The organism is Plantibacter flavus (assembly GCF_002024505.1).
Classification (GTDB): Bacteria; Actinomycetota; Actinomycetes; order Actinomycetales; family Microbacteriaceae; genus Plantibacter; species Plantibacter flavus_A.
Genome location: NZ_CP019402.1, coordinates 504241 through 723870 on the forward strand (window position 1 = coordinate 504241; position 219630 = coordinate 723870).

Consider the following 219630-nt stretch of genomic DNA (forward strand, 5'->3'; position numbering starts at 1 on the left):
AGCGGCACGCAGAGCGGCGACGTCGGGTGCGGAGGCTTCGGTGGTGATGGTCGCGCGGTCGCGGACGGTGGCGATGAGCTTCACCCCTCCAGCCTACGGAACGTCGTGAATCCGCCGCACCCCCGCCGGTCCCTGAGTACCCTCCTCCGGTCCCTGAGCCTGTCGAAGGGCCAACGAGCGACCTCACGAATCCGGCGCTGTTCCTCCGGCCCCTGAGCTTGTCGAAGGGCACACGAACAACTTCCACAGTCACCCTCACTCGGCATCTGGAATGTCAGTGGTCCATGGTGGACTTGTCCCATGACCGAGACCACCCTTTCCGCGATCCGCGTCGGCGACGAGTACGCCGCGCAGCTCGCGGAGTTCTCGGACGGGTACGCGGAGATCCAGCGGCGTCGCGCCAAGTTGGACGCCGAGGAGGCGCGCCTCCTGGCCCGCTCCGCCGCCTACGCGGACGCCTTCGCCGACGCCACGGTCCCGGCGATCTTCCCGCCCGCCGAGCGTCAGGCGCTGTCCCGCCGTTCGACCTGCGCGGCCCTCGCGATGGCGACCCGCACGCCCGAGCGGACCGTGCAGCGTGCGAGCAACGACGCGGAACGCCTCGTGAACGAAGCGCCGGCCGTGCTCGCCTCGCTCGAGGCAGGGCGTATCTCGGCGCGGCATGCGCAGACGATCATCGACCAACTCAGTGATGTGCCGGTCGAGGGGCGGGCGGTGTTCCTCGCGGAAGTCTTAGCGGTCGCGGAGGAGTCCACCAACGCGAACCTCCGCAGACGCGCTCGCGTCCTGCGCGAGCGCCTGCACCCGGAATCGATCACTGCGAGAGCGGTCCGGTCCGAGGCGGACCGCCGGGTCGAGTTCGAACCGGCAGCGGACGGCATGGCGTGGGTGCACCTGTTCACGACGGCACCCATTGCGCAGGGCATCCTCGAGCGCGTCGAAGCGGCCGCCGCGGAGTCACGTAAGGCCGGTGACACCCGCACCTGCGCCCAGCTGCAGGCGGACGCCCTCGCGGCGCTCGCCCTCACCGGCGTCACACCGGAAGACGTCATGTCGAGCCCGGTCCTCCCGCACCCGATCGAGGTCCAGGAGCACATCAAGCCGACCGTACAGATCACGGTCCCGGCGCTGAGCATGGCCGGTGCCTCAGAGGCCCCGGCAACCCTCGACGGCTACGGGCCCATCGACCCTGAGACCGCCGCACGCATCGCGGTGAACGCACCGAGCTTCACCCGGATCCTGGTCCAGCCCGAGACCGGCGCGGTCCTTTCCGTCGGCCGCAACCAGTACAGGGTTCCCGCCGACCTCCAACGCGCGGTGCGCCTCCGGGACGGCACCTGCCGGGCACCAGGCTGCGGCAGACGGGCCCGGGCCTGTGACCTCGATCATTCGATCGCGTGGGAGGACGGCGGGACGACAGATGTCGGCAATCTCGCCTGCCTCTGTCGACATCATCACCGGATGAAGCATCTCCCCGGTTGGAACCTCCAACACGCACCGGGCGGCGTCCTCGAGTGGACGACACCCGACGGCAAGCATCACCGGACGGAACCGGACCCCGCACCGTTCTGAACCCGCCGACGAGGGGTTTCTCGTGGGCACTTCGACAAGCTCAGTGACCGGGGAGTGTGCCGCACACGCGGGTCCCTGAGCCTGTCGAAGGGCGGTCGGGTCGCACGCTCAGTGGGCGAGAAGGTGTGCCCGGACATGCGCGGCTCCTGTAGCGTCGAGACGAGCTGTACCTCAAGGTCGCTTGAGGTCGATTCGAGGAAGCTGGTGGAACGCGGTGCACAGCCCCGACGAGTTGCTCAGTGTCGGCGAGATGAGTCGTCGCACCGGCGTCGCGGTGTCGGCGCTGCACTACTACGAGCGGCTCGGCCTCATCGGTTCCGAACGGACCACCGGCAATCAGCGGCGATACCCCCGGCACATGCTGCGCCGCGTCGCGCTCATCTCGGTCGCGAAGCGACTCGGTATCCCGCTCGAAGACGTGGCGGAGGCGTTCGCCGACGTGCCGCTCTCCAGCACCCCGAGTCACGAGGACTGGCAGCGTGCCTCCCGCCGCTGGCAGAAGGTCCTCGAACAGCGTCGGCGCGGGATCGAGCAACTCGAACGCGAGCTCACCGGCTGCATCGGCTGCGGCTGCCTCTCGATGAAGGCGTGCACGCTCCTCAACCCCGACGACGAACTCGGCGACACCGGCACCGGCGCCAGGCGAATCCCGGTCTGAGTGCTGCCGGCCCGGTGCTCAGCGTTCGCGGAGTTGCCCGAACGTGCCGGGATCGACCGGCCGCAGCCGCTTCGGCAGCCCCTCGACGACGAGCAGGTACGACTCCGTGACGAGGTCGTCGACGAACGCCGGTTCGAGCTCGCCGTCCGGCTTGAGCGAGATCCAGTGTCGTTTGTTCATGTGGTAGCCGGGGATGATGTCGGGGAAGGCCTCGCGCAGGCTGCGGCTGTCCTCGGGCCTCGCCTTCAGGGTGACGATGGGTTCGCCCGTCGCCCCCGTCTGCAGCATGAAGACCTTGCCGCGCACCTTGTAGACGTCCCACTCCTCGCCGAACGGGTGCGTCAGCTCCGCACCGGGGAGTTCGTCGGCGCGGCGAGCCGCCCGGTCCTGCAGCTCCGAGCCGTGCATCGTGGTCCTCCTCGGTGTCGGTGTCGGTGTCGGTGTCGGTGTCGGCGTCAGCCCTGGCCGCTTGCCGGACGGAGCCTGGCGAGGTTCGGGAGCGGAGACCAGGCGCCCAGGCGTGGGTAGTCGATCGTCACGCCGGCGACGCCCAACTCACCGAAGGAGAGCACCCAGTCGATCGCGCCCGGCATCGGGACCGCCAGCAGCGACACCGTGGCATCGGACGGGACCAGGCCGTTCGCGTAGGCGGCCTCCTGCGCCCGCGTCCCGCTGCTGTAGATGCAGAGCAGGTTGCCGGGCTCTGCGGCGATCGCATATGGCCGCGGGTCGTCCTCCGGACCGCGGTTGATGAAGACCCACCGGTCGAGTGCGGCGACCGCCCGCCAGAGCCGGATCTGCGCGTCGATGTCGTCCGGCGCCGCCCGGCAGGCCCCGTTCAGTGCGTCGAGCTCGGCCAGTACCTCGGGAGCGGGTTCGAGGGTGCGGCCCTGGTTCGGCTGCTCCGGGGCGTCGGTCTGTTCATCGACCGGGCTGCCATCGTTCGGGCTGCCGTCGCGGCGGAACGGGTTCTTCATGGTCACTTCCTCGTGGCTCGGGATCCGGGTTCGGGGACGCGACCAACGCTATCGCAGGGGTCCGACGGGAAGCCGGAGGTTCAGAACGCACTCCCGAAGGCGAGGGCTTCCGCCGCCGCCTGCGCGGGCGAGCCGAAGAACGCCGGGCCGTGTCCGGGCAACACGACGGAGGCCGGAAGTCCGGCCAGCGTGGTCAACGACTGGCGGGCGCGCTGCAGGTCGCCGTGGAACATCTCGGGGAGCAACTGCGGGCCGTTGTGAGGGCTGGTGGGGTGGGCGGTGACGAGCGCGTCGCCCGCGACGAGGACACCGTGCTCGATGAGGAGGAATCCGAGGTGCCCGCGCGTGTGGCCGGGGAGGGGGAGCGGGCGGACCGCGACCCCGAGGATCGCCCGGAGCTCGGGCACGTCCTCGATCGCGGTGACCGACGTCGGCGGCACGACCTCGAGTCCGCCGGCCTCGACGGCGTGGCTGACCCAGTCGGCGACCCCGGGACGCTCGAGGTGGGGTTGGACGTCGGCGAGCCCGACCTGCTCGAGCACCTCCCGGCGGACGTTGGGGATCTCGTCGCGGGACGTGAGGATGGCACACTCCGCCAACCCGGCGATGAAGGTCGCGTTGCCGATGTGGTCGCTGTGTCCGTGGGTGAGCAGGATCGCCCGCACGTCCTCGACCGCGTAGCCGAGCGCGCCGAGGGTCGCGGTGACGGCTGCACCGTCGCCGGGGTAGCCGGTGTCGATGAGGACCGGCCCGAGGTCACCCTCGACGATGATCCAGTTGACGGACGGGCCCTGCACGAGGTGCACGCGATCCGCGACCGTGGTGCTGCGGGTGGTGCCGTTCGGCACGGCGTCGATCTGGGACATGGGCGTCCTTCCGATTGCGGAGACGGGGTTCGGGGAGGGGTCGATGCCCGGGGAGGTCAGTGCTCAGCTTGCCCGGCGACGAGCTCATGAGCGGCCGCCGCGGCGGTCGTCGTGGCTGCGGCGCCGGCGGGATCGACGGTCGCGAGGATCGGCCGGATCAGGGTGATCAGTCGCTCACTGAGCTCGGCCGCATCGTCGTCGCCCACCGTCGTGGTGACGAGTCCGAAGCAGGCGTCGAGCAGGACGTCTGCGACGCCGTCGAGGTCGGGGAGGTCGAGATCGTGCGCTGCGGCCTCCATGCGGAGGTTCGTACGCGTGTAGGCCCGCCAGTCGAACACCGTGTAGACCGGATCGTCCATCCGCGGCAGTTCGTGCAGGAGCCGGATGGCGCCCATCGCGATGGGGGACCGCTGCGCTTCCTGCGCGGAGGCGAGGATCATCGTCACCCAACGGAGCGCGCCGTAGGGCACGCCGATCCGTGCGTCCGCCGCCTGCCACCGTTCGTCCTGCTCCGCGATCACCGCGTGCGCGAGGCTCCGCTTCGACGGGAAGAGGTGGTACCCGATGACCGACTTCGGCTTGCCCATGACGGACGCGATGCCGGAGAACGACGTCCCGGCGTAGCCGTTCCGGCCGAACTCGAGTCCGGCGGCGTCGATGATCTCGTCGCGGACCTGGTTCATCGCATACTGGCGCAGACCGCTCACGAGCGCTCCTTCGAGGTGGAGGGCCCAGGCTCGGGCCGCTAGACGATCGTCTGAGTCAGACGCTCGTCTAGCTTAGACGAGCGTCTGTGAGGAAGCTGAGGGTGCATCGGATGACCGGCGGTCAGCCGGGAGCTCGTCGCCGGTTCCGCAGTCGCCCGATACATTGGACATCGATTTCCCTGCCGACTGGAAGGCAACAGCGTATGCGCGTCACCCCTCGTGTCTGGATCGGCCTGGCGATCTACGTCGGTTACGTCGCCGTCATCTTCGTCGTATCGAAGCTCAGTGGGGTGGCGTACACCGAGATCGGGACGTCCGCGGAGTTCACGTGGCGAGGTGCGGTCCTCGACCTGGCGGTCGGCGCGGTGCTGCTGGCCATCACCACCTGGCTGTTGGGATGGTGGAGGCCTGCCCTGTTCGAGCGGAGACGCTCGCACCACAAGTGGCCGATCTTCGTCCCCGCCCTCATGCTGGTCGTCGCCGTCGCGAACCTGGTCAACACCGACTGGTCGAAGTTCGACCCGTCGTTCCTCCTCTCCCTGCTCGCGCTGGGCCTGGCGGTCGGGTTCTGCGAGGAGCTGATGTCGCGCGGTCTGCTGCTGACGGCGTTCCGCTCACGTCTTTCCGAAGTGTGGGTGTGGCTGCTGACCTCCCTCCTGTTCGGAGCCATGCATCTGGTCAATGCAGCACTCGGCGCTCCATTCCTCAACACGCTCGGACAGGTGGTCCTCGCCGCGATGTCGGGCACCTGCTTCTACATCGTGCGGCGGGTGACCGGCTCCCTCATCTGGGCGATGGCGTTGCACGGCATCTGGGACGTCGCCGCGTTCTCGGTGGGTTTCGCCCCGCTCGGCACGCCCTGGGCGGCCTACCTGACGCCGGCCATCGGCATCCTCGCCGTCGCGGTCGTGTACTGGGTGATCAAGGGGACAGACGAGCGACAGGTCGGATCCCGAGCGGGCGCGACACCCGCCCTGAGCTGACACTCAGCCGGGGAGTGGCTCGATGAGGTGCGGGCCAGTGTTACGGACGTTGTTGACGTCGCGCGTGACCTCGTAGTGGGTGAGATCGTGGGCGACCGCGAAGGACTCCCGGTCGAGCAGCTGCAGCAGCTGGTCGGTGTCGAGGTGGTCGCCGAGCCAGTCGTCGTAGCCGTCGGGGGTCAGGCAGGCCGGCATCCGGTCGTGGACCTCGCCCGGGGAGACGTGCGCGTCCCGCGTGATGATCGCCATCGACAACCGCCACTTGCCGGGGTCGTCCTCCGCCTTGACCGGGTCGGGCCAGGCGCTGATGATGCCCGCCATCGCGAGCTCGGCGTCGGGGTCGTGGATGAAGTGGGGCTGCTTGCCCGTCTCGGTGACCACCCACTCGTAGTACCCGCTGGCCGGGACGATGCACCGTGCCGAGGCGAAGGCCTTGCGGAACATGGAGGCGGTCGCGACCGTCTCCATGCGCGCGTTGATGGGTTGTGGCCGCTGCTTGGCGAAGTCCTTGGCCCAGCCGGGGACGAAGCCCCAGCGGGCGCTGGTCGCGGCCCGTTCCTCGTGCCGGGTTCGGACCACGGTCACCTCGGTGGTGGGGGCGACGTTGTAGTCGGGCGCAGGCGCCTCGAACTCGGCCACGAGGTCCGCGAGGAGGGTGGACGTGGAATCGGTGACGACGAAGCGACCGCACATGCGCTCAGCATAGGAGCGCACGTGCGGTCGGTCGACCCCTACCGCTCGATGCCGGCCCGCGCGTCGCGTCGGCTCTTCGCGAGCGAGGCGACCGTCGCCACGGTGATGGTCGCGGCGATGAAGAGCAGCGAGAACCAGATCGGGATGTCGGGGATCCAGTCGATGTGCTGACCGCCGTTGATGAACGGCAGCTCATTGACGTGGAGGGCGTGGAACACGAGCTTCACGCCGATGAAGGCGAGGATGACGGCGAGGCCCTGGGCGAGGTAGACGAGGCGTTCCAGCAGACCACCGATGAGGAAGAACAGCTGGCGGAGACCCATCAGGGCGAAGGCGTTGGCGGTGAACACGATGTACGCCTCCTCGGTGAGGCCGTAGATCGCGGGGATCGAGTCGACCGCGAACACGAGGTCGACGAACCCGATGGCGACGATCGTCAGCAGCATCGGCGTGAAGAAGCGCTTGCCGTCGATCTTCACCGAGAGTCGGTCGCCGTGGTAGGTGTCGGTGATCGGGAGGATGCGGCGGGCGAATCCGACGACCTTGCCGTTGGCCGGGTCGCTCTCGTGGCTACCGAACGCCTGGCGGTACGCGAGGAAGAGCAGCAGCGCGCCCATCAGGTAGAAGATCCACGAGTAGTTGTCGATGAGTGCGGCGCCGACGGCGATGAACGCGCCGCGCATGATGAGGGCGATGATGATGCCGATCATCAGCACCTTCTGCTGGTACGCCTTCGGCACGGCGAACCCGGCCATCACGATGAGGAAGACGAACAGGTTGTCGATCGACAGCGCCTTCTCGGTCAGGTACCCGGCGAAGTACTCGCCGCCGTACGTCCAGCCGGAGACGAGGCCGATGCCGACGCCGAACAGCAGGGCGAGGCTGACGTAGAAGATCGACCAGCGTGCCGACTCGCCGATGGTCGGTTCGTGGGGCTTCCGCACGTGCGCGAAGAACTCGTAGACGAAGAAGAGGATCGTGACACCGATGGTGATGATCCAGATCAGCGGGGTGACGGCCATGGTGGCTCCAGGGGCTCGAGGACGGGACTCCGACGCGATGGTCGGAACACGGTCTTCTCCACTCTCGATGAGAGCCGACACCCCGGGACCCGATGGCGGATCCGTACTGACGAGCATGTCGCGAAGGAGTACTCCCCCTGCTCCGACAAGTGTAGGTCAGGGGTGGGAGGGGGTGCCTGGGAATTCGCCCTTCGACAGGCTCAGGGACCGGGGTGGGTGGCTCAGGGACCGGGTGGGGCTCAGTGACCGGAGACGCTCAGGGGACGTCGACGCTGCGCCTCGCCAAGCGCTCGGCGTTCGCCGTCGCCGTGGAGTCGCGCAGGATCAGCTCCGGTACCGAGGGCGGCACCGCTCCCGGGGGTTCTCCATTGACGTGGTCGAGCAGGGTCGCGAGCAGGGTCCGGCCGACCTGTTCGAAGTCCTGCCGCACGGTGGTGAGCGGTGGCGACAGGTGCTCCGCCTCGGGGATGTCGTCGAACCCCACGACGCTGAAGTCGAGCGGGACCCGGAGGCCGCGCTCCGTGAGGGCGTGCATGAGGCCGAGCGCCATCTGGTCGTTGGCGGCGAACACCGCGGTGACCTCGTCGTCCAGCTGACGCCCGAGGGAGTATCCGGACGTCGGCGTCCAGTCGCCGGTCCCGACGACCTGCGCGACGAGACCCGCTGAAGCGAGTTCGTCCCGCCAACCACGCTCACGCTCGCGGGCATCGATCGCGTCCGGTGGTCCGCCGAGGTGCCCGATACGCCGGTGGCCGAGCGCGATGAGGTGTGCGGTCGCCGCGCGCGCGCCGGCGTACTGGTCGACGCCGACGGTCACCATGCCCGCGCGTGGCGTTGCGTGCAAGGCGACGAGCGGCACGCTGAGTTCCATCCCCGCCACGATGTCGGTGACCCCCTCGCGCGCGCTGATGACGGCGATGCCCTCGACGTTCTGGCGCAGGAACCCCTCGACCGCTGCGCGCGCGGAACCCGGGTCGCTGTCCACCATGTTCGCGGTGAAGACCGACCAGCGTGCGTCGCGGGCCGCCGCGTTGAAGTGCAAGACCGAGGACGAGGGCCCGAACTCGGTGCCGCCGGTGGCGATGAGGCCGATGGTCCGGGATCGCTTCGTGACGAGCGTCCGGGCGGCGGGGGAGGGGACGTAGCGCAGCTGCTTGATCGCTTCGTCGACCCGCGCCTTCGTCGCCGGCCGCACGTTCGGGAGGTCGTTGAGCACCCGTGACACGGTCTGGTGCGAGACCCCCGCGAGCCGCGCGACGTCGAAGATCGTCGCATGACGGGACGGCTCAGCCACGCGGTCCCCTCTCGTCGTCGGCGGTCGTGCTCGGTTCCGGCGGGGCCTCGTCCGGCCCCTCCGAGATCGCGGCCAGCAGCTTCGAGACGGTGAGGTCGTAGTTCGGGAGGTCGGCGACCTTCCGTCGGTCGCGCAGCACGGCGATCCGGTGGCTGATGCGCAGGACCTCCTCGAGTTCGGCTGAGATGAACACGACCGACAGACCGTTCTCGGCGAGCCGGGTCACGAGCTTCTGGATCTCGGCCTTGGCGCCGATGTCGATGCCTCGGGTCGGTTCATCGAGCACGAGCAACCGAGGAGCGAGCGCGAGCCACCTCGCCAAGAGTACCTTCTGCTGGTTCCCTCCTGAGAGCTCCTTCATGAGCGCATCGGGATTCGCCGGCTTGATGCCCATCGCCTGGATGTAGCTCTCGGCCAGTTCGTTCTGCCGACGCAGCGGGATCCGTCTGAACCACCCGAGGTCCGCCTGGAGGGCCAGCGCGATGTTGTCGCGCAGGCTGAGGTCGCCGATGATCCCCTCGGTGCGACGGTTCTCCGACGCGTAGACGATCCGTTGTTTGAGGGCGCGGCGCGGGGATCCGAGGCGGGTGGCCCTCCCGGCCACCTCCACCGAGCCGGTGTCGGCCCGGTCGACGCCGGTCAGGAGTCTGGCGAGCTCCGTCCGTCCTGAGCCGAGCAGTCCGGCGATGCCGACGATCTCGCCCTCGTAGACCTTCAGGTCGATCGGTTCGATCGCACCCTGGCGCCCGAGCCCGATCGCCGAGACGAACGGGTCCTCACCGTCGAGGGAGTCGCCCTCATCGGAGGTGTCGAGCCCGCGTCGGATCTCGTCGAAGGTCGCGAGCTCTCTACCGATCATCTTGTGGACGAGGTCGATCCGGAGCAGTTCGTGCGGGAGGTATTCGCCGACGAGTCGGCCTTCGCGCAACACCGTGAGGCGGTCGGAGATCTCGTAGACCTGGTCGAGGAAGTGCGAGATGAACAGGATCGCGACGCCCTCGGCTTTGAGGATCGAGATGACCCGGAAGAGTTCGGTGACCTCGTCGTTGTCGAGGCTCGAGGTCGGTTCGTCGAGGACGAGCACCTTGGTGCGCACGGCGATCGCCCGGACGATCGCGACGAGCTGCTGGATCGCCGGCGGATGGGCGGAGAGCTGCGAGGCCGGGTCGATGTCGAGTCCGACGACGGCGAGCAGCTCTCGTGCGCGCTCACGCATGCGCCTCCCCGAGATCCCTCCCCAGGCATGACGTGGTTCGCGGCCCAGGAGGATGTTCTCGGCGACGGTCAGGTTGGGGAGGAGGTTGACCTCCTGGTAGACGGTGCTGATCCCGTGCGCCTGGGCGTCGGCGACGCTCGAGAACGAGACCTCGCGTCCTTCGAGGAGGATGCTTCCGCTGTCGATCCGATGGACCCCGGTCAGCGACTTGATCAGGGTCGACTTCCCCGCTCCGTTCTCGCCCATGAGGGAGTGGACCTCGCCGGGGAACAGCCGGAGGTCGACGTCGTCGAGCGCTTTGACGCCGGGGAAGCTCACGGACACACCGCGCAACTGCACGAGTGGCGTGGGCGAGGTCATCTGCAGCTCTCCGTCGAGGTGGTCGCGGCCGGGTGTCCGCTGATCACCCGACTCTAGCGCGCGCGACGGCACCGCCGGGAGGCCGCTCCGCAGGAATTGTGAGGGCTCACATTGCCTGTTGACAACCCTTCCCAGCCGTGGCTAATGTTCAGCACAACGCAGATGTGATCGCTAACAATCACCGACCACCTGCGTCACCGCAGCACCACGCACGTCACATTCACGCCGCACCCATCGTCGGGACCGCGGGTCTCAAAGAGGAGAACAATGTTCAAGACAACACGTGTCCGCGCACTCGCGGGCCTCGCCCTGGTCGGTGCTCTCGCGTTCAGCGCGACCGCCTGCTCCAGCGGTTCCGGAAGCTCCGACGGCGACGCCGGTTCGGACGGCGAACTCACCACCATCGGCTTCGTGGCCGTCGGCCCCGAGGGTGGGTGGCGCACCGCGAACGAGAAGAACATCCAGGACTCGTTCTCGAAGGAGAACGGCTTCGACCTCAAGTACGCACCGGCGACGAACGGCGACCAGAACTCGCAGATCACCGCCTTCACCTCGTTCATCGACGAGGGCGTCGACGCCATCCTGCTCTCCGCCACCGAGGCGACCGGCTGGGAGAGCGTCCTGGAGCGCGCGAAGGAGGCCGAGATCCCCGTGGTCCTGCTCGACCGCGGCATCGAGCCGAACGACACCGAGCTCTACACGAGCCGCATCGCCCCCGACAACGTCGGCATCAGCGCCTCGGCCGCCGAGTGGGCGAACGGTCAGTTCCCCGACGGCGCCAAGTACGTCGTCCTCGAAGGCCCTCCCGGCCTCTCCGTCGTCAACGACCGCAACAAGGGCTGGGACGACACCATCGACCCGAACTTCACCAAGCTCGAGTCGCAGTCGGCCAACTGGTCCACCGAAGAGGCGAAGAGTGTCTTCGAGACCATCCTCAAGGCGAACAACAACGACGTCCAGCTCGTCTTCGCACAGAACGACGAGATGGGCCTCGGCGCAGCACTCGCCGTCGAGGAGGCCGGCCTGAAGCCCGGAACCGACGTCAAGATCATCACGATCGACGGCACCAAGGCGGCGCTCGAAGCACTCGCCGCCGGACGCCTGAGCTTCGTCGCCGAGTACAACCCGCTGTTCGGTGAGACCGCGATCGACATCGTCAAGAAGGCACTCGCCGGCGACACGGTCGAATCGGACATCGTGGTGCCGAGCGTCACGTTCGACTCTCCGGACGCTGCGACGGCAGCTCTGCCCGAACGCGCCTACTGATCCGACCCGGTCGCCCGGCAGCCACCCCCCTTCGCTGCCGGGCGACCGCCCACCCGCTTCCCGGGGACCAGACTCCCCGGCGACGACGCCGGATCGACCGGCAGAACGACCAGGCAGACATGGCAATCACCGAGCCGATCGTCGAGATGCAGCACATCTCCATCGAGTTCCCGGGCGTCAAAGCCCTGCAAGACGTGGACTTCCGTCTCTTCCCCGGCGAGGTCCACACGCTCATGGGCGAGAACGGCGCCGGCAAGTCGACGCTCATCAAGGCGCTCACCGGGGTGTACAAGATCGACTCCGGCACGATCCTGGTCGCCGGAGGACCCCGCTCGTTCTCCGGAACGGCGGACGCGCAGAGCGCCGGCATCTCGACCGTCTATCAAGAGGTGAACCTCTGCGACAACCTCACCGTCGGCGAGAACGTCATGCTCGGTCACGAGGTCCGCGGTCCCTTCGGCATCAACTGGCGCCGCACCCACGAAGCCGCACACGAAGCGCTCGTCGGGCTCGGCCTCGGGCACATCGACCCCAAGCAGCCGCTCTCGAGCATCTCGCTCGCGCTGCAACAGCTCGTCGCGATCAGCCGGGCCATGGTCACGAAGTCGAAGGTGCTCATCCTCGACGAGCCGACCTCCAGCCTCGACGCCAACGAAGTGGAGGGCCTCTTCCAGGTCATGCGCCGACTACGCGACCAGGGCGTCGCGATCCTCTTCGTCTCCCACTTCCTCGACCAGGTCTACGCGATCAGCGACCGACTCACGGTGCTCCGCAACGGCGAGTTCGTCGGGGAGTACCGCACCGCGGACCTCAACCGCACCGAGCTCATCTCCAAGATGATCGGCAAGGATTACGGCGCGCTCGCCGCCCTCGGCTCCAACCGCGGCCGCACCGCCACAGCCGACACCCCGGCGTTCTACAGCGCCAAGGACCTCGGGCGGAAGGGTTCCATCGACCCCGTCGACATCGAGGTCCACGCCGGCGAGGTCGTCGGTCTCGCAGGGCTCCTCGGGTCGGGCCGCACCGAGCTCGGTCGGCTCATCTACGGTGCAGACCGTCCCGACTCCGGCACGGTCACGATCGACGGCGCGACCGCCGAGGTCCACACGCCCATGGCCGGCCTGTCGAAGCAGATCGCCTTCTCCACGGAGAACCGACGTGACGAAGGCATCATCGGCGACCTGACCGTACGGGAGAACCTCATCCTCGCCGTCCAGGCCCGCAGGGGCTGGGCGCGTCCGCTGTCCCGCCGCGAGCAGAACGAGCTCTGCGACAAGTACCTGCTCGAACTCAACGTCCGGCCCTCCGACCCGGAACGACCCATCAAGAACCTCTCCGGCGGCAATCAGCAGAAGGTGCTCCTCGGCCGATGGTTGGCGACGAAGCCGCAGCTCATCGTGCTCGACGAGCCGACCCGTGGCATCGACGTCGGCGCCAAGGCCGAGATCCAGGAGGCGATCGCCGCGCTCGCCGAGGACGGGATGTCCGTCGTGTTCATCTCCTCCGAGCTCGAGGAGGTCGTGCGCTTGAGCGAGCGGATCGTCGTGCTGAAGGACCACCGTAAGATCGGCGAGATCGTCAACGGACCCGAGGTCACCGCAGACACCATCGTCGACCTGATCGCCACCGAAGGGAGCGCCACGTGAGCGCCACCAGTCAGGGGCCGGCCCGTTCCGGTTCCTCCGCACGCGGCGGCCAGGGCTCGGCCCACGGCGTCGTCAGCACCATCGTCCACCAGCCCTACATCTGGGCGATCGTGACCCTGCTGCTCCTGCTCGTCATCAACCTCATCAAGGACCCCGGCTACCTCGGCATCTCCGTCAACGGCACGACCGGCAACCTGTCGGGCAACCCGATCGACATCCTGCGAGCGAGCGCCCCGATCATGATGATCGCGGTCGGGATGACGCTCGTCATCGCCACCCGCGGCATCGACCTCTCGGTCGGTTCCGTCATGGCCGTCTCCGGCGCCGTGTCGATGGAGTTCATGAGCAACCAGAGCGGCGGCGACGCGGGTTCGGCCATCGTCGCCGCGCTGCTCGCGCTCGCCGTGAGCGCCTTCCTCGGCACGGTCAACGGGGTGCTCGTCTCGATCGTCGGCCTGCAACCGTTTATCACGACGCTCATCACGATGCTCGCCGGTCGAGGCCTCGCGAAGGTCATCACCTCGGGGCAGAACACCTCCGCCACGAACGAGCCCTTCCGCTGGCTCGCGAACGGCACCGTGTTCGGATTCCCCGTCGTCTTCATCATCGCCGGTGTCATCGTCGCGATCGTCGCGTTCCTCGTCCGGCGCACCGCGCTCGGCCTGATGATCGAGTCCATCGGCATCAACCCGCGCGCCGCCCGGATGGCGGGTATCCGCCCCATCGGCATCCTCATCGCCGTCTACATCGTGAGCGCCGTCCTCGCGGGCGTCGCCGGGATCTTCAGCACCGCCAGCGTCATGACGGTCGAGGTGGCGAAGACCGGGTTGAACGCGGAGATGGACGCCATCCTCGCGGTCGTCATCGGCGGCACCTCGCTCGCCGGCGGCAAGTTCTCCCTCACCGGCAGCGTGATCGGCGCGCTCCTCATCGCGACCCTCGACAAGACGATCGTGTTCCTCTCCATCCCCTCCTCGGCGACGCCGGCGTTCAAGGCCGTCGTGATCGTGATCATCTGCCTCCTCCAGTCACAGCGCGTGAGAGCCCTGTTCGCCCGGCGGAAGTCCCGGACGACGCCTACGGCGTCGGTCCCCACGCGAAAGGAAACGGTGTCAGCATGAACACCCTCACCGACCGACCGACGCCCGACGCTCCGGTGCTCCCACGGCGCTCGCTGCTGTCCCGGCTGACGCCCAACCTCGAGACCTTGCCCACCCTGGCGGCCGTCGTCATCTTCATCGGCATGGTCGTGTACGGCGAGATCGCCTACGGACGCATCGTCCAGGCCAGCACGATCTCGAACCTGCTCATCAACAACGCCTACCTGATCATCCTCGCCGTCGGCCTCACCTTCGTGATCCTCACGGGCGGCGTGGACCTCTCCGTCGGTGCGATCATCGCCATCAGCAGCCTGATCGGGGTGATGCTCGCGAACTCGGGCTGGAACCCGATCGCGGTGATGGTGATCATGATCCTGATCGGCTCCGCGTTCGGCGTGTTCTCGGGCGTGCTCGTGCAGTACTTCAACGTGCAACCGTTCATCGCCACGCTCGCGATGATGTTCCTCGGGCGCGGTCTCGCCTCGATGCTCAGCACCACCCCCGAGCGTCTCGCCGACGACTCGCCGATCCGTTCGCTCTCCACCGAGTGGAAGGTGATCGACGGCCCGAAGATCAATGACCTCATCACCACGCCGAACGTCCTGATCGCTCTGCTCGTCGTCGCCGCGGCGTTCGTGGTGCTCCACAAGACCCGCCTCGGCCGGACCGTCTACGCGATCGGCGGCTCGGAGCAGTCGGCGCTGCTCATGGGGCTGCCCGTGGTCCGCACGAAGCTCATGGTCTACGTGATCAGCGGCACGCTGGCCGGTCTCGCGGCCGTCGTCTACACCTCGAAGCTCGGCATCGCCCAGAACATCACGGGCGTCGGCTGGGAGCTCGACGCCATCGCAGCGGTCATCATCGGCGGCACGCTGCTGACCGGAGGCGCAGGCTTCGTCCTCGGCTCAGTCGTCGGCGCGCTCGTCCTCGGCCTCATGAACGTGCTCATCACCCGCGACGGCAGCATCCCGCCGGAGGCGACCACCATCATCACCGGCGGCATCCTGCTCGTCTTCGTCCTCCTCCAGCGACTCGTGGTCTCGCGCAAACGCAAGACCTGACGCCCGCACACCCCCACCGCACCACCCGTTCCATCCCGCTCGACAACGACGCCGAACCAGGAGAACCACCCCCATGAGACAACTGCGCCTCAAAACGGTCGTCGCGACCTCCGTCGCGGCCCTGATCCTGCCGCTCGTCGGTGCCTCCGGCGCCGCCGCAGCGGTGTCGCCGGGGACCGCCCCGACAGCGACCTCCCAGTCCAGCTTCCGAACCGCCCCCACGGCGCAGGAGGACCTGGACGCCGCCGCGGCGGCGCTCTCGATCGCGAACGTCGACGACGTGCGCGGGAATCTGACCCTGCCCGGAGCACCCGAGGGGATCGACATCGCCTGGGCGTCGTCGGACACCACCGTGATCACCACCGACGGTGTCGTGACGCGGCCCGCCACGGACACCACCGTCACCCTGACCGCCACGCTGAGCCAGGGCGAGGCGACCGCGACGCGCGAGTTCACGGCGACCGTCCGCGCCGCGATCGCGACCCCCGACTACGAGGGCTACGCCTTCGCCTACTTCACCGGCAACTCGCTCGCCGGCGAGAACATCTACTTCGCCGCCAGTGAAGGCAACAACGCGCTCGACTGGAACGAACTCAACGCCGGACGCCCGGTCCTCACCTCGGACGAGGGTACGAAGGGGCTGCGCGACCCGTTCCTCATCCGCTCTCCCGAGGGCGACACCTTCTACCTCATCGCCACCGACCTCTCGATCGGCAGCGGCACGTCCTGGGGAGACTCCGTCCGCACGGGCAGCCACTACCTCGAGGTGTGGGAGTCCCACGACCTCGTGACCTGGTCCGACCAGCGGCACATCGAGGTCGCACCGGAGAACGCGGGCAACACCTGGGCACCCGAGGCGTACTACGACGACACCATCGGCGCGTACGTGGTCTTCTGGGCTTCGTCGCTCTACGGCGCCGACGACCCGGACCACACCGGGAACAGCTACCACCGCATGATGTACGCGACCACCCGCGACTTCACGACGTTCAGCGAGCCGCAGGTCTGGCAGGACCAGGGTGTCTCGCGGATCGACTCGACGGTGATCAAGTCGAGCGACACCTACTACCGCTTCACCAAGGACGAGGGCGCCGGTGGCACCGGGTGCGCCGACATCATCCAGGAGTCCTCCACGGACCTGCGGGCCACGCTCGAGTCCTGGACGGTGCTCGACACCTGCATCGGTCGCGACGCAGGCACCAGCGCGGTCGAGGGGCCGACGGCGTTCGCCGCCAACCCGGGCGACGTCAACGGTGACAAGTTCTACCTCTTCGTCGACGAGTACGGCGGGCGCGGCTACATCCCGCTCGAGACCGAGGACATCGCGAACCCGGACTGGCAGGTCGCGAAGGACTACGACCTTCCTGCGAGCCCGCGCCACGGCACGGTGCTCCCGGTCACGGCTGCAGAGCTGCAATTGCTCGAGGACAGCCTCGGCGGAGCACCCGAGCCGGTGCCCGCGAACGAGGACGGCGAGATCGTCCGCTACGACTTCGCCGGTTCCGCAGGCTCGACACTCAGCGACGTGTCCGGCAACGGCCTCGACGCGACGGTCGAAGGCGGTGCGACCTTCTCCGACGGTGCGCTGCAGCTCGACGGTGGCGACGATTACGTCAAGCTGCCGGACGACCTGCTCGCCGGGGTGACCGACGTCACGGTGGAGGCGGAGGTCTGGATCGACCCGACGCAGGCCAACCCGTACTTCATCTACGGGCTCGGCAACACCACCGGTGGCGCCGGCGACGGCTACCTGTTCAGCACCGGCAACGGGTACCGGACGAGTCTCGCGACCGGCAACTGGAGCACGGAGCAGACGGTGTCGCAGGGCAAGGACCTGACGCGCGGTCGCTGGGCGAAGCTGACGTACACGTTGCAGGGCACCACGGCCACGATCTACCTCGACGGCATCGCCGTCGGCACCGGGACCGTGACGGCGGATCCGGGCGACATCGGCGGCGGGTGGACGAGCGCCAATTACCTGGGCCGTTCGAACTACGACGCCGACAACCGGCTGAAGGGCGCGTTCCGCGAGTTCGCGATCTACAACCGCGCCCTCTCGGCGGACGAGGTGCTCGCCGGCTCCGGGAACACCGCGGCACTGACCGACATCGGCCTCGAGGAGGACGTGTTGAAGACCGCCCCGATCGTCGACAACGACCGCCACGAGGTCGTCTTCCCGGTTCAGCCCGGAACGGACCGCACCGCCTTGAGCCCGACCTTCACGACCGCGGCCGGTGTCACGGCGAGCCCCGCCTCGGGGACCGCCCTCGACCTCAGCAGCCCCGTGACCGTGACGTTGACGCCGACCTCGGGTGAGGCCGTGACGTGGACGATGCGGGCGGTCGAGATGAAGAGCCCGGTCATCCCCGGTCTCTACGCCGACCCGAACGTCTTCGTCTGGGGCGACACCTATTACATCTACGCGACCACCGACGGCTTCGCCGGTTGGGGTGGCAAGGAGTTCTACGTCTGGTCGTCGAAGGACCTCGTCGACTGGGAGCGTTCGGCGGAGCCGATCCTCACGCTCGACGGCGCGAACGGGAACGTGCCGTGGGCGACCGGCAACGCCTGGGCGCCGACGATCGGCGAGAAGGACGGCACGTTCTTCTTCTACTTCAGTGGCCACAACCCCTTGGTCGACCGGAAGACCATCGGCGTCGCCGTCGCGGACAGTCCGGCCGGTCCGTTCACGGCTCAGCCGAACGCGATGATCCTCAACGACGAAGCGGTGACCTCGGGACAGGCGATCGACCCGGCCACGTTCACCGACCCGCAGACGGGGAAGAGCTACCTGTTCTGGGGCAACGGTTCGCCGGTGTACGCGGAGCTGTCGGACGACATGCTGTCGATCAAGGCCGACACGCTCAAGCGCATCGACGGCCTGACCGACTTCCGCGAGGGTGCCTTCGTCAACTATCGGGACGGGATCTACCACCTGACGTACTCGATCGACGACACCGGTTCGGAGAACTATCGGGTCGGGTACGCGACGGCGACGAGTGTGGACGGCCCGTGGACGTACCGCGGTGTGATCCTGCAGAAGAAACCCGAACTCGGCATCCTCGCCACCGGTCACAGCTCGATCCTCAACGTGCCGGGCACCGACGACTGGTACATCGTCTACCACCGGTTCGCCATCCCGGGTGGTGACGGCCAGCACCGCGAGACGACGATCGACCGACTGACGTTCGACCCGGAGACGGGCCTCATGAACCCGGTCGTCCCGACCCTCGAGAGCGTCGGCCCGCAGCGGATCGCGGTTCCCGGTGCCGAGGGCACGCTGACGATCGACCGGCCGTCGGTGCGGGTGGGTGAGTCGTTCTCGGTGTCCGGGTCCGGCTTCGCCGCGGGGGAGCAGGTGCGGTTCACCCTGTTCTCCACCCCGACCGACCTCGGGACCGTCGTCGCAGACGCTTCGGGTGCGTTCGTGGCGACACTCACGGTGCCCGCTTCCGTGGTGCCGGGAGCGCACACCCTCCAGGCGCTCGGCGCGGACTCGGGCATCACGGCCGAGGCGGCGCTGACCGTCCTGGCAGCGGATGCCGCGGCTCCGGGCGCTGCGGGGTCCGGTCCTGGTGCGCTCTCGACCACCGGTGTCTCGGTCGTCGGATTCGTCGGCCTGGCCGGGCTGCTCCTGGCAGCCGGTGCGTGGCTGGTCGTCCGTCGCCGACGCGTCGCGTCGTAGCCGGCGCCCGCCTGCACCGATCCCGTCCGGGGTGACCATCGTCACCTCGGGCGGGATCGCCGTCTGTCCGGTCGCGACGAACCGGGATGATCATGCCGGCAGGACGATCACCTTGCCGGCGATCCGGCCGGCAGCGGCTTCGGCGTGGAGCGCGGGCAGTTCGGCGAGCGGGATCCGTCGCGTCACCTCGACCGTCAGCGATCCGTCGTCGACGAGCGACACGAGGGTCGACAGGCGGTCGCGGTTCGGCAGGACGAAGACCGTCGCCGCGCGGACCTGCCGTGCCTCGTCTCCGGGCGTCGGCATCCACGCGGTGGTGCTCACCACCGCACCGCCGTCGTGGACGAGCCCGACGAGCGCCTCGAACTGCTCGGGGTCGATCGGCGCGAGGTTGAGGAGGACGTCGACGGGTGCCGACACCGCACCGAGGAGGTCGGACGCCGTGTGGTCCACGACCTCGTCCGCTCCGGCGGCCCGCACCGCCGCCTCACTCCGCGGGCTGGCCGTCGCGATGACGTGCACCCCGGCGCGCTTGGCGAGTCGGATCGCGTATTTGCCGACGACCCCGCCGGCGCCGACGATCAGGACGCGCTGACCCGACTCGAGGCCGCCGTCGTCGAACAGCGCCTGCCAGGCGGTCAGGGCGACCGAGGGGAGGGCGGCGGCGTCCGCGAGCGGGATGGTCGTCGGTGCTGCGACGACCGCCTCCGCCGGTGCGACGACGTACTCGGCCGCACCGCCGTCGAGCTCCATCGGGAGGAAGCCGATGACCGCGTCGCCGACGGAGAGTCCCTCGACACCCTCACCGAGCGCGTCGATCGTGCCCGACACGTCGTACCCGGGGACGTGGGGGAGCTGGACCGGGATCGGCAGGAACCCGGCTCGCATGCCGTTGTCGGCCGCGTTGAACGCCGACGCTGCGACGCGGACGCGTACCTGTCCGACGGCAGGAGTCGGCTGCTCGATGTCGCCGTAGTGGAGGACCTCGGGCCCTCCGACCTCGTGGAATTGGACTGCCTGCATGATGCTCTCCTTCGTCAAGTGCTTCGATTTTGAAGCAACTGGCACGACGATAACACTGCTTCGAACTCGAAGCAACACCTAGAATGGACGCATGACCGAAACGCCTGCATCCCTCACTCCGACCGAGCTCGGCGCCTACTTCGCGTTCACCGAGGTGAGCAGCCTCCTGCGTCCGGCGGTCGAGCAGCAGCTCCGCGAGGCGGGGGAGTTGAGCTACGTCCAGTTCCAGTTGCTGGCGCGCCTCGGTGATGCGCCGGACGGTCACCTGCGCATGACGGATCTCGCGGATGGCGTGGTCTACAGCCGTAGCGGGCTCACCTACCAGGCGCAGTTGCTCGAACAGCGGGGACTCATCACCCGCTCGCCGTCACCGGACGACGAACGCAGCACGGTCGTCGCGATCACGACGGCCGGCCGGGACGTGCTCGCCACGGTGTTCCCCGGCCACATCCAGGCCGTCAGGGACCTGCTGTTCGCGCCCCTCGGCGGCGACGACGTCAGCGAGCTCGCCCGCATCCTCGGGCGGGTCAGCGAGCACCTCCGGGCGGCTCCGCCACGCTCGGCGGGTCGCCGTCGGAAGGCGTGATCGCCAGGATCTGGGAAACTCGAAGCTGTTCCTCCTCGGAAGGATTCGGCAATGGCAGCTCCAGAGCGTGAAGTCGGGCCGACCGCGCGCAATCCGATGGTCGTCGCGGGTGGCCTGGCGCTCGTCGCGGCGGCCGCAGTGCTCGTGTTGCAGATCGCCCTTCGACCCCTCGTGACGGATCTTGCGATGCAGGTGTTCGGGACCCTTGATCTGGATGCCCCCGGAGCGGCTGCGCGCGACCGGGTCATGACCTTGGCCCTCGTGCTCTTCACTGCGTTGACGACAGGCAAGAACGCCCTCGCGGGCGCTCGTTCACGCGAGGGTGTCCGTTGGAGGACGTCGGTGTGGCTGCCGGTCGCGGGATACACGTTCGCCGGAGTGTTGACGTGGGTGTTCTCGGTCACCCGAGGCTTCAGTCTGTCTTGAGCGCAGGGCGTCAGGAGCCGGGGGTGTCCTCAGCGGCGGGCTTCGAGGAGTGACACGAACTCGTCCGCCATCGCGAGTTGCTGCTGCAGCTTGGTGCGACGCTCGGCCGCGTCGGTGATGAAGCCGTCGAGGATCGCGCGAGTGTCGTCGTCGGGTGCGGTGTCCATGGCGTCGATCACCCGGAGGAGCTCTGCCATCTCCTCGAGGGAGAAGCCGAGTGGTTTCATGCGCCGGATGAGGATGAGGCGGTCGTAGTCATCCTGCGTGTACAAGCGGAAGCCGCCCTCGGTGCGCGCTGAGGCCGAGACCAGGCCGACGTCGTCGTAGTGCCGCAGCGTGCGGAGCGAGAGTCCGGTGCGCTCGGCCAGTTCGCCGATGTGCATGGTGGTCGGTTCGCTCGTCACGGTCGCCTCACTTCACATCAACCCTTACAGGCGAACTGCCGCGCAGCCTGCCGACCCTGTTCATCCCGAACGTGCCGTTCACGCTGGAGACGTTCGCGATCATCGCGCCGTACGCGGCCGCGATGGCGTTGGTCGGGCTCCTCGAGTCGCTCATGACGGCCAAGCTCGTCGACGATGTCACCGACACCCCGTCGGGCAAGACCCGCGAGTCTCTGGGCCAGGGGATCGCGAACGTGCTCTCGGGGTTCTTCGGTGGCATGGGTGGCTGCGCGATGATCGGCCAGACCATGATCAACGTGAAGGCCTCGGGCGCGCGAACGCGGATCTCGACCTTCCTCGCCGGGGTGTTCCTGCTGGTCCTGGTCGTCGCGCTGGGCGACGTGGTCGCGGTGATCCCCATGGCCGCGCTCGTCGCGGTGATGATCATGGTGTCCGTCGCGACCTTCGACTGGCACAGTGTCAACCCGAGGACCCTGCGCGCCATGCCCCTCGGTGAGACGGTCGTCATGGTGGCCACGGTCGTCGTGGTGGTCCTGACGCACAACCTCGCGATCGGTGTCGTCATCGGTGTGATCGCCGCGATGGTCGTGTTCGCAAGGCGGGTCGCCCACCTCGCCACCGTCGAACGCACGGTCGACCTGTCCGCAGCGACGCCCACCGCCCGGTACACCGTGACCGGGGAGCTGTTCTTCGCCTCCAGCAACGACCTCACGACGCAGTTCGCCTACGCCGACGACCCGGAGCGGATCGTCATCGACCTCTCGCAGTCGCACGTCTGGGACGCGTCGACCGTCGCCGCCCTCGACGCGATCACCACGAAGTACGAGCGTCGCGGGAAGCGGGTCGTCATCGAGGGGATGAACGACGCGAGCACGCGGATCCACGCCCGGCTGGCAGGCAAGCTGACCGGCGGTCACTGACCGCCGGTCGCGCCGGCTCCTGCGTCCGGCTCAGTCGAGCGGGACGCCGAAGTCGCCCGCGATGCCGGCCAGGCCGGTGGTGTAGCCCTGGCCGACGGCACGGAACTTCCACTCCGAGTTGTACCGGTAGATCTCGGCGAACAGCATCGCCGTCTCCTGGGAGGCGTCCTCGGTGAGGTCGTAGCGGACGATCTCCTGCTGATCCTGGTCCATGACCCGGCAGAAGGCGTCGCGGACCTGGCCGAAGTTCTGGCGGCGGTTGTCGGCGTCGTGGATCGAGACCGCGATGACGATGCGCGAGACGTCGGGCTCCACAGCGCGGAGGTCGATCGTGATCTGCTCGTCGTCGCCGTCACCCTCGCCGGTGCGGTTGTCGCCCTGGTGCACGACCGAGCCGTCGGGCGTCGACATCTGGTTGTAGAAGATGAAGTCCGCAGGGGTTCGGATCTTGCCGTTCTCGGCGACGAGGATGGCGGAGGCGTCGAGGTCGAACGCGACGCCGACGGTGGTGCGCGGGTCCCACCCGAGACCGACCGTGGCGATGGTCAGCCCTGGGCTGGTCTTCGTGAGCGAGAGGTTGTTGCCTTTGGAGAGGCTGAGGCCTGCCATGGGTGTGTTCCTTCGAGAGTGCTCGGTGATGTTCGAACCTCCATCCTGCCCTGTTCCGGCTGAGTTTGGAGTGGGTTGTGGAGGATCCGTCAGTCCCCTCGGCCGCAGCGGTGATCGGTGGCGAGCGTCGCGTTCTCGATCGTCCGCTGCTGCGCTCGTACGGGATCGTCATCCGCTACCTCAACCGCGTCGGTCTCGGAGCTCGCGATCCGTTCGCGTGCCCGCTCGTCGCCGAGCTCCGCATACACTGAGCCACCTCACCGACCGCCAGCAAGCGCTAGCTCGCAGTCGGAAGCCGCCCGGTCGGTTCGGGTACGCTCTGCCGGATGCGGAATCTGGACTGGGACGGCCTGCGCAACCTCAGGGATCTCGGCGGTCTGCCGACCGCGCTGTCGTCCACCGACCTGACGGCGCGCGGGCGGATCGCGCGGGGTCCCCGACGCGAGCTGCTCACCGCTGCAGGGTGGGACGCCGCGATGCGATGGGGGCTGCGGTCCGTGGTCGATCTCCGCAGCGCTGATGAGACCGGAGCGCGCGAAAGCGACCCGGGTGTCCGTCCTCCAGCCGAGCTGGTGATCACGCTCGCGCCGACCGAGGATCAGACCGATCCGGAGTTCCGCGCGGTGTGCCTGCCGATCCTCGACTCCCCGGAGTACTGGCCGCACAATGTGCGTATCCTGCCGGAGCTCGTCCGCGGTGCGCTCGAAGCGGTCGCATCATCCGAACCCGGGATCCTGGTGCACTGCGCAGCCGGCAGGGACCGCACCGGCATGATCAGCGCGCTGCTGCTCGCCAACGTCGGCGTCCCCGATGAGGCCATCGTCGACGACTACGCGGCATCGGTGCGTGCCATGGCCGGAACGGCGCCCCACGGCGGCCCGACCCACGACCGCCAGGCGTCGTGGACGTCGGAGCAGGTCGACGCCTTCCTCGACGACGTGACGCCGCACGTGCGAGCCTTCGTCGCCGACGCGGACGGGGTCTTCGACGCCCTGGCTCTCGACGAGGCGGCTCGGGCCGGACTGCGTCGGCTCCTCCTGCCGTGACCGAGCTCCGGCTGGCGCAGAGGCCGTCCTGCTAGGGTCCTGGCTGATCGTCATCCGATCCCGGCAGTCGACATCCCCATCGGAACAGGAACCCAATTCTCGTGCAGAAGTTCGCCGTCGTCATCGTCGTCCTCCTCGTCCTCTGGGCGGTTCTCTCGATCGTCGGGTTCGTGTTGAAGGGCTTGTTCTGGCTCGGGATCATCGGCCTCGTCCTCATCGTGGGGACGATCGCGTTCGGAGCCGTCCAGCGCTCGCTGAACGACCGGCGCTAGGCCGGTACGCGCCAGCAGCGCGTCTGCGTAGACGGCTCCGCAGTGCTGGTCATCCCGGAGACCGGCCTTGCCTCTGGCTCGGGCGCCAGTGCTGCAATGATGTGCGGTGGTGGCCGACAGCTCGGAACAGGAGGACACGCAACAGTGATGCGATTCGACTCGCCGGAAGCGCTCATCGCCGCATTGCTCGACCTCCGGGCGAAGGGCGAGCCGGAACGCGCCTGCGCGCTCGTCCGGGTCGCCCTGGCTGCGCGCGGGCATCAGTTCGCTGAGGACAGCTGGAAGACGTTCTTCGACCCGCAGGAGCCGTTCGCCAACGCGATGTACGACTGTGGCTACGCCCTGTGGGAGCTCGCCTGGCCGGACCGGGACGACGTCGAACCGCAGGCGGCGCTCCTCGCTTTCGAAGCGTCCTCGGCCGCAGGGCTCGATCTCGCCGGGTTCGCCCTGGCGCAGTCGCTCGATTGGGTCGGTGATCCGCGTGCCGAAGCAGCGCTCCGCGACTTCGTATCCCGCCACCCCGACTGGGAGGACCCGAGGCTGTTCGGGATCCTTGGCGGCCTCATCGCGGACCATTACGACGACGAGGAGCACATGGACGAGGCACTCATCTATCTCGACCGTGTCGGGGACAGCGAAGACATCTGGGTGTGTTGGCGCGCGTTGGCTATCGCGAAACTCGGTCATGTGGAGGATGCGGTCGCTCTCCTGCAGGACCAGGTGAGAGCAGACGATCCGGACGCGTTGGCCGTGCTCGGCGACATCCATTGGTGGGCGGACGATGTGGAACGGGCGCAGGAAGCCTATCTCCGGGCGATGGCTGTCGGAGATGCCCGCTCGGCGCGCAGTCTCGGCAACCTGCTCCACACACTCGGCGACGATGCCGCAGCACGACAGGCCTACGAGATCGCGGCAGCGCGCGGCGACGGGTATGCGACCACGCTCCTGCGCGATCCCTCGTGGGAGCTCCCCGGCTGACGGCGGAAGGTCCGCGTCAGGGTCGTCCTCGGCGCTCCTACCCGGCGATGGACGCGGGCCAGGTTCACGGCTCGTCGTCCCAGGGGACCGGCGTCGTCGTGCCCGACTGCACGTCGCTCCGGAGGATCGCGTAGGCGACCGATGCGAGTGGCTGGCCGCCGGCCACTGGCCAGCCCTCGCGGTAGTGGGCCTCCTTCACCCAGCCGGCCCGACGGAAGGCGCGACGCATGGCGACGTTGTCCTCGCGGGTCTGCCCCTCGAGCTTCCGGACGGACGGGAACCGCCCGAAGACCTCGGCGACGATGACCGGCAGGATCGCCGTTCCGATCCCGCGTCCTCGCGCGTCTTCGGCGAGCCGCAGGTCGATCAACGCCGTGTCGTCCTCGAGGTCCTCGAGGGCGACGATTCCCACCACCTCGCCGTCTGCGAGTACCCAACATCCGAAGGCACCGGGCCCGTCGACGATGCCGGAGGTCAGGCGTTCGCGAGCCTCCTCCGCGGTTGGTCGCGGCTGCATGTGGAACGGGAACTCGTGTGCGCTCAGGAACTCGACGAACGCGTCGTCGTCCCGTGGGCGTTCGAGCGGTTGCAGGCTCAACGGTGACATCCGCCCAGTATCGCAAGGTCGCCACGGTGTGTGCCGAGCGGAGGTGAGCTGTCGAACGCGCACGCCTGTCCAAAGAACGCAACGGGCCACGTGCCGTCTCGCCCCGTCGTTACGCTGATGCCCGACAGGACCCTTTCGCCCTGTCGGGGTTCCCGGCCGGCTTCCCCTCGATTCCGGCCGGGGCCCGCTTCACCGCCAGGGCGGACGTCAGGGGCGGTCGGTGCGTCCGGCGTTCGCCGCGAGCAATCCGCTCCCTCCGGCGATCATCGCGGCCTCGGTCCGGGTCGCCGCACCGAGCTTCCGCAGGATGGCCGAGACGTGGACGCTCGCCGTCTTCGCGCTGATGAACAGGCGCTCGCCGATTTGACGGTTGCTCAGGCCTTCCGCGATGAGCTGCAGCACCTGGCGCTCTCGGGCGGTCAACTCGATGGAGCCGCTGGCGCCGCGCGCTCGGGGGCGGCCGTCGAGGTTCAGCGACGCTCGCTCCGCCAACGCCCGCGCACCGTCGAGCACGAGGCCGGCACCGAGCGTCGTCGCCTCGGCGACCGCGATGACGAGCGTGTCCTGCGCGGCAGGACGGTCACCGGCTGCCACGCGCGCCTCTGCCAGTCTGAGCGCCGCGTAGGGCGCGAGCGCGGCCGGTGCGAACGGATGCTCGGCCATCGCGCGAGCCGCCTCCCACGCGCCGACGTCGTTCCCGGTGCCGTCCGGTCCGCCGAGCTCGGCGTCGACTAGCGCGCTCCACAGTGGCGCGGTCGGCCAGAACCGCTCCTCGGCGAGCAGTGCCCTCCAGCGTTCCTCCAGCTGGCGGAGCCGATCGTCGTCGACCCCTGCGAATGGTCCGGACTCCACGTCGAGTGTGCCGGCCGCCAACGCGACACGGACCCGGGCCAGGACGCGCGCCGCGTCCGCAAGCGCCGGCAGGTCGTACGCCGGCATGGGGCGGTGGTCCGGTGCCTCGAACACGCCGACCCCCGCCGGCGACCAGGCCCCGGCGAGGTCGCCGGCAGCCAGCCCGACCTGCATCACGACGCGGGCGACGCCGAACCGCGTCTGCACCTCCAGGCCGGACAGGGAGAGCATCCCCTTCCGCCACCGGCGGTACAGGGTCGCCGCGCTCTCGGCGTCGCCACGCCAGAGCGTGAGCAGGATGAGCGACTGGCGCAGGTACACCGAGAAGGCGAGGGGCGGCTGCAGTGCCAGGGCCCGGTGGACCCGTTCCTCCGCCTCGTCCCAGCGACCGAGCGCCACCAACGGGTCGACCGCGTTCGACGACAAAATGAGCCCCGAACTGCGCTCGACGCCCAGCTCCTTCGCCCGCGCGACGCCTTCCAATGCCGACGCGAGCGCTTCCTCGTAGGAACCGAGCAGGTTCGCCATGTCGGACGCGTTCACCCGGTACCGGAGGAGGGCGCTGCCGTCGCCGTCAGCCAGCGTCTCAGCGGTCGCGAGCATCCTGCTGCCGCTCTCCAGTTCGCCGTGGTGGATGCGCGCGATCCCACCGATGTTCGCCGCGACCGAGGCGTTCCGTGCCGAACCGGTGCGGACGGCCTCCCGGGCGGCCTCGTCGGCGTACTCGATCGCCCGTTCCAGCCGCCCGATGATCATGTGCCGTGCGCCGAGGCTCGTCAGCAGCACACCGCGCAGGTCGCCGGGGGTGCCCGGTGGGACCCGGTCGAGCGCCTCTTCGAGGAGGTCCACCGAGCCCGGTCGCCCGAGGTTGGCGAGGTAGAACGCCTTGTCACGGAGGAGCTTGGCCTGGTCGAGGTCGTCGCGTTCCTCCGGCGTCGCGAGCACCTCGTCGACCATGGCGATCGCCCGGTCCGTCCACCCGGCGTTCCGTAAGGCGCTCGCCGTCCGTCGCATGAGTTCCGAACGCGAGCGCCCGACGAGTGCCGCGGCGTCGGGCACCTGGTCCCAGATCTCCAGGAGACGCTCGCCGAGCTGCGCCTCCGTGCTGTACGCGTATGCAGCGTGAGCCTGCTCCATGGCGCGGACGGTCGCGGGGAAGGCCCGTCCGAAGTCGCGGGCGAGCATCCAGTGGTGCGACACCGCGGCAGCGACCGGCTCACCACCGAAGCCTGCCTCCAGCGCCTCGGCGAACCCCGCATGGAACCGGCTCCGTTCGCCGGGCAGCAGGTCGTCGTGGATCGCCTCCCGGACCAGTGCGTGTCGGAACTCGTACGTGGTCGCGTCCGCGACGAGGACGTTCGACCCGATCGCCTCCCGCACACCGGTGTCGAGGGCGTCGGGGCCGCCTGTGAACACCCGCTCCAGGAGGGTGTGCTCGACACAGACACCACCGGCCGAGATCACGCGCAGCAGCTGTTGGGTCGCGGGCGCGAGCCGCTCGTAGCGCGCCAGCAGGAGCTCGCGCAGGGTGTCGGGGAGTTCGTCGCCATCGCCGTCCCGGTCCACGTCCAGTCCGAGGAGTTCCTCGACGAAGAACGGAACGCCCTCGCTCCGTGCGTACACGCTGTCGATCGAGACCGTGTCGAGGGAACTTCCGCGGATCGCGATCGCCTGGCGGAGCACGTCGCTGCGGCTCAACCGTTCGAGGGTGTGCCGCTCGACGCGCCTCGTGCGATCGAGCTCGGCGAGGAAGCCGCGCAGGGGGTGCCCGCGGGAGACGTCCTCGCTTCGGAAGGTGAGCACGACCATCACGCGGGCATCGGAGAGCACGCGCACGAGGAAGGCCAGCAGGCTGAGGGTCGCACCGTCGGCCCAGTGGACGTCCTCGATGGCGACGACGACGGGCTGCTGACGTGACAGCGCCTCGAGGAGCACCGCGACGGTCTCGTGGAGCCGCCCGACGCCGCCGTCCCGGTGGTCCTGCGCGTCGGGGCCGAGCGATGGCAGCAGCGTCGCGAGGGAGGCTTTGCCCGGACCCGCAGCCTCCAGCACCGCGTCGCGCCCGCGCTGCGCGACGAGGTCCTTCATGAGGCCGAGGACCGGTGCATAGGGCGCGGCGACGTCACCGAGGTCCACGCACTGGCCCGTGATGACGAGTGCCGACGACCGGACCGACCGCGTGAACTCGGTGAGCAGGCGCGTCTTGCCGATGCCGGCCTCGCCGCTCAGGACCACACTGCGTGACTCGCCCGTGGCGACGGCGTCGAACACGCCCTGGAGCGCTCGAAGATCGGAGGCGCGCCCGATCATCGTCGGGCTGGTGGTGGGCAGGCTCACCACTCCATGGTCCCACCCTCGTCACGATCGGCAGCGGCGTCCGCGAGTCGCCGCTGCTCCTCCAGTCGTCGTTCCCGGCGGCGACGTTCCCGCTCGAGATCCCGCTGGAGTTCCTGCTCGATGAACCGTCTCGTCTCGACGGACGTGAACGGGCTGTGACTCGCGCTCGTGATCAACATGGCTCCTCCGCTGCGCACGGGGTCGGTGTCCGTGCTCGACCACTCACGTTCCTCGCTGAGGCCCGTGTCCTACCTCGGGCAACTGCCCTAGATGGCCGGGACCGGCGCGGTCGGAGCTGCCGTCGACCTGGGGAGTCCTCCCCATCGTCCGACGCGGCCGGTGGACGGCCGGATCGGACGAGATCCGCAGTGACACGATCCAGGTGGGCGAGACGCTCGAGATCCGGGTCCGCGACCAGACCGGCGAGGTCACGCTCGAGGCGCCGGCCGGCCCGGACTTCTGGCAGTGGTTCTGGGCGGTGACGATGTCACTCCTCACCGCACTGCTCGCCTGGTGGTCCGTCATCGCGGTGCGCAACAGCATCCGACTGCTCGCGTTCCGCCCCGGAACCCGGCAGCCGGACGTCGTGTTCGCATTGAGTGGGGCGGTGCCGCGCGCGACGGGCCGCAACGGTCGACGACAGGTCCTGGAGCTCACGGGCCGGATCGAGTCGAGCTCCGACGGGCTCCGGGTCGGTGAACCGGCGACGCTCACCGTACCGGCGAGTCACACGGCCGCCGTGTCCGGCTTCCCGCCACGGATCCCCGGCTACCGGGTGAGCCAGCGGGCGACGGAGGACGGGATCGTCGTCGTGCACCTGCCCGAATCCGACGTGTGGTGGGCGGCCACGCTGACGTTCCCCTCGACCCTCCAGTCGGGCGGGGTCGCAGGGTCGGCGACCACCTCGGGCTGAGCGTTCGGGTCGGTGTCCAGGTACCGGACGTTCAGGGGCGGACGCGGACGCTGCGCCCCTCGAGGGAGACGACGTCGTCGAGCTGCAACTGCCGGCCGCGTCGGCGATCGATCTCGCCGTTGACCCGCACCGCGCCGTCGGCGATCGCCGCTTTCACGTCTCCGCCGGAGTCGAGCAGACCGGCGAACTTCAAGAACTGCCCGAGTCGGATGCCCTCGCCGCCGATCGGGACATCGGTGATCTGTGTCGGGTTCGTCATCCCCGAATGCTAACAAGGATGCGGTGGCTGGACCGGGGGACAGGATGTGGTTGTACCCTCAGCGGTACCGGGCCATCGTGGCTCGCAAAGGAGCACCATCATGGGCGAGAAGTCCGCACGGAAAGAAGGCGGCAAGACCGCACCGGCGAAGACGCTGAAGGAGAAGCGCACCGCCAAGGCCGACAAGAAGGCCGGTAACGCGCGTTCGGAGAACACCGACGCGGTCACGCGGGTCAAGAACCGCTCGTCCTGATCAGCGGCCCGTCGCGGTCGGTGATGCGCTCAGGCGTCTGTCCCCTCACGGAGACGGGCGCCTGTTCTGGTCTTCACCCTCGCCGCGATCCGCCCGGGTGTCGACCTCGACCGGCAAGCGGTGGGGAGCAGTCCCCATTGAGCCGCCGTCGTGGTGTGCCCCAATCTGGACCCTGAGAACAACAACCGTCGATCAGGGGGACATCACCATGGGGTACACATACCGGCAGCGCATCATCCGCACCTCGGCAGCAGCCTTGGCCGTTCCCGCACTGCTGCTCCTGAGCGCATGTGGAAGCTCGGGCGGCGAGATCGGCGATGAGGTCCGGATCTCCGAAGGGACGATGACGGTCACGGGGATCGAGCAGCGGACCGCGGAGGACGTCGCCGCGCTCGAACTCGACGAGCTCGCCGGCCAGACGCCCTACTTCGTGACGTACGAGGTGGCCTTCAACGACGGCTCGGAGGGCGACCTCGACGAGAACTTCTGGAAGGCCAAGGCGTCGGACGGTGAGGCGTCGCCCATCAACGTCCTCAACTTCGGTGGGGATTTCGACTGCACCGGTCTCGGCGAGGTGTCCGACGGCAAGGCGGAAGGGTGCCAGCTCATCATGGTGCCGGAGGGTGCGACGCTCGAGTCGGTGTCCTTCGGTGGAGCGGGCACGTGGCGCGCACCGCAGGCGGAGTGACGCCGAGGCCCTGACCGCTCACGCGCGGGCCGGGCATCCCGCTATCGTCGTGGCATGTCCGACCTCAGCCCCGGCGACGACGCGCTCGAGCTCGCCCGCCTGCTCATCTCGATCGACTCCGTCAGTCCGAGCCTCGTCCCAGGGGCTCCCGGAGAAGGGCGGATCGCGGCGGTGATCGCGCAGCGACTCGAGGGCGCCGGCTTCGTGGTCGACCTCGTTCCCGCGCCGGAGGACCCGCAGCGCGTCAGCGTCGTGGCCGTGCACGCGGGATCGCAGCCGGGGCCGACGGTCGTGTTCAACGGCCATCTCGACACCGTCGGGGTCGAGGGCATGGCCGATCCCTTCACCCCGCGGATCGCGGACGGCCGGCTCTTCGGGCGCGGTGCCAGCGACATGAAGGCCGGCCTGGCCGGGCTGATCGTCGCCGCAGAACGACTCGCCGCGACCGACCACCCCGGCGCGGTCGTCTTCACGGGCGTCGCCGACGAGGAGGACGCGAGCGTGGGGGCCGCTGCCGTCCTCCGACACCTCGCCGATCGTGGTGTGACGGCGGACGTGTGCCTCATCGCCGAGCCCACCTGGTTGGACCGGGTGTCGGCGCATCGGGGGTACGCGGTCGTCGAGGTCACGCTGCAGGGGACGGCCGCGCACTCGTCACAGCCTGGTCTGGCCGTCGATGCGATCCGCGCTGTCAGCGCGCTGCTGCAGGAGGTGGAGCGGGCCGACGACGAGATTCATCGGCGACCGGCGCACCCGTTGCTCGACCACGGTTCGTTCACCACGACGGTCGCCAGGGCAGGGAGCGCCCCGTTCACGATCGCAGCCGGCGCCACCCTCGTCATCGAACGACGCACCCTGCCGGGTGAACGCGCTGAGGACGCGCTGGTCGAGGTCCAGGCGATGCTCGAAGCGGTCGCAGCCCGGATGCCCGGCCTCCGCACGGGCGCCCGGCTGACCCATCAGCGCGAGGCCTGGGAGGCCGACGAGCACGGGGCGGCTGCGCGGTTCGCCGACGTCCTCGCCGCCGAGCTCTCTCGGGGCGCCGAGGCCCTACCGTCGGCGGTCGGAGCGCCGTATTGGATGGAGTCGGCGCTGTGGCAGGCGGCCGGGATCCCGACCGTCGTGTGCGGCCCCGCGGGCGGCGGACTGCACGCTGCGGAGGAGTGGGTCGACCTCGACCAGCTCCGGCGGTTCCCGGAAGCGGTCATGGCTGCGACCCGCGACGCGCTGTCCGGATCGGGCGCGGCGTGACGCCCGCGGGACCCGACCGCATCGCGGTGATCGGGCCGGGCGCGATCGGAACCGTGGTCGCCGCAGCGCTCCACGAACAGGGACGGACGCCGTTCATCGCGGGGCGGTCGAAGCGGGCGGAACTCCAGCTCCAGGTCGACGATGAGACGGTGACGGTCCCCGGCCCGGTCCACACCGACCCGGCGGAGTCCCCAGGTACCGCGGCCCTCGTCTTCCTGGCGGTCAAGGCCACCCAGACGGCTGCCGCTGCCGACTGGCTCGCCGCGCTGTGCGGCCCGGACACGGTCGTGTGCGTCCTGCAGAACGGCGTCGAGCAACGCGAGATGGTGGAGCCACTCGTCCGGGAGGGAACGGTCGTCCCCGCGGTCGTGTGGTTCCCGGCCACCCGTGAGCCCGGCGGTCCGGTCACCCTGTTGAGCCCGCCGCGCCTGTCCCTGCCGGAGACACCTGGTGCCCTCGTCGTCGAGGACGCGTTGCGAGGCTCCCGCTGCGCCGTCGAGGTCTCGACCGACTTCACGACCCTCGCCTGGCGGAAGCTGCTGCAGAACGCGGCCGCCGGACTCATGGCGCTGACCGGACGCCGATCGGGCATGTACCGGCGCGACGACATCGGCCGCTTGATGCTCGGCTACCTCGAGGAAAGCGCCGCCGTTGCGCGCGCGGAGGGTGCGCGGTTGACCGACGACGAACCTCGGCGGCTCCTCGACCAGTTCCGTGCCGCTCCGGTCGACCGTGGGACGTCGATCCTCGCCGACCGCGAACAGAGGCGACCGCTCGAATGGGACGTCCGCAACGCGGTGATCCAGCGGCGGGGGAGCGCGCACGGCATCCCCACGCCGATCAGCGACATCGTCGTGCCGTTGCTCGCCGCGGCGAGCGATGGGCCGGGCTGAGCCACGACAGCATCGGGATCGAGCCTGCCGATAGGCTCGAAGGCATGCTTCGTCTGATCGCCTTCGCGGCTCTCGGTGCTCTCGTCGGCGGGGTGATCGTGATCGCCGTCGGTCCATCCACCGTCGGGTACACGGTGGCCGGCATCGCACTCCCCGTCTTCATCATCTCCACCGTGCTCACGCTCATCGCCCGGTCGGTGGGGAACGCCATCGGGGCTTCTCCGGAGGCCGTGCAGCAGGCCAAAGACGCCCGCCGGCTCGGGGTCGCACGCATCGACGCGCTCCGTCAGACCGGCACGCAGATCAACGACCAGCCCCTCTGCGAGCTCGACCTGACCGTCCAACCACTGCAGGGATCGGCCTTCGCGAGCACCATGCGCACCGTCGTCCCGCTGACCGCCATCCCGATGTTCCAGCCCGGCACGGAGCGTGATGTCGCCATCCTGCTCGACGGTGGACCGGAGGTCGCGTTCATCGACGAAGGTGAGCTCTCACCGGCGGAACGGGCGCGTCTGCGCGTGCCTGGGCGTGGGTCCGTCCCGTTCATCCCCGTCGAGCCGCACCGCCGCATCGTCGACGGCGTCCGACGGGGGCCGTTGCTCGGCGTCGGCCGCGCGGGCCGGCCCGCACGGTTCGCCCTCTTCGCGGTCGTGGCGATCGCTGCGGCGACGGTCGTCGTCGCGCCGTTCCACCAGGCGGTCGGGCAGTCGTTCGCCGCCATGCAGGATGGCCGGCTCCGACCGGATCTGCGCCGACCGGAGGCGCTCGCCGACGCTCAGCGGGCGCTCGAGGAGGCGATCGGTCACGACCGCGTGGCCTCCATCACGGTGGCGGCCGACTTCATCATCGTCGAGGCTCCGCTGTCCGCTGGTGACACGAAGGCCGACCGCTGGACCTACCGGGACGGAGCCGTCACCAACGACGGCGCGGCGACCTCGCAGCCCGAGTCGACGGCCGAGCAGTTCTCCTGGACGGATGTCGCGCTCGACCGCGTCTGGACGCTGATGCATGACGGTGCCGAGCAGGTCGACCGGCCCGTCGGCGACGCCCTCGCCTACGTGGTCCGCGCGACCGACGACGACGTCCACAGTCCCGCCTTCGGTCGCCCGGCCGGGCCGCCGGAGATCATGTTCAGTGTCGGCGACGACTACGGCACGACCTCGTTCGTCGCTGACGCGGACGGTTCGGGCCTCACCGCGCGGTGAAGCCCCGGGACGCTCCGAGCGAACGGCATACTGTCGTCATGAACGCTGCGTCACCGTCATTCCCCCCGCTGGTCGTCGGATCCGCCCCGGCCCGGACGGAGCGGGCGACCCGCCCGGCGTTCGTGCTCACGCTGATCGGAGCGGCGTTGGTCCCGATGCTCGGGATGCTCCTCGCCGTGCTGACCACGACCACCGGAGGGTTCGCCCTCGGCATGCTGGCCGGGCTGTCCTTCAGTCTCATCTCCTGGCTCATGCTGTTCGCCGTGGTGCAGTTCGCGACGGTCCGCGGCGCACAGTCGGTGGCTCGTACCGTGCTGACGCTCGACACGAACGGCCTCCGCGGCAGCATCCCGCAGGGCGAGGTCTTCCTCCCGTGGGGCGCGATCGAGCGCATCTCGGTCCGCTCACGCGGCAAGTGGCGGATCCTGACCTTCCACCTCGTGCCCGGCCTGACCGCGCAGTCTCCGGGCGTCTCGACGACCCTCCCGCCACGGTCCTTCGCCGCGCTCGGCAAGCTCGGGTTCCAGGTCGGCGAGGTGGCGATCGACACACCCGTCGACACCGTCCTCGCCGCGACGAACGCGTTCACCGGAGGCCGTCTGCGCTGAGCCGTGGTCGACGGGTCTGTCGGATGGTCTGGCACGATCGGATGTATGGACTCCGCACACGCCGCCAGCCCGGTCGCCGCCCCCGACGTCGATGCCGCGAGGACGATGTGGCAGGCGTACGCCGAGCATCGCGGCGGCGCGGGACTGGACGACGCCGACTACACGGTCGAGCACTTCGGCGACACGGCCGAGCTGGCGGACGAACTGCTCGACATCGTCCTGAGCGGACGGAAGCGGGCCACCGCCGAACTCGTCTCCGAGTTCGCGCATCGTGGGGACCCGCTTCCGCGGATCGGCTCGCACTGGATCGCGTGCGACAGTACCGGGGCCCCGCGGATGATCATCCGCAGCACCGCGCTGCGCATCGGACCGTTCGGGAGTGCAGAGGCCGCGTTCGCGTTCGCCGAAGGTGAGGACGACCGCACGCTCGAGAGCTGGCAGCGCGAACACCGACGCTACTGGGAGCGGACGACTGCGGCCCGGGCTGCGGTGTGGTCGGAGTCCGAGGACATCGTCTTCGAGTACTTCGCCGTGGTGTGGCCGCCGGAGCACGCGGACTGAGGTCTCGCCGATCGATCAGGCCGGTTCCGTAGACTCCCCGCATGCCGATGTCCGATTACGTCGCCTCGATCCGCTCCCACATCGGGACCGGGTTCCTCATGCTCCCCGGGGTCACCGCGGTGATCCGGGACGGAGACCGGTTCCTCCTCGGTCGCCATCACCACTCCGGCCTCTGGAGTCTGATCGGCGGCGGCGTCGAGCCGGGTGAGGAGCCCGCCGACGCGCTCCTGCGCGAGGTCCTCGAAGAGACCGGCGCCCGGGTCCGCATCCGCGGGATCGTCGGGGTGTACGGCGGTGAACCGATGATGGTGCGCTACCCGAACGGCGACCACGTCGGGTACGTCACCACCGCCTACGACTGCGAGCTCCTCAGTGAGGCGACCGCGGATCCTGAGGAGCTCCTCGAACTCGGCTGGTTCGCGCGGGACGAGATCCCGACGCTGCCGCGGCGCGACTGGATCGATCGCGTCATCGACGACGCAAGCGTGGATCTGCCGCGCTCAGGCCGAGGCGAGCTCGCGGGTGGTGAGGACGCCGGTCTCGAGCGCTGAGAGCGCCACGACCTTGTAGCCCTCGGCGTCGAAGAAGATGGTGACGCGATCCGGCTCGACGCCCATCACGGTGCCTGGACCGAACTCCTCGTGGTGCACCGCCTGGTCGACATGCAGCGGCGAACCGGCGGCGGCATCTCCGGACCCGACGCGCTCCTCCTCCTCGTGGGCCTCATGCCGTTCGCAGCCGTCGCAGTTCCCGCACCACTCCGGGGCCTCGACACCGAAGTACTCCAGCAGGACCCGCCGGCGGCAGTGCGACGTCTCGGCGTAGGCGCGCATCATGGCAAGCCGCGATTCAGCGATCCGCTCGCGTGACTCGAGCGTCTGACGCACAGCGCCGATCGCGCGCTTCGGACCGATCTCGTCGATCGCCCGGACGCCGTCGGCGGTGTCGACGAGGCCGGCGTCCGCGAGGTCGTTGACGAGGCGGGCGACCGTGCGGCGCGGCCGATCGAGCTGCTCGGCCAGATCGCCGACGCTCGAACCCGGAGCGGCACGGACGGCCCGCCAGACGGCGCGCAGTGCGGATTCCGACACCGAACGCTTGGTGAAGAAACGACGGAGACCGAGATCCTCCGCGCGGTAGTGGAGCGCGGTGGTGGCAGGCTCGCCATCCCGTCCGGCCCGGCCCACCTCCTGGTAGTAGGCGTCGAGTGACTCCGTCGTCGTGGCGTGGAGGACGAAGCGCACGTCGGCGCGGTCGATCCCCATCCCGAACGCCGAGGTCGCGACGACGACGTCGAGCTCGCCGGCTCGCCAGCGATCGTGGACGGCGCGACGTTCCGAGGTCTTCAGGCCTGCGTGGTAGGCGGCGACCCGTCGTCCTTCGGCCGCGATCTCCTCGGCGTATCGCTCGGTGTCGCGGCGCGTCGCCACATAGACCAGTCCGGGCGCCGTCCAGGCGCGGGCCTCGTCGACGACCGCGGCTCGTTTCTCCGCTTCGCTCTCGTGCCGGTGCACGACCAGGCGGATCTCCGGGCGGTCGACGCCGTGCACCTGGACGTCCGGATCGTGCATGCGCAGGCGTTCGATGATCTCGGCGCGGACGGGGCCGGATGCGGTGGCCGTCATGGCGAGCACCGGCGGATCGCCGAGTTCGCGGCGGACGTCTGCGAGGCGCAGGTAGTCGGGTCGGAAGTCGGTTCCCCACGAGGAGACGCAGTGCGCCTCGTCGACGACCATGAGTGAGACACCGGCCGCGCCGAGCCGGGCGACGGTCTCCTCGTTCGCGAGCTGTTCCGGAGCCAGCAGCACGTAGACGGGCCCGCGCTCGTCGATGCGCTCCCAGGCCTCCGCGATCGCATGCGGCCCGAGCGAGCCGTTGAGTGCGACGGCCGGAGGTGCGGCCGGCGCCGCCTCGATCGAGGCGAGTTGATCGGCCTGCAGCGCGACCAGCGGGGAGATGACGAGGGTCACGCCACCGCGCTGGGCGCCGGCGACCTGGTAGACCGCCGACTTCCCGCCGCCCGTGGCGAGGACGAGGAGCGTGTCGCGCCCCGCGACGGCCGACTGGATCGCCTCCCGCTGTCCCGGCAGGAACGTCTCCCATCCGAAGTCATCGCGAGCGATGCGATCGACGGAACCGGCGGACGTACGAGAGGAACCCATGCCTGTGACGGTACCTCCGCGCACCGACCTGTCGAGCCCGCTTGACGGGTGCCGCCGGCTCTGCAACGCCGCTCCGTCGAGCAGGACGGAGGTCGGTCTGCGGGGTCCTCAGGCGGTCAGCTCGCCACGACGCCGTAGAGCACGTAGTCGTCGAGGTATTGCCAGACGGTCCCGGTCTCGGCGAATCCCGCGCTGCGGAGTGTCTCGAGGTGGAAGCCGAGGGTGACCTTCGGCGGCGCTTCGTGGAGCGATGCACCCCAGACCTCGTCACGACGGCGGAGCGCGTCGGCGTAGCGCGGCGTGGCCGCGACCGCGTCCCACCAGCCGTCCCACGTGTCGGTGTCGCCGGAGAAGGTCTCCTGCTGCATCGCCTCGTCGTCGGTGCGGGCGATTCCGGCCAGCGTCGACTCGTGGTGTCCGCTGTACGAGAGGTGATCGCCGTTCACGACGATCCCGCCCGGCCGGATGAGGGCGGGCAGTGCGCGGTAGACGTCGACGAGGTCGGCGGGTCGGAGCCAGTGCAGTGCCGTCGAGGAGACCACGGCGTCGAACCGGCCGTCCGCGATGAGCGGATGCGCGGCCCAGCCGGCGTCGGCGAGGTCGACCTCCGCGATCGAGAGCCGCGGGTCTGCTGCCGAGAGGTCGGCGGCGATGGCGAGGAGCGCAGGGTCCTTGTCCGCGACGACCGCCCGACCATTCGGGACGGCTGCGAGGACCTGCTCGGCGAGAGAGCCCGTCCCGCCCGCGAGATCGAGGATGCGGGGCGCGGGCGAGTCCGCGCAGATCGCCGCGACGACCCGCGCGATGGTGTCGAACCGCTCTGCTCGATGCCTGATGTAGCCGGTCTGCTGCGCATCCCAGCGCGATGCGAGGCTCCGAGCGGTCGCGAGCGTCGTCGCGTCGTCGGTGGAGATGGATTCGGTCATGGGGACTCCTTGGTGTCGGGGTGGAGGTGTCGTTCCGGTGGCAGTGAGAATTCGAAGCGCACCCGGCCGGCCGCGTCCTCGTGCCGGTGGGTGCTCACGTCGTAGACCCGGTCGATCAGGCCGGGATGCAGGACGTCCCGGGGTGGGCCTGCACCGGCGACGCGGCCGTGGTGGAGGAGGACGAGGTGGTCGCAGGCCTGAGCCGCGAGGTCGAGATCGTGCAACACGACCACGACGGTGGGTGCGATCGTGCGCAGGAGCGCGACGACCTCGAGCCGATGTCTGAGGTCGAGATGGTTCGTGGGTTCGTCGAGCAGGACGTGTGGTGCACGCTGCGCGAGGGCTCGGGCGAGGGCGACCCGCTGGAGCTCTCCTCCGGACAGGGTGGCCAGGCGGTCGAACGCCCGGTGGGTCAGCCCGACCGTGTCGATCGCGGCGGCGACCTCCTGGTCGTGGGTGGTGCCACCGACGCGGAGTACGCCGTGTTCGGCGAGACCGCCCAACGACACCTCGTCGACGACGCGCAGCCCCGGGTCCGGGTCGACTCGCTGGCCGACCTCGGCGACCCTGCGGGCGATCCACCGTCGGCGCCGCGTGCCGACGTCCTGCCCGTCGACGGTGATCCGACCACGCTCGATCGGAACGGCTCGCACGATCGCGCGCAGCAGCGTCGTCTTCCCGCCGCCGTTCGGCCCGACGATCCCGGTCACGCTGCCGGTCGGTGCGGTGAAGGAGACGGCGTCGAGCAGCGTGCGGCCACCGGAGCGGACGGTCACCGCCGCGGCTTCGATCATCCGAGATCGTCCAGGAGCCGAGCGAGCTCGTGAGGGCCCTTGATCGAGAGCAGGCTCGGCGGATCCGTGTACGGGAAGCGGAGCGCTGTGACCCGGTCGTCACGGACGGCGCTCAGCCCGGAGACACCCGGCGTGCTCAGGAAGGCGTCGATCGTACTCTGCGGGTCGCCGCTCGAGTACAGCAGCACGATCGTGCCGGGATCGCGGGAGATGATGTCCTCCACGCTGGCGTCGAAGACCCGCTGATCGGAGTCCGCGTACACGTTGGTGAGGCCCGCGGCCGCGAAGACCGGGGTGACCATGCTCGGCCCGCCGTACGGCGACAGCACGGCGCCGCCGGACGAGACGTAGAGGGCAGCGGCGGTCCCGGCGTCGGGAGCAGGTGACTGCACGGTCGCCTTCGCCGCGGCGATGGCCTGCTCGGCCTGTTCGCCCGCTCCGAGCAGGCCGCCCAGGGATCGGACCTCGTCCCAGACCCGGTCGAAGGTCGCCGCCCTGCTGAGCGCCGGGTCGGGGTTGGAACAGTAGGCGGTGGGGGAGTAGACGGGGATCCCGCTCGCCGCCAACGCGTCACGGTCGACGGCGTTCTCGGGGGCGATGACCAGATCCGGCGACGCACCGAGGATGCTCTCCTGGGAGACGACCGAACCACCCGTCGCGTTCTGCTCGGTGGTGAGCGGCGACAGGGCGTCGAGTGCGTCGTACGTGGCGTCCGCGTACAGGCCCGGTTGTGGGGTCGCGGTGATGGCGACGATCCGGTCGACGGCTCCGAGCGCCTCCAGGTTGGGCAGTTCGTCGTCGTTCACGAGCACGATGCGTCGGGCCGGCGCGTCCAGGGTGATCGTCGAACCGCAGTTGTCGATGGTGACCGGGAAGCCGGCGTCGCTCGGAGCGCCAGAGGGCTCAGCTGCGGTGGTGGCCGAGCAGGCGCTCAGGATGCCGAGCGCGAGCACGGGGACGGTCGCGGCGAGGAGCGCTCGCCGGAGTCGGGGTGTGATCATCGGGTGTCTTCCGTTCTGATGGGGGAGGGGAGGGGCTCATGTCTCGGACCGGGCACCGTGGCCCTGGCGGAGGAGCGCGAGGAGGAATGGCGCGCCGAGGATCCCGGTGATCACACCGACCGGGATCTCCTGCGGAGCGAACGCCGTCCTTGCGATGGTGTCGGCGATGACGAGGACGATGCCGCCGAGCAGGGCGGCGACGGGGAGCACGGCCCGGTGGCGTCCGCCGACGAGCCGGCGCGCGAGGTGGGGGATCACGAGCCCGATGAAGCCGACGCCCCCGACGGCCGCCACCGTCACGCCGACCATCGCCGAGACGCCCACCATCAGTCCGATCCGCGCTCGCTCGGGGTCGAGTCCGACCGATCTGGCCGAGTCGTCACCTGATGCCAGGGCGTCGGTCCAGGGCGCGAGGACGATGAGGGCGCTCAGGCCGATCACCGCGGAGATCGCCGCGGCGAGGAGGGCGGCCGGTTGCACCGACGCCAGCGACCCCAGGAGCCAGAACAGCACGGAGCGTGCCGCTTCCGGTGCGTCGCTGGAGAAGACGAGGAAGCTCGTGGTGGCGTTCAGCGCGTACCCGACGGCGAGCCCGGCGAGGACCAAGCGCAGGGGCCCGCGTCGATTCGCCATCCCGGCGAGCAGGACGACCAGCAGCACCGCACCGATGGCCCCGGCCAATGCGGCGCCGGCGACGAGGAGCGCGCCGCCACCGCCGATGACGAGCACGACGAGGGCCACACCCGTCGAAGCGCCCGAGTTGAGTCCGAGCAGGTAGGGGTCTGCGAGCGCATTGCGGACGAGGGCCTGCAGCATGACCCCCGCGACGGCGAGCACGGCGCCGGCGACGAGTCCCATCGCCACCCGCGGCGCTCTCGTGATCCAGACGATCTGATCGACCGAGTCCGGCCAGGGGCCGGGTGCGCTTCCGAAGAGGTGCCGGGCGAGGACAGCCACCACCGTCGGCGGTTCGATGGGGACGGGGCCGATCGCCACGGCGATGAGGATCGTCGCCACGGCGAGCATGGCAAGACTGACGGTCATCGCCGCGTCATGCCGGCGGCCACGCCGGATCGACGCGACGACGACCTCGTTCAACCCTGACGCGCCTTGAAGCGCGGGTTGAGCTTGTTGATGACGAAGACGCGACCGCGTCGGCGGACCACTTGCGCTCCTGGCATCTTCTTCAGCGACTTCAACGAGTTCCTGACCTTCATGACCGCACCCTCCATATTGATAATGGTTATCAATACCATAGTGGGTGGATCTCGCCGATGTCACATCGACCGCCGCTCGGAGTGCCGTTCAGTCGACGGGCGTGCGTGTCCGGAACGCCGACGCTGCAGCCATGACCGCGATCAGCACGAGCATCATGAGCGGCGGCATCGCGGCCTCGGCGCCTCCCTGTGCGACGAGCCGACCGGTGAGCGCGGCGCTCGCCGCGATACCCGCGGCGGAAGCCGAGTTGATCCAGGTGAACCCCTGCGTCAGTTCCTGGGGGACGACCGTCGCCTGCACGATCTGTGAGGACGAGGCGAGGAGCGGTGCGATCGCGGTCCCGCCGACGAGGAGCATGATCGCCAGCCCAGGCAAGGCGGGCCAGACGGCACCGACGACGACGGCGAGCGTGAGGACGACGGACGCGATCAGCTGCACGGTCCGGGGCTGCGGAGTCGATCGCAGCGCACCGTACATCGCGCCGGCGACGATGCTCGCGGCACTGGAGAGCGCGAGGACGAGTCCGATGAACGGTTGTCGTCCCTCCGCCGTCGCCGCCGCCGTGACGAGGAGTGGGACCGCACCGAAGAAGCACCCCAGCCCGAGGTTCACCCCGAGCGCCGCGAGGAACGGTGGGGCGAGGAGGGTGGAGCGGTGGATGTCCGCCCCACGCTCCGGTCGACGTCGCGGTTTCGGGGCGGTGGAGCGTTGCAGTGAGAGTGCGACACAGCCGGTGGCCACGAGGATCCCCGCAGCCGCGGATCCCGCCCACGGCGCGAGCGAGGTACCTATGAGCGTCACGAGGATCGGTCCCGACAGGAACACCGCGTCGTTCACGTTCGCCTCGAGGGCGAAGGCGGTCCGCAGCGCATCGGGCTCCGGGAGGAGCCGCGACCAGCGCGCCGCCGACAGGGCACCGGGCTGCGGGATCGCGACACCCGCGACGACGACGATCGCCAGGGTGATGCCGAACGGCGCACGTCCTGCAGTGGCGATCGCGACGACGACTGCACTGACGTGCACGAGCACGGCCACCGGCACGGTCGCCGTCTGTCCCCACCGGTCGGTGAGTCGGGCGATCTGCGGGCCGACCACCGCCTCGGCGAGCGCGAACGCCCCCGTCGCCGCCCCTGCGGCCGCGAACGACCCCGTGGCGTGCTGGATCGAGAACAGCAGCCCGAGTCCGGTCATGGCGACGCCGAGCCGGGCGAGGGCTGCAGCGAGGAAGAACCGGGGCGCGCCGGGGTGGCCGAGGACGCCGCGATACCGGCGGGCGGCTGAGCGGAAGTGGCCGAGGATGGAGGGCGGGAATGAGCGAGCAGTCGTCATGGACGATGCCTCCGAGGCGGAGCGGGGGATCGATCGGCAGACAAGTCGGCCTGGGCTTCGACGATCACCACGACACCGCGGTACCCGTCCATCGTGCCCGCCAGGCCTGCGGGGTGCAAGCGTCGCGAGTCGCCCGCGGTGGACGGTCCGCGTGAGATGTGGGTGGGTCGTGCGGTGGAGTTCGGGTTCCGTGCTCCGCGGGCGGTCCCAGCGCTGGTATCTTACGGATGCCGCCGACACCATCGGGGTGTGAATCCGGATGCGGTGAGGAGTGACGAGGTATCGATGCGAACGGTCGGCGTACTGGACAGTGACGACCGCGCCCGTGCGTCTGCCGTGTCGTGGCTCGGCTCCCACGCACCTGATCTGCAGGTGACGATCGCGGCGTCGTCCTGGGGTGAGATGCTCACGGACGACCGGTTCCCTCCGAGTGCGGTCGTGTTGTGCCCGCGAGTCGGGGACCGGGTCGACATCGCGTACAAAGCGCGTGTCTGTCGCATCCTCGACATCGACGTGGTCGTGGTCTCCGATGCTCCTCAACAGGAGATCCGGTCCGGGCACCGGAGCGTCGGCGCCACGTTCGTCTCGACCGTCGAAGCGGCGGCGGGAGTGCTCCGCGCAGGAAGCTGACCCGCGCCCGCAGCCGGGCTCAGCCCGCGGTGTCGGTGAGGAGCGAGGACACGGAGGCCGCGATGTGGTCGGCCCCCTCGTGGTCCGCGGCCGTGATGGTGACCACGGCGTCGCCGGCGAAGATGACGAGCTGCCCGTAGGCCCCGTGGAGTCGCCAGGCCGCGCCAGGACCATCCCACCCGGCGAGCGCATACCGCTCGTAGCCATCGCCGGTGCCGGAGGGCACCCACTCGGTGTGCATGGCGTCGATCCACTCCGCCGACAGGAGTCGTTCGCCTCCCCACCGGCCGCGGTCGCGGATGAGGCGGCCGATGCGCGCGAGTTCCGTGGTGCGGAGGTGCAGCCCTCCGCCGGCCGCGATGAATCCGCGGGGACACCGCTCCAAGGGCGCGTCGTGGATGCCGAGCGGTGCGAGGAGCCGTTGCTCGATGTAGTCGCCGACGTCGCCGACCCGGGTCTCGAGCGCGCGCATCGCCGTGTAGGTGCTGGCGTTCGAGTATTGGAACACACGACCGCGGGACGGCCTGCTCAGGAACTCGAGGGCGAGGTCCGGCCAGTCGGACAGCAGGGTCGGTGACCAGGGGAGGTCGACGCCGCTCGTCATGTTCAGGAGGTGGCGGAGGGTGACGTCGGCAGTACCCTCGCCGAAGTCGACTTCCGGGAACACCGCGCCAAGCGTGGTGTCCATCGTGATGAGACCGTCGTCGATGGCGATGCCGACGGCGAGCACACAGACGCCCTTCGCTGCGGAGTGGATGTCCTCGCGGACGTCCTCGGTCCAGCGGTGCCCGGCTTCGTCGTCACCGGCGAGCACGTGCAGGCCGTGCGCGTCGAAGCCCAGCTCGGCGACCTGCTGGACGATGCGGTCGCGGAGGACGGCTGCTCGGGTCGTTTCGGCTCGGGTCACGGTTCCAGTCTGCCCGACGCCCGCGCGGCGCGAACGCCGTCCATCGCAGTGTTCATCGGGTGCGACCGGACTTCCCGACGTCCAGGCGGCCGGCGAGTGACGCCCCGAGCGCGGCGGTCCGGTCAAGAAGTCCGCGTGAGCGACAACGGTTAGCGGCACCGCACAGCTCACTCCTGCCGCCGATCCCGGCGCTCAGCCCCCTCCAGGCGGGGAGGCGTTCGCAGTGCCCGCGCTGAAGGCGGTCAGCAGTCGCCGGCCCTCCGGCCAGGCGCCGAGTCCACTGGCGGCGTTCACGTGGCCCTGCCGCCCGATGCTGATCCGAGGCACGCCCCACATTGCGGCGAACTCGGCTGCGCGCGCCTCGGAACAGTACGGGTCGTCGTCACTGGTCACGAGCACTGCGGGTGCGGATGGCCGGACATCGAGATCTTCGGCGAACGCGGCGGCGACCCTCGGGAATCGCGGCCCCTCGGGATCGGGTGCGGCGACGAGGAACAGCCCGGCGACTCGTGCAGGGTTCGCCGCCGCCCAGCGGACGGCCAGCAGGCACGAGAGGCTGTGAGTCACCAGGATCGCCGGCTCACCTGCCACCGCCCGGTCGAGCGCGGCGGACCAGTCGTCGAGATCCGGCTCGTCCCAGGAGGCCGGCGCGAACCGTCGGATCGCGGGTGTCTCGCGCTCCCAGAGGGACTGCCAGTGGGCGTCGTCGGAGCCACCGATCCCGGGCATGGTGATGATCGACATGGGATTCCTTCGTCGTGGTCGGGCGATCTGCCCTCAGCGTGCCAGTCGAACCCTCCGTCTCAGCAGCTGGAGCGTCACCATCCGTTGTTTACTAAGCAGATGACGGACGATGCTTCGCTTTCCTTCGATCGAACGGATCAGACGATCCTCGACGTGCTCCAGGTCGACGGGCGAACCACGATGACGGACCTCGCCCGGCTCGTGCACCTGTCCCAGCCGGCGGTGTCGGCGCGGGTCCGCAAGCTCGAGCTCGCCGGGTACATCACCGGCTACGGGGCTCGGGTGTCACCGCAGAAGCTCGGCCTCACGACGCACGCCGTCGTCCGACTCCGGACGACCCACGCACAGATACAGGCGTCGCTGACCCAGTTCGACGAGCTGCCGGAGATCCACCGGATCTACCGCGTGACGGGCGAGGACTGCTTCGTCCTCGATGTGCACGCCTCCTCGCCGGAACGCCTCGAGCAGATCATCGACGCCATCGGTCGGTTCGGTCCTGTGAGCACGGCCCTGGTGCTGCGCGAGTACCCGGCCCACCCCATCGCCAGTCGCTGAATCTCGCTCTGCGGTCCGCATGTCGCATCGGGGTGGTCGAGTGCACCCGGCGGCGACTACCGTTGACGGGTGTTCACCGTGACCAACCTCGCCGACGGCATCGACATGCGGCCCTTGGAACTCGGCGACGCGCGGGAACTCGCCGCCGCATACGTGCGAAACCGCGACCATCTGGCCCCGTGGGAGCCGGCCCGATCCGACGAGTTCTTCACCGAGGCGGCGCAAGCGGCGGACCTCACCAGCAAGCTCGCGTCGAGCGCCGCCGGGAGCGCACACTCGCTCGGCCTGTTCGACGGCGCGACCATCGTCGGCCGGTTCAATCTGTCGGGGATCGTCCGTGGCCCGTTCCAGAACGCCGGGTTGGGCTACTGGGTGGATGCGGAGTACGCGGGCAAGGGCCTCGCGACGGCCGCCGTCCGGGCGATCCTGCGGGTGGCACGCGACGACCTCCGCCTGCATCGGGTGGAGGCGAGCACCCTGCTGCACAACCACGGTTCGCAACGGGTGCTCCGCAACGCCGGGTTCGAGCACATCGGCATGGCGCCGTCGTACCTGCGGATCGCCGGGACCTGGCAGGACCACAACCTGTACCAGGTGATCCTGCACGACTGACCGTGTCGTGTGGGTCGAGTGGTCATCCGCGCTTGCCCCGTGCACACTGGAGTGATGACAAACGCCCGTGTCGTCTCGGTCAGCAGCGACGATGAGCACCGCTTCTCCAAGCCGCGACGGGACGCGATCACGCTCATCGCTGGTCTCGGTGTCGAAGGCGACGCGCATTTCGGTGCGACGGTGCAGCATCGGTCCCGCGTGAGACGGGATCCGACGCAGCCCAACCTCCGACAGGTCCACCTCATCCACCGTGAGCTCTTCGCGGAGGTGGACGCCGATCTCACCCCGGGTGAGCTGGGCGAGAACATCACCACCGAGGGGCTGGACCTCCTCGACCTCCCCGCGGGTGCCGTGCTCCGGCTCGGGACGGACGCCGTCGTCGAGGTGACGGGGCTTCGGAATCCCTGTGTCCAGATCGACCGCTTCGAACCAGGCCTGCTCAAGCAGGTCGTCGGCACGGACGCCGAGGGTCGCACCGTGCGCAAGGCGGGAGTCATGGGCGTCGTGCTCGCCGGCGGCGTCGTGCAGCCCGGTGACCCGATCACCGTGGAACTTCCGGACGGAGCCCGGGAACCCCTCGCGCCGGTCTAGTGGCAGCTCCGCAGTATCGCGGTGTATCGCGGTGCGACGGTGCGTGTGATTCCCGCCTACCGGAGCGCCAGCCGCGTCTGCGTGTGGGTCGCGCCGCCGTCGTTCTTCATGCTGCGGAGGAGGCGGTCGAGAGCCGCGGTGCCCGCGACGCGGATGTGGACGAGGTAGTCGTAGGCGCCGGTGACGTGCACCGCGTCTCTGATCTCGGGGATCCGACGGGTCCACTCCAGGAACTCCTCCGACTTGCGCGCGGGGTCGAGTCGGACGTCGATGAACGCCTCCAGCCCGTCCTCGGCGACCGGGGCGTCGGAGCCGAGGATCGCGCGGTACCCGGTGATGACACCACTGCGCTCCAGACGGTGGACACGAGCCGCAGTCGCATTCGTGCTCAACCCGATCTGACGACCGAGCTCACTGAACGAAATGCGCCCGTCGGTCCGCAGGACATCGATGATTGCACTGTCGAGGTCGTCCATGCGACACAGTATGCCGTTTCAGCGCCAGAACACACTGTCTCGACCGGTGTGCTGCACCAGAGTCGTCGGCATGGACCTTCTCGTCGCCCTCCTCGCCGGTTCCGTCGCCGGGCTCGCCCTGGCCGCACCGCTCGGGGCGATCGGGATGCTGCTCCTCCAGGAAGGCATCACGCGCGGGCTGCGCCGTGGACTGCCTGCGGCCGTCGCCGTTGCGACGGTGGACGTGGCGTACTGCACGGTCGCCGTCGCTGCCGGTGCGCTCGCCGCGCCCATCGTGGGCGGCTGGTCTCCCTGGCCGCAGCTTCTCGGGGGTGTCGTCGTCATCGCGCTCGGAGTGCACGGCCTCCTGCAGGGCCTCCGTGCGAAGCCGTCAGCCGGGGAGCGATCCGCTGAGCGCTCGGGCACCTCGCCTCAGCGGTACGTGCTCTTCCTCGGCCTGACGGCGATCAACCCGGCCACGCTGGTGTACTTCGCGGCGATCCTGACCGGGCTCACCGAGTTCACGGCACCAGGGTCGACGGCGGTCGCCTTCATCGTGGGTGTCGGGCTCGCATCCTTCGGCTGGCAAGCGCTGCTGGTCGCGCTCGGAGCCGGACTGCGGCGGAGGACGGGCGCGTCCTTTCGGAGGTGGACGGCCATCGTCGGCAACGGCCTGATCGCCGCATTCGGTGTCGCCCTCATCATCCAGGCGCTGTGATCTTCGCCCTGTGAGCGCCGGCTCGTCCGTCGATCAGCGCCTCGCCGGCACGTCCCCGCAGGGGTTCCGGGACGTCGGCGCGACGATCTGACCGCTCGAGGTCGTGCGGTGACGGCGGGCCGATTCGCTTCCCGATTCCCGTGAATCGAATATCGTATGTTGCGTTGCTTTGATGGGGTCATCGCAGTGATGCGTTCGGATTGAAGGGGGATGTCGGGTGACGGAATCGCGTGGGGGTACGCCGGCCGGTTGGTATGCGGACCCGTGGAACCCGACCGGGCAGCGGTACTGGAACGGCTCGGAGTGGACCCCGCAGGTGCACAGCGGAGTTTCGCAGCAGCAGCCGCAGCCGCCATCGCAGCCACGACCCGTGCAGCAGCCACCAGCCCCACAGCAGGCTCAGCGTCAGCCACAGCAGCCACACCAGTCGAAGCGTCCCGGCAAACGGCGGGGCCGCACGATCGGCATCGTCACCGGGAGCGTCGCGATCGCGGCCGCGCTCGCCGTCGTGGCGGCGTTCGTCGTGGTCCCTGCCGTGACCGGCGGCGACGAGGGCCGTATCACCACCGACCAGTCCGCACTCTACGATTTCACGGCCCCACAGGCGGGCCTCGAACGCGACCACGAGTTCGAGATCGACGTCGACTACGACGTCAAGGCAGAGAACAAGAAGCGGGCGGACGCCGACGACCTCGACCGCGGCGGTAACGCGCCCCCATGGGCGTTCCAGGTCTTCTACGACGCGGCTCTGACGAAGCAGGCCGAGTACTCGGTGTACCAGTCCGACTCCGGTGGCGGCGTCACGATCTCCGGAACCGAACTCGGGAAGACGTTCGGGAAGACCGAGGCGGACATCCTCGACGAGGCCGGGGCATCCCGCGGCCGCTGGGGCCTGCACGACGAGTACTTCCTCGTGAGCCGGCTCGAGAAGGACGGCACCGAGCGGGACAAGCCGCTCGTGACCAAGTTCACCGTCGAGTCGGAGTACTCGGCGCCCGAGGTGACCTTCGGGGCGGCCGACGACAGCGGCGGTGTCACGCTGTCCTGGGAGTCGGTGGAGGGCGCCGACACCTACCTGATCGTGCACCACGAGGTCACCAAGCGGGGTGACGGCGTCTTCAAACTGGTGGCCGAGGTCGACGGGACCGAGTGGTCCTCCGCTGGCGACACCGAGAACCTCGAGGTGAAGGAGGCCCCGTTCGTCAGTCGTCAGAACATCGGGCTGCAGGCCTACAACTACCGCTCGCAGACCGAGGACGACGTGGCCGGCGGCGAGGAGCAGGACGCCGGCGAGGAGGAGATCGCCGCCGAGACGATCGGGTTCGACCTCGGCGTGATCGCCACCGACGGAACCTCCTTCTCCCCGTACAAGCCGTACGACTTCACCCGCTCCGCCGGCTTCCTCCCGCTCGAGGTCGCGTCGAACTCCACGCGGGCGCTGAAGAACTGGGGTGCCAGCGGCTACATCGAGGGCATCGAGAACGTGCAGAAGGTGCTGCCGTTCGTCTCGGTCGACGGGCGCACCCGCTCGACCGTCGCGTACCTCGATGACAGCGCCGTGCTCGACTACGGCGATCGATGGGTCGTCCCGCTCCGCGGACGCAACACACAGCTGGGGGAGTGGATCCCGATCACGAAGCGGTCGACCCCCGACCCGGTCGCAGCCATCGCCCAGTTCAACGCCGCAGCGCAGGAGGCTGCCCCGCCGACCGGCATGCCGCGGTTCGACGCCTTCGTGGCGCCCGAGAACACCGACGCCGAACCGGTGTCCGAGGTGCCGCCCACCGACTACCCGGTCTACGGCAGCACCGAGTTCACCAGGTTCCTCGCCGGGCACCTGATCGCCCAGACGAAGTCGATCGACATCTCCGAGTTCGTCGACACTCCGGGAGCGCCCGACCCGTACGACGCCGTGTACGAGGCGCGGGCCCAGAACCCCTACGTCTTCAACGTCAGCTACGTCGGACTCCGCGACGGGGGAGACACCCTGCTCGTGACGTATTCGCTGCCGAACGACGAGGTGGCGGCGCTGCAGGCGCAACTCAAGCAACGCGTCGACGAGGTCGTGGCGGCAGTGGCACCCGAGGGGCTGAGTGATCGGGAGAAGGTCACCGCGCTCAACGAGTGGCTCGTCTCGAACGCCGAGTACGACGACACCGCCTTCGCGACCCTGCAGGGCGACGCGTTCGACGGGGTCCCGGTCGGCTACGAGTACGCCTGGAACGCCACCGGGACGCTGTTGCAGGGGCTCGGTGTGTGTGCGAGCTACTCCTACGCCTTCAACGCGCTCGCGAACGCCGCGGGTGTGCAGACGGTCGTCGTGACCGGCGACGTCCTCTCCGGTGGGCCGCACGCGTGGAACAAGGTGTTCGTGGACGGGCAGTGGCTCGCCGTCGACACCACCTGGAACGATGGCGGCGACCCCTCGGCGTACCTCATGATCCCCGACTCGGGCTTCACCGACACCGCGCAGCGGGTGGAGGACACGTACTGGATGATCGACTCGTCGATCCCCGCGTACGCGACGCCCTGATCGGCGAGCATCCTCGTCGTCGAGGGTCTGACGGCTGCCGCTCGACCAGCGGCCCGATGGTCTTGTGGTGCCCAGTCGGGGCGTGATGTGGTTGGGGGGAGTTGGGCGTCGGGGCGGCTGTGGGGGCTCCTTGACAAAATAACTGAGTCTGCTCATAATTGAGCTAACTCGGGTCAATCCGGGAAATCGACCCGGAAGGAGCCCCACCCATGAGGGCGTTCACCATCTCGAGCTACGCGTCCCCACTGCACGAGACCGAGGTGCCCGAGCCCGTCGTCGGCGCCGGCGACGTCCTGGTGCAGGTGCAGGCCGCCGGCCTCAATCAGCTCGACGAGAAGATCCGTCTCGGCGAGTTCAAGCAGATCCTCCCTCACCGGTTGCCGATCATCCTCGGCCACGACGTCGCCGGCACCGTGATCCGCGTCGGCGCGGATGTCCGCAGCTTCAAGCCCGGTGACGAGGTCTACGCGCGTCCTCGTGATCACCGGATCGGGACCTTCGCCGAGCGCATCGCTCTCGCAGAGGCGGATGTCGCGCTCAAGCCGGCGTCGATCAGCATGGTGGAGGCAGGATCGCTGCCGCTCGTCGCACTGACCGCCTGGCAGGCCCTCGTCGAGCTCGGCGACGTGCAGCCCGGTCAGAAGGTCCTCATCCACGCCGGTGCGGGCGGGGTTGGATCGATCGCGATCCAACTCGCCAAGCAGCTCGGTGCGGAGGTCGCGACGACGGCCAGCGCCTCCAACGCGGACTTCGTGCGCGAACTCGGCGCGGACACCGTGATCGACTACCGCACCGAGGATTTCGAGCAGTTCCTCCGGGGATACGACTTCGTGCTCGACAGCCTCGGCGGCGAGAACCTCGAGAAGTCGCTCCGCATCCTCAAACGCGGTGGAACGGCCGTCGGCATCGCCGGACCGCCCACCCCGGACTTCGCCCGGTCCGTCGGTCTCAGCGCGGTGCTCCGGCTCGCGATCTCCGCACTGAGCGGCAAGATCCGCAGGCAGGCCAAGCGGCTCGGCGTGAGCTACCGGTTCCTCCTCATGCAGGCGAGTGGTGACCAGCTGCGCGAGATCACCGCCCTCATCGACAGCGGCGCGATCCGTCCCGTCGTCGGACGGGTGTTCCCCTTCGACGACACGGTGGAGGCCCTCGGCTCGCTCACTGGCGGCGGCATCCGCGGCAAAGCGGTCATCGCGGACTAGTCAGTGATGACAGCGAGAGTGCACAAAACGCTCCCAATCACGACGTTTGGGAGCGTTTTGTGCACTCTCGGGAAGGGTCAGGCGAGCTGCGGGTAGACCGCCTCGAGTGGGGCGCTGAGGGCGGCCTTCAGCTGCACCGAGGTGTCGTCCGCGAGGACTTCGTACTCACCGGCCTCCGTCGCGTCGAGCACCTTCGTCACGAGGACGGCGGGATCGAGCTTCGGGTCGGTCGCGCCGGCGGCCATGGCCGTGTCCACGTAGCCGACGTGCACGCCGACGACGTGCACGCCTGCGGGGGCGAGTTCGAGGCGCAGCGAGTTGGTCGCGGACCAGAGTGCGGCCTTCGTCGCGCTGTAGATTCCCGCGACGGCGTACCAGCTGAGGGCGGAGTGGATGTCGATGATCGCGGATCCGGTGTTGGCGGCGAGGATCGGTGCGAACGCGCGAGCGAGGAAGAGCGGGCCGAGGAAGTTGGTCTCCACGTTGGTCCGGATCTCCTCGTCGGTGTGCGACAGGATGCCGGGCGTCGACGCGTTCGTGCCGGCGTTGTTGATGAGGATCGTGACGTCGGGGGCCGCGGCGACGACGGCGGCGATCGAAGCGGGGTCGGTGACGTCGAGCGCGAGCGGGACGACACGCTCGTCGTCCCAGGTGCGCGGGTTCCGAGCCGTGGCGTAGACCTTGCCGGCGCCGCGCTCGAGGGCGTCGCGGACGAAGTCGGTCCCGATGCCGCCGTTCGCGCCGGTGACGAGGACGACTGCTCCGTTGAGTGAGGGCATGTGGTTGACCGTTCTGTTCGAATGAGTGGTTCCGATGTGGCCGTGGAACAATGAGCGACATCCCGTGATGTCGCGATCCACTGACTATGCTCACAACTGAGCGCAATCATCTTGTATTCCCGAAGGACACCCATGACCGCCGAACCCCGGCCGCTCGGTCGCCGCGAGCGCAACAAGCTCGACAAACTCGAACGCATCACCGCAGCAGCCGGCGAGCTGTTCGCCGAGCACGGGGTCGACGACGTGACCACGCAGCAGATCGCCGACCGTGCCGACATCGGCACCGGCACGCTCTTCCTCTACGCGAAGACGAAGGGTGAGCTCCTGCTGCTCGTGCAGAACTCCACCTATGCGGATGCACTCGTCCGCGGGGTGGCTGACGCTGACGCCGCCGCCGACCCGCTCGATGCGGTCATGGCGATCATCCGTCCGGTCGTGGAGTGCAATCGGAAGCAGGTCGACAACGGCCGCACCTACCTGCGGGAGATCGTCTTCGGCGATCCCGAGGAGCCGTATCACCGCGCCGCGCTCGCCCTCACCGTGCAGACCGAGGAGGCGATCGCCGCGGTGCTGCGACGAGACGGCCTCATGACCGCCGAGCGTGCCGCGACGACGGCGCACATCGTGTCCGCGATCATGTTCGTCAGCATGGCGGCGACGATCAACGTCGGCAACACCATCGACGAGATCGTCGCGGAGATCGAGGCACAGGTGCGGGTGATCCTTCCGAGCTGAGCCGGGAGCCGTCCTGCAGATGACCCGCAACGTGGACCGCGGGCGGGTTTCAGACCGCGAAGTCGCTCGGCCACCCGTGCTCGGCGAGCGACCGGCGGACACGCTCCACATCCTCGTCACTCGGCAACTCCGCGGTGACCCGGGCGATCGCCGTGGCGACGTCGACCCGACTCAGCGACGCGTCGCCCTCCGCCGCGAGGCGCGCGCCCACCTCAGCCACCTCGGCATCGGTCAGCCGACGACGGAGGAGCGCCACGAGCGGGACGAAGTCCTGCTCGGGGAATCCTGCAGGGTACCCGGCTCGAAGCCAGCGCACGATGCGGGCGACCAGCCCTCCGCGTTCCTCGAAGAGGTTCGCGCGCGCCTCCCGACCGACGTCATGGTCGGTCGCCACCGCGCGGACGTCGTCCGGGCTCCCGAGCGGCCACCCCGCGCTCGCGAGCCGGGCGGAGACGCGGACGAGGTCCTCCGGGAGCGCCGGACCGAGGAGGAGCTGTTCGACACGCGCCCGCAGGCGATCGTTGCCGACCTGCTCACCGCTCGCATCGGCGTTCTCCGCCTCGATGAGCAGTCCTTTGACGACCTGGTCCAGCTCCTCAGGCGTGAGACTCCGTCGGAGGATGCCGAGCAGCGGCACGTAGTCGTGCTCGGGCACGCCCGTCGGGTATCCGGCGCGGAGCCAACCGACGACGCGCGCCACCACGCCGGACCCGCTGCCAGCGACATCGACGCCGGCCACGTCTGCGCCGGTCGCGTCCACACCGTTCTCGTGCGACACGATCAGTCCTTCGGGGTGAAGGTCGGGATCACGTGTTCGAAGCTGACCTCCTGCCCCAGACCGGTGGCCACGATGATCGTGAGACCGACCAGCACCGCGGCGACGACGACGGCGAAGCACAGCACGCCGATGGCACGGAGGAGCGCCGACGGGAGCGTCGGCGTGGCCGGCGCGCTCCGGTCTTCGGAACCGGCACCTCCGGCGACCGCGAACGAGCGGACACCCAGCGCGAAGAGCGTGGGAAGACCCGCGCCGAGCACGAGCGCGATGACGGCCACCTGGGCGGCGGCTTCGAGGAAGAGCATGAACATGTCCGACGTCCTTACGCTGCGGTCTTCTGCGACGAACGGGCGGGGGCGTCCTGCCAGTCGTCGTTCACGTTGTGGGATCCGATGCTGTCGCGGCGCGAGCGGAGGTAGATGGTGAGTGCGACACCCGCGAGGATCGCGACCATGAGGATTCCGCCGATCGCCCCGCCCGCGAGGTGACCGAGCCACCACATCACGGCGCCCACGAGCGCGGCAGCCGGGAGGGTGATGATCCAGGCGACGACCATCCGGAGGGCCACCCGCCAGCGCACCTGCGCCCCCGGCCGTCCGACGCCGGAGCCGAGGATCGACCCGGTCGCGACGTGCGTGGTGCTGAGCGCGAAGCCGAGGTGACTCGAGGCGAGGATGACCGCGGCGGAGGAGCTCTCGGCGGCCATGCCCTGCGGCGTGTTCAACTCCACGATGCCCTTGCCGACGGTGCGGATGATCCGCCACCCGCCGATGTACGTGCCGAGCGAGATCGCGAGGGCACACGCGAGCTTCACCCAGAGTGGGACCGACTCGGTGTCGTCCCAGCCGCCGGCCGCGATGAGCGCGAGGGTGATGACGCCCATCGTCTTCTGTGCGTCGTTCGTGCCGTGGGCGAGGGAGACGAGCGACGCGCTGCCGATCTGCCCGATCCGGAAGCCGCGGTGGAGACGTCCCTGAGCGAGGTTGCCGATGACCCGGAAGACGAGCCAGGTGCCGATCGCCGCCACCGCGCCGGCGAGCAGGGGCGACATGAGGGCCGGCAGGATGACCTTGCCGACGACGCCGTCGAGCTTCGAGCCGTCACCGGCCCAGTTCACGCCGTTCAGGCCGAGGCCCGCGAGCGTCGAGCCGATGAGACCGCCGAAGAGCGCGTGCGACGAGCTCGACGGAAGACCGAGCAGCCAGGTGAGCAGGTTCCAGATGATGCCACCGATGAGCCCGGCGAGCACGATCAGCAGGAGAGCCGAGCCGCCGCCCTCCAGCAGCGCCGGATCGGGAGCTCCCGACGAGTCCTGGATCTTCACCACCGCGTTCGTGACGGTGAGCGCGACTTCGATGCTCAGGAACGCGCCGACGAGGTTCAGCACCGCCGAGAGCGTGACCGCGACCTTCGGCGGCAGCGCACCGGTGGCGATCGAGGTGGCCATCGCATTCGCCGTGTCGTGGAATCCGTTGGTGAAGTCGAAGGCGAGCGCCGTGATCACGACGAGAGAGAGCAGGATGATGGGGTCCACGGCGAAGATCCTGCTCCTCGATCGCAGGATCGACAACGGGTGAGCGGGCGGATTCACCCGTTGTTCACGTTCCGTGGCGACTCAGAGGGTGACGAGGAAATCGTCGGCCGGATCCGCATGTGCAGTCCGGCCCGGGTCAGGCGAAGCGGTTGGAGAGCACCGTGCCGATCGAGTGCTGTCGGAGGTCCTGAGCGAGGAGGAGCTCGCCGGTGACGAGGGTCTCCGACTGATCGAAGTACTCGATCAGTCGGCGGCACAAGAGCGGCACATCGACCTCACCCGACACGTCGATGCCGTTGCGGGAACCGAGTACGTCGAGCAGACCGGCCGGATCCGCGTCGACATCACCGTCTACGAATTCCAGGGTGGAGACGGCTACTCGCAGAGCACCGAGACCCACTACATCGACGACGTCAAGCGCAAGGCGCCGACGGGCCACTTCGAAACCGGGCAGGACAACGTCCCCTGCTGCGAGGACTTCCAGGTCCCGGTGGGGTGACACCGTCCACGCGAAGCGCTGACGACGGCGTCGCCGAGGTGGGCGCCCTTCGCGGGGCCCGATGTCGGCGGCCCGTCGTAGGTTCGGGATCGTGCCGGAACGTGTGGAAGCGTGGTGGGCCCGCCGTCAATGGTCGAAGGGCCTCGACACGCCGTACCCGGTGGGCGCCTACCGGCAGGCCTGGGCGTCGTTCCCCGCGCTGTGGCGTCAGTACCACGCGGATCTCAACGCCGGAATCGTCCTGAGCCAGGTGCCGCCGGCTGCCGACGTCCTCCTGCAGTGGCAGTGCGACCGCGGACACCGCTTCGTCGCGACACCGGCGGAGCAGCGCTCGCGGCCCGGACGCGAGCGTCGCCGCAGCGCGTGGTGTCCGGAATGTTCCGACGAGGCCGATCCGTCGAAGATCGTCGCGTTGCCGATGCGGGAGTCGGTGACCGATCCCGTGCCCGCGGTCGCCGGGATCATCCGGGAGCGTCGCGCGCGGCCGAAGGCGTCGCTGTGCGAGAAGACCCCCGACCTGCCGGTGGGGGAGGCCTTCTTGTCCGTGTGCGCGCCGAAACCGGCGTCCGCTGTCGAGGCTCAGCTGCGCGCGGACGTCCATGAGCGGCTGGCGCTGACGGAGGGACTGAACGCGGTGCGCGTGCAACGTCCGTTCTTCCAGCACCTCGAGGTGTGGCCCGACCTCGTCTACCCGGAACTGCGCATCGCCATCGAGTACGACAGCATCGGCCGGCACGGTCTCGAGCACGTCGGCCGCCGTGAAGCCGTCGACCGACGGAAGGACCGCGCGCTGCGCTCGGCCGGCTGGGAGGTCATCCGTCTCCGGACCGGGAAGCTCGAACCGCTCGGTCCTCACGATCTCCAGCTCTCCTCCTGGAACCGCCGAGCACTCGACCGGCTGGTCGACACGCTCAGGGCCGTCCGAGGTCCGTTGCTGGTCGACGCGTATCTGCGGTGATCCGCAGGTGCGACGACCGGCCAATGATGCGTTACTCTCGTCGCAGAGGGAAAAATCCCGTCGTGCTCCGGCCGACGGAAACGCGCACGCGGCTCGTGGGAGTCGTCACTTCTTCATCGAAGGAGTGCGCCCATGCCCGAACCCTCATCCTCCCCGATCGTCACAGCCTCGCCGCCACGTCTCCGCGACGCCTGGGTCGCGCTGGCCGGCCTCTCGGCCGTCTTCCTGTTCGAGATGCTCGACAACTCCGTCCTGAACGTCGCCCTCCCGACCATCGGTCGTGACCTCACGGCGTCCACCGCATCGTTGCAATGGGTCTCGGGCGCGTACTCGGTCGCGTTCGGTGGTCTGATGCTGCTGTTCGGCGCGGTCGCCGACCGGTTCGGCCGGCGCCGGGTCATGCTCGTCGGCCTGACGCTGCTCGCGGTCGTCAGCGTCCTGACCGTGTTCGTGGCCTCGGTGGAGCAGCTGATCGCCGTACGCGCGCTCATGGGTGTCGCTGCGGCGATGACGACCCCGGGATCCATGGCGCTGGCGTTCCGTCTGTTCGACCGGGACGACCTGCGTGTGCGTGCGCTGACCGTCATCTCGACCGCCGGACTGGTGGGCCTGGCCGCCGGCCCCACGATCGGTGGACTCGTGCTCGCCGTGGCGCCGTGGCAGGTGCTCATCGTCGCCAACGCCCCGATCGCAGTGATCGCCTGGATCGGGATCCGCGCCGGGATCGGTGCCGACGAGCGGTCGCACCTGCACCGTGACCGGATCGACGTGCTCGGCGCTGTACTCGGGACTGCGACCGTCGTCGGCGTCCTCGTCACCCCGACCCTGTTCGTCACCGGCACCGACGTCGCTGCGGGCTGGGGAACGGCAGCGGCAACGGTGACCGCCGCGATCGGCTTCGTGGTCAGGGAGCGCACCGCCCGCCAGCCGTTGCTGGATCTTCGTCTCGTGGCTCAGCCGCTCGTGGCCTCCGGCCTGGCGTACAAGGCTGCCGCCGGGCTGGCGATGGCCGGGCTGTCGTACCTGGCGACCCTGCAGCTGCAGTTCGCCTGGGGGTGGCCGCCGGCCCTGGCCGCTGTCGCGATGCTCCCGCAGGTCGTGGTGCTGTTGGCGGGCGGTCGCTTCGTCGGTCCGTTCGTGCACCGCGTCGGTCTCGATCGGGCGGCCTGGATGAGCGCCGCCGCCGTCGTGTCGGGGCTCGCCGTGTTCGCGCTCCTGAGCCGGTTCGGCTATCCGTGGGTCCTCGTCGCACTCGTCCTCGTGGCCGCCGGGATGCGGGTGGTCGGCGTCGTCGCCGGCAACAACGTCCTCCGCGGGCTTCCGGCGGACCGCACGTCCATCGGTGCGGCCCTGGTCGACACCGCGAGCGAGATCGCCACCGCTGTCGGGATCGCTGCGACCGGGACGATCCTCGCTGCGGTCGTCGGCGACGGTATCGCGACCGAGCACTTCACCCCGGCCCTCGTCGCGTCGTTCCAGCAAGCGGTCCTCATCGCGGGATCGACCATCACCGCCCTCGCTGCAGCCCTGGTGGCTGTCGGTGTCCTCCGTTCACATCACCTCCCATCTCAGCCCGCAACCCAGGAGCCTTCCCATGTCTGACCGCATGCCCCGTCCCCCGTTCGACCCCGAACTCGCCCCCTTCCTCGCCGCGCTCGAGGCGCGCGGGCCGTTCACCCTGACGACCGAGATGCTGCCGAGGATGCGCAGCCTCGACACGACCGAGGAGGCCCTCGACGAACGGCTGCGCTCGCGGGGGTTCGAGCGGCGCTCCCTCACGGTGCCCGGCCATCTCGGGGATCCGATCACGCTCGCGGTCATCCAGCGGATCGGGCGCTCGGGCGCGACGACGGCGGTCTACACGATCCACGGCGGCGGGATGATGTTCGGCCATCACCTCGGCAACCTCGAGTCCTACGACGACTGGCTCCTGAACGACCACGACGTGGTGCTCATCAGCGTCGACTACCGCCTCGCCCCCGAGTACCCCGACCCGTACCCGGTGGAGGACTGCTATGCCGGACTCGTCTGGGTCGCGGAGCACGCGGATGAACTCGGCATCGACCCGGACCGCATCGTGATCGCCGGGCAGAGCGCGGGTGCCGGGCTCGCCGCGGGGACCGCCCTGCTCGCCCGAGACCGCCGTGGGCCGGCCCTGTTCGGGCAGATCCTCGTCTCGCCGATGCTCGACGACCGCGATGCCACCGTGTCGACGATGCAGATCGACGGGGTCGGGGTCGCAGATCGGCAGATGACGCGGTTCGGCTGGGATGCCTATCTCGGACACCGTCGCGCCGGTGAGGACGTGTCCATGTACGCCGCCCCCGCGCGGGCTACCGACCTCGCCGGTCTTCCGCGCACCTACATCGACTGTGGTAGCGCCGAGGTGTTCCGAGACGAGACGGTCGCCTACGCCAGTGCGATGTGGGCGGCCGGCGGCGATGCCGAACTGCACGTGTGGCCGGGGGCGTTCCACGGCTTCACGAGCATGATGCCGGCCGCCGCCATCTCGCGGACCGCCATCGCGGCCCTGGGTGATTGGACGACACGGCTGCTCGGAACATCCGTCGACGAGGTCGCTGTGCCTGCTGCATCATGAACCGGTGAACTGCGTCACGGTGTCCCAGGCGAGCTTCACGATGAGGATGGACAGGGTCACCAGGAACACGATGCGCACGAAGCCGCTTCCGCGCTTCGTCGCCATGCGGGCGCCGATGAACCCGCCGGTGATGTTCATGACGGCCATGGCGAGACCGAGCGCGAGCAGGACCTCGCCGTGCACCCCGTACACGACGAGGGCGGCGAGGTTCGTGGTGAGGTTGGCGATCTTCGCGTTCACGCTGGCCTGCAGGAAGCCGTACCCCAGCACGCCGACGATGAGGATGACGAAGAATGAACCCGTTCCCGGTCCGAGGATGCCGTCGTAGAAGCCCACCAGCAGGCCGATCATCGCCGCCCGCCAGGCGACCGCGCTGGCACGGTCATGGCGGGGTTCGTGGTGCAGGCCCATGGTGGGCTTGAAGAGGGTGTACAGCGCCACGGCGATCACGGCGACGAGCACGACGGGCGTCAAGACGTCGCGAGGGACGTACCGCGACAACGCGGCACCGGCAGTCGATCCGGCGTAGGCCCCGGCGACGAGAGGCACCAGCAGCACGAGCTGCACCCTGATCTTGCGCAGGTACACCCAGCTCGCCGACAGGGTGCCGAAGAAGGACGACAGCTTGTTCGTGCCCAGGATGAACGGGGTCGCGACGTCGCTCGGAACGGCGATGACGAGCGCGGGCAGCTGGATCAGTCCACCGCCGCCGACGACCGCGTCGACCCAGCCGGCCACTCCCGCCGCGACGAGGAGGAGGACGAGCGCGGCCACCGAGACGGGGAGCCATTCGGCGATCAGCGGTCCATCGAGCACAGTCGCCCAGCCTAATCGTCAGGGTGACGATCCAGAGCGCGGACGTCGAACGGGGTCTTCGAGGGTTCAGACGATCCCGATGCATTCACATCTGCTTATATGTACAGATGAACGAGGATCTCGAACCTGCTGCCGAGTTGTTCAAAGCGCTGTCCTCTTCCTCGCGGTTGCGGTTGCTGCGCATCCTGGCCGGCGGCACATCCACGGTCGGTCAACTCGCCGAACAGAGCCGGTTGTCGCAGCCGTTGGTCTCGCAGCACCTGCGGACGCTGCGCTCGGCCGGCCTCGTCTCGGTGCAGCGGATCGGTCGAGAGGCGCACTACGACGTCGCTGACGTGCACGTCTCGCACATCGTCGACGATGCCGTGCAGCACGCGCTCGAGGGATAGCGAGAACCACTATCGATTAGGTGCATGTATTGCAATTCGCTTATGCGTGAGATGTACTGGTCAAGCGTCGCCGTCCATCGCGACACCTCATCTCCTCCTTCGAAAGGCAACCATGAGCACGACTGACATCCACGCCGAGCACTCCGTCACCGAGCACGAGCACGGAACGGATTGCGGCCACGAGGCCGTCCAGCACGACGACCACACCGACTACGTGCACGGCACGCACCACCACGCTCTGCACGACGGTCACTACGACGAGCACGAGAGTGTCGCCGAGCACACCGTCGCCGACCACGAGCACGGTGCGGCGTGCGGTCACGACGCCGTCGACCACGACGGTCACGTCGACTATCTGCACGACGGCCACCAGCACGCAGTACACGGCGAGCACTACGACGAGCACTGACCACTCGTCGTCGTACGACACACGAGGGGGCCGGCTTTCGAGTCGGCCCCCTCGTGCTATTGGTGGGCTGGCGTTCGGTCAGTCATCCGCCAGGCGTTGTTCCTCGGTGGCCGTTACGCTCGCTCCATGGAACCGGACTGGATCGAACATCGGCGCTCGGAGGATCGAGAGCGGCTGGGGTGGATGAAGCCTGTCGGTGAGGGGTTCGTCGTCATCGATCTCCTGGGGCGTCAGCGAACCGAGGCGCTGGATTGGTTCCATGCCGAGGAGGCGCTCGACGAGATCGGCATGAGCTATCTCGCCGACCCGCACGAGCTTCGTCTGGAGGACGGCTCCTGGTTGCGGGTTCGGATCGCAGAGGTCTCGACCTCCGGGATCCGGGTGAAGAAGGACGATTGGGGTGACATGACCGCCACGCAGCTGTACTACGAGGTGTCCTTCCCCGTGACCGAGGATCAGCTGCGACCACTGCCGCGCTGAGCGCGCATCGATACGGTGTCTCCCGCTCACTCACGACCAGAGGTCGACCGCGATCGTTCGTGGATGTGGTGTGCTTGAACGTCCGGTGGCTGCTGTACGCCACAGGTAGGCGTGAATCCATGCGCGGACGTTTCTTCGTGACCACACGCGCGCGCTGCTCAAGCCGCTTCGCGTCGGATGACTCTTGACGTCGTCGACCATCGTCGTCATCATTCGAAGGCGACCGACGGCAACGGACCGCCGGCACCCTCGAGAGAGACGGCCCCGATGTCCACCATGATCTTCGTCAATCTTCCCGTCAGCGACCTGCCACGGTCACGGGTGTTCTTCGAGGCACTCGGCTACTCGATCAATGAGGGGTTCAGCGACGAGAACGCCATCAGCGTGGTCATCAGCGACACGATCACGGCGATGTTGCTCACGCGGGAGTTCTTCGCGGAGTTCACGAGCAAGTCGATCATCGACGCCACCACCTCCACCGAGGTGCAGCTCGCGCTCAGCGCTGAGAGCAGAGCCGACGTCGATTCGATGTTCGAGCGGGCCATCGCGAGCGGGGCGACGCCTGCCGGCGAACAAGACCATGGCTTCATGTACTCGAAGAGCTTCGACGACCTCGACGGCCACCACTGGGACTTCGTCTGGATGGACCCGGAGGCGGCCGCCGGCGGTGCGCCGGAGATGACCGTTGAAGAGATGCGGGCGAACACGACACACAGCTGAGCGCGTCGGGGGAGGCGTCGCCGTCAGTCGCATCACCGAGCAGGGGTCTACGTCGAACTCCCGCACGGGAATTGGAGCGGATGACGGGAATCGAACCCGCGCTATCAGCTTGGGAAGCTGAAGTTCTACCATTGAACTACATCCGCGTGGCGCCGGAGCGTCCTGAGTAATCGTACATGACCCGGCGGGCCTCCGTTCGGTCCCTGAGCTCGTCGAAGGGTGGGGTGTCCTCGTGTGCCCTTCGACAGGCTCAGGGACCGGGGCGAGTGTTGGCTCAGGGACCGGGGTTCGGCTCAGGGACCGGGGTTGGGCTCAGGGATCAGGGATAGCTCAGCGACCGGGGTCGGCTCAGTGAGCCGGGGGTGCGCGGAGCTAGGCTGGTTCACCGTTCCCCGAGCGGGACGGGATCGAGGGTGTGACGTGAAGCGCAGTGCAGGTGTCGTCGTGGCCGGCCTCGCCACCGTTGCCGTCGCCGGGTTCGGGGTCGCGAGCGCGATGGTCGCCCGACGCGTCATCGGGGCCGGACGAGTGCACTACAGCGAGGTGTTGCCGACCTCGTCGCCGACGACCGTGCGGCTCGAACGGAACGCTGCCACCGCGCTGCCGGGACGGTACGGGCTCGAGTTCGACGACGGCTCGCGGGTCATCGTCGGACCGGTGATCGGCCGCGAGACGACCGACGGGTCCGTGATGCGAGCGGTCGTCAACGGCCAGGTTCCCGCTGGGACGACCCGTGCGCGGTTCACCGGGGCGGCTGTGACACCCGCGGACTTCGGGGTGGACGAGGCGCGCGTGCCGAGAACGCCGTCGGGGGCATGGCGGTTCGACGGCGATGCCGACAGCGCCCGACATGACGACACCTGGGTCGTGCACACCCACGGACTCGGGGCATCGCCACTGGCCACGCTTCGCTCGGTGCAGGCCGTGCGGCGGGCGGGTCTGCCGTCGCTCGTCACCTGCCTCGGGTCCGCGTTCGCCGAGCGTCGCTCCGGGGCTGACGCCACGGACGTCGACCGCGTCATCGCGGCCATCGACGACGCCGTGGTGCTCGGTGCTCGACGGGTGATCGTCTGCGGCTGGTCCTACGGCGCCGCCCTGAGCCTCGCGGCGGCACGCGAGCGACCAGAGGTGGTGCAGGGCGCGATCCTCATCTCGCCGATGCTCGGCCTCAGCGAGACGGTGCTGCACGCGGCCGAGGTCGCCGGCGTGCCGCGGATACTCGTGCGCTCGGCGCTCGCCGTGCTCTCGGCGCCGGTGCTGGCGCGATTCGCCGGGGTACGCGGCGCGGTTCCGGTCCGCGCGCTGTCCGCCGGGCCGATCGACGACCTGCCGACGCTCGCGATCCACTCGCCCGGCGACACGACGATCCCCGTGGAGCTCACGCGGGCCGTCGCTCGGCGGTCACCCTCGTTCGAGCTCGTCGAGGTCGACGCGGCACCGCACGGGTTGGAGTGGAACGTCGCGCCGGAGGCGTTCGAAGCGGCAGTGCGGGAGTGGCTCGACGCGCGCTGATCGGGTGAGGCTCGGTCCCTGAGCGAGGTGCTCCTCGGTCCCTGAGCTTGTCGAAGGGCGGGGTGTGTCCGTGGTGCCCTTCGACAGGCTCAGGGACCGAGATCATCGGCGGGTAGGACGGTTCGGTGGGGTGCGTGGTGCCCTTCGACAGGCTCAGGGACCGGGGTAGTTGGGGGAGCGGGGCGCTGTCGGTTGGGTGCGTGGTGCCCTTCGACAGGCTCAGGGACCGGGAGTCAGCTCGTGTAGCGGTAGCGGGCTCCGGTGTGCTCCTCGGGGAGACGGTCACCACGGCCGTGGAGCTTGTGGCGGAGGCTGCCCTCGACGTACTCCTCGGGGTAGGCGCCACGACGACGCAGCTCGGGGATGACGAACTCGACGATGTCCTCGAAGGTGCCGGGCGTGATCGCGTAGGCGAGGTTGAAGCCGTCGACGTCGGTCTCCTCCACCCACTCCTGCAGGGTGTCGGCGATCTCCGACGCACTGCCGACGATCCGCGGACCGAGCCCTCCGATCGCCCCCATGCGCGCGATGTCCTTCACCTTGAACTCGCCACCCTCCTCGTTGGCCGCCTGGTAGTTGGCGACCGCCGACTGGATGGCGTTGCTCTTCACGTTGCCGATCGGCTCCTCCGGGTCGTACTGCGACAGGTCGATGCCCATCCAGCCCGACATGAACACGAGCGCACCCTCCTGTGACGCGTACTGCAGGTAGTCCTCGTGCTTCGCCTGGGCCTTCTCGCTCGTCTCGTCGGTGATGATCGTCAGCAGCGTGTAGATCTTCGCCGAGTACCGGTCGCGACCGGCGGCCTCCAGGGCGTCACGGATGCGTCCGACTGTCGCTTTGAGCCCCGCCTTCGTCGACGCACCGACGAAGATCGCCTCCGCGTTGCCCGCGGCGAACTGGATGCCGCGCGGCGACGCACCGGCCTGGTAGATGACCGGCGTCCGCTGCGTGGACGGCTCGGACAAGTGGATGCCGGGCACCGTGTAGTGCTTGCCGAAGTGCCCGATCTCGTGGACCTTCGTCGGGTCGGTGAACACGCCCGTCTCGCGGTCGCGCACGACGGCGTCGTCCTCCCACGAGCCCTCCCACAGCTTGTAGAGGACCTCGAGGTACTCGTCGGCGACGTCGTACCGCTCGTCGTGCTCGAGCTGGTCGTCGTGCCCCATGTTGCGCGCCGCACTCGGCAGGTACCCGGTGACGACGTTCCAACCGACGCGCCCCTTCGTCAGGTGGTCGAGCGTCGACATGCGCCGCGCGAACGGGTACGGGTGCTCGTACGCGGTGCCGGCCGTGACGCCGAAGCCGAGGTGCTTCGTCACCGCTGCCATCGCCGACACGAGCAGGATCGGGTCGTTCACCGGCACCTGCGCGCCGTTGCGGATCGCGGCCTCGTTGCTGTCGCCGTAGACGTCGTAGGTGCCGAGGACGTCGGCGATGAAGATGCCGTCGAAGTTGCCGCGCTCAAGCAGCTGCGCCAGGTCCGTCCAGTAGGAGAGGTCCTTGTAGCTACTCGAGCGGTCGTCGGGATGACGCCACATCCCCGATGCCTGGTGGGCGACGCAGTTCATGTCGAAGGCGTTGAATCGGATCTGTCGGGTCATACGCACGATCCTGCATCACGAGTCCCGGACGTCGCCTGGCAATCGGCCTCTCCCGTAACAGGGCGTCATCTAGGCCCCGGACATCACCTCTGCGACGTGTCCTCCGCTGCGATCGCCTCGGCGTACTCCTCGTCGCTGAGGGCGCCGACCGTCGAGTGCCGGCGTCCGTACCCGAGGTAGAGCGCCGCGCCAACGAGCATCCAGATGAGGAACACGATCCAGGTCGTCCCGCCGAGCGACACCATGAGCCCGAGGCACATGACGATGCCGAGCGCGGGGACCACCGGGAACAGCGGGACGGAATAGCTGCGGTCGAGGTCGGGGCGTAGGCGACGCAGCAGGATGACCGAGAGGTTCACGAGGGCGAACGCGAACAGTGTGCCGATGCTCGTGGCGTCGGCGAGTTCGCCGAGGGGGATGAGGGCGGCGACCACCGCGACGACCGCACCGACGATGACGGTCCCGGCGACGGGCGTCCCGCTGCGGCGACCGACGCGCGAGAACACCCGCGGCACCATGCCGTCCTGCGCCATCCGGTACAGGATGCGCGTCTGCCCGTAGTAGACGGTGAGAACCACACTCGCGATCGCGATGACCGCGCCGATGGAGAAGAAGAGCGCGACGATCGGCTGCCCGGTGATCTCGGTGAGGATGCCGACGAACGCCGACTCGTCGTCCGCGAAGGCGGTCCACGGCCGGGCGCCGATCGCGGCGATGGCGACGAGGATGTAGACGGCGGTGACGATCACCATCGACAGGATGATCGCGCGCGGCAGGTCGCGTCGCGGGTTCGTCGCCTCATCGCCGGCGGTCGATGCCGCATCGAACCCGATGTAGGAGAAGAACAGCCTGCTGGAGGCTGCCGCGACACCGGCGACACCCATCGGTGCGAGCGGTTCGAAGTTGCCGAGGGAGAACGCCGAGAACGCGATGACGACGAAGACGAGCAGCACGGCGAGCTTCACGAACACCATAATCGTGTTCGCCCAGGCGCTGTCCTTCGCGCCGCGGACGAGCAGCAGCATCGCGAGCAGGACGAGGGCCGCGGCCGGCAGGTTGATCAGTCCGTCGGCGACGCCGATCGGGTTCGCGAGTGCCGGCGGCAGTCCCAGGCCGAAGACCGCGAGCGCTTCGTTCACGTACTGCCCGGCACCGACGGCGACCGCGGCGACGGAGACCCCGTACTCGAGCACGAGGCACCACCCGCACACCCAGGCGACGCCCTCACCCATGGTCGCGTAGGCGTAGGAGTAGCTGGATCCGGAGACCGGCACCGACCCGGCCATCTCGGCGTAGGACAGGGCCGACAGCAGTGCTGCGAGCCCGGCGACCGCGAACGCGATCCAGACGGCGGGTCCGGCGAGCGGGACGGCGGTGCCGAGGACGACGAAGATGCCGGTGCCGAGCGTCGCGCCGACGCTGATCATCGTGAGCTGCCAGACGCCGAGCGAACGGCGGAGCGACGTCCCGGATTCGGCGGGATCCGTCCCGAGTCGGACGAGCGGCATGCGCCGGCGCAGCTGCACGAGGAGCGGGAGTCGGCGATCAGTCACGGGTATCCATGGTAACCGCGGAGATCGGCGGAGCTTGCCGCGGTCACCGCACCGAGCTGCGCCGGACGACGAGTTCCGGCTTGAGCACGACCGTGCGGTGCTCGTGCGTCGCCGGCTCGTCGACCTCCTCGGCGAGCAGTCCGGCTGCGATCACGCCCATCTCCCGACCGGGCTGCGCGATCGTCGTCACCGGGACGGCACTCTCGGCGGCGTAGTGGTTGTCGTCGTACCCGGTGACGGCGATGTCGTCGGGGACGCTGATCCCGGCGGTGACGAGGTGCTCGATGCACCCGACGGCCAGTGAGTCCGCGGCGCAGACGATCGCGTCGGGCCGATCCGTGGCCGCGCGGTCGGCCAGCTGCTCACCGAGGATGCGGCCGACCCTGGTGGTGAGGCTGTGGGTTTCCGCGACCTCGAGCTCGACGCCGGCGTGCTCGGACACGGCGCGTCGCACGCCCGCGAGCCGGTCGGCGACGGCGTGCAGGTGGAGCGGTCCGCCGGCGTACAGCAGCCTGCTCCGTCCGAGTCCGATGAGGTGGCTCGCCGCGAGGTAGCCGCCGAACTCCTCGTCGACGATGACGCCGCAGGACTGCGCGGGATCGCCCGGCCAGTTCACGAACACCACCGGGCGGCCGTGACTGCGCACACGGGCCGCGCCCCGCTGTTCGCCGTCGAGTGGAGCGAGGATGATGCCGCGCACGCGGGTCTCGTCGAACAGGTCGAGGTAGTCGTTCTGGCGCTGGAGGTCGACGTCGCTGTTGGCGAGGAGGAGTTTCAGCCCGGCTTCCGCCGCTGCGGACTCGATCCCGCGCGCGATGTCGACGAAGAACGAGTTCCCGATGTCGACGAGCACGGCGCCGACGGTGTTGCCGGTCCCTTTCGCGAGTGTGCGGGCTGCGTCGTTGGGGACGAAGGCGAGGGCGTCGACCGCGGCGGCGACCTTCTCGCGCGTCGCGTCACTGAGCAGGTGGGGTCGGTTGAAGAAGTTCGACACGGTGCCGTGGGACACTCCCGCGCGCTCAGCGACGTCGCCCATGCGCGAGTCGCCCTGCTGCCCGCGCCGCGCTCTCGCTTCCGACATCTTCGCCCACCCTCGTCGTGATCCGCGTCGATCGGTGAATCGTTACCGATTCCACCTTGCGGATCGAGGCCAGTTTACCTAGTCTCATCACTTGACGCGCATCAATTGATGCGCGTCAACAACACACGGCACCGCTCGGGGCCTGCATTCAAGGAGGAATCGCAATGACACGACCCATGCGCCGGAAAGCCGTCCTGGCTCCGCTGGCCGCCAGCGCCGGAGCGCTCGCTCTCGTCCTCACCGGTTGCGGTGGCGGCGGTGGCTCGACCACGGCGACCTCGTTCACCTACCTCATCAACTCCGAGAACACGATGATCCCGGGGCAGATCACGGCCCTCAGCGAGAACCAGTGCAAGGCCGAGAACACGGCCCTGCCGCTCAAGGTGGAGACGGTCCCGCAGACGAACCTCGACCAGAAGCTCCAGTTGCTCGCCGGGCAGAACTCCCTCCCCGTCATGTACGCGGCGGGTAACGCGCCCGATCTCACCAAGACGCTCGACGGCTCCGGCAACGTGGTCGACTTCGAGCAGGCCCTCACCGACCTCGACGCGCTCGACGACATCGAGCCCGCGGCGATCAGCACCATCAAGGCGCTCTACGGCGGCAAGTTCAACGTGCTGCCCTACCAGTACAACATCGAGGGGATCTGGTACAACAAGCAGATCTTCGCCGACGCCGGCGTCGAGATCCCGCAGACGTGGGATGAGCTGGTCACCGCGGCCGACACCATCTCGAAGACGGGCGTCACCCCGTTCTCCGCGTCCGGGGAGCAGGGCTGGCCGCTCACCCGTCTCGTCGGCGACTACCTCTTCCGCGACCTCGGCGCCGACGCGCTCCAAAAGGTCGCCGACGGCGATGCGAAGCTCACCGACCCCGAGTACGTCGAGGCGGCAGCTGCCGTCGCCGACCTCGGCGCGAAGGGCTACTTCGGACAGGGCGTCGGATCGATCGACTACGACACGGCCGCGCAGCAGTTCCTCACTGGCAAGGCCGCGATGTTCTACATGGGCAGCTGGATCCTCGAGTCGATGAACGACGAGACGGCGAACCAGATCGGCATCGACAACGTCGGCTTCATGCCGTTCCCGGCCGTCGAGGGCGGCAAGGGGTCGATCGACGAGTACCCGGCGAACGTCGGCCTGCCGACGACCATGAACGCCAAGCTCTACGACGACAAGGTCGGCGACTGGCTCGGCTGCATCGCCGAGAACTACGGCAGTGCGGCGCTCCAGGATCAGGGGACCATCTCGGGCTTCAAGACGAACACTGAGGTGACCGGCGTCGCTCCGCTCACGCAGGAGATCCAGACGACGATCTCCGAGTCGACGTCGAGTGTGCTCTGGTTCGAGGCGCTGTTCTCAACGAAGGCGACGACCACCAGCCAGACGAACGCCGCACAGCTCGTGACCGGGGCCATCAGCCCCGAGGAGTTCATGCAGCTCGTCCAGGCGGACCTCGACAATTGACCCGCGGCGGGCGGCGACCTCGCGCCGTCGCCCGCCTCCAACCGCGGCTGCACACGGAAGTGACATGACATGAAACACGTACTCGGTGACAAGCGGGCGATCGCGATCCTGCTCGGTCCCGCCCTCCTCGTCTACACCCTGGTGATGCTCGTCCCCGTCATCTGGTCGCTCGGCTACACGGTCTTCGAAGGCAACGCCATCACCGGCTTCACGTTCGTGGGCGTGGACAACTTCGTGCGCGCGGCCGGCGATCCGAAGGTCTGGGACGCGGTCCTCTTCACGGTCAAGTACGCGCTGGTCGTCACGATCGGGCAGGTGTTCATCGGGTACCTGATGTCGCTCCTGTACGTGTTCGTCCTGAAGCGCTCGTCCGGAATCATCCGCACACTCGTGTTCTTCCCGGTCGTCCTGCCGACCGTCGCGGTCGCGCTCCTCTTCCAGAAGATGTTCGAGGTGGCACCCTCCACCGGGGTCGTCAACACGGTCATCACCAGCTTCGGTGGTGACTCCGTCGACTGGTTCGGCAGTGGCGCGAACGCCTTCCTCGTGATCGCGATCATGGACATCTGGCGCTCCATCGGCTTCTACGGGGTCCTGTTGTACGCGGGCATCGTCGAGATCCCCGAGGACACGCTGGAATCCGCCCGCCTCGACGGAGCGACCGGCTGGAGCCTCGTGCGCCACATCGTCATCCCGTTGTCGCTCCCCGTCCTGTTGTCGGCGATCATCTTCAGCATCAACGGCACCCTCAAGGTCTTCGACTCGATCATCGCGCTCACGAACGGCGGCCCGGGCAACGCGACGAGCCCCCTGACGCTGTACATGTTCCAGACGTCCTTCTCCTACGGCGAGTACGGCTACGGCAGCACCATCGCCCTGCTGCTGACGATCATCTGCCTCGTCGTGACCGTGTTCATCTTCCGTTCCTCGCGTCGCGACCTCACGAAAGCCTGAGCCGATGACCTCCAGCACCCTGCCCGCCACCGCGGTTCCCACGAAGACCCCCGAGCGCCGACCGCGCGTCTCACCCGGCGCCCGGCGCTTCCGCCGCGGACTGGTCAAACTGCCCCTGAACGTCCTCGTCGCGGTCATCCTCGTCATCACGATCTATCCGCTGTTCTGGCTGGTGATCAGCTCGTTCAAGACGAACGACGAGTTCATCAACGGTGACGCCTTCGCCCTGCCGTCCTCGATCGCCTGGGACAACTACATCGAAGCGTGGACCACCGGCAACATGGGCCAGTACCTCACGAACAGCGCGCTCGCGGTGTTCCCGGCGCTCGCGCTCATCATCGTCCTCGGGACCGCCGCCGGCTTCGCCCTCGAGGTCATGGTGTGGAAGGGCCGGAACGGCGTCCTGCTGGCGTTCCTCGTCGGCATCATGGTGCCGGGGCAGATGATCCTGCTGCCGCTGTTCACCGTCTACTTCCAGACCGGGCTCTCCGGCACGCTCTGGCCGCTCATCATCACCTACACCGCGATCGGCCTGCCGCTCACGGTGTTCATGATGGCGACCTTCTTCCGGGCGATTCCGCGCGAGGTCTTCGAAGCGTCGACCCTCGACGGCGCGAGCATCATCCGCTCGTTCTTCGTCATCGGGTTCCCGATGGTCCGGAACGGGATCTTCACGATCGCCCTCGTGCAGTTCTTCTTCATCTGGAACGACCTGCTCATCGCGCTGACCTTCACGAACAGCTCCGACCTCCGCACGATCCAGGTCGGGCTGCTCAACTTCACCGGCGAGTTCGGGGCCACGCAGTACGGTCCGCTGTTCGCAGCCATCTGCATCAACGTGTTCGGCACCCTCGTGCTCTACCTCGTGCTGAACCAGCGGGTGATGAAGGGGCTCACGGCGGGCTCCGTCAAGGGCTGATCCCTCAATCGCCGCCGTCCCCAGCGCCCTCGATCGCGCTTCCCACCACTCCGCTCACCCGGGTCCGTTCCGACCGGGAGAAAGGCTATGTCTCGCCATGACCACCTCCATCACCGCCACCACCGCCGACCAGGCCGGTCGGCCTCCTGCTGCCGCCGCCGAGCAGGTCACCGTGACCGCGCCACGTTTCGAGCACCTCCGTGAGCCGCTCGGCATCGGCGTCGCCTCGCCGCGGTTGTCCTGGAAGCTCACCGCTCCGTCCGGCTTCGAACCGTCCGCGTACCAGGTCGAGGCGGTGCGCGCCGGCAGCCGCAGGGAGGCGGAGCCGGTCGTGTCCTCCGAGCAGGTGCTCGTCGACTGGCCGTTCGAACCGCTCGCGTCGCGTGAGGCGGCCGTGGTGCGGATCCGGGTCCAGGATCGTGACGGTGCGTGGTCGGCGTGGAGCGAGTCGGCGACCGTTGAGGCCGGCCTGCTGGAGCCGTCCGACTGGTCGGCGGCGCCGGTGGGCGGCGCGTGGGAGGAGGACCCGGAGGCCGAACGGCGACCGTCACTCGTCCGTCGGGAGTTCTCGCTGCCGGACGACGTCGTCTCCGCCCGCCTCTATGTGACCGCCCACGGGCTCGCCGAGGTCGAGATCAACGGGAGCCGTATCGGGGCGGACGCCCTGGCGCCGGACTGGACCGTCTACGGCGAGCGCCTCACGTACCGCACCTACGACGTCCTCGACGCGCTGCGGGCGGGTGGGAACGCGATCGGGGCCTGGCTCGGTGACGGCTGGTACCGCGGCCGCATCGGCTTCCACGGCGGGTATCCCAACCTGTACGGGGCCGACCTGTCGCTCATCGCGCAGCTCGAGGTGACGCACGCCGACGGCACGTGCACGACGATCGCCACCGACGCCGACTGGACGGCCGGGTTCGGGCCGATCCTCCGCAGCAACCTCTACTTCGGCGAGCACTACGACGCGCGTGAGGAGGTGGCCGGGTGGTCGCTTCCGGGGTTCGACGGTGAGGGCTTCTCTCCCGTCGCCGTCGGGTCGCGCGACACCGGGACACTGGTGGCGCCGCAGGGGCCGCCGGTCCGGAACACGCAGATCGTCTTGCCGGTGGAGGTGACCACCTCGCCCTCGGGCGCCACGGTGCTCGACTTCGGGCAGAACCTCGTTGGTCGCCTCCGCATCCGGGTCTCCGGAGCGCGCGGGACGACCGTGCAGCTCCGCCATGCGGAGGTCATGCAGGACGGCGAGATCTACACCCGTCCGCTGCGTGGTGCCCTCGCGACCGACCGGTACACGCTGCGTGGTCCGGCATCCGACGCCGATGCCGCCGATGGCACCGATGGCCCGGATCACGTCGAGGTCTGGGAGCCGCGCTTCACGTTCCACGGATTCCGGTACGCCGAGATCACGGGATGGCCGGGCGCGTTCGATCCGTCGGACGTCGAGGCGCTCGTCTACCACAGCGACATGGAGCGCACGGGGTGGTTCGAATCGTCCGACCCGCTGCTCGACCGGTTGCACGAGAACGTGGTCTGGGGGATGCGTGGCAACTTCGTCGGCCTACCGACCGATTGCCCGCAGCGCGACGAGCGACTCGGCTGGACCGGAGACATCCAGGTGTTCGCCCCGACGGCGTCGTTCCTCTATGACTGCGCGGGGTTCCTGGGCGGGTGGCTGCGGGACGTGGAGGCGGAGCAGCTCGACGACGGGACCATCCCCTGGTACGTCCCGGTCATCCCCGGTGGCAGTGAGTGGACGCCGATCCGGCCGGGCGCGGTGTGGGGCGACGTCGCCGTCCTGACGCCGTGGACCCTGTTCGAACGGTTCGGAGACCGTGGGGTGCTCGCGACGCAGTACGAGAGCGCGAAGCGGTGGGTGGACCTCGTCGACCGTCTCGCAGGGCCCGGCCATCTGTGGAACACGGGCTTCCAGCTCGGCGACTGGCTCGACCCGGCTGCACCCCCGAACGATCCAGCCGATGCCGCGACCGACCGCTACCTCGTCGCGACCGCGTACTTCGCGTGGTCGGCGAAGCGACTGGGAGAGACGGCGGCCGAACTCGGACTGACGGCTGACGCCGAGCACTACGGGCGGCTCGCGGCAGCGGTCCGGGACGCCTTCGCCGCGGAGTACGTGCTCGACTCGGGCGAGCTGACGAGCGATGCGCAGACGGCGTACTCGTTGGCACTGGAGTTCGGACTGTTCCCGACTCCGGAGCAGCGGGGCTGGGCGGGTCGTCGGCTCGCCGAGCTCGTCGCCGCGGCCGGCAACCGCATCGCGACCGGCTTCGCGGGGACACCGCTCATCACGGACGCGTTGACCGACAGCGGCCACCTGTCGACCGCCTACGACCTGTTGTTCGAGGACGAGTGCCCGTCGTGGTTGTACACGGTGAAGCAGGGCGGCACGACGATCTGGGAGCGCTGGGACAGCCTCCGTCCGGACGGGACCGTGAACCCCGGCGGGATGACGTCGTTCAACCACTACGCCCTCGGGGCCGTCGCCGACTGGATGCACCGAACCATCGGTGGGCTCACGAGTGTCGCGCCGGGGTACCGTCGGGTGCGGATCGCGCCTCGACCCGATCCGCGGCTGACGTCGGCGGCGGTCGCGCATGAGTCGCCCTACGGTCGCATCAGTGTGTCCTGGCGGGTCGCCGGTGAGACGTTGGAGGTCGCCGTGGTCGTGCCCGTCGGCGTCACCGCTGAGATCGCCCTCCCCGGTGCGGAGGAGCAGGTGGTCGCGCACGGTGAGCACCGGTTCGTGGTGCCGGTCGTCACCGACTGAGCCCGGGGTCGCCCAGGCTCACCCGGTCTCGGCGAGCTCGGGTCTCGTCTCGTGTCGTCGGCCGTCGGGTGTGGTCCAGGTGAGGATGCCGCCGGGGTGGTGCTCGAGGTTCCAACCCGGCAGGTGTTTCAGCCGGTGATGATGTCGACAGAGACAGGCCAGATTGTCGACAGCTGTCGTGCCGCCGTCCTGCCAGGCGATCGAGTGGTCGAGGTCGCAGCTCCGGGCGGCCCGTCCGCAGCCCGGTGCCCGACACGTGGTGTCTCGCAGGCGGACGGCGCGCGCCAGGTCTGCCGGTACCCGGTACTGCTCGCGCCCGACGGACACGACGGCTCCCGTTTCCGGTTGGGTGAGGATGCGGGTCATGGAGGGGGCCGTGACGGCGAGTCGGGCGGCGGTGTCGGGGTCGATCGGGCCGTAGCCGTCGAGCACGCCGGGTTCGTCGGTGATGCCGAGGGTGGACAGGGCCGGGACGGTCATCTGGACGGTGGCCCGGATGCGGGCCTCGATGCCGACGGGCTCGGCGAGTAGGGGGTCGGCCCGGGCGGCGACCGCCTCTTCGACGATCCTGGCGGCGTCGTCGAGCGGCGCGGAACCGGGGAGCCACGTGAACGTCCCGGTCGTCTCCGGGTCGACCGGGATGGGACCGACGTCGTCGTGCACCGTTCCGGCGACGGCGAGCGACGCGAGGGCGTCGGCACGCAGCTGAGCGAGCGTGCGGGTGTCGCCGGCGATCCGCGCCGGGACCGCGACGGCGTCGAGGCGGTTCCTGATCGCGTGCGCCAGCGGGGCGGTGGTGAACAGGTGCAGCCAGGCCATGCCGTCGGCCGCAGCCTCGAGCTCGACACGGCGCTCGGTGATCGAGCGCGTGCGCCGGGCGGTGATCGATTCGGGGTGCAGTCGTTCCCGTACGACCCTCGCGCGCTGCCGGAGGCGTGCGGTCGTCGATCGGAGGGCGACGGGCAGCACCTGCTCCAGGAACACCGCGCGGCCCTCCGCCGGGACGTCGCGGAGTTGGTCGGTGATCGCGCGGGCGTGACCGCCGCTGATGGAACCCTGCGCGAGCGCCTCGAGCACGACGGGTGCGTGGTGGACGAGCGCCTCGGCGTCGCCGACCCGCGCCTGGAGCGTCGGCTCGGACATCCTCGTGGCGATCGCGAGCGACGCGCACATCGACCGCCTCGCGAGGTCGCGGGCGTCGGTCGAGGTGGTGCTCGCGGAGACGAGCGCTGACGCGGTCGCATCGGCGTAGGAGAAGGCCTCGGCCAGCAGCTGCGCCTCCTCGGCGTCGAGCGCCGCGCGGCGCCGGGCGAGGTCGACGAAGCGGTCGGTGAACGACGCCATCCGAGCGGCGAACACATCGCTCGGGTGTTCCGGGTGCTCCGGATACCCCGAGCGCTCGTGCACCTCGGGGCCCTCGAACGTGGCGGTCTCGGTCATGACTCCAGTCCAACATGGACCACTGACATTCGAGATGATCACGAGGATCCGGGCCGCTCTGACCCGCCCATCGCCTCGCACAGCCGACCGCCGAACGCCAGGGCGAGACCGCGGTCACCGGTGGCTCGTACGATGAGCGGGTGGGTATGCGTTCGCTGCTGAGTCAGCTGGCCGGGGGAGTCCGAGGAGCGGCGCCGGAGGGTGTCGACGAGCAGGCGGTCGTCCGCCTCAACGCCGAACGGCCCGTGCGCGAAGTGCTCGAATTGGCCGGCCGGATCGGTGAGTCGATGCTGGCGCTCGGAGCCGCAGCGGCCGAGGTCACCGACGCCATCCGCCGGGTCTGCCGCGCGTTCGACCTCGAATGCCAGGTCGACCTCACCTTCACCTCCATCCTCATCGCGCACGACGGGTCCGAGCGGTCACCGGGGGTCACGGTGCTGCGCGTCGTCCGTTCGCCCGCAGCCGACTTCGACCGGCTCGCGAAGGTCGTCGTGGTCGCCGAAGGGATCACCCGTCGCTCCGAGCCGATCATGACCGTCACCGACGTCGCCCGCGACGAGGAGGCGGACGTGCTCGACGAACTGCACGCCCGCCTCGGCACCGCCCATCGCGACCTCGACCGCATCCTCACCGCCCGTCGCACCTACCGTCGCGGCTTCATCACCGTGCTGCTGTCGACCATGGCCGCGGCCGTCGCCGTCCTCCTCGGCGGCGGCGTGGTCTCGATGCTGCTCGCCGCAGCCACCACGGCACTCATCGACAGCGCGTTCCGGGCCCTGAACGTCTGGAAGCTGCCCGTCTTCTTCCTCCAACTCACCGGAGCGGCCATCGCCACGACGGTCGCCGTCCTCATCTCCATCCTCAGCCCCTACGTCCCGGCGGACCTCTCCGCGCTGCCCCCAGCCCTCATCGTGGCGTCCGGCATCGTCGTCCTCCTCGCCGGCGCTTCACTCGTCGGGGCGGCCGACGACGCGATCAACGGGTTCCCGGTCACCGCAAGCGGACGCCTCGTCGAGGTGATGCTCCTCACCATCGGGATCGTCGTCGGCATCGGTGGGGTGCTCGACCTCGCCCGACGACTCGGCATCTCGCTCGTCCTCTTCGACCTCCCCGTGAGCCCCTGGCCGGTCGCCGTGCAGATCGTCGGAGCGGCCGTCGCCTCGGCAGCCTGGGCGATGGCCTCGTACGCGGCCCTCCGCGCGGCGTTCTTCGCGGGCGTGACCGGCGCCATCGCGTTCTCGGTGTTCGTGTTCGTGTCCGGCAGCGGCGTCGCCCCGGCGGCGGCCAGTGCGCTCGCCGCACTCGTGATCGGGTTCGCTGCGGAGGCGCTCGGCCCGCGGCTGCGGATCCCGGCGATCATCCTGACGATCTGCGGGATCGTCCCGCTGCTGCCCGGGCTCGCGATCTACCGCGGCATGCTCGCCCTCGTGAACGGTGAGCAGGGTTCGGAGGGCTTCGAGCAGCTCCTGCAGGCGGGGCTCACCGGCCTCGCGCTCGCCGCGGGCGTCACCTTCGGCGAGATCCTCGCGCGTCGCTCGGGTGTCTCCGGCCGGGTGCTGTTGCCCGGGTACATCCGGCGCTCCAAGCGCCATCCGCGCTGACCGGGGCGGTTGTTGCTCAGGGACCGGTTGACGCGGCTCAGGGACCGGGGTTCGGCTCAGGGACCGGTCGGCGCGGCCGTCCGCTGCCGGGCCTGGGGCTTCGCCGCGGACGTCAGGAACGACGCCAGGACGACGACGGCGAGCACGACGATCATCGCGCCGCGCAGACCGAAATGCTCCCCGAGGAACCCGAGCAGCGGCGGCCCGACGAGGAACGCGACATAGCCGGCCGAAGCGACGGCGCCGACGGTCGTCGTCGGATCGTCGCTCTCACCCGCCGCCGAGAGGGTCACCGGGAAGCCGAGCGCCGCTCCGAGCCCCCAGAGCAGGACCGCGAGCCCCGCGACGAGCACACTGTCGGAGAAGACGACGAGCGCGATCCCGACCGCCGACACCAGCGCGCTCACCCGCAGCACGTTGGCCTTGCCGAAGCGGGCGAGGAGCGGTTCACCGGCGAAGCGACCGATCGTCATGGCGAGCGCGAACCCGGCGAAGACGATCGAACCGACGGCCGCCGTGGTTCCGTGTCCGTCGACCATGATCAGCGGCAACCAGTCGCCGGCGGCGCCCTCCGCCAGCGCGAGGGCGAGCACGATGAGTCCGAGGAAGATCACACGCTGCTGTCGCCACACCGCGAGCTGCGCGCGGATGCCGGGGGAGCCGACCCCCGTGTCCGTCTGACGTCCCGTGTCGGCCGGGATCTTCGGGATCGCCCACAGCAGCGCCGCGAGGGCCACGGCCACGACGATCAACAAGTGGATGGTCACGGGGAAGGCGATCGCCGTGAGCGCGATGCCGGCGACGGATCCGATGACGGAGCCGAGGCTGTAGCAGCCGTGGAGCACGGGCAGGATGGACCGTCCGGACAGCTGCTCGATCGTCGCACCCTCGATGTTGATCGCGATCTCGGCAAGGCCGAAACCTAGGCCGATGCCGACCAGCCCGACGAACACGCCCACGCCTTGGCCGGCACCGGCCATGAGGGCGAGGAGGGCGAGCCCCGTGACGAAGGCGCTACCACCGATGAGGATCGGGCGTCGGGCGCCGAAGCGGCGGACGAACGCCGCCGAGGACAGGACGCCCGTCATCGAACCGATCGAGATGCCGAAGAGGATGAGCCCCATCTCGGCGGTGCTCGCGTGCACGAGGTCGCGGACCGCGGGCGTGCGGACGATGAAGGATGACAGGCCGACCCCGAGGGTCAGCATGAAGACGAAGATCGCCCCGCGCCGCCGCCGAAGAGGGGCGGACAGCGCGGGGCGGGGGTTCGCCTGACCGGCGCGAGCACTCATGCTCCGAGCCTAGAGGCGGTGATGCGGTGTGACTGGCGTGTTGCTACCCCGAGGGGTTCTCGACGGGATCGCCCTCGGCGTCGGTCCCCGTCTCGGGATCGACCTCCTCGGGCTTCGTCACGGCCTGCTCGATGTCGTCGTCGTGTGCGCGCTGCGCGTCCGACTCGGGTCCGTTATTCGACATCGCCACGCCATCCCTGCCCGGTCTGACCTTCGGTCTCGACGAGCTGCTTGAAGTTGCCGAGGTCCTTCTTCACCGCATGTCCGGCCACACCGACGGCGGAACCGAGGTGCTCGAGGAGGCCCTTGGGCTCCCAGTCCAGCTGCACGGTGACGCGCGTCTTGGCGTCCTCCAGGCGGTGGAAGGTGACGACGCCGGCGTGGTCCGCCTCGCCGCCCGTGCTGTTCCAGGCGACGCGCTCGTCCGGGTGCTGCTCGGTGATCTCCGCTTCGAAGGTGCGGGTCTGGCCGGCGACGCTCACCGTCCACTCGGTGAGGGTGTCGGTGACCTGCGTGATCGACTCGACCTCGTCGAGGAACTTCGGGAAGTCCTCGAAGCGGGTCCACTGGTTGTAGGCGACGGAGACGGGAACGTCCACGTCGATGGTCTCGATGATCTGCGTCATGGGCGCCATCCTCTCTGGTGCTGCGGTACCTGCACGGGTCTCGTCCGGAAAGCCCGGACGCGACTGCGACGGTACGCGTGCAAGCTGCGATTCCGGGGGCATGGCCACAGGCGCTGCAACCTGTTACCCTGCCCGTCGCGACGCGTGCCCTCGCTCAGAGTCGGAAGCGGTACCCCATGCCGGCCTCGGTGAGCAGATGGCGGGGGGTGGCCGGCTCCGGCTCGAGCTTCTTCCGCAGCTGCGCGATGTAGAGGCGCAGGTAGCCGGTGTCGGTCACGTGCGTCGGACCCCAGATCTCCGTGAGCAGCATCTGTCGGGTCACGAGCTTGCCGGCGTTCCGGATGAGCAGCTCGAGCACCTGCCACTCCGTCGGCGTCAGGCGGACGGTGACCGGGGACGCACCAGGAGTCTGCCTTGTGACCTGCTTCGCGGCGAGGTCGACCACGATATCGCCGAACCGCACGGTGGGTTCCGCCTCGGCACCGGGGACCCGCCGGGTGAGCGCGCGGACCCTGGCGAGCAGTTCGTCGATCGCGAACGGCTTCGTCACGTAGTCGTCGGCTCCGGCGTCGAGCGCCTCGACCTTGTCCGTCGAGCCGGCACGACCGGACACCACGAGGATCGGCGCGTCGGTCCAGCCGCGGAGGCCCTCGATCACCTGCCGCCCGTCGAGCCCGGGCATGCCGAGGTCGAGCAGGTACAGGTCGGGCCGGTGCGTCGTCGCGGCGTTGAGCGCGGCGGTGCCGTCCTCGGCCGTGATGATCTCGTAGCCGCGGGCGGTGAGCGTGATGCGCAGGGCCCGGAGGATCTGCGGGTCGTCGTCGGCGATGAGGATCTTCATCGAGCGCTCCCCTCCTGATCACGTGCCGCCGGCAGCGACACCACCATGGTGAGACCCCCACCCGGCGTGTCCTCCGGTTCGAGTGTGCCACCCATCCCCTCGACGAAGCCCTTCGACAGCGCGAGCCCCAGGCCGAGACCGGTGAGGTTGTCGGTGTCGCCGAGCCGCTGGAAGGGGACGAATACGTCCTCCCGCCGGTCGGGTGCGATACCCGGGCCGTGATCTACGATGCGGATCTCGACGGCGTCGCGGAACCCGCTCGTCGCGATCCGGACGGGGGTGTCGTCGGGACTGAAACGCTGCGCGTTCGTCAGGAGGTTCACGATGACGCGCTGGAGGAGACCGGCGTCCGCGAGGACGGGTGGCAGCTCGGGTGCGAGATCGAGCTCGGCGTCGTGCGGGCCGATGCCGAGCTCGTCGAAGGCCGGCAGGATCGCGTCCTCGACGTCGATCGGTGCGACGGTCACGGCGAGGACACCGGCCTGGAGGCGACTGACGTCGAGCAGATTGGTGACGAGGGCCGCGAGCGTGCGCAGGCTGTCGTCCGCGGTTTCGAGGAGGTCGCGGCGGTCCGCCGTGGTGAGTTCGACGTCGGTCGCGCGCAGTCCGGTGACGGCGGCGGTCGCGGCGGCGAGGGGGCGCCGGAGGTCGTGACTGACCGCCGAGAGCAGCGCGCTCCGCACCCGGTCGGTCGCGGCCAGAGGGCCGACCTCCTGGGCGGTGGCGCGCAGATCGGTGTGCTCGAGCGAGGCGTCGAGCTGCGCCGCGATGACGGCGAGTAGGCGGCGGTCGGAGGCGGCGAGCACCCCACCGTGCAGTTCGAGCACCGCGCGGGTGCCGATCGGGATGCTCGTGAAGTCGCCTCCGCGGGTCGGTTCGCCGTCGACCGCGAGGACCTGCTCACCCGCGACGAGGCGCACCCCGGCGAGCGAGAAGGACTCACGGGTCCGGCTGACGAGTGCCTGCAGGGCACCCTCGCCGCGGAGCACGCTGCCCGCGACCGTCGCGAGCAGCTCGGACTCCGCGGCCGCGCGCCTGGCCGTGCGAGCCCGCCGGGCCGAGAGGTCGACGACCCCGCTCACGATCACCGCGATGACGACGTAGAGCACGAGCGCCACGAGGTGCGCCGGGTCGTCGATGGTCACGGTGTAGAGCGGTTGGACGAAGACGAAGTCGAGCGTGACCCCGGACAGGACGGCCGCGAACACCGCCGGCCAGAACCCGCCGACGAGCGCGACGAGCACGACGAGCAGCTGGTAGGACAGCACCTCGCTCGTGATCGACTCCTCGGTGCGGGCGAGGTGGAGGAGCCAGGTGACGAGCGGCCCGCCGATGAGCGCGAGCGCGAAGCCCGCGATGTGGCGCCGTGCGCTCAGAGCGCCGCCGAGCTTCGGCAGCCGGAACCGGCCGCCCGCCGCCTCGTGGTTGACGATGTGGACGTCGATGTTGCCCGACTCGCGGATGACCGTGTTGCCGATGCCGGGCCCCGTCACGGCGGCGGACAGGCGACTGCGCCGGCTGACGCCGATGACGAGCTGCGTCGCGTTCGCCGCCTTCGCGAAGTCCACGAGCGCGCGGGGGACGTCGTCGCCGACGACCTGGTGGAAGGTGCCGCCGAGGGTGTCGACGAGCGCTCGCTGCTGCGCGAGTGCGCCGGGGTTCGCGGTGCGGAGGCCGTCCTGCGTCGTCACATGCACCGCGATGAGCTCACCACCGGAGGAGCGGGCTGCGATCCGGGCGCCGCGCCGGAGCAGGGTCTCGCCCTCCGGTCCGCCGGTGAGGGCGACGACGACCCGCTCACGCGCCTCCCAGGTGCTGTCGATGCCGTGTTCGGCGCGGTAGTCGCGGAGGGCGGAATCGACCTCGTCGGCCAGCCACAGCAGCGCCAACTCGCGCAGTGCCGTGAGGTTGCCGAGGCGGAAGTAGTTGGACAGTGCGGCGTCGATCCGTTCGGCCGGGTAGACCCGGCCGCCGGCGAGCCGGTCGCGGAGGGCCTGTGGAGCGAGGTCGATGAGTTCGATCTGGTCGGCCGCCCGCAGCACGGCGTCAGGGATCGTCTCCCGCTGCGGCACCCCGGTGATCTGCCGGACGACGTCGTTGAGCGACTCGATGTGCTGGATGTTCACCGTCGAGAGCACGGAGACACCGGCGGCGAGCAGGGCCTCCACGTCCTGCCAGCGCTTGTCGTTCGTTGAACCGGGGGCGTTCGTGTGGGCCAGTTCGTCGACGAGCGCGAGTCCGGGGCGGCGCGCGAGGACGGCCTCGAGGTCCATCTCGTCGAGCGTCACGCCCCGGTGCTCCACGCCCCGACGCGGCAAGGTCTCGAGCCCCTCCGTCAGGGCGGCGGTCGCGGCCCGGCCGTGGGTCTCGACGACCGCGACGACCACGTCGACGCCCTCCGCGGCGAGACGGTGACCCTCCTCGAGCATCGCGTACGTCTTGCCGACGCCGGGGGCCGCGCCGAGGAGCACCCGGAGTCGTCCGCGCTGCATGGGTTATCCGTTCAGTCGGGCCACGGCGAGGTTGAGCTGCAGGACGTTGACCGTGGACTCCCCAAGGTAGCCGAGGTCGGGGCCCAGCGTCAGGCGCTCGACGAGGGCACGGACCTCACCCTCGTCGAGGCCGCGCTCGGCGGCGACGCGGGGCACCTGCAGCAGTGCGTAGGCCGGGCTGATGTGCGGGTCGAGGCCGGACGCGGAGGCCGTCAGCGCGTCGGCGGGGATGCTCGACGGATCGACGTCCTCGAAGGCGGCGATGGCCGCGCGGCGCTCCTCGATCGATGCGACGAGGTCGGTGTTCTCCGGCCCGAGGTTGCTGCCGCTCGACGCGCCACCGTCGTAGCCGTCGCCGGCCGCCGACGGACGCGACTGGAACCACTGCGGCAGCGGCTTGCCGTCGGCGTCGGTGAACGACTGCCCGATGAGCGCCGAGCCGATCGTCTCGCCACCCTCGGTGACGGCGGATCCGTTCGCCTGCCAGGACATCGTCGCCTGCCCGATGCCGGTGACGATGAGGGGGTAGCCGACGCCGAGGACGACGGTGAGGGCGAGCATGGCCCTGATGGCGACCCAGTACTGGGCGATGCCGCTGCGGGAGGCACTCATGATGATCTGTCTGCTTTCGTGTGCTGGGTGGGGCTAGAAGCCGGGGATCAGGGTGACGACGAGGTCGATGAGCTTGATGCCGATGAACGGCGCGATCACGCCACCGAGCCCGTAGATCAAGAGGTTCCGGCTGAGGACCTTCGAGGCGCTGAGCGGTCGGTACTTCACGCCACGGAGGGCCAGCGGGATCAGGATCACGATGATGATCGCGTTGAAGATGATCGCCGAGAGGATCGCCGATGCGGGGGAGTGCAGCTGCATGATGTTGAGCAGAGCGAGCCCCGGGAACACCCCGGCGAACATGGCCGGGATGATCGCGAAGTACTTGGCGACGTCGTTCGCGATCGAGAACGTCGTGAGGGCGCCTCGTGTGATGAGCAGCTGCTTGCCGATCCGGACGATGTCGATGAGCTTCGTCGGGTCGGAGTCGAGGTCGACCATGTTGCCGGCCTCCTTCGCAGCGGAGGTGCCCGTGTTCATCGCGACACCGACGTCGGCCTGCGCGAGCGCCGGAGCGTCGTTCGTCCCGTCACCGGTCATCGCGACGAGGTTGCCGCCCTCCTGCTCCTTGCGGATGAGCTCGAGCTTCTGCTCGGGCGTCGCCTCGGCCAGGAAGTCGTCGACCCCGGCCTCGGCGGCGATCGCCTTGGCGGTGAGCGGGTTGTCACCCGTGATCATGACCGTGCGGATGCCCATGGCGCGCAGCTCGGCGAACCGCTCCGCGATGCCGGCCTTCACGACGTCCTTCAGGCGGACGACGCCGAGCACCCGCGCGGTGCCGGTGGTGTCGGTCTGTGCGACGACGAGCGGGGTGCCGCCGCCGGCGGACACCGCCTCGACGTGCTCCTGGAGCTCGGCGCGGATCGCCTCGGCGAGGGATCCGAACGACTCCACCCAGGCCAGTACCGCTGAGCCGGCACCCTTCCGGATCTGCACGCCGTCCGGCTGGTCGAGGCCGCTCATGCGGGTCTGCGCGGTGAACGGGACGATCTCGCCAGCCCCGGACCCGTCCAGGTGGATGCCGCGCTCGGCCGCGAGGTCGACGATCGACTTGCCCTCGGGCGTCGGGTCGCTGAGCGAGGACCGGGCGGCGGCCTGCGCGAGCTCCTCCGGCGTGACACCGCGGAGGGCGATGAACTCGACCGCCTGCCGGTTGCCGTAGGTGATGGTGCCGGTCTTGTCGAGCAGCAGGGTCGTGACGTCGCCGGCGGCCTCGACCGCACGACCGGACATCGCGAGCACGTTGCGCTGCACGAGTCGGTCCATGCCGGCGATGCCGATCGCTGACAGCAGGGCGCCGATGGTCGTCGGGATGAGGCAGACGAGGAGGGCGATGAGGACCGGGACGCTGACGGGAGCCGCCGCATAGGAGGCGATCGGGTTGAGCGTCAGCGCCACGACCACGAACACGATCGACAGGCTCGCGAGCAGGATGTTGAGCGCGATCTCGTTCGGCGTCTTCTGCCGCGCCGCACCCTCGACGAGGCCGATCATGCGGTCGACGAAAGTCTCGCCGGGCTTCGAGGTGATGCGGACGACGATGCGGTCGGACAGCACGCGGGTACCGCCGGTGACGGCACTGCGGTCGCCACCGGACTCGCGGACGACCGGGGCCGACTCGCCCGTGATCGCCGACTCGTCGACCGAGGCGATGCCCCAGACGATGTCGCCGTCGCCCGGGACGAGTTCGCCGGCGGTCACCACGACGACGTCGCCGAGGGTGAGGTCCGCCGAGGAGACCTGGCCGATGGCGGCGTGCTCCGCGGACGGATCAGCCGAGGCGTCGTAGGCCGTGACCTGGTTCGCCATGGTCGAGGTGCGCGTCTTGCGGAGGCTGTCGGCCTGCGCCTTGCCGCGGCCCTCGGCCACGGACTCCGCGAGGTTCGCGAAGACGACCGTGAGCCACAGCCAGATCGCGATGCCCCAGGTGAACGACGCCGGCACGGCCGAGCCGCCGGATTCCTGCGCCCCACCGAGGAACGGTTCGGCGATCGCGAGGACGGTGGTCAGCGCCGCGCCGACCTCGACGATGAACATGACCGGGTTCTTGACCATGAGCCGCGGGTCGAGTTTGCGGAAGGCGCCCGGGGTCGCGGCGAGCAGCTGTGCCGGACCGAAGGCGGCCTTCGCGGGCTCGTGGTGGTGGTCCTGCTCCTGCTCGGGTTCCGCCTGGGCGGGAAGCGTGTGCGTGGTGGACATGGTTATGACAGCCCTTCCGCCAGGGGGCCTGGCGCGAGTACGGGGAAGGAGGTGGGTGCGGTGATGATCACGGCGTGTGCGTCGTGGACGTGGCTCATGACAGCCCTTCCGCCAGGGGACCCAGCGCGAGTACGGGGAAGTACGTGAGTGCGGTGATGATCACTGCGACACCGGTGAGGAGGCCGACGAACTGCGGCCGGTTGGTCGGGAGCGTTCCGGCGGTCGACGGCACCCGGTCCTGTGCAGCCAGCGAACCGGCGAGCGCGAGGACGAGCACGATCGGGACGAAGCGGCCGAGCAGCATCGCGACGCCGAGCGCCGTGTTGAACCACGGGGTGTTCGCCGTGAGGCCGGCGAACGCGGAACCGTTGTTGTTCGACGCGGAGGTGAAGGCGTAGAGGACCTCGGACAGGCCATGGAGGCCCGGGTTCCAGATCGACGTCGTCTCCACGTCCGAACGGACGCCGGGGATGGCGAAGCTCAGTGCGGTGCCGGCGAGCACGAGGGTCGGCGTCACGAGGATGTACAGGCTCGCGAGCTTGATCTCCCGTGGGCCGATCTTCTTGCCGAGGTACTCCGGGGTCCGGCCGACGAGCAGCCCACCGATGAACACGGCGATGACGGCGAGCACGAGCATGCCGTACAGGCCTGAGCCGACGCCGCCGGGGGCGATCTCGCCGAGCATCATGTTGATCATCGGCATCATGCCGCCGAGTGCCGTGTAGGAGTCGTGCATCGAGTTGACGGCACCCGTCGAGGTGAGTGTCGAGGTCGAGCCGAACAGCGTCGAGGCGAAGACGCCGAAACGCTGCTCCTTGCCCTCCATCGCGCCGCCGGCGGCCATCGGTGCCGCTCCGAGGCCGCGGGCTTCGAGCGCCGTGAGGATCGAGAACGAGGCGAGGAAGATGACGCCCATGACCGCGAGGATCGTGTAGCCCTGCTTGTGGTCGCCGACCATGCGGCCGAAGGTGCGCGGCAGGGAGAACGGGATCGCGAGCATGAGGATGTTCTGGACGAGGCTCGTCCACGCGGTCGGGTTCTCGAAGGGGTGCGCGGAGTTCGCGTTGAAGAACCCGCCGCCGTTCGTGCCGAGGAGCTTGATGGCCTCCTGCGAGGCGACCGGTCCGCCGGGGATGGTCTGCGTCGCGCCCGTGATGGTCGTGACGTCGGTGAAGCCGTTGAGGTTCTGGATGGTCCCGCCCGCGATCAGCACGACCGCCATGACGACGGAGAGCGGCAGCAGCACGCGGAGGGTGCCACGGGTGAGGTCGACCCAGAAGTTGCCGATGGTGCCGCTGCGGCGACTCGCGAACCCGCGGACGAGGGCGATGGCGACGGCGATGCCGACGGCGGCGGAGACGAAGTTCTGCACCGCGAGGCCCGTGAGCTGCACGGTGTAGCCCATCGTGACTTCGGGGGAGTACGACTGCCAGTTGGTGTTGGCGACGAACGACGCGGCCGTGTTGAACGACAGTCCCTCGGGGACGGCGGGGAGGCCGAGTGCGAAGGGGAGGACGGCCTGCGCACGCTGGAGGGCGTAGACGAGGAGGACGCCGACGAGCGAGAAGGCGAGCACCCCGCGGAGGTAGGCCTGCCAGGTCTGCTCGGAGCGGGCGTCGACACCGATCACGCGGTAGAAGCCGCGCTCGACGGCGAAGTCCTTGCCGGAGGTGTACACGCGGGCGAGGTACTCGCCGAGTGGACGGTAGAGCAGTACGAGGACCAGGACGAGGGTCGAGACCTGCAGGATCGCGAAGAGGGTCTGCATCAGAACCTCTCGGGTTTCACGAGCGCGTACACGAGGTACACGACGGCGGCGACGGCCAGGACGGCGGCGAGGAGTTCGAAGACGATCACAGTCTCTCCACTCCCCGCGCGACGAGGCCGACCAGAGCGAACACGGCGATGATGCCGAGCACGTAGACGAGGTCGAGCAAGAGGACTCCAGTGGGTGCGTGGTGCGGGTGCGTGGTGCGGTGTCCCGTTCGGGACAGCTCAGAGCCAACACCCGTCAGCGACTTCCGACGGCGGTCCTCACGGTTTCCATACGCCTTCCGCGTGGATCCTCACGACCTCCCTACGGGGTGCTCCTCCTCCAGGCCGCCGTCCTGCCCTCCTGCTCAGCTCCCGAGCGTGTGGGCGTGATCCGGCACGTACCGGTACCGTTCGCGCGCGGGTCGGTCGTACCCGTCGGCGCCCGGCCGCGCGGGGATGTCGATCGGCTCGGGGGCGCGCTGCTCGTAGGGGATCTGGGAGAGCAGGTGCGAGATCGCGTTCAACCGGGACGCCCGCTTGTCGTCGCTCTCGATCGTCCACCAGGGTGCGTCCGCGTGGTCCGTGGCCTCGAACATCTCGTCCTTGGCGCGCGAGTAGTCCTCCCAGCGGGTGATCGACTGGAGGTCCGTGTCGGACAGCTTCCAGCGGCGCATCGGGTCGTCGAGGCGCGAGCGGAACCGTTGCTCCTGGACCTCGTCGGAGACCGAGAACCAGTACTTGACGAGGATGATGCCGTCCTCGACGAGCATGCGCTCGAACACGGGAGTCTGGCGGAGGAACCGCCGGTACTGCTCCGGAGTGCAGTAGTCCATCACCCGCTCGACGCCGGCACGGTTGTACCAGGAGCGGTCGAACAGCACGATCTCGCCCGCCGTGGGCAGGTGCTGGATATAGCGCTGGAAGTACCACTGGCCGCGCTCCTGCTCACCGGGGGTCGGCAGGGCGGCGACCCGCGCCGAACGCGGGTTCAGATACTGGACGATGCGCTTGATCGCGCCGCCCTTACCCGCGGCGTCGCGGCCCTCGAAGACCACGACGACTCGCGCGCCGGTCTCGATCACCCAGCGCTGCAGCGCGACCAGTTCGATCTGCAGCCGTTCCAGCTCCGCTTCGTAGCGGTCCTTCCGGATGCGTTTGGGTGGCTTGGTCCGGTTCGGAGTCTTCGACATGCTGTGTGTTCCCGCCCGTCCCCGCGAGGACTGGTTCGACGCCTGACCGGCGCGGTGGTGCAGTGCTCGGTGCCCACCCCGGCGGGGCGGCACTCGCGCCCAGCCTGCGCCTGCCGATCGATTCCCGTGGGGTGTGTCATCCGGGTGCCGACAGGCGTATAGTCACGCGCGCGCTGTGATCAGTCCGAGTGGGTGATCCCGTCGCGGAGGGCGACGAGGTGGGCGCGGCTGCGGTCGAACGCCGCGGTGGCATCGCGATCCGCGACCGCCTGCACGATCTCCTCGTGGACGAACTGGTCGTGGTCCGTCCCCGGCTCGCCGCTGAGGCGGAGCATCTGGATCATCGCCTCGCGGCTGCGCTCGGCGAAGGTGTCGAACAGTTCGGTCAAGATCTCGTTCCCGCTCGCGGCGACGATGCTCCGGTGGAGCGCGGTGTCGGCGTCGACCCGCCCCTCGATGGTCACGCGATCGGCGTTCCGATGGGCCAGCGCCCCGCGGATGGCGGCCAGGTCGGACGCCGTGTGGCGTTGTGCGGCGAGGGCCGCCGCCTCGCACTCGATGGCGATGCGCGCCTCGATGACCGACCCGATCGCGGTCCGCAGGATGAGCGCATCCCAGTCCTGCACCGGCGAGCGCGCCTGGAGGAAGTTCCCCGATCCCTGCCGGGTCGACAGCACGCCCTGGCCGGCCAGCTGGCGGATCGCCTCGCGCATCGTCGACCGACCGACGCCGAGCTGCGGTGCCAGGGTCGTCTCCCCGGGCAGCTTCTGGCCGATCTCCCACTCGCCGGCCTGGATGCGCTGCAGGAGCAAGCGTGCGACCTGGTCGGAGAGTGATTCGCGGTGCACGGTGTCCATGGCTCGATCATAGTCCTCAGCTTGTCTGACAAGTTGTGTTACCGTTGCCGCGTGATCTCCGCAGACTCCCGACTCTCCACCCCCGCCGGCCCCGTCCCGTCCTCCGCGCCGAGCTGGAATCGCCAGCGCCGCTCGCAGATGCCGTCCCATCGCTACCAGGACCTGTACTCGCGGGTGGACGTCCCCCTCCTCGACCGCACCTGGCCGTCGAGACGACTGACCGAGGCGCCGCTCTGGGTGCCGGTGGACCTGCGCGACGGGAACCAGGCGCTCGCCGAACCCATGGACCCCGAGCGGAAGCGGGCCTTCTTCGAGCTGATGGTCACGATGGGCTACAAGGAGATCGAGGTCGGCTACCCGTCCGCCTCGCAGAGCGACTACGACTTCGTCCGCCTGATCGCTGAGACCGACATCGCTCCCGAGGACGTCACGATCGTCGTCTTCACGCCCGCCCGTCGCGATCTGATCGAGCGCACCGTCGAGTCGATCCGTGGGATCCGGAACCCGGTCGTCATCCACCTGTACACCGCGACGGCGCCGCTCTGGCGGGAGGTCGTCCTCGGACACGACCGCGACTCGCTCCGCGCGCTCATCCTCGCCGGCGGCTCAGACGTCCTCGAGTTCGCCGGTGACCTCGACGGGGTGCGGTTCGAGTTCTCGCCGGAGGTCTTCAACCTGACGGAGCCGGACTACGCCCTCGAACTCTGCGACGCCATGACGACCCTGTGGGACGCCTCGCCGGACCGCCCGGTGATCCTCAACCTGCCCGCGACCGTCGAAGCGGCGAGCCCGAACGTCTACGCGGACCAGATCGAGTACATGCACCGGAACCTCGACCGCCGCGACGCCGTCATCCTGTCGGTCCACCCGCACAACGACCGCGGCACGGGGATCGCGTGTGCTGAGCTCGCGGTGCTCGCGGGCGCCCAACGCGTGGAAGGGTGCATCTTCGGCAACGGCGAGCGGACCGGCAACGTCGACCTCGCGACCCTCGCGCTCAACCTGCACGCGCAGGGCGTCGACCCGATGATCGACTTCTCCGACATCGACCACATCCGTCGGGTCGTCGAGCACAGCAACCGCATCGAGATCCACCCGCGTCACCCGTACGTCGGCGAGCTCGTCCACACCGCGTTCTCGGGGACGCATCAGGATGCGATCAAGAAAGGCTTCGCCGAACACCGGGCACGGGCCGAGGCCACCGGCAGCCGCCCGGAGGACCTTCCGTGGCGGGTGCCCTACCTGCCGGTCGACCCGGCGGACCTCGGCCGGAGCTACGAGGCGGTCATCCGGGTGAACTCGCAGTCGGGAAAGGGCGGCATCGCCTACCTGCTCGAACGCGACTACGGCATCGAGATGCCCCGTCGTCTGCAGGTGGACTTCTCACGACGCGTCCAGCAGCAGGCGGACGAGACCGGTCGCGAGCTGGACGCCGAGGCGCTGCTCGCGGCGTTCGAGCGCAGCTACCTGTCGGTGACGCCGTCTCGGGTCGAGCTGCTCGAGGTCGATGTGACGACGACCGGCGAGAGCTCGCGGGCGACGATCGGTCTCCGGATCGACGGGGACCGCCAGGCGGCCACCTTCGTCGGCATCGGTCCGGTCGAGGCGGCGACCCGTCTCCTCGCCGACCACGGCGTTCACGTCGAGGTCGTCTCCCTGCATCAGACCTCGCTCAGCGCCGGAAGCGGCGCCGAAGCATTGACCCTCCTCGAGGTCCGCCGCGGAGCAGAGACGGTGTGGGCAGCGGGTCGGCATCGCTCCGTCCTCGAGGCATCGGTCCGCGCCGTCGTCAACGCCGCGAGCCGGTAGGCACCCTGCCCTACGCTGGGAGGCTGAGGGCGTCGAGGGGATCTGGATCAGTGGAACTGCGGTGGCTGACGGCGCCCGAACACGGGGTCGCCGCGGCGATGGCGGACGAGCGTCGTTCTGGCCGGTCCAAGTGGGTGCCCACCGGGCGGAGGGTGCTCTTCCACCTCTACTTCAGTCTCGTCCTCTGGTACCTCGCGATCGCCCTCGTCTCGGTCGGGGTCAGCGTCGACGAGTACCACGACGGTCGCGTCGAGATCGATGACGTCGTCGGGTTGGTCGTCGCCGTGCTCGTCCTCGTGGGTCTCCTCGTCGGGGCCTGGTTCCTGTACCGATGGTCGCGACGTCCGCCATCCCCGAAGGCACGCCTCGCCGAGTGGCGGACCCACCTGACCGCGGTGGCGAACGGCTTCGAGGAGGAGCCGGAAGGACGGGCGATGTTCTCCTCGCTCATCACCACGACGGGGAAGTACAACAACGCCTTCATCACCACGCCGGGGCCGCAGCTGTCGTCCCACCCGCGGTTCGTCGGCGACCGGGTCGAGTTCGGCAACCTCGTCGACGACGTGAAGCGGTCGCGGGACTGGCACTACCTGACCGTGAAGCTACCGGCCCCGCTCCCGCACCTCCTGCTCGACGCGACGACGAACGACACCGTCCGCAGCGACCTGCCGCCGGGCCTCGACCGGGGTCTGCGTATCTCCCTCGAGGGCGACTTCGACCGGTGGTTCCGCGTCTACGCACCGTCCGGCTACGGAACGGACGCGCGATACGTGCTGACCCCCGACGTGATGTCGTCGCTCGTCAGCACCGCGGCGTACTACAACGTGGAGATGGTCGACGATCGGGTCGTCTTCTTCAGTAAGCCGGCCGCCGACTTCTCGTACGCCGCCCCCTGGGTCGCCGTCGACGCGATCCTCAGCGACCTCGTCCCGCGTCTCATCACGAGGGCTGAGCGGTACCGCGACGAACGGGTGGCGGGACAGGACGCGGAGAGCGTCCTCGAGGCGGCACGGGACGCCATGGAGGCTGAGCAGGTCTGGACCCGGAAGGAGACGGTCGTCGGCGAGGAGGGTCGTCGTCTCACGGTGCGGGCGCGCTTCCATGCGATCTGGGTGGCCGTCGGTGCGGTCAGCTGGCTCGTCACCCGCACGCTGCTGTACTTCATCCCGGGCGCCTTCGCCTTCGCGGGGTTGATGTCCGTGATCGACGGGCGCTAGCCGCAACCGAGTCGCCCGAATCTGCTCGGATCCACTCCGAAACCGGACAGATCCTGGCGACTCAGCGTGCAGGTCGCGGAACATCCGGCGAGGCATTCGCGTTCACGACGGTGTGACCACCACCCTGACCGCTCCCGCAGGGCCCGCGACCGACACCTTCGATCGCGCGCTCGCGAGCTTGGAGTGGACGATCCACGGCACCGACCGCGACCGCCTCGCCGCGAACGTTCCGCTGCGGCGGCCGCACGCGGCGTCCGGCTTCGTCTACCTCTCCAGCGGCCGCGTCCGCCTCACGGCCACCGACGGCACCCGCGACCTCGACGCCGGCGACCTCGTCTTCTTCCCTCGCGCCCACGCCACGACGGTGGTCGCGCTCGAGGACGCCGAGCTGCTCGACGTCGCGTTCACCCCGCCCGGTCAACGCCAGCAGGTGGCGGAGACGCTGCCCGAGCACCTGTACGTCGCAGATTTCGCCGGGCAGGAGCCCTCGATGGTGGCGCTCCTGGAAGGTATGGGCTGCCCGCAGGCGGCTGGTCGTCCGCGGCCGGGCGACAGCGTCATCTGCAGCCGCATCGCGACCACGATCGTGTCGGCCGCGCTGCGCACCTGGAACGAGGCCGGCTGCGCACCGGAGCGCTGGCTGCAGCGCATCGGCGACCCGCACATCGGTGCGGTCCTCGACGCCCTGCACGCCGAACCTGGGCGACCGTGGACCTTCGAGACGCTCGCCCGCATCGCCATGATGTCGCGGTCGGCGTTCGCAGAGCGGTTCCGCGAGGTCGTCGGGCACACCCCGCGCGCCTACCTCACGACCGTGCGCATGGAGACGGCCAAGGGGCTCATCCTCACGGGCGACGCGTCCGTGGCCGAGCTCGCCGGTGCCCTCGGCTACGTGTCGGAAGACGGGTTCGCGCGCGCCTTCCAGCGGTACACGGGCCTGACGCCCGCCCGTTGGCGTGCCGAGGCGGCGCTCGCCGCGTAGGCGGTCGGCCGGGCAGCCTTCGGCGTCACCGCGCGGTGCGCGCCGACCCGAAGACGATGCCACCGATGATCGCGGAGATCGCCGCGACCGTGAGCGCCGGGACGATGCCGACCGCGTCGACGAGCAGTCCACCCGCTCCGGCACCGACGGTGATCGCGAGCTGGAACCCCGCGACGACGAGTCCGCCACCGGACTCCATGCGGTCCGGGACGAGGCGACCCATCCACGTGCTCAGGGTCGTGAGCCAGGCGCCGAAGCCCATGCCCCAGGTGGTGATCGCGATGGTCACGATCCACTGCTGCCCCGGGAACAGGGTCACGAGTGCGATCGAGACGCCGATGAAGGCCGGGACGACGAAGCGCAGAGCCGCGAGGTGGCGGTCGACGAGGAGTCCGATCACGAAGTTGCCGACCACGCCGCCGAGGCCGAACGCCGCGAGGAGGACGGCCACACCGGCCGCGTCGAGGTCCGGCACCCGCTCGATCGCGAGCCGGATGTAGGTGAAGGCGATGAAGTGGCCGAGGACGGTCAGGATGTGCCCCGTGAGGCCGACGCGGATGCCAGGGACCCGGAGCGTGTCGACGAGTGACCGCAGACCGCCGCTGGACGGTGCCGGGGCGACGGGCGGGAGCACGAGCCGCAGTGCGACGGCCACCACCGCAGTGATGACCGCGACACCGGCGAAGATGAGGCGCCAGTCCATGACCGAACCGAGGTAGGTGCCCACCGGGACACCGGCGACCGTCGCGACGGTGGTGCCGGTGTTCACGAGCATGATCGCCCGACCGAGGTGGTGCGGAGCGGACAACCGGGCGGCGATCGCGATCGACATCGCCCAGAAGGCGCCGAGGGCCGCACCGAGTAGGAGGCGGGCGATGAGCAGCATCACGAAGTCGGCGGAGATCGCGACGAGCGCGCTCGACACCGCGGCGGCCGCTGCGAGCAGGACGAGCAGGAGGCGGCGGTCGAGCCGCGGGACGAGGATGCCGATCGTCGGTGCGGTGAGGAAGCCGATGAACGCCGTCGCGGTGACGGCCTGGCCTGCCTGGCCCTCGGTGATCCCGAGCGAGGCTGCCATCGACGGCAGCAGGCTCGGCGGCAGGAACTCGGCGAGCACGAGCACGAAGCTCGTCGCCATCATCACGGCGACGGCGGCCCATGCGGTCCGCGTGCGAGAGGCGGCGGACGCGGCTGTGTGCGTCGTGGGGACCGAGCCCGTTCGTGGAGCATCGAGCTTCTCGTCTGTCGTCATGGCTCAAGCCTGCCCGAGACGAAGCGGTCGCATCCGACCTCCCGTCCACTCGACCCGACCGCCAGTCCACCGGAGGCGCCGTGCCCTGCCGAGAGTCGCCTGAGACCATGGTCAACAAGTTGCACTCAGTGCATCGGTGCACGTAATGTACCCACGTGTCCACCACCGCCCCCGCCGAGGATCGACGCGCCGCCCTCCGCGCGCGTCACCATCGGGCGATCCTCGACGCCGCCCGCGTCATGATCGCGGAGCAGGGCATCGCCGGCTTCAACGTCGACGTCATCGCCGAGCGCGCCGACGTCTCGCGCCGCACGGTGTTCAACCACTTCTCATCGATAGACGACCTCGTCACCACCTCCTGCACGGAGGAGCTGGCCGTCGTGATCGAGAGCTTCCGGTCCGCCGTCAACGCACGACCGGCAGGCCCCGGGTCGCGCGTGTCGATGTTCGAGGACGTCGCCGCAGCGCTCCGCACGACCGACATCCCCCGCGTCATCGCCTTCCTCTGGAACGCGCTCGGCGGCTTCGCACCCGACGACTCGCGCCCGCAGCAGCTCTTCCAGGCCACCTTCTCCCGCACCACCCAGGAGCTCGCCCACGAACTGGCCGAGCGCAACACCGACGTCGACGAACTCGAGGCCGGCTTCCTGGTGTCCTCCCTCATGCACGGTGTCGAAGTGCTCGCCCACCACTGGATCGCGAGTACCGGCGCCACCACGGACGATGAAGCCCGTGCCCTCTGGACCGACCTGCTGGAACGGCTCATCGCGAGCGTCCGCACCGGCTACGCGTCCACGCACTGACCCGCTTCCCGTTCCGTCCCCGCACACGACACCAGCACCACCTCCCGAAGAATCGAGACTCCCTTGGCTGAACTGCTGTATCGCCTCGGACGCTTCTCCGCGCGTCGCGCGTGGGCCGTCCTCATCTCCTGGATCGTGATCCTCGGCATCTCGGTCGGCGCGTTCCTCGCCTTCGGCGGCACCCTCTCGAGCGCCGTCACCATCCCGGGCACGCCGACCGCGAAGGTCACCGACCAGCTCGAGGAGTCGTTCCCGAGCGCGTCCGGCGGCACCGGGGCGATGGTGTTCCACACGAAGGACGGCGACGCCTTCACCGACAGCCAGAAGACCGCCATCGGCGAGCTGCTCGACGAGACGGCCGACTTGAAAGGCGTCGACACCACGGTCAACCCCTTCGAGACGCAGGAGACGATCGCCGACCAGGCGAAGCAGATCTCCGACGGCAAGACGCAGATCGACGACGGCCGCACCCAGCTCACCGACGGCCAGACGCAGCTCGACGCCGGACAGCAGCAGCTGACCGACGCGCAGACCCAGCTGAGCGCCGCGCTCGCCCAGGCGCAGCAGGCCGCCGGCGGCACGCTCCCGGCCGCCGCACAGGCCCAGTTCGACGCCCAGCAGACCGCGATCACGCAGCAGCAGACGGCGCTCGACGCCCAGCAGGCCACCATCACCGAGAACCTCGCGAAGCTCGACGAGCAGAGCACGAAGCTCGAGCTCTCCTCCCAGCTCCTCGACCTCTCCTCGGGCATCCGCACCGTCTCCACCGACGACACCACAGCGGTCGCGAACGTCGTCTTCGACAAGCGTCAGCAGGAGGTCACGCCGGAGACGAAGCAGTCGGTCATCGACCAGGTGAAGAAGGACGTCCCGTCGGGCGTCGAGGTCGAGTTCTCGAACGAGCTCGCGCAGAGCCTGCCGCAGCTGTTCGGCGTGGGTGAGGCGATCGGCCTCATCATCGCGGCGATCACGCTGCTCGTCATGCTCGGCACGGTCATCGCCGCATCGCTCCCGCTCGTCTCCGCGATCGTCGGCGTCGGTGTCGGTGTCACCGCGTCGCTCTCGCTCTCGGGTGTCGTCGACATGCTCTCGATCACGCCGGTACTCGGCGTCATGCTCGGGCTCGCGGTCGGCATCGACTACTCGCTGTTCATCCTCAACCGACACCGCAAGCAGCTGCTCGCGGGCGTCGAGCTGCACGAGTCCATCGGACTCGCGAACGGCACCTCGGGCAACGCCGTCGTCTTCGCCGGATCGACCGTCCTCGTCGCGCTGCTGGCGCTCAACGTCACGGGCATCCCCTTCCTCGGCCTGATGGGCACCGTCGGCGCGATCTGCGTCGCCGTCGCGATCCTGCTCGCGGTCACCTTGACGCCCGCCCTGCTGTCGCTGCTCGGCCTCCGCATCCTCAGCCGGAAGGCACGCGGCACCATCGGCACGCCGCGTCCGGACGCCGTCCCGACCAAGCCCATGGGCACGCTGCGCGCCGTCGGCACGCTCGTCGCCGGACTCGTCGTGCTCGGCGTCGTCGCGATCCCCGCGCTCGACATGCGCCTCGGCCTGCCGGACGGCAGCTCGGAAGCCGTCGACTCGACGCAGTACCAGTCCTACACGCTCATCGAGGACAAGTTCGGTGCCGGCGTCAACGGGCCGCTACTCGTCGTCGCCACGCTGCCCGACGCCGCCACCGACGAGGAGGTCCTCGAGGAGCAGGTGCGGATCGGCCAGGAGATCGCCGACCAGGACGACGTGAAGGCCGTCGCACCGGTGGGCGCATCGGACGACAACTCCGTGCTCGCCTTCCAGGTGATCCCGAAGGAGGGCCCGAACGCGGTCTCCACGGAGCAGCTCGTCCGCGACCTGCGCGACCTCTCGCCGCTGTCGGGTGACGTCGAGCTCGGCGTGGCCGGCAGCGCGAGCGGCAACATCGACGTCTCGAAGCAGCTCTCCGACGCCCTCCCGCTCTACCTGGCGCTCGTGGTCGGCCTGTCGCTGATCATCATGATCCTCGTGTTCCGCTCGATCCTCGTGCCGCTCACCGCGACGCTCGGCTTCATGCTGTCGCTCGCGGCGACCTTCGGTGGCATCACGGCGATCTTCCAGTGGGGCTGGCTCGGACCGGTGTTCGGCGTGCACGACCCGGGACCCATCCTGAGCTTCCTGCCGACGATCCTGATCGGCATCCTCTTCGGGCTCGCGATGGACTACCAGCTGTTCCTCGTGTCCGGCATGCGCGAGGCGTTCGCCCACGGTGCCCCGGCGCGCCTGGCGGTCCAGCGCGGGCTGCACGCCGGCCGCACGGTCGTCGTGGCGGCGGCGATCATCATGATCTCCGTCTTCGGCGGGTTCATCTTCTCCCACTCGGCGATGATCCGGTCGATCGGGTTCGGCCTCGCCTTCGGTGTGCTCGTCGACGCGTTCGTCGTCCGCATGCTCCTCATCCCGGCGGTCATGCACCTGCTCGGGAAGAGCGCCTGGTGGATCCCGAAGTGGCTCGACCGCATCCTCCCGAACGTCGACGTCGAGGGTGCCGCGCTCGAGCGCAGCCACCCGCATGACACGGGTTCGGTCGCGACCGCCCCCTCGAGCGGCGAGCCGCGGAACGCGGTCGACGGCGCGGAGACGGCGGCCCTCGGAGCCGGCGTGACCGCGGGGACGGCCGCACACGTGGCCGCGCCGTCGAGTGAGCTGACCCGCCGGGAGGCGGCAGCCGCCGCCGAGCGGACGCACCCCGCGCACGTGCTCACGACGGACCCCGACCCGGCCGACCAGCAGGTCTCCCGGGTGGAGCCCGGGCTCGACGTCGTCGTGCACCCTGCGACCGCCGGTGTACAGCGCGTGGCCGTCGGTGCCTACGTCATCGCGGTCGACGCCGACAACGGCACCGCGGTCGTCGAGCCGCCCGTCGGTGGCGTCGTGGTCGTCCGCGCGCCGAGGTAGCGCGAGCGGTCCGGTCCCTGAGCGACCTACTCGGTCCCTGAGCCTGTCCGGGTGTCCGGTCCCTGAGCCCCCCATCCGGTCCCTGAGCCTGTCGAAGGGCTGGTCGGTCCCTGAGCCCCCATCCGGTCCCTGAGCTTGTCGAAGGGCGGGGTTTCTCCGGGTGCATTTCGACAGGCTCAATGACCGGGGTGGGGCTCGACGACCGGCCTGCTCGGTCCCTGAGCGACCTACTCGGTCCCTGAGCCTGTCGAAGGGCGGGGTTGTCGGGGTGCATTTCGACAGGCTCAATGACCGGGTTGGGCTCGACGACCGGGTTAGGGGAGGCGGCCGGTGGTCGCCTCTCCGCTACGGCTGCAGGCGGTCCACGATCCAGCCACCGTCGGCCGCGAGGTAGCGGAGGCGCCGGTGCATGCGGTCGCGGCTGGCATGCCAGAACTCGACCATGTCCGGGACCAGCCGGAACCCGACCCAGGTGGCCGGGCGGGGGACATCATCGCCCTCGCGCTCGAGCAGCTCGTCGGCCCGCGCGATGAGGGCGTCGAGGGTCTCCTCCGGGCCGTCGCGGAACGGCGTCGACTGGTGGGCGACCGCCGTCGCCGCTCGTGACTTGGGCGAGCGGTCGGCGAACAAGGCGTCGGACTCCTCGTCGCTCAACTGCTCGACGCGGCCCTCGAAGCGGAGCTGCTGCATCGTCTCGCGCCAGTACACCTGGAGGGCGGCGCTCGGGTTCTCGGCGAGCTGCCCGCCCTTCCGGCTCTCGGTCGAGGAGCCGAAGATCAGGCCGCGATCGTCGAGGGTCTTCACATCGACGGTGCGCGCGCTCACGACGCCCACCGAGGTGGCGGTCGCGAGGGTCATCGATCGGGGTTCGCTGACGTCCCGCTCGATCGCTGCGGCGAGCCACTGCTGAGCGAGCAGCATGGGCTCGGCGGGCGGGGTCTCGAACTCGGGCAGCTGCAGGGTGTCGTCTCCGGAGAGGGGTTCGGCGCTCATGTCGCGAGCCTACCCGCGTTGCCCTCGGTACCGACGACTGGGGCGTCGGCACAGTCTCCTCCGGAACCGTGGTGTCCGGGCACATGGTGCCCGGACAGGCCGCGGGCTAGCCTCGAAACGCCCGCCAGGGCGCACCTCCGAGAGAGTGGGTACCGCATGCCGTACACCGACACCGACGACGTCTCGATCTACTACGAGGTGGAGGGCGACCCCGCCCACCCGGTGATCGTGCTCATCGCCGGCGGCGGCGCCCAGCTGCTCACCTGGCGCGATCCGTTCCGGAGAATGCTCGTGGACGAGGGCTTCCAGGTCGTGCGGTTCGACAACCGCGACGTCGGCTTCTCGCAGCGGTTCGGCGGCGAGACCGACCTCGACGGCGGGTACTCGCTCGGCGACATGGGCGACGACGTCCTGCGGGTGCTCGACCACCTCGGGGTCGAACAGGCGCACCTCGTCGGGCACTCGATGGGCGGCATGATGGCGCAGATGGTCGCGCTCGACCACCCGGAGCGCGTGCTGAGCCTCGGCCTGCTGTCCACGATCCCCGGCCAGGACCCGCGCTACATCCTGCACGGCGAGCGGCCCGAGCTGCTCGTCGAGCCGGTGCGATACACCCGGGAGGAGTCCGTCGCCGCGATGGCGGAGCTCGCCGCACCCGTGCCCGGCGCGCGCTACCAGCCGGACACCGCCTGGGAGGTGTGGGCGACAGGTGAGGCCTACGATCGTGGCTACGCGCCGGAGGGCTTCAGCCGGCAGTGGGCGGCGCTCCTGCGTGCGCCGGAGCGACTCGAGCGACTCCGCGACGTGACCGTACCGACGCTCGTGCTCCACGGTCGCGAGGACGACGTCCTGCACTGGTCCTCCGCCGTGGACATCGCTCAGGCGATGCCCGCGGCCGAGCTCCACGTCCTCCCCGGCATGGGGCATCTCATCCCCGCCGAGCTCTGGCCGACGCTCGCCGCCGGCATCGTCCGGGTCGCGAGGAGCGCGGCGTCGCAGGGCTGAGATGAGGCGATTCGTCGCATTGGACGCCCGAGAACGACGACTCGCCTCACCTCACGGCATGCCGATGAGGCGCACCCGGCAGGCGAGTTCCGCGGCGAAGCGGACGTCGGGGTCGGCGAGGTCGAGTTCGAGCGACTGCTCGATGCGCCGGATCCGGTAGTTCACCGCGTTCGGATGCAGGTTCAGTTCCGCTCCGGCACGCGCCAGCGAGTTGCGATGGCTGAGGTACGCGAGCAGCGTCCGCACCGAGATCGTGGCCCGCTCCGGCCCGAGGGCGTCGAGCGGCGAGAGGATGTCGTCGAGCAGCGTCCGGCTGAGCGGTGAGGCGTAGAAGTCGAGGAGCACCCGCCGCAGCCCGGTGACGTCCGTCGCCTCCATGGTGCCGAAGCGACCACCCGCGATGGCGGCCTCCGCAGCGACCCGCGCCTCGGTCGCCGACTGCCGGAGCCCCGCCGCCCCGCTCTGCGGCGTCCCGAGCCCGACGGTGAACGTCCACTCCGGCCCCGCGATCGTCGCGGCGTGCGCGACGATCCGCTCCATCACGTCGCGCAGGCGCCGCTGGTGGTCGGGTGCGCCGAGCTCCTCCGATGCGATGACGACGATCTCGTCGCGCCGCATCGCGAGGTGCCACTGCTCCTCGCGCTGGTCGACGAGTTGCAGCGCGAAGAGCTCGACGGACGGTGCGAGGACCGTGGGCGCCCGGCGGTCGGGATCGCTCGCGTGCTTCGGGGTCAGCCACGCCACCGCGTGCGACAGCTGCAACGGCAGGCCGGCACGGACCGCGTCCATCGCGAAGCCGTCGATGCGGGACGACTCGGCGAAGATCAGCTCGATGATGAGCTCCGCCCGCGAGCGCACCGACCCGAACCGTCCGTGCAGCTCCCGTTGCAGTGCGCGCGAGAGGACGGAGGCGATGACCGGGAGGGCGATCGCCGCCGCCGGGTCGTCACGCTCGGCGTGGACGCGGCCGATCGGGATCTCACCGATGCACACCGCGTCGGGTTCGAGCCAGCTGGCGCTCGCATCCTCGACGAGCGTGACCGGCACCCCGAGCGTCGTGCTGGCGACCTCGAGGATCGCCTCCCGCACGCCGACACCTGACGCTTGCTCCGCTTCGGCCGCGGACGCGCTGATCACCCGTTGGATCGCGAACTCGGCGCGTGACATCGCCTCTTCGGCCCCGCCGCGGATCGTGCGGTCCATGAGCACGGCGAGGTCGGAGGCGATGCCCTCGCTCATGATCACCGGCAGACCACCGCGGTCCGCGAGGGCCCGTGAGGTCTCAGCGACCGGGAACGCACCGACGAACACGAGGCCGGCACAGCCCGCGGCGATGGCCCGGCGGATGGCGATGTCGACCTGGTACGGCCTCGGGACGGCACCGTCGGGGGTCGTCACGATGGCGATGGAGTGCTCGGTCGCGTCGTTCAACTCATCGAGCGCGAGGATCTCGACGCCGGTGACCGGCACGCCCGCGGGGGCACCGGCGACGCAACGGGCGCCGAGATGCTCGGCTTGGAGGATGACGTCCGCAACGGTGACTTGGGCCATGAGCACATTCTGCCCCGATTGTGTGGGCTACGGGAACATTGTCGTGATTCCCCACCCTGCCTACGCTCGGTACATGTCAACGAACCACCCCGCTGCACGCTCCGCAGCGTCGGCCACGCCGATCACGAGCATCACCCTGGCCGACGTGCCGGCGCTCGCCGCAGGATGCGCCATCTTCGGCACCGGCGGCGGCGGCGCGGTGCAGACCCCGCAGCTCGGCGTCGAGATCGCCCTGGAGCGGTTCGGTCCGGTCCCCGTCAAACAGGTCGCCGACCTCGACGCGGACGACGTGGTCGTCGCCATGTCCGGCATCGGTGCCCCTTCGGTGGGCTTCGAGATGCTCGGCGCGAGCGGCCAGGCCGAGATCATCGTCGAGGAGATCGAGCGCCTCACGGGCAAGCGCATCACCACGATCATGGCGACGGAGATCGGCGGCAGCAACGGCGTCGGGCCCGTCGGCTGGGCCGCGAGCCTCGGCCTCAGCATCCTCGACGCCGACGGCATGGGACGTGCCTTCCCGGAAGCGCCGATGACCGCGATGAACGTCGCGAACCTCCCGCCCGGGTACGCGGTCCTCAGCGACGTGATCGGCAATGTCTCGATCCTGCGGCCGGTCAGCCTCGCCTGGCTCGAGCGCCACGCCCGCGCTCTCACCGTGGCCAGCGGAGCGATCTCGATCGGCGCCAACTACGTCATGGACCGCGACACCGTCCGCGGCGCGGTCATCGAGGGCAGCGTCAGTCGCGCCGTGCAGGTCGGGCGACGGCTCCTCACCGCCACCGACCCCGTCGGCGCACTCACGGACGAACTCGGCGCATCCCTCATCACCGGCGGCAAGGTCGTCGACATCGAGCGCCGCACCGAGGGCGGGTTCACCCGCGGCTCCGTCACGGTCGAGGGGATCGGCGAGCACCGCGGTCGCCTCACCCGCGTGGAGATCCAGAACGAGAACCTCGTCGTCATGGAGGACGGAGCGGTCATCGTCAGCGTCCCCGACCTCGTCACGATCGTCGACTCCGAGACGGGCGACGCGATCTCCACCGAGATGCTGCGCTTCGGGCAGCGGGTGAGCGTCCTCGCCTGGGCGTGCGATCCACTGTGGCGCACCGAGCGCGGCCTCGAACTCGCCGGTCCGCGCGCGTTCGGCTACGACCTCGACTACGAGCCGTTCGGCGTGAGCGCCGACGAGACCATTGGAGCGACCCGATGAGCGCCGGCACCAGCACCGTCACCGACACCTCGGGTGAACTCGCGATCGGCATCGACGTCGGCGGGACCAACACCGACGCCGTCGCGCTCTCGGGCACGGGCGAGGTCGTCTCGTGGACGAAGCAGCCCACCACCCGCGACGTCACCGGCGGCATCCGGGCGGCGCTCGCCGAGGTCCTCGACCAGCTCGGTGACGACCGCGGCCTCGTCACCCGCGTCATGCTCGGCACCACCCACGCGACGAACGCGATCGTCAACCGTCGCGACCTCGGACGCGTCGTCGTCATCCGGCTCGGCTCGCCCGCCGCCACCTCGCTCCCGCCGCTCGCCGGCTGGCCGCGGGAGCTGCGCGACGTCGTCCTCGCGGGGAGCATCCTCGCCGGCGGCGGCCACCTCGTCGACGGCTACCCGATCGCCCCGCTCGACCGCGACCTCATCCGTCGGGAGCTCGACGCCCTGGCCGGCACCTTCGACGCCGTCGCCGTCTGCGGGATCTTCAGCCCCTCGTTCCCCGAACAGGAGCTCGAGGTCGAGGCGCTCGTCCAGGACCACGTCGGGGTCGACATCCCGGTGTCGCTGAGCCACGAGATCGGCGCGCTCGGCCTGTTGGAGCGCGAGAACGCGACCGTCCTGAACGCGTCCCTCTATGCCGTCGCCCGCGACGTCACGAACGCGCTCACGACCGTCGTCGCCGAGGAGCGACTCGACGCGACCACTTATTTCGCCCAGAACGACGGCACGCTCATGGCCGTCGAGTACGCGGCGCGCTACCCGGTGCTCACGATCGGCTCCGGGCCGGCGAACTCCATCCGCGGTGCCGCGTTCCTCTCCGGTGCCGACAACGCGATCATCATCGACGTCGGCGGCACGACGAGCGACCTCGGCGTACTCGTCGACCGGTTCCCCCGCGAGTCGACCCTGCCCCGCGAGGTCGGTGGCGTCCGGACGAACTTCCGCATGCCCGACATCCTGAGCGTCGGCCTCGGCGGCGGCACGATCGTCGACACCGCGACCGGTGTCCCGCGGCACGACTCGGTCGGCTACCGGCTCACCGAGGAGGCGCTGCTGTTCGGCGGCACCACCCCGACCCTCACCGACGCGGCCTCGCTCCAGTTCGGCATCGCCGACCGCGAGCTGCCGCCCCTCGACCGCGCGACCCGCCAAGCACTCGAGCACGCGCTCGGCGTCGCCCACGAACGCATCGAGTCCGCCGTCGAGCGCATGTCGCTCGGCCGCACCGGCCTCCCGCTCGTCGTCGTCGGCGGCGGAGGATTCCTCGTCCCGGACGCCGTCCTCGGCGCGAGCGAGGTCCTGCGCCCGGCGCGCGGCAACGTCGCCAACGCCGTGGGCGCGGCCATCGCGCTCGCCGGTGGGCGCTCAGATCAGCTCTGCGACTTCGCCGACCGCGCAGCCGCCATCGAGGAGGCAGGACGCTCCGCGATCGAGAAGGCGATCCAGGCCGGCGCAGACCCGCGCTCGGTCGAGATCGTCGACGTGCTCGAGACCCCCGTCTCGTACGCCACCCGTCCCACCCTGAAGGTCTCCGTGAAGGCGGCGGGTCCGCTCGCCCGCATCGGAACGGCGACCCGACAGCGCATCTGACCCACCCCAGCACCAGCACAGCTCTCCACCAGCACCAGCACGGCACCTCACCCCATCTGATCCGGCCACCCGCGCACCACGGCCACCCGAGTACGAAGGATCCAGCATGAACAGCAAGCGGAAAGCCGCGGCGGCCCTCGCCACCGCGGCCCTCACCGCGGTGGCCCTCACCGCGTGCACCTCCTCGCAATCCTCCGATCCCTCCGGCGAGTACGTCTCCGGCGGCACCTTCGTCACCGCGATGAGCGGCGACCCCGGCAGCCTCGTCCCCATGACGGGCATCAGCCTCGAGGCCCGCGAGATCATCAGCTTCCACTACGAGTCGCTCGTGTACGTCAACGCCGACGGCGAGCTCCTGCCCTGGCTGGCCGAGAGCTGGGAGGAGGACGCGAGCTCCACCTCCATCACCTACACGCTCAAGGACGGCATCACCTGCGCGGACGGCACCCCGTTCACCGCGGAGACCGCCGCGGCGAACATCACCTACAACGCCGACCCGGCCAACGCGACCTTCTACTACGGCGCGCAGGTCTCCGAGCGGATGACCGCGACCGCCGACGGCAACCAGCTCACCGTCACGAGCTCGACGCCCGACCCGTTCATCCTCGCCAACACCGGCACCGTCGAGATGGTCTGCCAGGCCGGCCTCGACGACCCCGACTCCCTCGTCGAGACGATGAACGGCACCGGCCTCTTCACCCTCGACAAGGCGACCCCGGGTTCCAGCTACACCTTCACGAAGCGCGACGACTACACCTGGGGTCCCGAGGACGTCACGAGCGACACCAAGGGCCTGCCGGACACCTTCGAGGTCCGCGTCGTCACCGACCCCGGGACCGCCGCGAACCTGCTGCTCTCCGGTGACGTGAACGCCGCGAGCATCGGCGGCGCCGACCAGGACCGCGTCGAGGCGGCCGGTCTCGGCAGCGAGGGCGTGCGAAACCCGATCGGCGAGATGCTCTTCAACGAGCGTCCCGAGCGTCCCACCTCCGACCCGCTCGTCCGTGAGGCCCTCGTCACCGCGATCGACCGCGAGCAGGTCGGCGAGGTCGTCACCGACGGCACCGCCGAGGAATCGAAGTCGCTCGTCGTGAAGAGCCCCTACCTCTGCGTCGCCGACGGCCCGCAGTGGACGCTCCCCGAGACGGACGTCGAGAAGTCCGGCGAGCTGCTCGATGAGGCGGGCTGGAAGCTCGGTTCGGATGGCAAGCGGTCGAAGGACGGTGAGCCGCTGACGATCAAGTTCATCTACGACGCGGCCACCCCGAGCCACGCGGCAGCGGCCGAGCTCGTGCAGCAGACCTGGGACGAGCTGGGCGTCACGACGGAGCTCTCGGGCAACGACGCGAACGCCTGGTCCGAGCAGCTGTTCTCGACCTTCGACTGGGACACCGGCTTCGTGCAGATCGCTCCGGGCGGACCGGTCATCGTGAACACCTTCTTCGGTGGCGAGACCCCGGACAAGGGCGGCAACAACTTCATGTTCGTCGACAACCCGGAGTACGACGCGCTCGCCGAGCAGGCCAAGACGGCCAGCCCCGAGGAGACCTGCGACCTCTGGCAGCAGGCCGAGGCGAAGCTCATCGAGCGGACGGACGTGTTCCCGATCGCCGACGCGCAGGACTTCATGTACCTGAACGGCGCCGAGGTCGAGCGGCCGAACTTCATCCGCCCGACGAGCATCCGGATGGTCGGCTGATCATGGCGATCCCCTCGACCGTGACCACCGGGCAGGCCACCGACCCGGCCACGGGCCCCGGCGGCCCGGCGGTCGCGCGTCGAGGGGGTCGTGGCGTCCTCGGCGGACTCTCCCCGCGGACGTCCTTCATCCTCCGACGACTCGGCCGGGTGCTCGTCTCCCTCGCCATCGTCATCGTCGCGACGTTCCTGATCGTGCAGCTCGTGCCGGGCGACCCGGTGCGGGCTGCGCTCGGGAACAGTGCGACGCCGGAACTCGTCGAGCGGACGCGCGCCGACCTCGGCTTGAACGTGCCGGTGCCGGAGCAGTTCGTCAACTACGTCAGCGGACTGTTCCGCGGCGACTTCGGCACGGCGATCGGGTCGCAGCGGCCGGTCGCCGACACGATCGCGCAGCGCTTCCCGGTGACGCTCACCCTCGCGGTCGCGTCCTTCCTCCTCGCGGCGATCGGCGCCTTCCCCATCGGCGTCGCGACCGCGGTGTCCTCGCGCACCGGCCGCCGCCGACTCGCCGACCTCGGCGTCTCGGGTCTGCTCGGCGTGCTGATCGCCATCCCGAGCCTCCTGCTCGCCGTCGGTCTCATCGCCGTGTTCAGCATCGGGCTCAAGGTGCTCCCGGCCGCCGGCTGGGGAGGCTTCGACCAGGCGATCCTGCCGGTGGTGGCCCTCGCGGTCGGCCCGATGGCCTACCTGGCCCGCATCGTGCACGTGGAGATGCTGGCCGTCCTCGAGATGCCGTACATGACCACGGCACGGAGCAAGCGCCTCCCGACACACCTCGTCTACCTCCGGCACGCGCTGCCGAACATGGTGACGTCCACGCTCACGATCGGCGGCATCATCCTCACGGGTATGGTCGCCGGCACCGTGCTCATCGAGACGGTCTTCGCCATCCCCGGTCTCGGGACGAGCATCGTCTCGTCGATCACCTCGAAGGACTACCCGATGATCCAAGGCATCGTGCTCGTGTACGCGATCCTCGTCCTCGGTCTCAACCTCCTCATCGACATCGCGCTCGCGACGATCGATCCGCGCTCCTCGATCACGGAGGGCTGAGCTCATGAGCATCCGTCCGACCACCTCCAGTCCCACACCCTCACGCCGATCGCCGGTGCTCGACCGCCTCCGCACCCCGCGCGGCCTCACCGGCGCGATCGGCGCGCTCCTGATCATCGTGGTCGCGGTCGTCGGCCCGACCGTCTGGGGGTCCGCCGCCGACACGACGTCCGTGGCCGACCGCCTCGCCGGTGCGAGCCTGGCCCACCCCTTCGGCACCGACGAGCTCGGCCGGGACGTCTTCGCCCGGGTCATGGTCGCTACGCGGGTGTCCGTGCTCCTGACCCTCGGCGCCACGGCGATCTCGGTCGTCGGCGGCGTCGTGCTCGGGGCCGTCGCGACGGTCCTGCCTCGACCGCTCCGCCGACTCGTCACCGCCCTCATCGACATCCTGCTGTCGTTCCCGTGGCTCCTCATGGCGCTGTTCTTCTCGGTGATCTGGGGCGCGAGCGCCACCGGCGCGATGCTCGCCGTCGGGTTCGCCGGCGTGCCGACCTTCGCCCGCCTCACCTACACGCTCGCGTCGTCGCTCATCGGTCGCGACTACGTGAAGGCCGCGCGGATCGCGGGTGTCGGGCAGGCGGAGGTGCTCGTCCGGCACGTCATGCCGAACATGCTCCCGCCGATGCTCGTGAACGCGGCGGTCTCCGCCTCCGGCACGCTGCTCGCTTTCGCCGGCCTGTCCTTCCTCGGTCTCGGGGTCCAGGCGCCCGAGTACGACTGGGGGCGCCTCCTCGGCCTCGGGATCGCCCGCATCTACGGCAACCCGATGGCGGCGATCGGTCCCGGTATCGCGCTCGTCGTGTGCGGTGTCATCTTCACGCAGCTCGGCGAGCTCTGGAACGAGTCCTCGAAGCGGCTGCTCGGCCTGCCTGCGCCGGCGCGACGTCGCACCGCGGCTCCCGCGACCGCCTCGGCTGCGGCTGCGACCCCGGCCGACCAGGAGCCCGTCGTGCAGGTGCGCGACCTCCGCGTCGCCTTCCCGGACCGCGACGGCCGACTCGTCGAGCGCGTCCACGGCATCAGCCTCACGATCATGCCCGGCGAGGTCGTCGGTGTCGTCGGCGAGTCCGGATCGGGCAAGTCGGTGAGCGCGATGGCGATCGCCGCCCTCCTCGGGCCGGACTCCTCGGTACAGGCCTCGGAGCTGAGCTTCCGCGGGATCGACATGACCGCACCGCTCACGAAGGCCGAGCGCAGCCGCCTCGGTCTCGAGCTGGCCATGGTCTTCCAGGACCCGCTCACCTCGCTCAACCCCTCGCTCACGATCGGGAAGCAGCTCCGCGAGACCGTCGAGGTCCACGAGGGGCTGTCGACGGCCGAGTCCACGAAGCGTGCCGAGGCCGCGCTCGAGTCGGTGCGGATCCCGCTTCCGGCCAAGCGCCTGAAGCAGTTCCCGCACGAGCTGTCCGGCGGCATGCGCCAGCGGGCCATGATCGGCATGGGACTCATGGGCCGCCCGAAGCTGCTCATCGCCGACGAGCCCACGACGGCGCTCGACGTGACGGTGCAGCGTCAGGTCCTCCGGGTCCTCCACGAGGCGCAGGAGCAGACGGGCGCTGCGATCCTGCTCATCTCGCACGACATCGCCCTCGTCAGCGGGTTCTGCGACCGCATCCTCGTCATGAAGGACGGCCGCATCGTCGAATCGCTCGATGCCGACCGCCTCCACGAGGCGCGGCATCCGTACACCCGTGGGCTCATCGCCTGCGTCCCCGACATGACCTCCGACCGCACCATGCCGCTCCCGGTCATCGGTGCGATCGACGAGATCGACGAGGAGGACCCCCTGGTCCCTGCCCTTCGACAAGCTCAGGATCCGGTTGTCGAAGGGCCCATCACCATCGAAGGACAGCGCGCATGACCGGTCTCGAGTTCTCCGGCCTCACGGTCCGCTACGGCCACGGCGTGTCCGCGCACACCGCGGTCGACGGCTTCGACCTCACGGTCCGACCGGGCACGTCCCACGGGCTCGTGGGGGAGTCGGGCTCGGGCAAGTCGACGGTCGCCGCGGCCGCCGTCGGCCTCGTCATCCCGAGCGCCGGCGGCATCCGACTGAACGGCGCCGACATCGTGGGGCGCTCGTCCGCTGCCCGTCGTGCGCGTCGACGCGTGCAGCTCGTCTTCCAGGACCCGTACTCCGCGCTCGACCCGCGCATGCCGATCGGACTGTCGATCGCCGAGGGGTCCCGGGCGACGGGGCGCTCCTGGAGTCGCTCGGAGCAGCGGTCCCGGGTGGGTGAGCTGCTCGAGCGCGTGCACATCGACCCGGACCGGGCGAATGACCTGCCGTCGGCGTTCTCGGGTGGTCAGCGGCAGCGCATCACGATCGCCCGGGCGCTCGCGGCCGAACCGGAGGTCCTCATCGCCGACGAGATCACCTCGGCGCTCGACGTGTCGGTGCAGGGCGTCGTCCTCAACCTGCTGCGCGAGCTGCAGCGCGAGCTCGAACTCACGGTGCTGTTCATCTCCCACAACCTCGCCGTCGTGAACTACATGTGCGACACGGTGAGCGTCATGCAGGCCGGCCGGGTCGTCGAGGCGGGCCCCACGGCCACCGTCCTCGCTGCTCCCGAGGACGCCTACACCCGAGAACTCCTGGCCTCCGTGCCCGTGATGGGCCGTCGCATGACCTGGGACGAGGAGTAGCGGAGGGATTCCCGCTCCCGGTCACTGAGTGCACCTCCGCCGGTCACTGAGCTTGTCGAAGTGCGCACGGGTGACGTCGCCCTTCGACGGGCGGTTCCTGAGCCTGTCGAAGGGCGGGATCGGGGGGGGGGGGGCAGGTCAGCCGCGCTGCTTCCGCGGCAGGGTCTCCGGGAGGAACGCGATCCCGACGATGCCGATCGCGCTGAGCACCAGCAGGTACGCCGCCACCAACCACGGTGCCCCACCGCTCGCGGCGACGAGCGCGGTCGCGACGAGCGGGACCGTCCCGCCGACGAGGGCGGCCGGGATCTCGCGGGAGAGCGCGATGCCGCTCCAGCGCATCGAGGTCGGGAAGATCTCGGCGAGCAGCGCCCCCGAGGTGCCGATGGTGGAACCCTGGATGACGGCGAGGCCGAGGATCAGGCCCAGCGCGACGAGGGTCGACTGCTCCGTGTTGTAGAGCAGGAACATCGGGAACGCGTAGACCACACCGAAGATCGCGGCGCCCATGAGGACGGGCTTGCGACCGATGCGGTCGGCGAGGCGACCGAACAGCAGCGCCGTCGGGATGGTCAGGACCTCGGCGACGATGAGACCGATGAGCGCCTCCGTCGGGTTCACACTCAGCGTGCCCGTGACGTACGACAGCGAGAACACCTGCACGACGTAGACCCATGGCAGGGCGAACGTGAACAGCGCCATGCCGCAGATGATCACGCGCCAGTGCGAGCGGATCGCGCCGGCCAGCGGAGCGGAGGTGACGGCACCGCGCTCCTCGGCGCTCTCGAACGCCTTCGTCTCCTTCACGCGCAGGCGGAAGTACAGGGCGAAGGCGACGATGACGACGCTCGCGAGGAACGGGATCCGCCAACCCCAGCTCTGGAACTGTTCGATCGGCAGCGTGCTCACCACGGCGAAGACGGTGGTCGCGAGCGCCATGCCCACGTACACGGAGGCACCGGGGAACGAGGCGGCGAACGCGCGGTGCTTCACGTCGGCGGACTCGCTCGCCATCGTGATCGCGCCCGCGAACTCGGCGCCCGAGCCCATGCCCTGGAAGATCCGCAGCACGATGAGCAGGATCGGTGCCCAGATGCCGATGGTCTCGGCGGTGGGGAGCAACCCGATGATGGTGGTCGCGACGCCCATGAAGAGGAGCGTGATGAGCAGCGTCGGTTTGCGCCCGAGCTTGTCGCCGTAATGGGCGAAGATCAGGCCGCCGATCGGGCGGGCACCGAAGCCGACCGCGAAGCCGGCGAACGCGCCGAGCAGGCCGGCGAGGTCACCGGCGCCGGGGAAGAACAGCGGCGCGAACACGAGCGCGGAGGCCAGCCCGTAGAGGGTGAAGTCGTACCATTCGATGACGGTGCCGACCGAGCTGGCGAGGATGGCGCGGCGACGCTGCACCCGGGAGTCGAGGCCGTCGCGATCGATGTCGCTCTGGCCTGCGGTGGTGGTGTCGGATCCGCGTGGGTCGCTCTCGCGCGCGCTCTGGATGGCCATGGCACTCCTTCGTGTTGGGCGCACCCGGACGGCCGGGACGCCTGACGAGGCTACCGGCCGTCTGGAGGCTCAGCCCATGTGCGGTCGGCACACTCCGGAGCCGTTCCGGTGCGTCGGGAGCACACGGGGTGAGGCGCCCGAGGGCCGCCCCACCCCGTGCTCGCTACAGCGCCTTCGACTCGCGGAGGATCCCGGCGAGCGTCTCCATCTGCTTCGCCTGAGACGTGTAGTCGAGGGCGGCGGTGTTCCAGGAGTGGATCTGGCCGGCGACGAGCGCCGGGTGCGAGGCGAAGGTCGCCTGCGCCTCGAGGTCGCTCTGCTGGAAGCCCTCGACGTTGACGAGCAGGACGTCACCGGTCATCGCCTGGCCGGCGTTCTCCCAGCTGTAGATGTCCCAGTAGTAGTAACCGTCCGGGTTCGCGTTCGTGTACTTCACGCCGAGTTCGCTGTACAGCTCGGTCTCCGGCTCGTCCTGCGGCTTGACGACGTAGATGCCGCTCGCGTCCGCGTACATCTGCGTGACCTCGAGGTCGGTCTCCTTCGCTGCGTCGGTCAGGTCCGCTGCTGCGGCGTCGTACTTCTCCTTCGCCGCGGCGATGGTGTCCTCGTCGGCTCCGAGCGCCTCGGACAGCTTGTTGAGCGAGGCGATGACGTCGGCACCCTTGCCGCCGACCTTGATGGCGACGACCGGAGCGATCTTCTCCAGCTGCTCCTGCTGCTCGACGTCGGCGACACCGTAGTACGGGCCCTTGAGGTCGAGCGTGCCGTCGCGATCGGTCGGGTAGATCCCCGTCACGATGAGGTCGGGTGCCGCCTCGGCGAGTGCCTCGAGGTCGATCTCGCCGTAGCTGTTGCCGACGATGGCCGTGTCGCCGAGGTCGTAGTCCGAGAACCGCTTGTCGGTGGCGACGTCGACGCGACCGAAGACCGCGACGGGGTCGATGCCGTTGCCGTGCAGGCCGAGCGCGTAATCGGCGAAGCTCGCGATGCGCTTGGGCTGCTCGTCGAGCTTGACCGTGGTGCCGGTGTCGTCGGTGTAGCTCCAGGCGCCGCTGCTGTCGGCTTCGGAGGCGGCGGTGGGGGAGCAGCCGGCGAGGCCGACCAGGGCGAGCGCGGGCACGAGCACGAGTGCGGCGCGGCGGAGGCGTGAAGAGATCGTCATGATACTTAGGGTAGCCGAACCTAAGTCACGAAACGATATCGGAATGCCCGATCGCCCGGATCATTCCGCGTCGAGGGCGATCGCGTCGTCGGGGTCGACCGGCACGATGAGTGGCGAACCGCTGCTCGGGTCGGGGATGACGATCGCGTCGAGGTCGAACGCCTCCCGGAGCACGGCCGGGGTGAGGACCTCCCAGGGGGTGCCGTCGGCGATGACCCGGCCGCCGCCCACGACGACGAGGCGGTCGGAGTAGCGACCGGCGAGCGTGAGGTCGTGCAGGACCATGACGACCGTCGCGCCACGTTCGCGGTTGATCGACCGCACGAGTCGGAGGACGTCGAGCTGGTGGCTGAGGTCGAGGAAGGTCGTCGGCTCGTCGAGCAGGATCGTTGGGGCCCGCTGCGCGAGGACCAGGGCGATCCAGGCGCGCTGCAACTGCCCGCCCGACAGGGAGGCCGTGTCGCGGTCGGCGAGGGTCTCGAGACCGGTGGCGGCGAGCGCCTCGTCGACGGCGATCGTGTCGGCGGGCGTCCACGGCTTGAGGAGGCTCTGGTGCGGGTGCCGGCCCCGCGAGACGAGGTCGCGGACGGTCGTCGCCGACGGCGTCAGGGGCTTCTGCGGCAGGATCGCCAGCCGGCGCGCGACCTCGCGGGTCGGGATCGACCGCACGCCGCGGCCGTCGAGCTCGACCGTGCCGGCGGTCGGGGTGAGCAGGCGACCGAACGCCTTGAGCAGCGTCGACTTGCCGCAGCCGTTGGCGCCGATGAGGGTCGTGACCTCGCCCGTCTCGATGCGGAGGTCGAGCCCCTCGAACACCACCGTCTGGTCGTAGGCCAGGGAGACGCCCCGAGCCTCGAGGGCGGGCGTCGGGCGCTCCTGCGCGGGCGATGCGGTCGTGGCGGGGTCGGTCATGCGGAGGTCTCCCGTTCCTTGCGGCGCGTCAGCAACCAGATGAGATAGGGCGCGCCGACGATCGCCGTGATGATGCCCACCGGGATCTCGCCCGGCAGGACACCACGGACGAGCGCGTCGCCGCCCGTGACGATGACGGCGCCGAGCAGCGCGGAGGCGAGCAGCGGCGGGCGACCGGTGCGGGCCAGGCGGCGGGCGATCTGCGGCGCGACGAAGGCGACGAACTCGATCGGCCCCGCCGCGGACACGGCCGCGGCGACGAGCAGGACCGCGCACGCGATGACGACGATCCGATGCCGCTGGACCGCGACGCCGAGGCCGGTCGACAACTCGTCGCCGAGCTGGCTGATGTCGAGGCTGCTCGTCTGCAGGACCGCGATCGGCGTCAGGATCACCAGCGCGACGAGCACCGGCCACACGCTCGACCAGGAGATGCCCGAGAGGCTGCCGACGAGCCACTGTGCCGCCGCTGCCGCCTCGGTGATCTGCGCCCGGGCGATGAGGTAGCTCGTGATGCCGCCGAGGGTCGCGGTGGCACCGATGCCGATGAGGATGAGTCGGAAGCTGTCGACGCCGCCGCGCCAGGACAGCGCGTAGACGGCGGCGGAGGTGACGAGGGCGCCGATCGCGGCCATGGCGGGCAAGCCCAGGCTGAGGGCGCCGGCCCCGACCGAGTAGCTGCCGCCGACCAGGACGATCGCGGCCACGGCCCCGAGCGCGGCACCCGAGGTGACACCGAGGATGTCCGGAGTGGCGAGCGGGTTGCGTGCGAAGGTCTGGGTCAGGGCCCCGGCGAGTCCGAGGGACGCACCGACGAGGAGGCCGCCGACGACCCGGGGGAGGCGGAGCTCGAACACGATGAGTTCCTGGCCGCCGGTCCCGCCGCCGAGCAGGGTGGTGATCACGTCGGGGATCGTCAGGGACGACGAGCCGGCGACGATCCCGAGCAGGGCGAACGCCAGCGCGACGACGAGACAGGCGATCGTGACGCCGACGACCCGCCCTCGCCACAGGCGGCCGAAGAAGCGGCTGCCCTCCCGCACGGCGCTCACAGCTCCGCCATCCGTCCGCGACGCACGATGGCGATGAACGCGACGCCGCCCACGACGGTGAGGACGACGCCCACGGGCACCTCGGCGGTGCCACCGATGAGTCGACCGATCACGTCGCACGCGAGCAGCACGCTCCCGCCGACGAGTCCCGAGGCGGGGAGGAGCCAGCCGTGGTGCCCGCCCACGAGGGTGCGCGCGATGTGCGGGGCGGTGAGTCCGACGAAGGCGATCGGGCCGGTCAGGGCCACGGCGGCGGCCGTGAGCAGGGTGATCGCGGCGAGCCCCACGAGTCGTGCGCGGATGAGGTTCTCACCGAGGCCGTTCGCCAGCTCGGTCCCGAGCGCCAGGGCGTTCAGCGAGCGGATGTTGGCGACCGCGAACACGAGGCCGAGCCCGGCGAAGACCAGGGCCGCGTCGACGCCCGTGAGCGATCGGCCGGACAGCGAACCGACCACCCAGATGCGATAGGCGGCGAGCGTCGTCTCGTCGGACAGGACGAGGTACGAGGTCAGGGCGACGAGCAGGGCCGAGACGGCGGTGCCGGCGATCGCGAGCGGGACAGGACTCGACAGTCCGCGGCCGAGCGCGGCGACGGAGAACACGATGACGCTGGCGACGGTGGCGCCGAGCAGGGCGAGCCAGAGGGTCGTGATCACCGAGCTCGTGCCGAGCACGTAGACCCCGACGACGACCGCGAGGCTCGCGCCGGCGGAGACACCGAACAGGCCGGGGTCGGCGAGCGGGTTGCGGGTCTGCCCCTGCATGACGGCACCGGCGATGCCGAGACAGACGCCGACGAGGACGCCGAGCACCGTGCGCGGCACCCGCGACCCCCAGACGACGGCGCCGGTGTCCTGGGCGGGGTCGAACAGGGCGGTGAGGACGGCCACGGGACTGATGAGGTTGCTGCCGAGCATCAGGCTCGCGAGGGCGATGACGAGGAGCGCCACGGCCAGCGTGCCGACGGCGAGCGCGCGTCTCGATCGGAGGAGGGTCGCGCTGCGCATGGAGTTAGCCTAGCCTCACCTATCCCGGTCGCGATGCACGCCCGTCATCCGGGGCGACGGAGGGGTGATCCATGGAACGGCGCAGGAGGTGTGCGGTTCACCCATGGGTGAGGCCTCCACCGCCCGATACCGTTGACCGGTACGGAGTACAGCGATCAGGAGGACACGAATGACCGAGCAGCCGTCGACCGGAGCCGACACCGAAGCGGTCCTCGCCGCCACGGAACGACTCGCCGTCCCGCCCGGCTCGCTCGAGGGCGTCGTGGTCCTCGACCTCTCCCGTGTCCTCGCCGGCCCCTACGCCGCATCGATGCTCGCCGACCTCGGCGCGACCGTCATCAAGATCGAGAACCCGAACGACCCCGACGTCTCCCGGGGCTTCCCGCCCTACCTGCGCGACGGCGACGAGGAGTTCAGCGGCTACTACGGCCAGTACAACCGCGGCAAGTTCGGTCTGGCGCTCGACCTCGCGAGCGACGCCGGAAAGGAGGTGCTGCGCGACCTCGTCGCGAGCGCCGACATCCTCGTCGAGAACTTCCGCCCGGGGACGATGGCGAAGCTCGACCTGCCGTACGAGGCGCTCGCCGCCATCAACCCCAAGCTCGTGTACACGGCGATCTCCGGCTACGGACAGACGGGTTCGCGCAGCCGCCGCCCGGCCTTCGACAACACGGCCCAGGCCGCCGGCGGACTCTGGTCCATGAACGGCTACGCGGACCAGCCGCCCGTGCGCGTCGGCGTCACCATCGGCGACCTCTCCGCGACGATGTTCGGCGTCATCGGCACCCTCGCCGCGCTGCGGCACGCCGAGCGCACCGGCGTGGGCCAGCTCGTCGACGTCGCCCAGGTCGACAGCATCATCGCGATGACCGAGACCGCCGTCGTCGACTACACCGTCGACGGGACCGTCGCCTCGCCGTCCGGCAACGAACACGCCTGGGTGCGGCCCTACGAGCTGTTCCCCTGCGCCGACGGTCAGGTGTTCTTCGGCGCGTACACCGACAAGCTCTGGAAGGCGAGCTGCGAGCTGTTCGGCACGCCCGAGGCGATCGCCGACCCCGAGATCGACACCATGCGCAAACGCTTCGACGAGGAGGTCTACGCCCGTCGCGTCAAGCCGCTCGTCATCTCCTGGTTCGCGGACCGCACCCGCGCCGAGCTCGAGGAACTGGCCGGCGACGTCGTCCCGCTCACCGCCGTGAAGACCATCGGCGAGGTCGTCGACGACCCCGGGACGGCCGAACGCGACATGGTCGTCGAGACCGACTACGGCTCCTTCGGCACCCTCCGCTCCTTCGGCCAGCCGATCAAACTGAGCGCGACGCCCGCGACCACCGACCGCCCCGCGAACCACATGGGCGAGCACGCGGACGACGTGCTGACGGCGCTCGCCGGGTACGACGCCGACCGTATCGCCGCGTTGCGGTCCGACGGGGTGATCTGAGTGGGAGTCGTGGATCGGACGGAACAGCCTGCCGACCGTATCGCCGCGTTGCGGTCCGACGGGGTGATCTGAGTGGGGCTCGTCGAGCGGACAGAGCAGCTCGATCTCCGTCCCGCCTCCTGGTATCGCAGCACCTTCGCGACCGCGGCACCGGAACCGGTGCTCGGCGAGGAGCTCCCCGCCGGCTGGGAGGGCGTCCACTTCCCGTTCGAGACGTCGTTCGCGCAGCTCCGCGAGGACGGCTCACCCGCGGAGGACGGCGTGCTGCCGATCATCGACCTGCCGCGCCGCATGTACGCGGGGGAGGACACCGAGTTCTTGGCGCCCCTCCGCTACGGCGACATGGTGACGCAGCGTACGAGCCTCGGTTCGCTCGTCGAGAAGCAGGGGCGGGCCGGCCGCCTGGTCTTCGCCGACCTCGTGCGTGAGTACCTCGTCGACGGCGAGGTCACCGTCCGCAGCACCTGGCACGACGTGTTCCTCGAGGCGCAGCCCGCGGTGCCCTCCCCGCGGACGGCGGCGCCCGAGGTGGCCGCCGAGGACGTCGATCCCGATGTCGGAGCCGACTGGACCGTGACCCGGTCGCTCGACTCCCGCCAGCTGTTCCGTTTCTCGGCCGTGACGGGCAACACGCACCGCATCCATTACGACCGACAGTGGGCGCGTGAGGTCGAGGGGCTCGACGACCTCCTCGTGCACGGTCCGCTCACCCGCATCCTGGTGCTCGACGCCCTCACGGCGAACGCCGGTGGTCGTCGGCTCGCGTCGGTCCGCTTCCGCGCGGAGGCACCGGTGCTCGTCGACACGGCGTTCCGCATCGCGGGGACGGACGGCCCGGAGGGCACCTCGGTCGTCGTGCGTGCCGCCGACGGCACGGTCCTGGCCTCCGCCGACGCCACCTGGCGCCCCTGACCAACGGGGTGCGTGCCTCCGGCAGCTGAGCCCTCCATCGGTCACTGAGCTTGTCGAAGTGCTCACGGGCGACGACGCCCTTCGACAGGCTCAGGGGCCGGGGTCGGGTGCTGAGAGGTCGGGCCGCGCCGCGCCGCCTACGCGTCGATCACGAGCGTCGGCGTCAGCGACCTCGACACACACGGGTACATGATCATCGACGCGTCGTCGGTCGTCAGGGAGTCGCGATGCTCCGGCGTCCCGTCCACCACCTGCACGGCGCAGGAGCCGCAGACGCCCCGCATGCACGACCCGGCGACACCGACCCGCGCGGCCTGCATCGCCTGCAGCATCGTCTGCCCGGCGGGAACCTCGACGGTCCGCTCCGACCTCGCGCACTCGACGGTGAACGCCGTGTTCGGCAGGTAGGCGCGGGGCTTCGGCTCGAACCGCTCGAGGTGCAACCGGCAGCCCTCGGGCAGCGTCTCGGCCAGGTTCGTGAGGGTGTCGGTGAACCCGCGTGGCCCGCAGGCCGACACGTCGGTGCCCGGCTCGAGGCCCGCGAGGAGGCCGGCCAAGTCGAGACGGCCGCTCTCCGCGCTGACATGGATCCGCACGTGGTCGCCCAGAGCCTCGAGCTCCGGCGCGAACGCGACGTCCTCCCGGGTACGCACCGCGTAGACGAGGGTCCAATCGGCGTCGCCCGCGGCCAACCGACGCGCCATCGAGAGCAGCGGCGTGATCCCGATGCCGGCCGCGAGGAGCAGGTGCCGCTTCGCGTCCGAGAGTGGGAACAGGTTCCTTGGTGGCCGGATGAACACCTTCCGACCGACCTTGAGGAAGTTGTGGATGTAGTGCGAGGCACCCCGCGAGTGCTCCTCCCGCAGGACGGCGATCCGGTACCGGAACTCGTCCGCAGGATCACCGCAGAGCGAGTACTGCCGTTCGTGGCGGGTGATGAGCTGCAGGTCGATGTGCGCTCCGGGGTCCCACGGCGGGAGTCGGCGGCCCTCCGGATCGGCGAGCACGACGCTGACGATCGTCGGTGTCTCGCGCACGATCTCCTGGACGATGAGCGGGGTCATGCCCGCGCGATTGCGCATCAGAAATCCCTCGTGTCGATGGCATCGCCGATCTGGAGATCAGGACCGGTCATGCCCGCGCGATTGCGCATCAGTAGCCCCTCTTGCTTCCAGCCATCAATACAGACTCTGGTTCCCGACGGCGACCGCCTCGTCGATGGCGTCGCCGACCTCGGTGCTCAGGCCCGACATGCTCGCCCAGATCCGGCCCGCACTCGGCACCTCGGCCGCGAGCTCCTGCATCTCGGCGTCCCACAGCCCGCCGCGGAGGAGTGCCCGCCCGCAGTGCAGGTAGACCTCCTCGGTGCGCACGACGATCGCGAGCTGCGGCGTCACGTGGTCCTGTTCGAGCATCGCCATGAGTGCCGGGTCGTCGGTGACGGTGGCCGTGCCGTTGATCCGGAGGGTCTCGCTCATGCCGGGGACGAAGCACAGCATGCCGATGTGGCCGTTCTGGACGATGTTCTGCAGGGAGTCGGCGAGCCGGTTGCCGAGGCGCTCCGGGATCACGAGCGTGCGGGTGTCGAGCGCCCGGACGAACCCCGGGTAGTCCCCGCGCGGGGAGTTGTCGCACCGGCCGTCGACGTCGGACGTCGCGATGGTGCAGAACGGCGAGTGGGCGAGGAAGGCGAGGCAGTTCTCGTCGAGCTCGTCCATGATCTTGGCCGTCGCCGCGGGATCCGGTTCGCCGAGGGAGCGACGGATGGTGTCGACGTCGATCGACGCGAACGCGCTGGCCTGCATGGCGGACCCCTTCTCTGTCCCTCCGACCCTACGGTCGTCCCTCGCACGCCTCAATGGGCTGTCGGCACACGGTTCGCGGGTGTCCTGTGTCACCGACCCAGCCGCAGCCATCATCCCGCCCCGGTTCATCGGCCGAAGGAGCGGCGGAACATCGCCTTCGCGCGCGCCGCGGTGTCGGCTCGATGGGAATCTGGGATGCGGGTGAGGGTCGCTCCCACCATCGAGATCGCCATGAGGATGTCGTCGGGCTCGACGTGGTCGGCGATGCGGTGTGCAGCCAGTTCCTTCGCATGCAGGGCGTGCGCGAGGCTGTCGAGGCGAGTGCCGAGCGCGATCACGCGGGGGTCGTCGCCCTCGCCGAGGATCGCCTCGACGAAGGGCGAGGTGACGAGGGCCTGGTCGATCACGACGTCGAGCAGGGTGTCGAGGGTCGCATCCGTTCGCCCGGCGTGCTCCTCCAGCTCGCCGACGTTCTCGTCGAGCACCGCGAGGGCGAGGGAGATCCGGTCGGGGAAGTGCCGGTACAGGCTGCCCTGTCCGACGCCCGCCCGCTTCGCGACCGCGCTGAGGGGAGCGCTGAAGCCGTCAGCGGCGAACACCTGACGCGCTGCGGCGACGAGCGCTCGGCGGTTCTCGGGTCCCGCGCTCGGGCCTCGGTTCGGCTTCGGGGGCGTGGACGACATCCCGGTAGCGTAACGCCGCGCGGCCGCTCCGGAGCACCCGACTGGGAGCCCGCCGTGAGGGCTGGTGGGCATGACCCGGACGGCGTAACGTATACCGGACAATGATGTCCGGTATGGATCGAGGCCCACACGGTCCCGCCGCTCATCGCCCTCCCGAGAACGAAGGAACCCCCATGAGCGCCCTCACCGCCAACACCCCGATCGCCGCGTGGCTCGCCGACCCCACCGGTGGACCGCTCATCCGCGGCCTCCTCACCCAGCTGGGCACCGAGGAATCGCAGCTCGCCCCGATCTCGGGCCTCCCACTTCAGCAGCTCGTCGCCCTGAGTCAGGGGAAGCTGCCCCAATCGCTCATCGACGACCTCGTGCTCGCCGCGAACGACGGCGTCGTACCCGTCGACGACGCGCCCCAGGGGTGGCAGGAGCGCATCACCGTGGGTCGGTTCGCCGGGAAGACCGTGATCGTCACCGGGGCCGCTTCCGGTATCGGCCGTGCCACGGCATCCCGCGTCGCGCGTGAGGGCGGCCGGGTCGTGGCCGTGGACCTCTTCGAGGACAAGCTCGCCGACCTCGCTTCGAGCCTGCCGGACGCCGACCTCGTCACGGTCGCCGGCGACATCACGAAACAGGACGACATCGACGCGATCGTGGCTGCGGCGGGGGAGCGGATCGACGCGCTCGCCAACGTCGCCGGTATCAACGACGACTTCTCCCCGCTCCACGAGACCTCCGACGCGACCTGGGAGCGGGTGATGGGCGTGAACGTCACCGGTGCGTTCAAGCTGACCCGCGCCGTCCTACCGTCGATGGTCGCGGCCGGATCCGGCTCGGTCGTCAACATCGCGTCCGAGGCCGGGCTGCGCGGCAACGCCTCGGGGAACGCCTACACGACCTCGAAGCACGCGGTCGTCGGCATGACCAAGAGCGCCGCCTTCATGTACGGACCGCACGGCGTCCGGGTCAACGCCGTCGCTCCGGGCGGTGTCGCCACAGGGATCCCCTTCCCGCCGAACGTCTCCGAAGCGGGTTCGGCGCGGCTCGGACCGTTCCAGGCGGCGATCCCGACGATCGCGACCGCGGAGCAGCTCGCCGCGTCCATCACCTTCCTGCTGAGCGATGACGGCGTGAACGTCAACGGCGTCATCCTGCCGTCCGACGGTGGATGGTCGGTGCAGTAGCAGCCGTTGCACAGAACTTCAGCAATCGGTAAGAACCGCGATTATTAACGGTCGTTCAGGGCGGGATGAACGTATTTCTGCTGCGAATCTTGAATCACACGGGCCCGCTCTGCGTCGCCCGTCCCCTGCGAACGCTCTGAACGAGTACGGCCGGAACGATCGTTCGCACTGCGGTGACACCGCTCACAGGGCCCCACCGATCTTGGCGGAAGGTGGGGCCCTGCGCCGTGTCCGGCCTGCGATGGGCGGCGCGCGGACTCAGCGCGGGATCGGAGCGGCGAAGCGCCACGGCTGGGAGCGGATCGTCGCGACCGCCCGGGTGATCGCGCCCAGGGCGACGACGTCCGCGCCGAGTCGCGAGGCCCGCACGATCGGCGTCGGCGCGTAGGTCCCCTCGTCGAGCCAGGTCTGAGCCGCGGCGATGACGGGGGAGGCGACGCGGGCCACGCCGCCGGCGACGACGACCTCGTCCACGTCGAGCAGGCTGCCGAACAGGACGCACACCCGCCCGAGGCGTTCCCCGAGACGTTCGACGAGTCTGCCGGCGTAGGCGTCGCCCGAGGCGGCGGCGTCGATGACGCGGCCGACGTCGAGGGCGTCGATCGGTGTCCGTGCGAGGGGAGACGACGCCGGCACCGCACCGGATCGCTGATCCTCCTCCAGCCACGACCGTGCCGCACCGTCCAGGCCCTCCGGTGAACCGACGCCCTCGACCATGCCGAGCACGCGGAGTTCGCCCGCGCCGCCCGCCCCGCCGTGCAGCAGCACACCGTCGACGATGAGTCCCGCCCCGAAACTCGCCTCGGCCAGGAGGACGGCGATGGACTCGCGTGCCACCTCCCCGAGGGCGCGCTCCGCCGTGGCCGCGAGGTTGGCGTCGTTCTCGAGCACGACCTCGCCCCAGGGGCCGAGGCGGCTCGCGAAGTCGGGGTTCATCCGGGCCCAGTAGTCGTGATCGCCGCGCGGGGAGCGGCCGTGCGCGTCCACCGGTGCCGGGACACCGACGGCGGTCACGAGCACCTGCCCCGGCGTCGCGCCGGCCTGCGCGGTCGCCTCCTCGACGACGGTCCGTGCGGTCGCGAGGCGGAGGTCGGGGTCTTCGTCGCCGCCCACGATGGGGCGTTCGGCCCGGCCGACGACCTCACCACGGAGCGTCGCGACGAGTGCTGCGACCCGATGCTGCCCCACGTCGAGTCCGATCACGAAGGCGGTGTCCGCGGCGAGTTCGTAGCGCCGGGCCGGTCGTCCCCGTCGGTAGTCGCCGGCGGCCCGGGCGTCGTCGAGCTCCCGGATCCAGCCGCGGTCGGCGAGGGCGTCGCAGGCGTTCAGCACGGTGGCGCGGGTCAGGCCGGTCTCGTCCATGACGTCACTCGCCGTGAACGCACCGTGGTCGAAGGCGTAGGCGGCGACGAGTTCGACGCTCGCCCTGCCCGTCTCGATCCCCGGTTCCGCCATGGGGTGACTGTAGCAGGGTTGCATTACTAGATATGGCCGCTATATTTAGTGGCGAAGGTCGACCACCGCCGGTCACGACAGTGCTCGGCTCCGCACCCCGAAAGGAACCGTCCGAGCATGAGCACCAGTACCGCCCCGACCACAACAGACGCTTCGGACCTCCGGGTCGGCGTCATCGGCCTCGGCTTCGCCGGGACCACGCACCTGGACGCCTTCACCGCGCTCCCCGGTGCCACCGTCGTCGCGCTGTCCGGCCAGGAACCGGCGCGCCTCGCCGAGCTGGCCGAGAGCCGCGGGGTCCCCGAGACCTACGCCGACTGGGAGGACCTCGTCGCCCGCGACGACCTCGACATCGTGTCGATCGGCGTGCCGAACGCCCTGCACCACCCGATCGCCGTGGCCGCGCTCCGCAGCGGCAAGCACGTCTTCTGCGAGAAGCCGCTCGCCACGACCGCCGACCTCGCCGCAGAGATGGTGGAGGCCGCGACCGCCGCCGACCGCGTTCTCGAGGTCGCCTACAACCACCGCCGCCGTGCCGACGTCGCCTACCTCGCGCGGTACCTCGCCGAGGAGCCGATCGGCCGCGTCTACCACTCGCGTGCCTCCTGGCTGCGTCGCCAGGGTGTGCCCGGTATCGACTCCTGGTTCACCAACAAGGCCGCGGCCGGCGGCGGGCCGCTCATCGACCTCGGGTCCCATGTCCTCGACATCGCGCTCTCGCTCCTCGGTGAGCCGCGCGTGACGCACGTGTCGGCCGTCGCGTACAACGAGCTCGGCCGCGCCGGCCGCGGTGGCTCCTCCGGCGGCGGTCCGGTCTCGAGCCGGTCCTCCCATGCCTTCGACGTCGAGGACTTCGCGTCCGCACTCCTGCGGTTCGAGGACGGCGGCAGCCTGCACCTCGAGGCGTCGTGGGCCTCCTACTCGAAGGCGCACGAGGACATCTCGGTCGAACTGCTCGGCTCGGAGGGTGGCGTCCGCCTCCACGTCGACAACTACAACACCGAAGGAACGGTCACGATCTACCGTGACGTCGCCGGTGCGCCGACGATCGAACGACCCGCCGTGCAGGTCCCGGCCGGTCACCACCAGTCGGTCATCGCGGAGTTCCTCGACACCATCCGCGCGGGCGAGACCGCCGGCGGCGAACTCCGCTTCGCCGGTCACCACGGCGAGTACGCACTGCACCGCAGCCGCGTCATCGACGCCGCCTACGCCTCGGCCGCCGCCGGGCACGAACTGGAGGTCCCCGCATGAGCACCACGACACCGATCCGCATCCGCGTCTGGAACGAGTTCGTCCACGAGTCCCGCGGTGACGCCGTGGTGCTGGGGCACTACCCCGACGGCATCCATGCCGTGATCGCGGCGGGCCTCGAGGAGTCGCTCGGGGACGCCGTGTCCGTCTCGACCGCGACCCTCCAGGATCCCGAGCACGGTCTCACCGAGGAGGTCCTCGCGAACACCGACGTCCTCTTCTGGTGGGGGCACATCGCCCACGACCAGGTCTCCGACGAGGTCGTCGAGCGGGTGGTCCGACACGTCCACGCCGGCATGGGCATCGTCGTGCTGCACTCCGGTCACTACTCGCGGGTCTTCCAACGCCTCATGGGGACGAGCTGCGCGCTCAAGTGGCGCAACGACGGCGAGCGCGAACTCGTCTGGACGGTGCTCCCGGACCACCCGATCGCACAGGGTGTCCCGCACCCGATCGTCATCGACCGCCAGGAGATGTACGGGGAGCACTTCGACATCCCGCGTCCCGACGAGGAGGTGTTCCTCTCCACCTTCGCCGGCGGTGAGGTCTTCCGGTCCGGTGTCGCCTACCACCGCGGGCGCGGACGGGTGTTCTACTTCTCACCCGGTGACCAGGAGTACCCGGTCTACCACCACCCCGACATCCGCCGCGTACTGGCCAACGCTGCCGAGTGGGCCCGGCCGACGATCGAGCGCACGCCGCCGACCGCGGACCAGCACCCACGGGACTGGTTCCTGCGCTAGGGCTGGATGGGTGAGCGCGGCCGGAGGAGAATGGCCTCCACACGGAAGGGAGGGCGATATGCCTGACACGGAGAATCCGTCGTTGAAGGACCCCGAGCTCTATGAGAAGCTCCGCGACGAGGGCGCCTCGAAGGGGAAAGCCGCACGCATCTCGAACGCGGCGGCCAAGCAGGGACGTTCGGCGATCGGGGAGAAGGGCGGCGAGTCCGGATCGTACGACGACTGGACCGTCGCGCGGCTCCGCGAGCGTGCGAAGGAGATAGGCCTCACCGGCTATTCCGACAAGCGCAAGAGCGAATTGATCGCGATGCTCCGCGACAGCTGAACAGGCGGCTCGGCCGCCGGAGTCACCGCTTCGGTGAACCGGTGGTCGCATCGTCGCCGGTCGTCGCGTGGACGACGACCTCGCCGGTGTTCGCCTCGTGCATAAAACCTTCGAGCAATGCGCGGTCCATCTCGCCGACCTCGTCGGAGTCGAAGGAGAACTGCAGGGCGATCGCCGGGTGCAGCCAAAGCGTCGTGCGTCCGTCGGTGGTGGAGTCCTGTCGCACCGTGAGCGCGAACGACTCGTTCCGTCGCAGCTTCATGAGTGCGATCGTTTTGACGTGGGCGAGCGTGCGGTCGTCGAGCCGCACTCGTGCATCCCCGGTGCCGTAGACCAGTTGTCCCATTGGGAACCTCGACTTCCAACCCCTGAGATCGTCGTCGACGTGGACAGCCGACACGGCGCGCATCTCGACGGGGTCCGGGTCGGTGAAGCGCTCTCTCAGGATACGAGACATTCTTGGCGCGCGCCCGATTATCCACGATGCGGTGCTCGATCGACGACCCGCACGCGCATTGTCCGCTGCCCGGGCCATCCGCGCAATGGCCCGGGCGCCCCCATCTCTGCGCGCTAGCGTGGCACACCTGAGAAAGGGGGCTGACGATGGGATTCCTCCGCCTCGGTGCGCTCCGATCACAGGTCGACGATCAGACGCTCGCCCAATTGGAACGCGTGATCCTCACTCGGATGCTCGGCGAGCGCTCGTTCCGGCTGCAACTCCATCGCGGGCGCTTCCAATCATCGGAACCGGTCACGGTCTCGCCCGAGCAGCCGATCGTCTTCGCGTTCGACGCCGAGTTCGAGCCGCCGATCGACGAACGCATGGCCGCCGAGATGCTCGAGGAGATCGAGATCACCGGCGGACTGCACGTCGTCGTCGCCTGACCAGCGCCACCACCCGATACCAGCATCACCCAGACCACCACCACAGGAAGCAGGAGCGACATGAGCGACTTCACCGGAGCAGACGCATTGGGTACCGACCCGGACATGGTGGTCGGAACGCCGCCCACCGAGATCCCGGACGAGCCGACGGACGAGGACACGGCGGACGAGCCGGACGTGCTCGAGCAGCCGGATGCGGCACCTCTGCACGACGCCGACGGCCGCTGAGCCCGTCAGACACGGAAGCGCCGCCGACCCTCGGGTCGGCGGCGCTTCGTCGTGCAGCAGGCGGGGTTCAGGCTCAGTCCGTCTGCTCGGTGTCCTCGGGGTCTGCGCCCGGGCGCACCGCAGCGTCGTCGCGGATGTCGATGCGGGTGACGCCGTCGCCCTGATCGGTGACGTCGATGCGGGGCGCGGCGTCCTCCTCGGTGGCGTTCGGGGCCGTCGTCAGCTGGTCGTGTCGGTTCTCGTCGTGCGTGTGCGGAGTCTGGTCGCTGTCGGTCATGCCGAGACGATAGCGCACGGACCCGGCGTCCGGGCACGGCCTCAGGGCTTGTGGAGCCTCAGACGCGCGGACCCGGTTCCGGGACGAGCACCAGGCCGTGGTTCGAGTCGGCGCTGACGGCGAGCGCGTCGAGCCATGCGCGGTTGAGTTCGACGGGGACGCTGCCCGCGTACTTGAATCGCAGCGACATCGCGGGGTGCAGCCAGATCGTCGTCCGGCCGTCGCCGGCCCGCGGGTCGTCCTTCCACCCGAAGTAGAACCCCTCACCGCGACGCAGTTTCGCGCCGATGACCTGCTGCAGGTGTGCGAGCACCCGGTCGTCGAACGTCACCGACACCTCGGCGTCGTAGATCATCTTGCCCATGGGTCCTCCTGCTCCGCTCCCGGCTTCCTACGGTAGGCCCGGCCCCCACGAACCGCCACGATGCCCGAGGGGGTTGCGAACCGCCGCATGATCTCCGACCTGTCCGGCCGGTGGAGTCGGTCGGTGGACCTGACACGACGGAGCGGCACCGGCGCGATGCCGGTGCCGCTCAGCCGTGGTGCGCGATCGCTCAGACGCCGATCGGCAGCGCCTCCGCGATCGAGGTGCGGTGCAGGACGTCCCAGCGGCTGGTGTAGCTGCGCTCGGGGAGCGAGCGGAGCGCCTCCACGAGGTGGGTCGGGAGCAGGTCGCGGCGGGCCTCACGCGTCAGGTCGCTGGGGCGGCAGGGGTACTCCATGCCGCGTAGGAATTCGTCGAGCTCGGTGAACACGAGCATCTCCTCTCTGGGCGCGTCGTGGCACCCGATGTCAGGCGGGACGGCTGCGTCGACCGGTCGTCGGACCGCCGTGCCCTCCTTCGAGTGTCGTCGCCGTTCGACCGTTCGGCGCGCTCTTGCCTTTCCGCCGTCGAGCTGCTACCCGTTCGGGTACGCTGCATCCTCAGAGCTCGAGGCGACGCTCCACGATGTCGCGGGCGACGTCCGCCAACGGACGACGGCGACTCCGCGCGTACTTGCGGATCACCTCGAAGGCCGCTTCCACCGAGATCGCAGCGGTGTAGGCGACGACGCCCTTCGCCTGCTCGATGACGACCCTCGACTGCAGCGCGGACTCCAACTGACCGCGGGTCACGTCGCTCTCACGAAGGGTGCGCTCGTGCAGGATGCCGATGGTCGCCACGTCGGCCATCGCCTGCGCGGCCCGTGACTCGAACCGGTCGAAGGCCTCCGAAGCCGTGCGGAACAGGTTCAGGGTGCCGATGGTGGTCCGGCGGAGTCGCAGCGGGAAGGCATGAGCCGACCGGAACCCCGCGGTCGCCGCGACCTCGGCGAACCTCGGCCAGTCGCTCGCGACCGCGGCGATCTCGGGGATCGACACCGGCGTCGCCGCACGGAAGCTGTCGATGCACGGGCCTTCGTCGGCGCTCAGCTGGATGAGTTCCACGAGCCTCCCGGACTCGCTGGTCGACGCGATCAGCTCGAGGTCGCCGTGCGGATCCGCCAAGAGGATGCCCGAGGCCTGGACGTCGAGGAGGTCGACGCTGGCATCGACCAGGATCTGCAGCAGGTCGACCACGTCGTAGTCGTCCACCAGCGTGTCGGCGAGCGTCGCGAACACGTCGAGTAGGGCGGTCGAGTGACGGAGCTCGGAACCGGTCCCGTCGTCGCCGCGCGCGTTCATCGCTCGTCTTCGATCGTCTCGTCGCGCAGCACGTAGCCGGTGCGACGTTCGAGGATGTCCTCCGCGACCTCCGACATCGAGCGGTTCTGGGCGAAGGCCTGTGCCTGGATCAGCAGGTGGGCGTCGTCGGGGGAGAGCCCGAGCTGCGCGATCACGAATCCGGTCGCCTGGTGGATCCGGCGTCGGGCGTGGGGTTTGAGCTGCGCCGTGTCGGGGAGACTCGCGAGTTCGAGGGTGCGGCGGAGGACGTACCGGCTGAGCGGGCGGGTGAGGGACATCATGGCCTCGACCGCCTGCGTGTCCAGCGTGCGCTCTTCGGTGTCGTACAGCTCGACCGCGCCCACCTGGAGCGGCCCGACGCGGAGCGGGAAGGCGAAGATGGAGCCGACCGCGTGGTCGCGGAGAGCCTCGGTGAACGACGGCCAGGAGTCGTAGCCGGTCCGCTTGACGGCCTCCTCCAGCACCGGGCGGCCGCTGCCGACCGCGTCCCAGGAGGGGCCCTCCGAGAGGTCGAACTGGAGCTCGTCGAGCAGCGCGATCTGCTCGTCACTCGCGGCGATCGTCTCGGGGCTCAGGGTGTCGCCGAGCGTCGCGATCGAGACACCGCTGAGCGGCATGAGCCGCAGGATCGGCTCCACCAGCTGGTCGTCCTCGTCGACCCGGTCGAGTGCGCTGTACACGATGGCGAAGGTGTCGCTCATGTCCGCATTCCTTCCGGGGTCGAGGGAGGTCTCCGCTCATCGTACGGCCATCCCGCCGCGACCGCCGGGTGGTGATCCGTCCTGCCTGGGAAAGCAAGGGGCCGCCCCGGCGGGGTGGATTCGCCTAACGTGGCGTCATGCCTCTGACGACGACACCTTCTCCGCGCCCCTCCGCCCAGCGGTCCGCAGCAGCCGATCGGTCGGCGCGATGAGCCGCGGGGTCGCCGTCGTCACCGGCGGAACCGCAGGGCTCGGTCGTGCGACCGTCCGCGAACTCGCCGCCCGTGGCTGGGACGTCGCGGTGCTGGCGCGTGGCGAGGACGGACTCGCAGCCACCGTCGCCGAGGTCGAGCAGGCCGGACGTCGCGGGCTGGCTGTGCCGACGGACGTGGCCGACCGGGAGGCCGTCGAGCAGGCGGCGGACCGGGTCGAGGCGGAACTCGGACCGATCGAGCTGTGGGTGAACTGCGCCATGGTCGGTGTGTTCGGGGACTTCCTCACGACCGAACCGGCGGACTTCGAGCGCGCCGTCGCCGTCAACTTCTTCGGCTTCGTCAACGGCACCAGGGCCGCCCTCTCGCGCATGGTCCCGCGCGACCGTGGGCACGTGATCCAGGTCGGTTCCGCCCTCGCCCACCGCGGCATCCCGTTGCAGGCCGCCTACTGCGGGTCGAAGTTCGGTGCCCGCGGGTTCACGGAGTCGGTCACCGCCGAGCTCCTCCACGACGGCAGCAACGTCAAACTCTCGACGGTGGACATGCCGGCGCTCAACACCATCCAGTTCAGCTGGGTGAAGTCGCAGCTGCCCGAGCACCCGCAGCCGGTGCCCCCGATCTACCAGCCCGAGGTGGGCGCGACCGCCATCGCGGACGTCGCCGACCGCCCGCGGCGACGCACCTGGGTGGGCGAGTCCACCGTCGGCACGATCCTCGGCGACCGCTTCGCCGGCGGCTTCCTCGACTGGTTCCTCGCCAGGACCGGATACTCCGGGCAGCTTGCGCCGGACAAGCACGACCCGCGCCTGCCGGACAACGTCTACACGCCGGCCCCCGGTGACCACGGCGCCCGCGGCGTGTTCAGCGACAAGGCCCACTCGTGGAGCCCGCAGACCTGGGCGATCCGCCACCGTCGCGGGGTGTACGCGGCGGCCGCCGGCACCCTCGCAGCGGGCGTCGCCCTCGTGGCCGGCGCGGCGAAGCGGCGCTGAGCGCGATGGTGCGGCGCGAGCAGTTCGACGCGGTGGTCGTCGGCGCGGGGCCCAATGGGCTCGCCGCCGCGGTGACCCTCGCGCGGGCCGGCCTGCACGTGCAGGTGGTCGAGCGAGGCGACACGATCGGCGGTGGAGCCAGGACCGCCGAGCTGACGCTGCCCGGCTTCCACCACGACATCTGCTCCGCCGTCCACCCGATGGCGCTCGCCTCCGGCTTCTTCCGGTCCTTCGGCCTCGAGCGCCGCATCGACCTCGTCGTGCCGGAGATCTCCTACGCCCACCCGCTCGACGGTGGCCGGGCCGGCATCGCCTACCGCGACATCGACCGCACCGCCGACGCCCTCGGACGGGACGGCGGGGCCTGGCGCTCGCTCATGGGACCACTCGCCGCCGACGCCGACCGCGTCTCGCAGTTCACCGGCGGCAAGCTCCTGCAGGTGCCGCGCCACCCGGTCACGGTCGCGCGCTTCGGCCTCCGCGCGCTCGAGCAGGGCAGCCCGGCCTGGAACCTCCGGTTCCGCGAGCAGACCGCTCCGGCGATGCTCAGCGGTGTCGCCGCCCACTCCATCCGGCCGATGCCGAGCCTGTCCACCTCGGCCGCCGCCCTGTCGCTCGGCGCGTATGCGCACGCCCGCGGTTGGCCCATCCCCGTCGGCGGCAGCCAGGCGATCGTCGACGCGCTCGCGGACGACCTGTTGGCCCACGGCGGTGAGATCGTCACCGGAACCGAGGTGCGCTCCATCGACGAACTGCCGTCCGCCCGTGCCGTCCTGTTCGACACGACCCCGAAGGCGCTCGCCGAGATCGCGGGCAGCCGTCTGCCCGACGCGTACCTCCGTCGTCTCTCCCGATTCCGGTACGGCGACGGCGTGGCCAAGGTCGACTTCGCACTCTCAGGTCCCGTCCCGTGGACGAACCCGGAACTGGCGCGGGCCGGCACGCTCCACCTCGGCGGCACCCGCCCGGAGATCGCCGCCGCCGAGCGCGACGTCGCCCGCGGGCGGCACAGCGAGTCGCCCTACGTCCTCGTCTCGCAGCCCGACGTCGGCGATCCTGGTCGCGCTCCCGGTGGCGCCCAGGTCCTCTGGGCCTACACGCATGTGCCGAGCGGGTCCGGTCTCGACCAGACCGAGGCGATCACCCGGCAGATCGAGCGCTTCGCCCCCGGGTTCCGCGACGTGATCCTGACGTCGGCGTCGATGACCGCCCGCGACATGGCGCGGTACAACCCGAACTACGTCCTCGGCGACATCGCCGCCGGCGCTGCGACCTTCGCCCAGCTCGTCGCGCGTCCCGTGCTCTCGAACGACCCGTGGCGGACGCCGACGCCGGGGATCTTCCTGTGCTCCTCGTCGACCCCACCGGGCCCGGGCGTCCACGGTCTCGCCGGCTGGCACGCCGCCCGCAGCGCCCTCCGCTCGGTGTTCGGTCGCGACCGCATGCCGTCGCTCGCGCCAGACCGAACCGCGCGCCCCTCCTGACCTCCATCCCCGCTTTCAGCGAAAGGAACACCACCGTGTCCCACACCACCAAGGTCTTCGACTGCCCGCCCGACCGCGTCTTCGCCGTCCTCGCCGACGGTTGGCTCTTCCCGGCGTGGGTGGTCGGTGCGTCCCGCATGCGTGACGTCGGTGACCTGTGGCCGCATGTGGGCGGGAAGCTGCACCACTCCTTCGGTGTCTGGCCGGCGGTGCTGGACGACGAGACCACCGTGCTCCAGTGGGATGCTCCGCACCGGTTCGTCATCCAGCCGAAGGGGTGGCCGCTCGGTGAGGCCCGTGTCGCCATCGAGGTGGAACCGCACGAGCGCGGGTGCGTGGTCCACCTGCACGAGCACGCCGTGACGGGCCCTGGTGCGCTGATCCCGGTCTGGCTCCTCGACATCGGGCTGCACATCCGCAACATCGAGACGCTGCGCCGACTCGCCCACCTCGCCGAGGGCGGTGCCGGCGGCACCCATCTCGTGGAGGCGGCCGAACCGACGGCAGAAGACCGCGAGGACGCCGAGTTCCCGAAGCGTTCGTTGTTCGCGCGAGTGGCGTCGGTCCTCGTCGTCGCCGTGCCGGTGGCGGTCCTGGCGAGGGTGCTCCGTCGTCGCTGACAATGGACTGATGTCCGACACCTGCACTTTCTGCCGCATCCTGCGTGACGAGCCCGACGACGTCACCTGGGTGGAGCGTGAGGACGAGGCGGTCGCCTTCCGGCCGTTGCCCGAGTCGGAGCTCGCCCCCGGCCACACCCTGGTCGTGCCGCGAGCGCACAGCGTCGGGCTGCTGGACGCCGACCCGCGGGCTCTGCAGGCGACGACGGCCCTCGCTCAGCGGGTAGGACGCGCGATGCGGGCGGCGCTCGGGGCGACCGGCGTCGTCGTGCTGAGCGCGTCCGGTGCCGACGCCGGGCAGAGCGTCCCCCACCTCCATCTCCACGTCGTCCCGTGCTGGGATGACGACGGGGTCACGTTCTGGCCCGAGGGCCGCTCGGAGCACCGGATCGACGGCGACCCGCACGCGCTCCTGGCGGAGATGTTCGAGTAGCCGGAGATCGCCGCTCCTTGAGTTGACCTCAAGACCGATTGAGGTTCTACGGTTGAAGCATGACCATTCCCACCACGCCGTCCGCCGATCCCGATGCCCTCGCCCGCGCCGCGACCGTCGACGGGTTCAAGACGGCGTTCCGTGACCACCCGGCCGGCGTCGCACTGATCAGTGCCTCGACCGATCAGGGAGACGTCGGGCTGACGGCGTCATCGGTCGCATCGGTGGCCGTCGACCCGCCGATGCTGTCCTTCTCGGTCACGCGAGCGACGGGGTCCGCGGGCGGACTGCTCAGTGCGGGAACGGTCGTCGTCCACCTCCTGGCGGATCACCACCTGGAGGTCGCGAAGGCGTTCGCCAAGACGGGGGAGCCGCGCTTCACGCCGGAACAGCACTGGGAGCGACTCGCGACCGGCGAGCCCTACCTGCCGAGCGCCCGGGCGGCACTGCGCTGCCGGATCGTGCAGACGGTCCCGGCCGGCAGCTCGATGCTCGTCATCGCCGAGGTGCTGGAGGTCATCCCGCCCGGCACGGACGCGCCGGCGCTCGTCTACCAGAACCGCAACTTCCACCGCCTGGAGTCCGACCCGCTCGGCTGATCAGGCGAGGAGCGCGATCGGGCCGATGTCGGCGATCGCCTCGATGACCCGCTCGGGGTGCTCGGCGATCCGGTTGAGGACGTAGAGCCACCACTCGGGTCCGTAGACGAGGTACTCGCGCGTCGTGAACCCGCGGCGGCGGAGGTCGTCGAGGAGTTCGGTGCCGAGTCCCTGGAGCATCTCGAACTCCACGTGCGGCTGACGGAGATCGTCGCCCAGCGCACCCTCGAGTGCGGCGACGAGGTTCGCGTCATGGGTGGCGACGTTGACACGGTGACCCGACCCCACGAGTCGCGTGACCATGCTGATGTAGGCGACGGTCATCGGTGCGGAGTCGCGGGGGTGGGCCACCTCGGTCGATTCGAGGAAGGCGCCCTTGACGACGCGGATCGGCCCGGGCCGATCCAGCACGCGGTCGAGGTCCGCGGGGGTGCGGTGCAGTCTCGCCTGGAGGGTGACGCCGGTCTCCGGGAAGGCGTCGGCGATCTGCTCGTAGATCGACAACACGAGGTCCGTGCGGTCGGAACCCTCGGCGGAGATCATGAGCGAGGTGTCGGCATCCCGTGCCGCCTGCGCGAGCGCCAGGCCGTTGCGCAGGCCGAGCTCGGGGGAGACGACTGAACCGATGTGGGAGAGGTCGAGCGAGATCGTCGCGGTCTGGTCGGACTCCCTGATCCGGCGGGCGAGGTCGACGAACTCGGCGGTCTGCTCGTCGGCGACACGTGCGTCGCGGACGGACTCGCCGACGAGCTCGATGCTCCAGCGGTGCCCACGATCGGCGTTCGCTTCGAGGAGCCGCAATGCGGAAGCCGCGTCCTCGCCGGCGATGTATCGCAGGGCCGCCCGCTTGGCGACGGCGGCAGCCTCAGGGTGGGCGAGGACTCGCGCTTTGAGGTCCTCGTCGAGAGCCCAGGCCCGCAGGGTGTCGGCGGCGCGCGACAGCGTCTCGTCGTTCATCAGGATGCTTCGACCCTATCCAGTCCTGGGTGACGGTTCGGACGGCACCGAGGTCTGGGCTGCGTCGCCCGTGCGCGCTACGCTCGCTCACGTGGCGAGCTTCGAGGAGAAACCGATCCTGGACCTCACGCTCGATGAGTGGGAGGCCTATCTCGCTGGTGCGCCGAGCGACGCGGGTGTTCGGTTGAAGCTGCGGAAGAAGACGTCGAAGGCATCGGGGATCACCTGGTCGGAGGCGCTGGACGTCGCCCTCTGCCACGGGTGGATCGACGGGCAGAGCAAACGGTTCGACGACGACTACACGCTGCAGGCGTTCACCCCGCGGCGGAAGAACAGCCCGTGGTCGCAGATCAACCGGGAGCACGTCGCCCGCCTCATCGAGGAGGGGCGGATGCGTCCCGGTGGGCTCGCGGAGATCGAACGAGCCAAGGCCGACGGGCGGTGGGACGTGGCGTACCGGCAGAAGGACGCCGTCGCACCGGACGATCTCCAGGCGGCGCTTGATGCGAACCCCGAGGCGGCGGCGTACTTCGCGACGCTCGGCCGCACCGACCGATTCCGCGTCTTCTTCCGCCTGAGCAACATCAAGACGCCCGCGATCAGGGCCGCGCGCATCGCCGACGTGGTCGAGAAGGCCGCCCGGGGCGAGCAGCACTACCGCTGATGGTGAGTGGATCGGCGGGGATGCGGGTTTCACCAGGAACCGTCTGGCCGGTCGTCCACGAGGAGCGTCGGCGGCTGGTCGCGGATCTGTCGGTGCTGGACGACGAGCAGTGGGGGACGCCGTCGCTGTGCACGGGATGGGATGTGCATGATGTCGTGGCCCATCTCGTCGACTCGGCGAAGACGACGCGGCTGGGATTCGTCCGACGACTCGTCGCCGCGCGATTCGACTTCGACCTCGACAACGCACGCGGGGTCGAGCGGGAGCGGAGGAACGATCCACAGGAGACGCTCCGGGCTCTGGCAGACGCCACCGAGCTGACATGCACCCCGCCGGCGAACCTCGCGACCAGGCTCGTCGAGGCCATCGTGCACGGCGAGGACGTCCGTCGGCCGCTCGGCATCCGCGCGGGGTATCCGACAGCGGCGGTCATGGTGGCGTTGGAGTACCAGCTCCGGACCGGTGTCTCGATGGGCGGCGGCAAGGAACGCGCCCAGGGCGTCCGGCTCGTCGCCGAGGACGCCGGCACGAGCTGGGGTGAAGGCGACGAGGTCCAGGGATCGGCGCTCGACCTGCTGCTCGCGGTGTCAGGTAGGCCGACCGGGCTGGCCCTGCGTGGGCGGTGAGCGCGGGGCAGGGCGTGGGGCCCGGAGTTGCACGGGCAGGCTGCTCCCGGGCACTGATGTGACTCGGCTCGGCTGCCCTTCGACAGGCTCAGGGACCGGAACGGTTCGGGCACGCCTCTTCCGGTAACTGAGCTTGTCGAAGTGCAGCACAGCTCGGGAACCGAACCGATGCGGACGGACGATTCCCGGTCACTGAGCTGTCGAAGTGCTCACGTGGAACCCTTCGACCGGCTCAGGGACCGTCGGGGTCAGAATGGGGCGGGATCGGGTTCCGTCCGATACTGCTTGCCGTCGGGTGTCGTCCACTCGAGCACCCCGCCCGGCTGATGGTCGAGGTTCCATCCGGGGAAGTGTTTCATCCGGTGATGATGTCGACACAGGCAGGCGAGATTCGCGACATCTGTCGTGCCTCCGTCTTCCCACGCGACCGAGTGGTCGAGGTCGCAGGCTCTGGCGCGTCTGCCGCAGCCCGGTGCCCTACAGGTGCCGTCCCGCAGGCGCACTGCCCGTTGGAGGTCGGCCGGAACGCGGTATTGATGCCGCCCGACGGACAGAACCGCACCCGTTTCCGGCTGGACGAGGATCCGGGTGAAGCTGGGCGCGTTCACCGCGATGCGTGCTGCGGTCTCCGGGTCGATGGGGCCGTACCCGTCGAGCATCGCCGGGGCGTCAGAGGCACCGGCCATGCTCAGTGCCGGGACCGTGATCTGCACGGTCGGCTTGATGTGCTCCTGGACCTCGATCGGGTGCGGGAGCACCGGGCTGGACGCAACGTCTTCCGGGGTCACGCCGGTGAGGGCGAGGGCCGCGAGGGCGTCGGCCTGCAATTGTGCGCAGGTGCGGGTGTCGCCGGCCTGGCGAGATTCGGCCGCGGCGGCTTCGATGCGCTCGGCGATGCCCTGCGCAATGGGCGCCGTCGTGAACAGGTGCACCCACGCCATGCCGTCGGCGGCCGCTTCGAACTCGACGCGGCGGTCGGCCTCAGAGCGGACCGCTCGGGCGGTGATGGACTCGGGGTGGAGTCGTTCGCGCAGGACGCGGGCGCGCCTGCGAAGGTTCGCGTTGGTGGACTCCTCCGCGACCGGTAAGACTTCTGCGAGAAACGCCGCCCGCCCTGCGACCGGGACGTCACTGAGTTGGTCGATGATCGTCTGCGCGTGCCGCGCCGAGATACGGCCGGCCTCGAGCGACGCCAGGACTGATGGGGCGTCGTTCACGAGACGTTCGGCGTCATTCGTCGCCCGCTGGACCGTCTGCTCGGGCGTGCGCGTCGCCATCGCGAGGGCCGCACACGTCGAGCGACGCGAGAGCGCCTGGCGCTCGGCCGGCGGGAGCACGGCCGGAACGACCGAGTCGGCGAAGGCGTCCGCGTAGGCGGCGGAGCGGGCCAGGAGGCGCGCTTTGCGTGCGTCCAGGACGGCTTGTTGCCGATGGAGCTCCGCCCACTCGTCCGAGAACTCCGCGAGCTGCGCGGCGTACTCGTCGCCGACGCGGATCGCGGCGGAGGAGGTCTCGGTCATGGGACAAGTCCATCATGGACCACTGACATTCCAGATGCCGAGTCGCGCCGGCTGTGGACGTTGCTCGTGTGCCCTTCGACGGGCTCAGGGACCGGGGCCCAGCGGCCGGAGGGGTCAGACGGCCCGGGCGAGCAGGTCCGCGACACGCTTCGCGACGGCGTCGTTCCACGCGGTGACACCGAACGCGGTCGGCCACAGGTCGCCGTCGTCGAGCTTCGCGGAGTCGTTGAACCCGATGGTCGCGTAGCGCGCCTTGAACTTCGCCGCCGCCTGGAAGAACACGACCGCCTTGCCGTCGGCACCGACGTAGGCGGGCATGCCGTACCAGGTCTTGGCCGCGAGGCCGGAGTCGCCGCCCATGATCAGCTCGTGCAACGGCTCGGCGATCGCACGATCGGCGTCCTCCATGTCCGCGATCGCGTCGACGACGGCCTGCAGGGCCTCCTCGCGACTCGCAGCCGCCTTCAGCTCCTTGGCGCGCTCCTTCATCGCCGCGCGTTCCTCGGCGCTGAATCCGCTCTTCGTGCTCGATTGTTTCTCGGCCATGTCGACGTCCTTCCGATCACCGTCTCCGAGTCCTGCCCGGCTCCGCCTCTCACGGTAGCGCTCGCGGTGGGGACGTGGGGTGCGGATTCGGCTCAGTCGTCCAGCGCGCCGGGACCGAGTACGGACTCGACGATGACCCGGATCGCGTACTCGCTCGTCTCGGCGAGATCGACGTCCGCCGGGTCGATGAGCCACTGCACCTGCAGGCCGTCCATGACCGCGAGGATGGACGCCGCCGCACGGTGGATCGTCTCGGGCGCATCGACGCCCCGCTCGGCGCACACCACCTCGAACGCCTCCGCGATCTCCCGACGCAGCGTCCGGTAGCGGTCGTCGAAGTAGTGCCTGGCCGGGTGGTCCTCGGTCACCGACTCCGCCGACAGGACGACGAACGCCTGCACGATCCCGGCGCGCTGCGCGTTCGCGGCGGCAGTGCGGATCAGGTGCTTGAACAGGTCGATGCCGCCCGGGATGTGCTGGTCGTCGAGGTCCTGCACGTCCGTCGCGTCGCGGTAGCTGAGCACCTCGAGGAGGAGCTGGTCCTTCGACCCGAAGTGGTGCAGGATGCCCGCCGGCGTCATGTCGACGAGCTCGGCGATGTCGATGAGCGTGCCGTTCGCGTACCCCTTGGCGCCGAAGACGTCCAACGCGGAGCGGACGACCTCGGCTCGCCTCGCCACGGTCGCCGGGCGTGGCTGGGCCGGTCGTTTCACCGTGTTCTGTCGTTTCACCGTGCTCATGGTGTCCGTTCCGCGGGGGCCTCGATGCGCCCGACACTACCGCGCTTGCCAACTTACTGAATGGTCAGTAAGTTATCACCGAATCCCGACTTGCGCCGCACTGCCGCAGCGCACACCCAAGAGGAGAAAGCGATGAAGCTGAGAACCCCACTGCTGGCCGCGTTCGCGGCCACAGCCCTGCTGCTCACCGGATGCACCGGTGGCGGCGGGTCGAGCGACGGCCCCGAGAGCGGCGCCGCCCTGACGATCGCGAAGCCGGACGGCTCGATCGCCACCGAGTCCAACAACCCCTACGTCGGCGATTCGTCCGCCATGAAGCTCGGCTACATCAACGCGATCCTGGAGCCGCTCGCGATCGTCAACCTCGTCGACCCGAGTGCCGAGGTGAAGCCCTGGCTCGCATCCGAGATCACCTGGTCCGACGACTACACCTCCGTCGCGCTGACCGCCCGCGAGGGCGTCACCTGGAACGACGGCGAGGCGTTCAGCGCCGACGACATCGCGTTCACCTTCCAGCAGTTCATCGACCACCCCGAACTCGACAACTCGGCCCTCGGCCTCACCACGGTCGCGACCGAGGGCGACACCGTCACCCTCTCGTTCACGAACCCCATGTTCGTGAAGCAGGACAAGGTGCTCCTCAAGCAGATCGTCCCGAAGCACGTGTGGGAGTCCGTCGACGACCCCGCCACCTTCGAGAACCCGGAGCCCGTCGGCACCGGCCCGTACACGCTCACGAGCTTCAGCACCGAGAGCGTCGAACTCTCCGCCCGCGACGACTACTGGGGTGAGCAGCCGGCCGTGCCGACGCTCTACTACGTGTCGTACAACGACAACACGGCCCTCACCACCGCGCTCGCGAACGGCGACGCCGACTGGGCGCAGGCCTTCATCCCGAACGTGCAGTCCGCGTACCTCGACAAGGACAAGGAGCACAACGTCTACTGGGCGGCCGCCGCTCTCGCCGTCGACGCGATGTTCGTGAACACGCAGACGAAGCCGTTCAACGACCCCGCGTTCCGCCAGGCGGTGAACCTCGTCATCGACCGCGAGCAGCACCAGCAGATCGCCCGTGAAGGCGGCGTCCCCGAGCTCAGCTCGGTGACCGGCCTCCCGACCCCGGCGGGTGACGCGTTCATCGCCTCCGAGTTCGAGGGCGAGGACTACACCGTCGACGCGAAGGCCGCGAAGCAGGTCCTGACCGACGCCGGCTACACCTGGGAGGACGACGTCCTCACCGACCCGTCCGGCGAGGCCGTCACCTTCACGCTGTCGGTGCCGCAGGGCTGGAACGACTACGTGACCGGCATCAGCCTCATCGCCGACTCGGTCAAGACGCTGGGCGTCACCGCCACGGTCGACACCCCCGACCAGGACACCTGGTGGGCGGCGAAGTCGGACGGCGACTTCCAGGCCATCCTGCACTGGACCGACACCGGCGCGACGCCGTACGACCTGTACTCCGACATCATGGACGGCCGCTGGCTCGTCGCCGAGGGCCAGGCGGCCGACTTCAACTTCGGTCGGTACGACAGCCCGGAGGCCACCGCGGCGCTCGCGGCCTACGCCAACGCCACGGACGACGCGACGCGCGCAGCCGCCCTCGAGACCGTGCAGAAGCTCTTCGTCTCCGACGTCCCGGCCATGCCGATCGGCACGCGCCCGTTCATCGGCTCGTACAACACGCGGAACTACACCGGATGGCCGAGCGAGGACGACCCGTACGCGCCCGCCGACCCGACGCAGCCGACCGCGGTCTACATCCTCACGCAGCTCAAGGCCGCGAAGTAGGCACGGCGTCACCCAGCGGGGCGGGCTTCGGCTCGCCCCGCACCCTCCTCATCAGCACAGAACGGACTCATGCAGTGACCAACGACGACCTGCTGACGGTGTCCTCCTTCAGCGTCACCTACGACGTGGAACCACCCGTCGAAGCCGTGCGCGACGTCTCGCTCACCCTCCGCCGCGGCGAGATCCTCGGCCTCGCCGGCGAGTCCGGCTGCGGCAAGACCACCCTCGCCTACGGCCTGCAACGGCTCCTCAAACCACCGGCGGTCATCACCGGCGGCACCGCCGTCTTCCACGACGAGTCCGGCGAGGACATCGACCTCGGCCTGCTCGGCGAGGAGGAGATGCGCGCGTTCCGCTGGGACAAGGCCTCCATGGTGTTCCAGGGCGCGATGAACGCCCTCAACCCGGTCACCTCGATCGGTCGGCAGCTCGACGACGTCTTCACCACGCACCGCCGGGGCATGTCGCGAGCCGAACGCCGCGAGGAGGCGGGCAAGCTGCTCGACATCGTCGGGGTCGGCCGCGACCGCCTGAAGTCCTACCCGCACGAGCTCTCCGGCGGCATGCGCCAGCGCGTCATGATCGCGATGGCGCTCGCCCTGAAGCCGCAGCTGATGATCATGGACGAACCGACCACCGCCCTCGACGTGCTCGTGCAGCGCGAGATCCTCCAGCAGATCTCCGAGCTCCGCACCGAGTTCGGGTTCTCGGTCATCTTCATCACCCACGACCTCCCGCTGCTCCTCGAGATCTCCGACCGCATCGCCGTCATGCGCGCCGGTCGGCTCGTCGAGATCGACACGGCGGAACGCATCTACCGACAGGCGAAGGACCCGTACACGCGGAAGCTGCTCGCGTCCTTCCCGAGCCTCACCGGCGAGCGCGGCGACTTCGTCCGCGGGACCAGCGCCGCCACGTCGGCCACCCAGGCAGGAGCGACCGCATGACCACCCTCGAGTTCTCCCACGTGTCGAAGCGCTACCGGGTCCGTGGCTCCGGCCACATGCTCGCGCTCGACGACGTCAGCTTCACCCTGCGGTCCGGCCAGACGCTTGCCCTCGTCGGACAGTCCGGCAGCGGCAAGTCGACCATCGCGAAGATCCTCACCCAGCTGGAACGGGCGACGAGCGGCGACATCCTGCTCGACGGGAAGGCGATCCCGCGTCGTGGTCGTGCACTTCGCCGCTACCGCCAGCAGGTCCGCATGGTCTTCCAGGATCCGTTCGCCTCGCTGAACCCGTCGCACACGATCCGCCACCACCTGGAGCGGCCGTTGCGCCTCGACCACGTCGTCCCCGAGTCCGAGGTCGAGGACGAGGTGCACCGCCTCCTCGAGCGCGTGCAGCTCGACCCCGCCGGCACCATCGACCGTCGGCCTCACGAACTGTCCGGCGGTCAGCGCCAGCGGGTCGCCATCGCCCGTGCGCTCGCGTCGCGTCCGTCCCTCCTCATCGCCGACGAGCCCGTCTCGATGCTCGACGTCTCCATCCGGCTGGGCGTCCTCAACCTCCTGGCCGAGCTGCAGCGCGAGTCGCGACTCGGCGTGCTCTACATCACGCACGACCTCGCGACCGCGCGACACTTCAGCGACGAGATCATGGTCCTGCACCACGGCGAGGTGGTCGAGCGAGGCCCGGCCGACGACGTGATCCTCCGCCCGCAGCACCCCTACACGCTCGCCCTCCGCAACGCGTCGCCCGACCCCGACCGCCACTTCGCGGGCGACGCGCTCTCCGAATCGGCAGGGAGCCGACCATGACCTTCTTCCTCCGTCGCGCCGCCTTCTACGCGTTCACCGCGTGGGCTGCGATCACGATCAACTTCTTCCTGCCACGCATGCTCAAGGGCGACCCCGTCTCGGCGTACATCGCGAAGAACCAGGGCCGCATCAGCCCCGAGGCCGCGGACTCGCTGCGCACCCTGTTCGGACTCGACGCCGACAAGTCGATGCTCGAGCAGTACCTGGACTACTGGCGGTTGCTGTTCTCGGGCGACCTCGGACGGTCCTTCTCGAAGGGCCTCGCACCCGTCACCGACGTGATCGCCGCCGCCCTGCCGTGGACCGTGGGCCTCGTCGGGATCGCGACGATCCTGTCGTTCGTCCTCGGCACCTCCATCGGCGCCCTCATCGGCTGGCGACGCGGCAGTAAGGCGGACTTCATCGTCCCGCTGTCCACCTTCTTCTCGACCGTGCCGTACTTCTGGATGGGCCTCATCGCGATCGCCGTGTTCTCCACCCTCCTCGGCTGGTTCCCCGCCTCCCACGCCTACGGCAAGGGATCGAGGCCTGAGCTCTCGCTCGACTTCATCGGGCAGGTGATCGCGCACGGCTTCCTCCCGGCGGCGACGATCGTGCTCGCCTCGCTCGGCGGCTGGATCCTCGGCATGCGCAACATGATGGTCACCGTCCTCGACGAGGACTACGTGACCGTCGCCCAGGCGAAGGGCCTGCCGACCCGCCGGGTGCTCGTCGACTACGCCGCACGCAACGCCATGCTGCCGCAGCTGTCGAGCTTCGCCCTGTCGCTCGGCTTCATCGTCGGCGGCACGATCGTCATGGAGATGGTCTTCTCCTACCCGGGCGTCGGCAAGCTCCTGCTCGACGCCACGACGGCGAAGGACTACCCGCTCATGCAGGGGCTCTTCCTCGTCATCACCCTCACCGTCCTCGTCGCGAACATCCTGGCCGACGTCGCCTACGCGGTGCTCGACCCCCGCACCCGCCAGATGGAGTCCTGACATGACCATCCCCACCACCGAGGCCCTCGCCACCGCTGAGGCGCCCAAACCGACGCCGGCCGGCCGCTCGGTCGCCGCACGGTTCGCGTCGTCGTTCGCGATGTTCCGGAACGGCAAGTCGATCGCGGGACTCTGCATCCTCGGCTTCTTCGTCCTCGTCGCGGTCTTCGGCGACCTCATCGCGCCGTACGGCCCACTGGAGAAGGACTTCACCGCGCTGCGCCAGGCTCCGTCCGCCGCGCACCTGCTCGGCACCACGCACATGGGCGAGGACGTCCTGAGCCAGCTGATCTACGGCACCCGCGGCGTGCTCCTCGTCGGCTTCCTCGCGGGCATCTTCGCGACGATCATCGCCGTCGCCATCGGCGTCACCGCCGGGTACGTCTCGGGGTTCACGAGCGAGTCGCTGTCCGCGCTGACGAACGTCTTCCTCGTCATCCCGGGTCTCCCGCTCATGATCATCGTGGCGTCCCAGTACGACAACCCGAGCCTGTTCCTCATCGCCGGTGTCCTGGCGCTCACCGGGTGGGCGTGGGGCGGGCGAGTGCTGCGCGCGCAGACGATGTCGCTCCGCAACCGCGATTTCATCCAGGCGGCGAAGGCGAACGGGGAGTCCCTCTTCCGGATCATCACCGTCGAGATGCTGCCGAACCTGACCGCCATCATCGCCTCGAGCTTCGTCGGCACGGTCACCGCGGCAGTGCTCGGGCTCACCACGCTCGCGTTCATCGGTGTCATCCCCATCACGAACCTCAACTGGGGCACCATCCTGTTCTGGGCGCAGCAGAACGGTGCGTTCCCCGACTTCTGGTGGTGGTACGTGCCCGCCGGTGTGTGCATCGCCCTGCTCGGTGTCGCATTGTCGCTCATCAACTTCGGGATCGACGAGTACGTGAACCCGAGGCTCCGCTCGGCTGGCGAGCGCGCCAGGGCCCTCCGCAAGCGCGGCATCAAGCCCGGGGCGAGCGTCACCGCCGTCCGCACCGAGCCGGCCGGCCCGTCCACGATCACCGACACGACCCACACCGAACGCGCTGGAGCGACCGAACGATGAAGACCGACACCACCCGTCACCTCGACGCGGCCCGCTACCTCGACGCCACGCTGCCCATCGCGGCCCGTGTCGACGACCTCGTCGAGCGGATGACCGTCCGGGAGAAGGTCGGCCAGATGATGCAGCTCGACGCCCGCGACGACATCGAGGCGCACGTGCTCGAGACCCACGTCGGCTCGATCCTGCACGCGTCACCGGAGCGTCTCGCGGTCGCCCATGAACTCGTCGGGCGGACGCGACTGCGGATCCCGCTGATCGTGGGGGAGGACTGCATCCACGGTCACTCCTTCCACCTCGGCGCGACGATCTTCCCGACGCAACTGGCCATGGCCGCGAGCTGGGACGCGGGTCTGCTCGAACGGGTCGCCAGGGCCACGGCCGTCGAGGTCGCCGCGACGGGTGTCCACTGGACGTTCTCGCCGGTGCTCTGCATCGCGCGCGACCTCCGCTGGGGCCGCGTCGGCGAGACCTTCGGTGAGGACCCGTTCCTCATCGGTGAGCTGGCCTCCGCGATGGTGCGCGGCTACCAGGGCGACGGACTGTCCGACCCGACCGCCATCCTCGCGACGGCCAAGCACTTCGCCGGCTACTCCGAGACGCAGGGTGGCCGCGACGCGAGCGAGGCCGACATCTCCCCACGCAAACTGCGGTCATGGTTCCTCCCGCCGTTCGAGCGGGTCGCCCGCGAGGGCTGCGCCAGCTTCATGCTCGGCTACCAGTCGATCGACGGGGTGCCGATCACGGTCAACGAGTGGCTGCTGGGCGACGTCCTGCGCGGTGAATGGGGGTACGAGGGGACGCTCATCACCGACTGGGACAACGTGGGCCGCATGGTGTGGGAGCAGCACGTCAGCCCCGACTACGTGCACGCCTCGGCTGCCGCGATCCGCGCCGGCAACGACATGGTGATGACCACCCCTGGCTTCTTCGAGGGCGCCCTGGAAGCGCTCGAGCGCGGCCTGCTCGAGGAGGCCGACCTCGACCGGGCGGTCCGTCGCATCCTCACCCTGAAGTTCGCGCTCGGTCTGTTCGAGCGCCCGCGGCACCCGGACGCCGCGGAGCAGCTCGCGGTGATCGGCTCGCCGGAGCACACCGAGCTCAACCTCGAGACCGCGCGGCGTTCGCTCGTCCTGCTCCGCAACGAGGGCGTGCTGCCGCTCGCCGGCGGCTACCGGGCGGACGAGGCAGGCAGGGCGATCGCGACGTCCGAGGCCGGGCCGCAGCGCATCGCCGTCGTGGGTCCGCTCGCGGACGACGCGCAGATGCAGCTCGGCGACTGGGCGGGTAACTCCGGCCAGGCCGGTTGGCTACCCGACGGCCAGCCGCGCGAGATGATCACCACCGTGGTCGACGGCCTGCGTGCGGTCGCACCCGCCGGGAGCACGGTCATGACGGCGTTCGGAGCGGACATCCTCACGCTCTCGCCCGATCCCGCGGGGGCGACCTTCCCCGACGGCCAGCCGCGTCCACCGCTCGTCACGCCCGCGCGACCGGACGAGGCGCTCATCGCGGAAGCCGTCGCACTGGCCGAGGACGCCGACGTGGTCGTCGCCGTGGTGGGCGACCGCATCGAGCTCGTGGGGGAGGGCCGCTCCACCGCGACACTCGAGCTCATCGGCGCACAGGTGGCCCTGCTCGACGCCCTGGCCGCCACCGGCAAGCCGCTCGTCGTGGTCCTGCTCGCTTCGAAGCCGCTCGTGCTGCCGCCGTCCGCGCTGCACGCCGACGCGATCGTGTGGGCGGCGAGCCCCGGCATGCAGGGTGGCCGCGCGATCGCGGAACTCCTGCTCGGTCTCATCGAGCCGACCGGTCGCCTGCCGATCTCCTTCGCGCGGCACGCCGGCCAGCAGCCGACGTACTACAACCAGATCCGCGGACAGCACGGCGACCGCTACGCCGACCTCACCCAGGAGCCTGCGTTCGCGTTCGGCGACGGGCTGTCCTACTCGAGCGTCGAGTACGGGCAGCCGCGCCTCGACCAGGCCGTCTACGGACGTGACGACACCGTGCGCGCCGAGGTCGAGGTGCACAACAGCGGTTCGCGCTCCGTCCTCGAGACGGTGCAGGTGTACGTCAGCGACCTCGTCACCTCGGTGAGCTGGGCCGACCAGGAGCTGAAGACGTTCCGTCAGGTCGCGATCGAACCGGGCGACACGACGACGGTCACGATCGAACTGCCCGTCGCCGACTGCTCCATCGTCGACGCGCGGGGACGGCGGGTCGTCGAAGCGGGCGAGTTCGAGCTGCGGGTGGGCGGTTCGTCACGGGCCGATGCGCTGCACGCGGTCCGCTTCACGATCTCCGATTGAGCCCTCGAGCACCGGGACCCTCAGGGGGCCGCACGAAGTCCCTCCTGTTTCGTGCGGCACCCGCGGGGCCGATCAGGCCAGTTCTTCGGCGTCCGCTCGAACGGTGACCTCGCCACCGTTGGCGCCGTGCATGAGGTCCTCCAGCAGCGGGCGGTCCATCTCGAACGTCTCATCCGACTCGAAGCTGAACTGCAGCGGGATCGAGGGGTGCAGCCAGAGCGTGACGCGGCCGCGTTCCGTCGAGGTGTCGCGGAGCGTCACCGAGAACGACTCGTTCCGGCGGAGCTTCATGAGGGTGATGGTCTTGACGTGAGCCAGCATCCGGTCCTCGAGGTGGAACCGGTTCTCGCCCGTCCCGTAAACGATCGCGCCCATGTGCTGTACCCTTCTCCGGACCTCCGACGATCGACACGGCGAGATGCGCCGGTGTCGAGCGGCCAGCCTGGAGACCCACTTCAACGTCCGCCGAACAAGTCTAGAAAAGGTGAAATCGTCACGCTGAACTGTTGATTTCCGAGTACCTGCTGCGCTATGCGTGTCCGCTCGGCGAGATGGTCAGGACAGCAGGTCCGGGTCCTGTCCCTCGGGGAGGGCCGAGGACGGGGTGTCCTGAGAATCGCCGTCAGGCGTGCCCATCGCGATACCGATACCGGGACCGATCAGGAGGTTGATGGGCTCCAGCTGTCCTTCGCCGCGGTCGACCTGCAGCCATCGGAACTGCCCGGACGAGATGCTCTCGAGCACCTCGGCGCGGAACTCGTCCGGGTCGGAGACGGCGATCGAGTACGGAAGTCCCTGGTAGACGATCTCCATGCGGCTCATGCGACTTGTCCTGTCCGGCTCGGAGCGGGCTCCGCGATGACCGAGAGGCCGTGGGCGGAGTTCGCCGTGACGTTCAGCGCGTCGATCCACGCGCGGTTGAGGTCGATCGGGACGCTGCCCGAGTACTTGAAGCGCAACGGCACCGAGGGGTGGATCCAGATGACGCTGCGCCCGTCGCCCGCCCGCGGGTCGTCCTTCCAACCGAAGTAGAAGGCCTCGTTCCTGCGGAGCTTCGCACCGATCACGAACTGCAGGTGCGCGAGCAGCCGGTCCTCGAAGGTGATCGAGACCTCAGAACCGTAGATCAGTTTTCCCATGGCGGGCCGTGCTCTCCTCGTCGTGCTTCACGCGGTGTCGCGTCACGCTGTGTCGCTTCACCATAAGTCTCCCGGCTCGGAATTCCCAGCTGACGACCGCGCGGGCGCGAATGGGAGGTGTCGTCGACGATGTCAAGGGCCCCCGGATCGACAGCTTTGGTGCGTAGCCTGCGGTGCAGGAGGTGCTACCAATGGCAACAGCAGAGAAGACCAGCAAGACCGAGAGCACGACCCGATCGGCTCCCGGAGGATCCGGGCCGAAGCCCACCCGTCGGCAGAACGCCGAGAAGGGTTTCGTCGCGTCGAAGGAACTGGACGCCAACATGCAGGCCGTCCTCGTCGACCTCATCGAGCTGTCGATCCAGGGCAAGCAGGCGCACTGGAACGTCGTCGGACGCAACTTCCGCGACACGCACCTGCAGCTGGACGAGATCATCGACGCGGCCCGTGAGTTCAGCGACACCGTCGCCGAGCGCATGCGTGCCCTGCACGCCGTGCCGGACGGACGCAGCGACATCGTGGCCGAGACCACGACGTTGCCCGAGTACCCGCAGGGCGAGATCGACACCTCGGAAACGATCGATCTGATCACCGTCCGACTCGAGGCCGTCGTCGGCACCATGCGCCGCGTCCACGACGAGGTCGATGACGAGGACCCGACGAGCGCGGACATCCTCCACGCGATCATCCAGCAGCTGGAGCAGTTCGCCTGGATGATCAGCGCGGAGAACCGGACGGCGACCCGCAGTCGTTGACCTGGGGCGGCGTCCGACGGCGAATCGTCGTCGGCGCGCCGCCCATCGGGGTCGGATGTCGGTTCGGCGACTACTCGTCGTCGGCGCCGCCACCCGACGCCGTGTCCTCACCGTCAGTGGACTCGGAACCGTCGGAGCCCGAACCGTCGGGGATCTCCTCCGCGTCGGGACGTGAGGATGATGCAGATGCGTTCGTCATGTTCGCTTCCTTCCTGGTTGTCGCCATCGGAGATGACCAGACCCACGCTAGGCCGCCGAGCTGATCGGCGCGTGGGGGTTGACGCTTCGACAGGGCCAGACCACCATGGCGGCTGTGATGAGCGGCGATGAGGTGACCGGACGCAAGACCCCGACGGGGAGCATCCGCACACCGAAGCAACGGGTCGGCGCGTGGATCATGCCCGCGCTGCGTCCGTGGCGCCTCATGCTCGCGCTCAAGGTCGCCATCGCGGCCACCGCGGCCTGGTCCCTCGGCAGCCTGCTCCCGGGCGAGCTCGGAGACTTCTCCTACTACGCCCCGCTCGGCGCCCTCGTCAGCCTCACACCGACGCTCATGGACTCGGTGCGCTCGAGCCTGCAGACCCTCGTCGGTCTGGGCCTCGGCATCGGACTCGCGTGGCTGCTCATCATCTCGCCCGCGCCCGGCTGGGTGTCCGTATCCCTGTCGGTGGGGCTCGGCACACTCCTCGCAGGCTTGCCGGGGCTCGGACAGGGCCGCGACTACGTCCCCATCGCGGCGCTCTTCGTCATCATCATCGGCGGAGCGAACGCCAACGACTTCTCGGTCGGCTACCTCGTGCAGATGGCCCTCGGCGTGCTCGTCGGGCTCCTCGTGAACCTGCTCATCATGCCGCCGCTGTTCGTCCGCGAGTCGGCAGCCGGGATCTCGGCCGCGAGGTCACGGATGGTCGGTGCGCTCCGGAGCATGTCGGACACCCTCCGATCCGAGTCGGCACCGACCCCGGACGACCCGCCGTCCTGGGACAGCTCGCTGCTCGCCATCCGGCACGACGTCGACGCCGCGCGCGGGCTGATGAAAGATGCCGCGGAGAGCCGCCGGGCCAACCCGCGCACGCGGTGGAACCGGCACGACTTCCGCGGGGACGAGGGGGCGCTCGCCGCCCTCGAACGGATCGCGCCGGTGGTCGTGGAGATCGGTGACGCCCTGCGTGCGGCGCTCTGGGGGATCCCGGTGCCGGTCGACCTCGACGAGGGCGTCCGGAGCGCACTCGCCGGTGCGATCGACGCCTCGGCCGACCTCGTCGAGGCCGCCATCGACGACGAGCGTCTCTCCGAGGCGTTGCGTGCCTCCGACCGGGCGCTGACGATGCTGCGTCGGGCGGTCCGATCGGCCCACACGGGCGCGAACGGTGCGGCCGGTCGGGAGCCGGACGACGACGACCCGGCGGAGGATGCGGGCGGCGAGAACCTGCTGTTCGCGCTGCGCCGCATCCACGCCGAGATCGAGCGCTCGGAGCGGTCGCCAGACGCCTGAGCGGCGCCCGTCGCGCCCGGTCCTCAGAGGATCGGCTTGCCGCCGGTCACCGCGATCACGGCGCCCGAGATGTAGCTCCCCTCGTCCGAGGCGAGCAGCACGTAGGGCGGTGCGACCTCTGCGGGCTGTCCCGGACGCCCGAGCGGGGTGTCCGTCCCGAAGGACTCGACCGTCTCGGGCGGCATCGTCGACGGGATCAGGGGTGTCCAGATCGGGCCGGGGGCGACCGCGTTCACGCGGATCCCGTCGCCGCCGAGCAGCTGGGCGAGCGAAGCGGTCATGCTCGCGAGCCCAGCCTTGGTCATGGCGTACGGCATGAGCTGCGGCGACGGCGAGTCGGCTTGCACCGAGCTCGTCGCGATGATCGAGGATCCCGGAGCCATGTGCGGGACCGCCGCCTTGCTCAGGTGGAAGAACGCACTGAGGTTCGTCGCGAGCGTGTGGTCCCACTCCTCGTCCGGGATCTCGGCCAGGCTCTCCCGGGTCATCTGGTACGCGGCGTTGCTCACGAGGATGTCGACCTTGCCGAAGCGCGCCACCGTCGCGCGGACGATCTCGCGGCAGTGCTCCGGGCTCGTCAGGTCACCGCCGATGCGGAGCGCGCTCCGGCCGGCCTCCTCGACCCAGCGCACCGTGTCCGCGGCGTCCTCGTCCTCGTCGAGGTAGCTGACGACGACGTCCGCCCCTTCGCGGGCGTAGGCGATCGCGACGGCCTTCCCGATGCCGCTGTCGCCGCCGGTGATGATGGCGACCTTGCCCTCGAGCTTGCCGGAACCCCGGTAGCTGGACTCGCCGTGATCGGCCTGCGGGGTGAGTTCACCTTAGGTGCCGGGCGGCTGCTGCTGCTGAGCGGGCTGGTTCATGGTGTTCCTCCCTGTGCTGCTGTGCGTGCCAGCATGCTGTGGTTGCGGTCCGTCCACCCAAGCCGATCCGGGTGATCCGCCTCCAGGGGTTGACGCCCGCCCGGCACCGGGCGTCCCGTGCTAGCAGCCGCGTGCCGGGGCCGCCAGCCCCGGCGATTCGGAGGCGCGGCTCGTAGGGTGAATCGCATGACCGCAGCTGGCGAGGATCTCCGTTCGTACGCACCGATCGGGGACGGCCGCACCGTCGCCCTCATCGGACTCCGTGGCCAGGTCGACTGGCTGCCGATCCCGGACCTCGGGTCCATGCCGGTGTTCGCCCGGCTGCTCGACGACGACTCCGGCGGATGCATCGAGCTCGAGCCGGTCGGCGAGTACACCGTCACGAGGCGCTACGTGTCCGGCACCAATGTGCTGCGCACGACCTTCACGACCGAGCACGGGCGCGCGACGATCACGGACGCACTCGTCACGGGTATCGCGGGCCGCCTGCCCTGGGCCGAACTCGCGCGCCGGATCGACGGCGTCTCAGGCAGCGTCGAGTTCACCTGGCGCGTCCGTCCCGGGACGGCGCTCGGGACGGCCTCGCCGTGGATCGAGGACAGCACACGGGGCCCCATCATCCGGTCGGGCGCGACGACGATCGCGGTGGTCGGCGACGAGTACGGGCCGAACGAGGTCGAGGTCGATGGATCGATGCCGACGGAGCTCTCGGGCCGGTTCACGACCAGCGAGGACTCCCGGCATCTCCTGATCGTCGTCGCCACCCACGGCGAGCCGATCCATCTGCCCGTGCCTGCCAACGTCGACGTGGGCATCGACCGCACGATCGACAACTGGCGGGCCTGGTCCCGGGCGTTCTCCTACGAGGGACCGTGGGCGAATCAGGTGCAGCGCAGCGCGCTCGCCCTGAAACTGCTCATCTTCAGCCCCACCGGGGCCATCGCCGCCGCCGCCACGACGTCACTGCCGGAGAACCCGCGCGGGGCCAAGAACTGGGACTACCGCTTCGCCTGGGTGCGGGACCTCGCGTACACCGCGCATGCGCTCGTCCGCTTCGGTCTCCGCGAGGAGACGCACGCCGCCGTGTCGTGGCTGCTGCGCACCATCCGCGAGAACGGGCCGGAGCTGCACATCTTCTACGGACTCGAGGGCGGTGTGCCCGACGGGGTCGTCGAGCACGACGTCGCCGGCTGGCGCGGCATCGGACCGGTGGTGAGTGGGAACCCCGCCCAGGGGCAATTGCAGCTCGGCGTCTACGGCGACCTCTTCGCGATCTGCCGCACCTACGTCGACGCCGGCAACGTCCTCGACGTGGAGACCGGTCGTCTCCTCGCCGAGGTCGCCGACCGCACCTGCAACCTGTGGCGGAATCGCGACGCAGGCATGTGGGAGCTGCCCCAGGAGGAGCACTACGTCTCGTCCAAGATGGGCTGCTGGCAGGCCCTCGGCGATGCGGTGCACCTGGCGGAGCTCGGGCAGGTCGCCGGCAGTGCCGATCGCTGGCGCGCCGAGCAGACCCGGATCCGCGAGTGGATCGACGAGCACGGGTGGAACGAGGAACGCGGGGCGTACGTGATGTTCCCCGGGAGCGACGATCTCGACGCCTCGGTGCTGCTGCATGCGATGAGCGGATTCGACCGTGGTGACCGCATGTCGTCGACGATCGACGCGCTCACGGACGAACTCGGCGAGGGGGCCCTGCTCTACCGGTACTCGGGCGTGCAGCAGGAGGAGTACACCTTCGTCGCCTGCGCGTTCTGGCGGGCCTCCGCGCTCGCGTGCGTCGGCCGTCACGACGAGGCGATCGCGGCCATGGACGAACTCGTCGGCCTGACCAACGACGTCGGGATCCTCGCCGAGATGATCGATCCCGCCGACGGTGCGCACTGGGGCAACCTGCCGCAGGCGTTGAGTCACCTCGCGCTCATCAACGCGGCCCTCACGATCAAGGAGCTCACCGGGGAGGAGTGAAGTCCCCGGTCCCTGAGTCTGCACCCCGGTCCCTGAGCTTGTCGAAGGGCGGACCTTGCGCGGATACCCGGCAGCCTCCGAGAACGCAAGCCCCGGGGTCACACCGGTCGCGGTCCGTAGCGTTGCAACCACTCGGCCACGATCCGATCCACGCCGAACACCCACTGAACGAGAGGACCATCACCATGGCCGACGACCAGTACACCTTCACCGACCCGGCGAAGCTCTACGCCCACATCTCCGCGGAGAAGCAGCACCAGCCCGAGCCCGGCCTCGACGCGAAGCTCGACCCGAAGGCCGACCTCGGCGAGGAGAGCTACCGCGGCACCGGCCGGCTCACCGGCCGCAAGGCGCTCATCACCGGTGGCGATTCCGGCATCGGGGCCGCCACCGCGATCGCCTTCGCCCGCGAAGGTGCCTCCGTGGCCCTGTCCTACCTCCCGGAGGAGGAAGAGGACGCGCAGCGCATCGCCGGCATCGTCCGCGACGCCGGCGTCACCGTCCTCACCCTGCCGGGCGACCTGCGCGACCCGTCCTACTGCCGCGACCTCGTCGCGCAGACGGTCGAGAGCCTCGGAGGACTCGACATCCTCGTGAACAACGGCGGCAAGCAGATGTTCAACGAGGACCTCACCACCCTCACGGACGAGCAGTTCGACGACACCTTCAAGACCAACGTCTACGCGATGTTCTGGCTCTCGAAGGCCGCCCTCCCGCACCTGCCGGCCGGCTCGTCGATCATCAACACGACCTCGATCCAGGCGTACTCGCCGTCGGACATCCTCGTTGACTACGCGTCGACCAAGGCGACCATCAACGCCTTCACGAAGGCGCTGGCGCAGCAGCTCGCACCCAAGGGCATCCGCGTCAACGCGGTCGCGCCCGGCCCGATCTGGACGCCGCTCCAGGTGTCGGACGGTCAGCCGCAGGACAAGATCGCCGAGTTCGGCGAGGACACCCCGCTCGGCCGCATGGGCCAGCCTGCCGAGCTCGCGCCCGCCTACGTGTTCCTCGCGTCGGCGGAGTCGAGCTACGTGCTCGGTGAGACCCTGAACGTCAACGGCGGTATGCCCACGCCGTAACCCCGTCCCACCCCACAGCAGCCCGCGAACTGTCAGTTCCGGCTAGTCCGACGCCGTTCGACTAGCTTGTTCTGACAGTTCGCGGGCTGTTTTGGTCAGTCCGTGCGGTCCGCCGCGCGTCGGACACGACGGCCCTCGAGGGCGTCCTTCGCGTCGCGGTCGGCGAGCGCCTTGATCGCGGCGTCCGAGCGCAGGGGCAGCTGCAGCTCCTGCTCCGCGGCGACACCCGAGGCGAGCTGGCGGCCACGCTGGATCTCGATGTCGAGCTGGGCACCGAACAGCAGTGCGAGGTTCGCGATCCAGATCCACAGCAGGAAGATGATGATGCCGGCGAGCGAGCCGTAGGTGGCGTCGTAGTTGCTGAAGTTGGCGATGTAGAAGCCGAACCCGACGGAGGCGATGAGCAGGATCAGGAGAGCGGTGAGCGCCCCGATGCTGATCCAACGGAACTTCTCCGGCTTGATGTTCGGCGTCGCGGAGTACAGCACGGCGATGACGAAGACGAGCGCTGCGGCCATGACCGGCCACTTCGCGATCGACCAGACCGTGAGGCCCGTCTCACCGAGACCGACCGCCTGTCCGATGGCCTGCGCGACCGGGCCGGACACGATGAGTGCGAGGGCGATCACCGAGATGACGAGGAGGACGACGAGGGTCACGCCGAGCTGCGTCGGACGCAGGGACCAGATCTTGCGTCCCTCCTCGACCCCGTACATGCGGTTGAGCGCGCGACCGAAGCCGCCCACGTAGCCGGATGCCGACCACACGGCGCCGGCGATACCGGCGATGAGGGCGAAGCCGATCGCCGGTGACTCGACGAACTGGTTCACCGCGTCGGTCAGGAAGCCGAGGCTGTCGCCCGGGGCGAGGTTGCCGACGATCTCGAGGAGGGCGTCGGTGCCGTTGCGGCTCTGTCCGAAGAGGCCGAGGATCGAGACGAGCGCGAGGACGGCCGGGAACAGCGACAGGATCGCGAAGTAGGTGAGCCCTGCCGCGAGGTCGGTGCACTGGTTCGAGGTGAAGGAGTGCAGCGTCCGCTTCAGGACGTAGCCCCAGGGCACGGGGACGCGCTGCGGCTGCATCGTCTCCTCGGCGTCATCCGCGTGACGGTCCTTCGGATCGTCGGGCTGGCTCGCCTCGACGCGGTCCTGGCGCTGCTTGGTGGGTTCAGACACGGTGCCCTCGGTTCGCACGCCACAGCAGGACGCCGGCGCCGACGACCGCCACCGAGGCGACGACGATGGCGGTGGTGCGCAGGTGGTAGGCCACGGCGGTGCGGACGTCGAACTTCTGGAAGAGGAGGTCGAGCGTCTGTGCGAGGTGCTCACGCGTCTGCTCGACGTCGAGCTGCAGGGTGTTCAGCCCGGCGCCCTCGGGGGGAGTGGGGCGGGCGAGATCCTGGTCGCTCATGCTGCGGCCTCCTTGGTGTCGTGCTTCGAGTCGTGCTGCTGGTGCTCTGCGAGGTGGTCGCCGGTGAGGGCTTCGACACTGCGCTCGGGAACGGGCTTCGCGCCGGCCTTGAGCTTCTTGACGCCGACGAGCGACAGGATCCCGGCGACGAGGATGAGGACGACGCCGACGATGAGGGCGGCGAGCCAGGCGGGGAGTACGGTGGCGAGTCCGAGGACGGCGGCCGCGATGAGCGTCCCGAAGCCGAAGAGCACGAGCACCAGGGCGACGACGAGCATTCCCGCGCCGATCCCGAGGTCCTTGGCCTTCTTCGTCATCTCCGCCTTGAACAGGGCGATCTCGCCGGTGACCAGGCGGACGACGTCCTCGCGGAGGTCGTTGAGGAGGGTCTTCATGGGAGGAAGTCCGCGGCGACTCCGTCTGCGGTCGGCCGCGCTGCTGGCATCGGTCATGTGAGCACTCTTCTCGTTGTGGCCCTCCAGCCCACACCCCTCGCGCGCGCGAGACAAGGGCTTGACAGGCGTGTCGGCCGATCGCGGAATACGACGACCCTGAATTGGTTACATCTACAAGTAAACGGGGTAGCCTGTACCGACCCCATCACCCGATCGGAGACCGAATGTCCGCTGTGCTCGACGAGCGTCTGCTCGCCCCGGAGACGTCGATGGGCGCGGTCACGCTCCGCGTCGGCGACCTCGACCTCATGTCCGGCTACTACGCCAACGCCTTCGCGATGGAGCCGCTCGAGGAGCGCAGCCGTGCCCGCGAGGTGCACCGGGTGCTCGGTCGTGGCGACACCCCGCTCGTGCGACTCGTGCACACGCCGGACCTGCCGGCCGTCGACCGGCGGCAGGCCGGCCTGTTCCACACGGCGTTCCTGTTCGAGGACGAATCGAGTCTCTCGGCGACGGTCTATCGGGCCGCGCAGGATCCCCGCGGACAGTTCGTCGGGTCGAGCGACCACTTCGTGAGCGAGGCGTTCTACTTCACCGACCCGGAGGGGAACGGCGTGGAGCTGTACACGGACCGCCCGCGCAGCGGCTGGGTGCGCTCAGGCGACCAGATCGCCATGACCACCACGTACCTCGACCCGAACGCCTACCTGCAGCGGCACCTCACGGAGGAGGCCCTCGGCGCCGGGCCGTCGTTGGCCGGTGCCGTCGGGCACGTGCACCTGCAGGTCGGCAACCTCCAGACCGCCAGGGCCTTCTACGTCGACGCGCTCGGATTCGAGACGACGCAGACCGAGTACCCCGGCGCGATCTTCGCCTCCGCCGGCGGGTACCACCACCACATCGCGATGAACGTCTGGAACAGCCAGGGCGCCGGTCCCCGCGCGGCCGCCCTCGGCCTCGGCGACGTGTCGATCACCGTCCCCGACCTCGCGAACCTCGATACGCTGGCCGCGAGGCTGCGCGCCCGCACGATCCCCTTCGACGCGGACGGTCGTTCCGTGACCGTCTCCGACCCGTGGGGGACCCGCGTGTCCGTGGCCCTACCCGACCTGTCGACCGAGGAGCTGCTGTCCCGATGACCACCGCACTGCGCGACGTCCGTTCCGCCGACTGGGCCGACGCCGCGTCGTCCGCTCCGGTTGTCGCGGTGCTCCTCCACGGCTACGGCTCGAACGAGCACGACCTCACCGGCCTCGTCGGGCCCCTCGCGCTCGGCACGCCCTGGGTGTCGCTGCGCGCGCCGCTCCAGATGGGACACGGCGGGGCGGCCTGGTTCGAGATCACGACGCCGGGCGACCCGGACCCGGAGCCGATCGCCCGCGCAACGGACGCCGTCTGGGGCTGGATCGACGAACACGTGTCGGCTGAGGCGCGCATCGTGCCCATCGGTTTCTCGCAGGGCGGCTTCATGGCTTCGCAGCTGCTGCGCACCCGACCCGAGCGGGTCGTGGCGCCGGTGATCCTCGCCGGCTTCGTCCTGAGTGCACCACAGCCCGGCGACGAGGTGCTGGCGGCGACGAAGCCCGCGGTGTTCTGGGGACGGGGTCTCGAGGACCGGGTCATCGCCGCGCCGGCCGTCGCGTGGACCGCCGCCTGGTTGCCGCTGCACACGACGCTCACCGAGCGCACCTATCCGGGGCTCGCCCACGGGATCCACCAGGCCGAGATCGACGACGTCCGCGGGTTCCTCGAGGCGCACACCGGCTGATCGTTCAGGTCTCGGGTTCCGCAGGCATCACCACCTGCGGTCGCACGTGCTCGTAGACGACGCTCGTCCGGACGTCCGCGACCTCCTCGCGCTCCGTGAGCTTGTCGATGACGAAGGCGTAGAGCGCGTCGTTGTCGGTGACGGCGACCTGGAGCAGGAAGTCCTCGTTCCCTGAGACGACGAAGACGCCGATGGTCTCGGGGAGGGTGATCGCCCAGCTGCGGAACGCGTCGATGTTGACGCGCGACGGCGGCCGGATCCGGATCGCGATGAGTGCTTGGACGGAGCGACCGAGCGACGGCAGATCGACGTCGAGTCGCGCGCCGCGGATGACGCCGCGGCGGTACAGGCTGCGTGTCCGGTCGAGTGCGGTGGTGGGGGAGACGCCGACCGCGGCCGCGATGTCGCGGTTGGTGCGCCGGGCATCACGTTGCAGTTCGCGCAGGATCGCCGTATCAAGTTCGTCCATGGCGGTGATTCTGCCAGATGCACCGAACGATGTACGGCTGCAATCCGCGCTCCCCTCTGATCGACGTAGCCTGAGGGTCGATTCGCGTACGACATCAGGGAGAGACATGACGGAAGAACAATTCGTCGGCTTCGCGCCGGAGGAGATCGACACGGCGGCGCCCACGCGGTCCGCCCGGCTGAAGTGGGTCGTCGTCGTGCAACAGGATCTTCCGGCCGGTCGTGCCGTGAACGCGGCGGCCTGCGTCGCAGCGGCGATCGGAGCCGGGGTGCAGGGACTCCTCGGACCGGACGCCGTCGACGCCGACGGCTCGGCTCATCCCGGACTGCCGTGGGCCGGGTGCAGTGTGTTGTCCGCTCCGGCTGCGCAACTGGCGGCGATCCGGGCCAAGGCGGCGGGGTCGGACGGCGTGCTCGTCGTCGACATGCCGGAGGCGGCCCAGCTCACCCGGGTCTACGACGAGTACCTCGAGGTGGTTGGGGACACCGTGTCGGATGCACTCAACCCGCTGGCCGTCGCCCTGGTCGGGCCGCGCAACCGGGTGGACCGGATCGTCGGGCGACTGCCGCTGTTGGCCTGAAAGCGCACGTGTCAGGGCTTGAGGGAGATGGGGTGCGGCGGGCTGGCTAGGGTTGGCGGGTGAGCACCACCGTCCATCCCACGCAGGTCGCGCCGTCCGCGGCCGTCGTCACCGCCAGCCGTGTGGTCTACCTCCTGATCGCCGTGATCATCGCGATCTCCCTTGTCATCCAGATCGTCCTCGTCATCACCGGCGGCGCCGACGCCCGCTCGGGTGGTGTGGACATGTCCGTCGACCTCGCGACCCGGTTCGCACGCATCTTCAGCGCGTTCACCATCCTCAGCAACCTCATCGTGCTCACCGTGTCCGTCCTGCTGGTGATCGACCCCCTGCGTGACGGCCGGCTGTGGCGGGTGGCGCGGCTCGACGCCCTGCTCAGCATCGTCATCACCGGCATCGTCTACGCGGTGGTCCTCGCGCCGCAGGTGAACCTCACGGGGTGGGCGCTCGTCATCACGATCGGGTTCCACTACCTCTCGCCGTGGCTCACGCTCGGTGCCTGGCTCGTGTTCGGTCCGCGTCCGCGCTTCACCTGGATCACCGTCGCCTGGGCGTTCCTCTGGCCGCTCGCCTGGGTGGTCTTCACCTTCATCCGTGGCGGCATCACCGGCTGGTACCCCTACCCCTTCCTCGATGCGACGCAGCTCGGCTTCGACGGTGCCGTCCGGAACGCGCTCATGGTGCTCGTCGTCGCGATCGTGTTCGCCGTGCTGCTCAAGCTCGTCGACCGGGTGCTGCCCGCCACGCTCCGCCGCTGAGGTGCGGGAACTGGTCGCCCGGCAGCGTTCCGGGTGACCACCTGCCTCACTTCGGGGCCGTGTCAGGATGGGGCATGCCCGTCGTCGAATCCCGCTGCACCGTGCCCGTCCCGCCCGATGTCGCGTTCGCGATCTCCCAGACGACGGGCGAAACCCGGATGCGCTGGGACCCGTTCATCCGGCGGCAGCACTTCCTCGACGGCGCGAAGGAGGCCGCCAAGGGCGTCCGCACCTTCACGGTCCAGCGGTTCGGGTTCCGGATGGTCAGCGAATACGTCTCGTACCACCCGCCGACCAACGTCGGCATGAAGATGACGAAGGGCTCATGGTTCTTCGAACGGCTCGCCGGCGGCTGGCGCTTCAGCCCGGTGGACGGCGACGACCAGCGCACCCTCGCCGTCTGGCGCTACAACTTCACGTGCAAGCCGCGGTGGCTGGCACCGATCGCCGAGCGCATCGGTGCGATCGTCCTGCAGCGCGACATCGACCGCCGGATCCGAGGCTTCGCGCGCGGCTGCGAGGACCCCGTGGTGCTCGCCGCGGTCGCTGCAGCGAACTGATCCGGCACTAGCGGGCGAGGAAGGAGCCGATCCCGAACCGGGCGGTCACGCCGGGGCTGAAGAGCACCGAGTCGGGCTCGTGCTCGACGACACCCGGGAGGCCCGCCGCCGCGCAGAGCTCGTCGCGCAACGACGTGACGCGAGCCGGGTGCAGGACCCAGGGTTCGTGCTCGTTCGGCAACCACTGCGTCCGACCGAAGCGGTTCTGGAAGAGCCCCCACCGCGCCGTCAGGAACTGTGACAGCTCGTCGACGACGGTCGTCGTCCGGTCGACATCGACGCCGAGCTGGAAGCCCGGACCCCGTGTCGTCGGCGACGTGGTAATCCGCCGCGACGCGTACTCCCAGCCGTCGTCCGTCGGCCGTTGCGCGGTCCGCGCCCACCGGTAGGGCAGACCGAACATCGCGCGAGCCGCGAGGACCGCCGGCAGGCTCGACGCCTCGAGTGACCGGAACACGACGCCGCGACGCCCCTGGGCGTCGACCCCGTACAGCCGGACGTTCACCTCGGTGAAGGATCCGCCGATGGGCGACGGTGGTAGCGGACCGATGCGGGCGTCGCCCAACTGGAAGGCGATGAGTCCGACCCAGGTGGAACCGTCGAAGACGTCGGGGACCACCCCTCGTGGGAGCAGTGGCGCGACGGCGTTCGCCGGGACGCGCCAGTGCACGAACGCCAGGTCCCTCCATTCCTGCGCCGCGACGACCGGGCCGGACAGTGCCGGTGCGCTCGAGGCGATCGGCCTGGGCTCGCCGATCATGCCAGGTGTTCGTACTCGGGCAGGTCGATCTTGTCGGCCGGCGGGGAGAACAACTGCGCACCGACGAGCTTCGCCGGCTTCGACCCGGCCACGCGGAGTGCGGTGCGGAAGGCGGCGACGCCGGCCTTCGAGGTCGGATTGGCGAGCTGCGGCGTGCCCGGCGGCAGCGACTGGGCCTGCTCGACGTAGGGGCGCATGATGCGTTCGTACCCGCGGAAGGCGTCCCGGTGGTGCACGTGCGCGGCCAGCTCGCCGGCCAGCACGTAGGCGCCGACGATCGACAGGCTCGTCCCCATGCCGCTGACGGGCGACGCGCACCAGGCCGCGTCGCCGAGCAGCGCGACCCGTCCGGATGCCCAGCGGGGCGTCCTGACCTGGCCGATGGACTCGTAGTAGACGTCGTCGCTGTCGTCGAGGTGCCCGAGGATCCGGTTCGCCTGCCAGGGGAGTCCGACGAAGCGGTTCCGGAGGTGCCGTCGCTGCGCGTCGAGGTCGCGGCGCGCGGGGACGACGCCGTCACCACGGTCGGACGTGACCTCCGTCAACACCGCGCGAGTGGTGCCGTGCCGGTCGGGTCGGAGCGTGACGCTACGGCCGCCGACGCCCGAGTACCACTGCCACCACGGCACGTCGGCGTCGTCGCGCGGAATCGTGAGGTACGTCATCTCGAGCCTGAGGGACCGGGTCACCGCCTCGCCGGGGAAGGCCAGCTCGCGGGTCGACGATCGGATGCCGTCCGCCGCGATCACGAGGTCGAACGCCTCGTCCGCTCCATGCGCGAAGGACACGAGGACCCGTTCGCCGTCGTCGTCGAGGGCCGTGATGTGGTCGCCGTAGCGGTAGGTGGTGGTGCCGTCCGTCGCATCGATGAAGATGCGGGCCAGGTCACCGCGCAGGATCTCGACCTCGGCGGTCGCGCCGTCGGTCTCGGAGTCCGACACCGGGAATTCGGCGATCGTCTCACCGGCGTCGCCGACGAAGCGTGTGCCGCGTTCGCCCGTGGTCGCCTCGCGCGCCGCGTCCTCGAGGCCAGCGCGTCGCAGGACCTCGCGAGCGGCGCCGCGCACGTCGATGTTCTGGCCGCCGTCGCGGAACGCCGGCGCGCGCTCGATCACCGTCGTCTCCCAGCCGTAGCGGTTCATCCAGAAGGCCAGGCCGGGGCCGGCGATGCTGGCTCCGGAGATCAGGACGCGGGGAACGGTCATGGTGGTGCCACCTCTCGAGGAGCGTGGGACTGCCGCTCCGGTTGCCTCCATCATCGCAATCGCCGATCCGAATCCCGCATGGTTGACAGCTCCGGCGGTGCAGGCGTCACCCGCTTGTACGCTGGGGGCATGTCGAGGATCGAACGCAAGCGTCGCAAGCGGAGTGTGCGGGTCGATCGCGTGTACGACGGCGACGTCTACGTCCGGGTCAACTCCGTGGGATCCAGTGGCGACCGCTCCTTCATCCTCATCCCGGGCATCGGTGTCTCGTCCACCTACTTCGAACGCCTGGCGCCGCACCTCAACGAGTTCGGGCCGGTGCACGCGCTCGACCTCCCCGGCTTCGGCGGGGTGCCGCACCCCTCGTCGACGCTCACGATCCGCGAGTACGCGGACCTCGTCGGCCGGGTCATCGACGAGCTCGATCTCAAGGACCCGATCATCGTCGGCCACTCGATGGGCAGCCAGGTGGTCAGCGACCTCGTCTCCCGTCGTCCTGAGCTGTCCACCCTCGTCCTCATCGGCCCGGTCGTCGTGCCCGGTCAGCGCCGGGTGCTCACCCAGGCCGTCCGCTTCCTGCAGTCGAGCTGGCACGAACCGCTCACGGTGAAGGTGCTCGCCGTCAGCGCCTACGTCTTCTGCGGCTTCAAGTGGTTCTCTCGGGTTCTGCCCCAGATGCTCAGGTATCCGATCGAGGAGGCCCTGCCGAAGGTGCAGGCGCACACGCTCGTGATCCGCGGCGAGTACGACGCCGTCGCACCGCGCGAGTGGGTGGAGCGGGTCGGAGAACTCCTGCCCTCCTCGCGCCTCTGGGAGATCCCTGGCGCAGCGCACTCCGTCATGTACGCGCACGCGGAGGAGGTCGCCAAACTCTGCGTCGACCACGCCAGACGCACGGTGGCGGACGGTGACGACGACCGGCTCCGGGTCTACCCCGAGGACTCGGACGGGAGCGACGACTCCGAGCCGGAGGCACCGCAGCCGAAGGCGGTCATCCAGGCTGTGCAGGGGCGCATCGAGGAGACGATCGGGATCGTCACCGACGACGACGACCGTGTGGCCGAGGGGAAGTCGCAGGTGGCCGACGCGGTCGCCTCCATCGACCACGACTGAGCGCTCGCTGAGATGCGGCGGATCGTCGCTCAGCCGCGGGCCGGGCGACGAACCGCCTCACCTCACCGCGTCGGTTCACCGAACCAGCGCCGGAGGGCCGGCTCGAGCGGCTCCCGCCCGTCGGCCAGCCAGACCACGTGTCCGTCGGGGCGCAGAAGCACCGCCGTGGCCGAGAGCCCCGGGGTCGTGGTGGCGACCCGGTCGACGCGGTCCGCCCAGCCGGTGACGTTGTGGGTCCCGGTCCGGTCGAGCAGGAGTCCGCGACCCTCGTGCAGGAGCGTGAACAGGCCCGTGCCGTCGGCCAGGGGGAGGTCGTGGAGCCGTCGACCCAGCAGCGACCCCTCGTCCGAGCCGCTGTCCACCGTTGTACCGGGACCTCCGACGTCGTATCGGATGCCGGTGGACGCGATCCGCTCGCCCAGGAAACGGGCCACGTCGTCGAACCGCATGAGCTCCGAGAACAGCCGACGCACCGCCAGCGGGCCGGGGTCGGGGGACAGGAGGACGCTCTGCGCGCGGGTGAGCGTGAGGACGTCGTCGGCGACCGGGCGGCGCTCCGTCGCGTAGGTGTCGAGGAGGTCGGCCGGTGCCCAGCCTGCGAGCTCGGCTGCCAGTTTCCATCCGAGGTTGAACGCGTCCTGGATCCCGAGGTTGAGGCCTTGCCCGCCGAGGGGCGGGTGCACGTGGGCGGCGTCGCCGGCGATGAGCACCCTGCCGACCCGGTAGCGCTCAGCGAGTCTCGTCGCATCGGTGAAGCGCGACAGCCAGCGTGGGGAGTGTGCGCCGAAGTCGGTCCCGGCGAAGCGTTCGAGCCGGGCCCGGAACTCCTCGATCGTGGGCGTCGCGAGGCGTTCGTCGGCGGGGGCGTCGGCGGGCGCCACCGCGCGGAAGAAGCCGTCGGACACCGGCCCGATGCCGAAGCCACGGTGCGTCTTCCGGACCTCGTCGGCGATGGCGGTGACCTCGTCGGCCGGGAGGGTGACCTGGATCTCCCCGAGGATCCACTCGGTCTGCGCGGACTCGCCGGGGAAGCCGATGCCGAGGATCTTCCGAACGGTGCTCCGCCCGCCGTCGCACCCGACGAGCCACCGTGCCCGCAGGCGCTCACCCTCGTCCAGCTCGACGGTGACCCCGTCGTCGTCCTGTTCGAGGCCGACGAGTCCGCTCCCGCGACGCAGCTCGGCACCGAGCTCGACCGCGCGCTCGGTCAGTAGTCGATCGGTGACCGGCTGCGGGAGACCGAGGACGTAGTCGTGCGCGGTGTCGAGCGGCACGGGTCGCGGCGGGACGATGCCGGCGAAGTGACCGGCGGCGCCCGGGTACTGCGTGCCCTCGGCGAGGAACCGGTCGAGGATGCCGCGCTGGTCGAGGATCTCGATGGTCCGCGGGTGGAGGCCCAACGACCGTACGGCAGGGCTCGGCTCGGCGTCCCGTTCGATGACGAGGACATCGACGCCGTGGAGCCGGAGTTCGGCTGCCAGCATCATGCCGGTCGGTCCGCCACCGCTGATGATGACGTCATGCATGAGGACCCCGTTCTCGTGGTCGGAGGCGACCGCGGCCACCCATTCTGGAGGCCGGAGGGGGTCTTGCGGCAAGCCCCGGTGCGCGGCGTACGCTGGAACTGCAGCGGCACTGAGATGCGGCGGATCGGGCGACGAACCGCCTCACCTCACCGGGTCGGCTCGCCTGGCCAGGATCGCTCCGTGCGGTCGTTGATCGAGGCTCGTCCTGGTGTGCGTCTCGATGACCTCGAAGCCCGCTCGGCGCACGTGCTCGGCCAGTTCCGTGATCGGCCAGCGATAGGCCGTCGCCACGGCATGGTCGAACGCTTCGACCGATGGCCCCTCGAAGCAGCCGATCAGGAGTCCACCTCCCGGCCGGAGCACGCGAGCGAGTTCCGCGAGCGGTGTCTCGATCGTGTCGGGGCGGTGGTGGATCAGCGAGTACCAGGCGAGGACGCCGCCCACCGAGCCGGTCTCAGCGTCGAGGGTGTCGAGGCTGCCGAGGTCGAACCGGGTCTCCGGGTGCTCGACGCGGGCATGCGCGATGAACTCGGGGACCAGGTCGATGCCGCGGATGTCGAGGCCGCGCGAGGCGAGGTACGCCGTCCACTGTCCCGGGCCACAGCCGGCGTCCAGTGCGGGACCGGCGATCCGGTCGGCCCAGGAGGTCACGAGCTGCCGGTCCGACGGATGCACCGAGGCCATCGTGCCCAGCAGCTTCGCGTACTCGGTGGACCGTCGGGTGTAGGCGTCTCGGACGGTGCTCATGGCTCCACCGTAGCGAGCACGCGGCACGCTTCGCCGTCGGGATGGAGAGGCGGGCCTCGCGGTTCCGCATGCCAACTGTTATGGTGTTTATAAACAGATGGAGGTGCCATGGGCGTCGTGATCTCGAACAGTTCGGGAACACCGATCTACGAACAGATCGAGACCCAGTTGCGCGCGTCGATCCTCGCCGGGGAGATCCCCGTCGGGCAGACGCTCCCGTCCCTGCGGCAGTTCGCGGCGGATCTCCGGGTGAGCGTCATCACCGTCACCCGGGCCTACAACGATCTCGTCGCCGAGGGCTTGGTGCGGAGTGAGCACGGACGCGGGTTCGTCGTCCTCGACGTCGACCCCGAGACGGCGAGCACCCTCCTGCAGTCGCGGGTCGACGAGGTCATCAGCGAGCTCGTCATCGCGGCTCGGCATGCGCGTCTCAGTAGGACCGACATCCAGACACGACTCGAACAGAGGTGGAGTACCGATGACTGACAAGATCCTTCGCATCGACGGATTGCGCGTCCAGCGGCGATCATTCGCCGTCGACGACGTCTCCTTCGCGGTCGAACGCGGCACCGTGACCGGCCTCGTCGGACCCAACGGGGCCGGCAAGACGACCACCATCCGTGCCCTACTGGGCCTGCTGACCCCCGACGCCGGCGACATCGAGGTGCTGGGGCAGCCGGCCGGTTCCCCGAGTGCGCTCGCACGCATCGGCGTCGTCCTCGACCAGCCGACCGCGGCTCCGGAGTGGCGTGTCGCATCGATCGGCCGACGGCTCAGCCCGTTCTACCCGGAATGGGATCAGCGGCGGTTCGAGTCGTTGCTCGACCGCCTCGGGGTGCCCCACGAGCAGCGGGTCAGCGAGCTGTCCCGCGGGCAGGGCGTGAAGCTGTCGCTGTCGACCGCACTCGCGCAGCAGCCGGAACTCCTCATCCTCGACGAGCCGTCCAGCGGCCTCGACCCGGCTTCCCGGCGCGAGATCGGGGACCTGATCCGCGAGTTCATGGTCGACCCCGAGCACGCGGTGCTCTTCTCGACGCACATCACGACGGATCTCGACGAGCTCGCCGACGACCTGCTCGTGCTCGTGAACGGCCGGGTCGCCTACGACGGACGGTTCGCCGACACCGTCGACGAGTTCGCGATGGTGCGGGGCGCGGGAGCGCCGCCGACCGGCGAGGTGCTCGGGCTCGAGCGGCGCGGGGAGCAGTGGTCCGCGCTCATCCGGACGACGCAGATGGCGGAGTTCGGACCGGAGACCGTGATCGACCCGGCGAGCGTCGACGACATCGTCATCCACCTGGCAGCAGCACACGGGAAGGCTTCCGCATGATCGGCTCATTCATCCGCTTCGACCTGACCTCCTGGCTGCCGCGGCGGCAGACGCTCCTCCTGCTCGGCTTCGTCGCCGTCGTCGGGATCCTGCTCCCCGTGCCCGGCATGGCGATCATGGGCGCGGCGATCGTCACCTCGCTCATGATCGCCGCGCCGTTCCTCGGCGACGAGCGCGGACGCCTCGACACGCTCTACGGCATTCTCCCCGTCTCGCGGTCCACCATCGTGGTGGGACGGGCCGGCTCCATCGTCGTCTTCGCCCTGCTCGCTTCGGCGATCGCCTTCGCCGTGACCGTGCTCATGGCCGGCGTGCGCGGCGCCTCACTCGACTGGGGCCTCCTGCTCGTGATCCAGGCCGTCGCGGTCGCCTTCGTCGGGCTGTCGGCCAGCATCCAGTTGCCGGTCCTGTTCCGGATCGGATACACGCGCGGCCGACTGATCAGCTACGCCCCTGCGCTGGCGATCGCAGGCCTCGCCTGGCTCGCGCAGGCGATCGGCGTGCTGGACGGCGCGCAAGAGGCCGCCACCGGTGTTCCGCTCCCGCTCGTGGTCGGCCTCGGACTCGCGCTCGGCGCCGTCGGGATCGTCGTCGGCGTCCTCGTCGCCGTGCCCCTGTACCGCAAGCGCGAACTCTGAGCAGTCACGGCATCCGTCCCGGGCGTTCCCGGCGTCACAGCGTCGTCAGGAACGCCCGGATGTCGTCCGCGAGGAGCTCGGGCTCCTCGTGCGGCGCGAAATGGCCGCCTCGGGGCATCGTCGTGAACCGCCGCACGTCGTAGCTCCGCTCGGCCCAGCTGCGCGGCGGACTCGCCAGGTCGTGCGGGAAGAGCGCGACCGCGGTCGGCACCTCGACCCGGTCGACACGCGTCGTGATCCCGGTCGCGGACTCGTAATACGGGCGGAGCGACGTGCCGATCGCGTTCGTGAACCAGTAGACGGAGGCGAGCGTCGCGAGGTACTCGTCGCTGAACCGGGACGGGACGTCGCCGCCGCAATCGCTCCAGGCCCGATGCTTCTCGAGGATCCATGAGAGCAGGCCGACGGGGGAGTCGGACAGCGCGGGAGCGAGCGTGAGCGGACGGGTGTGGTGCTGATGCTCATACGCACCCTCCTCGGCGTCCCAGGCATCGACCCGGGCGAGATGCGCCCGCTCCTCCTCCGTGAGCGTCTCAGCGTCGACCTCGCGCGGTGCAGCGACCGCGAGGAGGTGGATGCCGGCGACCGCCTCGGGATGCGCCTGCGCGAGCCGAGAGGTGATTCCGGATCCGAGATCGCCTCCGTGCGCGGCGTACCGGGCGAAGCCGAGGTGGTCGTGCATGAGCGTGTGCCACAGCTCGTGCGTCTGGTCGCCGAAGCTCGGCCGTTGCGGTGAGAACGGCAGTCCGGGCAGTGCGGGCACGATGACGGTGAAGGCGCTCGCCGGGTCTCCGCCGTACCGGGACGGTGTCGCGAGGCGCCTGGCGAGTCCGACCAGTTCGAGGGCGGTGCTCGGCCATCCGTTCGTGAGGACGACGGGGATGCCGCCCGGGGCCTCGGCGTCGAACCGGAGGTAGGTGATCGCGGCCCCGCCGATCTCGGCGCGGTGCCACGGCAGGGCGTTGATGTCCCGCTGCTGTGCCGCCCAGTCGAAGTCGTCCGCCCAGTAGGTGACGAGCCGCCGAAGCTCGTCCTGATCGGTGCCGGCCTCCCAACCGGCGGTCGGCCACCGGTCAGGCCAGCGCATGTCGTGGAGTCTGCGGCGGAGGTCCGCGAGGTCATCGTCGCCGACGTCCAAGACGGCCTGGCCTGCTGGCGATCGGGTCACCTGGTAGCGGCGTTCGATGCCCGCGGTCGCACGCCCCCACTCGCTGGACGCGACGCGGGCCTGGTGTGCTGCGAACGACTCGTCGTCTTCGAAGACCTCGGCGACGTCCCAGACGAGCGGGTCGTCCGTCGGCGTCACCTCGAACGACACGCATCCCGGTTCGGCGCGGGTGAGAGCGATATGCTCCGGCAGATGGGTCTCGACGACCGCCACGTCGGTCGGTGTCGCGCAGATCAACTGGCCGGTCAGGTGCACGGTGGTCATGGTCTCACCGTAGCGAGGGTCGGCCCTCCGGCCGCTTCGACCCGAGCTCCGCGCCGCGTTTCCAGAGCCATTCAACGGGGCCGAGTGCGAACCGTCGGAGCCAGAGGTGGGCGAAGCCGGTCACGAGCGCGGCGATGACGACGAACGCAGCCACGGTGATCGGGACACGCCAGGCGGTCGTGTGTTCGGCGAGGCCCAACCCCCAGCCGTAGAAGAGCGCGCCGCCGAGGAGGTTCTGCAGGAGGTAGGCGCTGAGCGCGACCCTCCCGAGTTCGCGCAGGCGTACGGCGATCCAGCCATCGGTACCGAAGCGACGACAGAGCTCGACGGTGGCGCCGAGGATGCCGAGCGCCACGAGCGGCGCGGCCAGGTAGCGTTCCGCGAGGAGTCCTGCGGTGCCGCCCGAGATCCCCAGGAGCAGGTCGACCGGCAGCGCGCAGGCACCGACGATCATCAGGCGGCGTCGGAGTCGACCGCCGGTCTCCCCGAAGACCCCGGCTTGGAAGAGGTGTGCGCCGGCGAGGAACATCGCGAGCGTGAGGAACCCGATCAGCACGGGCTCCGCGCGGAAGACCCCCACGTTCTCGAGTCGGAAGGCCGCCAGGCCGAGGAACGAGTCAGTGGCGTACGGGCTCGGTCCGGCGGGGAGGGAGAGGTCGCCCGAGATCGTCGGCGTCGTGGCGATGAACGCGACGATCGCGGTGATGAGGAGGACGTGCAGCGCCCCGAAGGCGGCGATCATGGCGCGCTGGGCGCGGGGCCTCGTGAGCAGGAGCCAGGCGACGATGGCGCCGGTGACCGCATAACCCATGAGGACGTCGAACTCCGCGATGAGGACGTAGTTCACGGCACCGTCGATGAGGAGCAGGGTGGCGCGCCACAGGTACCGGCCCGGCCAGCGCTGCTCGCGTCGGCGTGCCGCGGCGTGCTGGATCGCGAGTCCGGCGCCGAACATCAGGGTCAGCAGAGCGAGGAACTTGCCCTGAGTGAGTGCCATGAGGGCGAGCTGGATCGTGCCCGCCGCGGGGCCGGTCTCCGGCGTCACCGGGGCCGAGAGCATGCCGACCATGCCCCAGGGGTGCGAGAACAGCCAGATGTTGGTGCCGAGCGTGCCGAGGATGGCGAGTCCGCGGACGACGTCGAGTGCGGCGATCCGTCGGTTGCTCGGACGCGACGGTGGCAATACGCTCGTATTGGTCATGAGATGACCGTACCCTGTCGAGTGGGCGACGGCGAAAGCGGAGGCGATGACCGAGCAGGACACGAACAGGGATCGGATCCTCGATGCACTGCTGCGCATCATGGCGTCGCGCGGAGCCGATGCCCTGACCATCCGCACCGTCGCTGGCAAAGCCGGGGTCTCCGTCGGCGCGGTCCAGCATCACTTCCCGACGAAGGACCGACTGGTCGTCGCGGCGATGACCGAGGTCAACGAGCGGTTCCGTCGGCGCGTGGCGGCGCGGCTCGAGGCCGTGGCGTCCGAGGAGGAGCGACTTCGGATCTTCTGTCGTGAGATCGCCTGCATCGAGGGCGACGACCTGACCGATGGGATCGTCTGGGTCGCCTTCGCCGCGCGGGCGAGCACGGAGACCGAGGTGCGAGCGATCCACGCCGTCGACTGGGCCCGCACCGAGGAGGTCCTCCTGCGGCTGCTCGTCGCAGCGTTCCCTGACGACAGCTTGGCTGCGGACGATGCGGCACTCCTGCTCGCGGTGCTCGACGGCATCGCGGTCGCGCGAGCGGCGGAGCAGTCGGACCGGATGACCCCGGAGCGGGCGGAACGGCTCATCGCCGCGACGCTCCGGGGCCTGCGCCGAGCGGGCTGAGTCGCGAAGATCCTGCTCAGTCGACGTCCAGTTCGAGTTCGACGAGATAGCCGACCAGTCGGGGTTCGACCTCGCCGGGTGGTGGCGGGCCGGCCGTCTGCGCCGCTCGAGCGGCAGCTTCCGCCGCCTGCGCCGCTGCGCGTGCCGCGGCCGCAGCTGCCTCTGCCGCTGCTTGGGCGTCGGGGTGATCGATCCCGCGCGTGAGCGGGATCCGCGGTGTCTCCTCGACGATGGGCGGTCCGGGCACGGTCTCATGGTGGGTGACGTCGTCGGAGACCGCTACGCCGATGTACACGCCGCTGCCTGGTGGCCCAACGAGGCGCCTCGCCGCGGGCAGAACTCCAAGCGGCAACGGTGCTCGCTTGGTGTGGACGCGGCGCGAGGGGATCGAAACCCTCGACAGCTTCGCCAGCCTGCCCGTCAGCCGCTGCGGTGCGGCGTCCTCTTCGTGGTGCATCTCGACACCGTCGATCCGCGCCGTCAGATCCGCCCCGATCTCCTCGGTCAGCCAGGTCCGCTGTCCATCGTCGACGGGCCAGACCGAGAAGGTCACCGGTTGGCCGGTTTCCAAGGGTCCGCCGCAACAGTCCCACTCCCACGGGCTGAGCCAGAGCGTCCGCCGGGTCATCCGCGCCGACGCCGGGTCGGCGGACCGCAGGCGCGAAACCAGCTCGGTCGTGGGTGCGGACAGGACGCGGAGGGCTATCGCGTCGCCAGGCATCGGTACGCGACCGAGTTCGCTGAGCCCCCAGCGGTGGTACATCGACGCGGCGTCGGTCGCGCGCTCGTAGACGCCGATGAAGGTCGTCGACTCGGTGCGCTCCTGCAAGACCGCAGCCAGGCACCCGCGGGCGATCCCACGTCCGCGCTGATCCTCCGAGACGGCGAGCTCGTGGACGACGACGGCGTCCACCGGACGCGCGATCGCAGTCGAAGTAGTGCTGCTGGAGTCGGCCAGTTGCGCCAGGATGCCGAGCCAGGCGGGGTCGGCGTCGAGGCCGTGGGCGAGCGCGAAGCCCACGATCCGGCTGTCGACCGTGGCGATCACGAGGCGCCCGCCGCGGTGCCCGAGATGCTCCGGGCCCCACTGCCGGATGGTCGCGAGATCGATCGCGTCCTCGTTGTACGGCTCGGCGGTGAACGCCGCGACGAACAGCTGCGTGACCTGACCCCACACGCCGTCGGGTGCGGATCCGGCGAAGGAGGTGTAGCCGACCGGGCTCATCATCCAGCCAGCATAGGGAAGTGGCAGTGCATCGAGCCCGCGAAGTGAGGCAGATCGTCGCACGCACAAGACTTGAGCGACGATCTGCCTCACCTCAGTCAGTCGTTGAGGTGCAGGATCGCGTAGTCGGCCTCTTCGGGCGTGAACTTCTCGCCGTACTCGCTGGTCAGCTGGTCGCGGATCGCTTCGGGCGACATCGACATGGTCTCCTGGTAGGACTTCGCCTTCGCGAGCGCGTTCGCGTTGTAGTCGGCCTGCAGGTTGTCGACGGCGTACTGGCCCGCCTCTGGTGAAAACTGTTCGCCGTATTCGGAGGTCAGCTGGTCGTAGATGCCGGCCTTACTCATGTGCATGAGGTCCGAGTAGCTCTTCGCCTTGATCAGCGCGGACTGGTACTCGACGGGCACCGCGGGTGCAGCAGGAGCTGCGGGAACCGGAGTCTCGGCGACGGGCGCAGTCGTCTCGACCGGCTTGGCCGCTTCGTCGGCCGGCGTCGAGGTCTCCACGATCGCAGCAGGCTTGTCATCGGACACACTGTTCACCGCTGCGCCGATTCCGACGAGGGTGCCGAATGATGCGATGGTCGCGACGGCTCCGAGGATGAGACCGGTGACCGCGAGCCCCTTGGACTGTCGCTTCTGCAGTGCGAGTACCGCCAGGACGATCGCCGCGATTCCGACGAGTGCACCGGCGACGGGGATGAGGCCCATGAGGAACGCGACGATACCGACGATCAGGGCCGCGATCGCGAGCCCTGCCGAAGTCGAACGCGGCGGTGTCTGCTGTGGAAGCTGACCGTACGGCTGCTGGCCGTAGGGCGGCGGTGCCGTGGTGTCGGTGTACTGGGCCGTCGGTGCGTACGGGTTCGTGTAGGGCGCGGTCGGCTGCTGTGCGTATGCGGGGTCGGGCTGCTGTGAGCCGCCCCCCAGCGGTTCTGATGTGGTCACGATCTGAGCATGGCAGTCGAGCGACCGACTTCCGAGAGTGGTGTTGCCCCCAGTGCAGGGGTGATTCGGGAGGTTCCCCCTAGCCCGGTTCATTCGCCCATCTTTGGGCGAGCGAGTACTGGGTCGCCCAAAGATGGGCGAATGAACCGAGGCCTAGAGGGTGTTGCCGAGCTTGAAGCCCTGCGCCTCGTCGCCCTTGCGGGTGTAGGAGAAGCCGTCGGCGCCGATCGTGACCTCGAGCTCGGAGTCGTCGGACCTGGAGACCACCGGCTTCGGCTCGCCGTCGAGGTCGAGCACGAGCGACGCGTCCGTGTACCAACTCGGCACGACGGCATTGCCCCACCAGTCGCGACGCTGGTTGTCGTGCACGTCCCACGTGACCACCGGGTTGTCGGGGTCGCCCGTGTAGTAGTCCTGGGTGTAGATCTCGATCCGGTGGCCGTCGGGGTCGCGGATGTACAGGTAGAACGCGTTCGAGACGCCGTGTCGTCCGGGGCCGCGCTCGATGACGTCCGACATCCGCAGCGCGCCGAGCTTGTCGCAGATCGCGATGATGTTGTGCTTCTCATGCGTCGCGAACGCCACGTGGTGCATGCGCGGTCCGTCACCGCCCGTCATCGCGGTGTCGTGGACGGTCGGTTTCCGCCGCATCCACGCCGCGTACGTCGTCCCGGCCTCGTCCTGGATGTCCTCCGTGACGCGGAACCCGAGGTCCTCCATGTACGCGACCGCCCGCGGCACGTCAGGCGTCACCTGGTTGAAGTGGTCGAGCCGCACGAGCGCACCCGGCGTGTACAGGTCGTAGCGCCACGCCAACCGCTCGACGTGCTCCACGTCGTAGAAGAACTCGACGGGGAACCCGAGCGGATCCTCGACGCGCACCGAGTCGCCGATGCCCTGCACATACCCCTCGGCACGACGCTCCACCCGGCACCCGAGCTCCGTGTAGAAGGCGACCGCGCGGTCGAGGTCCTCAGGACTCCGCACCCGGTAGCTGAACGCCGCGACCGCCGCCACCGGCCCCTGCCGCAGCACGAGGTTGTGGTGGATGAACTCCTCGAAGCTCCGCAGGTAGACGGTGTGCTCATCCTCCTCCGTGACCACGAGGTCGAGCACGTCGACGTAGAACTTCCGGCTCGCGGCGAGATCCGTGACGACGATCTCCATGTACGCACAGCGGAGGATGTCAGGCGGGGTGGCGGCGGGTGTCGGGATGCGGTTCACCGGCACGGGGATCGGGTCGGTGGCGGTCACGACGGGCTCGGCCGATGACGGGGTGATGGGGTTCGACATGATCTGCGTCCTTGCTGATCTCGGTTGCTGGGTGGAGGTCGACCGGGAGCGGTCAGTGCGCGGCCTGCAGCGGCCCGCCCGTGCCGAAGCGCGGGGAGTGCGCCTGGTTCAGCGTGATGTGCACCGCCTGCTGGTCGGTGTAGAAGTCGATCGAGCGGTAGCCGCCCTCGTGACCCAGCCCCGACGCCTTCACGCCGCCGAACGGCGTGCGGAGGTCGCGCACGTTGTTCGAGTTCAGCCACACCATCCCGGCCTGCACGTTCTGGGAGAAGGTGTGAGCCCGCTTGAGGTCGTTCGTCCAGATGTACGCGGCGAGCCCGTACTTCGTGTCGTTCGCGAGGGCGAGCGCCTCCTCGTCGGAGTCGAACGGGGTGATGGCGACGACCGGCCCGAAGATCTCCTCCTGGAAGATGCGGGCGGTCGGCGGGACGTCGGCGAAGACCGTCGGCGCGACGTAGTTGCCGGTCGGGAATCCCTCGGGGCGACCACCACCGGCGACGAGGCGGCCCTCGGTCTTGCCGATCTCGACGTAGCCCATGACCTTCTCGTAGTGCTCGGGGTGCACGAGCGCGCCGACCTCGGTGGCCGGGTCGCTCGGATGTCCGACGACGATGTTGCGGGCACGTTCGGCGTAGCGCTCGACGAAGTCGTCGTAGACACTCCGCTCGACGAGGACGCGGCTGCCGGCGGTGCAGCGCTCACCGTTCAACGAGAACACCCCGAACACCGTCGCGTCGAGGGCGTCGTCGAGGTCGGCGTCGGCGAACACGATGGCCGGTGACTTGCCGCCGAGCTCCATCGAGAGCCCCTTCAGGAACGGCGCGGCGTTCGCGAAGATGAGCTGACCGGTGCTGCTCTCGCCGGTGAACGAGATGAGCGGCACGTCCGGGTGCTTCACGAGGGCGTCGCCGGCGTCCTCGCCGAGCCCGTTCACGAGGTTGAACACGCCGTCGGGCACGCCGGCGTCGCGGAAGATGTCCGCCCACAGGCTCGCCGAGAGCGGGGTGAACTCCGCCGGCTTCAGGACGACCGTGTTGCCGGTCGCGAGGGCCGGAGCGAGCTTCCAGCTCTCGAGCATGAACGGCGTGTTCCACGGCGTGATGAGCCCCGCGACACCGATGGGCTTGCGGTTGACGTAGTTGACCTGCCGCCCCGGGACCTTGTAGGTGTCGTCGTGCTGGGCGACGATCAGATCGGCGAAGAACCGGAAGTTCTCGGCGGCGCGCTTCGCCTGACCGAGCGCCTGCGTGATCGGCAGCCCGGTGTCGAAGCTCTCCAGCTCCGCGAGGCGGGCGTCCTGCGCTTCGACGGCGTCGGCGACCCGGTGCAGGATCCGGCTGCGCTCGCGGGGGAGGAGCCGCGGCCACGGACCCTCGTCGAAGGCGCGCTTGGCTGCGGCGACGGCGAGGTCGATGTCGGCCTGCTTGCCGGCGGCGGCCTGGACGTAGGTCTCGTTCGACACCGGGTCGAGGACGTCGAAGGTGTCGCCGTCGACCGAGTCGACGAACGCGCCGTCGATGTAGTGCCGGATACGGTCGGGCAACGCTGCCGGAACGTGCTGGGTCATGGGTGGTTCCTCCGGTCGGTGGTGGACGGCGGTGACGACGGCGGGCGGGCCGTGGTGGGCGGCTGGTGCTCCGCCTGGTACGCGAGCATGGCGTCGAGGGTCGCGGTGCGGTGGTCGCGGGCGGCGATCTCGATCTCGAGCGGCTGCGCGCCGGCGGCGATGAGTTCGAGGATGCCGTCGTGCTCTGCGACCGACTCCCGCGCGCGGCCGGGCACGAAGCTGAACGTGGAGTCGCGGAGCGCGTTCAGCCGCCGCCAGCCGCGATGGACGAGGTCGAGGACGTGCGGGTTCGGGCACTCCTCGAAGAGGACGGTGTGGAACTCCAGGTTCAGCGCCGTGAACGCGTGCGGGTCGAAGTCGTCGAGCGTGCGGCGCATCCGCTCGTTGATCTCGCGGGCGCGGGCCAGGTGGTCGTCGGTGAGGTAGGCGGCGCTCATCGAGGTCGCTGCGCCCTCGACGAGGGCGAGCGTCTGCATCGTGAAGAGGTACTCGGTCTCGTGCAGCATCGCGACCTGCGCGCCGACGTTGCGCTCGAACGTCACGAGCCCCTCGGCCTCCAGCCGCCGGATCGCCTCGCGCACCGGGACCACGCTGATGTCGAGCTCACCGGCGATCTGGCCGAGCACCAGCCGGTACCCGGGGACGAAGCGCCCCTCGTCGATGGCCTCGCGGATGAACCGGTAGGCGCGCTCGGACTTGCTGAGCGACGCTTCCTGCCCGGTCGTCGGGTGCGGTCCGCTCATCGTCCCTGCTCGCTCTCGTATCGCGTCCGCCACTCGGCGTTCAGCGGGAAGAGGCCGTCGACCGCGGCACCGCCACGGACCTGCTCGGCGATCCAGGCGTCCTCCGCCTCCTGCACGACCCCCTCCGCGGCGACCTCGACGGCGAGCGCCCGGGGGATCGCGATGACGCCGTCACCGTCCCCGACGATCACGTCGCCGGGCAGGACCGTCGCCCCGCCGCAGGTGACCGCGACGTCGATCTCCCACGGCACATGGCGGCGCCCGAGGACGGACGGGTGCGGGCCCTGTGAGAAGGTCGGCAGGTCGAACGCCGCGACCTGCTCGGCATCGCGGATGCCGCCGTCGGTGACGACCCCGGCCGCTCCGCGCTGCTGCGCCCGAAGTGCGAGGACGTCGCCGACGGTGCCCGTGCCGCGCTCGCCGCGTGCCTCGATCACGATGACCTCTCCGGCCTCGACGGTGTCGAAGACACGCTTCTGCGCGTTGAAGCCGTTGCCGCGCTCGGCGAAGAGGTCGGGCCGGTAGGCGACGAAGCGGAGGGTGCGGGCCACACCGACCATGCGCGTGCCCGGTCGCGAGGCGTGGACGCCCTCGATGAAGACCTCGGTGTACCCGCGAGCCCGCAGCTTGGCGCTGAGTGTCGCCGTCGAGACCGAGGCGAGCTGTTCGGCGACCGCGGGGTCGAGCGGTTCGGCGGGCGATGCAGCGGTGGGAGGCTCAGTCGGTGCAGGCAGACCTGCCGCCGCAGCGTCCCCCCAGGCCTCGATCCGCTGATGGTCGTCGACGGCCGGCTTGGCGCCGAACCCGCCGAAGGGCTCGGTGCCCTCGACGACCGTCGTCACGAGTCGACCGCTCGTCGGGGTGCCTGGTGCGGTCGGTGCGTCGACCTCGACCTCGATGACGTCGCCAGGCACGACGACGGAGGAGCCGGCGGGTGTGCCGGTGAGGATGACGTCGCCGGGCTCGAGCGTCGAGAGCTGCGAGAGGTCGGCGATGAGCTGGGCGAACGGGAAGAGCAGCGTGTCGCTCGTGTCGTCCTGGACCACGACACCGTTGACCCAGGTGCGCACGCGGAGGGCGGCCGGATCGATCTGCTCAGCGGGGATGACGGACGGGCCGAGCGGCATGTAGCCGTCGCCGCCCTTCGAGCGCAGGTTCGACCCCTTGTCGGCACTGCGGAGGTCGTAGAGCCCGAAGTCGTTCGCCGCGGTGACGCCCGAGACGTGCTGCCAGGCGTCCTCGACGCGGACGCGGCGGGCCGCGGTACCGATGATGATCGCGATCTCGCCCTCGAAGGCGAGCAGTTCCGCGCCGGCCGGGCGCTCGATGGTGCCGCCCGTGCTCGAGACAGAGGACCACGGCTTGAGGAAGTACGAGGGGTGCTCCGGCGTGCGGCCGCGCTGGGCCGCCCGTGACGGGTAGTTGAGGTGGACGGCGATGATCTTGCCGCCCCCGCTGTTCGGGAGACCTTCGATGCTCTGGTGGCTGCTCATCACACGTCCTCGTCGTCGGTATCCAGAATCGTATACGATCTGGACGCAGTGGGAAAGGGTCAGTACCCGTCGCTGCGGCTCGTATCACTCCGGCCGTCGATGAAGCGCTCCGCCAACTGCTCGGATGCGCGGGCGAGGAGCGACACATCCGCACCGACGAGGACGAAGGACGCCCCGCGGTCGAGGTAGTGCTCGGCCATGCCGGGGTCGAAGGCGTTCACGCCGGCCGACTTCCCCGCGGCGGCGGCGGCATCGAGCACCCGCTCGACAGCGCTGACCACGGTGGGGTGCCCCTGCTGACCGAGCAGTCCGAGCGACGCCGAGAGGTCGGCCGGACCGACGAACACCGCGTCCACGCCGTCGACCGCGAGGATGTCCTCGACCTGCTCGACCGCCTCCGCCGACTCGATCTGCACCGTGAGCGACACCGAATCGTCCGCCTGCGCGAGGTAGTCGTCGATCCGGTTCCAGCGGGAGGACCTCGCGAGCGCGCTGCCGACCCCACGGACGCCCTGAGGCGGGTAGCGCACGGCCTGCACGAGCGCCGCCGCCTGCTCGGCCGACGACACCATGGGCACGATGAGGTTCTGCGCCCCGAGGTCGAGCACCCGCTTGATGACGACCGCGTCGCCGAACGGCACCCGCACCAGCGGACACACCGGGAAAGCGGCGACCACCTGCAGCTGCAGTTGGATGCTCTCCAGGGTGTTCGCCGAGTGCTCGCCGTCGATGAGGAGCAGGTCGAGGCCGCTGCCCGCAGCGATCTCCGCCGCGATCGGGCTCCCCGACACCACCCACATCCCGACGAGGGGTCGGTCCGCGGTGCGCAGGCGCTCGCCGAAGGTCGGCGGCAGGGTCATTCGAATCGGCATGTCACGGCTCCCAGTCCCTGGTATTCGGCGTGGACGGTGTCGCCCCGTTCGACCCACATCGGTCTCGTGAACGACCCCGACAGGATGATCTCCCCGGCGGCGAGACTCCCGCCGTGCTGGGCGAGCTTGCCCGCGAGCCACGCGACGCCGAGTGCCGGGTGCCCGAGGACGGCGCCGGCGACCCCGGACTCCTCGATGGTCTGGTTTCGGTAGAGCAGGGCCGAGACCCATCGCGGATCGATCGCGTCGGGGCGGACGGGCGTTCCGCCGAGCACCATGGCGCCGAGGGCCGCGTTGTCGGCGATGGTGTCGACGATCGTGCGACCGTCGAGTTCGATGTGGGAGTTGAGGACCTCGAGCGCGGGGACGATGTGGTCGGTCGCGTCGAGCACCTCGAAGATCGTGCAGTGCGGTCCCTGCAGCGGGCGTCCGAGGACGAACGCCAGCTCGACCTCCACGCGGACGTTGGAGTAGGCGTCGAAGTCGAGCGTCGCGCCCGAGTCGAAGACCTGGTCGTCGAGGATGACGCCGTAGTCGGGTTCGGAGATCCCGGTGGCCTGCTGCATCGCCTTCGAGGTGAGACCGATCTTGTGGCCGACGACGCGCCGACCTGCGGCGACGCGGCGTTCGGCCCAGAGCGCCTGCACGGCATAAGAGTCCTCGACGGTCATGTCCGGGTGCCGGGCGGTGAGGAGGGGGACGACGCTCCGCTCCTCGTGCGCCGCCGCCAGCTCGTCGGCGATCGCCTGTCGTTCGTGATCCTGCATCGCGTCCCGTCCTCATCTGCGTCGACTGCGGCCTGCGATCACGATACGGTGCGTCGTCGTCGACTGCCTCTTGCGCGGTGAGCACGATTGTATACGATGTGGTGTACATTCTGGCGGTCCAATGGCGGGCCGCGACGGACAAAGGGGTCTCGAGACAATGACAACCGCATCACTGGCGCGAGCGACGACGCCCGCGGAACTCCGGCGCGTGGCCTTCGCCACCGTCATCGGCACCACGGTCGAGTGGTACGACTTCTTCCTCTACGCGAGCGCCGCCGGACTCGTCTTCTCGCAGCTCTTCTTCCAACCGGCAGGACCGCAGGCCGCGCTGTTGCTGTCGTTCGCGACCGTCGGCGTCAGTTTCCTGTTCCGGCCGCTCGGCGCGTTCGTCGCCGGGCACTTCGGCGATCGCATCGGCCGGAAGAAGATGCTCGTCATCACGCTCTTCCTCATGGGAGCTGCCACGACGCTCATCGGTCTGCTGCCGACCTACGACCAGATCGGGATCATCGCCCCCGCCCTGCTCGTGTTCCTCCGAATCCTGCAGGGGTTGTCGACCGGCGGCGAGTGGGGCGGCGCCGTCCTCATGGCCGTCGAGCACGCGCCCACCGGCCGCCGCGGCCGGTTCGGGGCGTTCCCGCAGATCGGCGTCCCGATCGGACTGCTCCTCGCCTCCGGCATGCTCGCCCTCATGACGGGCGTGATCTCGCCCGGCGCGGCGTTCCTCGAGTGGGGCTGGCGGTTCCCGTTCCTGCTGAGCTTCGTCCTGATCATCGTCGGTTACGTCGTGCGACGGAAGGTCGACGAGAGCCCCGTCTTCGTCGCCCTCGCCCGCAACAAGGAGCGTCGCCGGGTCCCGATCGTCGAGCTCTTCCGGCACCACTGGCTGCTCGTGCTGCTCGCGGCGCTCACCTTCGCCGGCAACAACGCCGCCGGCTACATGACCACGGGCGGCTACATCCAGAACTACGCGACGACGCCGCTCGCCGACGGCGGCCTGGTGGGTATGGAGCGGACACCGGTCCTGCTCGCGGTCACCGGGTCGGCCATCGTCTGGCTGATCGTCACGTGGTTCGCGGGCTCGCTCTCCGACCGGATCGGCCGACGCAACACCTACATCATCGGCTGGGTCGCGTTCCTGGCCACCGTCTTCGTGCTCTTCCCGCTCGTGAACACCGGTGACCCGTGGCTGTTGTTCCTCGGGCTCGCGCTGTTCACGATCGGCAACGGCTTCACCTACGGGCCGCAGGCGGCGTACTTCGCCGAGCTCTTCCCCGCATCGATCCGCTACACGGGCGTCTCGGTCACCTACGCGATCGGCGCCATCCTCGGCGGAGCGTTCGCCCCGACGATCGCGACCTGGCTGGTGCAGGTCACGGGGTCGTCGACGAGTGTCGCGTTCTACATCGCCGGCATGATCGTCATCGCCTTCGCGGCGACCCTCCTCCTTCGCGACCGCACGGGCATCCCGCTCGGTGGCGAAGCGGAGGACGAGCAAAGCCGTGGTCAGGTCTACGGCGCGCGGAGGTAGCCGCGGTCAGACCGACGACGCGATGGTCGCGGCCCCCTCGATGAGGCGGGCCGCGATGTCGGCTTCGGAGCGGCTGCTGGAGACGTAGACGACCGCGAGGGCGCCTGCCGGCGAGCCGTGCACAGCGAGTGGGACCGCGACGGCGCGGAGACCGGTGATGACCTCGTCGTGGCTCGACGCCCAGCCGTGTTCGCGGACCGCTGCCAGCTCGGCGCGGTGGTCGTCGTCGAGGGTGTCCGGCCACTGCGCCTCGGAGAGGCGGGACGCGATGGCCTTGCCGGGCGCGCCGACACCGACCGGGTGCCGGGTGCCGGGTCGCTGCGCGATCGACCCCATCGTGTGCCGTGGCTCGACGCCGACGAGCGTGACGATCTCGTCGCCGTCCAGCACGGTGAGGAAGCAGGTCATGCCGAGCTCGTTCGCGATGGCCGTCAGCTCGGGCAGGGCGGCGGCCTGCAGATCGTGGGAGACACCGGCGGCGAGGGCTGCCAGGCGCGATCCGAGTGCGATCCGTCCCGTACCGTCGCGGACGACCAGGCGGTGGTCTTCGAGCGTGCGCAGGAGCCGGTAGGTGACACTCCGGTGCAGGCCGAGCGTCGCGCTCAGGGTGTCGATCGTGAGCGGGGTGCGCGCGTCGGCCAGGACCTCGAGGATCCGGATGCCGCGTGAGAGCGTCTGGGAGTGGGCGCTGCTGGCATCGGTCACGCTCCGACAGTACCGACTGACGGCCCGCGCGCCCGGAGTTCCGGTGCCTCAGTCGTCGATCGGGTAGGCGACGAAGGCGAACCGTGAGCTGTCGGGGGACCAGCTGTTCACGTTGAGGGTGCCCTGCCCGCCGAACAGTGGGTAGCGACGGAGCGGGGTCGCCCAGTCGTCGGTCGAAACGAGCCGGACCTCGACGTCGAGGTCGGCCGGGTGCCCGATCGTGCCGGCGGGGAAGGCGATGTACGAGGCCAGTCGGGCGTCGGGGGAGAGGTGCGGGAACCAGTCGACGGTGTCGCTCACGACGAGCTGCTCGAGCTCGCCGCCGGCGTCGGGGATCCGCGCGAGCTGCGCATGGCCGGGGCCGGTGCCGAAGTGTTCCGTGTTGCAGAACAGCCATCGGCCGTCGGGCGACCATTCCGGACCGTCGAGGTGGCCGTCGCCGGTGTCGAGGACGGTGACGGGGCCGCCGCCCTCGACCGCCGGAGCGATCGCGAGTCGACCGGGGTGCTCGAAGCCTTCGAGCTCGACGTACGCGATCCGCGTGCCGTCCGGGGAGACGCCGTGGAGGAAGTGCCACCGGTCGTCGTCGGCGGTGAGCTTCGTGACCGGCCCGCCGGTGATGGCGCCGCGGTAGATGTGACCGTCCATCGCCGAGAGGAGGATGTGCTCGCCGTCGGGGTCGAGGACGTGGTCGTTGTTGAGTTCGGGGAGGCCGAGGAACTCGATCGGCGCGAGCCCGGCGGTCGGATCGTCGACCGGGAGCGCCCAGAGCCGCCCGTTGCCGTTGAGGAGCAGCGTCCGGCCGTCGAGCGACCAGTTCGGTGCTTCGACGAGGAGCTCGTCGGTCTCGAAGAGGAGCACGGGCGCATCATCGTGCGGCCCGCCGAGCAGGATGCTGGAACGCTGGCCGGGGGCGAGGGTGCGGAAGGTCATGCGCCCATCGTCCTCCAGTCCGTCGTGATCCGGGAGGATCGTTCCTCCCGGATCACGATCCGATGGCTACTTGACGAGCGCGAACCCCGCGGTCCAGGAGATCTTCTCCGAGGCCGCCAGCGTGAGCTGCAGGAAGCCGATCGCCTCGAGTTCGTGGGCGCGCTTCAGCGACCCGGCGTCGACGGCCTCGAGGCCTCCGGCGGTCACGAGCTGCTGGAGTGCGGCCTTGGCGTCGGCGTCGTCCCCGGCGATGAGGACCGTGGTGGCCACGTCGCCGACCTGCTTCGATGCGAGGGTCGCGGCGAAGTTCGTGTTGAAGGCCTTGAGGACGTGGGAGCTCGGGAGCTTCGCCTGCAGTTCCGCTGCAGCCGAGCTGCCCGCGGGGACGGTGAGGGCGTCGAAGGTCGAGAAGTCGAGGGGGTTGGTGATGTCGACGACGACCTTGCCCGCGAGCTGGTCGGCGTACTGCTCGACGATCGTCGCGAGGGCGGGGTAGGGGACCGCGAGGACGACGACGTCGCCGGTGATGGTGCCGGTCTCGGCCGACCCGAGGTGGTCGACGGAGGCGCCGCCTGCTGCGAGGACGCCGGCGATGGCGCTGCCCATGTTGCCGGTTCCGAAGATGGTGACGTTCGTCATGACGATGCTCCTTCTCGTGGCCGCCTGGTCACGGGTCAATTGGTTGTTGGTACAACTAACGTAACACCGGTTAGTTGTAGGCGCAACTATTGCTACGCTGGAGTCATGACCGAGACGCGATGGCTGAGCGACGACGAGCAACGCTCCTGGGTGCGCTTCGCCGCGGTGCTCGAACTCCTGCCGGCCGCGCTCGACCTCCAGCTCACGCGGGACGAGCACCTGACGCATTTCGACTACTTCACGCTCGCGATGCTGTCCGAGACCCCGGGCCGCACGCTGCGCACCTCGGCGCTCGCGGCACGGACGAATGCGACGCTGCCCCGCTTGTCGCGGGTGCTGACGCGCTTGGAGGAGGCCGGCTTCGTGGCGCGGACACCGTGCCCGGAGGATCGACGGGCGACGAACGTGACGCTCACCGATGCGGGCTGGGACAAGGTCGTCCAGGCTGCGCCGGGCCACGTCGAGCACGTGCGATCCCTGGTCCTCGACGCACTGACGCCGGCGCAGATCGAGCAGCTCGGCGAGATCTCCGCCGCCCTCCTGACGAAACTCGACCCAGACGGACGGATGTTCGCCAGCGAGGCCTGATCTCCGTCACCTGGGGGATTCGCGGCGCTCGAGGGCTGCGTAGCGTGGGGCTCGACGTCGCGGACACCACCGAGCGCGACGCGGATCGGAGCGAATGATGACCGGATCGACGCAGCCCGAACCTGCACCATACGGGGACGAGGCGCCCCAGGGCGGTCCCGCCGCGGCGGAGCCCGAATCGACGCCTCCGCCCACGTCACTCAACGGTCAGACGACCTCGGTCTGGTACTTCGTCGGTGCGACGTTCCTCTTCGCCGGGCCCCTGATCTTCGGTGTCGACGACTTCGGGTTCTTCCGGATCATCACCCTCGTCCTCGGGGCGGTCGTCATGGTCGCCGGGTTCGTCGTGCTGCGACGCGAGAGCGGCAAGCGGTCCTGAGAGCGCTGACGCCGGGTCGGTCCGCCAACCGTTCAATCGGCGGGCCGTTCAATCGGCGAGCCGTTCAATCGGCGAGGAAGGCCCTGATGCCGTCGAGCAGGCGGTCGACGTCCTCGTCCGAGGTGTACGGGGCGACGCCGACGCGGAGGCCTCCGACGTCGTCGAGGCCCAGCGCCGCGAACGGCTCGATCGCGTAGAACGAGCCGGCCGGTGCGAGGACGTCGCGAGCGGCGAGGAAGGCGGCCGCATCGGCTGCACGCCTGCCGGGGAACGTCATGAACAGCGTCGCCGTGCGTTCTGCGGCCCGCGAGTGCAGCTCGACGAGCGGGCCGAGCTCCGCGAGGGCGCCTTCGATGCGGGTGCGCAGCGCGAGTTCCCGTTCGTGGACGGCTGCGGCGGAGGCGACCAGACGGTCGCGTCTCGTCGTGGCGTCACCGGGGTCGATCGACGCGAGCACGCCGATGGCCGCCGTCACGCCGCCCATGAGCTCGTAGGGCAGCGTGCCGAACTCGAAGCGCTCCGGCACACCGTTCGTCGACGGCAGCAGCTTGTCCGGGTGGATCGACTCGAGCAGCGCCGGCGACGCGGCGAGGACACCGCAGTGCGGCCCGAAGAACTTGTACGGCGAGCAGACGAAGAAGTCGGCATCGAGGGCCTCGACGTCGACGACGTGGTGCGCCGTGTAGTGGACGCCGTCGACCCAGACGAGCGCGCCGACCGCGTGCGCCCGATCGGCGATCGTCCGCACCGGCGGGATTGTGCCCAGGAGGTTCGACGCAGCGGTCACGGCGACGAGCCTCGTCCGTTCAGTGACGAGGTCGTCGAGGTCGGCGAGGTCGAGCTCGCCCGTCGCCGGGTCCAGGTCGATCCAGCGCACGGTCGCGCCTGTGCGGTCCGCCGCCTGCACCCACGGGCGCACGTTCGCGTCGTGGTCGAGTCGGGACAGGACGATCTCGTCGCCGGCGATCCAGCCGCGCGACAGATGCCTGGAGAAGTCGTACGTGAGCTGGGTCGCGCTCCGACCGTAGACGATGCCCCGCTCCTCCGCGGCGAGCAGGTCGGCGCACGCTGCGCGGAAGGCGGTCACGGCGTCGTCCGCCCGACGCTCGGACGCGACCGACGAACCCCGGTTGGACAGTGGCCCGGTGAGGGTGTCGAGGATGGCCTGGCCGACGGCGAGCGGCGTCTGGGTGCCGCCGGGGCCGTCGAAGTGGGCGATGCCCGAGGCGAGGGACGGGAACGCGGTGCGGAGGAGGGCGACGTCGAGGGTCATACGTCCATCCTGCCGCGCCGGGAGGCAGAACGTGCGGATCGCGGGAGCGAGCGCGCTACCGCTTGATACAGTGCCGGTGTGTCCATGCTCATCGCTCCGCCCCGTGTCGGGCGTCTGGAGGTCGTCGGCGTCCGCAACGCCGGCCCGAGAGAGCGGTCCATCCGGTCGACCACCTCGCCCACCCGGTGAGGACGTCGGCCTCGTCCATCGCGCTCGTCCGAGCGACGACGACGGGGCCGCGCACCCTGACGTACCCGCCGCAGCGCATCGACGCGCGGAGGGCTTCCCGCCGTCTCCCCGACGGCCCAGCCGAAACCGGTGAACCCATGATCCCCCTGAACGAATCCCAGATCCGTGCCTCCTTCGTCAACGCATCGCGCAAGGAGGTCAGTGACGTGAGCCTTCCCGTCGACCTCGACGCGATCGACTTCGAGGTGCGTGACTTCCTCGGCTGGCGCGACAAGAAGCTGCCGCGACGCGCGTACGTGGTCACGATCGTCGACGGCGAACCCGTCGGCATCCTCCTCCGACAGGCCGACGCGACACCCCGCACCCGGCCGCAGTGCGCGTGGTGCCAGGACATCACGCTCAGCAACGACGTCGTGTTCTACAGCGCGAAGCGGGCCGGGCAGGCCGGCAAGAACGGCGACACCGTCGGCACGCTGGTCTGCGCCGACTTCCAGTGCTCGGCCAACGTGCGGAAGCTGCCACCGCTCGCCTACGTCGGTTTCGACGCGGAGGCGGCCCGCCAGGAGCGCATCGCGACGCTCGGCGTCCGTGCCGCCTCCTTCGCCTCCTCGGTCCTGAACGGCGTCGGTTGAGCTCCTGAGTCGCCCGGATCTGCACGAATTGCGGCCGGCTCCGCGCAGATTCGGGCGACTCAGTCTGGTGCTCCGTGGTTGGATCGATGCATGGGCGAGCACAGGGGTCACGAGCACCGACGTCAGCGGACGCTCACCACCAGCGGATGGCATGACTTCTGGGCGAAGGGCGGGATCGGCCGGGCGTTCCTGCTGGCCATCGTCTACCTCGCCCTGTACCTCGGGGCCGGCTGGGTCGTCGGGCAGCTCTTCACATCGCAGATCGGTGAGAACCTCTTCGCGACCCCGCAGAGCGTGTTCTTCGGGCTCATGCTGCCGCTCATCGTCGGTTCCCTCGTCCTGGCCGGGTTCGTGCTCTCGGTCGGCTGGTTCCGGGAGCTGTTCGCGAAGCAGCCGATCCGCGGACGCTGGTGGATGTGGGCCGCTCCGATCGTGATCCTCGCCGCGGTCGTCCTGCGGTTGCTCGGCATCGACTACGGGAGCTACGAGGGTTCTGTGGTCGTGGTCGCGATGCTGTCCGGCGTGTTCATCGGGTTCGCCGAGGAGATCCTGACCCGCGGACTGGTCGCGAAGATGCTGCGCGACGCCGGGAGTTCGGAGTGGATCGTGATGGTGATCTCCTCGCTGGTCTTCGCGCTGCTGCACGCCTCCAACCTCCTGTCGGGCCAGCCGGTCGTGACCGTGCTCGTGACCGTCGTCTACACCTTCGGATTCGGCGTGTGCATGTACCTGACGCTCCGGGTGACCGGCAACCTCATCTGGCCGATCCTGATCCACGGACTCTACGACCCGACGCTCTTCCTCTCGACCGGTGGGATCGACCACGCGGGAGCGGCCGCCGGTCAGAGCGTGTTCCTGGCGATCGCCGGTCCGGCCAACCTGCTCATCATGCTCGTGGCCGTGATCGGCTTGATCTTCGTCCGTGGGCACGTGCAGGCCCACCCGGCCGACGACGTGCTGCGGCCGTAGGCCGAACGGGTCTCGTCGACCGGCCACCAGTACGCTCGGACGGATGACCACCGCGCGGCAGTACCCGGCGACGATCGCCGCGCCGGTCGAGCACGAACTCGTGATCAAGAAGTCGCGCTTCCTCGGCCTCGCCCACCCGGTCGCGTCGCCGGAGGACGCGGAAGCGGTGATCGCGCGGGTGAAGAAGCAGGCGTGGGACGCGCGACACCACTGCGTCGCGATGGTCACCGGGCTGCTCGGCGACCAGGCCCGCTCGTCCGACGACGGTGAACCGTCCGGCACGGCGGGGATGCCGATCCTCGAGGTCATCCGGCGGCGCGAGCTGACCGACGTGGTGGTCGTCGTCACGCGGTACTTCGGCGGCGTCAAACTCGGGGCCGGTGGGCTCGTCCGCGCGTACTCCTCGGCGGCCTCCGAGACGCTCGACCTCGCCTCGCTCGTGCGCCGTGAGACTCTGACCCGCGCGACCCTCGTCGTCCCCCACGCCGACGCCGGGCGGTACGACAACCTGCTGCGCGATTGGGCCGCTACCCACGGTGCGACGCTCGGTGAGCCGGTCTACGGGGCGCAGGCTGAGCTGGAACTGTGGGTGCCGCCGGCGGAGCTCGAGCGGCTCCAAGCGGACGTCGCTTCGGCCTCCAACGGTTCGCTCGTCGTGGCCGTCGGGGAGGAGCGCGTCGTCGACGTCCCCGCCGGCAGACCTCGCTGAGTCGCCCGGATCTGCGCGAAATCCGCCGGATTCTGAACAGATCCGGGCGACTCACCGGAACGGGCGATCCCGATAGGGTCGGACCATGCACACCGACGTGACCCGCATCGACGGGCTTCCCGACCTCGCCTGGACCTCGACCCGCGGAATCGCCGCGTTCGACGCCGATGCCGGAGCGCTCACCCTCACCTCCGCCGCCGGCGTCGACTGGAGCAACAGCTCGCTCGGTGGGCCGCGTGAGTTGCGTGCCACGGCGCTCGCCTTCGACGCACCCGAACACTTCACGCTCTCGGCGCGGATCGCGGTCGTGAGCGAGCGCAGCACCTTCGACGCCGGCGCCCTCGCACTCTGGATCGACGACGAGCACTGGGCCAAGCTCTGCTTCGAGCAGTCGCCGCAGGGGCAGGCGATGGTGGTGAGCGTCGTGACGAACACCTGGTCGGACGACGTGAACTCGACGCACGTCGCGGCCGACCACGTGTGGATGCGTGTCAGTCGTCTCGGTGAGGCGTGGGCGTTCCACAGCTCGACCGACGGCGTCACGTGGGACTTCGTCCGGGTCTTCCGTCTGCACAGCGACGCCCCGGTGCGCGTCGGCTTCCTCTCGCAGGCGCCGCTCGGTCCACCCTGCGAGGCGCGGTTCGACGAGATCGCCTTCGGAGCAGCACCCCCGACGGACCTCCGCGACGGGAGCTAGTCGTCCTCGACCGGTGCGACCGCGGGTCCGGAGTTGACGTATCGGAACCTATCTTCCTATAGTGGCTCCATGGCACGCAGACGACCCGGCACGCTCTTCCCGCTCGAGCTCGACATCCTCGACGTCGGCACCGTGTTGCAGGCGACCGATGGGAGCTTCTACGGGTTCGCCCTCGCCAAGCAGCTCGCCGAAGCCGGGGATGCCGCCCTCACTGCGCACGGCACGCTCTACAAGGCCCTGTCACGGATGGCGGATGCCGGCCTGATCGAGGCGACGTGGGAGGCTCCGGAGGTCGCCGAGGCGGAGGGCCGCCCCCGTCGACGGCTGTATCGGATCACGGGCGAAGGCGCGACGGCCAGGGATCGTGAGCACGCGAGGATCGCCGGTGAGCAGGCCTCCGCGGCGAGGCCGGCGGGTGCGGCGTGGACGCAGGGGGCGATCGCATGACCGCCGTCCGGACACCGGAGTACCGCACGGCCGCCCACCGCGTCCTGAACTGGTGCGGGTGGTACACCCGAGACCTCTCGCCCGACGTCGCCGGGGAGCGCCGCGACGAGATCGCCTCCGACCTGCACGAGCACGCCGTCTGGGCCCAGGAGACGGGCGTCACGCCACAGCGGCTCCGGCGCGACATCATGCTGCGGGCCATCCGCGGGATCCCGCACGACCTCTCGTGGCGCTCCGGGCAGTTGCGCGCGGGCCACGGCGTCGATCCGATGCCGCTCGGCATGCGGCGGGCCGGTGATGTCCTCGCAGCGCTCGTGGTGACCGGCGGCGTCCTGGTCACGGGAGCGGCACTGTTCCTCCTCGTCCGGATCCTGCGTGCTCTCGTCATCGGCGACGTCGTCGAGGTGCCGATGGGCGCGCTCGGTGTGGCGATCGCCGCGGTCCTGGGCATCGTGGGGCTCGTGCTGTCGCTGCGGCGACGCAGTCGATGGCTCGGCGCGGGGCTCCTGGCGCCCGCAGCGGTCCTCATCGGCGTGCTCGCGGGCGACATCATGTACCGCGTCAGCGCGACCGGCGTGCTCATCGTGTCCCGCCTGAGCTCGCACGGCGCCGGATTCGAACCGTGGTGGGTGATGAGCGTGGCGATCGGGGTCGGGGCGGCGCTCGGGTTCATCGGAGCCGCGGTGTGGTGGTGGCCGGGGGGTCGCCGAACGACGGAACGGGACGCAGTGGCGTCGATGCAGGGGGAGACGGTATGAGCGGCAGCGAGATCCACGACGGGCCGGACGCGGCGCAGGAGGCGGCACCCGTCCGCCGGAGTTCCGGAATGCTCCGACGACGGATCGGGCTCGGCATCGCGATGAGCGGGGTGCTCGCGGTGGCGGCAGGCGGGGTGTTCATCGGGGTGTCGAACGCCCAGGCGGCCGCTGACGACGCCCGATCCCTCGAAGCGGTCGCCGAGGCCGCCGCGTCGCTCGACGACCTCCCGCCCGTCGAACCCGTGGTGCCCGCGGATCCCGCTGCCACGCCGGACGCTGGCGAACCCGTCTCGCCGGCGTCCGGAGTCGACTACTCGCAGACGCCGGAGGGCTGGTTCGACGCGACCACCGATCCGGCGGACATCCCACCCAGCTCCGACCCGGGATTCCGTGACGGGATCTGGGAAGCACAACAGCAGATCATCGCGAAGTGCATGGCTGATCAGGGGTTCTGGTACGCCTGGACGAACGAACCCTCCAAGATCCTCGATCCGCTCTTCGGCATGGTCATGTCGGAGTCGTCCGATGCGGCGTTCCTGGCCCGGTGGGGAACGAACCCCGACGATCAACCGTACGACTGGAAGCTCGCCGGCTGCCACGGCTACGCCGTCCACGTCACCGGGATGGACGACGCCCACTGACGCCGTTGATCGGCGGCGCCGGCGTCCGACGCCGGTGCTAGCGTCGCCCGCATGAGAATTCTGTTGATCGGAGCCAGTGGACAGGTCGGACGAGCGGCGCAGGACGCCCTCGCGGAACGTCACGAGGTGATCGCGGTGTCACGCTCGACCGCGCCTGCCGTCGACACCACCGACGAGGCGTCGGTCGAGGCGCTGTTCGCCGAGGTGGGCGAGGTCGACGCGGTGATCGTCGCCGTCGGCTCGGTCCCGTTCAAGCCTGTGGGGGAGCTGACGCGCGACGACTACCGCGCGGCCTTCCTCGGCAAGGTGCTCAGCCAGCTCGACGTCGTGCGGATCGGGACGCCGTTCGTCCGCGACGGCGGCTCCTTCACGCTCACGACGGGCATCCTCGCCCGCGAGCCGATCGCGACCGGTGCGGCGGCCTCGATGGCCAACGGAGCGGTCGAGTCCTTCGTGATCGGTGCCGCCCCGGAACTCCCACGCGGCATCCGCATCAACGCCGTCAGCCCCACGGTGCTCGCCGAGGCCACCGGCTACCACGACGCGTTCCCGGGCTTCCCGCCCGTCGCCTCCGACGTGGTCGGCCTCGCCTTCGTGCGCGCCATCGAGGGTGTCGGCACCGGTCGGGTGCTCGCGCTGGACTGAGCCGTCCCGGCACTCCCGAGGGGAGGCATGTCGTCGTCCGGCCGTCCGTCAGGCGACGATCCGCCTCCCCTCAGTCGCGCTCTCGACGCGGCCGACACCCAGCGCTAGGGTCGGCACATGACCCGCTTCCTGCTGAGCATCGCCGTCAGTCTGCTGTCCTCGGCGATCGGGCTGCTCGTCGCGGACTGGGTCGTACCCGGCGTCCGCTTGTCGCTCGGCGGTTTCGTCATCGCCGTCGTCGTCTTCACGATCGCGCAGGGCGTCCTCGGGCCCTTCATCCTGCGCCTCGCGCGGCGCTACGCCTCAGCGATCCTCGGCGGCATCGGACTCGTGACGACGCTCGTGTCGTTGTTCGTCGCGTCGATCCTCCCCGGCGGCCTCCACATCCGCGGTGTCCTCGCCTGGGTGCTCGCACCGCTGGTGGTGTGGCTGGTCACGGCGCTCGGGAGCTGGATCCTCGGTTGGGCGCTCATCACGCGACGGTTCGGCGACCGGGATCGCGATCGAGGCGGCAAGCGCACGAAGCGGTAGGCGGCGGCGGAGCCCGGACGGGATCAGCGGCCGGCGGCCAAGGCGGCTGCCAGCTCGACGCGGCTCGCCACGCCGAGCTTCCGCAGGACGTTCGCGATGTGGAACTTCACGGTGTTCTCGCTGATGGTGAGGGTCTCGGCGATCGCCCGGTTCCGTGCTCCTCCGGCGGCCAGCTCGGCGACGCGCCATTCGCGCTCGGTCAACGCGGCGGCCGCCGAGTCGGAACGTGTCTGGGCTGCGGGCGGTGGGTCGAGCGGAAGCGTCACGTGCAGTTCCGAACCCCACCCGGGCGTCGCCTGGACATCGAGACTGCCGCGGAGTGCGGCGACGCGAGCGCCGAGCTGCTGCACACTCGGGGTGTCGACGGTCAACTCGCCGGGGCCGTCGTCGCGGATGCCGATGAGCAGGTTGCTGCCGTCGCAGTCCCACTGCACCCGGACCCGCCCGACCGAGGACTGCTCGACGAGTGCGAGGACGGTGCCGCGGACGATCGCCCGTCCGGCGTGCGCCACTTCACCGGGGAGGGCCCGGCCGTCGACGGGCGGCTCGATGAACTGGACCTCGGGACCGCCGAAGCGGGCCAGCGGACGGAGATCCTCGCGGAGTCTGGCGAAGGCGCGCGCGACCGGTTCCTCGGCCAGTTGGCGGTCGCGGTCGGACACCGCCCGCAGCTCGACCATCGCGGCCGAGGCGATCTCGGTCACCGCCGTTCGGGCGTCCTCCGCCGACGTCTGCCGTGACCGGGTGACGGCGAGGATCGACTCCAGTGTCGTCGCATGGGCGTCGGTGAGTTCCGCGATGGCGCCGGCCCGCTCGCTCGACGCCGCCCGCGAGTCACGGAGGTAGTCGGGGGCCGCCGTCGCGACCTGCTGCCGGATACCGGCCGCGACGACCTCCCACAGGGCGCCGATGAGCCGGTCGTCGATCGACCCCTGTGGGTCGGTCAGGACGAGGAGGGCGCCGGTGTCGGCGAGCCACGCGGCGATCGGACGTTCCGCGCCTGCGATCACCGCCGACGTCGGCCGGTCGGCGTGTGGGTCGGCATCGGCGGTCACAGCGGTGGCCGGGCCGCGCGGGGTGCGCTGTCGGACCGCGTCGAGCTCGGCGATCGTGACGCCCTCGACGATCGCGGGGTCGCCGGCCTTCTTCCGGGGGCGGCCGGTGCAGTCCTCAGTGAAGATCACGAGCGCGGAATGGGCGACGACCGGCTCGAGGACCTCCCGGAACGCACCGGCGATGCGCAGCAGCGAGCTGGATGCGACGGAGGCCAGGCCGTCGAGCAGCTCGACCGGGTAGGTGACAGAGCGTTCGATCATGTCCGCACCCTATCCCATCCGCCTCCTCCCACCCGTTCGGGTAGGTGAAACCGTTCGGCCGAGCAGCGGTGCACCTACCCGATCACGCCCAGGATGGAGGGATGTCGAACCCCTCCGTCCCTCCATCCACGTCGGTGACGCCTGCGACCTCGACGGTCCAAGGGGCGCTCGCCGCGATCGACGCCGATCTGCATCGCACCGTGTCGAGCCTGCTGGAGGCCGATCCGGCGTCGTTCGCCGGCGCACTCGAGCGCCTGCGAACGGCGGACCGCGTGTTCGTGTCCGGTGCCGGGCGTTCCGGTCTCGCGCTCCGGATGACCGCGATGCGACTCATGCACCTCGGGCTCACCGTGCACGTCGTCGGCGAGACGACGACCCCCGCGATCGCCGCCGGTGATGTCCTGCTCGTCGCCAGCGGCTCCGGCACGACGACGGGCGTGGTGCGCGCCGCGGACACGGCCGTCTCCGTCGGGGCGCAGGTGGTCGCCATCACGACCGACCCAGCATCCCCGCTCGCCGAGCTGGCCGCCGAGACGATCATCGTCCCCGCCGCGCAGAAGACCGACCACGGCGGCACGCGTTCCGTGCAGTACTCGGGCAGCCTCTTCGAGCAGGCAGTCATGCTGCTCGGCGACGCGTTCTTCCATGCGCTCTGGCAGTCGGACGGTGTCAGTGCCGAGGAGCTGTGGCCGCGCCACGCGAACCTCGAGTAGTCGCTCCGATCTTTTCCAACGCGCCCGGCAGACGTCGGACGCCTCCCATCACGACAGAAAGCAGCACCACATGAAGCTCCAGGTAGCCATGGACGTCCTCACCACCGAGGCAGCCCTCGAACTCGCCGGGAAGGTCGCGCCCTACGTCGACATCCTCGAGCTCGGCACACCCCTCATCAAGAGCGAGGGCCTGCGTGCCGTCACCGCGGTCAAGGACGCCCACCCCGACAAGATCGTGTTCGCCGACCTCAAGACCATGGACGCCGGTGAGCTCGAAGCCGACATCGCCTTCTCCGCCGGTGCGGACATCGTCACCGTCCTCGGAACCGCAGGTGACAGCACGATCGTCGGCGCCGTGAAGGCCGCGAAGGCGCACGGCAAGTCCGTCGTCGTCGACCTCATCGGGGTCGCCGACAAGGTGCAGCGCGCCAAGGAGGTCACCGCTCTCGGCGCCGCATTCGTCGAGATGCACGCCGGTCTCGACGAGCAGGCGGAGGAGGGCTTCACCTTCCAGACGCTCCTGTCCGACGGTGAAGCGGCCGCCGTGCCGTTCTCGGTCGCCGGTGGCGTGAACGTGTCGACGATCGCGTCGGTGCAGCAGGCGGGCGCGCAGGTCGCGGTCGCCGGTGGGGCAATCTACTCGGCCGACGACCCGGCGGCTTCCGCAGCAGCACTGCGCGCGGCAATCGTCGCCTAACCCCTCCGCCAACCCCGCATTCGTCGGGTTGGCCAGCGCGGTGCGCTGACGTGAGCGCGGTGCATCGGACGTGAGCGCGGGTCTCCAGAGACCCGCGCTCACGGCTCCGGGGCGCGCTCGGGTCAGCGCACCGCGCCGGCGTCTCGGGTGGGTCGGCTGGGTGAAGTCCGAACATCGGACGGGATTCGGGTGCGACGCGGCATACTGGGCGGATCACCACGCGACGCTCGTCGGATGAGCGCGCAGCCGAGTACCCGGAGGATCCGCCGATGACGACCGATTCCAGCCCAGAGCAACCCATCGCACAGACGTCCTCGGGAGCGGTTCGCGGCACGCGCCGCGCCGACGGGTCGGTCGCCTTCCTCGGCATCCCGTTCGCCGAGCCGCCGATCGGAGCGAGACGGTTCCAGGCCCCCGAGCCCAGGGCGCCCTGGGACGGTGTCCTCGACGCGACCGCCTGCGGTGCGACACCGCAGCGGAAGGCCATGGCCGAGATCACGACGATCCCGGAACCGTCGATCCCCGGCGACTCGACGCTCAACGTCAACGTCTTCACACCCGACCCGACTCCGACCGACGAGGGCGCCGGCCTGCCCGTCCTCGTGTGGATCCACGGCGGCGGCTTCATCGCCGGGTCGCCCGCGAGCCCCTGGTACGACGGCCGGGCCTTCAACCGCGACGGCGTCGTCACGGTCTCGGTGTCCTACCGCCTCGGCTTCGACGGCTTCGGCTGGCTGCCCGACGCCCCTGCCAACCGCGGTGTGCTCGACTGGATCCTCGCGCTCGAGTGGGTGCGCGACAACATCGCGGCGTTCGGTGGTGACCCGCAGCGGGTCACGATCGCCGGCCAGTCCGCCGGCGGCGGGTCCGTCATGACCCTGCTCACGGTCCCGTCGGCCAGGCACCTGTTCGAGCGGGCGATCTCGGTGTCCGGAGTGCCCGGCGACGTCCCGCTCGTCGAGGCGCAGGCCCTGACCGCGCGACTCGCCGAGCACCTCGGGGTGCCCGCAACCCTGGCCGGTTTCGCGAGCGTCTCGGAGGCGACGCTGATCGAGGCTCAGGGCTTCGAGGCCGTCCCCGGTGGGGCGACCGATCCGGAGTCCGTGCTCCGAGGGATGACGACGATGAACGGCCGCCTCGGTCTCGGGCCGGTGGTCGACGGCGAGCTGGTCGTCGACACCGTCGAAGCGGGCATGATCGCGGGACGAGGTGCGGACAAGCCGTTGCTCGTCAGCGCGACCCGAGAGGAGTTCGCCGGGTTCTTCACCGGTCGGCTCGACGAGTTCGACGCCGTGGCGCCGACGCGTGCCCTCGAGCTCATGGGTGTGCCGGAGCCGCTCGCCGAGGCGTACGTCGCGACCCAGCCCGGCGAACGCACGGGACTCGTCGCGGGTCGCTTCGTGAGCGACGTCATGTTCCGGGAGCGCGTCATCCGCTGGCTGGCGCTGCGTGACGACGCCGAGACCTGGGTGTCCGACTTCGTGTGGCGCTCGGCGGTGAGCGGGATCGCGGAGCACTGCCTCGACGTCCCGTTCATCTTCGACGTGCTCGACGACCCGGACGTCACCCGGGTGGCGGGCCCGCACGCGCCGCAGGAGCTGGCTGATCGGGTCCACGGTGCAGTCGTGGCGTTCGTCCGAGACGGGTCACCGGGCTGGTCGAGGTCCGACCGCGACGCCTCCGGGATCGAGGTGTTCGACGCGGCCGGGGCACCGACGGTCGAACCGTTCGCGAGTGCACGCGTCCTCGCAGCGGCGAAGCGACTCGGGGAAGCGGCATCGACACCGTCCTGACGGACCTGGGCACCCGACTCGTAGGACGAATCGGACCGTTCTGCCAGGGGGTGTGGCTGTGAGGCGTCCCGCGTTACCGTCGGGACACGAGGAAAGGAATCAGCATGAGCGACCCACGAGACGAGATGGACGACCCGATCGGCGACGCGCAGGAGGCGATCTCCCGATCGCTGCCCGACAACGCTCCCGGGAGCGACGATCCGATGGCGGCGCCGACGGTCGACGAGCCGGGCTCCGAGCCCGGTGACGGTGACCCCGCCGACCAGCCGGGCCTCCTCTAGCGCGGCTCGCCCGGGACGGTCTTCGGCTCGGGAATCCCTGGTCAGCGCGGTGCTGTCGACCGAGCTGTGGTGATTCGGTGCCAGCGCGGTGCGCTGGCCCGAACACCCGGGATCAGGCCTGAGCGCGGCCCATACGCGTGAGCGCGACCCTCCGGAGACCCGCGCTCACGCGTGTGGTCCGCGCTCGCGTCAGCGCACCGCGCTGGCACACACCGACACGGTGGATGGCGGAGGTGTGCAACGCGGGGGCGCTCCGCGCGCGTAGCGGAACGACTTCGGACGATGTCAACCCCCGCGACGGAATGGTCGGGCCCCCATACGGTGGACGGAGTTCTGCGAAAGGAGCTTCACCATGAACATCCTGCTCATCATCGTCATCGTCGTTGCCATCGTTCTCGCCATCACCGGTGGGTTCGTCCAGTCCCTCAACTTCCTGCTGTGGGTCGGCCTCGTGCTGCTCGCGATCGCGATCATCGCGTTCCTGATCAGGACGATCACGGGTCGCAAGGCGCTCTAACTCGAATTCGAGTCCACGAAGCGGTCGGTCCCTCCGGGGGCCGGCCGCTTCGCTGTGTCCGGGGTGGTGCGTCCGGGCGGGATCCGAGCCCTATCGCAATGACGGATCGACGCTCGTCCGTCGGAGCACCGCGTCGGCGAAGGCCCCGAACAACCGCTCGCCGGCTTCGCGCATCGGCCCCGCCACGGCGGCGACCTCGGACCGCAGCCGGTCGGCCGCCTCGTCCGCGGTCCCGGCGATGAACGGCAGGTCGCGGAGCATGAGCGGTTCCGCGAGCCATCGGTCGAGCATCGGCGGGTCGACCTCGAGGTGGAACTGCGTCGCGAAGACCCGGTCCTCGATCCGGAACGCCTGGTTCGGCGTCGACGGCGACGACGCGAGCACTGTCGCCCCATGCGGAGCCTCGACGACGTCGCCATGCCAGTGCAGCACCGGTAGCCGCTCTCCGCGCATACCGAGTTCGCTCTCGGTCAGGAGTTCGACGTCGCCGACACCCACCTCATGCGCCGCCGCCGAGTGGAGGGTGGCGCCGAGGGCCGTAGCGATGAGCTGGTGCCCGAGGCAGATCCCGAACACCGGGATGCCGAGTACCGCCGCATCGCGCACGAGCTGCGCTTCGAGCCCGAGACCCGGGTGCTCCTCCACGTCGAGCGCGCCCATCGGGCCACCGAGGAGGACGAGCCCGTCGAACCCGGTGATCTCGCGCGCCGGCGGCAGCTCACGGCGCTCGACGACCGTGTCCAGCGTCCAGTCGATCCCCGATGCCGTCAGCACCTCGCCGAGCACCGCCGGTCGCTCCCAGGGGACGTGCTGCAGGATGAGGACGTGCGGTCTGGTCATCGGAGGCCTCCAGGTCGCTGGGGTGGCGCGACCGGTCTCCGCCGGGTCGCGGAGGTCGTCACCGTGGGAGCATCGTAGCGAATCCGGGCGCCGCCACCGGCCCGAGGCTTCAGGCTCCCGGCCGATACACTGTCACCGTGCTGCTCTCGGACCGTGACATCAAAGCCGAACTCGACGCCTCCCGCATCGCGCTCGACCCCTACTCGCCGGAGATGATCCAGCCGTCGTCCATCGACGTGCGCCTCGATCGCTTCTTCCGCCTCTTCGACAACCACAAGTACCCCTTCATCGATCCCGCGGAGGATCAGCCCGAGCTGACGCGCCTCATCGAGACGCTGCCGAACGAGCCGTTCATCCTGCACCCCGGCGAGTTCGTCCTGGGGTCCACGTACGAGCGGGTGTCCCTCCCGGACGACGTCGCCGCACGCCTCGAGGGCAAGAGTTCGCTCGGTCGTCTCGGTCTCCTCACGCACTCGACCGCCGGCTTCATCGACCCGGGCTTCACGGGCCATGTCACCCTCGAGCTCAGCAACGTCGCGACGCTGCCGATCAAGCTCTGGCCGGGGATGAAGATCGGTCAGATGTGCTTCTTCCGGCTCACGTCACCGGCCGAGCGCCCGTACGGGTCGAGCGAGTACAGTTCCAGGTATCAGGGACAGCGTGGACCCACCGCCTCCCGTTCCTTCCAGAACTTCCACCGGACCGACGTCGGCGAGACGCAACGCTGACGTCGGACTGAGGCGGGTGTCCCGACGACGGACGAACAGGTGGACCAGCAGAAAGGCCCCGCCATGAGCACGTCAAAGCGACCCGACTTCGCCCGCGCGATCACCGCCGACGGGCCGACGCCGCTCTACCCGCGTCGCATGGTCCGGTTCGGGCAGTTCGTCGGATCCTGGGACGTCCACTCGAAGCGCCTCGACGACGAGAGCGGCGAGTGGGTCGAGTCCGACTTCCGTTGGATCGTGTCGTACATCCTCGAAGGGCGTGCCGTGCAGGACGTCCAGCTCGTCGCGAACGACGCGGAGCCGTCGGGCTGGGAGACGGTCAGCACGGCTCTCCGCGTGTACGACCGGTTGATGGGCGCCTGGCGCGTGAACTACGTCGAGCCACGGCGCGGCGAGTTCTGCCAGCTCGTCGCGACGCCGCACCGCTCCGACGGCATCCGCCAGGACGGCACGCGGAACGACGACAAGCTCATCCGGTGGAACTTCAGCGGCATCACCGAGGACTCGTACACCTGGGAGAGCTGGGTGTCCGACGACGAGGGCGCGACCTGGTGGCTGCAGGAGCACAACGAGGGTCGCCGCATCGCCTGAGTGGCTCCGTCTCCACCGCGACACTCAGGTGTCGGTGCGCGCCAGGCGCTCCAGGAACGACGCCAGCCGCTCGCGCTCGGCCGTGGAGAAGCCGTCGAGGATGCGCTCCTCGGCGGCGAGGTGATCGGGCAGGGCCGCTTCGACGAGGCGCTTGCCGGCCGGGGTGAGGGCGACGACCGTGCCGCGCCCGTCCTGCTCGCTCGGACGGCGCGTCACGAGACCGCGCTCGACGAGCTTGTTCACGCGCTGGGCGATCGCACTCGACGTCACCATCGACCAGTGCGCGAGGTCCTTCGGCGCGAGTTCGTGCGGTGAGCCCGAGCGGAGGAGGGTCGCGAGCACGTCGAACGACGCGCTGTCGAGCCCGTGCTCGGCGAAGGTCGAGGAGAGGCGTGCGTCGACCGCCGTCGCGGCCCGTGACAGGCGTCCGATGACGGCCATGGGTGAGACGTCGAGATCGGGTCGCTCGGTCCGCCACTGGCCCAGGATGTCGTCGACGCGCGTGCTCATCCGGCCAGCATAGTGATTTGCTTAGTGCTGAGCTATTATTGCTCAGTGCTTAGCAATCAACTCCGCATCGCCGCCGTCACCGCCATCGCCCCGATCAGCTGGGGGACGACCTACCTCGTCACGAGCGAACTGCTCCCGCCAGGACGACCGCTGCTGGCAGCCGTGCTCCGGGCGCTGCCTGCGGGCCTCCTGCTCCTCGCGATCACACGAACCCTCCCGGTCGGCGGCTGGTGGTGGCGATCGCTCGTGCTCGGCACGCTCAACATCGGTGCCTTCTTCGCGTTCCTCTTCCTCGCCGCCTACCGACTGCCCGGCGGGGTCGCCGCGACCATGGGGGCGATCGGCCCGGTGCTCGTCGCCGTGCTCGCGAGCCTGCTGGTGGGGGAGACGTTGACCGTGCGCCGGGTCGTCGCGGGATTCGCCGGAGTGGCCGGCGTCGCGCTGATCGTGCTGCAGGCCGACGCCCGTCTCGATGTGATCGGCGTCGTCGCCGCACTCGCCGGTGCTGCGTCGATGTCGCTCGGATCGGTGCTGAGCAAGCGGTGGGGGAGACCCGAGGTCGGCCGCCGGATCGGCACGCGCCGATGCGCGGACCCGGACCCGTCCGAGGTCAGCGGCGCACCGGTCTCCGGCCTCGCATCGACCGCCTGGCAGCTCGTCGCCGGCGGCATCGTGCTCGTGCCGGTGCTGCTCATCGTCGAGGGGCTCCCATCGGCCGCCCCGGACGCAGCTGCGATCGGCGGATACGCCTACCTCTCCCTCGTGGGCACAGCCCTCGCCTACACCCTGTGGTTCCGTGGCATCGCAGCGCTGCCCGTCGGGTCCGTGTCGTTCCTCGGCCTCCTGAGTCCCGTCGTCGCCGTGCTGGCAGGCCTCGTGGTCCTCGGCGAGGCACTGAGCCTCGGACAAGTGCTCGGAATCGGGGTCGTCGCCGGCTCTCTCGTCCTGGTCTTCACCGCGAGGCGGCCCCGGGCCATACTGAGCGCATGAGATTCCGCACCGTCATCGAACTCCAGGGCAACAACACCGGCATCCTCGTCCCCGACGCCGTCGTCGAGGGCCTGGATCGTGGCAAGCGCGTGCCCGTCGTCGTCACCGTCGGTGCGACCACCTACCGCAGCACCATCACGCCGATGGGCGGCCGGTACCTGATCGCGCTGAGCGCCGCCAACCGCGCCGCCGCCGGGGTCGCGGGAGGGGACGAGGTCGAGGTGGACCTCGAGCTCGACGAGGCACCGCGCGTGTTCCCGTTGCCGCCCGAGCTCGAGACGGCGCTCGCGGGAGACGAGCAGGCGCTCGCCGCCTACGGAGCCCTGTCGTTCAGCCGTCAGCGCGCGCTGGCCGAGCCGGTCGCGCTGGCGAAGACGGATGCGACGCGAGACAAGCGGATCGCCGCGGCCGTCGACGCACTCCGCGGCGCCTGACCTCGCTCAGTCGCCTGAATCTGCTCGAAAACCGGGGCGATCCGTGCAGATCCGGGCGGCTCAGCGGGCCGTGGACTCCGCGAGCAGCGGCACGACGAGCGGCAGCTGGAGCGTCAGCCACGGGCTGAACGCGAAGGGTGCCTGCTCGACGGACGCCAAGAGCGATTCGGGCTCGGCCCAGGCCCACTCCACGACCTCGTCGGGGTTCGGCTCGGGCGTCGCGTCCGTGTAGGCGACGTAGACCGGGCAGATCTCGTACTCGACCACGCCCGAGGCGTCGACGGCGCGATACCGGAAGTCGGGCAGCACCAGTTCCGGCGCGGAGATCGGCAGGCCCAGTTCGGCACTCGCCCGACGCAGCACGGCGTCCACGCTGTCCTCGTCCGGGCCGGGGTGTCCGCAGAACGAGTTCGTCCAGACGCCCGGCCACGTGAGCTTCGAGAGCGCGCGCCGGGTCACGAGGATGCGTCCGTCGGGCCCGATGACGTGGCAGGAGAACGCGAGGTGGAGTGGCGTCTCCAGCGTGTGGACGGTCGCCTTCGGCGTGGTGCCGATGCGGGTGCCGTCCTCGGCGAGCAGGACGACGAGTTCTTCGGGTACCGACATGCGTCCATTCTCCCCGACGATCGGGGCGAACGCGAATGGACAGCTAGCGTACTAATCTCACCGCTCCGTGAAGTAGCCTCGTGATATGGAGACCCACCACGTCGTCGACGTGCCCTATCGACAACAGCATCAGGTCGAGGATGCCCTCGAGCGTTTCCTCGAACTGGCGAAGACGCAGGCGGTGTCGTTCGGCGGCGCCGGCTACCTGCGGCTCTGGGAGACCATCGAGCGCAGCATGGCCGGCGGCAAGCGGTTCCGTCCCCGGATGGTCATGACGGCGTACGAGGCGCTGGGTGGCGAGGACATCGTCGCGGCCGCCCACGTCGCGGCCGCCTACGAACTCCTGCACACCGCGCTGATCGTCCACGACGACGTGATCGACCGCGACTTCGTCCGGCGCGGCAGCCCCAACGTCTCCGGTAGCTACCGCGACATCGCGCAGACCGCGGGCATCCCGCTGCCGCTCGCCGAGCACCGCGGCATGTCCGTCGCCGTCATCGCGGGCGACCTCGCCCTGTCCGCGTCCTACCGTCTGATCGACCGCGCCGGGAGCGCCGACTCGGTCCGCACCCGCCTCCGCGAGATCCTCGACGACGCCATCTCCGCTTCGGCAGCCGGTGAGCTCGCCGACGTCGACTTCACGGTCGGCGGCGTCGTCCCGACGGTCGACGACATCATCCGCATGGAGCGCCTGAAGACCGCCTACTACTCGTTCGAGGCGCCACTGCAGTCGGGTGGTGTCCTGGCCGGTGCTCCGGAGGCGACGATCGACGCGCTCGGGGCCTTCGGGCAGCAGATCGGCATCGCCTACCAGATCATCGACGACGTCCTCGGCGTCTTCGGCGACTCGAAGACGACCGGCAAGACGACGATCGGCGACCTCCGCGAGGGCAAGCTGACGGTCATGGTGGCGTTCGCAGCGGAGCAGCCCGAGTGGCACGCCGTCGAGCACCTCTTCGGCGACCCGGACCTCGACGAGGAGGGTGCCGCCGTCCTGCGCGACGTCCTCACGACGACGGGCGCCCGCCAGCACGCGACCCTGCTGGCCGGTGACTACGCCAACCGCGCCTGGGAACAGCTGGCCTCGCCGAGCATCCCGGCGCAGCTCCGCGACGAGCTCCGCCCCATCGTCGCCACCGTGCTCGAGCGGTCGCGATGACCGCAGCAGGGGACGGGACCGGGCGACCCACGGACGACGCCTCGGCGGTCGGCGACGCACGACAGCTCTACGACCGGGTCGCGCAGGAGACCGCCAGCATCGTCATCCGTCGGTACTCCACGTCCTTCGGTCTGGCGGCCAGGCTGCTGGGTGGCGACATCCGCCAGGACGTCGAGAACGTGTACGCGCTCGTGCGGATCGCCGACGAGATCGTCGACGGTGTGGCCGCGGCCGCGGGGCTCGACCCCGAGCGGGTCCTCCGCATGCTCGACGCGCTCGAGCGGGACACCGAGGACGCGATGGAGACGGGATACAGCAGCAACCTCGTCGTCCACGCCTTCGCCATCTCGGCGCGGTCCGCGGGCATCGAGACCGACCTCACACGTCCGTTCTTCGCGTCCATGCGTGCGGACCTCTCGCGCACCGTCCACACCCCGGAGACGTTCCGCGACTACGTGTACGGCTCCGCCGAGGTCGTCGGGCTCATGTGCCTGCGGATCTTCCTGCGCGGCCACGACGTCGACGACGCCCAGCGCGCCGCGTTCGTCGTCGGCGCCAGGAGTCTCGGTGCCGCCTTCCAGAAGGTCAACTTCCTGCGCGACCTCTCGGCCGACCACGACGAGCTCGGACGCAGCTACTTCCCGGGTGTCGCCGTCGACGAGCTCAGCGAGGCGCAGAAGCACAGCCTGCTCGACGACATCGAAGCCGATCTCGACCGTTCGGCAGCGGTCCTCGGACGGCTGCCGAAGTCGAGCCGTCGCGCGGTCGCCCTCGCCCAGGAACTCTTCTCGGAACTCGCCCGACGCATCCGGACGACGCCGGCCTCGGCCCTCGTCCGCACGCGTGTCCGGGTACCCGACCCGGTCAAGCTCCGCATCGCCGCCGGTGCGCTCGCCGGCCGCACGCCAGCCACGACCGGCACCACCGCCTCCATCCCGACGATCGACGAGAGTTCGCAGTCATGACCCCCTCCCACAACCGCACCGTCGTCATCGGCGGCGGCATCAGCGGTCTCGCCACCGCAGCCCTCCTCGCCCGCGACGGCCAGCGGGTCACGCTGCTCGAACGACGCGAGGTGCTCGGCGGCCGCGCCGGCACCTGGGAGCAGGACGGCTTCACCTTCGACACCGGCCCGAGCTGGTACCTCATGCCGGAGGTCTTCGACCACTTCTACCGGCTGCTCGGCACCTCCGCCGCCGAGCAGCTCGACCTCGGTCGACTCGATCCGGCCTACCGTGTCTACTCGGAGGGCCGCGACGGACACCTCGACCTCGCCGCCGACCGGGCCGGCAACCTCGCCCTGTTCGAGTCGGTCGAGCCCGGTGCCGGCGCGAAGATGGACGAGTACCTCCGCAGCGCGAAGGAGACGTACGAGATCGCCATCCGGAGCTTCCTGTACACGACGTTCGAGTCGTACCGGACGCTCGCGAGCCGTGAGGTCCTCGCCCGGATGCCGAAGCTCGCGAAGCTCCTGACGGAGGACCTCGACACCCTGGCCGCGCGCACCGTCTCCGACGTCCGGTTGCAGCAGATCCTCGGCTACCCGGCCGTGTTCCTCGGCTCATCGCCCTTCGAGGCGCCGAGCATGTACCACCTCATGAGCTACCTCGACCTCGAGGACGGCGTGCTCTACCCGCAGGGCGGCTTCTCGCGGATCATCGACACGATCGCCGAGCTCGCCCGCGCCGAGGGTGTGGAGATCATCACGGGCGCCGAGGTCACCGGCATCACCACGATGCCCGCCGGCCGCCGCGCCAGGGTCGACGGCGTCAACTACCTCGACGCCGACGGTCGTCGGCAGCTGCTCCGCGCCGACCGGGTCGTGTCCGCCGCCGACCTGCACCACACCGAGACGACGCTGCTGCCCCGCGAACTCCAGACCTACCCGGCCGAGTACTGGGAGAAGCGCACGGCCGGTCCCGGAGCCGTGCTCGTCATGCTCGGCGTCCGCGGCGAGCTGCCGGAGCTCCTGCACCACAGCCTGTTCTTCACGGCCGACTGGCGCGACAACTTCGGCCGCATCTTCGGCGAGGAGACGAGCGTGCCCGACCCCGCGTCGCTCTACGTCTGCCGCCCGAGCGCGACCGATGCCGGCGTCGCACCCGACGGCCACGAGAACCTGTTCATCCTGGTCCCGGTCCCGGCCGACCCGTCCATCGGTGGCGGGGGAGACGCGCGGGTCGCGGAGATCGGCGACGCCGCCATCGCACAGATCGCCGAGTGGGCCGGCGTCCCCGACCTCGCCGAGCGCATCGTGGTGCGTCGCGACGTCGGACCAGCCGACTTCGCGACCGACCTCAACGTCTGGAAGGGCACCGCCCTCGGACCGGCGCACATCCTCTCGCAGAGCGCGATGTTCCGGAGCGGCAACGTCAGCAAGAAGGTCGACGGCCTGTTCTACACCGGTGGCTCCACCATCCCGGGCATCGGCCTGCCGATGTGCCTCATCAGCGCGGAGCTCGTCGTGAAGCGCATGCGCGGCGACCTCACCACCGGACCGATGGCTGAGCCGTTGCGCGCGCGCGCCGAGGCGACCGGCTGATGGGTCTGCTGTACCTGCTGGCGCTGCTCGTCTCGATCACCGGGATGGTCATGCTCGACCGGCGGTTCCGGCTGTTCTTCTGGGCCGACCGACGGCGGGCCGCGATCATCCTGCCGATCGGCGTCGTGTTCTTCCTCGTGTGGGACCTGCTCGGTATCGGCACCGGCATCTTCTTCCGCGGTGAGACGGCGTTCATGACCGGGCTCCAGGTCGCGCCCGAGCTGCCGATCGAGGAGGTCTTCTTCCTGACGCTGCTCTGCTACCTCACGATGAACCTGTTCGGTGCGGCGCGACACACGCTCGGCCGGGTGGCCCGCCGGACGACCGGCGCCGCCGAGGTGAGTGGACGATGACCTACTGGGCCCTCAACGCATGGTTCCTCGCCGTCGTGGCGGTCATCGCCCTGCTGGCGGTCGTGCGGCTCGATCGACGCCGTGCGAACGGATCGCGGTCCGCCGGCCTGACGGCGGGCACCTGGCTGCTCGCGGTGGGCGGTGGGCTCGTCGTCCTCCTGCTCATGACCGCGCTGTTCGACAACATCATGATCGGCATCGGGCTCGTCGGCTACGACCCGGCACTCATCTCCGGCGCCTTCGTCGGCATCGCGCCCCTCGAGGACTTCGCCTACGCCATCGCCGCGGCCGTCCTGCTCCCGTCCCTCTGGGTGCTCCTCGAGCGCCGAACCCCTGCTCCCGTCTCCCCATCCCCGTCCCAGGAGGACCCGGCATGAACCGACTCGGCCAGCTCGTGCTGTCCTCCCGACCGCTGTCGTGGATCAACACCGCCTACCCGTTCGCAGCGGCGTACCTGCTGACCACGCGCGAGCTCGACCTCACCTTCTGGCTCGGGACGCTGTACTTCCTCATCCCGTACAACCTCGCGATGTACGGCATCAACGACGTCTTCGACTACGAGTCCGACCTGCGGAACCCGCGCAAGGGCGGCGTCGAGGGCGCGGTCCTGGACCGTCGGATGCACCGGTTGACGATCTTCGCGGCGATCGTGACGAACGTCCCGTTCCTCGTCTACCTCGTCGTCATCGGGTCGCCGCTGTCGTGGCTCGTCCTCGGGATCAGCGTGTTCGCGCTCATCGCGTACAGCGCGCCCGGCCTGCGGTTCAAGGAGCGGCCGTTCATCGACTCGCTCACCTCGAGCACGCACTTCGTGAGCCCGGCGGTCTACGGCCTCGTCCTCGCCGGTGCGGTGTTCACCCCCGCACTCTGGGCACTGCTCGTCGGCTACTTCCTTTGGGGGATCGCCAGCCACGCCTTCGGTGCAGTGCAGGACATCATCGCCGACCGGGAGGGCGGGATCGGCTCGATCGCGACGGTCATCGGTGCGGCGGCGACCGTCCGGTTCGCCTTCGTCGCCTACCTCGCGGGTGGTGCGCTGATGCTCGTGACCCCGTGGCCCATCCCGTTGGCTGGCCTGCTCGCACTGCCCTACGCCGCGAGTGTGCTGCCGTTCTGGAACCTCCGCGAGGAAGACGCCGAGCGGGCCAACGCGGGCTGGAAGCGGTTCCTCCGCCTCAACTTCCTGACGGGCTTCCTCGTCACGATGCTCATCATCTGGTACTGGTTCCTGACGTCCTGACCGGAACCCGCGACCCTGTCTCAGGAGTCCCCGGGCGCGCCGCAGGCGTTGCGCCGCGCCACGCCCGGGTTCTCCTGAGAACGGGTCGTCAGTCGAGGATCAGAGCTCGAAGGAGAAGCCGAGGTCCTCGGGGTACTCGCCGAGCTCGGTGAGGCCTGTCGCCGCACGCTGGAGGGCGGCGAGCGTCAGGCCGAGGGTGCCGGGGCCGAAGCTGACGCGCGAGACGCCGAGTTCGGCCAGGCGCTTGAGCGGGACCGCGCCGGGGTAGCCGATGACCGAGATGCGTCCGTGCACCTGCTCGATGGCCTTGGCGACGAGTTCCTCCGTACCGAGTCCGAGGAAGAAGACGACGTCCGCACCGGCCTCGAGGTAGGCGTTGGCGCGAGCGACGGCCTCGTCCCACGCCTCAGGGTCACCGGCGAGGGTGTCGACCCGGGCGTTGATGACGAGCGGGATGCCGGCGTCCTCGGCTCCGGCGCGAGCGGCGGCGACGCGGGCCGCGGCCTCCTCGATCGGGAACTGCGGGGCCTTCGCGGCACCGACGGAGTCCTCGAGGTTGATCCCGACGGCACCCGACTCGACGATGAGGCGGCGGACGTTCTCACGAACGCCGGCCGCGTCGGACGCGTAGCCCTTCTCGAAGTCGATCGTCACCGGCAGGTCGACGGCGCCCACGATGATCTTCGCGGCGGCGATCGCCTCGTCGACGTCGAGGCCACCGCCGTCTTCGAGCCCACGGACGTTCGACACCGAGTGGCTCGCCGAAGCGAGGGCGACGACGCCGGGGGCCTCGGAGACGACCTTCGCGGTGATGGCGTCCCAGACGTTGGTGACGATGAGCGGGGAACCCGGCTCGTGGAGGGAGTTGAGGAGGACGGCTTTGGCATGCTGATCAGTCATGTCCGCAGTCTGCCAGCGGACGTCGGCCGCCTAGCCGACAAGCGTCGAGAATTCAGGGAACGTTCGGGTTCGATGCGGTTGCCGGCTCCTGTGGGGCGCTCCCGTGACGCAAGACGAGGGCGCTCCGTGCGTCATCCCACGCCGCCGGTGAACCGGGCGGGCAGGATGCCGTGCGTATCATTGGTGGCCGAAGGAAGGCGCTCCCATGACGAAACCGCCGACGGTCTACGACGTCGCGCACCACGCCGGCGTCTCCATCGCGACGGTCTCGCGGGTGCTCAGCCGCCCTGACGACGTGAAACCGGCCACCCGAGACCGCGTGCTCGCCTCGGTCGGTGAACTCGGGTACGTCCCGAGTGGAGCCGCACGAGGGCTCGCCGCGCGCCGTACCGGCGTCATCGGCCTGTTCTTCCAGGGGCTCGACGCGATGGACGACCTCGGGGACATCGCCCTCGAGGGCGACGAGGCGGCGGCCGGGGGAGCGCGCATCGTCCGCGATATCCCGGAGCGGACCGACACACGGACGCTCAACCTCTACTTCGACGAGGTGCTGCGCGGCTGCGAGCTGGAGTCCTGGCGGAGCGGGTTCGCGCTGCTCGTCGGCGTCGGACGCGGGTCCACGGCGACGCAGACCGTGCGCGACATGGCGGGTCGGGTGGACGGCCTCATGGTGCTGGCCGGGAGCGCCAGCGAGGAGGAGCTCGCGCGCCTGTCGCGGCACGTCCCGATCGTCGTGATGGCAGGGCCCCGGCGCGGTGACGACCTCGACCACGTCTCCGTGAGCAACGCCGAGGGGATGCGCACGCTCACCGCGCACCTCATCGACGACCTCGGTGCCCGGGAGCTCGAATATGTGGCCGGGAGCCTCGGCTCGCCCGATGATGCCGAGCGCTGGAGCGGGTTCCGCGCGGCTCTCGCGGATCGGTCGCTCGAGGCGCCGGAGGAGCCGACCCTCCGCGGCGACTTCACGCGGGAGGGTGGGCGACGGGTCGGTCGGGAGCTGTTCCGACGAGACGGACTGCCGCGGGCCGTCGTGTGCGCCAACGACCAGATGGCGCTCGGCGTGATCGACGCCGCCAGGATCGCCGGGGTCGCGGTCCCGGACGAGCTCATCGTCACCGGCTTCGACGGCATCGACGCCGGCCGCCTGTCCGCTCCGAGGCTCACGACGGTCCGGCAGCCGATGGAGACGCTCGGCCGGGTCTCCGTGCAGGCGCTCGCCCGTCGCCTCGCCGAGCCGAAGCTGCCCGCGATGTCCGTCCGACTCCCCGTGGAGGTCGTCCTCCGCGAGAGCTCCGAGTCGATCACGTCCTGATCATCGCCTCCCCTCGCGTTCACCATTCAGGAAGCCCGCGGCGTGCCGCGGACGCGTCCGTCCGCCGCGAGGCCGCCAGGCCGAGGCTCTCCTGGATTGCGAACAGGAGCGGGATGTCCGACACGGGTTGCGTCGGACAATGTATGCGCTTACACTCAACCGGTACAGACTTCAGCAAGGACGGTGGCGATGACGCACACGACGCACGAGCGGACCAAGGTCCGCAGGCGCAGACGACTCGGAGCAGCGGCGATGATCGCCGCGGCGGCCTTGCTCGTCTCCGGCTGCAGCATCCAGATCAAGAGCGAGCCGGATCCCTCGATCCCCGCCGACACGATGCTGCTGGCCTCCGACAAGGGCACCCCGATGCTCGAGCGGAACTTCAACCCCTACCTCGTGAACAAGCGCTCGGCCTCGAGCTACATCTACGAGCCGCTCGTGATCATCAACGTGCTCGACGGCAAGGAGACGCCGTGGCTCGCCGAGAAGGTCGACCTCCCGGACGCCCGCACGATCGACTACACGATCCGCGACGGCGCCACCTGGTCCGACGGTGAGGCCTTCACCCCTGAGGACGTCAAGTTCACCTTCGACCTCATCAAGCAGTACCCGACACTCGATCAGAAGGGCGCCTGGCAGCACATCGACACGATCGAGGTGAAGGGCCAGCACGTCATCATGCACCTGCTCGACGACGACGCTCCCGCGGCCGACATCGTCTCGCAGACGCTCATCGTCCCGGAGCACATCTGGAAGGACGTCAAGAGCCCCGACACCTGGCGGAACCCGAACCCGGTCGGCACCGGTCCGTACGTCCTCGGCAACTACACCTCGCAGCAGTACACGATGGACAAGAACGAGACGTACTGGCAGGCCGACAAGATCGAGGTCAACCACCTCGTGATCCCCGCGGCCACCGGTGAACTCGACATCGTCACGAAGGGCTTCGACTGGGCGTACTCGTTCCTGTCGAACGTCGAAGGCACCTGGGTTGCGGCCAACGACCACAACAAGTTCTGGTTCCCGCCGGGAGGCGTGATCGGGCTCGTGCCCAACATGGACGTCGCCCCCTTCGACAACGTGGACGTCCGTCGCGGCATCGCCCTGGCGCTCGACCGCGACAAGATCGCCGATGCGGCGACCGAGGGCTACCTCGGTGCCGCCGGCCAGTCGAGCCTCATGCTCCCCAACCAGGAGGACGAACTCGACCCGACGCTGCCGAACCAGGGCATGATCACGCAGGACACCGCCGGCGCCCTCGAAGCCTTCGCGGCCGCCGGGTACACCCAGCAGGGTGGCAAGCTCGTCGACGCGGCGGGCAAGCAGTTCAGCTTCTCGATCACGACCGCCAACGGCTACGCGGACTGGCTCCGCGCGGTTCAGGAGGTCCGCAAGGAGCTCGGCGCCCTCGGCATCGACGTGCAGATCAAGCAGCCGCAGCCGCCGGGGTACCAGCAGGCCATCCAGAGCGGTGACTTCCAGGTCGCGATGGGCGGAATGGGCAACGGCATCATGTTCCAGGGCTTCAACAACAGCTTCAACAGCGAGTTCGCGAAGCCGATCGGTGAGACGACGTCCAGCAACTTCGGTCGCTACCGCAACCCGCAGATGGACCAGCTGCTCGCCCAGTACAAGGAGACGACCGACGAGGCCACCCGTCTCGGGCTGAGTCACCAGATGCAGCAGATCGTCTACAGCGACTTCCCGGTCATCGGCATGTACTACGGCGGACTCTGGGGTCTCTACAACGACAAGAAGTTCACCGGCTGGCCCGATGCGGACAATCCGTACGCACCGCTCCAGACCTACGACCAGACCCCGCTCCTCGTGTTCACGCACCTCAAGCTCCGGAAGGACGGTGAGTGACCGTGTACATGGTGCGCAAACTCGGCCTCTTCGTCCTCACCCTGTGGGCGGCGGTCACGCTGAACTTCCTCCTGCCGCGGCTCATGCCCGGCTCACCGACGGACGCCGCGATCGCGAAGCTCGCCCAGAACGGTCCGGTCTCCGCGGCCACGCGTGCGGCGATCGAGGCCCAACTCGGTGTCCCCGGCGGCAACCTCTGGGAGCAGTACGTCACGTACCTCCACCAGGTCGTCACGCTCGACTTCGGGGTGTCGTACACCTTCTTCCCGCAGTCGGTCGGCGAGCTCATCTGGCAGGCGTTCCCGTACACGATCATCCTGCTCGGGATCGTGACGATCGTCGCCTTCATCCTCGGCACGCTCATCGGCGTACTCGCGGCCTGGCGGCGGAACACCTGGCTCGACGCGCTGCCGACGCTGAGCGGCACCTTCGCCAGCACGTTCCCGTACTTCTGGACCGCGCTGCTCCTGCTGTTCTTCGCCGGCTACGTCCTCCACTGGTTCCCGACCTCGGGTGCCTTCGGGCCGACGGCGACGCCCGCCTTCACCTGGGACTTCATCGTCGACGTCGCGTACCACGCGGTGCTGCCGGCGCTGACGATCCTCGTGACGAGCCTCGGCGGCTGGATCATCGGCATGCGCAACGCGATGATCAACACCCTCGGTGACGATTACGTGACCTTCGCCGAGGCCAACGGCCTCCGTGGTCGCACGGTCGCCATCAAGTACGCGGCCCGCAACGCGATCCTCCCGAACCTCACCGGCTTCGGGCTCGCGCTCGGCGGGGTGGTCGGCGGCTCGATCCTCGTGGAGCAGGTCTTCGGCTACCCGGGCATCGGCTTCCTCCTGTTCAACGCGGTGATCGGACAGGACTACCCGCTCATGCAGGCGCTCTTCCTGCTCATCACGGTGAGCGTGCTCGTCGCCAACTTCCTCGTCGACATCCTGTACGGCGTACTCGACCCAAGGACCCGCCGATGACCACCACACAGCACGTCAAGACACTGCAGTCCGACCAGGCCGTGCGTCCGCCGAGGAAGTTCGCCTTCATCGGCCGATCGGCGGCGACGCTCTGGGCCAACTGGAAGTCCCGCCTCGGGCTGATCATCCTCGCGTTCTTCATCCTCGTCGCGATCTTCGCCCCGGTGCTCGCACCGTACGGCGCGAGCCAGGACGGGTTCCCCCGGAACGCCGACTCGAGCCCCGAGCACTGGTTCGGGACGACGGCGGCGGGCGAGGACGTCCTCAGCCAGCTCATCTACGGTTCGCAGATCAGCGTCACGGTCGGTTTCATCGCCGGCATCCTGTCGACGATCGTCGCCGTGCTGATCGGCCTCAGCTGGGGCTACATCAAGGGCTTCGGCGCCGAGGTCGTGAACTTCATCGTCAACCTGTTCCTCGTGGTGCCCGGCCTGCCGCTCATGATCGTCATCGCCGCGTACCTCCAGAACGGTGGGCTCGTGATGATCGTCGCGGTCATCGTGATCACCGGGTGGGCGTGGGGTGCCCGCGTGCTCCGCAGCCAGACGCAGTCGCTGCGTTCGCGTGACTTCGTGACCGCGGCCCGCTTCTCCGGCGATCGACCGTTCCGCATCGTGTTCAACGAGATCCTCCCGAACATGACGTCCCTCATCGCCGGCGGCTTCTTCGGTGCCGCGACGAGCGCGATCCTCGCGGAGGCCGGCCTCGAGTTCCTCGGCCTCGGCGACTCGTCGATCGTCAGCTGGGGCACCATCCTCTACTGGGCGCAGAACTCCAACGCCCTGCTCACCGGTCAGTGGATCCTCCTCTTCGCCCCCGGTCTCTGCATCGCGCTCCTCGCGATGAGCCTCACCCTCATCAACTTCGGTGTCGACGCGATCAGCAACCCGCGCCTCCGTGAAGGGAAGTCACGATGAACGCCGTCAACCTCCAGGCCGAGAGCGCATCCTCGCCGGCAGCCGGGACCGGAGCGCTCCTCGAGGTCCGCGACCTGTCCGTGGTCTACGAGTCCGTCGGCGCCGCGCCGGTCCAGGCGGTCGACCACGTGTCGTTCTCCGTCGGTGCCGGTGAGTTCATCGGGCTCGTCGGCGAGTCCGGCTCCGGGAAGTCGACGCTCGGCTTCGCGGCCACCCGCCTGCAGAAGCCGCCGGCCCGCATCAACGGCGGGCAGATCCTCTTCGGCGGCAAGGACATCCGCGAGCTCGGCGACGAGGCGCTCCGTGAGCAGCGTCAGGGCGGGTTCGCCATGGTGCTGCAGTCGGGCATGAACGCGCTCAACCCGGTCCGCACGATCCGCAACCATTTCGTCGACATCTTCAAGGCGCACGGTCACGTCTCCCGCGACCGCTGGGACGCCCGGATGGCCGAGCTGGTCGGCAAGGTCGGGCTGACGCCGCAGGTGCTCGCCCGCTTCCCCGGTGAGCTGTCCGGCGGCATGCGTCAGCGCGTGTCCATCGCGCTGGCCCTGTCGCTCGAGCCCCGCCTCATGGTGTTCGACGAGCCGACCACCGCGCTCGACGTCCTCGTGCAGCACGCGATCATGGACACGATCACCGAGCTGCAGCAGGCCGAGGGGTTCACCGCCATCCTCATCAGCCACGACCTCGGCGTCGTGCTCGAGGCGACGCAGCGTGTGCTCGTCATGCACGAGGGCCGCATCGTCGAGGACGCCCCGAGCCGCGACATCCTCGAGCGTCCGCAGGACCCGTACACGCGGATGCTGCTCAGCCACTACGCCGACCCACGCGCCGCGGTCGTCGAGCTGCCCGGTTTCCCGTCGCGGGCGAACCGCGGGACGGCTCCCGTCTCCGGCACGACCACGAGCGTCCCGACTGCGACGAGCGCGAGCTCCGAGTCGGGGAAGGCGTCGTCGCGTGCCGGTCGCTCGGCGGAGTCGGCGGTCATCGTCGACGCCGTCTCGAAGGTCTACCCGCCGCCGCGTCGCGGTGAGTCCGCGGTGACGGCCGTCGACGACGTGTCGTTCACGCTCGAACCCGGTCAGTCGCTCGCGCTCGTCGGGGCCTCGGGCTCCGGCAAGTCGACTATCGCGAAGCTCATCACGGGCATCGAGAAGCCGACGTCCGGTGCGGTCCGCTTCGGCGACCTCGACGTCGCTCAGCTGAACCGCAAGGGCATCCGGAACCTGCACAAGAACGTGCAGATGATCTTCCAGGACCCGTATGCGGCGCTCAACCCGCTGCACACGGTCGAGTACACCCTCACCCGTCCGGTGGTGAACTTCACCGGGCTGAAGGGTGACGCGGTGCGCAAGCGCGTGCTCGAACTCCTCGAGACGGTGGGCCTCTCGCCCGTCGAGCAGTTCGCGGCGAAGCTGCCCCACCAGCTCTCCGGTGGACAGCGGCAGCGCGTCGTGATCGCCCGGGCGCTCGCGAGCGACCCGCAGGTGCTCATCGCCGACGAGCCCGTGTCGATGCTCGACGTGTCGCTGCGTGCCGGTGTGCTCGCGCTGCTCGAGGACCTGCGTGAGCAGTGGGGCGTCTCGATGCTCTACATCACGCACGACCTGCTGTCGGCGCGACTCGTGACCGACAACATCATGGTCCTCAACCAGGGTCGTGTCGTCGAACGTGGCGAGACCGCGCACGTCCTGCAGCACCCGCAGGATCCTTACACGATCCAGCTGCTCGACGCCGTCCCCAACCCGGCCCGCGCCAAGCGCTGAAGCGGACCCTCCCGCGTCCGTTCGCCCGTTTTTGGGCGAGCGAACGCTCGTTCGCCCTAAAAGGGGCGAACGAATCGCACGACGAACAGGAGCAACACCCGTGCTGACCTTCCCCGACGGCTTCCTCTGGGGCGCCGCCACCGCTGCCCACCAGATCGAGGGCAACAACATCAACAGCAACTGGTGGGTGCACGAGCACGAAGCCGGGACGAACATCGTCGAGCCCTCGGGCGACGCGATGGACAGCTACCACCGCTACCGCGAGGACATGCAGCTGCTCGCCGACGCCGGGCTCAACACCTACCGGTTCAGCATCGAGTGGGCGCGGATCGAGCCCGAGCGCGGCATCGTCTCGCGTGCCGAGGTCGACCACTACCGTCGCATGGTCGACACCGCGCACGAGCTGGGACTCAACCCGGTCGTCACGCTCATGCACTTCACGGTGCCGCGCTGGTTCGAGCGCGACGGGTTCTGGCGGGCGAAGGACGCCGCCGACCTCTTCGCGCGGTACACCGAGCTCACCCTGCCGATCGTCGGCGAGGGCGTCGAACACGTCTGCACCATCAACGAGCCGAACATCGCCGCGATGCTCGCCGGTGGTGAGGACGCGGCGAACCTCGTCGCGTACGGCCTGCCGAACCCGGATCTCTTCGTGGCCGACGCGCTCCTCGAGTCCCACAAGCGTTCGCGCGAGGTGCTCTCGCAGGTGTCCGGCCTGAAGTCCGGCTGGACCATCGCGACGCAGGCGTTCCGGTCGAACGGTGAGCCCGGCTCCGACGAGATGCTGCGCGAGTACGGCTACCCGCGTGACGACTGGTACCTCGAGCAGTCCGCCGGCGACGACTTCCTCGGTGTCCAGGCGTACACGCGCACGTTCATCGGGCCGAAGGGTCCGCTGCCCGTCGAGGACGGCGTCGAGACGACGCTCACCGGTTGGGAGTTCTACCCGCCGGCCGCAGCCGAGGGTGTGCGGAGCGCCTGGGAGCTGTCGGGCGGGGTGCCGATCATGATCACCGAGAACGGCATCGCGACCTCGGACGACACGCGTCGGATCGACTACACGGACGGCGCCCTGCGCGAGCTGCACGCCTGCATCCAGGACGGGATCCAGCTCGAGGGGTACCTCCACTGGAGCGCGCTCGACAACTACGAGTGGGCGAGCGGCTTCCGGCCGACCTTCGGTCTCATCGCCGTCGACCGTGAGACCTTCGTGCGTACGCCGAAGCCGAGCCTCGCGTGGCTCGGGAACGTCGCGAAGGCGAACGGCCTCACGGAGTAGTTGAAGCCCCCGGTGCCGTCCCCAACTCAGGAGATGTCCGGTGTGTCGGGCTCGTGTGGGTGGCGACACGCGACGGAGTCCTGAGAACGGGGCGTCGGGGTCGGGTGTGGTCCGTTCGTCCCCGACTCGGGAGATGTCCGGTGTGTCGGGCTCGTGTGGGTGGCGACGCGCGGCGGAGTGCTGAGAACGGGGCGTCGGGGTCGGGTGTGGTCCGTTCGTCCCCGACTCGGGAGATGTCCGGTGTGTCGGGCTCGTGTGGGTGGCGACACGCGTCGGAGTCCTGAGAACGGGATGGTTGGTCGAACGGAGAGAGCCCCGGGTGGCGATTGCTGCCCGGGGCTCTGTGCATGGTGGTCGGCTGGGGTCCGCATGGGCGGAAGATGCCGGCGGCCGGTCAGCGCTCGCTGCGAGGGCCGCGACCGAAGCGACCACGCGGGCCGTGCTCGTGCGCCGTGTGCTCGTCCCGGCCGAAGGCTCGGGCGATGCTCTCGAGGCTGGCGAGCGTCGTCGCGAGGTCCTCGGGTGAGACGGCGTCGGCGACGGTCTGGCTGACCGCGTCGACCTTGGTGCGGAGCGCGTCGTGCGCCGCGCGACCGGTATCGGTCAGGGTGATGCCGTCGGTGTCGACGATGACCCAGCCGCGAGCGGCGAAGTCCATGACGATGTCCGCGGTCGATCGACGAGGACCGCGGTGGTGGCCGTGGCCGGGACCGAACGGTGCGCCGCCGGGTCGGTGATCACGACCGAAGCCGGGACCGTACTCGTGGCCGCGCCCGAGGGCCCGATCGTGAGCGGGGCGGCCGTGCTCGTGGTCGCCCGGACGCTCGGCGGACACGGTGTCCGCGGTCGTCTCGGCGGTGCGCTCGGGGTGACCGAAGCCGCGACCGGGGCCGAACCCGCCGCGGCGGCCGAACCGTTCGGGGCCGCGCGGTCCGCGGCGGTGTGGCGGGAGCGCGGCGTCGATCTCCTCGACGCTCGAGGCGCCGGAGGCGATGAGCTCGAGGGTGCGCCAGCTGCGGCGGCCGAGGCCGTTGTCGGCGAGCACCTCGTGCATCGAGTGCTTGACCGCGTGGTCGACGGTGCGGAGCCAGAAGCCGAGCGGGCGCTCGGCGGTCGGGCTGGTGGACTGCTCTGGGGAAGTCGTGTGGGTGTTCATGGGTGGTCTCCTTATTTGCATGCTCTGTTACATGTAAATGTATAATGACATGTATGTCCGACGATCGTCAAGCGCAGCCCAGCGAACCCACAGCAACCGACCCGGTGGAGATGATCGAGCAGGCCCTCGTCCAGATCCGACGGGACCAGTCAGGCCGTCGGTTCGGCAGACGTGGTGGGCGCGGAGGGCTCGGTCATCACCACCACGATGAGCACGGGGACGGTCATCGGCACGACGTCGACGGCGGCGCTGAGGACGAACGTGGACGTGGGCGCGGTCCGGGCTTCGGGCCCGGCTTCGGTGGGCCCTGGGGTCCTGGCGGTGGTGCCCGTCACCCGCGCGAGCAGGCGATCGCCCAGGCGGCTCGGTTCCGGATGCTGGACGCGCTCGCTCGTGACGATGCGGCCGGTGGCATGGGGATCAGTGCGCTCGCGGAGTCGATCGGCGTCGACCAGCCGCGGGCGAGTCGGCTCGTGGCCGAAGCGACGAAGCGCGGCGAGGTCGCTCGCGCGGTCGACCCGAACGACGGTCGACGCAGCGTGGTGCAGCTGAGCGCCGCCGGCCGCGCGGTCCTGCAGGAGGCGCACCGGGGTCGACGCGACGCGGTCACGACCGCGCTCTCGGGGTTCACACCGGAGGAGGCGGCGCAGTTCGCCGCCTTCCTCGAGCGCTTCGTCGCCGCGTGGCCGCGCCCCGACACCGACCGGTAGCTCGCCCGCCTGATCCTCGACTCCGGGTTCGCAATTCAGGAGCGTCCCGGTGAGTCGAGCTGGATCATCCTCTCGGTGGCCGGACGCGCCGGCGCGCGCCTGAGTTCTGCACAATCGGACCCGCCCGGTCCATGCGGTCCGCAATTCAGGAGGAGTCAGGTGTGTCGGCCTTGGGGGTGGCGGTCTCGGGGGCAGAACCGCCGGGGCGCTCCTGAGTTGTGAACCGTGAGGCGGCATCGGGACCCCGCCCTCGCTACTCGGGGCGGAGGCGGAGCTCCTGCATCCCGCCGTCGACGGCGATCGAGGTGCCGGTCGTCGAGCCTGATCGCGGGCTCGCCAGGTAAGCGACGGCACCGGCGACCTCGGTCGCGGCGACGAGTCGGCCATGCGGCTGGCGTGCCTCGAGCGCGGCGCGCTCGGCGGCCGGGTCTGGCGCGCTGTCGAGCAGTCGGCCCACCCACGGGGTGTCCGCCGTGCCCGGGTTCACACAGTTGACCCGGACGCCTTCGCGCAGGTGGTCGGCGGCCATCGCGCGCGTCAAGGACAGCACGGCCCCCTTCGTCGCCGTGTAGAGCGCGCGCTGGGGGAGTCCCGCCGTCGCGGCGATCGACGCGGTGTTCACGATCACGGCCGACGGCGACTCGCGCAGGTGTGGGAGGGCCGCGCGCGTCACGCGAGCCATGCCGACGACGTTGATGTCGAAGACGCGGTGCCACTCGTCGTCGTCGTTCGACTCGACGGTGCCCTGCGCACCGATACCGGCGTTGTTCACGACGATGTCGAGGCGACCGAACCGTGCCACGACGGCGTCGATCGCCGCGCGTACCGACGCATCGTCGGCGACGTTCGCCCGCACCGACAGGCGGGTGGCGGAGTCCTCGTCGGGTGAGGGGTTCAGGTCGAGGATCGCGACGCTCGCACCATCGGCGGCGAGGCGTTCGACGATGGCGGCGCCGATCCCCGAAGCGCCGCCGGTGACGATCGCGACGAGTCCGTCAAGCTCGCCGGTGTCTCCGGCGCTCATGCGCGGGCTCCGAGTGCCTCGGCCGGCTTGGCAGACGGCGCGATTCCAGGGACCGGGTCGACGAACCGCTGTCGCTGGCGGCCGAGGCCCTCGATCTCGACCTCGCAGACGTCGCCCGGTGCGAGGTAGGGGAACCGGCCGGAGAGCGCGACGCCCTCGGGTGTGCCGGTCAGGACGAGGTCGCCGGGTTCGAGCTGCAGGTACTGGCTCAGGTGCCAGATGACCGTGGCGACGTCGAAGATGAGGTCGGCCGTGCTCGAGTCCTGACGCGGTTCGCCGTTGACCCAGCTGCGGAGTCGCAGGGTACCGGCGTCGACCTCGTCCGGCGTCACGAGCCACGGGCCGGTCGGGTTGAAGCCCGGAGCGCACTTGCCCTTCGACCACTGACCACCACTCGCCGCCATCTGGAAGTCGCGCTCCGACACGTCGTTCGCGGTGACGAAGCCGGCGATGCGGCCGAGGGCGTCCTCAGGGCTGTCGAGGTAGGAGGTGCGCTCGCCGATGACGACGCCCAGCT

Annotated in this window: 229 protein-coding genes, 1 tRNA gene and 2 pseudogenes (2 of these 232 cut by a window edge); 128 read left to right on the top strand and 104 right to left on the bottom strand. The window is 69.8% G+C overall.

Annotation, left to right across the window (positions count from 1 at the left end; translation table 11 throughout):
- Positions 1-84 carry the beginning of a hypothetical protein gene (locus BWO91_RS02315; RefSeq protein ID WP_064295970.1) on the bottom strand. 213 nt of this gene lie to the left of the window's left edge, so only the first 84 of its 297 coding nucleotides appear in the window; it begins with the start codon at positions 82-84; its stop codon lies beyond the left edge, outside the window.
- A gap of 216 nt (positions 85-300) precedes the next feature.
- Here BWO91_RS02315 and BWO91_RS02320 point away from each other — a divergent pair, with 216 nt between their 5' ends.
- Both BWO91_RS02320 and soxR read left to right on the top strand, forming a co-directional pair.
- The gene (locus BWO91_RS02320; protein ID WP_079000979.1) at positions 301-1572 is read left to right on the top strand and encodes an HNH endonuclease signature motif containing protein; all 1272 of its coding nucleotides are present in this window, start codon (positions 301-303) and stop codon (positions 1570-1572) included.
- Positions 1573-1762: 190 nt separating this feature from the next.
- A complete protein-coding gene (gene soxR / locus BWO91_RS02325) occupies positions 1763-2230 on the top strand; it encodes a redox-sensitive transcriptional activator SoxR (protein ID WP_276207401.1) in 468 nt (155 codons plus the stop codon).
- Between the two features lie 18 nt (positions 2231-2248).
- Here soxR and BWO91_RS02330 read toward each other — a convergent pair whose 3' ends face one another.
- From BWO91_RS02330 to BWO91_RS02345, 4 genes are all read right to left on the bottom strand, one after another.
- Positions 2249-2638 carry an MmcQ/YjbR family DNA-binding protein gene (locus tag BWO91_RS02330; protein ID WP_079000980.1) on the bottom strand — a complete coding sequence of 130 codons (390 nt, stop codon included), beginning with the start codon at positions 2636-2638 and terminating at the stop codon, positions 2249-2251.
- Between the two features lie 47 nt (positions 2639-2685).
- On the bottom strand, positions 2686-3207 hold the full coding sequence (locus BWO91_RS02335) for a hypothetical protein (protein WP_205847566.1): 522 nt from the start codon (positions 3205-3207) through the stop codon (positions 2686-2688).
- Between the two features lie 80 nt (positions 3208-3287).
- A complete protein-coding gene (locus tag BWO91_RS02340) occupies positions 3288-4073 on the bottom strand; it encodes an MBL fold metallo-hydrolase (protein WP_079000981.1) in 786 nt (261 codons plus the stop codon).
- 56 nt (positions 4074-4129) lie between these two features.
- Positions 4130-4780, bottom strand: coding sequence for a TetR/AcrR family transcriptional regulator (locus tag BWO91_RS02345; RefSeq protein WP_153303355.1), 651 nt, complete (start codon positions 4778-4780; stop codon positions 4130-4132).
- A gap of 203 nt (positions 4781-4983) precedes the next feature.
- On the opposite strand from BWO91_RS02345, the gene BWO91_RS02350 reads away from it, so the two are divergent.
- Positions 4984-5763: a CPBP family intramembrane glutamic endopeptidase gene (locus BWO91_RS02350; RefSeq protein ID WP_240555653.1), complete on the top strand. Its 780-nt coding sequence runs from the start codon at positions 4984-4986 to the stop codon at positions 5761-5763.
- 3 nt (positions 5764-5766) lie between these two features.
- On the opposite strand, the gene BWO91_RS02355 is transcribed toward BWO91_RS02350, so the two are convergent.
- From BWO91_RS02355 to BWO91_RS02370, 4 genes are all read right to left on the bottom strand, one after another.
- Positions 5767-6456: an SOS response-associated peptidase gene (locus tag BWO91_RS02355; RefSeq protein ID WP_079000985.1), complete on the bottom strand. Its 690-nt coding sequence runs from the start codon at positions 6454-6456 to the stop codon at positions 5767-5769.
- 38 nt (positions 6457-6494) lie between these two features.
- On the bottom strand, positions 6495-7478 hold the full coding sequence (locus BWO91_RS02360; protein WP_079000987.1) for a TerC family protein: 984 nt from the start codon (positions 7476-7478) through the stop codon (positions 6495-6497).
- Between the two features lie 256 nt (positions 7479-7734).
- The gene (locus tag BWO91_RS02365) at positions 7735-8772 is read right to left on the bottom strand and encodes a LacI family DNA-binding transcriptional regulator (protein WP_079000989.1); all 1038 of its coding nucleotides are present in this window, start codon (positions 8770-8772) and stop codon (positions 7735-7737) included.
- Positions 8765-10348, bottom strand: a complete 1584-nt coding sequence (locus BWO91_RS02370) for a sugar ABC transporter ATP-binding protein (protein WP_079000991.1) — start codon at positions 10346-10348, stop codon at positions 8765-8767. Before BWO91_RS02370 ends, BWO91_RS02365 begins: the two co-directional genes overlap by 8 nt.
- 267 nt (positions 10349-10615) lie before the next feature.
- On the opposite strand from BWO91_RS02370, the gene BWO91_RS02375 reads away from it, so the two are divergent.
- The 5 genes from BWO91_RS02375 (at position 10616) to BWO91_RS02395 (ending at position 19106) form a co-directional block, all read left to right on the top strand.
- Complete coding sequence (locus tag BWO91_RS02375; RefSeq protein ID WP_079000993.1) at positions 10616-11614, top strand: ABC transporter substrate-binding protein; 999 nt, start codon at positions 10616-10618, stop codon at positions 11612-11614.
- Between the two features lie 119 nt (positions 11615-11733).
- Positions 11734-13260: a sugar ABC transporter ATP-binding protein gene (locus BWO91_RS02380; RefSeq protein WP_064295086.1), complete on the top strand. Its 1527-nt coding sequence runs from the start codon at positions 11734-11736 to the stop codon at positions 13258-13260.
- Positions 13261-13340: 80 nt separating this feature from the next.
- Positions 13341-14381 (top strand): ABC transporter permease, encoded by a 1041-nt coding sequence (locus BWO91_RS02385; RefSeq protein WP_079003803.1) that lies wholly within the window; start codon positions 13341-13343, stop codon positions 14379-14381.
- Entirely contained in the window at positions 14378-15421 is a 1044-nt protein-coding gene (locus tag BWO91_RS02390; RefSeq protein ID WP_079000995.1) for an ABC transporter permease, read from the top strand. The genes BWO91_RS02385 and BWO91_RS02390 overlap by 4 nt, the downstream gene beginning before the upstream one ends.
- 73 nt (positions 15422-15494) lie before the next feature.
- Entirely contained in the window at positions 15495-19106 is a 3612-nt protein-coding gene (locus tag BWO91_RS02395) for a family 43 glycosylhydrolase (protein ID WP_205847567.1), read from the top strand.
- Between the two features lie 90 nt (positions 19107-19196).
- Here BWO91_RS02395 and BWO91_RS02400 read toward each other — a convergent pair whose 3' ends face one another.
- Positions 19197-20129, bottom strand: coding sequence for an NADP-dependent oxidoreductase (locus BWO91_RS02400; RefSeq protein ID WP_079003804.1), 933 nt, complete (start codon positions 20127-20129; stop codon positions 19197-19199).
- A 91-nt stretch (positions 20130-20220) separates the two neighbouring features.
- On the opposite strand from BWO91_RS02400, the gene BWO91_RS02405 reads away from it, so the two are divergent.
- Both BWO91_RS02405 and BWO91_RS02410 read left to right on the top strand, forming a co-directional pair.
- Entirely contained in the window at positions 20221-20715 is a 495-nt protein-coding gene (locus tag BWO91_RS02405; protein WP_079000997.1) for a MarR family winged helix-turn-helix transcriptional regulator, read from the top strand.
- A 51-nt stretch (positions 20716-20766) separates the two neighbouring features.
- Complete coding sequence (locus tag BWO91_RS02410) at positions 20767-21141, top strand: hypothetical protein (RefSeq protein ID WP_153303356.1); 375 nt, start codon at positions 20767-20769, stop codon at positions 21139-21141.
- Positions 21142-21170: 29 nt separating this feature from the next.
- On the opposite strand, the gene BWO91_RS02415 is transcribed toward BWO91_RS02410, so the two are convergent.
- Entirely contained in the window at positions 21171-21524 is a 354-nt protein-coding gene (locus BWO91_RS02415) for a MerR family transcriptional regulator (RefSeq protein WP_064295101.1), read from the bottom strand.
- Between BWO91_RS02415 and BWO91_RS02420 the strand changes: the two genes are divergently transcribed.
- Complete coding sequence (locus BWO91_RS02420; protein ID WP_430929552.1) at positions 21437-22465, top strand: SulP family inorganic anion transporter; 1029 nt, start codon at positions 21437-21439, stop codon at positions 22463-22465. The two genes, BWO91_RS02415 and BWO91_RS02420, sit on opposite strands and share 88 nt — an antisense overlap.
- Before the next feature lie 30 nt (positions 22466-22495).
- On the opposite strand, the gene BWO91_RS02425 is transcribed toward BWO91_RS02420, so the two are convergent.
- A complete protein-coding gene (locus BWO91_RS02425; RefSeq protein ID WP_064295082.1) occupies positions 22496-23074 on the bottom strand; it encodes a TerD family protein in 579 nt (192 codons plus the stop codon).
- Positions 23075-23220: 146 nt separating this feature from the next.
- On the opposite strand from BWO91_RS02425, the pseudogene BWO91_RS19550 reads away from it, so the two are divergent.
- The 4 genes and pseudogenes from BWO91_RS19550 to BWO91_RS02435 all read left to right on the top strand — a co-directional run.
- A pseudogene (locus tag BWO91_RS19550) lies at positions 23221-23325 on the top strand (acyl-CoA desaturase); the annotation flags it as partial.
- Between the two features lie 75 nt (positions 23326-23400).
- Entirely contained in the window at positions 23401-24120 is a 720-nt protein-coding gene (locus BWO91_RS02430) for a tyrosine-protein phosphatase (RefSeq protein ID WP_079001000.1), read from the top strand.
- A 101-nt stretch (positions 24121-24221) separates the two neighbouring features.
- Complete coding sequence (locus BWO91_RS19895; protein ID WP_167620428.1) at positions 24222-24392, top strand: hypothetical protein; 171 nt, start codon at positions 24222-24224, stop codon at positions 24390-24392.
- A 147-nt stretch (positions 24393-24539) separates the two neighbouring features.
- Complete coding sequence (locus BWO91_RS02435; protein ID WP_079001001.1) at positions 24540-25370, top strand: hypothetical protein; 831 nt, start codon at positions 24540-24542, stop codon at positions 25368-25370.
- 64 nt (positions 25371-25434) lie between these two features.
- Here the strand turns inward: BWO91_RS02435 and BWO91_RS02440 are convergent, their stop codons facing one another.
- The 3 genes from BWO91_RS02440 to BWO91_RS02450 all read right to left on the bottom strand — a co-directional run bounded on the left by BWO91_RS02440 (position 25435) and on the right by BWO91_RS02450 (position 29345).
- On the bottom strand, positions 25435-25977 hold the full coding sequence (locus BWO91_RS02440) for a GNAT family N-acetyltransferase (protein ID WP_079001003.1): 543 nt from the start codon (positions 25975-25977) through the stop codon (positions 25435-25437).
- A gap of 207 nt (positions 25978-26184) precedes the next feature.
- Positions 26185-29166: a helix-turn-helix transcriptional regulator gene (locus BWO91_RS20400; protein ID WP_153303357.1), complete on the bottom strand. Its 2982-nt coding sequence runs from the start codon at positions 29164-29166 to the stop codon at positions 26185-26187.
- Complete coding sequence (locus BWO91_RS02450; protein WP_064295074.1) at positions 29163-29345, bottom strand: hypothetical protein; 183 nt, start codon at positions 29343-29345, stop codon at positions 29163-29165. The genes BWO91_RS20400 and BWO91_RS02450 overlap by 4 nt, the downstream gene beginning before the upstream one ends.
- A gap of 203 nt (positions 29346-29548) precedes the next feature.
- On the opposite strand from BWO91_RS02450, the gene BWO91_RS02455 reads away from it, so the two are divergent.
- Complete coding sequence (locus tag BWO91_RS02455; protein WP_079001007.1) at positions 29549-30079, top strand: hypothetical protein; 531 nt, start codon at positions 29549-29551, stop codon at positions 30077-30079.
- A 31-nt stretch (positions 30080-30110) separates the two neighbouring features.
- Here the strand turns inward: BWO91_RS02455 and BWO91_RS02460 are convergent, their stop codons facing one another.
- A complete protein-coding gene (locus BWO91_RS02460; RefSeq protein ID WP_064295072.1) occupies positions 30111-30338 on the bottom strand; it encodes an RNA-binding S4 domain-containing protein in 228 nt (75 codons plus the stop codon).
- 100 nt (positions 30339-30438) lie between these two features.
- Here BWO91_RS02460 and BWO91_RS19555 point away from each other — a divergent pair, with 100 nt between their 5' ends.
- The 8 genes from BWO91_RS19555 to BWO91_RS02495 all read left to right on the top strand — a co-directional run bounded on the left by BWO91_RS19555 (position 30439) and on the right by BWO91_RS02495 (position 36348).
- The gene (locus BWO91_RS19555; protein WP_153303358.1) at positions 30439-30591 is read left to right on the top strand and encodes a hypothetical protein; all 153 of its coding nucleotides are present in this window, start codon (positions 30439-30441) and stop codon (positions 30589-30591) included.
- 208 nt (positions 30592-30799) lie between these two features.
- A complete protein-coding gene (locus BWO91_RS02465; protein ID WP_079001009.1) occupies positions 30800-31279 on the top strand; it encodes a hypothetical protein in 480 nt (159 codons plus the stop codon).
- 54 nt (positions 31280-31333) lie between these two features.
- Positions 31334-32530 carry a M20/M25/M40 family metallo-hydrolase gene (locus tag BWO91_RS02470; protein ID WP_079001011.1) on the top strand — a complete coding sequence of 399 codons (1197 nt, stop codon included), beginning with the start codon at positions 31334-31336 and terminating at the stop codon, positions 32528-32530.
- Positions 32527-33423, top strand: coding sequence for an oxidoreductase (locus tag BWO91_RS02475; protein ID WP_240555655.1), 897 nt, complete (start codon positions 32527-32529; stop codon positions 33421-33423). Before BWO91_RS02470 ends, BWO91_RS02475 begins: the two co-directional genes overlap by 4 nt.
- A 44-nt stretch (positions 33424-33467) precedes the next feature.
- Positions 33468-34628: a hypothetical protein gene (locus BWO91_RS02480; RefSeq protein ID WP_079001013.1), complete on the top strand. Its 1161-nt coding sequence runs from the start codon at positions 33468-33470 to the stop codon at positions 34626-34628.
- Positions 34629-34666: 38 nt separating this feature from the next.
- Complete coding sequence (locus BWO91_RS02485) at positions 34667-35236, top strand: hypothetical protein (protein ID WP_079001015.1); 570 nt, start codon at positions 34667-34669, stop codon at positions 35234-35236.
- Positions 35237-35281: 45 nt separating this feature from the next.
- On the top strand, positions 35282-35797 hold the full coding sequence (locus tag BWO91_RS02490; RefSeq protein WP_205847568.1) for an ASCH domain-containing protein: 516 nt from the start codon (positions 35282-35284) through the stop codon (positions 35795-35797).
- A gap of 41 nt (positions 35798-35838) precedes the next feature.
- Entirely contained in the window at positions 35839-36348 is a 510-nt protein-coding gene (locus tag BWO91_RS02495; protein ID WP_240555657.1) for an NUDIX domain-containing protein, read from the top strand.
- Here the strand turns inward: BWO91_RS02495 and BWO91_RS02500 are convergent.
- From BWO91_RS02500 to BWO91_RS02530, 7 genes are all read right to left on the bottom strand, one after another.
- Positions 36298-37959 (bottom strand): RecQ family ATP-dependent DNA helicase, encoded by a 1662-nt coding sequence (locus BWO91_RS02500; protein ID WP_079001017.1) that lies wholly within the window; start codon positions 37957-37959, stop codon positions 36298-36300. The two genes, BWO91_RS02495 and BWO91_RS02500, sit on opposite strands and share 51 nt — an antisense overlap.
- 116 nt (positions 37960-38075) lie before the next feature.
- Positions 38076-38885, bottom strand: a complete 810-nt coding sequence (locus BWO91_RS02505) for a class I SAM-dependent methyltransferase (protein WP_079001019.1) — start codon at positions 38883-38885, stop codon at positions 38076-38078.
- Entirely contained in the window at positions 38882-39679 is a 798-nt protein-coding gene (locus BWO91_RS02510; RefSeq protein WP_079001021.1) for an ABC transporter ATP-binding protein, read from the bottom strand. Before BWO91_RS02510 ends, BWO91_RS02505 begins: the two co-directional genes overlap by 4 nt.
- Positions 39676-40680, bottom strand: a complete 1005-nt coding sequence (locus tag BWO91_RS02515; protein ID WP_079001023.1) for an ABC transporter substrate-binding protein — start codon at positions 40678-40680, stop codon at positions 39676-39678. The genes BWO91_RS02510 and BWO91_RS02515 overlap by 4 nt, the downstream gene beginning before the upstream one ends.
- A 36-nt stretch (positions 40681-40716) precedes the next feature.
- A complete protein-coding gene (locus BWO91_RS02520; protein WP_079001024.1) occupies positions 40717-41724 on the bottom strand; it encodes a FecCD family ABC transporter permease in 1008 nt (335 codons plus the stop codon).
- Positions 41725-41774: 50 nt separating this feature from the next.
- Complete coding sequence (ykgO, locus tag BWO91_RS02525) at positions 41775-41897, bottom strand: type B 50S ribosomal protein L36 (protein ID WP_064295097.1); 123 nt, start codon at positions 41895-41897, stop codon at positions 41775-41777.
- 88 nt (positions 41898-41985) lie between these two features.
- Entirely contained in the window at positions 41986-43227 is a 1242-nt protein-coding gene (locus BWO91_RS02530) for a hypothetical protein (RefSeq protein ID WP_079001025.1), read from the bottom strand.
- A 249-nt stretch (positions 43228-43476) separates the two neighbouring features.
- Here BWO91_RS02530 and BWO91_RS02535 point away from each other — a divergent pair, with 249 nt between their 5' ends.
- A complete protein-coding gene (locus tag BWO91_RS02535) occupies positions 43477-43857 on the top strand; it encodes a hypothetical protein (RefSeq protein ID WP_153303359.1) in 381 nt (126 codons plus the stop codon).
- A gap of 19 nt (positions 43858-43876) precedes the next feature.
- Here the strand turns inward: BWO91_RS02535 and BWO91_RS02540 are convergent, their stop codons facing one another.
- Positions 43877-44764 (bottom strand): serine hydrolase domain-containing protein, encoded by an 888-nt coding sequence (locus tag BWO91_RS02540; RefSeq protein ID WP_079001027.1) that lies wholly within the window; start codon positions 44762-44764, stop codon positions 43877-43879.
- A gap of 192 nt (positions 44765-44956) precedes the next feature.
- Entirely contained in the window at positions 44957-45508 is a 552-nt protein-coding gene (locus BWO91_RS02545) for an RBBP9/YdeN family alpha/beta hydrolase (RefSeq protein ID WP_079001029.1), read from the bottom strand.
- A gap of 99 nt (positions 45509-45607) precedes the next feature.
- On the opposite strand from BWO91_RS02545, the gene BWO91_RS02550 reads away from it, so the two are divergent.
- The 3 genes from BWO91_RS02550 to BWO91_RS02560 all read left to right on the top strand — a co-directional run bounded on the left by BWO91_RS02550 (position 45608) and on the right by BWO91_RS02560 (position 47266).
- Entirely contained in the window at positions 45608-46063 is a 456-nt protein-coding gene (locus BWO91_RS02550; RefSeq protein WP_079001031.1) for an Lrp/AsnC family transcriptional regulator, read from the top strand.
- 105 nt (positions 46064-46168) lie between these two features.
- Complete coding sequence (locus tag BWO91_RS02555; RefSeq protein WP_079003808.1) at positions 46169-46675, top strand: GNAT family N-acetyltransferase; 507 nt, start codon at positions 46169-46171, stop codon at positions 46673-46675.
- A 54-nt stretch (positions 46676-46729) separates the two neighbouring features.
- Positions 46730-47266 (top strand): MOSC domain-containing protein, encoded by a 537-nt coding sequence (locus BWO91_RS02560; protein WP_079001033.1) that lies wholly within the window; start codon positions 46730-46732, stop codon positions 47264-47266.
- A 56-nt stretch (positions 47267-47322) separates the two neighbouring features.
- Here the strand turns inward: BWO91_RS02560 and BWO91_RS02565 are convergent, their stop codons facing one another.
- Entirely contained in the window at positions 47323-47742 is a 420-nt protein-coding gene (locus tag BWO91_RS02565; protein WP_079001035.1) for an Lrp/AsnC family transcriptional regulator, read from the bottom strand.
- 70 nt (positions 47743-47812) lie between these two features.
- On the opposite strand from BWO91_RS02565, the gene BWO91_RS02570 reads away from it, so the two are divergent.
- The 4 genes and pseudogenes from BWO91_RS02570 to BWO91_RS02580 all read left to right on the top strand — a co-directional run bounded on the left by BWO91_RS02570 (position 47813) and on the right by BWO91_RS02580 (position 52174).
- Positions 47813-48439 carry a LysE family translocator gene (locus BWO91_RS02570; RefSeq protein ID WP_167620429.1) on the top strand — a complete coding sequence of 209 codons (627 nt, stop codon included), beginning with the start codon at positions 47813-47815 and terminating at the stop codon, positions 48437-48439.
- 217 nt (positions 48440-48656) lie between these two features.
- Positions 48657-48773 (top strand): annotated as a pseudogene (locus BWO91_RS20545) (DUF2510 domain-containing protein); the annotation flags it as partial.
- Between the two features lie 36 nt (positions 48774-48809).
- The gene (locus BWO91_RS02575) at positions 48810-50972 is read left to right on the top strand and encodes a transglutaminase domain-containing protein (protein ID WP_153303360.1); all 2163 of its coding nucleotides are present in this window, start codon (positions 48810-48812) and stop codon (positions 50970-50972) included.
- 209 nt (positions 50973-51181) lie between these two features.
- Complete coding sequence (locus tag BWO91_RS02580) at positions 51182-52174, top strand: NADP-dependent oxidoreductase (protein ID WP_079001041.1); 993 nt, start codon at positions 51182-51184, stop codon at positions 52172-52174.
- Positions 52175-52251: 77 nt separating this feature from the next.
- Here the strand turns inward: BWO91_RS02580 and BWO91_RS02585 are convergent, their stop codons facing one another.
- A complete protein-coding gene (locus BWO91_RS02585; RefSeq protein ID WP_079001043.1) occupies positions 52252-52953 on the bottom strand; it encodes an SDR family oxidoreductase in 702 nt (233 codons plus the stop codon).
- 132 nt (positions 52954-53085) lie between these two features.
- Here BWO91_RS02585 and BWO91_RS02590 point away from each other — a divergent pair, with 132 nt between their 5' ends.
- Complete coding sequence (locus BWO91_RS02590) at positions 53086-53688, top strand: TetR/AcrR family transcriptional regulator (RefSeq protein WP_079001045.1); 603 nt, start codon at positions 53086-53088, stop codon at positions 53686-53688.
- Positions 53689-53737: 49 nt separating this feature from the next.
- On the opposite strand, the gene BWO91_RS02595 is transcribed toward BWO91_RS02590, so the two are convergent.
- From BWO91_RS02595 to BWO91_RS02605, 3 genes are read right to left on the bottom strand one after another with little or no spacing between them, the layout of a single operon-like run.
- On the bottom strand, positions 53738-54466 hold the full coding sequence (locus BWO91_RS02595) for a DUF3349 domain-containing protein (protein ID WP_240555658.1): 729 nt from the start codon (positions 54464-54466) through the stop codon (positions 53738-53740).
- A 2-nt stretch (positions 54467-54468) separates the two neighbouring features.
- A complete protein-coding gene (locus BWO91_RS02600; RefSeq protein WP_079001047.1) occupies positions 54469-54777 on the bottom strand; it encodes a hypothetical protein in 309 nt (102 codons plus the stop codon).
- A gap of 11 nt (positions 54778-54788) precedes the next feature.
- Positions 54789-56000, bottom strand: coding sequence for an inorganic phosphate transporter (locus BWO91_RS02605; protein WP_079001049.1), 1212 nt, complete (start codon positions 55998-56000; stop codon positions 54789-54791).
- 172 nt (positions 56001-56172) lie between these two features.
- Here BWO91_RS02605 and BWO91_RS02610 point away from each other — a divergent pair, with 172 nt between their 5' ends.
- The 4 genes from BWO91_RS02610 to BWO91_RS02625 all read left to right on the top strand — a co-directional run bounded on the left by BWO91_RS02610 (position 56173) and on the right by BWO91_RS02625 (position 60056).
- A complete protein-coding gene (locus tag BWO91_RS02610) occupies positions 56173-56499 on the top strand; it encodes a hypothetical protein (RefSeq protein WP_079001051.1) in 327 nt (108 codons plus the stop codon).
- A gap of 91 nt (positions 56500-56590) precedes the next feature.
- The gene (locus tag BWO91_RS02615) at positions 56591-57457 is read left to right on the top strand and encodes a zinc-ribbon domain-containing protein (protein ID WP_079003810.1); all 867 of its coding nucleotides are present in this window, start codon (positions 56591-56593) and stop codon (positions 57455-57457) included.
- Positions 57458-57589: 132 nt separating this feature from the next.
- Complete coding sequence (locus tag BWO91_RS02620; protein ID WP_079001053.1) at positions 57590-59059, top strand: MFS transporter; 1470 nt, start codon at positions 57590-57592, stop codon at positions 59057-59059.
- Positions 59052-60056, top strand: a complete 1005-nt coding sequence (locus tag BWO91_RS02625) for an alpha/beta hydrolase (protein ID WP_079001055.1) — start codon at positions 59052-59054, stop codon at positions 60054-60056. Before BWO91_RS02620 ends, BWO91_RS02625 begins: the two co-directional genes overlap by 8 nt.
- Here BWO91_RS02625 and BWO91_RS02630 read toward each other — a convergent pair.
- Positions 60051-60872: a sulfite exporter TauE/SafE family protein gene (locus BWO91_RS02630; RefSeq protein ID WP_079001056.1), complete on the bottom strand. Its 822-nt coding sequence runs from the start codon at positions 60870-60872 to the stop codon at positions 60051-60053. The genes BWO91_RS02625 and BWO91_RS02630 overlap by 6 nt on opposite strands.
- 107 nt (positions 60873-60979) lie before the next feature.
- On the opposite strand from BWO91_RS02630, the gene BWO91_RS02635 reads away from it, so the two are divergent.
- The 4 genes from BWO91_RS02635 (at position 60980) to BWO91_RS02650 (ending at position 62870) form a co-directional block, all read left to right on the top strand.
- Complete coding sequence (locus BWO91_RS02635; protein WP_079001057.1) at positions 60980-61261, top strand: ArsR/SmtB family transcription factor; 282 nt, start codon at positions 60980-60982, stop codon at positions 61259-61261.
- Between the two features lie 112 nt (positions 61262-61373).
- The gene (locus BWO91_RS02640; RefSeq protein WP_079001058.1) at positions 61374-61670 is read left to right on the top strand and encodes a hypothetical protein; all 297 of its coding nucleotides are present in this window, start codon (positions 61374-61376) and stop codon (positions 61668-61670) included.
- 126 nt (positions 61671-61796) lie between these two features.
- The gene (locus tag BWO91_RS02645) at positions 61797-62150 is read left to right on the top strand and encodes a hypothetical protein (protein WP_079001060.1); all 354 of its coding nucleotides are present in this window, start codon (positions 61797-61799) and stop codon (positions 62148-62150) included.
- Between the two features lie 267 nt (positions 62151-62417).
- Complete coding sequence (locus BWO91_RS02650) at positions 62418-62870, top strand: VOC family protein (protein WP_064295038.1); 453 nt, start codon at positions 62418-62420, stop codon at positions 62868-62870.
- A 72-nt stretch (positions 62871-62942) separates the two neighbouring features.
- On the opposite strand, the gene BWO91_RS02655 is transcribed toward BWO91_RS02650, so the two are convergent.
- Positions 62943-63016 (bottom strand) — tRNA-Gly (locus tag BWO91_RS02655).
- A 274-nt stretch (positions 63017-63290) separates the two neighbouring features.
- On the opposite strand from BWO91_RS02655, the gene BWO91_RS02660 reads away from it, so the two are divergent.
- The gene (locus BWO91_RS02660) at positions 63291-64382 is read left to right on the top strand and encodes an alpha/beta fold hydrolase (RefSeq protein ID WP_071261687.1); all 1092 of its coding nucleotides are present in this window, start codon (positions 63291-63293) and stop codon (positions 64380-64382) included.
- 233 nt (positions 64383-64615) lie between these two features.
- Here BWO91_RS02660 and BWO91_RS02665 read toward each other — a convergent pair whose 3' ends face one another.
- The 3 genes from BWO91_RS02665 to BWO91_RS02675 all read right to left on the bottom strand — a co-directional run bounded on the left by BWO91_RS02665 (position 64616) and on the right by BWO91_RS02675 (position 68620).
- Positions 64616-65986 (bottom strand): LLM class flavin-dependent oxidoreductase, encoded by a 1371-nt coding sequence (locus BWO91_RS02665; RefSeq protein ID WP_071261688.1) that lies wholly within the window; start codon positions 65984-65986, stop codon positions 64616-64618.
- Positions 65987-66069: 83 nt separating this feature from the next.
- Positions 66070-67494, bottom strand: coding sequence for an APC family permease (locus tag BWO91_RS02670; RefSeq protein WP_079003811.1), 1425 nt, complete (start codon positions 67492-67494; stop codon positions 66070-66072).
- 88 nt (positions 67495-67582) lie between these two features.
- Positions 67583-68620: a LacI family DNA-binding transcriptional regulator gene (locus tag BWO91_RS02675; protein ID WP_240555659.1), complete on the bottom strand. Its 1038-nt coding sequence runs from the start codon at positions 68618-68620 to the stop codon at positions 67583-67585.
- Between the two features lie 164 nt (positions 68621-68784).
- Between BWO91_RS02675 and BWO91_RS02680 the strand changes: the two genes are divergently transcribed.
- From BWO91_RS02680 to BWO91_RS02695, 4 genes are all read left to right on the top strand, one after another.
- The gene (locus BWO91_RS02680) at positions 68785-70086 is read left to right on the top strand and encodes an ABC transporter substrate-binding protein (RefSeq protein WP_071261691.1); all 1302 of its coding nucleotides are present in this window, start codon (positions 68785-68787) and stop codon (positions 70084-70086) included.
- A 69-nt stretch (positions 70087-70155) separates the two neighbouring features.
- On the top strand, positions 70156-71040 hold the full coding sequence (locus BWO91_RS02685) for a carbohydrate ABC transporter permease (protein ID WP_071261693.1): 885 nt from the start codon (positions 70156-70158) through the stop codon (positions 71038-71040).
- 4 nt (positions 71041-71044) lie between these two features.
- Positions 71045-71959: a carbohydrate ABC transporter permease gene (locus tag BWO91_RS02690; RefSeq protein WP_071261694.1), complete on the top strand. Its 915-nt coding sequence runs from the start codon at positions 71045-71047 to the stop codon at positions 71957-71959.
- 97 nt (positions 71960-72056) lie between these two features.
- Positions 72057-74744, top strand: coding sequence for an alpha-L-rhamnosidase (locus tag BWO91_RS02695; RefSeq protein WP_079001062.1), 2688 nt, complete (start codon positions 72057-72059; stop codon positions 74742-74744).
- An 18-nt stretch (positions 74745-74762) separates the two neighbouring features.
- Here the strand turns inward: BWO91_RS02695 and BWO91_RS02700 are convergent, their stop codons facing one another.
- Entirely contained in the window at positions 74763-76184 is a 1422-nt protein-coding gene (locus tag BWO91_RS02700) for an HNH endonuclease signature motif containing protein (protein WP_071261696.1), read from the bottom strand.
- Between the two features lie 146 nt (positions 76185-76330).
- On the opposite strand from BWO91_RS02700, the gene BWO91_RS02705 reads away from it, so the two are divergent.
- The gene (locus BWO91_RS02705) at positions 76331-77785 is read left to right on the top strand and encodes a threonine/serine ThrE exporter family protein (protein WP_079001064.1); all 1455 of its coding nucleotides are present in this window, start codon (positions 76331-76333) and stop codon (positions 77783-77785) included.
- Positions 77786-77841: 56 nt separating this feature from the next.
- Here the strand turns inward: BWO91_RS02705 and BWO91_RS02710 are convergent, their stop codons facing one another.
- The 11 genes from BWO91_RS02710 to BWO91_RS02755 all read right to left on the bottom strand — a co-directional run bounded on the left by BWO91_RS02710 (position 77842) and on the right by BWO91_RS02755 (position 89649).
- Positions 77842-79077: an MFS transporter gene (locus tag BWO91_RS02710; protein ID WP_079001066.1), complete on the bottom strand. Its 1236-nt coding sequence runs from the start codon at positions 79075-79077 to the stop codon at positions 77842-77844.
- 43 nt (positions 79078-79120) lie between these two features.
- Positions 79121-79261: a hypothetical protein gene (locus BWO91_RS19565; RefSeq protein WP_153303361.1), complete on the bottom strand. Its 141-nt coding sequence runs from the start codon at positions 79259-79261 to the stop codon at positions 79121-79123.
- Positions 79251-79703, bottom strand: coding sequence for an SRPBCC family protein (locus BWO91_RS02715; protein WP_071261699.1), 453 nt, complete (start codon positions 79701-79703; stop codon positions 79251-79253). Before BWO91_RS02715 ends, BWO91_RS19565 begins: the two co-directional genes overlap by 11 nt.
- A 154-nt stretch (positions 79704-79857) precedes the next feature.
- Positions 79858-80544, bottom strand: coding sequence for a response regulator (locus BWO91_RS02720; RefSeq protein ID WP_079001068.1), 687 nt, complete (start codon positions 80542-80544; stop codon positions 79858-79860).
- Entirely contained in the window at positions 80541-83036 is a 2496-nt protein-coding gene (locus BWO91_RS02725; RefSeq protein ID WP_079001070.1) for a sensor histidine kinase, read from the bottom strand. The genes BWO91_RS02720 and BWO91_RS02725 overlap by 4 nt, the downstream gene beginning before the upstream one ends.
- Positions 83037-83039: 3 nt before the next feature.
- Positions 83040-83648 carry a potassium-transporting ATPase subunit KdpC gene (gene kdpC / locus BWO91_RS02730; RefSeq protein WP_079001071.1) on the bottom strand — a complete coding sequence of 203 codons (609 nt, stop codon included), beginning with the start codon at positions 83646-83648 and terminating at the stop codon, positions 83040-83042.
- A 33-nt stretch (positions 83649-83681) separates the two neighbouring features.
- Positions 83682-85847 (bottom strand): potassium-transporting ATPase subunit KdpB, encoded by a 2166-nt coding sequence (gene kdpB, locus BWO91_RS02735; RefSeq protein WP_079001073.1) that lies wholly within the window; start codon positions 85845-85847, stop codon positions 83682-83684.
- 94 nt (positions 85848-85941) lie between these two features.
- Positions 85942-87615, bottom strand: coding sequence for a potassium-transporting ATPase subunit KdpA (kdpA, locus tag BWO91_RS02740; protein ID WP_079001075.1), 1674 nt, complete (start codon positions 87613-87615; stop codon positions 85942-85944).
- Positions 87615-87704 (bottom strand): K(+)-transporting ATPase subunit F, encoded by a 90-nt coding sequence (gene kdpF / locus BWO91_RS02745; protein ID WP_056009336.1) that lies wholly within the window; start codon positions 87702-87704, stop codon positions 87615-87617. The genes kdpA and kdpF overlap by 1 nt, the downstream gene beginning before the upstream one ends.
- A 263-nt stretch (positions 87705-87967) precedes the next feature.
- Positions 87968-88792, bottom strand: coding sequence for a polyphosphate kinase 2 (gene ppk2, locus BWO91_RS02750; RefSeq protein WP_079001077.1), 825 nt, complete (start codon positions 88790-88792; stop codon positions 87968-87970).
- Positions 88793-88971: 179 nt separating this feature from the next.
- Positions 88972-89649, bottom strand: a complete 678-nt coding sequence (locus BWO91_RS02755) for a FadR/GntR family transcriptional regulator (protein ID WP_079001079.1) — start codon at positions 89647-89649, stop codon at positions 88972-88974.
- Between the two features lie 138 nt (positions 89650-89787).
- Between BWO91_RS02755 and BWO91_RS02760 the strand changes: the two genes are divergently transcribed.
- The 3 genes from BWO91_RS02760 (at position 89788) to BWO91_RS19990 (ending at position 93657) form a co-directional block, all read left to right on the top strand.
- On the top strand, positions 89788-91458 hold the full coding sequence (locus BWO91_RS02760) for a 2-isopropylmalate synthase (protein WP_079001081.1): 1671 nt from the start codon (positions 89788-89790) through the stop codon (positions 91456-91458).
- A 50-nt stretch (positions 91459-91508) separates the two neighbouring features.
- The gene (locus BWO91_RS02765; RefSeq protein ID WP_079001083.1) at positions 91509-92675 is read left to right on the top strand and encodes a hypothetical protein; all 1167 of its coding nucleotides are present in this window, start codon (positions 91509-91511) and stop codon (positions 92673-92675) included.
- A gap of 112 nt (positions 92676-92787) precedes the next feature.
- The gene (locus BWO91_RS19990) at positions 92788-93657 is read left to right on the top strand and encodes a helix-turn-helix transcriptional regulator (RefSeq protein ID WP_197479076.1); all 870 of its coding nucleotides are present in this window, start codon (positions 92788-92790) and stop codon (positions 93655-93657) included.
- Positions 93658-93682: 25 nt separating this feature from the next.
- On the opposite strand, the gene BWO91_RS02775 is transcribed toward BWO91_RS19990, so the two are convergent.
- Positions 93683-94909, bottom strand: coding sequence for an MFS transporter (locus BWO91_RS02775; RefSeq protein WP_153303362.1), 1227 nt, complete (start codon positions 94907-94909; stop codon positions 93683-93685).
- 155 nt (positions 94910-95064) lie between these two features.
- On the opposite strand from BWO91_RS02775, the gene BWO91_RS02780 reads away from it, so the two are divergent.
- Both BWO91_RS02780 and BWO91_RS02785 read left to right on the top strand, forming a co-directional pair.
- On the top strand, positions 95065-95712 hold the full coding sequence (locus tag BWO91_RS02780) for a TetR/AcrR family transcriptional regulator (RefSeq protein ID WP_064296018.1): 648 nt from the start codon (positions 95065-95067) through the stop codon (positions 95710-95712).
- Between the two features lie 63 nt (positions 95713-95775).
- Positions 95776-98652, top strand: coding sequence for an MMPL family transporter (locus BWO91_RS02785; RefSeq protein WP_153303363.1), 2877 nt, complete (start codon positions 95776-95778; stop codon positions 98650-98652).
- Between the two features lie 345 nt (positions 98653-98997).
- Here the strand turns inward: BWO91_RS02785 and BWO91_RS02790 are convergent, their stop codons facing one another.
- Positions 98998-99645: a pyridoxal 5'-phosphate synthase gene (locus tag BWO91_RS02790; protein ID WP_079001085.1), complete on the bottom strand. Its 648-nt coding sequence runs from the start codon at positions 99643-99645 to the stop codon at positions 98998-99000.
- Between the two features lie 156 nt (positions 99646-99801).
- Between BWO91_RS02790 and BWO91_RS02795 the strand changes: the two genes are divergently transcribed.
- Positions 99802-100650, top strand: coding sequence for an alpha/beta fold hydrolase (locus BWO91_RS02795; RefSeq protein WP_079001087.1), 849 nt, complete (start codon positions 99802-99804; stop codon positions 100648-100650).
- A 51-nt stretch (positions 100651-100701) separates the two neighbouring features.
- On the opposite strand, the gene BWO91_RS02800 is transcribed toward BWO91_RS02795, so the two are convergent.
- On the bottom strand, positions 100702-102201 hold the full coding sequence (locus tag BWO91_RS02800) for a PucR family transcriptional regulator (protein WP_064296015.1): 1500 nt from the start codon (positions 102199-102201) through the stop codon (positions 100702-100704).
- Positions 102202-102274: 73 nt separating this feature from the next.
- On the opposite strand from BWO91_RS02800, the gene BWO91_RS02805 reads away from it, so the two are divergent.
- The 6 genes from BWO91_RS02805 (at position 102275) to BWO91_RS02830 (ending at position 110415) form a co-directional block, all read left to right on the top strand.
- Complete coding sequence (locus tag BWO91_RS02805; RefSeq protein WP_064296014.1) at positions 102275-103411, top strand: DUF917 domain-containing protein; 1137 nt, start codon at positions 102275-102277, stop codon at positions 103409-103411.
- Positions 103408-105012, top strand: coding sequence for a hydantoinase/oxoprolinase N-terminal domain-containing protein (locus tag BWO91_RS02810; protein ID WP_064296013.1), 1605 nt, complete (start codon positions 103408-103410; stop codon positions 105010-105012). Before BWO91_RS02805 ends, BWO91_RS02810 begins: the two co-directional genes overlap by 4 nt.
- Before the next feature lie 106 nt (positions 105013-105118).
- Complete coding sequence (locus BWO91_RS02815) at positions 105119-106711, top strand: ABC transporter substrate-binding protein (protein ID WP_071261723.1); 1593 nt, start codon at positions 105119-105121, stop codon at positions 106709-106711.
- 2 nt (positions 106712-106713) lie between these two features.
- Positions 106714-107766 (top strand): ABC transporter permease, encoded by a 1053-nt coding sequence (locus BWO91_RS02820; RefSeq protein ID WP_079001089.1) that lies wholly within the window; start codon positions 106714-106716, stop codon positions 107764-107766.
- Positions 107767-107770: 4 nt separating this feature from the next.
- The gene (locus BWO91_RS02825; RefSeq protein WP_071261724.1) at positions 107771-109630 is read left to right on the top strand and encodes a dipeptide/oligopeptide/nickel ABC transporter permease/ATP-binding protein; all 1860 of its coding nucleotides are present in this window, start codon (positions 107771-107773) and stop codon (positions 109628-109630) included.
- On the top strand, positions 109627-110415 hold the full coding sequence (locus BWO91_RS02830) for an ABC transporter ATP-binding protein (protein WP_079001091.1): 789 nt from the start codon (positions 109627-109629) through the stop codon (positions 110413-110415). The genes BWO91_RS02825 and BWO91_RS02830 overlap by 4 nt, the downstream gene beginning before the upstream one ends.
- A 138-nt stretch (positions 110416-110553) precedes the next feature.
- Here BWO91_RS02830 and BWO91_RS02835 read toward each other — a convergent pair whose 3' ends face one another.
- From BWO91_RS02835 to BWO91_RS02855, 5 genes are all read right to left on the bottom strand, one after another.
- Positions 110554-111918: an MFS transporter gene (locus BWO91_RS02835; protein ID WP_079001093.1), complete on the bottom strand. Its 1365-nt coding sequence runs from the start codon at positions 111916-111918 to the stop codon at positions 110554-110556.
- Between the two features lie 163 nt (positions 111919-112081).
- Positions 112082-113080, bottom strand: a complete 999-nt coding sequence (locus BWO91_RS02840; RefSeq protein ID WP_079001095.1) for an ABC transporter substrate-binding protein — start codon at positions 113078-113080, stop codon at positions 112082-112084.
- 60 nt (positions 113081-113140) lie between these two features.
- The gene (locus tag BWO91_RS02845) at positions 113141-113992 is read right to left on the bottom strand and encodes an ABC transporter ATP-binding protein (protein WP_079001097.1); all 852 of its coding nucleotides are present in this window, start codon (positions 113990-113992) and stop codon (positions 113141-113143) included.
- Entirely contained in the window at positions 113989-115044 is a 1056-nt protein-coding gene (locus BWO91_RS02850) for a FecCD family ABC transporter permease (RefSeq protein WP_064297044.1), read from the bottom strand. Before BWO91_RS02850 ends, BWO91_RS02845 begins: the two co-directional genes overlap by 4 nt.
- Complete coding sequence (locus BWO91_RS02855) at positions 115041-116051, bottom strand: FecCD family ABC transporter permease (protein ID WP_064297045.1); 1011 nt, start codon at positions 116049-116051, stop codon at positions 115041-115043. The genes BWO91_RS02850 and BWO91_RS02855 overlap by 4 nt, the downstream gene beginning before the upstream one ends.
- A 169-nt stretch (positions 116052-116220) precedes the next feature.
- Between BWO91_RS02855 and BWO91_RS02860 the strand changes: the two genes are divergently transcribed.
- Both BWO91_RS02860 and BWO91_RS02865 read left to right on the top strand, forming a co-directional pair.
- A complete protein-coding gene (locus BWO91_RS02860) occupies positions 116221-117495 on the top strand; it encodes a CaiB/BaiF CoA transferase family protein (RefSeq protein WP_079001098.1) in 1275 nt (424 codons plus the stop codon).
- 72 nt (positions 117496-117567) lie between these two features.
- A complete protein-coding gene (locus BWO91_RS02865) occupies positions 117568-118407 on the top strand; it encodes an FAS1-like dehydratase domain-containing protein (protein ID WP_079001100.1) in 840 nt (279 codons plus the stop codon).
- Positions 118408-118544: 137 nt separating this feature from the next.
- Here the strand turns inward: BWO91_RS02865 and BWO91_RS02870 are convergent, their stop codons facing one another.
- The 3 genes from BWO91_RS02870 to BWO91_RS02880 form a co-directional block, all read right to left on the bottom strand.
- Complete coding sequence (locus BWO91_RS02870; RefSeq protein WP_079001103.1) at positions 118545-119489, bottom strand: PDR/VanB family oxidoreductase; 945 nt, start codon at positions 119487-119489, stop codon at positions 118545-118547.
- 96 nt (positions 119490-119585) lie between these two features.
- Positions 119586-120212, bottom strand: a complete 627-nt coding sequence (locus BWO91_RS02875; protein ID WP_153303364.1) for an MSMEG_1061 family FMN-dependent PPOX-type flavoprotein — start codon at positions 120210-120212, stop codon at positions 119586-119588.
- 125 nt (positions 120213-120337) lie between these two features.
- Positions 120338-120895, bottom strand: coding sequence for a TetR/AcrR family transcriptional regulator (locus BWO91_RS02880; protein ID WP_079001105.1), 558 nt, complete (start codon positions 120893-120895; stop codon positions 120338-120340).
- A 173-nt stretch (positions 120896-121068) separates the two neighbouring features.
- Between BWO91_RS02880 and BWO91_RS02885 the strand changes: the two genes are divergently transcribed.
- Positions 121069-122073 (top strand): SDR family NAD(P)-dependent oxidoreductase, encoded by a 1005-nt coding sequence (locus BWO91_RS02885; RefSeq protein ID WP_079001107.1) that lies wholly within the window; start codon positions 121069-121071, stop codon positions 122071-122073.
- A gap of 258 nt (positions 122074-122331) precedes the next feature.
- On the opposite strand, the gene BWO91_RS02890 is transcribed toward BWO91_RS02885, so the two are convergent.
- Positions 122332-123528, bottom strand: a complete 1197-nt coding sequence (locus BWO91_RS02890; RefSeq protein WP_167620430.1) for an ROK family transcriptional regulator — start codon at positions 123526-123528, stop codon at positions 122332-122334.
- Between the two features lie 117 nt (positions 123529-123645).
- Here BWO91_RS02890 and BWO91_RS02895 point away from each other — a divergent pair, with 117 nt between their 5' ends.
- The 3 genes from BWO91_RS02895 to BWO91_RS02905 are packed head-to-tail and all read left to right on the top strand — an operon-like array spanning position 123646 to position 125850.
- On the top strand, positions 123646-124782 hold the full coding sequence (locus BWO91_RS02895) for a Gfo/Idh/MocA family protein (RefSeq protein WP_071261738.1): 1137 nt from the start codon (positions 123646-123648) through the stop codon (positions 124780-124782).
- Positions 124779-125525: a ThuA domain-containing protein gene (locus BWO91_RS02900; RefSeq protein ID WP_175116985.1), complete on the top strand. Its 747-nt coding sequence runs from the start codon at positions 124779-124781 to the stop codon at positions 125523-125525. The genes BWO91_RS02895 and BWO91_RS02900 overlap by 4 nt, the downstream gene beginning before the upstream one ends.
- A gap of 58 nt (positions 125526-125583) precedes the next feature.
- Positions 125584-125850: a DUF7218 family protein gene (locus BWO91_RS02905; protein WP_064297053.1), complete on the top strand. Its 267-nt coding sequence runs from the start codon at positions 125584-125586 to the stop codon at positions 125848-125850.
- Positions 125851-125872: 22 nt separating this feature from the next.
- On the opposite strand, the gene BWO91_RS02910 is transcribed toward BWO91_RS02905, so the two are convergent.
- Entirely contained in the window at positions 125873-126196 is a 324-nt protein-coding gene (locus tag BWO91_RS02910) for a hypothetical protein (protein ID WP_153303365.1), read from the bottom strand.
- Positions 126197-126453: 257 nt separating this feature from the next.
- Between BWO91_RS02910 and BWO91_RS02915 the strand changes: the two genes are divergently transcribed.
- Positions 126454-126735: a hypothetical protein gene (locus BWO91_RS02915; RefSeq protein WP_064297054.1), complete on the top strand. Its 282-nt coding sequence runs from the start codon at positions 126454-126456 to the stop codon at positions 126733-126735.
- Between the two features lie 60 nt (positions 126736-126795).
- Positions 126796-126963 (top strand): hypothetical protein, encoded by a 168-nt coding sequence (locus BWO91_RS19570; protein WP_153303366.1) that lies wholly within the window; start codon positions 126796-126798, stop codon positions 126961-126963.
- 73 nt (positions 126964-127036) lie between these two features.
- On the opposite strand, the gene BWO91_RS02920 is transcribed toward BWO91_RS19570, so the two are convergent.
- The 5 genes from BWO91_RS02920 to BWO91_RS02940 all read right to left on the bottom strand — a co-directional run bounded on the left by BWO91_RS02920 (position 127037) and on the right by BWO91_RS02940 (position 129606).
- Positions 127037-127240, bottom strand: a complete 204-nt coding sequence (locus BWO91_RS02920) for a hypothetical protein (RefSeq protein ID WP_064297055.1) — start codon at positions 127238-127240, stop codon at positions 127037-127039.
- Between the two features lie 58 nt (positions 127241-127298).
- Positions 127299-127604: a hypothetical protein gene (locus tag BWO91_RS02925; protein WP_064297056.1), complete on the bottom strand. Its 306-nt coding sequence runs from the start codon at positions 127602-127604 to the stop codon at positions 127299-127301.
- A 190-nt stretch (positions 127605-127794) separates the two neighbouring features.
- Positions 127795-127995 carry a DUF2795 domain-containing protein gene (locus tag BWO91_RS02930; RefSeq protein ID WP_162235747.1) on the bottom strand — a complete coding sequence of 67 codons (201 nt, stop codon included), beginning with the start codon at positions 127993-127995 and terminating at the stop codon, positions 127795-127797.
- A gap of 169 nt (positions 127996-128164) precedes the next feature.
- Positions 128165-128905 (bottom strand): GAF and ANTAR domain-containing protein, encoded by a 741-nt coding sequence (locus BWO91_RS02935; RefSeq protein WP_064297058.1) that lies wholly within the window; start codon positions 128903-128905, stop codon positions 128165-128167.
- A complete protein-coding gene (locus BWO91_RS02940) occupies positions 128902-129606 on the bottom strand; it encodes a GAF and ANTAR domain-containing protein (protein ID WP_079001113.1) in 705 nt (234 codons plus the stop codon). Before BWO91_RS02940 ends, BWO91_RS02935 begins: the two co-directional genes overlap by 4 nt.
- Before the next feature lie 208 nt (positions 129607-129814).
- On the opposite strand from BWO91_RS02940, the gene BWO91_RS02945 reads away from it, so the two are divergent.
- The 5 genes from BWO91_RS02945 to BWO91_RS02965 are packed head-to-tail and all read left to right on the top strand — an operon-like array spanning position 129815 to position 133949.
- Complete coding sequence (locus tag BWO91_RS02945; RefSeq protein WP_079001115.1) at positions 129815-130813, top strand: SDR family oxidoreductase; 999 nt, start codon at positions 129815-129817, stop codon at positions 130811-130813.
- Between the two features lie 5 nt (positions 130814-130818).
- Entirely contained in the window at positions 130819-132297 is a 1479-nt protein-coding gene (locus tag BWO91_RS02950; RefSeq protein WP_079001117.1) for a phytoene desaturase family protein, read from the top strand.
- Between the two features lie 35 nt (positions 132298-132332).
- Entirely contained in the window at positions 132333-132917 is a 585-nt protein-coding gene (locus BWO91_RS02955; protein ID WP_079001119.1) for an SRPBCC family protein, read from the top strand.
- 10 nt (positions 132918-132927) lie between these two features.
- Positions 132928-133350, top strand: a complete 423-nt coding sequence (locus tag BWO91_RS02960; protein ID WP_079001121.1) for an HIT family protein — start codon at positions 132928-132930, stop codon at positions 133348-133350.
- A 59-nt stretch (positions 133351-133409) separates the two neighbouring features.
- A complete protein-coding gene (locus BWO91_RS02965; RefSeq protein ID WP_079001123.1) occupies positions 133410-133949 on the top strand; it encodes a flavin reductase family protein in 540 nt (179 codons plus the stop codon).
- Here the strand turns inward: BWO91_RS02965 and BWO91_RS02970 are convergent, their stop codons facing one another.
- A complete protein-coding gene (locus tag BWO91_RS02970) occupies positions 133950-134906 on the bottom strand; it encodes a proline dehydrogenase family protein (protein WP_079001125.1) in 957 nt (318 codons plus the stop codon).
- Positions 134907-134997: 91 nt separating this feature from the next.
- On the opposite strand from BWO91_RS02970, the gene BWO91_RS02975 reads away from it, so the two are divergent.
- Positions 134998-135570: a YdeI/OmpD-associated family protein gene (locus BWO91_RS02975; RefSeq protein ID WP_079003815.1), complete on the top strand. Its 573-nt coding sequence runs from the start codon at positions 134998-135000 to the stop codon at positions 135568-135570.
- Positions 135571-135590: 20 nt separating this feature from the next.
- Positions 135591-136196: a maleylpyruvate isomerase family mycothiol-dependent enzyme gene (locus tag BWO91_RS02980; RefSeq protein WP_079001127.1), complete on the top strand. Its 606-nt coding sequence runs from the start codon at positions 135591-135593 to the stop codon at positions 136194-136196.
- A gap of 248 nt (positions 136197-136444) precedes the next feature.
- On the opposite strand, the gene BWO91_RS02985 is transcribed toward BWO91_RS02980, so the two are convergent.
- From BWO91_RS02985 to BWO91_RS02995, 3 genes are all read right to left on the bottom strand, one after another.
- Positions 136445-137716, bottom strand: a complete 1272-nt coding sequence (locus BWO91_RS02985) for an HNH endonuclease signature motif containing protein (protein ID WP_079001129.1) — start codon at positions 137714-137716, stop codon at positions 136445-136447.
- Between the two features lie 114 nt (positions 137717-137830).
- Complete coding sequence (locus BWO91_RS02990) at positions 137831-138262, bottom strand: hypothetical protein (RefSeq protein ID WP_071261750.1); 432 nt, start codon at positions 138260-138262, stop codon at positions 137831-137833.
- A 92-nt stretch (positions 138263-138354) separates the two neighbouring features.
- Complete coding sequence (locus BWO91_RS02995; RefSeq protein WP_064297068.1) at positions 138355-139002, bottom strand: TetR/AcrR family transcriptional regulator; 648 nt, start codon at positions 139000-139002, stop codon at positions 138355-138357.
- A 132-nt stretch (positions 139003-139134) separates the two neighbouring features.
- Here BWO91_RS02995 and BWO91_RS03000 point away from each other — a divergent pair, with 132 nt between their 5' ends.
- The 6 genes from BWO91_RS03000 to BWO91_RS03025 all read left to right on the top strand — a co-directional run bounded on the left by BWO91_RS03000 (position 139135) and on the right by BWO91_RS03025 (position 146895).
- Entirely contained in the window at positions 139135-140793 is a 1659-nt protein-coding gene (locus BWO91_RS03000) for an ABC transporter substrate-binding protein (protein WP_079001131.1), read from the top strand.
- Between the two features lie 74 nt (positions 140794-140867).
- Positions 140868-141740, top strand: coding sequence for an ABC transporter ATP-binding protein (locus BWO91_RS03005; RefSeq protein ID WP_064297070.1), 873 nt, complete (start codon positions 140868-140870; stop codon positions 141738-141740).
- Positions 141737-142552 carry an ABC transporter ATP-binding protein gene (locus tag BWO91_RS03010; protein WP_079001135.1) on the top strand — a complete coding sequence of 272 codons (816 nt, stop codon included), beginning with the start codon at positions 141737-141739 and terminating at the stop codon, positions 142550-142552. Before BWO91_RS03005 ends, BWO91_RS03010 begins: the two co-directional genes overlap by 4 nt.
- Positions 142549-143532, top strand: coding sequence for an ABC transporter permease (locus tag BWO91_RS03015; RefSeq protein WP_079001137.1), 984 nt, complete (start codon positions 142549-142551; stop codon positions 143530-143532). The genes BWO91_RS03010 and BWO91_RS03015 overlap by 4 nt, the downstream gene beginning before the upstream one ends.
- Positions 143533-143539: 7 nt before the next feature.
- A complete protein-coding gene (locus BWO91_RS03020) occupies positions 143540-144586 on the top strand; it encodes an ABC transporter permease (RefSeq protein WP_371263812.1) in 1047 nt (348 codons plus the stop codon).
- A complete protein-coding gene (locus BWO91_RS03025) occupies positions 144583-146895 on the top strand; it encodes a glycoside hydrolase family 3 N-terminal domain-containing protein (protein ID WP_079001142.1) in 2313 nt (770 codons plus the stop codon). The genes BWO91_RS03020 and BWO91_RS03025 overlap by 4 nt, the downstream gene beginning before the upstream one ends.
- A 72-nt stretch (positions 146896-146967) precedes the next feature.
- On the opposite strand, the gene BWO91_RS03030 is transcribed toward BWO91_RS03025, so the two are convergent.
- The 3 genes from BWO91_RS03030 to BWO91_RS03040 form a co-directional block, all read right to left on the bottom strand.
- The gene (locus BWO91_RS03030) at positions 146968-147270 is read right to left on the bottom strand and encodes a hypothetical protein (protein WP_064297075.1); all 303 of its coding nucleotides are present in this window, start codon (positions 147268-147270) and stop codon (positions 146968-146970) included.
- Between the two features lie 180 nt (positions 147271-147450).
- On the bottom strand, positions 147451-147717 hold the full coding sequence (locus BWO91_RS03035; protein WP_153303368.1) for a hypothetical protein: 267 nt from the start codon (positions 147715-147717) through the stop codon (positions 147451-147453).
- Entirely contained in the window at positions 147714-148034 is a 321-nt protein-coding gene (locus BWO91_RS03040) for a hypothetical protein (RefSeq protein WP_064297077.1), read from the bottom strand. The genes BWO91_RS03035 and BWO91_RS03040 overlap by 4 nt, the downstream gene beginning before the upstream one ends.
- 191 nt (positions 148035-148225) lie before the next feature.
- Here BWO91_RS03040 and BWO91_RS03045 point away from each other — a divergent pair, with 191 nt between their 5' ends.
- Complete coding sequence (locus BWO91_RS03045; protein WP_071261759.1) at positions 148226-148789, top strand: Dps family protein; 564 nt, start codon at positions 148226-148228, stop codon at positions 148787-148789.
- A 70-nt stretch (positions 148790-148859) separates the two neighbouring features.
- Here BWO91_RS03045 and BWO91_RS20405 read toward each other — a convergent pair whose 3' ends face one another.
- Positions 148860-148988: a hypothetical protein gene (locus BWO91_RS20405; RefSeq protein ID WP_255376699.1), complete on the bottom strand. Its 129-nt coding sequence runs from the start codon at positions 148986-148988 to the stop codon at positions 148860-148862.
- A gap of 117 nt (positions 148989-149105) precedes the next feature.
- Between BWO91_RS20405 and BWO91_RS03050 the strand changes: the two genes are divergently transcribed.
- Complete coding sequence (locus BWO91_RS03050) at positions 149106-150284, top strand: hypothetical protein (RefSeq protein ID WP_079001145.1); 1179 nt, start codon at positions 149106-149108, stop codon at positions 150282-150284.
- 23 nt (positions 150285-150307) lie between these two features.
- Here BWO91_RS03050 and BWO91_RS03055 read toward each other — a convergent pair whose 3' ends face one another.
- On the bottom strand, positions 150308-151030 hold the full coding sequence (locus BWO91_RS03055; protein WP_205847592.1) for an SDR family oxidoreductase: 723 nt from the start codon (positions 151028-151030) through the stop codon (positions 150308-150310).
- 303 nt (positions 151031-151333) lie between these two features.
- Here BWO91_RS03055 and BWO91_RS03060 point away from each other — a divergent pair, with 303 nt between their 5' ends.
- Complete coding sequence (locus BWO91_RS03060) at positions 151334-153118, top strand: glycoside hydrolase family 15 protein (protein ID WP_079001148.1); 1785 nt, start codon at positions 151334-151336, stop codon at positions 153116-153118.
- A gap of 185 nt (positions 153119-153303) precedes the next feature.
- Positions 153304-154200: an SDR family oxidoreductase gene (locus tag BWO91_RS03065; protein ID WP_079001150.1), complete on the top strand. Its 897-nt coding sequence runs from the start codon at positions 153304-153306 to the stop codon at positions 154198-154200.
- 95 nt (positions 154201-154295) lie between these two features.
- Here the strand turns inward: BWO91_RS03065 and BWO91_RS03070 are convergent, their stop codons facing one another.
- From BWO91_RS03070 to BWO91_RS03080, 3 genes are read right to left on the bottom strand one after another with little or no spacing between them, the layout of a single operon-like run.
- On the bottom strand, positions 154296-155375 hold the full coding sequence (locus BWO91_RS03070; protein WP_240555660.1) for a YihY/virulence factor BrkB family protein: 1080 nt from the start codon (positions 155373-155375) through the stop codon (positions 154296-154298).
- Positions 155368-155610, bottom strand: a complete 243-nt coding sequence (locus BWO91_RS03075; protein ID WP_064297084.1) for a DUF3618 domain-containing protein — start codon at positions 155608-155610, stop codon at positions 155368-155370. The genes BWO91_RS03070 and BWO91_RS03075 overlap by 8 nt, the downstream gene beginning before the upstream one ends.
- Positions 155607-156062 (bottom strand): phage holin family protein, encoded by a 456-nt coding sequence (locus BWO91_RS03080; RefSeq protein WP_079001152.1) that lies wholly within the window; start codon positions 156060-156062, stop codon positions 155607-155609. The genes BWO91_RS03075 and BWO91_RS03080 overlap by 4 nt, the downstream gene beginning before the upstream one ends.
- Before the next feature lie 167 nt (positions 156063-156229).
- Here BWO91_RS03080 and BWO91_RS03085 point away from each other — a divergent pair, with 167 nt between their 5' ends.
- Entirely contained in the window at positions 156230-157144 is a 915-nt protein-coding gene (locus tag BWO91_RS03085; RefSeq protein ID WP_079001154.1) for a VOC family protein, read from the top strand.
- Entirely contained in the window at positions 157141-157773 is a 633-nt protein-coding gene (locus BWO91_RS03090) for an alpha/beta hydrolase (protein WP_079001156.1), read from the top strand. Before BWO91_RS03085 ends, BWO91_RS03090 begins: the two co-directional genes overlap by 4 nt.
- A gap of 4 nt (positions 157774-157777) precedes the next feature.
- Here BWO91_RS03090 and BWO91_RS03095 read toward each other — a convergent pair whose 3' ends face one another.
- Positions 157778-158242, bottom strand: a complete 465-nt coding sequence (locus tag BWO91_RS03095; RefSeq protein ID WP_079001158.1) for an Lrp/AsnC family transcriptional regulator — start codon at positions 158240-158242, stop codon at positions 157778-157780.
- 106 nt (positions 158243-158348) lie between these two features.
- On the opposite strand from BWO91_RS03095, the gene BWO91_RS03100 reads away from it, so the two are divergent.
- From BWO91_RS03100 to BWO91_RS03110, 3 genes are all read left to right on the top strand, one after another.
- Complete coding sequence (locus BWO91_RS03100) at positions 158349-158822, top strand: DUF2000 domain-containing protein (RefSeq protein ID WP_079001160.1); 474 nt, start codon at positions 158349-158351, stop codon at positions 158820-158822.
- 59 nt (positions 158823-158881) lie between these two features.
- Positions 158882-159580: a Pr6Pr family membrane protein gene (locus tag BWO91_RS03105; RefSeq protein WP_079001162.1), complete on the top strand. Its 699-nt coding sequence runs from the start codon at positions 158882-158884 to the stop codon at positions 159578-159580.
- A 74-nt stretch (positions 159581-159654) separates the two neighbouring features.
- Positions 159655-160140 carry an SRPBCC family protein gene (locus tag BWO91_RS03110; protein ID WP_079001164.1) on the top strand — a complete coding sequence of 162 codons (486 nt, stop codon included), beginning with the start codon at positions 159655-159657 and terminating at the stop codon, positions 160138-160140.
- Between the two features lie 7 nt (positions 160141-160147).
- On the opposite strand, the gene BWO91_RS03115 is transcribed toward BWO91_RS03110, so the two are convergent.
- Both BWO91_RS03115 and BWO91_RS03120 read right to left on the bottom strand, forming a co-directional pair.
- Positions 160148-160900 (bottom strand): YqjF family protein, encoded by a 753-nt coding sequence (locus BWO91_RS03115; RefSeq protein WP_079001166.1) that lies wholly within the window; start codon positions 160898-160900, stop codon positions 160148-160150.
- Positions 160897-162105 (bottom strand): FAD-dependent monooxygenase, encoded by a 1209-nt coding sequence (locus tag BWO91_RS03120; RefSeq protein ID WP_079001168.1) that lies wholly within the window; start codon positions 162103-162105, stop codon positions 160897-160899. The genes BWO91_RS03115 and BWO91_RS03120 overlap by 4 nt, the downstream gene beginning before the upstream one ends.
- A 129-nt stretch (positions 162106-162234) precedes the next feature.
- On the opposite strand from BWO91_RS03120, the gene BWO91_RS03125 reads away from it, so the two are divergent.
- Positions 162235-163218: an alpha/beta fold hydrolase gene (locus tag BWO91_RS03125; RefSeq protein WP_079003817.1), complete on the top strand. Its 984-nt coding sequence runs from the start codon at positions 162235-162237 to the stop codon at positions 163216-163218.
- A gap of 62 nt (positions 163219-163280) precedes the next feature.
- On the opposite strand, the gene BWO91_RS03130 is transcribed toward BWO91_RS03125, so the two are convergent.
- On the bottom strand, positions 163281-164744 hold the full coding sequence (locus BWO91_RS03130) for an FAD-dependent monooxygenase (RefSeq protein WP_079003818.1): 1464 nt from the start codon (positions 164742-164744) through the stop codon (positions 163281-163283).
- A gap of 141 nt (positions 164745-164885) precedes the next feature.
- The gene (locus BWO91_RS03135; RefSeq protein WP_079001170.1) at positions 164886-165491 is read right to left on the bottom strand and encodes a class I SAM-dependent methyltransferase; all 606 of its coding nucleotides are present in this window, start codon (positions 165489-165491) and stop codon (positions 164886-164888) included.
- Between the two features lie 108 nt (positions 165492-165599).
- Between BWO91_RS03135 and BWO91_RS03140 the strand changes: the two genes are divergently transcribed.
- From BWO91_RS03140 to BWO91_RS03150, 3 genes are read left to right on the top strand one after another with little or no spacing between them, the layout of a single operon-like run.
- A complete protein-coding gene (locus BWO91_RS03140) occupies positions 165600-165977 on the top strand; it encodes a GntR family transcriptional regulator (protein WP_064297095.1) in 378 nt (125 codons plus the stop codon).
- A complete protein-coding gene (locus BWO91_RS03145; RefSeq protein ID WP_167620431.1) occupies positions 165970-166821 on the top strand; it encodes an ABC transporter ATP-binding protein in 852 nt (283 codons plus the stop codon). The genes BWO91_RS03140 and BWO91_RS03145 overlap by 8 nt, the downstream gene beginning before the upstream one ends.
- Positions 166818-167459: an ABC-2 transporter permease gene (locus BWO91_RS03150; protein WP_079001174.1), complete on the top strand. Its 642-nt coding sequence runs from the start codon at positions 166818-166820 to the stop codon at positions 167457-167459. The genes BWO91_RS03145 and BWO91_RS03150 overlap by 4 nt, the downstream gene beginning before the upstream one ends.
- A gap of 34 nt (positions 167460-167493) precedes the next feature.
- On the opposite strand, the gene BWO91_RS03155 is transcribed toward BWO91_RS03150, so the two are convergent.
- Both BWO91_RS03155 and BWO91_RS03160 read right to left on the bottom strand, forming a co-directional pair.
- Entirely contained in the window at positions 167494-168891 is a 1398-nt protein-coding gene (locus tag BWO91_RS03155) for an alpha/beta fold hydrolase (RefSeq protein ID WP_079001176.1), read from the bottom strand.
- Positions 168892-168895: 4 nt separating this feature from the next.
- The gene (locus tag BWO91_RS03160) at positions 168896-170092 is read right to left on the bottom strand and encodes a DUF418 domain-containing protein (RefSeq protein WP_079001178.1); all 1197 of its coding nucleotides are present in this window, start codon (positions 170090-170092) and stop codon (positions 168896-168898) included.
- 46 nt (positions 170093-170138) lie between these two features.
- Here BWO91_RS03160 and BWO91_RS03165 point away from each other — a divergent pair, with 46 nt between their 5' ends.
- Positions 170139-170717, top strand: coding sequence for a TetR/AcrR family transcriptional regulator (locus tag BWO91_RS03165; protein WP_079001181.1), 579 nt, complete (start codon positions 170139-170141; stop codon positions 170715-170717).
- A 16-nt stretch (positions 170718-170733) separates the two neighbouring features.
- Here the strand turns inward: BWO91_RS03165 and BWO91_RS03170 are convergent, their stop codons facing one another.
- The 8 genes from BWO91_RS03170 to BWO91_RS03205 form a co-directional block, all read right to left on the bottom strand.
- Positions 170734-171945, bottom strand: coding sequence for a GNAT family N-acetyltransferase (locus BWO91_RS03170; protein WP_079001182.1), 1212 nt, complete (start codon positions 171943-171945; stop codon positions 170734-170736).
- 95 nt (positions 171946-172040) lie between these two features.
- Positions 172041-172889 carry an Ltp family lipoprotein gene (locus tag BWO91_RS03175; RefSeq protein WP_240555661.1) on the bottom strand — a complete coding sequence of 283 codons (849 nt, stop codon included), beginning with the start codon at positions 172887-172889 and terminating at the stop codon, positions 172041-172043.
- 153 nt (positions 172890-173042) lie between these two features.
- Positions 173043-174182 carry a 3,4-dihydroxyphenylacetate 2,3-dioxygenase gene (gene hpaD, locus BWO91_RS03180; RefSeq protein WP_079001184.1) on the bottom strand — a complete coding sequence of 380 codons (1140 nt, stop codon included), beginning with the start codon at positions 174180-174182 and terminating at the stop codon, positions 173043-173045.
- Positions 174183-174234: 52 nt separating this feature from the next.
- Positions 174235-175749, bottom strand: a complete 1515-nt coding sequence (hpaE, locus tag BWO91_RS03185) for a 5-carboxymethyl-2-hydroxymuconate semialdehyde dehydrogenase (RefSeq protein ID WP_079001186.1) — start codon at positions 175747-175749, stop codon at positions 174235-174237.
- Complete coding sequence (locus BWO91_RS03190) at positions 175746-176492, bottom strand: GntR family transcriptional regulator (RefSeq protein ID WP_071261785.1); 747 nt, start codon at positions 176490-176492, stop codon at positions 175746-175748. Before BWO91_RS03190 ends, hpaE begins: the two co-directional genes overlap by 4 nt.
- On the bottom strand, positions 176489-177985 hold the full coding sequence (locus BWO91_RS03195; protein WP_079001188.1) for a fumarylacetoacetate hydrolase family protein: 1497 nt from the start codon (positions 177983-177985) through the stop codon (positions 176489-176491). The genes BWO91_RS03190 and BWO91_RS03195 overlap by 4 nt, the downstream gene beginning before the upstream one ends.
- A 59-nt stretch (positions 177986-178044) precedes the next feature.
- Complete coding sequence (locus BWO91_RS03200; protein WP_079001190.1) at positions 178045-178857, bottom strand: HpcH/HpaI aldolase family protein; 813 nt, start codon at positions 178855-178857, stop codon at positions 178045-178047.
- Positions 178842-179624 carry a 2-keto-4-pentenoate hydratase gene (locus BWO91_RS03205; RefSeq protein WP_079001192.1) on the bottom strand — a complete coding sequence of 261 codons (783 nt, stop codon included), beginning with the start codon at positions 179622-179624 and terminating at the stop codon, positions 178842-178844. Before BWO91_RS03205 ends, BWO91_RS03200 begins: the two co-directional genes overlap by 16 nt.
- Before the next feature lie 157 nt (positions 179625-179781).
- On the opposite strand from BWO91_RS03205, the gene BWO91_RS03210 reads away from it, so the two are divergent.
- Positions 179782-181155: an MFS transporter gene (locus BWO91_RS03210; protein ID WP_079001194.1), complete on the top strand. Its 1374-nt coding sequence runs from the start codon at positions 179782-179784 to the stop codon at positions 181153-181155.
- 6 nt (positions 181156-181161) lie between these two features.
- Here the strand turns inward: BWO91_RS03210 and BWO91_RS03215 are convergent, their stop codons facing one another.
- The 3 genes from BWO91_RS03215 to BWO91_RS03225 all read right to left on the bottom strand — a co-directional run bounded on the left by BWO91_RS03215 (position 181162) and on the right by BWO91_RS03225 (position 183432).
- Positions 181162-181860 (bottom strand): IclR family transcriptional regulator, encoded by a 699-nt coding sequence (locus BWO91_RS03215; protein ID WP_079001196.1) that lies wholly within the window; start codon positions 181858-181860, stop codon positions 181162-181164.
- Positions 181861-181908: 48 nt separating this feature from the next.
- Positions 181909-182793: a TolB family protein gene (locus tag BWO91_RS03220; RefSeq protein ID WP_079001198.1), complete on the bottom strand. Its 885-nt coding sequence runs from the start codon at positions 182791-182793 to the stop codon at positions 181909-181911.
- A gap of 66 nt (positions 182794-182859) precedes the next feature.
- Positions 182860-183432: an NADPH-dependent F420 reductase gene (locus BWO91_RS03225; RefSeq protein WP_079001200.1), complete on the bottom strand. Its 573-nt coding sequence runs from the start codon at positions 183430-183432 to the stop codon at positions 182860-182862.
- 105 nt (positions 183433-183537) lie between these two features.
- On the opposite strand from BWO91_RS03225, the gene BWO91_RS03230 reads away from it, so the two are divergent.
- Both BWO91_RS03230 and BWO91_RS03235 read left to right on the top strand, forming a co-directional pair.
- Complete coding sequence (locus tag BWO91_RS03230) at positions 183538-184020, top strand: MarR family winged helix-turn-helix transcriptional regulator (protein WP_079001201.1); 483 nt, start codon at positions 183538-183540, stop codon at positions 184018-184020.
- 97 nt (positions 184021-184117) lie between these two features.
- Positions 184118-184399 carry a hypothetical protein gene (locus tag BWO91_RS03235; protein WP_153303369.1) on the top strand — a complete coding sequence of 94 codons (282 nt, stop codon included), beginning with the start codon at positions 184118-184120 and terminating at the stop codon, positions 184397-184399.
- Between the two features lie 64 nt (positions 184400-184463).
- Here BWO91_RS03235 and BWO91_RS03240 read toward each other — a convergent pair whose 3' ends face one another.
- The gene (locus BWO91_RS03240; protein WP_079001205.1) at positions 184464-185672 is read right to left on the bottom strand and encodes a cysteine desulfurase-like protein; all 1209 of its coding nucleotides are present in this window, start codon (positions 185670-185672) and stop codon (positions 184464-184466) included.
- Between the two features lie 326 nt (positions 185673-185998).
- On the opposite strand from BWO91_RS03240, the gene BWO91_RS03245 reads away from it, so the two are divergent.
- The 9 genes from BWO91_RS03245 (at position 185999) to BWO91_RS03285 (ending at position 191890) form a co-directional block, all read left to right on the top strand.
- Positions 185999-186493, top strand: coding sequence for an FBP domain-containing protein (locus BWO91_RS03245; protein ID WP_079003820.1), 495 nt, complete (start codon positions 185999-186001; stop codon positions 186491-186493).
- Positions 186494-186583: 90 nt separating this feature from the next.
- Positions 186584-187462 carry a CPBP family intramembrane glutamic endopeptidase gene (locus BWO91_RS03250; protein ID WP_079001206.1) on the top strand — a complete coding sequence of 293 codons (879 nt, stop codon included), beginning with the start codon at positions 186584-186586 and terminating at the stop codon, positions 187460-187462.
- Positions 187463-187505: 43 nt separating this feature from the next.
- Positions 187506-188171 carry an IMPACT family protein gene (locus BWO91_RS03255; RefSeq protein WP_079001208.1) on the top strand — a complete coding sequence of 222 codons (666 nt, stop codon included), beginning with the start codon at positions 187506-187508 and terminating at the stop codon, positions 188169-188171.
- Positions 188172-188256: 85 nt separating this feature from the next.
- Positions 188257-188868: a DUF1349 domain-containing protein gene (locus tag BWO91_RS03260; RefSeq protein WP_064297117.1), complete on the top strand. Its 612-nt coding sequence runs from the start codon at positions 188257-188259 to the stop codon at positions 188866-188868.
- Positions 188869-188937: 69 nt separating this feature from the next.
- Positions 188938-189315 (top strand): PadR family transcriptional regulator, encoded by a 378-nt coding sequence (locus BWO91_RS03265; RefSeq protein WP_079001210.1) that lies wholly within the window; start codon positions 188938-188940, stop codon positions 189313-189315.
- Positions 189312-190073: a hypothetical protein gene (locus BWO91_RS03270; protein WP_079001212.1), complete on the top strand. Its 762-nt coding sequence runs from the start codon at positions 189312-189314 to the stop codon at positions 190071-190073. The genes BWO91_RS03265 and BWO91_RS03270 overlap by 4 nt, the downstream gene beginning before the upstream one ends.
- Entirely contained in the window at positions 190070-190714 is a 645-nt protein-coding gene (locus BWO91_RS03275) for a hypothetical protein (RefSeq protein ID WP_079001214.1), read from the top strand. Before BWO91_RS03270 ends, BWO91_RS03275 begins: the two co-directional genes overlap by 4 nt.
- A 51-nt stretch (positions 190715-190765) precedes the next feature.
- Complete coding sequence (locus BWO91_RS03280; protein WP_079001216.1) at positions 190766-191359, top strand: short chain dehydrogenase; 594 nt, start codon at positions 190766-190768, stop codon at positions 191357-191359.
- 117 nt (positions 191360-191476) lie between these two features.
- Positions 191477-191890 carry a phage holin family protein gene (locus BWO91_RS03285; RefSeq protein WP_064297122.1) on the top strand — a complete coding sequence of 138 codons (414 nt, stop codon included), beginning with the start codon at positions 191477-191479 and terminating at the stop codon, positions 191888-191890.
- Positions 191891-191913: 23 nt separating this feature from the next.
- Here the strand turns inward: BWO91_RS03285 and BWO91_RS03290 are convergent, their stop codons facing one another.
- Entirely contained in the window at positions 191914-193206 is a 1293-nt protein-coding gene (locus BWO91_RS03290; protein ID WP_079001217.1) for a helix-turn-helix transcriptional regulator, read from the bottom strand.
- 101 nt (positions 193207-193307) lie between these two features.
- On the opposite strand from BWO91_RS03290, the gene hxlB reads away from it, so the two are divergent.
- The 5 genes from hxlB (at position 193308) to BWO91_RS19900 (ending at position 197207) form a co-directional block, all read left to right on the top strand.
- A complete protein-coding gene (hxlB, locus tag BWO91_RS03295) occupies positions 193308-193919 on the top strand; it encodes a 6-phospho-3-hexuloisomerase (RefSeq protein WP_079001219.1) in 612 nt (203 codons plus the stop codon).
- A gap of 70 nt (positions 193920-193989) precedes the next feature.
- Entirely contained in the window at positions 193990-194616 is a 627-nt protein-coding gene (gene hxlA / locus BWO91_RS03300; protein ID WP_064297125.1) for a 3-hexulose-6-phosphate synthase, read from the top strand.
- Positions 194617-194885: 269 nt separating this feature from the next.
- Entirely contained in the window at positions 194886-196409 is a 1524-nt protein-coding gene (locus BWO91_RS03305; protein ID WP_079001220.1) for a carboxylesterase/lipase family protein, read from the top strand.
- Between the two features lie 104 nt (positions 196410-196513).
- The gene (locus BWO91_RS19575; protein ID WP_153303370.1) at positions 196514-196690 is read left to right on the top strand and encodes a hypothetical protein; all 177 of its coding nucleotides are present in this window, start codon (positions 196514-196516) and stop codon (positions 196688-196690) included.
- 352 nt (positions 196691-197042) lie between these two features.
- Positions 197043-197207, top strand: coding sequence for a hypothetical protein (locus BWO91_RS19900; protein WP_162852292.1), 165 nt, complete (start codon positions 197043-197045; stop codon positions 197205-197207).
- Between the two features lie 90 nt (positions 197208-197297).
- Here the strand turns inward: BWO91_RS19900 and BWO91_RS03310 are convergent, their stop codons facing one another.
- Positions 197298-198047 carry a type 1 glutamine amidotransferase gene (locus tag BWO91_RS03310; protein ID WP_079001222.1) on the bottom strand — a complete coding sequence of 250 codons (750 nt, stop codon included), beginning with the start codon at positions 198045-198047 and terminating at the stop codon, positions 197298-197300.
- Between the two features lie 137 nt (positions 198048-198184).
- On the opposite strand from BWO91_RS03310, the gene dcd reads away from it, so the two are divergent.
- Both dcd and BWO91_RS03320 read left to right on the top strand, forming a co-directional pair.
- Entirely contained in the window at positions 198185-198775 is a 591-nt protein-coding gene (gene dcd / locus BWO91_RS03315) for a dCTP deaminase (protein ID WP_056009122.1), read from the top strand.
- A 63-nt stretch (positions 198776-198838) separates the two neighbouring features.
- Positions 198839-199366: a hypothetical protein gene (locus BWO91_RS03320; RefSeq protein ID WP_079001224.1), complete on the top strand. Its 528-nt coding sequence runs from the start codon at positions 198839-198841 to the stop codon at positions 199364-199366.
- Between the two features lie 24 nt (positions 199367-199390).
- Here BWO91_RS03320 and BWO91_RS03325 read toward each other — a convergent pair whose 3' ends face one another.
- The gene (locus tag BWO91_RS03325; protein ID WP_079001226.1) at positions 199391-199876 is read right to left on the bottom strand and encodes a MarR family winged helix-turn-helix transcriptional regulator; all 486 of its coding nucleotides are present in this window, start codon (positions 199874-199876) and stop codon (positions 199391-199393) included.
- 45 nt (positions 199877-199921) lie between these two features.
- On the opposite strand from BWO91_RS03325, the gene BWO91_RS03330 reads away from it, so the two are divergent.
- Positions 199922-200866, top strand: coding sequence for an EamA family transporter (locus BWO91_RS03330; protein ID WP_079001228.1), 945 nt, complete (start codon positions 199922-199924; stop codon positions 200864-200866).
- Entirely contained in the window at positions 200863-201300 is a 438-nt protein-coding gene (locus BWO91_RS03335) for a YdeI/OmpD-associated family protein (RefSeq protein ID WP_071261816.1), read from the top strand. The genes BWO91_RS03330 and BWO91_RS03335 overlap by 4 nt, the downstream gene beginning before the upstream one ends.
- Before the next feature lie 60 nt (positions 201301-201360).
- Here BWO91_RS03335 and idi read toward each other — a convergent pair whose 3' ends face one another.
- Complete coding sequence (idi, locus tag BWO91_RS03340; RefSeq protein ID WP_064297132.1) at positions 201361-201906, bottom strand: isopentenyl-diphosphate Delta-isomerase; 546 nt, start codon at positions 201904-201906, stop codon at positions 201361-201363.
- Between the two features lie 85 nt (positions 201907-201991).
- Between idi and BWO91_RS03345 the strand changes: the two genes are divergently transcribed.
- From BWO91_RS03345 to BWO91_RS03370, 6 genes are read left to right on the top strand one after another with little or no spacing between them, the layout of a single operon-like run.
- Positions 201992-203065, top strand: a complete 1074-nt coding sequence (locus tag BWO91_RS03345; protein WP_079001229.1) for a polyprenyl synthetase family protein — start codon at positions 201992-201994, stop codon at positions 203063-203065.
- Positions 203062-204030 carry a phytoene/squalene synthase family protein gene (locus BWO91_RS03350; protein WP_079001231.1) on the top strand — a complete coding sequence of 323 codons (969 nt, stop codon included), beginning with the start codon at positions 203062-203064 and terminating at the stop codon, positions 204028-204030. Before BWO91_RS03345 ends, BWO91_RS03350 begins: the two co-directional genes overlap by 4 nt.
- On the top strand, positions 204027-205607 hold the full coding sequence (crtI, locus tag BWO91_RS03355; RefSeq protein WP_079001233.1) for a phytoene desaturase family protein: 1581 nt from the start codon (positions 204027-204029) through the stop codon (positions 205605-205607). The genes BWO91_RS03350 and crtI overlap by 4 nt, the downstream gene beginning before the upstream one ends.
- On the top strand, positions 205607-205960 hold the full coding sequence (locus BWO91_RS03360; RefSeq protein WP_079001235.1) for a lycopene cyclase domain-containing protein: 354 nt from the start codon (positions 205607-205609) through the stop codon (positions 205958-205960). The genes crtI and BWO91_RS03360 overlap by 1 nt, the downstream gene beginning before the upstream one ends.
- Positions 205957-206337, top strand: a complete 381-nt coding sequence (locus BWO91_RS03365) for a hypothetical protein (protein ID WP_079001237.1) — start codon at positions 205957-205959, stop codon at positions 206335-206337. The genes BWO91_RS03360 and BWO91_RS03365 overlap by 4 nt, the downstream gene beginning before the upstream one ends.
- Entirely contained in the window at positions 206334-207200 is an 867-nt protein-coding gene (locus BWO91_RS03370) for a prenyltransferase (protein WP_071261826.1), read from the top strand. The genes BWO91_RS03365 and BWO91_RS03370 overlap by 4 nt, the downstream gene beginning before the upstream one ends.
- 99 nt (positions 207201-207299) lie before the next feature.
- Here the strand turns inward: BWO91_RS03370 and BWO91_RS03375 are convergent, their stop codons facing one another.
- Positions 207300-208100 carry an isocitrate lyase/PEP mutase family protein gene (locus tag BWO91_RS03375; protein ID WP_064297138.1) on the bottom strand — a complete coding sequence of 267 codons (801 nt, stop codon included), beginning with the start codon at positions 208098-208100 and terminating at the stop codon, positions 207300-207302.
- A gap of 205 nt (positions 208101-208305) precedes the next feature.
- On the opposite strand from BWO91_RS03375, the gene BWO91_RS03380 reads away from it, so the two are divergent.
- The 6 genes from BWO91_RS03380 to BWO91_RS03405 all read left to right on the top strand — a co-directional run bounded on the left by BWO91_RS03380 (position 208306) and on the right by BWO91_RS03405 (position 216223).
- On the top strand, positions 208306-209415 hold the full coding sequence (locus BWO91_RS03380; RefSeq protein WP_079001239.1) for a LacI family DNA-binding transcriptional regulator: 1110 nt from the start codon (positions 208306-208308) through the stop codon (positions 209413-209415).
- Positions 209416-209604: 189 nt separating this feature from the next.
- On the top strand, positions 209605-211281 hold the full coding sequence (locus BWO91_RS03385) for an ABC transporter substrate-binding protein (RefSeq protein ID WP_079001241.1): 1677 nt from the start codon (positions 209605-209607) through the stop codon (positions 211279-211281).
- Positions 211282-211289: 8 nt separating this feature from the next.
- Complete coding sequence (locus BWO91_RS03390) at positions 211290-212261, top strand: ABC transporter permease (RefSeq protein ID WP_079003821.1); 972 nt, start codon at positions 211290-211292, stop codon at positions 212259-212261.
- On the top strand, positions 212258-213178 hold the full coding sequence (locus BWO91_RS03395; protein ID WP_064297140.1) for an ABC transporter permease: 921 nt from the start codon (positions 212258-212260) through the stop codon (positions 213176-213178). Before BWO91_RS03390 ends, BWO91_RS03395 begins: the two co-directional genes overlap by 4 nt.
- Positions 213175-214944, top strand: coding sequence for an ABC transporter ATP-binding protein (locus BWO91_RS03400; protein ID WP_079001243.1), 1770 nt, complete (start codon positions 213175-213177; stop codon positions 214942-214944). Before BWO91_RS03395 ends, BWO91_RS03400 begins: the two co-directional genes overlap by 4 nt.
- Positions 214945-215044: 100 nt before the next feature.
- The gene (locus BWO91_RS03405) at positions 215045-216223 is read left to right on the top strand and encodes a glycoside hydrolase family 1 protein (RefSeq protein WP_064297142.1); all 1179 of its coding nucleotides are present in this window, start codon (positions 215045-215047) and stop codon (positions 216221-216223) included.
- Between the two features lie 394 nt (positions 216224-216617).
- Here the strand turns inward: BWO91_RS03405 and BWO91_RS03410 are convergent, their stop codons facing one another.
- Positions 216618-217379 carry a hypothetical protein gene (locus BWO91_RS03410; RefSeq protein ID WP_079001245.1) on the bottom strand — a complete coding sequence of 254 codons (762 nt, stop codon included), beginning with the start codon at positions 217377-217379 and terminating at the stop codon, positions 216618-216620.
- Between the two features lie 53 nt (positions 217380-217432).
- On the opposite strand from BWO91_RS03410, the gene BWO91_RS03415 reads away from it, so the two are divergent.
- The gene (locus BWO91_RS03415) at positions 217433-218089 is read left to right on the top strand and encodes a MarR family winged helix-turn-helix transcriptional regulator (RefSeq protein WP_240555663.1); all 657 of its coding nucleotides are present in this window, start codon (positions 217433-217435) and stop codon (positions 218087-218089) included.
- A gap of 253 nt (positions 218090-218342) precedes the next feature.
- On the opposite strand, the gene BWO91_RS03420 is transcribed toward BWO91_RS03415, so the two are convergent.
- Positions 218343-219113: an SDR family NAD(P)-dependent oxidoreductase gene (locus BWO91_RS03420; RefSeq protein ID WP_079001248.1), complete on the bottom strand. Its 771-nt coding sequence runs from the start codon at positions 219111-219113 to the stop codon at positions 218343-218345.
- Positions 219110-219630: the 3' portion of a fumarylacetoacetate hydrolase family protein gene (locus BWO91_RS03425; protein WP_079001250.1), read on the bottom strand. The gene runs 382 nt beyond the window's last position; only the last 521 of its 903 coding nucleotides appear in the window; its start codon lies beyond the right edge, outside the window — the gene reads right to left on this strand; the stop codon is at positions 219110-219112. Before BWO91_RS03425 ends, BWO91_RS03420 begins: the two co-directional genes overlap by 4 nt.

Coding starts and splice junctions, on each gene's coding strand:
- BWO91_RS02320 (WP_079000979.1), top strand. CDS start 301: ATGACCGAGACCACCCTTTCCGCGATCCGCGTCGGCGACGAGTACGCC.
- BWO91_RS02330 (WP_079000980.1), bottom strand. CDS start 2,638: ATGCACGGCTCGGAGCTGCAGGACCGGGCGGCTCGCCGCGCCGACGAA.
- BWO91_RS02335 (WP_205847566.1), bottom strand. CDS start 3,207: ATGAAGAACCCGTTCCGCCGCGACGGCAGCCCGAACGATGGCAGCCCG.
- BWO91_RS02340 (WP_079000981.1), bottom strand. CDS start 4,073: ATGTCCCAGATCGACGCCGTGCCGAACGGCACCACCCGCAGCACCACG.
- BWO91_RS02350 (WP_240555653.1), top strand. CDS start 4,984: ATGCGCGTCACCCCTCGTGTCTGGATCGGCCTGGCGATCTACGTCGGT.
- BWO91_RS02355 (WP_079000985.1), bottom strand. CDS start 6,456: ATGTGCGGTCGCTTCGTCGTCACCGATTCCACGTCCACCCTCCTCGCG.
- BWO91_RS02360 (WP_079000987.1), bottom strand. CDS start 7,478: ATGGCCGTCACCCCGCTGATCTGGATCATCACCATCGGTGTCACGATC.
- BWO91_RS02370 (WP_079000991.1), bottom strand. CDS start 10,348: ATGACCTCGCCCACGCCACTCGTGCAGTTGCGCGGTGTGTCCGTGAGC.
- BWO91_RS02375 (WP_079000993.1), top strand. CDS start 10,616: ATGTTCAAGACAACACGTGTCCGCGCACTCGCGGGCCTCGCCCTGGTC.
- BWO91_RS02380 (WP_064295086.1), top strand. CDS start 11,734: ATGGCAATCACCGAGCCGATCGTCGAGATGCAGCACATCTCCATCGAG.
- BWO91_RS02390 (WP_079000995.1), top strand. CDS start 14,378: ATGAACACCCTCACCGACCGACCGACGCCCGACGCTCCGGTGCTCCCA.
- BWO91_RS02395 (WP_205847567.1), top strand. CDS start 15,495: ATGAGACAACTGCGCCTCAAAACGGTCGTCGCGACCTCCGTCGCGGCC.
- BWO91_RS02400 (WP_079003804.1), bottom strand. CDS start 20,129: ATGCAGGCAGTCCAATTCCACGAGGTCGGAGGGCCCGAGGTCCTCCAC.
- BWO91_RS02405 (WP_079000997.1), top strand. CDS start 20,221: ATGACCGAAACGCCTGCATCCCTCACTCCGACCGAGCTCGGCGCCTAC.
- BWO91_RS02410 (WP_153303356.1), top strand. CDS start 20,767: ATGGCAGCTCCAGAGCGTGAAGTCGGGCCGACCGCGCGCAATCCGATG.
- BWO91_RS02415 (WP_064295101.1), bottom strand. CDS start 21,524: ATGCACATCGGCGAACTGGCCGAGCGCACCGGACTCTCGCTCCGCACG.
- BWO91_RS02425 (WP_064295082.1), bottom strand. CDS start 23,074: ATGGCAGGCCTCAGCCTCTCCAAAGGCAACAACCTCTCGCTCACGAAG.
- BWO91_RS02430 (WP_079001000.1), top strand. CDS start 23,401: ATGCGGAATCTGGACTGGGACGGCCTGCGCAACCTCAGGGATCTCGGC.
- BWO91_RS02435 (WP_079001001.1), top strand. CDS start 24,540: ATGCGATTCGACTCGCCGGAAGCGCTCATCGCCGCATTGCTCGACCTC.
- BWO91_RS02440 (WP_079001003.1), bottom strand. CDS start 25,977: ATGTCACCGTTGAGCCTGCAACCGCTCGAACGCCCACGGGACGACGAC.
- BWO91_RS02450 (WP_064295074.1), bottom strand. CDS start 29,345: ATGTTGATCACGAGCGCGAGTCACAGCCCGTTCACGTCCGTCGAGACG.
- BWO91_RS02460 (WP_064295072.1), bottom strand. CDS start 30,338: ATGACGAACCCGACACAGATCACCGATGTCCCGATCGGCGGCGAGGGC.
- BWO91_RS19555 (WP_153303358.1), top strand. CDS start 30,439: ATGGGCGAGAAGTCCGCACGGAAAGAAGGCGGCAAGACCGCACCGGCG.
- BWO91_RS02465 (WP_079001009.1), top strand. CDS start 30,800: ATGGGGTACACATACCGGCAGCGCATCATCCGCACCTCGGCAGCAGCC.
- BWO91_RS02470 (WP_079001011.1), top strand. CDS start 31,334: ATGTCCGACCTCAGCCCCGGCGACGACGCGCTCGAGCTCGCCCGCCTG.
- BWO91_RS02480 (WP_079001013.1), top strand. CDS start 33,468: ATGCTTCGTCTGATCGCCTTCGCGGCTCTCGGTGCTCTCGTCGGCGGG.
- BWO91_RS02485 (WP_079001015.1), top strand. CDS start 34,667: ATGAACGCTGCGTCACCGTCATTCCCCCCGCTGGTCGTCGGATCCGCC.
- BWO91_RS02490 (WP_205847568.1), top strand. CDS start 35,282: ATGGACTCCGCACACGCCGCCAGCCCGGTCGCCGCCCCCGACGTCGAT.
- BWO91_RS02495 (WP_240555657.1), top strand. CDS start 35,839: ATGCCGATGTCCGATTACGTCGCCTCGATCCGCTCCCACATCGGGACC.
- BWO91_RS02500 (WP_079001017.1), bottom strand. CDS start 37,959: ATGGGTTCCTCTCGTACGTCCGCCGGTTCCGTCGATCGCATCGCTCGC.
- BWO91_RS02505 (WP_079001019.1), bottom strand. CDS start 38,885: ATGACCGAATCCATCTCCACCGACGACGCGACGACGCTCGCGACCGCT.
- BWO91_RS02510 (WP_079001021.1), bottom strand. CDS start 39,679: ATGATCGAAGCCGCGGCGGTGACCGTCCGCTCCGGTGGCCGCACGCTG.
- BWO91_RS02515 (WP_079001023.1), bottom strand. CDS start 40,680: ATGATCACACCCCGACTCCGGCGAGCGCTCCTCGCCGCGACCGTCCCC.
- BWO91_RS02520 (WP_079001024.1), bottom strand. CDS start 41,724: ATGACCGTCAGTCTTGCCATGCTCGCCGTGGCGACGATCCTCATCGCC.
- ykgO (WP_064295097.1), bottom strand. CDS start 41,897: ATGAAGGTCAGGAACTCGTTGAAGTCGCTGAAGAAGATGCCAGGAGCG.
- BWO91_RS02530 (WP_079001025.1), bottom strand. CDS start 43,227: ATGACGACTGCTCGCTCATTCCCGCCCTCCATCCTCGGCCACTTCCGC.
- BWO91_RS02545 (WP_079001029.1), bottom strand. CDS start 45,508: ATGTCGATCATCACCATGCCCGGGATCGGTGGCTCCGACGACGCCCAC.
- BWO91_RS02550 (WP_079001031.1), top strand. CDS start 45,608: ATGACGGACGATGCTTCGCTTTCCTTCGATCGAACGGATCAGACGATC.
- BWO91_RS02555 (WP_079003808.1), top strand. CDS start 46,169: ATGCGGCCCTTGGAACTCGGCGACGCGCGGGAACTCGCCGCCGCATAC.
- BWO91_RS02560 (WP_079001033.1), top strand. CDS start 46,730: ATGACAAACGCCCGTGTCGTCTCGGTCAGCAGCGACGATGAGCACCGC.
- BWO91_RS02565 (WP_079001035.1), bottom strand. CDS start 47,742: ATGGACGACCTCGACAGTGCAATCATCGATGTCCTGCGGACCGACGGG.
- BWO91_RS02570 (WP_167620429.1), top strand. CDS start 47,813: ATGGACCTTCTCGTCGCCCTCCTCGCCGGTTCCGTCGCCGGGCTCGCC.
- BWO91_RS02580 (WP_079001041.1), top strand. CDS start 51,182: ATGAGGGCGTTCACCATCTCGAGCTACGCGTCCCCACTGCACGAGACC.
- BWO91_RS02585 (WP_079001043.1), bottom strand. CDS start 52,953: ATGCCCTCACTCAACGGAGCAGTCGTCCTCGTCACCGGCGCGAACGGC.
- BWO91_RS02590 (WP_079001045.1), top strand. CDS start 53,086: ATGACCGCCGAACCCCGGCCGCTCGGTCGCCGCGAGCGCAACAAGCTC.
- BWO91_RS02600 (WP_079001047.1), bottom strand. CDS start 54,777: ATGTTCATGCTCTTCCTCGAAGCCGCCGCCCAGGTGGCCGTCATCGCG.
- BWO91_RS02620 (WP_079001053.1), top strand. CDS start 57,590: ATGCCCGAACCCTCATCCTCCCCGATCGTCACAGCCTCGCCGCCACGT.
- BWO91_RS02625 (WP_079001055.1), top strand. CDS start 59,052: ATGTCTGACCGCATGCCCCGTCCCCCGTTCGACCCCGAACTCGCCCCC.
- BWO91_RS02635 (WP_079001057.1), top strand. CDS start 60,980: ATGAACGAGGATCTCGAACCTGCTGCCGAGTTGTTCAAAGCGCTGTCC.
- BWO91_RS02640 (WP_079001058.1), top strand. CDS start 61,374: ATGAGCACGACTGACATCCACGCCGAGCACTCCGTCACCGAGCACGAG.
- BWO91_RS02645 (WP_079001060.1), top strand. CDS start 61,797: ATGGAACCGGACTGGATCGAACATCGGCGCTCGGAGGATCGAGAGCGG.
- BWO91_RS02650 (WP_064295038.1), top strand. CDS start 62,418: ATGTCCACCATGATCTTCGTCAATCTTCCCGTCAGCGACCTGCCACGG.
- BWO91_RS02665 (WP_071261688.1), bottom strand. CDS start 65,986: ATGACCCGACAGATCCGATTCAACGCCTTCGACATGAACTGCGTCGCC.
- BWO91_RS02670 (WP_079003811.1), bottom strand. CDS start 67,494: ATGCCGCTCGTCCGACTCGGGACGGATCCCGCCGAATCCGGGACGTCG.
- BWO91_RS02675 (WP_240555659.1), bottom strand. CDS start 68,620: ATGTCGGAAGCGAGAGCGCGGCGCGGGCAGCAGGGCGACTCGCGCATG.
- BWO91_RS02680 (WP_071261691.1), top strand. CDS start 68,785: ATGACACGACCCATGCGCCGGAAAGCCGTCCTGGCTCCGCTGGCCGCC.
- BWO91_RS02685 (WP_071261693.1), top strand. CDS start 70,156: ATGAAACACGTACTCGGTGACAAGCGGGCGATCGCGATCCTGCTCGGT.
- BWO91_RS02690 (WP_071261694.1), top strand. CDS start 71,045: ATGACCTCCAGCACCCTGCCCGCCACCGCGGTTCCCACGAAGACCCCC.
- BWO91_RS02695 (WP_079001062.1), top strand. CDS start 72,057: ATGACCACCTCCATCACCGCCACCACCGCCGACCAGGCCGGTCGGCCT.
- BWO91_RS02700 (WP_071261696.1), bottom strand. CDS start 76,184: ATGACCGAGACCGCCACGTTCGAGGGCCCCGAGGTGCACGAGCGCTCG.
- BWO91_RS02705 (WP_079001064.1), top strand. CDS start 76,331: ATGCGTTCGCTGCTGAGTCAGCTGGCCGGGGGAGTCCGAGGAGCGGCG.
- BWO91_RS02710 (WP_079001066.1), bottom strand. CDS start 79,077: ATGAGTGCTCGCGCCGGTCAGGCGAACCCCCGCCCCGCGCTGTCCGCC.
- BWO91_RS19565 (WP_153303361.1), bottom strand. CDS start 79,261: ATGTCGAATAACGGACCCGAGTCGGACGCGCAGCGCGCACACGACGAC.
- BWO91_RS02715 (WP_071261699.1), bottom strand. CDS start 79,703: ATGACGCAGATCATCGAGACCATCGACGTGGACGTTCCCGTCTCCGTC.
- BWO91_RS02720 (WP_079001068.1), bottom strand. CDS start 80,544: ATGAAGATCCTCATCGCCGACGACGACCCGCAGATCCTCCGGGCCCTG.
- BWO91_RS02725 (WP_079001070.1), bottom strand. CDS start 83,036: ATGCAGCGCGGACGACTCCGGGTGCTCCTCGGCGCGGCCCCCGGCGTC.
- kdpC (WP_079001071.1), bottom strand. CDS start 83,648: ATGAGTGCCTCCCGCAGCGGCATCGCCCAGTACTGGGTCGCCATCAGG.
- kdpB (WP_079001073.1), bottom strand. CDS start 85,847: ATGTCCACCACGCACACGCTTCCCGCCCAGGCGGAACCCGAGCAGGAG.
- kdpA (WP_079001075.1), bottom strand. CDS start 87,615: ATGCAGACCCTCTTCGCGATCCTGCAGGTCTCGACCCTCGTCCTGGTC.
- ppk2 (WP_079001077.1), bottom strand. CDS start 88,792: ATGTCGAAGACTCCGAACCGGACCAAGCCACCCAAACGCATCCGGAAG.
- BWO91_RS02755 (WP_079001079.1), bottom strand. CDS start 89,649: ATGGACACCGTGCACCGCGAATCACTCTCCGACCAGGTCGCACGCTTG.
- BWO91_RS02760 (WP_079001081.1), top strand. CDS start 89,788: ATGCCGTCCCATCGCTACCAGGACCTGTACTCGCGGGTGGACGTCCCC.
- BWO91_RS02775 (WP_153303362.1), bottom strand. CDS start 94,909: ATGACGACAGACGAGAAGCTCGATGCTCCACGAACGGGCTCGGTCCCC.
- BWO91_RS02790 (WP_079001085.1), bottom strand. CDS start 99,645: ATGAGCGCCGAACCCCTCTCCGGAGACGACACCCTGCAGCTGCCCGAG.
- BWO91_RS02795 (WP_079001087.1), top strand. CDS start 99,802: ATGCCGTACACCGACACCGACGACGTCTCGATCTACTACGAGGTGGAG.
- BWO91_RS02800 (WP_064296015.1), bottom strand. CDS start 102,201: ATGGCCCAAGTCACCGTTGCGGACGTCATCCTCCAAGCCGAGCATCTC.
- BWO91_RS02805 (WP_064296014.1), top strand. CDS start 102,275: ATGTCAACGAACCACCCCGCTGCACGCTCCGCAGCGTCGGCCACGCCG.
- BWO91_RS02810 (WP_064296013.1), top strand. CDS start 103,408: ATGAGCGCCGGCACCAGCACCGTCACCGACACCTCGGGTGAACTCGCG.
- BWO91_RS02815 (WP_071261723.1), top strand. CDS start 105,119: ATGAACAGCAAGCGGAAAGCCGCGGCGGCCCTCGCCACCGCGGCCCTC.
- BWO91_RS02820 (WP_079001089.1), top strand. CDS start 106,714: ATGGCGATCCCCTCGACCGTGACCACCGGGCAGGCCACCGACCCGGCC.
- BWO91_RS02825 (WP_071261724.1), top strand. CDS start 107,771: ATGAGCATCCGTCCGACCACCTCCAGTCCCACACCCTCACGCCGATCG.
- BWO91_RS02830 (WP_079001091.1), top strand. CDS start 109,627: ATGACCGGTCTCGAGTTCTCCGGCCTCACGGTCCGCTACGGCCACGGC.
- BWO91_RS02835 (WP_079001093.1), bottom strand. CDS start 111,918: ATGGCCATCCAGAGCGCGCGCGAGAGCGACCCACGCGGATCCGACACC.
- BWO91_RS02840 (WP_079001095.1), bottom strand. CDS start 113,080: ATGACGATCTCTTCACGCCTCCGCCGCGCCGCACTCGTGCTCGTGCCC.
- BWO91_RS02845 (WP_079001097.1), bottom strand. CDS start 113,992: ATGACCGACCCCGCCACGACCGCATCGCCCGCGCAGGAGCGCCCGACG.
- BWO91_RS02855 (WP_064297045.1), bottom strand. CDS start 116,051: ATGCGCAGCGCGACCCTCCTCCGATCGAGACGCGCGCTCGCCGTCGGC.
- BWO91_RS02860 (WP_079001098.1), top strand. CDS start 116,221: ATGACCGAGCAGCCGTCGACCGGAGCCGACACCGAAGCGGTCCTCGCC.
- BWO91_RS02870 (WP_079001103.1), bottom strand. CDS start 119,489: ATGCGCAATCGCGCGGGCATGACCCCGCTCATCGTCCAGGAGATCGTG.
- BWO91_RS02875 (WP_153303364.1), bottom strand. CDS start 120,212: ATGCAGGCCAGCGCGTTCGCGTCGATCGACGTCGACACCATCCGTCGC.
- BWO91_RS02880 (WP_079001105.1), bottom strand. CDS start 120,895: ATGTCGTCCACGCCCCCGAAGCCGAACCGAGGCCCGAGCGCGGGACCC.
- BWO91_RS02885 (WP_079001107.1), top strand. CDS start 121,069: ATGAGCGCCCTCACCGCCAACACCCCGATCGCCGCGTGGCTCGCCGAC.
- BWO91_RS02890 (WP_167620430.1), bottom strand. CDS start 123,528: ATGGCGGAACCGGGGATCGAGACGGGCAGGGCGAGCGTCGAACTCGTC.
- BWO91_RS02895 (WP_071261738.1), top strand. CDS start 123,646: ATGAGCACCAGTACCGCCCCGACCACAACAGACGCTTCGGACCTCCGG.
- BWO91_RS02900 (WP_175116985.1), top strand. CDS start 124,779: ATGAGCACCACGACACCGATCCGCATCCGCGTCTGGAACGAGTTCGTC.
- BWO91_RS02905 (WP_064297053.1), top strand. CDS start 125,584: ATGCCTGACACGGAGAATCCGTCGTTGAAGGACCCCGAGCTCTATGAG.
- BWO91_RS02910 (WP_153303365.1), bottom strand. CDS start 126,196: ATGGGACAACTGGTCTACGGCACCGGGGATGCACGAGTGCGGCTCGAC.
- BWO91_RS02915 (WP_064297054.1), top strand. CDS start 126,454: ATGGGATTCCTCCGCCTCGGTGCGCTCCGATCACAGGTCGACGATCAG.
- BWO91_RS19570 (WP_153303366.1), top strand. CDS start 126,796: ATGAGCGACTTCACCGGAGCAGACGCATTGGGTACCGACCCGGACATG.
- BWO91_RS02920 (WP_064297055.1), bottom strand. CDS start 127,240: ATGACCGACAGCGACCAGACTCCGCACACGCACGACGAGAACCGACAC.
- BWO91_RS02925 (WP_064297056.1), bottom strand. CDS start 127,604: ATGGGCAAGATGATCTACGACGCCGAGGTGTCGGTGACGTTCGACGAC.
- BWO91_RS02935 (WP_064297058.1), bottom strand. CDS start 128,905: ATGAACGCGCGCGGCGACGACGGGACCGGTTCCGAGCTCCGTCACTCG.
- BWO91_RS02940 (WP_079001113.1), bottom strand. CDS start 129,606: ATGAGCGACACCTTCGCCATCGTGTACAGCGCACTCGACCGGGTCGAC.
- BWO91_RS02945 (WP_079001115.1), top strand. CDS start 129,815: ATGAGCCGCGGGGTCGCCGTCGTCACCGGCGGAACCGCAGGGCTCGGT.
- BWO91_RS02950 (WP_079001117.1), top strand. CDS start 130,819: ATGGTGCGGCGCGAGCAGTTCGACGCGGTGGTCGTCGGCGCGGGGCCC.
- BWO91_RS02960 (WP_079001121.1), top strand. CDS start 132,928: ATGTCCGACACCTGCACTTTCTGCCGCATCCTGCGTGACGAGCCCGAC.
- BWO91_RS02965 (WP_079001123.1), top strand. CDS start 133,410: ATGACCATTCCCACCACGCCGTCCGCCGATCCCGATGCCCTCGCCCGC.
- BWO91_RS02970 (WP_079001125.1), bottom strand. CDS start 134,906: ATGAACGACGAGACGCTGTCGCGCGCCGCCGACACCCTGCGGGCCTGG.
- BWO91_RS02980 (WP_079001127.1), top strand. CDS start 135,591: ATGCGGGTTTCACCAGGAACCGTCTGGCCGGTCGTCCACGAGGAGCGT.
- BWO91_RS02985 (WP_079001129.1), bottom strand. CDS start 137,716: ATGACCGAGACCTCCTCCGCCGCGATCCGCGTCGGCGACGAGTACGCC.
- BWO91_RS02990 (WP_071261750.1), bottom strand. CDS start 138,262: ATGGCCGAGAAACAATCGAGCACGAAGAGCGGATTCAGCGCCGAGGAA.
- BWO91_RS02995 (WP_064297068.1), bottom strand. CDS start 139,002: ATGAGCACGGTGAAACGACAGAACACGGTGAAACGACCGGCCCAGCCA.
- BWO91_RS03000 (WP_079001131.1), top strand. CDS start 139,135: ATGAAGCTGAGAACCCCACTGCTGGCCGCGTTCGCGGCCACAGCCCTG.
- BWO91_RS03010 (WP_079001135.1), top strand. CDS start 141,737: ATGACCACCCTCGAGTTCTCCCACGTGTCGAAGCGCTACCGGGTCCGT.
- BWO91_RS03015 (WP_079001137.1), top strand. CDS start 142,549: ATGACCTTCTTCCTCCGTCGCGCCGCCTTCTACGCGTTCACCGCGTGG.
- BWO91_RS03025 (WP_079001142.1), top strand. CDS start 144,583: ATGAAGACCGACACCACCCGTCACCTCGACGCGGCCCGCTACCTCGAC.
- BWO91_RS03030 (WP_064297075.1), bottom strand. CDS start 147,270: ATGGGCGCGATCGTTTACGGGACGGGCGAGAACCGGTTCCACCTCGAG.
- BWO91_RS03035 (WP_153303368.1), bottom strand. CDS start 147,717: ATGAGCCGCATGGAGATCGTCTACCAGGGACTTCCGTACTCGATCGCC.
- BWO91_RS03040 (WP_064297077.1), bottom strand. CDS start 148,034: ATGGGAAAACTGATCTACGGTTCTGAGGTCTCGATCACCTTCGAGGAC.
- BWO91_RS03045 (WP_071261759.1), top strand. CDS start 148,226: ATGGCAACAGCAGAGAAGACCAGCAAGACCGAGAGCACGACCCGATCG.
- BWO91_RS20405 (WP_255376699.1), bottom strand. CDS start 148,988: ATGACGAACGCATCTGCATCATCCTCACGTCCCGACGCGGAGGAGATC.
- BWO91_RS03050 (WP_079001145.1), top strand. CDS start 149,106: ATGAGCGGCGATGAGGTGACCGGACGCAAGACCCCGACGGGGAGCATC.
- BWO91_RS03060 (WP_079001148.1), top strand. CDS start 151,334: ATGACCGCAGCTGGCGAGGATCTCCGTTCGTACGCACCGATCGGGGAC.
- BWO91_RS03065 (WP_079001150.1), top strand. CDS start 153,304: ATGGCCGACGACCAGTACACCTTCACCGACCCGGCGAAGCTCTACGCC.
- BWO91_RS03075 (WP_064297084.1), bottom strand. CDS start 155,610: ATGAGCGACCAGGATCTCGCCCGCCCCACTCCCCCCGAGGGCGCCGGG.
- BWO91_RS03080 (WP_079001152.1), bottom strand. CDS start 156,062: ATGACCGATGCCAGCAGCGCGGCCGACCGCAGACGGAGTCGCCGCGGA.
- BWO91_RS03085 (WP_079001154.1), top strand. CDS start 156,230: ATGTCCGCTGTGCTCGACGAGCGTCTGCTCGCCCCGGAGACGTCGATG.
- BWO91_RS03090 (WP_079001156.1), top strand. CDS start 157,141: ATGACCACCGCACTGCGCGACGTCCGTTCCGCCGACTGGGCCGACGCC.
- BWO91_RS03095 (WP_079001158.1), bottom strand. CDS start 158,242: ATGGACGAACTTGATACGGCGATCCTGCGCGAACTGCAACGTGATGCC.
- BWO91_RS03100 (WP_079001160.1), top strand. CDS start 158,349: ATGACGGAAGAACAATTCGTCGGCTTCGCGCCGGAGGAGATCGACACG.
- BWO91_RS03110 (WP_079001164.1), top strand. CDS start 159,655: ATGCCCGTCGTCGAATCCCGCTGCACCGTGCCCGTCCCGCCCGATGTC.
- BWO91_RS03115 (WP_079001166.1), bottom strand. CDS start 160,900: ATGATCGGCGAGCCCAGGCCGATCGCCTCGAGCGCACCGGCACTGTCC.
- BWO91_RS03120 (WP_079001168.1), bottom strand. CDS start 162,105: ATGACCGTTCCCCGCGTCCTGATCTCCGGAGCCAGCATCGCCGGCCCC.
- BWO91_RS03125 (WP_079003817.1), top strand. CDS start 162,235: ATGTCGAGGATCGAACGCAAGCGTCGCAAGCGGAGTGTGCGGGTCGAT.
- BWO91_RS03130 (WP_079003818.1), bottom strand. CDS start 164,744: ATGCATGACGTCATCATCAGCGGTGGCGGACCGACCGGCATGATGCTG.
- BWO91_RS03135 (WP_079001170.1), bottom strand. CDS start 165,491: ATGAGCACCGTCCGAGACGCCTACACCCGACGGTCCACCGAGTACGCG.
- BWO91_RS03140 (WP_064297095.1), top strand. CDS start 165,600: ATGGGCGTCGTGATCTCGAACAGTTCGGGAACACCGATCTACGAACAG.
- BWO91_RS03145 (WP_167620431.1), top strand. CDS start 165,970: ATGACTGACAAGATCCTTCGCATCGACGGATTGCGCGTCCAGCGGCGA.
- BWO91_RS03150 (WP_079001174.1), top strand. CDS start 166,818: ATGATCGGCTCATTCATCCGCTTCGACCTGACCTCCTGGCTGCCGCGG.
- BWO91_RS03155 (WP_079001176.1), bottom strand. CDS start 168,891: ATGACCACCGTGCACCTGACCGGCCAGTTGATCTGCGCGACACCGACC.
- BWO91_RS03160 (WP_079001178.1), bottom strand. CDS start 170,092: ATGACCAATACGAGCGTATTGCCACCGTCGCGTCCGAGCAACCGACGG.
- BWO91_RS03165 (WP_079001181.1), top strand. CDS start 170,139: ATGACCGAGCAGGACACGAACAGGGATCGGATCCTCGATGCACTGCTG.
- BWO91_RS03170 (WP_079001182.1), bottom strand. CDS start 171,945: ATGATGAGCCCGGTCGGCTACACCTCCTTCGCCGGATCCGCACCCGAC.
- hpaD (WP_079001184.1), bottom strand. CDS start 174,182: ATGTCGAACCCCATCACCCCGTCATCGGCCGAGCCCGTCGTGACCGCC.
- hpaE (WP_079001186.1), bottom strand. CDS start 175,749: ATGACCCAGCACGTTCCGGCAGCGTTGCCCGACCGTATCCGGCACTAC.
- BWO91_RS03190 (WP_071261785.1), bottom strand. CDS start 176,492: ATGAGCGGACCGCACCCGACGACCGGGCAGGAAGCGTCGCTCAGCAAG.
- BWO91_RS03195 (WP_079001188.1), bottom strand. CDS start 177,985: ATGAGCAGCCACCAGAGCATCGAAGGTCTCCCGAACAGCGGGGGCGGC.
- BWO91_RS03200 (WP_079001190.1), bottom strand. CDS start 178,857: ATGCCGATTCGAATGACCCTGCCGCCGACCTTCGGCGAGCGCCTGCGC.
- BWO91_RS03205 (WP_079001192.1), bottom strand. CDS start 179,624: ATGCAGGATCACGAACGACAGGCGATCGCCGACGAGCTGGCGGCGGCG.
- BWO91_RS03210 (WP_079001194.1), top strand. CDS start 179,782: ATGACAACCGCATCACTGGCGCGAGCGACGACGCCCGCGGAACTCCGG.
- BWO91_RS03220 (WP_079001198.1), bottom strand. CDS start 182,793: ATGACCTTCCGCACCCTCGCCCCCGGCCAGCGTTCCAGCATCCTGCTC.
- BWO91_RS03225 (WP_079001200.1), bottom strand. CDS start 183,432: ATGACGAACGTCACCATCTTCGGAACCGGCAACATGGGCAGCGCCATC.
- BWO91_RS03230 (WP_079001201.1), top strand. CDS start 183,538: ATGACCGAGACGCGATGGCTGAGCGACGACGAGCAACGCTCCTGGGTG.
- BWO91_RS03235 (WP_153303369.1), top strand. CDS start 184,118: ATGACCGGATCGACGCAGCCCGAACCTGCACCATACGGGGACGAGGCG.
- BWO91_RS03240 (WP_079001205.1), bottom strand. CDS start 185,672: ATGACCCTCGACGTCGCCCTCCTCCGCACCGCGTTCCCGTCCCTCGCC.
- BWO91_RS03245 (WP_079003820.1), top strand. CDS start 185,999: ATGATCCCCCTGAACGAATCCCAGATCCGTGCCTCCTTCGTCAACGCA.
- BWO91_RS03250 (WP_079001206.1), top strand. CDS start 186,584: ATGGGCGAGCACAGGGGTCACGAGCACCGACGTCAGCGGACGCTCACC.
- BWO91_RS03255 (WP_079001208.1), top strand. CDS start 187,506: ATGACCACCGCGCGGCAGTACCCGGCGACGATCGCCGCGCCGGTCGAG.
- BWO91_RS03260 (WP_064297117.1), top strand. CDS start 188,257: ATGCACACCGACGTGACCCGCATCGACGGGCTTCCCGACCTCGCCTGG.
- BWO91_RS03265 (WP_079001210.1), top strand. CDS start 188,938: ATGGCACGCAGACGACCCGGCACGCTCTTCCCGCTCGAGCTCGACATC.
- BWO91_RS03270 (WP_079001212.1), top strand. CDS start 189,312: ATGACCGCCGTCCGGACACCGGAGTACCGCACGGCCGCCCACCGCGTC.
- BWO91_RS03275 (WP_079001214.1), top strand. CDS start 190,070: ATGAGCGGCAGCGAGATCCACGACGGGCCGGACGCGGCGCAGGAGGCG.
- BWO91_RS03280 (WP_079001216.1), top strand. CDS start 190,766: ATGAGAATTCTGTTGATCGGAGCCAGTGGACAGGTCGGACGAGCGGCG.
- BWO91_RS03285 (WP_064297122.1), top strand. CDS start 191,477: ATGACCCGCTTCCTGCTGAGCATCGCCGTCAGTCTGCTGTCCTCGGCG.
- BWO91_RS03290 (WP_079001217.1), bottom strand. CDS start 193,206: ATGATCGAACGCTCTGTCACCTACCCGGTCGAGCTGCTCGACGGCCTG.
- hxlB (WP_079001219.1), top strand. CDS start 193,308: ATGTCGAACCCCTCCGTCCCTCCATCCACGTCGGTGACGCCTGCGACC.
- hxlA (WP_064297125.1), top strand. CDS start 193,990: ATGAAGCTCCAGGTAGCCATGGACGTCCTCACCACCGAGGCAGCCCTC.
- BWO91_RS03305 (WP_079001220.1), top strand. CDS start 194,886: ATGACGACCGATTCCAGCCCAGAGCAACCCATCGCACAGACGTCCTCG.
- BWO91_RS19575 (WP_153303370.1), top strand. CDS start 196,514: ATGAGCGACCCACGAGACGAGATGGACGACCCGATCGGCGACGCGCAG.
- BWO91_RS19900 (WP_162852292.1), top strand. CDS start 197,043: ATGAACATCCTGCTCATCATCGTCATCGTCGTTGCCATCGTTCTCGCC.
- BWO91_RS03310 (WP_079001222.1), bottom strand. CDS start 198,047: ATGACCAGACCGCACGTCCTCATCCTGCAGCACGTCCCCTGGGAGCGA.
- BWO91_RS03320 (WP_079001224.1), top strand. CDS start 198,839: ATGAGCACGTCAAAGCGACCCGACTTCGCCCGCGCGATCACCGCCGAC.
- BWO91_RS03325 (WP_079001226.1), bottom strand. CDS start 199,876: ATGAGCACGCGCGTCGACGACATCCTGGGCCAGTGGCGGACCGAGCGA.
- BWO91_RS03335 (WP_071261816.1), top strand. CDS start 200,863: ATGAGATTCCGCACCGTCATCGAACTCCAGGGCAACAACACCGGCATC.
- idi (WP_064297132.1), bottom strand. CDS start 201,906: ATGTCGGTACCCGAAGAACTCGTCGTCCTGCTCGCCGAGGACGGCACC.
- BWO91_RS03345 (WP_079001229.1), top strand. CDS start 201,992: ATGGAGACCCACCACGTCGTCGACGTGCCCTATCGACAACAGCATCAG.
- BWO91_RS03350 (WP_079001231.1), top strand. CDS start 203,062: ATGACCGCAGCAGGGGACGGGACCGGGCGACCCACGGACGACGCCTCG.
- crtI (WP_079001233.1), top strand. CDS start 204,027: ATGACCCCCTCCCACAACCGCACCGTCGTCATCGGCGGCGGCATCAGC.
- BWO91_RS03360 (WP_079001235.1), top strand. CDS start 205,607: ATGGGTCTGCTGTACCTGCTGGCGCTGCTCGTCTCGATCACCGGGATG.
- BWO91_RS03365 (WP_079001237.1), top strand. CDS start 205,957: ATGACCTACTGGGCCCTCAACGCATGGTTCCTCGCCGTCGTGGCGGTC.
- BWO91_RS03370 (WP_071261826.1), top strand. CDS start 206,334: ATGAACCGACTCGGCCAGCTCGTGCTGTCCTCCCGACCGCTGTCGTGG.
- BWO91_RS03375 (WP_064297138.1), bottom strand. CDS start 208,100: ATGACTGATCAGCATGCCAAAGCCGTCCTCCTCAACTCCCTCCACGAG.
- BWO91_RS03380 (WP_079001239.1), top strand. CDS start 208,306: ATGACGAAACCGCCGACGGTCTACGACGTCGCGCACCACGCCGGCGTC.
- BWO91_RS03385 (WP_079001241.1), top strand. CDS start 209,605: ATGACGCACACGACGCACGAGCGGACCAAGGTCCGCAGGCGCAGACGA.
- BWO91_RS03390 (WP_079003821.1), top strand. CDS start 211,290: ATGGTGCGCAAACTCGGCCTCTTCGTCCTCACCCTGTGGGCGGCGGTC.
- BWO91_RS03395 (WP_064297140.1), top strand. CDS start 212,258: ATGACCACCACACAGCACGTCAAGACACTGCAGTCCGACCAGGCCGTG.
- BWO91_RS03400 (WP_079001243.1), top strand. CDS start 213,175: ATGAACGCCGTCAACCTCCAGGCCGAGAGCGCATCCTCGCCGGCAGCC.
- BWO91_RS03410 (WP_079001245.1), bottom strand. CDS start 217,379: ATGAACACCCACACGACTTCCCCAGAGCAGTCCACCAGCCCGACCGCC.
- BWO91_RS03415 (WP_240555663.1), top strand. CDS start 217,433: ATGTCCGACGATCGTCAAGCGCAGCCCAGCGAACCCACAGCAACCGAC.
- BWO91_RS03420 (WP_079001248.1), bottom strand. CDS start 219,113: ATGAGCGCCGGAGACACCGGCGAGCTTGACGGACTCGTCGCGATCGTC.